This is a genomic window from Spirosoma humi, assembly GCF_054776575.1.
In genome coordinates this window covers 1,034,838-1,265,523 of sequence record NZ_BAAHBR010000008.1, presented here as the reverse complement: position 1 = coordinate 1,265,523, position 230,686 = coordinate 1,034,838, and the positions used below count along the sequence as shown (strand labels likewise).

Annotated in this window: 188 protein-coding genes, 2 pseudogenes and 1 CRISPR repeat array (2 of these 191 only partly in view); of the genes and pseudogenes, 79 read left to right on the top strand and 111 right to left on the bottom strand. The window is 50.2% G+C overall.

Going from position 1 to position 230,686, the window contains the following annotated elements; translation table 11 throughout:
• Window positions 1-49: the 3' portion of a glycoside hydrolase family 125 protein gene (locus tag ACYU8Y_RS14015; RefSeq protein ID WP_460938195.1), read on the top strand. The gene continues 1,394 nt to the left of window position 1, outside the view; only the last 49 of its 1,443 coding nucleotides appear in the window; its start codon lies off the left edge, out of view; the stop codon is at window positions 47-49.
• A 98-nt stretch (window positions 50-147) separates the two neighbouring features.
• Here ACYU8Y_RS14015 and treF read toward each other — a convergent pair whose 3' ends face one another.
• On the bottom strand, window positions 148-1,755 hold the full coding sequence (gene treF / locus ACYU8Y_RS14010; protein WP_460938193.1) for an alpha,alpha-trehalase TreF: 1,608 nt from the start codon (window positions 1,753-1,755) through the stop codon (window positions 148-150).
• Window positions 1,756-2,071: 316 nt separating this feature from the next.
• Between treF and ACYU8Y_RS14005 the strand changes: the two genes are divergently transcribed.
• The gene (locus ACYU8Y_RS14005; RefSeq protein WP_460938191.1) at window positions 2,072-2,599 is read left to right on the top strand and encodes an ABC transporter permease; all 528 of its coding nucleotides are present in this window, start codon (window positions 2,072-2,074) and stop codon (window positions 2,597-2,599) included.
• A gap of 5 nt (window positions 2,600-2,604) precedes the next feature.
• Here ACYU8Y_RS14005 and ACYU8Y_RS14000 read toward each other — a convergent pair whose 3' ends face one another.
• Together ACYU8Y_RS14000 and ACYU8Y_RS13995 are read right to left on the bottom strand one after the other, a co-directional pair.
• Complete coding sequence (locus tag ACYU8Y_RS14000; protein WP_460938189.1) at window positions 2,605-3,003, bottom strand: hypothetical protein; 399 nt, start codon at window positions 3,001-3,003, stop codon at window positions 2,605-2,607.
• 103 nt (window positions 3,004-3,106) lie between these two features.
• Window positions 3,107-4,042, bottom strand: coding sequence for a sugar phosphate isomerase/epimerase family protein (locus ACYU8Y_RS13995; RefSeq protein WP_460938187.1), 936 nt, complete (start codon window positions 4,040-4,042; stop codon window positions 3,107-3,109).
• Window positions 4,043-4,246: 204 nt separating this feature from the next.
• Here ACYU8Y_RS13995 and ACYU8Y_RS13990 point away from each other — a divergent pair, with 204 nt between their 5' ends.
• Both ACYU8Y_RS13990 and ACYU8Y_RS13985 read left to right on the top strand, forming a co-directional pair.
• Entirely contained in the window at window positions 4,247-5,710 is a 1,464-nt protein-coding gene (locus ACYU8Y_RS13990) for a Gfo/Idh/MocA family protein (protein WP_460938185.1), read from the top strand.
• 225 nt (window positions 5,711-5,935) lie between these two features.
• Window positions 5,936-6,640, top strand: a complete 705-nt coding sequence (locus ACYU8Y_RS13985; RefSeq protein ID WP_460938183.1) for a hypothetical protein — start codon at window positions 5,936-5,938, stop codon at window positions 6,638-6,640.
• Between the two features lie 17 nt (window positions 6,641-6,657).
• On the opposite strand, the gene ACYU8Y_RS13980 is transcribed toward ACYU8Y_RS13985, so the two are convergent.
• Window positions 6,658-7,179: an RNA polymerase sigma factor gene (locus tag ACYU8Y_RS13980; RefSeq protein ID WP_460938181.1), complete on the bottom strand. Its 522-nt coding sequence runs from the start codon at window positions 7,177-7,179 to the stop codon at window positions 6,658-6,660.
• 206 nt (window positions 7,180-7,385) lie between these two features.
• On the opposite strand from ACYU8Y_RS13980, the gene ACYU8Y_RS13975 reads away from it, so the two are divergent.
• The 8 genes from ACYU8Y_RS13975 to ACYU8Y_RS13940 all read left to right on the top strand — a co-directional run bounded on the left by ACYU8Y_RS13975 (window position 7,386) and on the right by ACYU8Y_RS13940 (window position 18,833).
• Complete coding sequence (locus ACYU8Y_RS13975; RefSeq protein ID WP_460938179.1) at window positions 7,386-7,691, top strand: (2Fe-2S) ferredoxin domain-containing protein; 306 nt, start codon at window positions 7,386-7,388, stop codon at window positions 7,689-7,691.
• Window positions 7,692-7,744: 53 nt separating this feature from the next.
• Window positions 7,745-8,434, top strand: a complete 690-nt coding sequence (locus ACYU8Y_RS13970; RefSeq protein ID WP_460938177.1) for a YjjG family noncanonical pyrimidine nucleotidase — start codon at window positions 7,745-7,747, stop codon at window positions 8,432-8,434.
• A 10-nt stretch (window positions 8,435-8,444) separates the two neighbouring features.
• Window positions 8,445-9,224, top strand: coding sequence for a 3-hydroxyacyl-CoA dehydrogenase (locus tag ACYU8Y_RS13965; RefSeq protein WP_460938175.1), 780 nt, complete (start codon window positions 8,445-8,447; stop codon window positions 9,222-9,224).
• A gap of 370 nt (window positions 9,225-9,594) precedes the next feature.
• Entirely contained in the window at window positions 9,595-12,840 is a 3,246-nt protein-coding gene (locus ACYU8Y_RS13960) for a SusC/RagA family TonB-linked outer membrane protein (protein ID WP_460938173.1), read from the top strand.
• 33 nt (window positions 12,841-12,873) lie between these two features.
• On the top strand, window positions 12,874-14,472 hold the full coding sequence (locus tag ACYU8Y_RS13955; protein ID WP_460938171.1) for a SusD/RagB family nutrient-binding outer membrane lipoprotein: 1,599 nt from the start codon (window positions 12,874-12,876) through the stop codon (window positions 14,470-14,472).
• Window positions 14,473-14,484: 12 nt separating this feature from the next.
• A complete protein-coding gene (locus ACYU8Y_RS13950) occupies window positions 14,485-15,111 on the top strand; it encodes a hypothetical protein (RefSeq protein WP_460938169.1) in 627 nt (208 codons plus the stop codon).
• Between the two features lie 105 nt (window positions 15,112-15,216).
• The gene (locus ACYU8Y_RS13945; RefSeq protein ID WP_460938167.1) at window positions 15,217-18,027 is read left to right on the top strand and encodes a M14 family metallopeptidase; all 2,811 of its coding nucleotides are present in this window, start codon (window positions 15,217-15,219) and stop codon (window positions 18,025-18,027) included.
• 524 nt (window positions 18,028-18,551) lie between these two features.
• On the top strand, window positions 18,552-18,833 hold the full coding sequence (locus ACYU8Y_RS13940; RefSeq protein ID WP_460938165.1) for a hypothetical protein: 282 nt from the start codon (window positions 18,552-18,554) through the stop codon (window positions 18,831-18,833).
• Between the two features lie 129 nt (window positions 18,834-18,962).
• On the opposite strand, the gene ACYU8Y_RS13935 is transcribed toward ACYU8Y_RS13940, so the two are convergent.
• The 7 genes from ACYU8Y_RS13935 to kdpB all read right to left on the bottom strand — a co-directional run bounded on the left by ACYU8Y_RS13935 (window position 18,963) and on the right by kdpB (window position 28,469).
• Entirely contained in the window at window positions 18,963-19,805 is an 843-nt protein-coding gene (locus ACYU8Y_RS13935) for a ThuA domain-containing protein (protein WP_460938163.1), read from the bottom strand.
• 42 nt (window positions 19,806-19,847) lie between these two features.
• Entirely contained in the window at window positions 19,848-21,674 is a 1,827-nt protein-coding gene (locus ACYU8Y_RS13930; protein ID WP_460938161.1) for an ATP-binding protein, read from the bottom strand.
• Window positions 21,675-21,679: 5 nt separating this feature from the next.
• Complete coding sequence (locus ACYU8Y_RS13925; RefSeq protein WP_460938159.1) at window positions 21,680-22,804, bottom strand: sensor protein KdpD; 1,125 nt, start codon at window positions 22,802-22,804, stop codon at window positions 21,680-21,682.
• A 20-nt stretch (window positions 22,805-22,824) separates the two neighbouring features.
• Window positions 22,825-23,973: a porin gene (locus tag ACYU8Y_RS13920; protein WP_460938157.1), complete on the bottom strand. Its 1,149-nt coding sequence runs from the start codon at window positions 23,971-23,973 to the stop codon at window positions 22,825-22,827.
• A gap of 79 nt (window positions 23,974-24,052) precedes the next feature.
• Entirely contained in the window at window positions 24,053-25,759 is a 1,707-nt protein-coding gene (kdpA, locus tag ACYU8Y_RS13915) for a potassium-transporting ATPase subunit KdpA (protein ID WP_460938155.1), read from the bottom strand.
• A 60-nt stretch (window positions 25,760-25,819) separates the two neighbouring features.
• Window positions 25,820-26,383, bottom strand: coding sequence for a K(+)-transporting ATPase subunit C (locus ACYU8Y_RS13910; RefSeq protein ID WP_460938153.1), 564 nt, complete (start codon window positions 26,381-26,383; stop codon window positions 25,820-25,822).
• 16 nt (window positions 26,384-26,399) lie between these two features.
• Window positions 26,400-28,469 carry a potassium-transporting ATPase subunit KdpB gene (kdpB, locus tag ACYU8Y_RS13905; protein WP_460938151.1) on the bottom strand — a complete coding sequence of 690 codons (2,070 nt, stop codon included), beginning with the start codon at window positions 28,467-28,469 and terminating at the stop codon, window positions 26,400-26,402.
• Between the two features lie 32 nt (window positions 28,470-28,501).
• Between kdpB and ACYU8Y_RS13900 the strand changes: the two genes are divergently transcribed.
• Complete coding sequence (locus tag ACYU8Y_RS13900; RefSeq protein ID WP_460938149.1) at window positions 28,502-28,819, top strand: hypothetical protein; 318 nt, start codon at window positions 28,502-28,504, stop codon at window positions 28,817-28,819.
• Window positions 28,816-29,178, top strand: a complete 363-nt coding sequence (locus tag ACYU8Y_RS13895) for a toxin-antitoxin system TumE family protein (RefSeq protein ID WP_460938148.1) — start codon at window positions 28,816-28,818, stop codon at window positions 29,176-29,178. The genes ACYU8Y_RS13900 and ACYU8Y_RS13895 overlap by 4 nt, the downstream gene beginning before the upstream one ends.
• Here ACYU8Y_RS13895 and kdpA (ACYU8Y_RS13890) read toward each other — a convergent pair.
• From kdpA (ACYU8Y_RS13890) to ACYU8Y_RS13860, 7 genes are all read right to left on the bottom strand, one after another.
• Entirely contained in the window at window positions 29,165-30,871 is a 1,707-nt protein-coding gene (gene kdpA, locus ACYU8Y_RS13890) for a potassium-transporting ATPase subunit KdpA (protein ID WP_460938146.1), read from the bottom strand. The two genes, ACYU8Y_RS13895 and kdpA (ACYU8Y_RS13890), sit on opposite strands and share 14 nt — an antisense overlap.
• A gap of 40 nt (window positions 30,872-30,911) precedes the next feature.
• Window positions 30,912-30,992 carry a potassium-transporting ATPase subunit F gene (locus ACYU8Y_RS13885; protein WP_082111508.1) on the bottom strand — a complete coding sequence of 27 codons (81 nt, stop codon included), beginning with the start codon at window positions 30,990-30,992 and terminating at the stop codon, window positions 30,912-30,914.
• A gap of 409 nt (window positions 30,993-31,401) precedes the next feature.
• Entirely contained in the window at window positions 31,402-33,369 is a 1,968-nt protein-coding gene (locus ACYU8Y_RS13880; protein ID WP_460938144.1) for a KUP/HAK/KT family potassium transporter, read from the bottom strand.
• 242 nt (window positions 33,370-33,611) lie between these two features.
• Window positions 33,612-35,045 carry a TolC family protein gene (locus ACYU8Y_RS13875; protein WP_460938142.1) on the bottom strand — a complete coding sequence of 478 codons (1,434 nt, stop codon included), beginning with the start codon at window positions 35,043-35,045 and terminating at the stop codon, window positions 33,612-33,614.
• Window positions 35,035-38,241 (bottom strand): efflux RND transporter permease subunit, encoded by a 3,207-nt coding sequence (locus ACYU8Y_RS13870; protein ID WP_460938140.1) that lies wholly within the window; start codon window positions 38,239-38,241, stop codon window positions 35,035-35,037. Before ACYU8Y_RS13870 ends, ACYU8Y_RS13875 begins: the two co-directional genes overlap by 11 nt.
• 25 nt (window positions 38,242-38,266) lie before the next feature.
• Window positions 38,267-39,355, bottom strand: a complete 1,089-nt coding sequence (locus tag ACYU8Y_RS13865) for an efflux RND transporter periplasmic adaptor subunit (RefSeq protein ID WP_460938138.1) — start codon at window positions 39,353-39,355, stop codon at window positions 38,267-38,269.
• A gap of 560 nt (window positions 39,356-39,915) precedes the next feature.
• Entirely contained in the window at window positions 39,916-41,277 is a 1,362-nt protein-coding gene (locus ACYU8Y_RS13860; RefSeq protein ID WP_460938136.1) for a sigma-54-dependent transcriptional regulator, read from the bottom strand.
• 102 nt (window positions 41,278-41,379) lie between these two features.
• On the opposite strand from ACYU8Y_RS13860, the pseudogene ACYU8Y_RS13855 reads away from it, so the two are divergent.
• A pseudogene (locus ACYU8Y_RS13855) lies at window positions 41,380-43,462 on the top strand (glycoside hydrolase family 97 protein).
• Window positions 43,463-43,792: 330 nt separating this feature from the next.
• Here the strand turns inward: ACYU8Y_RS13855 and ACYU8Y_RS13850 are convergent.
• The 3 genes from ACYU8Y_RS13850 to ACYU8Y_RS13840 all read right to left on the bottom strand — a co-directional run bounded on the left by ACYU8Y_RS13850 (window position 43,793) and on the right by ACYU8Y_RS13840 (window position 48,041).
• A complete protein-coding gene (locus tag ACYU8Y_RS13850) occupies window positions 43,793-44,968 on the bottom strand; it encodes a Gfo/Idh/MocA family protein (protein WP_460938134.1) in 1,176 nt (391 codons plus the stop codon).
• Between the two features lie 109 nt (window positions 44,969-45,077).
• On the bottom strand, window positions 45,078-46,484 hold the full coding sequence (locus ACYU8Y_RS13845; protein WP_460938132.1) for a putative oxidoreductase C-terminal domain-containing protein: 1,407 nt from the start codon (window positions 46,482-46,484) through the stop codon (window positions 45,078-45,080).
• Window positions 46,485-46,625: 141 nt separating this feature from the next.
• Window positions 46,626-48,041: a Gfo/Idh/MocA family oxidoreductase gene (locus tag ACYU8Y_RS13840; RefSeq protein ID WP_460938130.1), complete on the bottom strand. Its 1,416-nt coding sequence runs from the start codon at window positions 48,039-48,041 to the stop codon at window positions 46,626-46,628.
• A 244-nt stretch (window positions 48,042-48,285) separates the two neighbouring features.
• On the opposite strand from ACYU8Y_RS13840, the gene ACYU8Y_RS13835 reads away from it, so the two are divergent.
• The 5 genes from ACYU8Y_RS13835 (at window position 48,286) to ACYU8Y_RS13815 (ending at window position 57,410) form a co-directional block, all read left to right on the top strand.
• The gene (locus tag ACYU8Y_RS13835) at window positions 48,286-49,626 is read left to right on the top strand and encodes an OmpA family protein (protein WP_460938128.1); all 1,341 of its coding nucleotides are present in this window, start codon (window positions 48,286-48,288) and stop codon (window positions 49,624-49,626) included.
• On the top strand, window positions 49,626-50,627 hold the full coding sequence (locus tag ACYU8Y_RS13830) for an Rpn family recombination-promoting nuclease/putative transposase (protein WP_460938126.1): 1,002 nt from the start codon (window positions 49,626-49,628) through the stop codon (window positions 50,625-50,627). The genes ACYU8Y_RS13835 and ACYU8Y_RS13830 overlap by 1 nt, the downstream gene beginning before the upstream one ends.
• A 180-nt stretch (window positions 50,628-50,807) precedes the next feature.
• Window positions 50,808-54,290 (top strand): isoleucine--tRNA ligase, encoded by a 3,483-nt coding sequence (gene ileS / locus ACYU8Y_RS13825; protein ID WP_460938124.1) that lies wholly within the window; start codon window positions 50,808-50,810, stop codon window positions 54,288-54,290.
• Window positions 54,291-54,595: 305 nt separating this feature from the next.
• Window positions 54,596-54,994 (top strand): hypothetical protein, encoded by a 399-nt coding sequence (locus ACYU8Y_RS13820; protein ID WP_460938122.1) that lies wholly within the window; start codon window positions 54,596-54,598, stop codon window positions 54,992-54,994.
• Between the two features lie 190 nt (window positions 54,995-55,184).
• Window positions 55,185-57,410 (top strand): metallophosphoesterase, encoded by a 2,226-nt coding sequence (locus ACYU8Y_RS13815; RefSeq protein WP_460938120.1) that lies wholly within the window; start codon window positions 55,185-55,187, stop codon window positions 57,408-57,410.
• A gap of 319 nt (window positions 57,411-57,729) precedes the next feature.
• Window positions 57,730-65,128: direct repeats of the CRISPR family, unit length 30 nt; unit sequence ATTTCAATTCCACTCAGGTACGATTAGAAG.
• A gap of 216 nt (window positions 65,129-65,344) precedes the next feature.
• Here the strand turns inward: ACYU8Y_RS13815 and cas2 are convergent.
• The 8 genes from cas2 to cas8a1 all read right to left on the bottom strand — a co-directional run bounded on the left by cas2 (window position 65,345) and on the right by cas8a1 (window position 73,375).
• Complete coding sequence (gene cas2 / locus ACYU8Y_RS13810) at window positions 65,345-65,608, bottom strand: CRISPR-associated endonuclease Cas2 (protein ID WP_460938118.1); 264 nt, start codon at window positions 65,606-65,608, stop codon at window positions 65,345-65,347.
• A gap of 91 nt (window positions 65,609-65,699) precedes the next feature.
• Window positions 65,700-66,713 carry a type I-B CRISPR-associated endonuclease Cas1b gene (cas1b, locus tag ACYU8Y_RS13805; protein WP_460938116.1) on the bottom strand — a complete coding sequence of 338 codons (1,014 nt, stop codon included), beginning with the start codon at window positions 66,711-66,713 and terminating at the stop codon, window positions 65,700-65,702.
• A gap of 156 nt (window positions 66,714-66,869) precedes the next feature.
• Entirely contained in the window at window positions 66,870-67,241 is a 372-nt protein-coding gene (locus ACYU8Y_RS13800; RefSeq protein ID WP_460938114.1) for a GxxExxY protein, read from the bottom strand.
• A 106-nt stretch (window positions 67,242-67,347) separates the two neighbouring features.
• Window positions 67,348-67,860, bottom strand: coding sequence for a CRISPR-associated protein Cas4 (gene cas4 / locus ACYU8Y_RS13795; RefSeq protein WP_460938112.1), 513 nt, complete (start codon window positions 67,858-67,860; stop codon window positions 67,348-67,350).
• The gene (cas3, locus tag ACYU8Y_RS13790) at window positions 67,857-70,196 is read right to left on the bottom strand and encodes a CRISPR-associated helicase Cas3' (RefSeq protein ID WP_460938110.1); all 2,340 of its coding nucleotides are present in this window, start codon (window positions 70,194-70,196) and stop codon (window positions 67,857-67,859) included. The genes cas4 and cas3 overlap by 4 nt, the downstream gene beginning before the upstream one ends.
• Entirely contained in the window at window positions 70,189-70,863 is a 675-nt protein-coding gene (gene cas5b, locus ACYU8Y_RS13785; RefSeq protein WP_460938108.1) for a type I-B CRISPR-associated protein Cas5b, read from the bottom strand. Before cas5b ends, cas3 begins: the two co-directional genes overlap by 8 nt.
• Window positions 70,863-71,936 (bottom strand): type I-B CRISPR-associated protein Cas7/Cst2/DevR, encoded by a 1,074-nt coding sequence (gene cas7i, locus ACYU8Y_RS13780; protein WP_460938106.1) that lies wholly within the window; start codon window positions 71,934-71,936, stop codon window positions 70,863-70,865. The genes cas5b and cas7i overlap by 1 nt, the downstream gene beginning before the upstream one ends.
• 2 nt (window positions 71,937-71,938) lie before the next feature.
• A complete protein-coding gene (gene cas8a1, locus ACYU8Y_RS13775) occupies window positions 71,939-73,375 on the bottom strand; it encodes a type I-B CRISPR-associated protein Cas8b1/Cst1 (RefSeq protein WP_460938104.1) in 1,437 nt (478 codons plus the stop codon).
• Window positions 73,376-73,553: 178 nt separating this feature from the next.
• Here cas8a1 and ACYU8Y_RS13770 point away from each other — a divergent pair, with 178 nt between their 5' ends.
• Both ACYU8Y_RS13770 and ACYU8Y_RS13765 read left to right on the top strand, forming a co-directional pair.
• Complete coding sequence (locus ACYU8Y_RS13770) at window positions 73,554-73,994, top strand: DUF6934 family protein (protein ID WP_460938102.1); 441 nt, start codon at window positions 73,554-73,556, stop codon at window positions 73,992-73,994.
• 23 nt (window positions 73,995-74,017) lie between these two features.
• Window positions 74,018-74,194 (top strand): hypothetical protein, encoded by a 177-nt coding sequence (locus ACYU8Y_RS13765; protein ID WP_460938100.1) that lies wholly within the window; start codon window positions 74,018-74,020, stop codon window positions 74,192-74,194.
• A gap of 8 nt (window positions 74,195-74,202) precedes the next feature.
• Here the strand turns inward: ACYU8Y_RS13765 and cas6 are convergent, their stop codons facing one another.
• Entirely contained in the window at window positions 74,203-75,021 is an 819-nt protein-coding gene (gene cas6, locus ACYU8Y_RS13760) for a CRISPR-associated endoribonuclease Cas6 (protein ID WP_460938098.1), read from the bottom strand.
• A 143-nt stretch (window positions 75,022-75,164) separates the two neighbouring features.
• On the opposite strand from cas6, the gene ACYU8Y_RS13755 reads away from it, so the two are divergent.
• Entirely contained in the window at window positions 75,165-76,142 is a 978-nt protein-coding gene (locus ACYU8Y_RS13755; RefSeq protein ID WP_460938096.1) for a helix-turn-helix transcriptional regulator, read from the top strand.
• Between the two features lie 263 nt (window positions 76,143-76,405).
• Here the strand turns inward: ACYU8Y_RS13755 and ACYU8Y_RS13750 are convergent, their stop codons facing one another.
• Entirely contained in the window at window positions 76,406-78,322 is a 1,917-nt protein-coding gene (locus ACYU8Y_RS13750; protein ID WP_460938095.1) for a hypothetical protein, read from the bottom strand.
• Window positions 78,323-78,505: 183 nt separating this feature from the next.
• On the opposite strand from ACYU8Y_RS13750, the gene ACYU8Y_RS13745 reads away from it, so the two are divergent.
• Complete coding sequence (locus ACYU8Y_RS13745) at window positions 78,506-78,844, top strand: zinc ribbon domain-containing protein YjdM (protein ID WP_460938093.1); 339 nt, start codon at window positions 78,506-78,508, stop codon at window positions 78,842-78,844.
• A gap of 285 nt (window positions 78,845-79,129) precedes the next feature.
• Here the strand turns inward: ACYU8Y_RS13745 and ACYU8Y_RS13740 are convergent, their stop codons facing one another.
• A complete protein-coding gene (locus tag ACYU8Y_RS13740) occupies window positions 79,130-79,561 on the bottom strand; it encodes a hypothetical protein (protein WP_460938091.1) in 432 nt (143 codons plus the stop codon).
• A 684-nt stretch (window positions 79,562-80,245) separates the two neighbouring features.
• On the opposite strand from ACYU8Y_RS13740, the gene ACYU8Y_RS13735 reads away from it, so the two are divergent.
• A complete protein-coding gene (locus ACYU8Y_RS13735; RefSeq protein WP_460938089.1) occupies window positions 80,246-81,235 on the top strand; it encodes a DKNYY domain-containing protein in 990 nt (329 codons plus the stop codon).
• 183 nt (window positions 81,236-81,418) lie between these two features.
• On the opposite strand, the gene ACYU8Y_RS13730 is transcribed toward ACYU8Y_RS13735, so the two are convergent.
• Window positions 81,419-81,832: a globin domain-containing protein gene (locus ACYU8Y_RS13730; RefSeq protein ID WP_460938087.1), complete on the bottom strand. Its 414-nt coding sequence runs from the start codon at window positions 81,830-81,832 to the stop codon at window positions 81,419-81,421.
• A 38-nt stretch (window positions 81,833-81,870) separates the two neighbouring features.
• Entirely contained in the window at window positions 81,871-82,974 is a 1,104-nt protein-coding gene (locus tag ACYU8Y_RS13725) for a hypothetical protein (protein WP_460938085.1), read from the bottom strand.
• 271 nt (window positions 82,975-83,245) lie between these two features.
• On the opposite strand from ACYU8Y_RS13725, the gene ACYU8Y_RS13720 reads away from it, so the two are divergent.
• Window positions 83,246-84,022: a LytR/AlgR family response regulator transcription factor gene (locus tag ACYU8Y_RS13720; RefSeq protein ID WP_460938083.1), complete on the top strand. Its 777-nt coding sequence runs from the start codon at window positions 83,246-83,248 to the stop codon at window positions 84,020-84,022.
• The gene (locus ACYU8Y_RS13715; RefSeq protein WP_460938081.1) at window positions 84,022-87,072 is read left to right on the top strand and encodes a ligand-binding sensor domain-containing protein; all 3,051 of its coding nucleotides are present in this window, start codon (window positions 84,022-84,024) and stop codon (window positions 87,070-87,072) included. The genes ACYU8Y_RS13720 and ACYU8Y_RS13715 overlap by 1 nt, the downstream gene beginning before the upstream one ends.
• A 131-nt stretch (window positions 87,073-87,203) precedes the next feature.
• Here ACYU8Y_RS13715 and ACYU8Y_RS13710 read toward each other — a convergent pair whose 3' ends face one another.
• The 16 genes from ACYU8Y_RS13710 to ACYU8Y_RS13635 all read right to left on the bottom strand — a co-directional run bounded on the left by ACYU8Y_RS13710 (window position 87,204) and on the right by ACYU8Y_RS13635 (window position 105,628).
• Window positions 87,204-88,544 carry a polysaccharide pyruvyl transferase family protein gene (locus ACYU8Y_RS13710; protein ID WP_460938079.1) on the bottom strand — a complete coding sequence of 447 codons (1,341 nt, stop codon included), beginning with the start codon at window positions 88,542-88,544 and terminating at the stop codon, window positions 87,204-87,206.
• Between the two features lie 4 nt (window positions 88,545-88,548).
• Window positions 88,549-89,823, bottom strand: a complete 1,275-nt coding sequence (locus tag ACYU8Y_RS13705) for a polysaccharide pyruvyl transferase family protein (RefSeq protein ID WP_460938077.1) — start codon at window positions 89,821-89,823, stop codon at window positions 88,549-88,551.
• Between the two features lie 4 nt (window positions 89,824-89,827).
• Window positions 89,828-91,117: a polysaccharide pyruvyl transferase family protein gene (locus ACYU8Y_RS13700; RefSeq protein WP_460938075.1), complete on the bottom strand. Its 1,290-nt coding sequence runs from the start codon at window positions 91,115-91,117 to the stop codon at window positions 89,828-89,830.
• Window positions 91,118-91,218: 101 nt separating this feature from the next.
• The gene (locus tag ACYU8Y_RS13695) at window positions 91,219-92,658 is read right to left on the bottom strand and encodes a RagB/SusD family nutrient uptake outer membrane protein (protein WP_460938073.1); all 1,440 of its coding nucleotides are present in this window, start codon (window positions 92,656-92,658) and stop codon (window positions 91,219-91,221) included.
• A 15-nt stretch (window positions 92,659-92,673) separates the two neighbouring features.
• Window positions 92,674-96,108, bottom strand: a complete 3,435-nt coding sequence (locus tag ACYU8Y_RS13690) for a SusC/RagA family TonB-linked outer membrane protein (RefSeq protein ID WP_460938071.1) — start codon at window positions 96,106-96,108, stop codon at window positions 92,674-92,676.
• A gap of 111 nt (window positions 96,109-96,219) precedes the next feature.
• On the bottom strand, window positions 96,220-97,305 hold the full coding sequence (locus tag ACYU8Y_RS13685; RefSeq protein WP_460938069.1) for a FecR family protein: 1,086 nt from the start codon (window positions 97,303-97,305) through the stop codon (window positions 96,220-96,222).
• Window positions 97,306-97,373: 68 nt separating this feature from the next.
• Window positions 97,374-97,982, bottom strand: a complete 609-nt coding sequence (locus ACYU8Y_RS13680; protein WP_460938067.1) for an RNA polymerase sigma factor — start codon at window positions 97,980-97,982, stop codon at window positions 97,374-97,376.
• A 285-nt stretch (window positions 97,983-98,267) separates the two neighbouring features.
• Complete coding sequence (locus tag ACYU8Y_RS13675) at window positions 98,268-99,479, bottom strand: sensor histidine kinase (protein WP_460938065.1); 1,212 nt, start codon at window positions 99,477-99,479, stop codon at window positions 98,268-98,270.
• On the bottom strand, window positions 99,463-100,299 hold the full coding sequence (locus ACYU8Y_RS13670) for an alpha/beta fold hydrolase (RefSeq protein WP_460938063.1): 837 nt from the start codon (window positions 100,297-100,299) through the stop codon (window positions 99,463-99,465). The genes ACYU8Y_RS13675 and ACYU8Y_RS13670 overlap by 17 nt, the downstream gene beginning before the upstream one ends.
• A 277-nt stretch (window positions 100,300-100,576) precedes the next feature.
• Window positions 100,577-101,044, bottom strand: coding sequence for an Hsp20/alpha crystallin family protein (locus ACYU8Y_RS13665; protein ID WP_460938061.1), 468 nt, complete (start codon window positions 101,042-101,044; stop codon window positions 100,577-100,579).
• 185 nt (window positions 101,045-101,229) lie between these two features.
• On the bottom strand, window positions 101,230-101,361 hold the full coding sequence (locus ACYU8Y_RS13660; protein ID WP_460938059.1) for a hypothetical protein: 132 nt from the start codon (window positions 101,359-101,361) through the stop codon (window positions 101,230-101,232).
• Entirely contained in the window at window positions 101,361-101,531 is a 171-nt protein-coding gene (locus tag ACYU8Y_RS13655) for a LytTR family transcriptional regulator DNA-binding domain-containing protein (RefSeq protein WP_460939038.1), read from the bottom strand. The genes ACYU8Y_RS13660 and ACYU8Y_RS13655 overlap by 1 nt, the downstream gene beginning before the upstream one ends.
• Window positions 101,532-101,625: 94 nt before the next feature.
• On the bottom strand, window positions 101,626-102,996 hold the full coding sequence (locus tag ACYU8Y_RS13650; RefSeq protein ID WP_460938057.1) for an alpha-amylase family glycosyl hydrolase: 1,371 nt from the start codon (window positions 102,994-102,996) through the stop codon (window positions 101,626-101,628).
• 45 nt (window positions 102,997-103,041) lie between these two features.
• Window positions 103,042-103,626 carry a TetR/AcrR family transcriptional regulator gene (locus ACYU8Y_RS13645; protein WP_460938055.1) on the bottom strand — a complete coding sequence of 195 codons (585 nt, stop codon included), beginning with the start codon at window positions 103,624-103,626 and terminating at the stop codon, window positions 103,042-103,044.
• Between the two features lie 169 nt (window positions 103,627-103,795).
• Complete coding sequence (locus ACYU8Y_RS13640) at window positions 103,796-104,692, bottom strand: alpha/beta hydrolase (RefSeq protein WP_460938053.1); 897 nt, start codon at window positions 104,690-104,692, stop codon at window positions 103,796-103,798.
• A 114-nt stretch (window positions 104,693-104,806) separates the two neighbouring features.
• A complete protein-coding gene (locus ACYU8Y_RS13635) occupies window positions 104,807-105,628 on the bottom strand; it encodes an AraC family transcriptional regulator (RefSeq protein WP_460938051.1) in 822 nt (273 codons plus the stop codon).
• Between the two features lie 305 nt (window positions 105,629-105,933).
• On the opposite strand from ACYU8Y_RS13635, the gene ACYU8Y_RS13630 reads away from it, so the two are divergent.
• Window positions 105,934-107,004 (top strand): Fic family protein, encoded by a 1,071-nt coding sequence (locus tag ACYU8Y_RS13630; protein ID WP_460938049.1) that lies wholly within the window; start codon window positions 105,934-105,936, stop codon window positions 107,002-107,004.
• A gap of 24 nt (window positions 107,005-107,028) precedes the next feature.
• Here the strand turns inward: ACYU8Y_RS13630 and ACYU8Y_RS13625 are convergent, their stop codons facing one another.
• Window positions 107,029-107,376, bottom strand: coding sequence for a winged helix-turn-helix transcriptional regulator (locus ACYU8Y_RS13625; RefSeq protein ID WP_460938047.1), 348 nt, complete (start codon window positions 107,374-107,376; stop codon window positions 107,029-107,031).
• Between the two features lie 95 nt (window positions 107,377-107,471).
• Here ACYU8Y_RS13625 and ACYU8Y_RS13620 point away from each other — a divergent pair, with 95 nt between their 5' ends.
• The gene (locus ACYU8Y_RS13620; protein ID WP_460938045.1) at window positions 107,472-108,071 is read left to right on the top strand and encodes a nitroreductase family protein; all 600 of its coding nucleotides are present in this window, start codon (window positions 107,472-107,474) and stop codon (window positions 108,069-108,071) included.
• A 65-nt stretch (window positions 108,072-108,136) separates the two neighbouring features.
• Here the strand turns inward: ACYU8Y_RS13620 and ACYU8Y_RS13615 are convergent, their stop codons facing one another.
• Window positions 108,137-109,054 carry a LysR family transcriptional regulator gene (locus ACYU8Y_RS13615; RefSeq protein WP_460938043.1) on the bottom strand — a complete coding sequence of 306 codons (918 nt, stop codon included), beginning with the start codon at window positions 109,052-109,054 and terminating at the stop codon, window positions 108,137-108,139.
• 92 nt (window positions 109,055-109,146) lie between these two features.
• Here ACYU8Y_RS13615 and ACYU8Y_RS13610 point away from each other — a divergent pair, with 92 nt between their 5' ends.
• From ACYU8Y_RS13610 to ACYU8Y_RS13600, 3 genes are read left to right on the top strand one after another with little or no spacing between them, the layout of a single operon-like run.
• Window positions 109,147-109,788, top strand: coding sequence for an NAD(P)H-dependent oxidoreductase (locus ACYU8Y_RS13610; RefSeq protein WP_460938041.1), 642 nt, complete (start codon window positions 109,147-109,149; stop codon window positions 109,786-109,788).
• Window positions 109,757-110,761, top strand: coding sequence for a zinc-dependent alcohol dehydrogenase family protein (locus tag ACYU8Y_RS13605; RefSeq protein ID WP_460938040.1), 1,005 nt, complete (start codon window positions 109,757-109,759; stop codon window positions 110,759-110,761). The genes ACYU8Y_RS13610 and ACYU8Y_RS13605 overlap by 32 nt, the downstream gene beginning before the upstream one ends.
• A 4-nt stretch (window positions 110,762-110,765) precedes the next feature.
• Window positions 110,766-111,053: a putative quinol monooxygenase gene (locus ACYU8Y_RS13600; RefSeq protein WP_460938038.1), complete on the top strand. Its 288-nt coding sequence runs from the start codon at window positions 110,766-110,768 to the stop codon at window positions 111,051-111,053.
• Between the two features lie 228 nt (window positions 111,054-111,281).
• Here the strand turns inward: ACYU8Y_RS13600 and ACYU8Y_RS13595 are convergent, their stop codons facing one another.
• From ACYU8Y_RS13595 to ACYU8Y_RS13585, 3 genes are all read right to left on the bottom strand, one after another.
• Window positions 111,282-112,475 (bottom strand): MFS transporter, encoded by a 1,194-nt coding sequence (locus ACYU8Y_RS13595; protein ID WP_460938036.1) that lies wholly within the window; start codon window positions 112,473-112,475, stop codon window positions 111,282-111,284.
• Between the two features lie 82 nt (window positions 112,476-112,557).
• Window positions 112,558-113,130: a Crp/Fnr family transcriptional regulator gene (locus ACYU8Y_RS13590; RefSeq protein WP_460938035.1), complete on the bottom strand. Its 573-nt coding sequence runs from the start codon at window positions 113,128-113,130 to the stop codon at window positions 112,558-112,560.
• Between the two features lie 48 nt (window positions 113,131-113,178).
• Entirely contained in the window at window positions 113,179-113,544 is a 366-nt protein-coding gene (locus tag ACYU8Y_RS13585; RefSeq protein WP_460938033.1) for a winged helix-turn-helix transcriptional regulator, read from the bottom strand.
• Window positions 113,545-113,642: 98 nt separating this feature from the next.
• On the opposite strand from ACYU8Y_RS13585, the gene ACYU8Y_RS13580 reads away from it, so the two are divergent.
• The 4 genes from ACYU8Y_RS13580 (at window position 113,643) to ACYU8Y_RS13565 (ending at window position 117,234) form a co-directional block, all read left to right on the top strand.
• Window positions 113,643-114,881 (top strand): serine hydrolase domain-containing protein, encoded by a 1,239-nt coding sequence (locus ACYU8Y_RS13580; RefSeq protein ID WP_460938032.1) that lies wholly within the window; start codon window positions 113,643-113,645, stop codon window positions 114,879-114,881.
• An 86-nt stretch (window positions 114,882-114,967) separates the two neighbouring features.
• Window positions 114,968-115,888: an MFS transporter gene (locus ACYU8Y_RS13575; RefSeq protein ID WP_460938030.1), complete on the top strand. Its 921-nt coding sequence runs from the start codon at window positions 114,968-114,970 to the stop codon at window positions 115,886-115,888.
• A gap of 14 nt (window positions 115,889-115,902) precedes the next feature.
• Window positions 115,903-116,118 (top strand): hypothetical protein, encoded by a 216-nt coding sequence (locus ACYU8Y_RS13570; RefSeq protein WP_460938028.1) that lies wholly within the window; start codon window positions 115,903-115,905, stop codon window positions 116,116-116,118.
• Between the two features lie 264 nt (window positions 116,119-116,382).
• On the top strand, window positions 116,383-117,234 hold the full coding sequence (locus ACYU8Y_RS13565) for a sugar phosphate isomerase/epimerase family protein (protein ID WP_460938027.1): 852 nt from the start codon (window positions 116,383-116,385) through the stop codon (window positions 117,232-117,234).
• Window positions 117,235-117,512: 278 nt separating this feature from the next.
• On the opposite strand, the gene aroE is transcribed toward ACYU8Y_RS13565, so the two are convergent.
• Genes aroE through ACYU8Y_RS13545 form a run of 4 tightly spaced genes read right to left on the bottom strand, consistent with a single transcriptional unit; the run spans window position 117,513 to window position 119,792 of the window.
• Window positions 117,513-118,382 (bottom strand): shikimate dehydrogenase, encoded by an 870-nt coding sequence (gene aroE, locus ACYU8Y_RS13560; protein WP_460938025.1) that lies wholly within the window; start codon window positions 118,380-118,382, stop codon window positions 117,513-117,515.
• The gene (locus ACYU8Y_RS13555) at window positions 118,382-118,762 is read right to left on the bottom strand and encodes a putative quinol monooxygenase (protein WP_460938023.1); all 381 of its coding nucleotides are present in this window, start codon (window positions 118,760-118,762) and stop codon (window positions 118,382-118,384) included. The genes aroE and ACYU8Y_RS13555 overlap by 1 nt, the downstream gene beginning before the upstream one ends.
• Before the next feature lie 2 nt (window positions 118,763-118,764).
• The gene (locus ACYU8Y_RS13550) at window positions 118,765-119,136 is read right to left on the bottom strand and encodes an EthD domain-containing protein (protein ID WP_460938021.1); all 372 of its coding nucleotides are present in this window, start codon (window positions 119,134-119,136) and stop codon (window positions 118,765-118,767) included.
• A 26-nt stretch (window positions 119,137-119,162) separates the two neighbouring features.
• Window positions 119,163-119,792 (bottom strand): VOC family protein, encoded by a 630-nt coding sequence (locus ACYU8Y_RS13545; protein ID WP_460938020.1) that lies wholly within the window; start codon window positions 119,790-119,792, stop codon window positions 119,163-119,165.
• Window positions 119,793-119,904: 112 nt separating this feature from the next.
• On the opposite strand from ACYU8Y_RS13545, the gene ACYU8Y_RS13540 reads away from it, so the two are divergent.
• Complete coding sequence (locus ACYU8Y_RS13540) at window positions 119,905-120,759, top strand: AraC family transcriptional regulator (RefSeq protein WP_460938018.1); 855 nt, start codon at window positions 119,905-119,907, stop codon at window positions 120,757-120,759.
• 237 nt (window positions 120,760-120,996) lie between these two features.
• Here ACYU8Y_RS13540 and ACYU8Y_RS13535 read toward each other — a convergent pair whose 3' ends face one another.
• A complete protein-coding gene (locus ACYU8Y_RS13535; protein ID WP_460938016.1) occupies window positions 120,997-121,710 on the bottom strand; it encodes a LytR/AlgR family response regulator transcription factor in 714 nt (237 codons plus the stop codon).
• Window positions 121,707-122,744: a sensor histidine kinase gene (locus tag ACYU8Y_RS13530; RefSeq protein ID WP_460938014.1), complete on the bottom strand. Its 1,038-nt coding sequence runs from the start codon at window positions 122,742-122,744 to the stop codon at window positions 121,707-121,709. The genes ACYU8Y_RS13535 and ACYU8Y_RS13530 overlap by 4 nt, the downstream gene beginning before the upstream one ends.
• Before the next feature lie 242 nt (window positions 122,745-122,986).
• Between ACYU8Y_RS13530 and ACYU8Y_RS13525 the strand changes: the two genes are divergently transcribed.
• A complete protein-coding gene (locus ACYU8Y_RS13525) occupies window positions 122,987-125,428 on the top strand; it encodes an outer membrane beta-barrel protein (protein ID WP_460938012.1) in 2,442 nt (813 codons plus the stop codon).
• Between the two features lie 292 nt (window positions 125,429-125,720).
• On the opposite strand, the gene ACYU8Y_RS13520 is transcribed toward ACYU8Y_RS13525, so the two are convergent.
• The 10 genes from ACYU8Y_RS13520 to ACYU8Y_RS13475 all read right to left on the bottom strand — a co-directional run bounded on the left by ACYU8Y_RS13520 (window position 125,721) and on the right by ACYU8Y_RS13475 (window position 135,882).
• Complete coding sequence (locus tag ACYU8Y_RS13520) at window positions 125,721-126,722, bottom strand: aldo/keto reductase (protein ID WP_460938010.1); 1,002 nt, start codon at window positions 126,720-126,722, stop codon at window positions 125,721-125,723.
• 91 nt (window positions 126,723-126,813) lie between these two features.
• A complete protein-coding gene (locus ACYU8Y_RS13515; RefSeq protein WP_460938007.1) occupies window positions 126,814-127,710 on the bottom strand; it encodes a helix-turn-helix domain-containing protein in 897 nt (298 codons plus the stop codon).
• A gap of 630 nt (window positions 127,711-128,340) precedes the next feature.
• A complete protein-coding gene (locus ACYU8Y_RS13510; RefSeq protein ID WP_460938005.1) occupies window positions 128,341-129,099 on the bottom strand; it encodes a LytR/AlgR family response regulator transcription factor in 759 nt (252 codons plus the stop codon).
• Window positions 129,099-130,067, bottom strand: a complete 969-nt coding sequence (locus tag ACYU8Y_RS13505) for a sensor histidine kinase (protein WP_460938003.1) — start codon at window positions 130,065-130,067, stop codon at window positions 129,099-129,101. The genes ACYU8Y_RS13510 and ACYU8Y_RS13505 overlap by 1 nt, the downstream gene beginning before the upstream one ends.
• A 162-nt stretch (window positions 130,068-130,229) precedes the next feature.
• On the bottom strand, window positions 130,230-131,141 hold the full coding sequence (locus ACYU8Y_RS13500) for a DUF6268 family outer membrane beta-barrel protein (protein WP_460938001.1): 912 nt from the start codon (window positions 131,139-131,141) through the stop codon (window positions 130,230-130,232).
• A 15-nt stretch (window positions 131,142-131,156) separates the two neighbouring features.
• Window positions 131,157-131,834, bottom strand: a complete 678-nt coding sequence (locus tag ACYU8Y_RS13495) for an ABC transporter ATP-binding protein (protein WP_460937999.1) — start codon at window positions 131,832-131,834, stop codon at window positions 131,157-131,159.
• A gap of 2 nt (window positions 131,835-131,836) precedes the next feature.
• Complete coding sequence (locus ACYU8Y_RS13490) at window positions 131,837-133,087, bottom strand: ABC transporter permease (protein WP_460937997.1); 1,251 nt, start codon at window positions 133,085-133,087, stop codon at window positions 131,837-131,839.
• Entirely contained in the window at window positions 133,080-134,180 is a 1,101-nt protein-coding gene (locus ACYU8Y_RS13485) for an efflux RND transporter periplasmic adaptor subunit (RefSeq protein WP_460937995.1), read from the bottom strand. The genes ACYU8Y_RS13490 and ACYU8Y_RS13485 overlap by 8 nt, the downstream gene beginning before the upstream one ends.
• On the bottom strand, window positions 134,173-135,513 hold the full coding sequence (locus ACYU8Y_RS13480) for a TolC family protein (protein ID WP_460937993.1): 1,341 nt from the start codon (window positions 135,511-135,513) through the stop codon (window positions 134,173-134,175). The genes ACYU8Y_RS13485 and ACYU8Y_RS13480 overlap by 8 nt, the downstream gene beginning before the upstream one ends.
• Window positions 135,514-135,516: 3 nt before the next feature.
• The gene (locus tag ACYU8Y_RS13475) at window positions 135,517-135,882 is read right to left on the bottom strand and encodes a DUF2147 domain-containing protein (RefSeq protein WP_460937991.1); all 366 of its coding nucleotides are present in this window, start codon (window positions 135,880-135,882) and stop codon (window positions 135,517-135,519) included.
• A gap of 535 nt (window positions 135,883-136,417) precedes the next feature.
• Here ACYU8Y_RS13475 and ACYU8Y_RS13470 point away from each other — a divergent pair.
• Window positions 136,418-138,619, top strand: a complete 2,202-nt coding sequence (locus tag ACYU8Y_RS13470) for a sensor histidine kinase (protein WP_460937988.1) — start codon at window positions 136,418-136,420, stop codon at window positions 138,617-138,619.
• Window positions 138,620-138,915: 296 nt separating this feature from the next.
• On the opposite strand, the gene ACYU8Y_RS13465 is transcribed toward ACYU8Y_RS13470, so the two are convergent.
• Window positions 138,916-139,620, bottom strand: a complete 705-nt coding sequence (locus tag ACYU8Y_RS13465; RefSeq protein WP_460937986.1) for a lysostaphin resistance A-like protein — start codon at window positions 139,618-139,620, stop codon at window positions 138,916-138,918.
• A 245-nt stretch (window positions 139,621-139,865) separates the two neighbouring features.
• Between ACYU8Y_RS13465 and ACYU8Y_RS13460 the strand changes: the two genes are divergently transcribed.
• Entirely contained in the window at window positions 139,866-140,261 is a 396-nt protein-coding gene (locus tag ACYU8Y_RS13460; protein ID WP_460937984.1) for a hypothetical protein, read from the top strand.
• Window positions 140,262-140,865: 604 nt separating this feature from the next.
• A complete protein-coding gene (locus ACYU8Y_RS13455; protein WP_460937982.1) occupies window positions 140,866-142,089 on the top strand; it encodes a sensor histidine kinase in 1,224 nt (407 codons plus the stop codon).
• A 217-nt stretch (window positions 142,090-142,306) separates the two neighbouring features.
• On the opposite strand, the gene ACYU8Y_RS13450 is transcribed toward ACYU8Y_RS13455, so the two are convergent.
• Window positions 142,307-143,089: an AraC family ligand binding domain-containing protein gene (locus tag ACYU8Y_RS13450; RefSeq protein ID WP_460937980.1), complete on the bottom strand. Its 783-nt coding sequence runs from the start codon at window positions 143,087-143,089 to the stop codon at window positions 142,307-142,309.
• A 117-nt stretch (window positions 143,090-143,206) separates the two neighbouring features.
• On the opposite strand from ACYU8Y_RS13450, the gene ACYU8Y_RS13445 reads away from it, so the two are divergent.
• The gene (locus tag ACYU8Y_RS13445) at window positions 143,207-144,256 is read left to right on the top strand and encodes an SDR family oxidoreductase (protein ID WP_460937978.1); all 1,050 of its coding nucleotides are present in this window, start codon (window positions 143,207-143,209) and stop codon (window positions 144,254-144,256) included.
• A gap of 174 nt (window positions 144,257-144,430) precedes the next feature.
• Here the strand turns inward: ACYU8Y_RS13445 and ACYU8Y_RS13440 are convergent, their stop codons facing one another.
• Window positions 144,431-144,580 (bottom strand): Hsp20 family protein, encoded by a 150-nt coding sequence (locus tag ACYU8Y_RS13440; protein ID WP_460937976.1) that lies wholly within the window; start codon window positions 144,578-144,580, stop codon window positions 144,431-144,433.
• 173 nt (window positions 144,581-144,753) lie between these two features.
• On the opposite strand from ACYU8Y_RS13440, the pseudogene ACYU8Y_RS13435 reads away from it, so the two are divergent.
• Window positions 144,754-144,885, top strand: a pseudogene (locus ACYU8Y_RS13435) (DUF2958 domain-containing protein); the annotation flags it as partial.
• Between the two features lie 49 nt (window positions 144,886-144,934).
• Here ACYU8Y_RS13435 and ACYU8Y_RS13430 read toward each other — a convergent pair.
• Window positions 144,935-145,576 (bottom strand): YoaK family protein, encoded by a 642-nt coding sequence (locus ACYU8Y_RS13430; RefSeq protein ID WP_460937974.1) that lies wholly within the window; start codon window positions 145,574-145,576, stop codon window positions 144,935-144,937.
• A gap of 343 nt (window positions 145,577-145,919) precedes the next feature.
• Window positions 145,920-146,576 carry an FISUMP domain-containing protein gene (locus ACYU8Y_RS13425; RefSeq protein ID WP_460937972.1) on the bottom strand — a complete coding sequence of 219 codons (657 nt, stop codon included), beginning with the start codon at window positions 146,574-146,576 and terminating at the stop codon, window positions 145,920-145,922.
• 265 nt (window positions 146,577-146,841) lie between these two features.
• Here ACYU8Y_RS13425 and ACYU8Y_RS13420 point away from each other — a divergent pair, with 265 nt between their 5' ends.
• The 3 genes from ACYU8Y_RS13420 (at window position 146,842) to ACYU8Y_RS13410 (ending at window position 148,756) form a co-directional block, all read left to right on the top strand.
• Window positions 146,842-147,483, top strand: coding sequence for an MCP four helix bundle domain-containing protein (locus ACYU8Y_RS13420; RefSeq protein ID WP_460937970.1), 642 nt, complete (start codon window positions 146,842-146,844; stop codon window positions 147,481-147,483).
• Window positions 147,484-147,749: 266 nt separating this feature from the next.
• Window positions 147,750-148,121, top strand: coding sequence for a DoxX family protein (locus ACYU8Y_RS13415; protein ID WP_460937968.1), 372 nt, complete (start codon window positions 147,750-147,752; stop codon window positions 148,119-148,121).
• A 161-nt stretch (window positions 148,122-148,282) separates the two neighbouring features.
• Window positions 148,283-148,756 (top strand): DUF2306 domain-containing protein, encoded by a 474-nt coding sequence (locus ACYU8Y_RS13410; RefSeq protein ID WP_460937966.1) that lies wholly within the window; start codon window positions 148,283-148,285, stop codon window positions 148,754-148,756.
• 124 nt (window positions 148,757-148,880) lie between these two features.
• Here ACYU8Y_RS13410 and ACYU8Y_RS13405 read toward each other — a convergent pair whose 3' ends face one another.
• From ACYU8Y_RS13405 to ACYU8Y_RS13385, 5 genes are all read right to left on the bottom strand, one after another.
• Window positions 148,881-149,795: an oxidoreductase gene (locus ACYU8Y_RS13405; protein WP_460937964.1), complete on the bottom strand. Its 915-nt coding sequence runs from the start codon at window positions 149,793-149,795 to the stop codon at window positions 148,881-148,883.
• Between the two features lie 80 nt (window positions 149,796-149,875).
• Window positions 149,876-150,772 (bottom strand): helix-turn-helix domain-containing protein, encoded by an 897-nt coding sequence (locus ACYU8Y_RS13400; protein ID WP_460937962.1) that lies wholly within the window; start codon window positions 150,770-150,772, stop codon window positions 149,876-149,878.
• Between the two features lie 105 nt (window positions 150,773-150,877).
• The gene (locus ACYU8Y_RS13395; RefSeq protein WP_460937960.1) at window positions 150,878-152,221 is read right to left on the bottom strand and encodes a TolC family protein; all 1,344 of its coding nucleotides are present in this window, start codon (window positions 152,219-152,221) and stop codon (window positions 150,878-150,880) included.
• 66 nt (window positions 152,222-152,287) lie between these two features.
• Window positions 152,288-155,356 carry an efflux RND transporter permease subunit gene (locus ACYU8Y_RS13390; protein ID WP_460937958.1) on the bottom strand — a complete coding sequence of 1,023 codons (3,069 nt, stop codon included), beginning with the start codon at window positions 155,354-155,356 and terminating at the stop codon, window positions 152,288-152,290.
• A gap of 49 nt (window positions 155,357-155,405) precedes the next feature.
• Window positions 155,406-156,497 carry an efflux RND transporter periplasmic adaptor subunit gene (locus tag ACYU8Y_RS13385; protein ID WP_460937955.1) on the bottom strand — a complete coding sequence of 364 codons (1,092 nt, stop codon included), beginning with the start codon at window positions 156,495-156,497 and terminating at the stop codon, window positions 155,406-155,408.
• A gap of 209 nt (window positions 156,498-156,706) precedes the next feature.
• On the opposite strand from ACYU8Y_RS13385, the gene ACYU8Y_RS13380 reads away from it, so the two are divergent.
• The 5 genes from ACYU8Y_RS13380 to ACYU8Y_RS13360 all read left to right on the top strand — a co-directional run bounded on the left by ACYU8Y_RS13380 (window position 156,707) and on the right by ACYU8Y_RS13360 (window position 162,228).
• Complete coding sequence (locus tag ACYU8Y_RS13380; RefSeq protein ID WP_460937953.1) at window positions 156,707-157,036, top strand: ArsR/SmtB family transcription factor; 330 nt, start codon at window positions 156,707-156,709, stop codon at window positions 157,034-157,036.
• Between the two features lie 171 nt (window positions 157,037-157,207).
• Window positions 157,208-158,860: a Na+/H+ antiporter gene (locus tag ACYU8Y_RS13375; RefSeq protein WP_460937951.1), complete on the top strand. Its 1,653-nt coding sequence runs from the start codon at window positions 157,208-157,210 to the stop codon at window positions 158,858-158,860.
• Between the two features lie 223 nt (window positions 158,861-159,083).
• Window positions 159,084-159,986, top strand: a complete 903-nt coding sequence (locus ACYU8Y_RS13370; protein WP_460937949.1) for an SAM-dependent methyltransferase — start codon at window positions 159,084-159,086, stop codon at window positions 159,984-159,986.
• A gap of 258 nt (window positions 159,987-160,244) precedes the next feature.
• A complete protein-coding gene (locus ACYU8Y_RS13365; protein ID WP_460937947.1) occupies window positions 160,245-160,811 on the top strand; it encodes a DUF4256 domain-containing protein in 567 nt (188 codons plus the stop codon).
• A 175-nt stretch (window positions 160,812-160,986) separates the two neighbouring features.
• Window positions 160,987-162,228 (top strand): serine hydrolase, encoded by a 1,242-nt coding sequence (locus ACYU8Y_RS13360; protein WP_460937945.1) that lies wholly within the window; start codon window positions 160,987-160,989, stop codon window positions 162,226-162,228.
• 117 nt (window positions 162,229-162,345) lie between these two features.
• On the opposite strand, the gene ACYU8Y_RS13355 is transcribed toward ACYU8Y_RS13360, so the two are convergent.
• The 4 genes from ACYU8Y_RS13355 to ACYU8Y_RS13340 form a co-directional block, all read right to left on the bottom strand.
• The gene (locus ACYU8Y_RS13355) at window positions 162,346-163,536 is read right to left on the bottom strand and encodes a S8 family peptidase (RefSeq protein WP_460937943.1); all 1,191 of its coding nucleotides are present in this window, start codon (window positions 163,534-163,536) and stop codon (window positions 162,346-162,348) included.
• Between the two features lie 40 nt (window positions 163,537-163,576).
• The gene (locus tag ACYU8Y_RS13350; RefSeq protein WP_460937941.1) at window positions 163,577-164,386 is read right to left on the bottom strand and encodes a hypothetical protein; all 810 of its coding nucleotides are present in this window, start codon (window positions 164,384-164,386) and stop codon (window positions 163,577-163,579) included.
• Window positions 164,387-164,397: 11 nt separating this feature from the next.
• Window positions 164,398-164,934 (bottom strand): hypothetical protein, encoded by a 537-nt coding sequence (locus tag ACYU8Y_RS13345; RefSeq protein ID WP_460937939.1) that lies wholly within the window; start codon window positions 164,932-164,934, stop codon window positions 164,398-164,400.
• Between the two features lie 115 nt (window positions 164,935-165,049).
• The gene (locus ACYU8Y_RS13340; RefSeq protein WP_460937937.1) at window positions 165,050-165,406 is read right to left on the bottom strand and encodes a hypothetical protein; all 357 of its coding nucleotides are present in this window, start codon (window positions 165,404-165,406) and stop codon (window positions 165,050-165,052) included.
• A gap of 395 nt (window positions 165,407-165,801) precedes the next feature.
• Between ACYU8Y_RS13340 and ACYU8Y_RS13335 the strand changes: the two genes are divergently transcribed.
• Window positions 165,802-166,260: a hypothetical protein gene (locus ACYU8Y_RS13335; protein WP_460937935.1), complete on the top strand. Its 459-nt coding sequence runs from the start codon at window positions 165,802-165,804 to the stop codon at window positions 166,258-166,260.
• 218 nt (window positions 166,261-166,478) lie between these two features.
• Here the strand turns inward: ACYU8Y_RS13335 and ACYU8Y_RS13330 are convergent, their stop codons facing one another.
• Both ACYU8Y_RS13330 and ACYU8Y_RS13325 read right to left on the bottom strand, forming a co-directional pair.
• On the bottom strand, window positions 166,479-167,903 hold the full coding sequence (locus tag ACYU8Y_RS13330; RefSeq protein ID WP_460937933.1) for a SusD/RagB family nutrient-binding outer membrane lipoprotein: 1,425 nt from the start codon (window positions 167,901-167,903) through the stop codon (window positions 166,479-166,481).
• A gap of 21 nt (window positions 167,904-167,924) precedes the next feature.
• Window positions 167,925-171,053 (bottom strand): SusC/RagA family TonB-linked outer membrane protein, encoded by a 3,129-nt coding sequence (locus ACYU8Y_RS13325; protein WP_460937931.1) that lies wholly within the window; start codon window positions 171,051-171,053, stop codon window positions 167,925-167,927.
• A gap of 656 nt (window positions 171,054-171,709) precedes the next feature.
• Here ACYU8Y_RS13325 and ACYU8Y_RS13320 point away from each other — a divergent pair.
• The 4 genes from ACYU8Y_RS13320 (at window position 171,710) to ACYU8Y_RS13305 (ending at window position 177,876) form a co-directional block, all read left to right on the top strand.
• On the top strand, window positions 171,710-172,780 hold the full coding sequence (locus tag ACYU8Y_RS13320; protein WP_460937929.1) for an acyltransferase family protein: 1,071 nt from the start codon (window positions 171,710-171,712) through the stop codon (window positions 172,778-172,780).
• 111 nt (window positions 172,781-172,891) lie between these two features.
• Entirely contained in the window at window positions 172,892-174,058 is a 1,167-nt protein-coding gene (locus ACYU8Y_RS13315; protein WP_460937927.1) for a DUF4249 domain-containing protein, read from the top strand.
• 80 nt (window positions 174,059-174,138) lie between these two features.
• Window positions 174,139-176,550, top strand: coding sequence for a TonB-dependent receptor (locus tag ACYU8Y_RS13310; protein WP_460937925.1), 2,412 nt, complete (start codon window positions 174,139-174,141; stop codon window positions 176,548-176,550).
• A gap of 51 nt (window positions 176,551-176,601) precedes the next feature.
• Entirely contained in the window at window positions 176,602-177,876 is a 1,275-nt protein-coding gene (locus tag ACYU8Y_RS13305) for a DUF4249 domain-containing protein (protein WP_460937923.1), read from the top strand.
• Between the two features lie 38 nt (window positions 177,877-177,914).
• Here the strand turns inward: ACYU8Y_RS13305 and ACYU8Y_RS13300 are convergent, their stop codons facing one another.
• Both ACYU8Y_RS13300 and ACYU8Y_RS13295 read right to left on the bottom strand, forming a co-directional pair.
• Window positions 177,915-178,364, bottom strand: a complete 450-nt coding sequence (locus ACYU8Y_RS13300; protein ID WP_460937921.1) for a putative quinol monooxygenase — start codon at window positions 178,362-178,364, stop codon at window positions 177,915-177,917.
• Window positions 178,365-178,419: 55 nt separating this feature from the next.
• Complete coding sequence (locus ACYU8Y_RS13295; RefSeq protein WP_460937919.1) at window positions 178,420-179,499, bottom strand: SDR family oxidoreductase; 1,080 nt, start codon at window positions 179,497-179,499, stop codon at window positions 178,420-178,422.
• A 288-nt stretch (window positions 179,500-179,787) separates the two neighbouring features.
• Here ACYU8Y_RS13295 and ACYU8Y_RS13290 point away from each other — a divergent pair, with 288 nt between their 5' ends.
• On the top strand, window positions 179,788-180,801 hold the full coding sequence (locus tag ACYU8Y_RS13290; RefSeq protein WP_460937917.1) for an SDR family oxidoreductase: 1,014 nt from the start codon (window positions 179,788-179,790) through the stop codon (window positions 180,799-180,801).
• Window positions 180,802-180,893: 92 nt separating this feature from the next.
• On the opposite strand, the gene ACYU8Y_RS13285 is transcribed toward ACYU8Y_RS13290, so the two are convergent.
• On the bottom strand, window positions 180,894-181,760 hold the full coding sequence (locus ACYU8Y_RS13285) for a helix-turn-helix transcriptional regulator (protein WP_460937915.1): 867 nt from the start codon (window positions 181,758-181,760) through the stop codon (window positions 180,894-180,896).
• Window positions 181,761-181,838: 78 nt separating this feature from the next.
• The gene (locus tag ACYU8Y_RS13280; protein WP_460937913.1) at window positions 181,839-182,369 is read right to left on the bottom strand and encodes a YbhB/YbcL family Raf kinase inhibitor-like protein; all 531 of its coding nucleotides are present in this window, start codon (window positions 182,367-182,369) and stop codon (window positions 181,839-181,841) included.
• Between the two features lie 262 nt (window positions 182,370-182,631).
• Between ACYU8Y_RS13280 and ACYU8Y_RS13275 the strand changes: the two genes are divergently transcribed.
• A complete protein-coding gene (locus ACYU8Y_RS13275) occupies window positions 182,632-182,898 on the top strand; it encodes a hypothetical protein (RefSeq protein WP_460937911.1) in 267 nt (88 codons plus the stop codon).
• A gap of 48 nt (window positions 182,899-182,946) precedes the next feature.
• On the opposite strand, the gene ACYU8Y_RS13270 is transcribed toward ACYU8Y_RS13275, so the two are convergent.
• Together ACYU8Y_RS13270 and ACYU8Y_RS13265 are read right to left on the bottom strand one after the other, a co-directional pair.
• Window positions 182,947-183,837, bottom strand: coding sequence for a CE1 family esterase (locus ACYU8Y_RS13270; RefSeq protein ID WP_460937909.1), 891 nt, complete (start codon window positions 183,835-183,837; stop codon window positions 182,947-182,949).
• A 72-nt stretch (window positions 183,838-183,909) separates the two neighbouring features.
• Window positions 183,910-184,797, bottom strand: a complete 888-nt coding sequence (locus tag ACYU8Y_RS13265; RefSeq protein ID WP_460937907.1) for a Nif3-like dinuclear metal center hexameric protein — start codon at window positions 184,795-184,797, stop codon at window positions 183,910-183,912.
• Between the two features lie 218 nt (window positions 184,798-185,015).
• Between ACYU8Y_RS13265 and ACYU8Y_RS13260 the strand changes: the two genes are divergently transcribed.
• Window positions 185,016-185,327: a hypothetical protein gene (locus tag ACYU8Y_RS13260; RefSeq protein ID WP_460937905.1), complete on the top strand. Its 312-nt coding sequence runs from the start codon at window positions 185,016-185,018 to the stop codon at window positions 185,325-185,327.
• On the opposite strand, the gene ACYU8Y_RS13255 is transcribed toward ACYU8Y_RS13260, so the two are convergent.
• The 3 genes from ACYU8Y_RS13255 to ACYU8Y_RS13245 all read right to left on the bottom strand — a co-directional run bounded on the left by ACYU8Y_RS13255 (window position 185,324) and on the right by ACYU8Y_RS13245 (window position 187,941).
• Entirely contained in the window at window positions 185,324-185,785 is a 462-nt protein-coding gene (locus ACYU8Y_RS13255; protein ID WP_460937903.1) for a response regulator, read from the bottom strand. The two genes, ACYU8Y_RS13260 and ACYU8Y_RS13255, sit on opposite strands and share 4 nt — an antisense overlap.
• 204 nt (window positions 185,786-185,989) lie before the next feature.
• The gene (locus ACYU8Y_RS13250; protein ID WP_460937901.1) at window positions 185,990-187,045 is read right to left on the bottom strand and encodes a nucleoside hydrolase; all 1,056 of its coding nucleotides are present in this window, start codon (window positions 187,043-187,045) and stop codon (window positions 185,990-185,992) included.
• 92 nt (window positions 187,046-187,137) lie between these two features.
• Window positions 187,138-187,941, bottom strand: coding sequence for an FkbM family methyltransferase (locus ACYU8Y_RS13245; protein ID WP_460937899.1), 804 nt, complete (start codon window positions 187,939-187,941; stop codon window positions 187,138-187,140).
• Between the two features lie 1,116 nt (window positions 187,942-189,057).
• Here ACYU8Y_RS13245 and ACYU8Y_RS13240 point away from each other — a divergent pair.
• From ACYU8Y_RS13240 to ACYU8Y_RS13210, 7 genes are all read left to right on the top strand, one after another.
• On the top strand, window positions 189,058-190,125 hold the full coding sequence (locus ACYU8Y_RS13240; protein WP_460937897.1) for a sterol desaturase family protein: 1,068 nt from the start codon (window positions 189,058-189,060) through the stop codon (window positions 190,123-190,125).
• Between the two features lie 12 nt (window positions 190,126-190,137).
• Window positions 190,138-191,256 carry a formylglycine-generating enzyme family protein gene (locus tag ACYU8Y_RS13235; protein WP_460937895.1) on the top strand — a complete coding sequence of 373 codons (1,119 nt, stop codon included), beginning with the start codon at window positions 190,138-190,140 and terminating at the stop codon, window positions 191,254-191,256.
• Window positions 191,257-191,431: 175 nt separating this feature from the next.
• Complete coding sequence (locus tag ACYU8Y_RS13230) at window positions 191,432-194,503, top strand: SusC/RagA family TonB-linked outer membrane protein (RefSeq protein ID WP_460937893.1); 3,072 nt, start codon at window positions 191,432-191,434, stop codon at window positions 194,501-194,503.
• A gap of 24 nt (window positions 194,504-194,527) precedes the next feature.
• Window positions 194,528-196,093, top strand: a complete 1,566-nt coding sequence (locus ACYU8Y_RS13225) for a RagB/SusD family nutrient uptake outer membrane protein (protein ID WP_460937891.1) — start codon at window positions 194,528-194,530, stop codon at window positions 196,091-196,093.
• Between the two features lie 44 nt (window positions 196,094-196,137).
• The gene (locus tag ACYU8Y_RS13220; protein ID WP_460937889.1) at window positions 196,138-197,532 is read left to right on the top strand and encodes a sulfatase family protein; all 1,395 of its coding nucleotides are present in this window, start codon (window positions 196,138-196,140) and stop codon (window positions 197,530-197,532) included.
• 57 nt (window positions 197,533-197,589) lie between these two features.
• Window positions 197,590-199,260 carry an arylsulfatase gene (locus tag ACYU8Y_RS13215; RefSeq protein WP_460937887.1) on the top strand — a complete coding sequence of 557 codons (1,671 nt, stop codon included), beginning with the start codon at window positions 197,590-197,592 and terminating at the stop codon, window positions 199,258-199,260.
• Window positions 199,261-199,299: 39 nt separating this feature from the next.
• Window positions 199,300-200,013 carry a rhodanese-like domain-containing protein gene (locus ACYU8Y_RS13210; RefSeq protein WP_460937885.1) on the top strand — a complete coding sequence of 238 codons (714 nt, stop codon included), beginning with the start codon at window positions 199,300-199,302 and terminating at the stop codon, window positions 200,011-200,013.
• Window positions 200,014-200,137: 124 nt separating this feature from the next.
• Here ACYU8Y_RS13210 and ACYU8Y_RS13205 read toward each other — a convergent pair whose 3' ends face one another.
• Window positions 200,138-201,841, bottom strand: a complete 1,704-nt coding sequence (locus ACYU8Y_RS13205) for a tetratricopeptide repeat protein (RefSeq protein ID WP_460937883.1) — start codon at window positions 201,839-201,841, stop codon at window positions 200,138-200,140.
• Between the two features lie 202 nt (window positions 201,842-202,043).
• On the opposite strand from ACYU8Y_RS13205, the gene ACYU8Y_RS13200 reads away from it, so the two are divergent.
• Window positions 202,044-202,490, top strand: a complete 447-nt coding sequence (locus ACYU8Y_RS13200) for an OmpA family protein (RefSeq protein WP_460937881.1) — start codon at window positions 202,044-202,046, stop codon at window positions 202,488-202,490.
• Between the two features lie 69 nt (window positions 202,491-202,559).
• Here the strand turns inward: ACYU8Y_RS13200 and ACYU8Y_RS13195 are convergent, their stop codons facing one another.
• Window positions 202,560-202,958, bottom strand: coding sequence for a hypothetical protein (locus ACYU8Y_RS13195; RefSeq protein ID WP_460937879.1), 399 nt, complete (start codon window positions 202,956-202,958; stop codon window positions 202,560-202,562).
• Window positions 202,959-203,516: 558 nt separating this feature from the next.
• On the opposite strand from ACYU8Y_RS13195, the gene ACYU8Y_RS13190 reads away from it, so the two are divergent.
• The 4 genes from ACYU8Y_RS13190 to ACYU8Y_RS13175 all read left to right on the top strand — a co-directional run bounded on the left by ACYU8Y_RS13190 (window position 203,517) and on the right by ACYU8Y_RS13175 (window position 207,980).
• Complete coding sequence (locus ACYU8Y_RS13190; RefSeq protein ID WP_460937877.1) at window positions 203,517-203,906, top strand: DoxX family protein; 390 nt, start codon at window positions 203,517-203,519, stop codon at window positions 203,904-203,906.
• 106 nt (window positions 203,907-204,012) lie between these two features.
• Window positions 204,013-204,798: a 2Fe-2S iron-sulfur cluster-binding protein gene (locus tag ACYU8Y_RS13185; protein WP_460937875.1), complete on the top strand. Its 786-nt coding sequence runs from the start codon at window positions 204,013-204,015 to the stop codon at window positions 204,796-204,798.
• Window positions 204,799-204,818: 20 nt separating this feature from the next.
• Window positions 204,819-205,838 carry an FAD binding domain-containing protein gene (locus ACYU8Y_RS13180; RefSeq protein ID WP_460937873.1) on the top strand — a complete coding sequence of 340 codons (1,020 nt, stop codon included), beginning with the start codon at window positions 204,819-204,821 and terminating at the stop codon, window positions 205,836-205,838.
• A gap of 21 nt (window positions 205,839-205,859) precedes the next feature.
• A complete protein-coding gene (locus ACYU8Y_RS13175; RefSeq protein WP_460937871.1) occupies window positions 205,860-207,980 on the top strand; it encodes a xanthine dehydrogenase family protein molybdopterin-binding subunit in 2,121 nt (706 codons plus the stop codon).
• An 85-nt stretch (window positions 207,981-208,065) separates the two neighbouring features.
• On the opposite strand, the gene ACYU8Y_RS13170 is transcribed toward ACYU8Y_RS13175, so the two are convergent.
• The 8 genes from ACYU8Y_RS13170 to ACYU8Y_RS13135 form a co-directional block, all read right to left on the bottom strand.
• Window positions 208,066-208,497 carry a response regulator gene (locus ACYU8Y_RS13170; RefSeq protein ID WP_460937869.1) on the bottom strand — a complete coding sequence of 144 codons (432 nt, stop codon included), beginning with the start codon at window positions 208,495-208,497 and terminating at the stop codon, window positions 208,066-208,068.
• Window positions 208,498-208,597: 100 nt separating this feature from the next.
• Window positions 208,598-211,435, bottom strand: a complete 2,838-nt coding sequence (locus ACYU8Y_RS13165; RefSeq protein ID WP_460937867.1) for a response regulator — start codon at window positions 211,433-211,435, stop codon at window positions 208,598-208,600.
• Window positions 211,436-211,844: 409 nt separating this feature from the next.
• A complete protein-coding gene (locus tag ACYU8Y_RS13160; protein WP_460937865.1) occupies window positions 211,845-212,399 on the bottom strand; it encodes an RNA polymerase sigma factor in 555 nt (184 codons plus the stop codon).
• Window positions 212,400-212,877: 478 nt separating this feature from the next.
• Window positions 212,878-213,279 carry a hypothetical protein gene (locus ACYU8Y_RS13155; protein ID WP_460937863.1) on the bottom strand — a complete coding sequence of 134 codons (402 nt, stop codon included), beginning with the start codon at window positions 213,277-213,279 and terminating at the stop codon, window positions 212,878-212,880.
• Window positions 213,280-213,428: 149 nt separating this feature from the next.
• Window positions 213,429-213,659 carry a DUF6965 family protein gene (locus ACYU8Y_RS13150; RefSeq protein WP_460937861.1) on the bottom strand — a complete coding sequence of 77 codons (231 nt, stop codon included), beginning with the start codon at window positions 213,657-213,659 and terminating at the stop codon, window positions 213,429-213,431.
• A 336-nt stretch (window positions 213,660-213,995) separates the two neighbouring features.
• The gene (locus ACYU8Y_RS13145) at window positions 213,996-215,546 is read right to left on the bottom strand and encodes an ADP-ribosylglycohydrolase family protein (protein ID WP_460937859.1); all 1,551 of its coding nucleotides are present in this window, start codon (window positions 215,544-215,546) and stop codon (window positions 213,996-213,998) included.
• Between the two features lie 36 nt (window positions 215,547-215,582).
• Window positions 215,583-216,530: a ribokinase gene (gene rbsK, locus ACYU8Y_RS13140; protein WP_460937857.1), complete on the bottom strand. Its 948-nt coding sequence runs from the start codon at window positions 216,528-216,530 to the stop codon at window positions 215,583-215,585.
• Window positions 216,531-216,617: 87 nt separating this feature from the next.
• Entirely contained in the window at window positions 216,618-216,845 is a 228-nt protein-coding gene (locus ACYU8Y_RS13135; RefSeq protein ID WP_460937855.1) for a hypothetical protein, read from the bottom strand.
• A gap of 95 nt (window positions 216,846-216,940) precedes the next feature.
• On the opposite strand from ACYU8Y_RS13135, the gene ACYU8Y_RS13130 reads away from it, so the two are divergent.
• On the top strand, window positions 216,941-217,981 hold the full coding sequence (locus ACYU8Y_RS13130; protein WP_460937853.1) for a Gfo/Idh/MocA family oxidoreductase: 1,041 nt from the start codon (window positions 216,941-216,943) through the stop codon (window positions 217,979-217,981).
• 193 nt (window positions 217,982-218,174) lie between these two features.
• Here ACYU8Y_RS13130 and ACYU8Y_RS13125 read toward each other — a convergent pair whose 3' ends face one another.
• Window positions 218,175-218,957: a hypothetical protein gene (locus ACYU8Y_RS13125; RefSeq protein ID WP_460937851.1), complete on the bottom strand. Its 783-nt coding sequence runs from the start codon at window positions 218,955-218,957 to the stop codon at window positions 218,175-218,177.
• A gap of 346 nt (window positions 218,958-219,303) precedes the next feature.
• Here ACYU8Y_RS13125 and ACYU8Y_RS13120 point away from each other — a divergent pair, with 346 nt between their 5' ends.
• Window positions 219,304-219,558 carry a hypothetical protein gene (locus ACYU8Y_RS13120; protein ID WP_460937849.1) on the top strand — a complete coding sequence of 85 codons (255 nt, stop codon included), beginning with the start codon at window positions 219,304-219,306 and terminating at the stop codon, window positions 219,556-219,558.
• A gap of 223 nt (window positions 219,559-219,781) precedes the next feature.
• Window positions 219,782-220,024 carry a hypothetical protein gene (locus ACYU8Y_RS13115; RefSeq protein ID WP_460937847.1) on the top strand — a complete coding sequence of 81 codons (243 nt, stop codon included), beginning with the start codon at window positions 219,782-219,784 and terminating at the stop codon, window positions 220,022-220,024.
• 167 nt (window positions 220,025-220,191) lie between these two features.
• Here ACYU8Y_RS13115 and ACYU8Y_RS13110 read toward each other — a convergent pair whose 3' ends face one another.
• Entirely contained in the window at window positions 220,192-220,596 is a 405-nt protein-coding gene (locus ACYU8Y_RS13110) for a hypothetical protein (RefSeq protein WP_460937845.1), read from the bottom strand.
• A gap of 389 nt (window positions 220,597-220,985) precedes the next feature.
• Here ACYU8Y_RS13110 and ACYU8Y_RS13105 point away from each other — a divergent pair, with 389 nt between their 5' ends.
• Window positions 220,986-221,759, top strand: a complete 774-nt coding sequence (locus tag ACYU8Y_RS13105) for a tyrosine-protein phosphatase (RefSeq protein WP_460937843.1) — start codon at window positions 220,986-220,988, stop codon at window positions 221,757-221,759.
• A 171-nt stretch (window positions 221,760-221,930) separates the two neighbouring features.
• On the opposite strand, the gene ACYU8Y_RS13100 is transcribed toward ACYU8Y_RS13105, so the two are convergent.
• Genes ACYU8Y_RS13100 through ACYU8Y_RS13090 form a run of 3 tightly spaced genes read right to left on the bottom strand, consistent with a single transcriptional unit; the run spans window position 221,931 to window position 225,374 of the window.
• Window positions 221,931-222,920 carry a glycosyltransferase family 9 protein gene (locus ACYU8Y_RS13100; protein WP_460937841.1) on the bottom strand — a complete coding sequence of 330 codons (990 nt, stop codon included), beginning with the start codon at window positions 222,918-222,920 and terminating at the stop codon, window positions 221,931-221,933.
• Window positions 222,917-224,659, bottom strand: coding sequence for a hypothetical protein (locus ACYU8Y_RS13095; RefSeq protein WP_460937839.1), 1,743 nt, complete (start codon window positions 224,657-224,659; stop codon window positions 222,917-222,919). The genes ACYU8Y_RS13100 and ACYU8Y_RS13095 overlap by 4 nt, the downstream gene beginning before the upstream one ends.
• Window positions 224,660-224,669: 10 nt before the next feature.
• Window positions 224,670-225,374, bottom strand: a complete 705-nt coding sequence (locus ACYU8Y_RS13090; RefSeq protein WP_460937837.1) for a hypothetical protein — start codon at window positions 225,372-225,374, stop codon at window positions 224,670-224,672.
• A gap of 200 nt (window positions 225,375-225,574) precedes the next feature.
• On the opposite strand from ACYU8Y_RS13090, the gene ACYU8Y_RS13085 reads away from it, so the two are divergent.
• The 4 genes from ACYU8Y_RS13085 to ACYU8Y_RS13070 form a co-directional block, all read left to right on the top strand.
• Window positions 225,575-226,636, top strand: a complete 1,062-nt coding sequence (locus ACYU8Y_RS13085; RefSeq protein WP_460937835.1) for an acyloxyacyl hydrolase — start codon at window positions 225,575-225,577, stop codon at window positions 226,634-226,636.
• Window positions 226,637-226,901: 265 nt separating this feature from the next.
• Window positions 226,902-228,416 (top strand): capsule assembly Wzi family protein, encoded by a 1,515-nt coding sequence (locus ACYU8Y_RS13080; protein WP_460937833.1) that lies wholly within the window; start codon window positions 226,902-226,904, stop codon window positions 228,414-228,416.
• Between the two features lie 19 nt (window positions 228,417-228,435).
• Window positions 228,436-230,049, top strand: coding sequence for a phospholipid carrier-dependent glycosyltransferase (locus tag ACYU8Y_RS13075; RefSeq protein WP_460937831.1), 1,614 nt, complete (start codon window positions 228,436-228,438; stop codon window positions 230,047-230,049).
• A gap of 12 nt (window positions 230,050-230,061) precedes the next feature.
• Window positions 230,062-230,686, top strand: partial view of an NAD-dependent epimerase/dehydratase family protein gene (locus tag ACYU8Y_RS13070; protein ID WP_460937829.1) — the 5' portion only. The gene runs 344 nt beyond the window's last position; 625 of the gene's 969 nt are visible here — the first part of the coding sequence; it begins with the start codon at window positions 230,062-230,064; its stop codon lies off the right edge, out of view.

The following is a 230,686-nucleotide window of genomic DNA, read 5'->3' as shown; positions in this document are numbered from 1 at the left end:
CCTGAAAGTCGCGAACGAACGGCCGCATTTATTGAGCAAGCCGTTGTAGGGTTGATATGGTGTGTTTACCCCCCGGCCCCCTGAAGGGGGAGTACTTCGACGTAGCTTTTCTCCCCCTTTAGGGGCCGGGGGGGTAAATACATCATATCAACGTTCGGTCAGCAGCTTTAGCAGGACACCATTTGTCCAGCCAAAACCGTCCTGATTCGGGTACTCGCCCCCCTTTGCCGCGGCCGTATTGACGACATCGTATTTCTCCACCATTTTTCCACTGGTCTTATACACCCGCAGATTCTCATTGACCCAATTCGATTTTACTTTATTGGCCAGCGGAATCTGATTGTAATTACGCAGGCCCTGAATGGCTAACCACTGCAACGGAGCCCAGCCGTTGGGCGCATCCCACTGCTCCCCCGTACGGACCAGCGTGGTCGTTAGGCCGCCAGGTTTCAGAAATGACTGCTCCAGCTTACGGGCCACGGCCACTGCCTGACCAGCCGTTGCCATCCGGATGAAAAGTGGATAAACAGCGGCCAGCGAGTAAACGGCGGATGGCTTTTTAGCAACAAAGTCATAATCAAAAAAGAACGCACGCTTCGCGTTCCAGCAATAGCGCACAATGGCTTCACGCCGTTGCTGAGCCAGTTTCAAATACACTTTCGACTGTACCTGGTCACCCTTCAACCGGTAGCCGTCGGCCAGCGTTTGCTCCAGATTAACGAGCAGCGCGTTCAGATCAACCGGGATAAAATCCGTTGTATGAATCGTTTTTAGGTTCTTCCCATCCCGAAACCACCGGCTGCTGAAATCCCAGCCCGACTCGGCCCCGGCGCGAATGTGCTGGTAAAGCAGTGGAGGATCTTTAGCCCGTCGGGCCAGCAGCACATCTTCCCGATACGATTCCGGACGGGGCGTTTGTTTATCGTCGTAATACCGATTCAGGTACACGTTTTCGGCCAGGCGCACCACCCGGCGGTGGGTCGGCTGCTGGGCCGTCAACTGGTCTTTACCCTCCATCCAGAAATTGTATTCCTGCTGTAGCTGAGGCAGATAATTCAGCAAGACCCGGCGTCCCTGCACTTCTGTGAGCAGATTGACCATGAGCGAGAAAAACGGCGGCTGCGACCGGCCAAGGAAATACGTTCGATTGCCGTTGGGAATAAAGCCAAACGTTCGGATCAGGTAGGCGAAATTATCGACCATGTTTCGAATCAGGGGCGTTTTCCCCGACGCCCGCAGGCCCAGCATGGTGAAATAACTATCCCAATAGTAAATTTCGCCGAACCGGCCGCCGGGTACAACGTAGGCATTGGGCAAAGAAATCAGTGACCCAGTGAGTGCCTCGGCCTTAGGCTGAGCCGTGGCGGGCCGGGTGAGGACCGGCCATAAATCAACAATGTGCTGCTGCGCCGACTGACCAGCTTTACTGGTGTACCCCGACGCGGGTTTTATGGGCAGCGTAAAATGCTGCATGACAAAGGCTTTAAGGTCGAAATCAGGCCGTTGTCGGGCAGCTTCGTAGTTGGCCAGAATAGTAGCGACCGGAAATTTGGGGGTACAGTCAGCAAACGTCTTGGAGTCCGGGAATACCGCTTTTAACTGAACGGCTTCGAATAACGGACCAAACTGTTCATCAGGTCCCGCCCATGTCTTGCTGGCTGGTCTGGCTTTCTGGAGAGTCGTTTGGGCCCAGCCTGGTGTTAGGCTAATGAAGAGAACAGCGAGGGTTATACGTTTTATACTGGATTGCGGCATAATGTCATTTGTTAGAACCTGGTAAACCCGAAGGTCTGGCATAAGTATAATGACAAATAACCATAAGCAACAAAATTTTGACGAAATAGGGATCTGTCAGGCAAGAGCAGTCGCTCGATTCGCTTTGTGTTTCCAACCCTTCTTTCAGGGGTGAGGTAGCACGTTTATCCAGCAGCTACGGCCAAGTTTCCGCAATTCTTTCGAAATCAATAAAGAGCTATTTCCCCTACGGCTATGAGCAATTCGTGCAAGAGACCTATCGGTAGAAATACACCTAATTTGTATTTTTACAGCTTAACGACACCCATTTGCTGCCATGAACCGTTTCTTTTTCTGCTTTCTTTTTTTAACAACCCTTTACTCCCCTCTTTTTGGCCAGCAGGCCCACGACGTTGAACCCGGCAAGCCCGCCCAATTAAACGGAATCGACTATGGTTTCGAGATCAGAAATGAACGCCGTATCGACATTAGTGGCGAGTCATTCATGCGCTACGAATTAACCATTTACGCAACGAATAAGAGTAATTGTACAAAGATAATGCTACCCAAGCAGGCACTGCTGGGACAGGATGACCAAAATGAACTGGCAAATTTTGATTGCCTGAACGCCACCGGAAAGCGGCTGACATCCAAAAATGGCAAGGTGATGGCCCGTCCTTTCGTGGTTCCTTACCGGCAACGGGTCAAAAATGCAGAAGGCAAAGAAATAGTGACGACCACCAATATTCAGGCCGGACACATGCTGCGAAATGGGGAAACGGTCAATAACTCGTTTATTGTGATCGTTCCCAATGGCGAACGCCCTGTTATGAAAGTTCGAATACTAGAAATTCCTGACTTATAACCACCTCATCGGGTTGCCTGCCAGGTACCGCTGTCCTGCCCATCGCCCGATTTCCAGGTGCCTTTCAGGGCAGCGTTCGTGTATTTTCCGGTGAAGCTCACGTCGTCTCCATCGGTGGCATAACTAGCCTTCAGTTGTCCATTTTCCCAGCTAATGGTTTTCAAATCTGTAGGGTAGCGGTTGCCATCTTCGGTCAGCATAACGACCTGTCCGGTTAGTTTCCGGTTGCTGTCCTGCTTGATGACCAGCTCAAACTTGCCGTTCGATGATCCGTCGAAGGTTCCGGCCCATTTACCCACGATAGTCGGTAACGAATCGCGGGTTGCGGTTGGGCTTTGTGCCTTTGCCGACTGAAACATTACTGCGAAAAGGGCAATAGCAGCTACTAAAATTCTGATAGTCATGGCTTAAAGGGTTTATCTATTATCTATTGGTTTTATCGTGAGATCAGCCAGAGAGAGACAATTTCATCAGGATACGTTGCAGGCGTTATACTCGCGCTATCGCTCAAGCCAGCGGAATCTGGTTTTCGGTTGCTTTCCGGATCACAAATTGACGGGCTTCATCATATTCTTCGGCCGTGCGCAAATGCTCCAGCATCAACGGCACTTCCTGTTTCAGGGAGGTAACATTCCGGAGATAAGCCGCGTAATCCAGCTTACCCCGGCCCGGCATGGTTTCCATAAAATGGCCATCTTTGGGCGCAATATCTTTGGCATGCGCCGACACAATCCAGCGGCCTAGTTTCCGAAAAACCTCATCCATCAGGGCGGCATTCGTAAAGTAGCGCCTTGGGTTATTGATGATGTTGGCGATATCGACATGAGCCCCAAAGGCGGGCCGGTCGATGGCTTTTATGAATTTAAGGTACGAATCGGGCCCGTCGGGTAAACTCCAGCCCATCATTTCGAGCGCAAACCTGGCCTGTTTGGGCTTCACCGCATCAATTACCTTTCGGCAGTTTTCGACCGTTGCATCAAAATAATCGGTACTGAGATCCCGCGCATCGGGGCCATCCCAGTGAGTAGGGCTGTAAGAACCACCAATGTTAACGCAGACCCTGGCCCCGACGGCTTCGGCCAGGGCCAGCCGATCCGTTACGTAAGCCAGATTTTTACGGCGCTTTTCGGCATCCTGATCCAGCATATTGACCCAGGCCCCCACTTCGGCGATTATCACATTCTGGTCGGCAAACGCTTTGCGAATAGCCGAAAGTTTGGTGGTATCGGTCAGGTCAACAGCCGGTACGTAGGCCGCGCTGTACTGCAGGCGCCGGTGTTCACGGGCGAGTTCGCTGGGGTCATCACTTTTCAGAAAAATAGGCCCACCCAGCCGAAGCGGCTGTTGAACCACATGTCGGAATGACGCATTGGGCGTAAGAAAAGTACTGCCGGCCAGAACGGCCGACGACCGTAAAAAACGGCGACGGGATAGAACGTGCATAAGCGTGCCTCGGTAAAACCTGTTCATCTAAAAGCCAAAAACCAGCCTACTTACTTATCTCTCCCAGGTGGTTCCGCTCTGTCCCGGCGGACGTTCTGCGCGCCGGAACTGATCGGAACGCTCAATTTGTAGAAAATACACGTTGCTGGGTAAAACCGGCATCCAGCCCGCTTTGGATACTATACTCGCAAACACGCATTTCCTATGCAAGCCAATAGACGAACCTTTATAAAAAGCTTGTCGGCCGCTTCGGCAGTAATCGCCACGGAAGGTATTGCCAAGCCCTTCGGTGCCCCCGCCTACATTCCCAATCTGATGAGGATTAGCCCGAACGATAAGATTCGTATTGCTACCATTGGTATGGGCATCCAGGGCAACTTCGATACTCAGGCTGCGCTGCGTAATCCTGATGTGGAACTGGTCGGTGTGGCCGACTTGTACAACGGCCGACTTGAACACGCCAAAACTGCCTACGGTAAAGACAAGGAGCTGTTTACGACCCGCGATTACCGCGAAGTGCTGGCCCGTCCGGATGTCGACGCGGTGCTCATCGTAACGCCGGATCACTGGCACGATCACATCACGATTGCGGCTCTCAACGCCGGAAAGCACGTGTATTGCGAGAAACCGATGGTGCAGCACCTCAACGAAGGCAAAGCCGTTATCAATGCCTGGAAAAAGTCGGGCAAGACCATGCAGGTGGGTAGCCAGCGGATCAGCAGCGCGTCGTTCAAGGAAGCCAAGCGACTGGTCGAAGCGGGTGACATTGGTCAGATCAACTACATTGAATCCAACAACGACCGCTTTAACGCCATCGGGGCGTGGCAGTATTCCATTCCACCCGATGCCTCGCCCCAAACCCTGGACTGGGATCGGTTTCTGGGCGATGCGCCAAAGCGGCCATTCGATGAAAAACGGTTTTTCCGCTGGAGAAACTACAAAGATTATGGCACGGGCGTAGCGGGTGACCTGTTCATTCACCTGATTACCGGTGTTCATTTCGTCACGAACACAATGGGGCCAACCCGCATCTATTCATCGGGTAATCTGGCCTACTGGAAAGATGGCCGCGATGTGCCCGATATCATGGCCTGCATCATGGACTACCCCAAAACAGACCAGCACGAAGCGTTTCAGATGGTGCTTCGGGTTAACTTTGCCAATGCCGGAAAGATAAACGATGTCACCCGAATTATTGGGAACGAAGGCCAAATTGAGTTTTCGGAGAACAACCTGATCATGACTAAAAAGAAACTTCCCGTGGCGCCGGGTTATGGCGGTTACGACAGTTTCTTTACGTTCACGGAACCGGTTCAGCAGGAGTTTGCCAAAAAATATGATGCAACCTATCCACCCGAGACCCGCAAGTCGGAACCGGTGAAGGAAGTAAAATTTGAAGCGCCCAAGAACGACGATGCCCACGCCAAGCACTTCGGCGACTTTTTCGAGAATATCCGAAAAGGCAGCCAGGGAACCGTAGAAGATCCGGTGTTTGGTTTTCGGGCAGCGGCTCCGGTTCTGGCCTGCAACGAGAGCTACTTCGAGCAGAAAGTTGTGCATTGGGATCCGGTTACCATGACGCAGCAAAACCCAACCACGAAGTCGGGAACGACTCCGCCGAAAAAGAAAACGGTAGCTTCGGCAAAAGCATCATCGAAGAAGTCATAACACGCCAAGGGAACACGCCATCGGAATTACCTGTTTCTGGCAGGTAGTTCCGATGGTTTTTGTTTGAGCAAAACGACTTAAATCAAACGTTTTTTTGTCCTTCCGACGAAGGAGGAACCTTCGGACAAGGCTAATCTTTAGCTATTACACGAAGGTTCCTCCTTCGTCGGAAGGACAAAAAATGCCTGACTTATTTACCCGATTTATTAACGCCCCCAAACGTACGTGAAAGCTCCGCCTACTCGATCCGTTTCTTCCCAGCAAACTGGCCCGAAGGGGTTATTCTGGCGCACGGCTTTGGTCGCACTTTTACTCTGGATCACAATCGACGTATTTGTGCCGCGCCAGCACAGCATTCGACAGTTCGACGCGAAGGAAGTTGCCCGCCTGGAAACAGCCATGTGGCGATCCTATTATGACAAAAATCCAGCACTGTTGTTCTGGCAGTTGGCGGGTGGATTACGGCAACAATTCCATGCCCCTTTCTGGCGATCATTCGGCCTGGCATTTTTAGCGACCAAAGCCGCTTTCATTTTCAAAGAAGGCCACTCCCGGGCGGATTACCAACGGGCGATGCCTGCTCTGGTCACGTATTATGAAGCCATTCAGAAACTGACGGTAGAACGTTTTGATGTGCAGAAGGTAGCAGCTCTGGAGTTAGACTGGTGGATTGTTCATCGCCAGCGGGACCGCTACTCCTACGCTGACCTCTCCGTGGCGCTGGCGAAAACATCGGCAGCTCTGTATAATCAGCCAGTTTCCTCGTTCTCCACCTATGCCACTCTCCGGGCAAATGCTATGCGCCTGTGCGACGAAACCGGCCACAAGCCCGGCGGCACCACGGAAACTTCCTGGCAGAAAATCGAACAGGCGCTAAACCTGGCCTGGCGTACCCTGCACACCGTAGTTCGTCCGGCTAACGGAAGCTAGCTAATTTATAATTTAGGCTATGACCGGAGCTGCTGCATAGCCAGACGCAACTGTTGGCGAGCTGTTTCTGTCGGCAGGCCCATGGTACGAGCGGCTTCTTCGGGCGTGCATTTTTTAAACAGTACAGCATCAAGCAGTTCCTTCAACTGCGAATTGGTCGGGTGAGTATCGAAATGAACTGCCGGGGCAGGCTGGTGGGCCGGTAGCGTGACCTGCCCGGTTGTGGTTACCTGAAAGGCCGGGTATGGTACTCTATTACGCATTTGCAGCGCATCGGTTATAGCGTTGCGGGTAATGGTTAATAACCAGGCAAATACCGGCTGTTTTTCGGGCTCAAACAGACCAATCTCTGCCCCAACCGCTACAAATATTTTTTCCAGTAATGCTGCCGCTTCGTCTTTATTCAGAATGCTTTTAGTGATAACCCCGAACAGGGCGGGTGCATACCGATCATACAGGGCGTGAAAATCAACCTTGTTTATTGCATTCTGCCCACGGGGCAAGTCGAGTTTCTGGGGCTCGTTTATTGCACGACTCATAAAGGGGAAGATAGACTGGTGGCAGTCACCCGCTTGCCAGATACTAAGCCTTGCCAACCAGGTGTATAGCAACAACCTGTTGGTTACCCTTTGGTTTATATTTTTTTTATTCGGTAGCCAAACAACCAGATCAAGGAATCTGTACTCGTAAAGAAATGGTCGTTGCCGGGGTTCTTGTTACCTTTGGGTACTGATTCAAAAAACTTATGAAATACAAAAAGCACGTTTTTATCTGCAATAACCAGAAGGCCGCCCCCAAAAAGTCGTGTGGCGAAGCCCATGGCAATGAACTGGTCGATGCGTTCAAGGCAGCACTCGCCGAACGCGGTCTGTTAAAAGAAATGCGTGCCCAGCGCACCGGTTGCCTCGACGCCTGTGCCTTTGGGCCAGCCCTGGTCGTTTATCCCGAAGGTACCTATTATGGCAATGTTCAACTGTCCGATGTGGCCGAAATTGTCGACAGCCACCTGGTGAACGACCAACCCGTCGAACGACTTGTGCTCAATGTCTAGTGCTCTCGGTTTGTGCGGTTCCCGCCGTAACTACAAACCGTAACCCCTTTCCCATGTACAAACACCTCTTTTTCGACCTCGATCATACACTCTGGGACTTTGACCGAAATTCGTCCGAGTGCATTGCCGAGCTGTTCGAAACGCATCGGTTAGCCGATCTGGGCATTGCTTCGGCAGCTGAATTCAGTCGCCATTTTATTACTATAAACAAGCAGCTCTGGGCCGATTACGATAAGAACCTGATTGAACATGGCTACATTCGGAAGCACCGATTCCCGATGGTCTTTCGAGCCCTGGGCATCGATGAGTCAGCCGTTCATACGGACCTGAATGCCGAATACCTGCGGATGTTACCGGGCAAGCCCCATCTGCTGGAATCGGCCAAAGAACTGCTGGATTACCTGCACGGGCGCTATACGATGCACATCATCACGAATGGGTTTGCCGAAATTCAGGCGGTAAAGATGAATAGCTCCGACATCGCACATTATTTTACGCACGTCGTCACGAGCGAAAATGCCAACGCCAAAAAGCCGGATCCCCTCGTTTTTCAATATGCTCTGGACATAAGCGGTACGACGGCGGCAGAGAGTTTGATGATTGGTGACAATTACGAAGCCGACATTATGGGCGCGAAAGGGGTGGGGCTGGATACGGTTTTCTATAACCCGGAAAGTCACCCCGTCAGTGACCCACCAACCTACGACATCCGCCATTTGAAGGAGTTAATGGCCATTCTATAATTGACCGTATATGCAACTGACGCATGCAACTGCCCTTGTTACCGGAGGAGCTTCGGGGCTTGGCGAGGCAACAACACGCCTACTGGCCGCCAATGGAACCAATGTGGTTATTCTGGACCTGAACGACACGCAGGGGAACGCACTGGCGGAAGAGTTGGGCCCAACTGTCCGATTCCATAAAACCAACGTGACCGACGAAACCGACGTGCAGGCCGCCATCAATCTGGCCATTGGAACGTTCGGGAGTTTACAGATCGCTATTAACTGTGCGGGCGTAGCCGAAGCCCGAAAAACGCTCGGTAAAGTTGATGGCGTTTATGGTGCCCACTCCCTGTCGGTCTTTCAGAAAGTGATTTCCATCAACTTGATTGGCACGTTCAACGTCATTCGGCTGGCAGCATTAGCCATGGAAAAAAATGAGCCCAACCAGGAAAATGAACGGGGTGTTATTGTCAATACGGCGTCCGTAGCCGCCTACGACGGACAAATGGGGCAGGCGGCCTATGCGGCTTCCAAAGGGGGTATTGTGGGCATGACATTGCCCATCGCCCGCGATCTGGCCCGCTCCGGAATCCGAGTTATGACCATTGCACCGGGCCTTTTTGAAACGCCCTTACTCGCCAGTCTGCCCGAAGAAGCCCGGCTCTCCTTAGGGCAGCAGGTGCCGTTCCCTTCCCGACTTGGTCGGCCGGGAGAATACGCGCTACTCGTAAAAAGCATCATCGAGAACCCGATGCTGAATGGCGAAGTGATCCGACTGGATGGAGCCATTCGAATGGGCCCGAAATAAAGGGATTTAACATTGTACGCACAAAAGCCGCTGGGGAATGTCCCTGGCGGCTTTTGTGTGTCAATCAACAGGTACTTGCGGTGCAAGCGAAAAGCGTTACCTGATTTAGAATCCTACGTTGATACGACCGAACACAGACGGGCCATTATACCCGCCCTGATTGAGTTGCCCATTATTCTACCTCACGCTAGATAAGTAGAATTAATCATACGATAATCCATTAATAGTAATTAAAAAATATAATATGTAATTATAAAAATTTTGTGAAATTTTATTCTGCTTTACATCCAATATGTAAAATATAATAATTTATAATTGTGCTTTAATCTCTACAATTACTATTTGTATACTTCTCTCTTCCTCTACTTGCATGAAAGAACGTTTATTTGCTCTTCTTTTCTTACTTCCTATTCTTTCGTTTGGTCAGCAGCGCGTTGTTAGAGGTAAGGTGAGCGATGCCGCCGGGAAAGAATCGTTGCCCGGCACAACGGTAACGGTGAAAGGCGGGACGGTTGGAACGGTCACTGATGCCCAGGGATTGTATCAGCTAACGATTGCCGATAAATCAGCTACGCTGGTTTTCTCTTCGGTTGGCTTCCAACTCAAAGAAGTCGTTGTTGGAAATCAGGAAGTCATCAACGTAGCGCTGGATGCTGACACCAAGCAACTCAGCGAAGTAGTGGTGACAGCCGCCGGTATCAAGCGGGATAAGAATGCCCTGGGTTATTCTGTCAGCACGCTGGATGCCAACAAACTAGCCCAACGTTCTGAACCTGACCCACTTCGGGCGCTCACCGGCAAGGTAGCGGGCGTGAACGTACAGGGGTCGGGCGGTGCCGCCGGGGGCGCTACCAATATTACCATTCGGGGTAACTCATCGCTGGGCAACAACAATCAACCGCTGTTTGTGGTCGATGGTGTCCCCTTCGATAATTCCAGTTTTGGGAGTACCGACGGCTCCGTTGGCGGATCGACCATCACCAACCGGGCGTTTGACCTGGACCCGAATAATATTTTGACCATGACCGTTCTGAAGGGGGCCGCAGCAGCAGCCCTTTATGGTTCACGAGCTGCCAACGGGGCCATTATCGTGACCACCAAGGCCGGAAAAAGCCAGAGCAAGAAAGGGCTGGAAATTACGTATAGTACGGGCTACTCCACAGAAACCGTTGCCGGATTGCCCGACTACCAGACCAAGTATGGCCAGGGAACAAATTTCGACTACCGAAGTGGCGTCTTTGGTTCCTGGGGGCCACCCTATGCCGGCTACACGAGCCTGATTCCAACGCGGGCAACCATTCCGCATCCGCTCACGACCAACAACCGGTATCCATCGTCGGTCTTTCCGCAGTTTTACCAGGCCGATGGCATCACGCCCATTCAGGTGCCGTACCAGTCCTACGCACAATCCAACGCCAAGGATTTCTTCCGGACGGGCAGCGTTTTCGAGAACGCCCTGTCGGTATCGAATGCCAGTTCGAAAGGAAACTTTACGGTTGGTCTGTCCCGTACGGGCAACCAGGGCGTCGTGCCCGAGAACCAGATTACCCGCACAGGGGTGAACATCGGCGGGAACGCTCAGTTGGACAACAAATTCTACGTGAGTGGCGCCCTGAACTACGTCAACACGAGTCAGGTTTCCCCACAGGTATCAGCGGCCAACGGCAGTGGCAGTTCCATCCTGGACATTCTGATGTTCGTGCCCACCAGCTACGATCTCACCGGTTTTCCCAACACGAACCCGCTGAATGGCAACAACGTGTATGACCGGGTTGGTACGGATAACCCCTACTGGTCGGTGGTGAACAGCCCTACCACCAGTAAGGTAGATCGTTATTATGGAAACGTCGTGGTTGGCGTAGATCCGCTTCCTTGGCTGAATGTTCAGAATACCGTCGGGTTCAATGCCTATACCGATCGACGCATGGTGGTCAATGGCAAAGGGGGCGATTATTTCCCCAACGGCAACATCACTACCGATAATATCTATCGGCAGGAATTAGATAATACGTTGCTGCTGACGGCCACCAAACCCATTACGGAAAACATTGGCCTGAAAGTGATTCTGGGCAATAATGTGAACCAGCGACTCACTGAACGCCAGGTGGTGTTTGGCGACGGCATTATTTTTCGGGGTATCAACTCACTGAACAACACCAGCGTTACGATTCCCCGCGTGCTGCCCAACAACCGAAACAACTTCAAACAACGGTACTTCGCCTTCTTTACCGACATTTCGCTGGATTATAAAAATGTCGCGTTTTTGAATCTGGTTGCCCGCAACGACGTCTCCTCTACCCTACCCGCCAGCAACCGGAGTTACCTGTACGGGGGCGGCAGTGCGTCGCTGATTTTTACGGAAGCACTCAAGCTACCCAAAGGCGTGCTGTCGTTCGGTAAAGTTCGGGCAGGCTACACACGGGTAGGCAACGAAGCTACGCCTTACCAAACCCAAACGGTTTACATCGCTAACCCTATTTTAGGGGCTGGTTCGACTACGGGCGCCATCGCGTCGCCGTTCCTTGGTCAGAGTACCTTAAGCGAATCCGATCTGCTCGCCAACGCCAGCCTGAAACCGGAGTTTATCACCGAACTTGAGCTGGGTACCGAGTTGCAGTTTTTCAACAACCGGATCGGTCTGGACATTACGTACTATAAAAAACTCAGTACGTCGCAGATTTTCACCGTCAATGCCGTTCCCTCGTCGGGCTATACGCAAAAGGTGATCAACCTCGGCCGGTCATCCAATGAAGGCATCGAAATTGGTCTGAATGCCTCCCCGGTCAAACTCAAAAACGGGTTTAACTGGGATATTTCGTCGGCCTTCACCCTCAACCGGAACATCGTTCTGGACATTGGTACGCTCAAAGAACTGCCGTATGGCGGCTTCTCCGATTTGGGAAGCGTTCATATTGCCGGGCAGCCATACGGCCAGATTCGCGGATCGACCTATGCGAAAGACGAAGTCGGTAACATTCTGGTCAACCCCAACACGGGCAAACCAATTCTGAGCGGCAAAACCTCCGCCATCGGGAACCCCAATCCTGACTTTATCCTGGGCATCACCAACACCTTCAGCTACAAAGGCATTACGCTCAGCGCGCTGTTCGACTGGAAGAAAGGGGGCGATATGTATTCCTTTACGGCCTACGAACTACTAAGCCGGGGCGTCACCAAAGACACCGAAGAGCGGGAGGCCATTCTGGTCGGGCCGGGCGTACTGGGCGATGTCAATACGCTGAAACCCCTGCTGGATGGCGAAGGACGGAAAATCCCGAACAACATCGGTATCGGCGTTGCCGACTATTACTTCACCGGTGGTTTCGGACCGGGTGGCGCGGGCGAAACGAATATCTTCGACGCAACCGTTTTCCGGCTTCGGGAGGTTTCGCTAGGCTATCAGTTTCCCAAGAAGTGGCTTTCGAAAACCCCGTTTGGCTCGGCGTTCCTGTCCTTCAGTGGCCGTAACCTGTGGTATCTGGCCCCGAACTTCCCCAAGCACCTGAACTTCGACCCGGAGGTTAGTTCGCTGGGGGCGGGCAATTCGCAGGGCTTCGATTTCATCGGTATTCCCACAACACGCCGACTCGGCGCCAATCTCCGGTTCAGCTTCTGATTCGTCTCCAACAACTTCCCTCGAACTTATCTTATGCGATTTATAGTCCCTATACGACGTCTTTCTCTGGTGGGCCTGCTGTTTATTGGCTGGTCATGCAAAGACTTTGTTGACATCAATGCCGACCCGAACAATCCCGTCACACCGACCCTGGAGTTACTCTTGCCCGCCACCCAGATATCCATGACGGGTAGCCTGCGGGATGTGAATCAGGGCACTTCCATCCTGATGCAGCAGTTGTATTCCAGCAACACGAGCCGTAATTTCCAGGACGGCACCGATTATCAGCAATCCTGGAATGCCCTCTATACGCAGGCTTTGAATGACCTGGAGATCATCATTCGGGAGGGTACCCGCCTGCAACGATGGGATTACGTTTCCATTGCCAAGCTGGAAAAAGCTTATATCTACAGTTTGATGGTGGATCTGTGGGGTGACATCCCGTACACCGATGCCTCAAAAGGCAACGGCGTTTCTGACCCATCCTTCGAAAGCGGATCAGCGATTTATGACAAGCTGTTTCTGCTCATCGACGACGGTTTGGCCGATGCTGCCAAGGGGAATTTTGCCATCCAGCCAACCACCGCCGATGTCATTTACAAGGGCGACAAAGCGGCCTGGATCCGCATGGGCAACACCCTGAAACTGAAACTATACAATCAGATTCGACTGGTTCAGCCGGATAAGGCGAAGGCGGGTATCAGTGCCTTACTCAGCACGGGTGCGCCCCTGATCACCAGCAATGCGCAGGATTTCTCGTTTCGTTTTGGCACTACCGAAACCCCGGCTAACCGCCACCCCTGGCACCGAACCGAATACCAGGCGGGCAAAAATTACTACCTGAGTCAGGGATTTATTGAGCGGTTATTCAACACCGACGACCCCCGTATCCGGTACTACTTCTACCGCCAGACGTCGAACTACACGGTGGGTTTCACGCCAACCGGAAACGGCTACTTTGGCCGCTACACGGGCGATGCCAGTGCGTCGCCCAACGACAATGCCCTGAAGGCGACGGTGGGCGTTTATCCGGCGGGTGGTTTGTATGACAATAGTCCCATCAATAACGTGCCCGCCACGAACGTCTTCATAACCAACACCGGAGCCACGTCGAGCCCTAAAGTGGTAACGAACACCGACGGCACCGGTGCGGGCGTGTTTCCGTTCATGACCAACGCTATGGTGAAGTTCATTCTGGCCGAAGCGGCCCTCACCCTGGGTACGACCGGCGATGCCCGACAATTGTTTCAGGATGGCATTGCGGCTCATCTGAACAGTGTCAATACGATCTCGACAACCTCAGGTAATTCGGCGACACCCATGGCAGCTGCCACGATCAGTGCGTTTGTCGCCAACCGGGCGGCTCAATACGATGCCGCCGACGAAGCCGGAAAACTAAGCGCCCTGATGACCCAAAAATACATTGCGCTCTACGGCAACGGCATCGAATCGTATACGGATTACCGCCGGACGGGCTTACCGGTATTGCCCGCGCCTATTGCACCCCTGAATACGTTTCCCCTACGACTTTCCTATTCCATTACGGAATTAGCCACAAACGCGACCATCTCGGATAAAGCCGATCAGCTACAGACCGCTCAACAAACGACACCTGTTTTCTGGGATAAATAATCTGACGGAACCATGAAAAAGATTCTTTTATACGCTTCTCTCCTGCTGCTTATTGGGCTCGATGCCTGCAAAACAGAGGACTATGTCTGGGAAAACTGGGCTTATACGGCCGTCCCGCTGGTTGCGGTCAACACCGAAAAGTCGGCACTACCGACCATTGCAACGGCAAACACCTCCTTTTTTGACCTGGGCGCGGCCAATCTGGGTAGCCAGGTATTTGAATACACCCTAAAATGGGAAGGCTTCGGGAAGGCCGAAGTAAAGTCGATTGATGTTTATCTGGGTTTTACCAAAGCAGCCGCCAGCGGTAATCCGGCTTACCCCATTGTGGTCTCACAGCCGGGCGGCATCTACCCCAGCGTGACCCAGTTTCCGCTACCGAGCCGGGTAGGCACAAGCGATAAACTGTACGAGACGGTGACGGAGTTTCCCAAAACGTTTAGCGTGACAGCAGCTCAACTGGCAGCCTTCACGGGGACAAACCTCAGCACCGTTGCGCAGAATGACTATTTTATTTTCAAATTCATTCTGAATCTGGCCGACGGCCGTCAGATTGCCGGTTTCCAGGAAAACGTATGCGATGAAGCCCGTGGCGAAGTCGGCGACTGCCGGGTAGGCGTGCGTTTTCGGAAGAAATGACTTAGTTGCAATTGCCTCCGTGGCCCGTGAGACTACGGGCCACGAAAGTTTCACCCATAACCCAGTACCTTACAACTCCTTTTACTAACTTACCTTTCCTCAACAATGCGCTATTTTTCCAGTCTACTTTTCGGTACGCTGCTGCTCAGTTTCACAACAGTATGGTCACAAACCATTCCGTCGCCCAAAGAGCATTTTGGCTTTACTATCGGCGATGATTATCAACTCGCTACGTACACACAAACGGAGGCTTATTTCAAAAAGATAGCCGCGGCTTCCGACCGCGCAAAACTGGTCGATATTGGTATGACCGAAGAAGGTCGCCACCAATACATGCTGATCGTCTCGTCACCGGCCAACCTCAAGAAATTAGATCGGTACAAAGAGATTTCCCAAAAGCTTGCCCGGGCCGAAAACCTTACTGACGAACAGGCCCATGCGCTGGCCGACGAAGGCAAAGCCATTGTCTGGATCGATGGCGGCCTACACGCTACGGAAACCGTCGGGACGCACCAGCTCATCGAAACGATTTATCAATTGGTGAGTCGGAAAGACCCCGAAACCATGCGCATCCTGGATCGGGATGTGATTTTGCTAACCCACGCGAACCCCGATGGGCAAGAACTGGTAACCAACTGGTACATGCGGGAGTCGACCCCCGAAAAACGCTCGTTGGATAACGTTCCCCGCCTGTATCAGAAATACATCGGGCACGACAACAACCGCGATTTTTTCATGCTGAACATGAAGGAAACCCAGAATATTGCCCGCCAGTTGTTCGTCGAATGGATTCCGCAAATCATGTACAATCACCACCAGAGCGGCCCGGCGGGGTCGGTGCTGGCGGGTCCTCCCTATCGGGATCCGTTCAACTACGTATTCGATCCAATGATGGTCACGGGCATCGATGCCCTGGGTGCGGCCATGATCAACCGGTTGAACGGCGAGAACAAACCCGGCTTCACGCGTTTGGGCGGCTCTGTTTTCTCGACCTGGTACAACGGTGGGTTGCGGACCACCACGCACTTCCACAACATGATTGGTCTGCTGACCGAAATCATTGGCGGACCAACGCCCGAGAGCATCCCGCTGGTGCCCAAGCGCCTGATTCCGAATGGCAACACGCCCTTCCCGGTTACGCCACAAAAATGGCATTTCAAGCAGTCCATCGATTACTCCGTGTCGCTCAATTACGCGGTGCTGGATTATGCCGCCCGCCAGAACGACCAGTTGTTGTACAACATCTACCGCATGGGCAAGAACTCCATCGAACGGGGCAGCAAAGACTACTGGGCCCTGTCGCCGAAGCGAATCGACGCCATCGACGATGTATACAAGAACGACCCGAAGAAAGTGGTGCCTCCTACCAACGCGGCTCTGGCGCAGTACGGCTTTATCCCTAAAGGTGGTGGCATGCCGCTCAAGTATTATGATACCATCATGAAAGCGCCCATTTTGCGCGATCCCCGTGGATTTATCATTCCAGCCAATCAGCCGGATTTTGCTACCGCCGTTAAGTTTGTTAATGCGCTGATCAGAACGGGTATTCAGGTTCAGAAAGCCACCGCCGATTTTGCGGTAGCGGGCAAAAAATACCCGGCGGGCTCGTATGTTGTGAAAGCCGATCAGGCATTCCGGCCACACGTGATCGACATGTTCGAGCCGCAGGATCACCCCAATGATTTTCAGTATCCGGGTGGCCCACCCGTTCGTCCGTATGATGCCGCTGGCTGGACACTTGCTTATCTGATGAATGTCAAATTTGACCGTGTTCTGGATGGTTTCGATGGTCCCTTCCAGAAACTACCCTATGGCGAACTCCAGTCGCCGGAAGGCCACATTACGGGCAATACGGGGGCTGGCTATCTTTTAAGCGCCAAATCGAATAACTCATTCATCGCCGTAAACGATCTGCTGGCGGCTGGCGTTGAGGTCTATCGGTTGCCCAATGGAGTGGGAGACAAATCGGCCGTGGAGGCCGGAGCCTTCTTTGTTCCTGCCTCAGCAAAGGCCAAATCGCTGCTGGATAAATCGGCAAAAGACCTCGGCATCAACGTAACCGGCCTGTCGAAGCGCCCCGGAACAACGTTATCGAAAGTGGCTCCCATGCGCATTGCGTTGTGGGATACGTACGGCGGCTCGATGCCGTCGGGCTGGATTCGCTGGATGATGGAGCAGTATCATTTCCCCATGAAGGTGGTCTACCCCGCAGATATCGATGCCGGCGACCTACGGAAGAACTATGACGTTATCGTTTTCGTAACCCGCGCGATACCACCCGTTGGCGGTAAGGATGAGGATATTTTCAGCCTGTTTGGCACAGAGCCCAAGGTCGAAAACACACCCGCTGAATACCGTCCGTGGATGGGTAAAATCACCGCGGCCAAATCGGTTCCTCAGTTGAAAACGTTCCTGGAAGCAGGCGGAACCGTGGTGACCATTGGCAGCAGTACTAATCTGGCCTATCACCTGGGCTTGCCGGTTAAAAATGCGCTTACCGAGATGACTACTAGTGGTGTCGAAAAACCGCTGCCCGGTGAGAAATATTACATTCCGGGAAGTGTCCTGCGCGTGAATCTGGACTCAACTCAGCACGCAACCTGGGGGATGTCGAACAAGAGCGATGTGTATTTCGACGCCAGCCCGGTTTTCAAAATAGCCCCCGATGCCATTGCCAAAGGACTGGTAAAACCATTGGCCTGGTTCGACAGTGGCAAACCGCTCCGCAGCGGCTGGGCCTGGGGACAGTCGTATTTGCAGGATGGTGTGGCCGCTTTTGTAGCCCCGGTCGGGCTGGGTAAATTGTATGCCTTCGGTCCCGAAATCACGTTCCGGGCTCAGTCGCATGGCACCTTCAAACTCCTGTTCAATCAGTTGTATACCACAGGCTCAGCCAGTCGGGCGTTGCGTCTGTAGCGGGCAGCGGCCAATAAAAAACAGCCAACAGCGCTGTTGACCTTATTACTTAAATCCTGGCAGACGGGGACGTTGCTCACATTGAGCCAATGTCCCCGTCTACGTTTTAGGACGTTTCATTCGTTACGCGCTAAACCTATATACATATCCGTTCTGACACACGCTGTTCCGATATATCGCCCGACGAACTGAAGGCATGTTCTTATAACCTACTATTTTTCCGCTAAGCGAATCAGTATGAGATAGAAATAAAATTTATATACATTAAACAGAACAAGTAAATAAAATTAAACTACGAAGCTTATATTGCGAACAAGTTGTATTCGCATACCGCGAATTATCTCCATTATTAAGATTCGTAACTACTTACAAAACATGAATAACTGTCTTTTATTACTCATTCAAACCACTTCACAAACATATTTTCTCCTGCCTCTATAGCATAAACCTGTACACTATTTCATCAAACCCTCCTTTGCCAAAACGGAACCTAGTTAGTTTCTTCTTTATCCATCTTTGAATTGATGAACGTGCAGCAGTTAAACAAATTGACATTCTCCGAACAGTTAGTACTGATCCCCATAAAAGGGCGATTTATCGCTGAACGACAGAACAGCGAACACCAAGTTAAACTTTATTATTTGGGTAACCATTTTGTTGAAATTTACTATAAATGGCCGGTTAATCGCGGGTTGGGGGCACATTGGGAGCCTTACCAGGTGAGCGCTTTTGTCGATAATGCGGGCTGTACCGATCGCCTGACGCCCTATGTCGAACAACTTACCTTGGGTGACCTAAAAAAATAGGTATTCTTCAAGCGCAGGTTTTACCGGGCAGTATAAGTAGACTACACCCGATAAAACCTGCGCTTGCGACCACTACGCTCATTTCATTCGGCGTTCTGCATCGATGGCGCAAAACTACCCGTTGGGCTTTTACCGGATAGGCGTATCGCGGGAATCGGCGTAGGCTTTGCTGAAATCGATTTTTGTAACCTGTCCGGCAACGTACCGAATGCCCTGAAAAATATGCCGAATGAAAGTCGTGTCATTTTCATAGTCGGTTTTGGCGTGGCCCAGGGTCGTGCACCAGGTATAGCCCCCATCGAAATTGTAGTACCAGGCCGATGGGTAAAGTTTGGTATAGGAGCCGCCGAACGCTTTTATTTTTTCGGGTTCGTCCTGATTCAGCGTAGTCAGGTCATTGGCCATGATGACTGTTGAGCCAGGCGACATGTCTTTGATAAAATAGAACTCGTCTTCTTTCGACCACAATTTAGGCAGGCCCTGCATCGACGGATTTTTCGTATCGATCACCTCAACCGTGAATTTCTGAAACTTAGGGTGCCAGGCAAACGTACCGCCAATCATGCGTTTGAACCAGGTCCAGTTGCGCTCGGTGCCCATTACGGAGTGAATACCGACAAAGCCGCCCCCCGCTTCAATGTATCGCCGAAAAGCCAGCCGCTGGGCATCCGTATCGAACACATCGTTGTTGGTGCTGGGAAAGAGCAGAAGCGTATATTGCTTTAGGTTATCTTCCGTAAAAACCGTGGGCTGGTCCGATACGTCGACCGCGAAGCCATTGAGCCGACCAAGATTCTGGATGCACTGAACGGCGTTAGGAATGTTATCATGCACATAGCCTTTCCCGTTTTTGGTGTACACCAGCACCTTAACTTTCTTCCAGTTGATCGCCGTGTTCTGACACCACGCCACACGTGTACTGAGTAAAAGAAGCACGAAACCAACAAGCCCTATCGTACTGATTCGATTCATCGTTTGTGTGTAGTTGATGAATCTATAAGCAGCGAGGCCGGGTTATCTACGCGTATTCACCGGTTCGGGGTCGATGGGAAGCCGAAAAAAGAAAGCCGCTCCATCGGTAACGGACGTATCCAGGCCGATTTTTCCGTTCATGCTCTGAATGAATTCGCTCGAAATAGCCAACCCAAGCCCCGTACCGCTCGTCGACGATTCGTTGGCCTGTCCGTTCACGGTAGGTGCTTTGAAGTAGCGGTCAAAAACCCGGTTCTGGTGTTCCGTTCGAATACCCGATCCATGATCGCGCACCCGAAATTCAACAAACGTGCTGGCTTTTCTGGCCAGTACTTCAATCACGCTATCGGTGGGGCTATGCCGAATGGCATTTGACAGAAAGTTAACCAATACCCACGATGCTTTGTCGGGATCGGCCAGCACGATGGGAAGCCCGGCGGGGGCGGTCACGTCTAGGGAAATGTGTTTGTTTTCGGCGGCCACTTTAAGGGCGTTGGTCGCATAATTGACAATATCGGCGGGGGCAACGGCCTGGATGTTCAGTTGGATTTGTCCTGATTCGACCTGCGCCATATTGAGGAGTTCACCCGTGAGATTGAGCAGCCGGTTTATGTCGTCGCCAACATTGGCGACAAGCGCTTTCTGTTCCTCGTTCAACACCCCAACGCGACTGTCTTCCAGCAGCTTAAGGCTCATCTTACTACTCGACAGGGGCGTTTTCAGTTCGTGCGAGATGGTGGCGATGAAGTTGGTTTTTGCCAGATCAAGTTCTTTATAGGGCGTTATGTTTTCGAGCACCATCACATACCCCGCCAGTTGGGGCTGATCTTCGCCGATGGGCGTCACCTCTACCGTATGCGTCCGTTGGTTAAAATAACTTTCTTTCCCCTCCCCTTCCTGATTCGTGCTGGTGGAGCCCTCCGGACCAGGATCATAAATCTTCAAGAAGCCATTGCGCTCGGGTTCGGCTTTATTCCCCGACATTACATCCTGGATCAGCGTCCGCATCAGGTCGTTGGAAGCCGCCACGTCGGGGGCATACTGGCCGATCAACTTCGCTTCCTCGATGCCCAGCAGGCGGCAGGCAACGGGGTTGGCAAACAGTATCCGCTTGTTTTCGTCCATGCCCACAATACCTTCGCTCATAATCTGAATGAGCGTGTCGATCCGCCGTTTTTCGAACAGCACTCGGGCCAGGCTGGAGTGTTCGTATTCGTCCAGTTTCTGCGCCATGAGGTTAAACGAGCGGGCCAATTCCCCAAATTCGTCGTTGGATTCGATATGCAGGCGCTCTTCAAAATTGCGTTTGGCTACCTGTTTGATCCCGCGTGTCAGTTCCCGAACAGGGTTGGCCACGTAGCCGGGAAAATTCACGATAAATGAAAACAGGATCAGGAAGCACAACGTCCCAACGGCAAGCAGCCACAACAGGGCATCTTTGGCCGTTTGTTTAGCCACTTCATTCTTTCGGACAATAGCCTGCCGGTTCAGATCGTCGAGCGAAAATAAATGCTGCCGAATGCGCGAAATAATGACCGGGTCCATAGGGCCGGTTCGCAGTCGGTTAAACTCCCGGCGCAAGCTACTCGTCAATTCCTGTTCGCCTACTTCGGTAACGTTAGCTTCCTGCTTTTTCAGATTTCGATCAAAATCCGTTACCCCGTCGGGGTCGCGGCCAACCGGATCCGTCATCATGGCCAGTGCCTTCTGCATGTTGCTGGCGTACTGAAGCGAGATGTAGTTATCCTTCAGAATAGCCTGTGAATCGTTGGAAAGCTCGTTCAGGTAGTACGCGCCCAAGCCACCGAGCGCCACGATAATGGCGAACATAAAGGCCAGAGCGGCCGCTATTTTGCTTTTAATACTCATGGCTGCTACGAGAGTATGATCAGGTCGGTATCGGAACCCGACAGTTTGGTGAGAAGTTGGTTAAAGGCATTCGTCTGCAGAATAATCTGGATCAGCGTTAGGTGTGGTTTACCAATGCAAACCGTTGTCACATTTCGTTTTTCCACTTCCACCATGATGCTATTAACGATATTACTGCTTTTCACCTGAATAACCTCTGCTCCAAGCTCCGTAGCGACTTTAAGATTGTTGATCAAATGGCGTTGTACATCGAGTTTAATCCGGTCTGAGTTCTCGTCCGGGGTCTGTACATACAGCACAAACCAGCGCGAGTTATAGTACGAAGCCAGCCGTGCGGTTTTACGGATTACCCGGCGGGCAATTTCATGGTTAGAACTGATAGCGGCCAGAAAACGCTCTGGTTTGGCTTTTAGGCTCGACGGCAACGACGTTTCTATTTTCCGTTCGACGGCGGTGGCTACCTCACGCAGGGCCAGTTCACGCAGTTGCAGAATTCGTTCGGGCTGAAAGAAGTTGTTAAGCGCAGTTTCAACCTTCGTCCGTTCGTAAATCTTTCCCTCCTTGAGCCGGGTGATGAGTTCGTCGGCGGTCAGATCGATATTGACTACTTCGTCGGCCATTTGCAGCACCCGATCCGGCACTCGTTCGGTTACGTCGATACCCGTGATGGTCCGTACCGAGGCATGCAAACTTTCGATATGCTGAATATTGACAGCACTGACAACGTTGATGCCCGCGTCCAGAATCTCGACGACATCCTGCCAGCGTTTTTCATTTTTCGAACCGGGAATATTGGTATGCGCCAATTCATCCACGATAACCAGCTCAGGGTGCAGGTTGATGACCGCCTGCAGATCCATCTCCTCCAGTTCGCGCCCACGGTAAAACAAAGTACGCCGGGGAATGAGCGGAAGCCCGTCGATAAGGGCGTGGGTTTCGGCCCGTTTGTGTGTCTCAATGAACCCAATCTTAACGTCGATTCCGGCCCGCAGCAGGGCATGCGCTTCCTGCAACATGCGGTATGATTTCCCCACGCCTGCGCTCATGCCAATATAAATCTTGAACTTCCCCCGCCTTGACTGGCGGAGGAGGTTCAGAAAATGCTCTGCGTTCTGATCGTTAGGGCTCATTGGGTTGACAAAAAGACAGATTAAAAACTAATCGCCAAACTCGTTGTCAGGGAGGTATTCGTTTTGCTCAGACTGGTTTTCGATTCAAAGATAGCATCCTGACTGTCGTACACTTTACCTTCGACCCGAAACAGGGCATTGGGCAGAATAGCATAATCGACGTTGAGCGAATAGCCCCAGGTTTTGAATCCGTTGGGCGTTCCGGTAGCGATGATCACGCCATTCTTATCGTCATAATACTCAACCCGGCCGGCCAGTTTAACCACATCGCTTACGGAATACCGAACGATGGCTACCGGCGAGTACCAGACGTAACTCCCCGACCCGACCCGGCGATCTCCCGTACCGATGGGTTTCCGATCAGCGCCAATATCGAAGCCAAGAATGGCACTTACCCGGCGGTTTGGGTTGATGATGGCGTAGACGTTATTGAAAAAGCGCGTCTGCTTCAACGAATCAGGCCGGTCGCTACCCAGGAACGTACTCCAGTTCAAAACCAGGTTGGCATTGGGTTTATACTGCACCTGGGTACTAAGCGACGGACCCGAATAGCCCGGTAGTTTGGCAATCCGCTGCCAGCCATTCAGTACCGAGCCCAACAATGTCCATTTGCCGTTCGGCGTATTGTACGTCAGCTTGGCTCCCGACAGATAGTAGGGTGAATTTTCGGCCAGTATGCTCCGGGTCAGCGTCCAGCAATCTTTCGAAATGGCGCTTTCAAAGCCAATGTGCGAGGAGAAAATACCGGCGTCCAGCCACAGATCCTTTGTTTTACTCAGCTTTACGCCCGCATTAGCTTCGAATATATTCTTCACCAACGGCTGCTCGGCGGCATAGTTGTACTGCGCGTATGTACCCACCTGAATGGCGAGATTGGCCCGCACCCGGTCGCTGCTGTAGGCTCCTTTGATGAACGCCAGGTTCACGTTCACTTCCCGGTTTCGTTTGTGGTTATAAATAAAGCCAGGGCGTTCCTGGGCAGTTTTCGGGGCGGTAAAATCGTGCGCATAATACGCTTCGACATAGCCGGAAACGGTTAGCCCTGAGTTAGGTGCTATGGTCGACTGGGCCTGGGTGGGAGCCGAAACCGTGGTTGTGTCCGTTGTCTGCGCCAGCGACGTGGTCAGTACACCAGCAATAAAGGCTGATGTCGTAAAAATGGTTTTCATAGTTATGGTTTTGTTGTATTCAAGTTGTTGATCGTGCTCGACCCTCCCGGTGAAAGGGCCAAGTGTGAATCATTGTAAATCAGGGCCGATTCCCCTGGGTTAAAAACTCAGCGATGGGGCCAATCGCTAAAGCCGGGAAAAAGCTTAAGGCACCGATAATGAAAATGATGGCTGTTAGCAGCAGGCCAAAGGTCCATGATTCGGTAGGCAGCACACCCATTGTAGGTGGGGTATAGTGCTTTTGAAATAAGAGGCCCCCAATGGCCAGCGGTCCGATGATGGGAATAAACCGGCCCAGCAGCATCACTACCGCCGTTGACAGATTCCAGAAGGGGGTGTTATCACCAAGCCCCTCAAAGCCCGACCCGTTGCCAGCCGCCGACGAAACATATTCATACAGCATGGTTGTAAAACCATGGTATCCTGGATTGCTCAGCCAGCCGATGTCTGGCTGGGCATTCTGAATAACTACGGCTACGGCCGTGGCCGCTAAATACGAAAAGGGAAGAATAACAATGACAAACGTCGCGATTTGTATTTCTGGTATGCTTACTTTTTTGCCCAGTAACTCAGGCGTTCGGCCAATCATCAGACTCCCAATGAAAATAGCCAGAATGATGTACAGAAACATATACAGAAAGCCAGTACCTACCCCACCGTAGAAAGCATCCAGTTGCATCCCCAACAGCATAAATACCCCTGACAACGGCGTATAACTGTCGTGCATCGAGGTGAGCGTACCCGCCGGAATGACCACGTTTACCCCGCACCAGAAAGCCGATGCCAGCGTACCAAACCGCATTTCCTTCCCTTCTAAACTGCCCGCTGACTGATCGATACCCAACTGACTGATCGCTGCATTGCCCCCCAGTTCCTGCTGCATCGTGGGGATGGTCAGCACCAGCCAGCAACCCGTCATAACGGTGAACAGGATAATGGCCAGCTTCCGTCGATTGATAAAATAGCCCAGGAAAACAACAAACGCCATGGGCAGCACAAACACATTGATCAGGTTAATGATATAGCTCACCATAGAAGGATTTTCAAACGGATGAGCCGTATTGGCACCGAAAAATCCTCCTCCATTCGAACCCAGATGTTTGATAGGCAGCATAGCAGCAACAGGTCCCTGCGCAATGGTTTGTTCGATTCCTTCCAACGTTTTAATGACCGTGTATGGACTGAACGTCATGGGCACTCCTGCGAACAGAAGTAGTATCGCGCCAATCAATGACAGCGGTAGAAAAACCCGCGTTATTGAGCGCACAAAGTCCTCGTAGAAATTGCCAACGCTCATACTGGTTTTGGCTTGTAATGACCGGACCACCGCCACTCCCACCGCCAGACTCGTTCCCGCTGAGACGAACTGAAGAAAAGTCAGCACTGCCATCTGCGTAAAATACGTCGCGCCACTTTCTCCAGAATAGTGCTGAAGGTTAGTACTGGTCAGAAAGCTAATCGCCGTATTGACGGCCAGCGTCCATTCCATCGATGGGATGCCCCGCTGATTCCAAATCGGAATACTAGCCTGCACCAGCAGAATGATAAACCCATAGACTAGCCACACCCCATTGATGGTCAGTAGCGCCACGGCATATTGCCGCCACGTCATCGGTTGAGTTGGATCAATGCCGCCCAGTCGGTAAAAAAAGCTTTCCAGCGGAGACAGAAAATCCAATCCACTCGTTTCGCCGTTGAATACACGATTCATGTACCAACCAACGCAAACGGCCAACCCAACGGCCAGGCTAAACAAAAGGCCAAGCCCTATATACTGCATTACCATGGTGGTGTCTGATCGATGAACCGGTTAGCCTGGCTGTCAACCGGGCCAACCGGCACTATCTTATTTTACCTGATCGAGCGCTACGTTTAAGGCTAACACGTTCACTTTGGCGGGTCCAAATACACCCAACAAAGGCCCTTCCGTCTGTTGATCAACCAGTTGATTCAGTCGTTCCACCGGGATGCCGCGTACTTTAGCAATGCGGGCCACCTGAATTTTGGCTCCGGCGGGCGACAAGTCCGGATCGAGGCCCGAACCCGACGCGGTAACTAACTCGGCAGGAATATCTTCTTTCCGAACACCGGGGTTATGTACCAGAAAAGTGTCAATGCGGGTCTGCACCGTTTTCAGGTAATCCGGATTCGAGGGGCCTTTGTTCGACCCCGCCGAGCCGGATGCATTGTAGTCTACGGCCGACGGACGGCTGTTGAAATAGCGATCTTCGGTAAACTTCTGCCCAACCAGCGCGTAGCCAACGACTTTACCGTTGGCCGTTACCGTTTCACCTTTGCCTTCTCCGGGCGCAAACCGGGCAACACCCGCTACGACCAGTGGGTAAACAACGGACAGAATGACCAGCATAACGAGCGTAAGACGAATGGCGGGTGCAATGTGATTTTTCATGATTTTAGTTTTTATATTAGACAAACAGGCCTACGACCAGATCAATCAGTTTGATGCCAATGAACGGAGCGACGATACCACCCAGGCCGTAAATAAACAGGTTGCGACGAAGCAGAGCCGATGCGCCAATGGGTTTGTATTCAACCCCGCGCAGGGCCAGCGGAATCAGCATTGGAATGATAATGGCGTTGAAAATAACCGCCGACAGAATGGCCGACTCCGAACTATGCAGCTTCATGACGTTGATAGCTTCCAGGGCCGGAATCGACACGACGAACAGCGCGGGGACGATAGCGAAATACTTGGCTACGTCGTTGGCAATGGAGAAGGTTGTCAGCGTACCCCGCGTAATGAGCAACTGCTTCCCGATTTCGACGACCTCGATCAGCTTGGTCGGGTCGTTATCCAGATCCACCATGTTACCGGCTTCTTTGGCAGCCTGGGTGCCCGAGTTCATCGCTACACCAACATCGGCCTGGGCCAGCGCGGGCGCATCGTTGGTCCCGTCGCCCATCATCGCAACCAGTTTGCCACCGGTCTGCTCATGGCGAATGTAGTTCATTTTATCTTCCGGCTTGGCCTCTGCGATGTAGTCATCGACGCCTGCCTTTTCCGCGATAAACTTGGCCGTCAACGGGTTGTCGCCGGTCACCATCACCGTTTTAACCCCCATTTTCCGTAGCCGGTCGAACCGTTCCGAAATACCGGGCTTGATAATGTCCTGCAATTCGACGACACCCTGCACCTGTTCGTTTTCGATTACAACCAGCGGTGTACCGCCATTACCGGCAATTTTTTTCGCCTGATTCTCAATCTCGACAGGGAAGGTATTGCCCGCCCGCGTAACGATGTTCCGAATCGAATCGGTAGCGCCTTTCCGAATCCGTAGCGGAGAGCCGTTCGGGCCGCTGGGCATGTCGATACCCGACGAACGTGTTTCGGCCGTAAACTTGATAAGCGTAGCACCATCGGTCGAGAGCGTTGACGTCACCTTAGGACCTGCCAGTTCGACAATCGACTTGCCTTCTGGGGTTTCGTCGGCCAGCGAGCTAAGCGCCGAGGCCCGAATCATGTCCGCTTCCGAGATACCGGGAGCCGGATAGAAATTCGTTGCTTTCCGGTTGCCAATGGTAATGGTGCCGGTTTTATCCAGCAGCAACGTATCAATGTCACCGGCGGTTTCGACAGCCCGACCCGATTTGGCAATGACATTTGCCCGCAAAGCGCGATCCATACCCGCAATCCCGATGGCCGAAAGCAGCCCGCCGATAGTCGTTGGAATCAGACAAACGAAGAGCGAAATCAGGGCCGCGATGGTAATAGGTGTATTGGCGTAATCGGCAAAGGGTTTCAGCGCAACGCAGACGATAATAAAGATCAGAGTAAAGCCCGCCAGCAGAATTGTCAGCGCAATTTCGTTGGGTGTTTTCTGCCGGGTGGCTCCTTCTACCAGCGCAATCATTTTATCCAGAAACGATTCACCGGGTTGGGTAGTCACCTGTACTTTAATACGATCCGACAACACTTTGGTGCCACCCGTCACCGATGATTTATCGCCACCCGCTTCTCGAATAACCGGGGCCGACTCACCCGTAATGGCCGACTCGTCGATGGTGGCCAGGCCTTCAATGATTTCCCCATCGGAGGGGATAATGTCGCCTGCTTCGCAGAGAAAAACATCGCCTTTAGCGAGTTGTGCCGACGAAATAATCTGCACTTCGTTGGTATACATATCGCCTACGGGACGAATAACCTTCGCGGGAGTTTCCTGCCGCGTTTTCCGGAGCGATTCGGCCTGTGCTTTCCCCCGTGCTTCGGCAATGGCTTCGGCGAAGTTGGCAAACAGAATGGTGAGCAGCAGAATGAACGTAATCGACACATTATAGGTCAGTGACCCTTGTGTGGTATCGCCCGTGATGGCGATGTAAGCCGTTACCAGCACCATCACGACGGTGCCAATTTCGACGGTGAACATAACCGGATTCTTGATCAGAATAGCCGGGCTAAGTTTGACAAATGACTCCCGTATGGCCGTACTGATCAGGTCGCGCTGAAACAGTGAGGGAGATGAATTTTGCTTTGCCATTTTCGGTATCTTTGATAAAAATGTAATTCGTTATGATTGCTCCTGTTTCTAAATCACCGCTTGAGCGAGTCATCCAGAATTTGGGTTATCGTAGTACTGATGACTTTCTGCACATTCAGCTTCGCAATGTGCTGGAACAGAAGATTGCTTATTACCAGAGCCGTATTGACTTCTTCCAGAAAAAATACGGGATGGATTTTAATGAATTTCGTCAACGTGTAGTCAATTCGTCAGATGCCGCCTTATCATCTTTTGGGTCTATCGAAAAGGAAAATGACGATAATGACTGGGATGATGCCATTGACTTTTTAGCTGACTATACGACTTACCTGCATCAGATTCGGCCATGAATGAACTCGTCATCGAGTTTGCGGCTATTATTGACTCATACACAATCGAACAGGAGACCGGACCTGGCGAAAAGGCCATTGAACGTTGTGTATTCATTTTTAAAGACTCCTCTCGATTGGTAACTTATGAATCTCGGAAAGGAAGTAAGTTCAAGTTTGGTTATCAGTGGATGACAGCTACTCACCAAACTATTTATCGTTGGGATAACACTCCTCACTTTCCTGACTTCGCTACCTTTCCAAACCACCGTCATACGGGACCAGACGAATTACCAGAACCATTTCCCGCAGTTTCTCTAGCCGATGTCCTCGCTTTTATTGCCCAACACCTAGCCCAATCGTCTCCTATTTCAGACTGAAGTATTCCGCCAGGGGGCCAAGTGCCAGCGCCGGGAAAAACGACAGGGCTGTGATGATGATGATGACCGCAAAAGTCATTAGTCCGAAGGTAGCCGTATCTGTTGGCAGCGTTCCCGAGGATTCCGGTACGTATTTTTTCTGAGCCAGCAGCCCCGCAATGGCCACCGGGCCAATGATTGGAATGAATCGGCCCAGAATCAGCACGATACCCGTCGCGTAATTCCAGAAAAAGTTATTGTCGCCCAGTCCTTCGAAGCCGGAACCGTTGTTGGCGTTTGCCGACGTAAATTCGTACAGGATTTCGGTGAAGCCGTGGTTGCCGGGGTTATTCAGCCAGGCCGCCGGTTTTACCGTCCAGCTGGCGATGTCGGGGTAATTGACCAGAAACCAGGCTGCCAGGGCCGTCCCGCCTTTTACCAGCAATGTACTCAACAGCGCAACGACAGAGGCAATTTTGATTTCACGAGCTTCTACTTTCCGACCGAAGAATTCCGGCGTTCGGCCAACCATCAGCCCTGAGATAAAGACCGCAATGATCAGGTAATAATAGTAGTTCAGGAAACCGACGCCACAACCGCCGTAGAAGGCATTGGTCATCATACCCAGCAGCTCCATCGTGCCCGAAAGGGCCATCGACGAATCGTGCATCGAGTTGACCGACCCGGTCGAAATGACGGTTGTCAGAATGCTCCAGTAGGCCGAAGCCAGCGGGCCAACACGCACTTCTTTCCCTTCCATGGCACCCGTTGGCTGGCTAACGCCCAATTGAGCAATGGCCGGGTTGCCGTGTACTTCGGTTACCAGCGTCGGAACAAGCAGGCAGAGCACACCCAGGGTCATCACGCCATAGACCACCCACGTAAACCGACGACGGTTGATCAGGAATCCCAACGCAAACAACATGGCAATCGGCAGAAAAACCTGCGCCACCATTTCGAGCATGTTGGTGAAGTAGTTCGGGTTTTCGAGCGGATGGGCCGAGTTGGCACCAAACCAGCCACCGCCATTCGTACCCACGTGTTTGATGGCAATCATACCGGCAGCCGGTCCGCGCGATACGGCGACGGTATCGCCCTGCATGGTAATGACACTGTCTTTTCCATCGAAGCTGGCCGGCGTCCCGTTAAAGGCCAGAAGAATAGCGACAACGAATGAAATTGGCAGCAGGATGCGGGTAATCGACTTAACGAAGAATACATAAAAGTTGCCTACCGTCTCGACAACTTTTGGCAGGAACGATCTGACAACCAGCAGCAGCGAGGCCATACCGGTGGCAGCCGAGGTGAACATCAGGAAGTTGACGACCAGCAATTGGGTCAAATAGGTCAGGCCCGACTCACCCGAGTAGTGTTGCAGGTCGCAGTTGACCATGAAGCTAATGGCGGTGTTGAACGCCAGATCGGGTGTCATGGATGGGTTCCCGTCGGGATTAAGCGGCAGTACGCCCTGTAAAACCAGCAGTGTAAAGGAGAAAGCCAGCCATACAGCATTGATCGTCAGCAGGGCAACCAGGTTTTCTTTCCAGCTCATTTCGCGGGTGGGATCGATTCCCCCCAACCGGTAGATAAACCGCTCAAGTGGTCCGTTGGCGGACGCAGGCTTAAAGACGTTGGCAATGTATTTGCTCAGGGGAATGGCCAGCAGAACGGTTAATCCGTACATGGCCACAACACCCGTTAATTCAGTTGACATGTGAATGTGTGTTGCTCCCGCCCAGAGCGGGATGTTCAGGTTAAAACTTTTCTGGTTTGATCAGTACATATAGCATGTATGCGAAAACCAGCAGCGCGATGATGAATAAGCCTAGTAGCATAGTTTGATGATTGAGCGATTGAGCGATTGAGCGATTGACTAAGTGACGCGTGCAGCTATTCAATCATTCTATCAATCAATCATTCACAATTGATTTAAATGTGTTCGAACCATTCGATGGCTTTGTAAAACAGAGCGAAACAGGCTAACGCTGATACGACGAGAAGCAGGACAGTACTCATTGTGATTGGGATATAGTATAAAACAGTTAATCCGGATATGCCAAGAAGTGGCCCAAAAAATGACTCACCCATTAAATAATAACTAACTATCTGATTATCAGAAAAATAACCAAACACATCAGTTACACCCGTAGCCATAAAAAAAGCCGACCCTACCATTTTGGTAGGGTCGGCTTTTCACTTTGATAGGGTCTATTACCGGCGTGTAGGCGGTTATAGGCCGTCGGCCTAAGCTTCGGACGGGTGTGATTTGGATTTTATTCGTGTCAACCGGAGGTTGGCAGGCCGCGTCAGAACCAAAGGTACGTCTTCAACCACCACGTTACTGGTATCCAACCCGTAAGCCGCCTGAGCCGGGAGTGCTATTCGTTTCAGTATAAGGTAGCCTTTCATGATGATCTGCGACATAAGAGGCAGGTCGTTCTCGTAGGACAGAAATGACCGGAACAGGACAAATCGGAAATCGCCCGGTACGCGGTGCACGTTCAGCGACTGATAGCGGCTCTCGATGGTTACTTCCTTGTTTTTAACCATGTCTTCTACCACCATCCGAAACAGCAGATTCAAGCGGGGCTGCACCCGGAAACCCAGGTAGAACGTGATGAAATAAACATCTTCGTGAGCCAGCGTATCCACCTTATAGCGCATCACATAAGGCTCATCTTCAACGCACAGGTGAAGAAACCAGTAGATATCAGCGCGCTTGGGAGCCCGGTTCAGAATGGAATACAATGTTTCTGACTCAATTTCCCGGGTATCTTCGGCGGTGGTCAGGTACACTAGGTGCGTGGCAAATTTGGGTATTTCGTTGTCGTTACTCAATTGTTTGAGCAGCGGCAAATTGTCGGGCAGGGAATCGTAGTGAATGAGCTGCGCCTTGATGGACTCTCCCCGTTGCCAGAAAATCATCATGCCCATTAGTATGAGCCCCATCGTTACGGAGATCCAGCCACCTTCTTCAAATTTCACCAGGTTCGCAGCCAAAAATGTGCTTTCTACCGTCAGGAACAGGCCCGTAATGGCAATGACTAACAGCGTATTTACCCGTTTGACGCGCAGATAGGCGCTCATCAGAACCGTACTCATGAGCATGGTCAGGGTAACGGCCAGCCCGAAAGCCGCTTCCATATTGGCCGACTCACGGAAGTGCAGCACCATCAGGATACAACCAACCATTAGGCCCCAGTTGACGAACGGCACATAGGGCTGTCCACGAAAGTCGGATGGATACACGACGAGTTGCCGGGGCCATAAGTTCAGCCGCATGGCTTCGCCCACGAGCGTAAACGAACCACTGATGAGCGCCTGCGAGGCAATGATGGTGGCCAGCGTCGCCAGTATGATGCTGAATACCACCAGCGGGGCCGGAACGATAGAATAGAAAGGGCTGGTTTCACCCATCCGCTGGCCGAGGTGCTGCATCATCCAGGCCGACTGCCCGGCATAGGACAATAGAAGCGTTAGTTTCACGTAACCCCAGCTAACCCGGATGTTTCCCCGCCCACAATGGCCCATATCAGAGTAGAGCGCTTCAGCTCCGGTTGTACAGAGAAAGACGCCCCCCAGTAACCAGAATCCACCCGGATATTCGGCCAGCAGTCGAAACGCCCAGACTGGATTCAGGGCTTTCAGCACCGGCAAATGGCCCCAGAGTGCCCAAAAGCCAATAGCGCCAATAAACGTAAACCAGATCAGCATAATTGGCCCAAAGAGTTTGCCCAGGAGCTGCGTGCCAAATTGCTGACTGACAAACAGCGCCACCAGAATGGCAATGACGATGGGAACGGTGTCGAGTTGGGGGTAAAAAATGAGCAAGCCTTCGATAGCCGACGACACCGAAATAGGGGGTGTAATGAGCCCGTCGGCCAGCAGAAATGAGCCGCCAATAACGGCCGGATACATCAGCCATCGGCCGGTAAACCGCCGAACGAGCGTGTAAAGCGAGAAGATGCCCCCTTCGCCCTTGTTGTCGGCCCGCAGCGTAATGATGACGTACTTAATGGTCGTTTGCAGGGTCAGTGTCCAGATCACGCAGGACAGCGTACCAATGACCAGTGTTTCGCTTAGCTCTTTGCCGCGCATGACCGCTGCCAGTGTATACAGGGGTGATGTGCCAATGTCGCCGAAGACGATCCCGATAGCGACCAGGAGCCCCTGAGCCGAGACTTTATTCAGCGAAGAATGTGGGGTAGACATGAATTGTCGATAGTGTATAATTAGTTGTCTTCAAAACTACGCGGCTATCCGGTTGTTTCGGCTTAGTTGATGTATAATTTCCTGGTCATAAAACTGAAGCCAATCAACCGAATGGGGCTATGCCACGAATCTGTTGAGCAGTAGCTGAAAGACCTTACAAAAAAACTCCCCGTCGCGGTGTTTTCACGGCAACGGGGAGTCGTCAGGCAACCTAAAAATTAAGTAATACCAGCCGGTTCGGCTTATCTCCAGCCGCCACCCAGCGCCCGGTACGTGTTTATCAGCGCATGCATTTGCTGCATTCTGGTTTCGATAAGTTCCATTCTGGCTTCCAGTACGTCACGCTGGGTCAGCAGCACTTCCATATAATCGGCTCTGGCAGAGGTGAACAACTTGAGCGATATGTTGGTCGACTGGGTAAGTGCCTGCACCTGGCTATTTTTCGTGTCGTACTTTTTGCCCAGGTTGTTAATGTTCGATAGCTGGTTAGCCACCTCAATGTAGGCGTTCAGCACCGTTTTCTGGTAGTTATAAACGGTCTGAATTTGCTTGGCATTAGCGCTCTTATAGGTGGCCGTAATGGAATTTTTATTGACGATGGGACCAACCAGATCACCCGCCAGCGATGCGATGATCGATTGGGGAGTCGACAGGATATACAATGGATTGTAGGCCATCACCCCGAAGAATGCCCGCAGGTTCAGCGAAGGATAGAAGTTTGCTTTGGCCACCGTTACGTCGAGCTTGGCCGCTTCCAGATTCCATTCGGCCTGTTTGATGTCGGGTCGGTTGGCTAACAGCTGCGATGGAACACCGGACTGGATTGTCGGCAACACCATGTCACTGAAACTCTGCGAATTCCGCTGGATATGCTGTGGGTAACGCCCCGCCAGAAAATTGATATGGTTTTCTGTTTCGACAATCTTCTGCTGAATTTCGTACTGAAGGCTCTGCGTTTTGAATACCTCAGCCTCGAACCGACGTACCGCCAGTTCGGTTACCTTGGCCGCTTCTTTTTCCTGCTTCGTGATATTCAGGGCATTGTTAAGAATGACCAGGTTGCGCTGGATAATGTCCAGTTGGGTATCGAGGGCCAGCAGCTCGTAATAGGAGTTGGAGATTTCGGCGACCAGGTTCGTTACCTGGAAATTTTTCCCTTCTACAGAACCCAGGTAAGTGGCAACGGCTGACTTTTTAGCGTTCCGCAGTTTGCGCCAGATATCCACTTCCCAACTGGCCGTCGCACCGAAGTACAGATTCGGCAATACCTCGGGGGTTTCTACCCCCGGCCGTATTTCAGTAGCGGCATCGGCTGCCCCCTGACTGGTGTAGCGGGGCACTTTATCGACTCCGGCTCCACCACCCAGGCCAACGAAGGGCCGATAGGCCCCGCTGCGGGCGAATACTTCGTTGTTGGCAATCTGGATTTCCTGCAGCGTAACGTTCAGCTCCTGGTTATTGTACAATGCCGAATCAATCAGAGCCGCCAGGTAAGGATCGGCAAAGAAATCCCGCCACCGATTCGTACCCGTGTTTGTTGTGTCCTGCGAGCCGTAATAACTCGCAGGAACGGATTTGTTTTCTGTTTTCTGAACCAGGCGTGGTACAGTACAGGCAGCATTGATCAGCGCAAAAGACGCTACCCCTAACCAACTGACTATTCGTTTATTTCTCATTGACTTCACTTTCTTCGTGTTGTGGAAATGCATCTACTGAATGAACCAGGTTTTCGGTTAATGAGCCCTCTTCCTCATCTCTGATCATCTTCCGGCCATCGGCCATGCTCGCGAATATGTAGTACAGACCGGGGATAACAATGACTCCGAAGAAAGTCCCGAACAACATGCCACCCATGGCCGAAGCACCGATGGTACGGTTACCGATGGCACCGGCACCTTTGGCAATGATAAGCGGAATCAGACCCGCCACGAAGGCGAACGAGGTCATCAGAATCGGGCGGAAACGAACTTTGGCTCCTTCAATGGCCGCATCGAGAATGGTATCACCCTGCTGTCGTTTCTGCACGGCAAACTCCACGATCAGTACGGCGTTTTTACCCAGCAGACCCACCAGCATGATCAGGCCGATCTGCGCGTAAATGTTGTTTTCCAGCCCCATCGCTTTCAGCAGGAAGAACGATCCGAATATACCAACCGGCAGCGAGGTCAGTACCGCCAGCGGAATAATGAAGCTTTCGTATTGAGCGGCCAAAACCAGGTAAACGAACGATACCACGATCAGGAAGACGATCAGGGTCTCGTTACCCCGCATCGACTCATCGTACGACAGCCCTTCGAAGGCAATGTCATAGCCTTTCGGCAACGTTTTGGCGGCTACTTCCCGGATGGCGGCAATGGCATCGGCCGTAGTATAGCCTTTGGCGGGCTGCCCCTGAATAGCCGCCGAGTTGTACAGGTTGAATCGGGTAATCTCGTTCGGACCCTGTCCTTTTTTCAGCTTCATGAACGCCGAGTAAGGCACCATTTCACCCGCATCGTTCTTAACGAAGAGCTTCAGGATGTCCGATGGCAGGCGTCGGTAGGCGGGATCGGACTGTACGTATACCTTGAAGAACTGGTTGAACTTAATAAACCCTTGTTCGTAGGTACTACCGATCATGATGTTGAGGTTATCCATCGCTTTCCCGATCGATACGCCCTTCTGCATGGCCAGGTTGTTATCGATTTCCAGTTCATACTGGGGATAGTTGGCGGCAAAGAAGGTAAACAAGCCCTGAAGCTCTTTGCGCTTGCCCAGATCTTCCATGAATTTTTTGTTTACCACGTCGAACTCATGGTAATCTGTTTCAGTGTTTTTATCCAGCAGACGCATGGAGAAACCGCCTGATGTACCGAAACCAGGGATAGCGGGTGGTTCGAAGAACTCGATGGTCGCGCCAAGGTTTCTGGTTTTCCCTTCCAGTTCTTCCATGATTTCCTTCACGTTCTTGTCGCGATCGCCCCAGGGTTTGAGGTTGATCAGACAGGTACCCGCGTTCGAACCCCGGCCTTCTGTCATGATCTCGTAACCAGCCAGTGACGACACCGACTCAATGCCCGGCACCTCTTCACAAATTTTCTGAAGTGACTGCGAAACCTGGTTTGTTTTTTCCAGCGTAGTACCCGGAGGGGTCTGGATAATGGCGTAAATCGTGCTCTGATCTTCGTTCGGGATAAAGCCAGCGGGGAGAATCTCATTCTCATAGGCAATTCCCAGACAGAAAACGGCCAGTACAAGAATTGTCACGACTCGCCGGTTCACGATCAGCCGCAGCAGGCCCACATAGCGACCCGTCATCTTATCGAAGCCCCGGTTGAACCGGTCAAGCACGCGGGTCATAATATTTTTCTTCTTCTCGTGCCCGTGGTGATTTTTCAGCAGCATGGCGCACAACACGGGCGTCAGCGTCAGGGCGATCAACGCCGAGATTACAATGGAACTGGCCATGGTAATCGAGAACTGACGATAGAACGTACCCACCGGCCCGGTCATAAACGAGATCGGCAGGAATACCGATACCATCACCAGCGTAATGGCGATGATGGCGCCACTAATTTCACCAAGCACCTGCCTGACGGCCCCAAAGGGAGTTAGATACGGTTTTTCCTCCATCTTGGCGTGCACCGCTTCCACGACCACGATGGCATCATCGACCACAATACCGATGGCCAGTACCAGCGCGAAGAGGGTAATCAGGTTGATGGAAAGGCCAAACGCCTGAATCACGAAGAAGGCCCCGATCAGCGATACCGGCACCGCCAGAATCGGAATCAGCGTAGACCGCCAGTCGCCCAGGAAGATGAACACCACGAAGGCCACCAGAATGAACGCATCCCGCAGGGTGTCAATTACTTGCTCAATCGACGCGTCCAGGAAGTTCGAAACGTCGTAGCTGATTTTGTAATCCACGCCCGGCGGGAAGGATTCTTTCATCACTTCGAGTTTCTGCTTCACCTGCTCGATCACATCGCTGGCGTTACTACCGTAGTTCTGACGCAAGACGATGGCAGCTGATGGATGCCCATCCAGATTGGAATAGATGTTTACGAATTCGCTACCCAGCTCAACCCGGCCAATATCCCGCAAGTGGATGCTTTCGCCCTGTGCGTTGGCCCGGATAATAATTCCTTCGTACTCTTTGGGGTCGCTATACCGTCCCTTATACGTCAATACGTATTCCAGCGACTGGGCCGCAATACCGGAGCTTTGACCAAGTCGGCCCGGACGTCCGATGATGCTCTGTTCGCCCATCGCTTTCATGACTTCCTCAACGGAAATGTTGTACGCCCGCATGCGGTCAGGATTCAGCCAAACCCGCATCGCATAACGACGGCTACCCAGAATCTGCGCTCTGGCTACCCCTTTCGTCCGTTGGATTTCGGGGATCATTTTCACCGTAGCGTAGTTGAACAGAAACTTCTCGTCAATCCCTTTCTCTTTAGCGTAGAGGTTGACGTACATCAACATACTGGGCTGGATTGGGGTAATGATAACCCCTTCGCGCTGAACCAGTTCAGGCAAAAGGGGCATCACCTGATCGACCCTTGTTTTCACCCGGATAACGGCGTCGTTCGGGTCCGTTCCCGGTTCAAAAATAATCCGGAGGGTCGCTTCACCGGCGCTGGTGGCATCGGTAGCAATGTAACGCATATCCTGAACCCCGTTGATGGCCTGTTCGAGCGTAATCAGCGTAGATTTAACCAGAACGTCGGCACTGGATCCAGGGTAATCGATAAATATGTTGACGGTGGTTGGTGCAATATCGGGAAATTGCGAAATCGGTAACTGCTTAATTGCCAGTACGCCAATAAAGACTATCATGATGGATATCACAATAGCTAATACCGGTCTACGGATGAATTGAGTGAACATATCTCCTGTTTTTTAGACGATTTAATTACTCGGCGTACAAGCCCAAATTCGAGATAACCGAAGCTGGCTGCACGAATTTGTATTTTATCTTCTCGTTCTCTTTTACCTGGCGTAAGCCTTCCAGCAGAATCTTATCATCTTTATTAAGACCCGACGTAACAACGAAGATGTGGGGCATCTCGGCCCCTACCGTGATCTCCCGCGACCGAACTTTGCTATCCTTGTCGATCACATACACATACTTCTTCTCCAGCACTTCGTAAGTGGCTTTCTGCGGGATGATCAGGGCATTTTTAAGGGGCAGGGTCATCTGGATATTGCCGGTTTCACCGTGCCGTAACAGCCCGTTCGGATTGGGGAAGGTGGCCCGGAAAGCGATGTTCCCCGTCTCGTTGTTGAAGTCGGCTTCGATCGTTTGCACCACGCCGGGGTATTTATACATCTGCTGATTGGCCATCAGTAAGTTCACGCTGTTCAGGTTTTCCTGCTGCGCGTGGGTCTTGAAGTTCAGGTATTCTGCTTCCGGCACATTGAAATACACCCACATTTTGCTGTTATCAGAGAGCGTAGTCAGCAAGTCACCTTCGTTCACCAGGCTTCCTAACCGCACCTGAAAGTGGTCCATAATGCCATCGAAAGGCGCTCTGACTTCCGTGAAGCCCAGGTGTACTTTGGCCAGCGACACTTCCGCCTTCGCCTTGTCAAGTTTGGCTTTAGCCAGCGCCAGTTCGGTTTTCGAGACGATGTTGCTGTCGGCCAGCGCTTTCGTATTTTTGAATTCAACATCAACGAAATTGGCTTCGGCCTCGGCTTTTTGCAGTTCAGCCTGGTACTGAATCGGCAGAATCTGGAACATGAGTTGCCCCTTTTTAACGGACTGTCCTTCGTCCACAAAGATCTTCTGCAAATACCCCTTTTCCAGCGCCCTTAGCTCAATGTGTTGAATGGACCGAATCTGACTGACATATTGATTCGTGATCGTCGTATCCGTGAGCAAAGGACTACTCACCGAATAACTGATTTCCTCTTTTTTCTCTTCTTCCTTATGGGAGCAGCTTGCATAGAATAATAAGGTGCAAAAGCTCATCAGCATGAGCGAGGCAATTCGTTTCATAACAATCTTATTTTGGCACGACACTGGTTTGACAATTAATAAAGGAAGACTCGAAAAAGGGTATTGTATGGTTGGAGGATGCTGGATTAAAACGATCCGTGATCCTGGAACGACCTTGCGCGGTGATGCATCAAGTGGCGGCTTCGCTATGACTGTCTTTCTGTCGATTAGCCTGTTTAGCACGTGGAAGCTGACGCACCGCAGAGAAAGCCAGAACCGGCCTGAAGCCGCAAAATAAGATTGAGGGGATATTCTGGCGTTGCATAGCGTTTGTCCGTATTGCTTTGACACAAAACAAGTGCTACGACATTAAAATGAAGTGAGAAGGAAATTAAAAATATTAGAAAAATTTTAAATCTCAGGCCTAAAAAATTACTTAAATAGGTTTTTATATTAGAAAAATATAATTAAATATATTAAAGAGGCAATATATTTACTAGGGACATCTAATTAGGGTGGCCTGGCGGACATTAATTGGCCAGATGTATCGCTGAAGAATTTTAATCTCGAGTCGTAAATAATGGATAAACACGGCTAAGTTTTAACAAAATAGCCAGCAGCTACTCCTGATCACCAAGGCCTGCTTCCTGAAGTTTTCGATAGAGCGTCGTTAGACCGATGCCCAGCAGTCGGGCAGTTTCTGTTTTGTTACCATTTGTCTGACGCAGTACCCGCCGGATGTGCTGCTGTTCGACAGTTGCTAAATCCAGGGATAAAGGGTCACTCGACACGATACGTTCCTGCATCTCGTAGGGCAGCAGATCGGGGGTCAGTTCAACAGGTCCCTGACCGGGCAAATCGGCCAGGATAACCGCCCGCTCGATCACGTTTTTCAGCTCCCGGATATTGCCCTTCCAGCCATGACTTTGTAATTTCTGAATAAATATCGGGTTGAGCCGAACATCGCGTTTGCCAATTTTGGCGGCTTCCTGCCGGGCAAATTGATTCGCCAGATCCGAAATATCATCGCGTCGGCTGCGCAGGGGTGGTAACTCGATCTGAAAAACGGAAAGACGGTAATATAAATCCAGCCGAAAACGGCCGACATTGGCTTCGGTTTCCAGCCCCCGGTTCGTGGCGGCAATCACCCGCACATCGGTTTTGGTAGGCTTAGTATCGCCCACCCGCAAAAACTCGTGGGTTTCGAGCACGCGCAATAGTTTTGCCTGTAAATCAAGGGGCATTTCGCCAATTTCATCCAGAAATATTGTGCCCTTATTCGCTTCGGCGAACAGGCCTTTCTGGTCGCGGTTAGCGCCGGTAAAAGCTCCGCTCCGATGGCCAAACAGTTCACTTTCCAGAATGTCTTTCCCCAACGCTCCGCAGTTGATCGCCACGAAAGGCCCGACCCGGCGGAGGCTCGCCTGGTGAATGGCCTGGGCAAACACCTCTTTGCCCGTACCCGTTTCGCCCGTCAGGAGCACAGTAGTATCGGTTACGGCTACTTTCCGGGCCAGGTCAATGGCTTGCTGAATGGGTTTCGAACGGCCAATAATGCGCTCAAAACCGTAGCGTTGACCTACCTGCTGCTCAAGCTGCTTAATTCTGAACTGCAGGTTAGCTTTCTCGACGGCCCGGCTCACCAATGGAATAATCCGGTCATTGTCGTCGCCTTTGGTGATGTAGTCGAACGCGCCGTTTTTGATCGCCTTTACCCCATCCGAAATCGTACCGTAGGCCGTCAGGACAATCACCTCGGTAGCCGGGTATAATTCTTTGATCTGGGTCGATAGTTCGATACCATTTTTGTCGGGCAGCTTTACGTCGCTGATCACCAACTGAACATCTTCGCGCTCAAGGACTTTCAGTCCGGCGCGGGCATTTTCGGCCTCCAGCACAACATAGCCTTCGAGTTGGAGAATCCGGGCCAGAAGCTGACGAAGCCGAGCTTCGTCGTCGATAAGTAAAATGGTAGCAGCCAAGGCGTACAAGAATTACGGGACAATATTACATTTGATTCAGGATAAGCACCAGCCCGCTCTGAAAACACGCGTCATCTGACTACGAACCTAATCTACTTTTCCATGCCTTTTCTCACGAAGAAACGTCTGCTCGTTCTTTTGCTCGGCTGTAGCGGGGTCAATAGTCTTGCCCAGCAGTCTGTCACGATAAGCTCGCCAAACCGCTCCCTTGTTCTGACGGCACAGAACACGCCAACGGGTGAGGTTACGTATCAGGTTCGCTACAAAGGTAAATCGGTAATTGAACCGTCGGGACTGGGCTTTGTTCTAAGTAAACCTGCCGTATCCCTAACCCGCTTTACACTCACCCGCGTTGACTCATCAGACGGATGAAACCTGGAAGCCCGTTTGGGGTGAAGTCAGTCAGATCCGCAATCAGTATAAAGAGCTCATTGTCAATTTACAAGATAAATCCGGATCGGGTATCAACCTGCGGATACGCTTTCGCGTGTTCGATGATGGCGTTGGTTTTCGGTATGAGTTTCCCCAACAACCCAGGCTGACCCATTTTGTGGTTGATGATGAACAAACCCAGTTTAAACTGGCAGCCGATCACCAGACGTTCTGGATGCCGGGCGATTATGACTCGAACGAGTATTTCTACAACAAGACCAGACTATCAGAAGTCGATCCCATTGCAGCCGCCGACAAAGAAAAAGACATTGCCCTTAAGTCGGTAATCGGCCCAAACGCCGTGCAAACGCCTTTGTTGTTTAAAACCAATGATGGACTGTATATCAGCTTGTACGAAGCAGCTTTGCTTAACTACCCGGTCATGCACCTCCAACTGGACAGGAAAAGCCTAACGCTGACCTCACAACTGGTGCCGGATGCGGTGGGTAACAAAGCGTACCTCCAAACACCGGCCCAGACGCCCTGGCGTACCCTCATCATCAGCGACAAAGCCACCGATATACTGGCGTCCAAACTCATTCTGAATCTGAACGAGCCCTCCACCATTACCGACCCATCCTGGATAAAGCCCCAAAAATTTGTGGGTATGTGGTGGGAAATGCACATCGGCAAAGCCAACTGGGCAAAGGCCGAAGGCAAACACGGGGCCAATACACAAAACGTCAAGAAATACATCGACTTTGCCGCCAAATATGGCTTTCAGGGCGTACTTGTCGAAGGCTGGAATGTGGGTTGGGAAGACTGGTTCGGCAACTGGAAAGAAGACGTTTTTGATTTCGTTACGCCCTACCCTGATTACAACATCGACTCGTTAACGGCTTACGCGCAGCAGAAAGGCGTTCGCCTGATCATGCACCACGAAACGTCGGGCTCCGTTACCAATTACGAACGCCGGATGGATGCTGCGTTTCAATACATGGTGAAAGAGGGCATCAATACCGTGAAGACGGGTTACGTTGGCCGGATCATTCCCCGTGGCGAACACCACGACGGCCAATGGATGGTTAATCACTACCAGCGGGTGGCCCAGAAAGCTGCTCAGTACAAGATTATGGTCGATTCGCACGAGTCGGCGCACCCAACCGGTCTGCACCGTACCTATCCGAACTGGATGGCGAGTGAAGCCGCCCGGGGCAGCGAATTTAACAATGCGCCCACGCTGGGAATTACGCCCGAACACACGACCATTCTGCCGTTTACCCGCATGCTGGGCGGCCCGATGGATTTCACCCCCGGTCTGTTCCGGTTCAAATTAAACCAATTCGACAGCACCCGTACTACGGTCGTTCGCACAACGCTGGCCAAGCAACTGGCGCTCTACATCACACTCTACAGCCCCCTGCAAATGGCCGCCGATTTACCCGAAAATTACGAGCGACACCTGGATGCATTTCAGTTCATTCGGGATGTACCCGTCGATTGGGACGACACAAAAATACTGGCCGCTGAACCCGCGGATTATGTCATGATCGCCCGTAAAAAAAAGGGAACGGCTACCTGGTATCTGGGGGCCATCACCGACGAAAACAGCCGCGACTTGCCCTTAAATCTATCTTTTCTGGAACCCGGCAAAACCTACGATGCGGTCATTTAACGGGACGCCCTCAATGCAGACTGGAAAACAAACCCCGAAGCCTATGTCATTGAAAAGAAAGCGGTGACCGCGAAAACCAACCTATCTCTGCACTTGGCCAAAGGGGGCGGTTGCGCCATTCAATTTGTAAGGCGGTAACGTTTACGACTCCTTGTGCTGTGTCCTCACAGACCAAGGAGAAGATTGGCTGTTGTTGTGCTGTCAGTTTTAAGAAACTGACACGATAGGTTTCTTAAAACCTATCGGATAGACTATTATCGTGACGAGGTTTTGAGAAACCTCGCTGGTCAGTTTTAAGAATCGCATCGGCGAACCGGCTGACCACACGACAGCTAAACTTGACGCCTGTGATGGCCACACGAATTCGGGGACAGCCAAAGGGATTATGCCAGACCACCCTATTCTAAGAAAGGTTTCCCTCGGCATAGCACCCTCCTTTTTTCAAGGAGGGGGTTGGGGGTGGTTCTTTTACTTCTTCAAATTAACCTCCTGCGCCTGCTTTTGTGCTTTCAGTGCCAGTTCCGTGGCCAGGAAACAGTGCTCCTGCGACATGGCCGTTTCGGTTCGGTTGATGACGTCGTTAACGAGTTGCTCACCGTAGGGCAGCGGCTCTTTAGTGCAATCGATATAGCGCGTTTCTTTATTATCGGTGATGAATAGGTGGTTACCGCCTTCCCGTCCGCCGGGATCGATATTTTTTCGTATCTCAATAAAGCCATCCGTACCCAGAATGGTCAGGCGGCCGTCGCCCCAGCTTTTGAGTCCATCCGGCGTAAACCAGTCGACGCGGATGTAGCCCATACCGCCATCACCCCGAAGCATGACATCCCCAAAATCCTCGAATTTCGGATACTGCGGATAGTGAACATTCCCCACCTGTGAAGCGACGATATCCGCTTTCTTGGAACCGGTGAAGAACAGAAACTGATCGAACTGGTGGGAGCCAATGTCGCAGATGATACCGCCAAACTGTTTCTTATCGAAGAACCAGTCCGGGCGGGATTTAGGCGTCATTCGGTGTGGACCAAGCCCAATCGTCTGAATCACATTGCCGATCGCACCTGACTTCACCAACTCACCGGCCTTCACGGTCGCCCGGTTTTCGAGCCGCTCGCTGTACATGATCGAGTAAATTCGCTTGGTTTCTTTCTGCACCCGGCGCACCTCGGCCAGTTGGTCGAGGGTAGTGATACCGGGTTTGTCGGTCATAAAATCCTTACCGGCTTTCATCACCCGAACGCCCAGCGGAGCCCGTTCGGCCGGAATGCCGGAGGTGAGCACAAGCTGAATGGACTTATCGTCCAGAATCTCGTTGTCCGATTTTACCTGTTTCGCCTGCGGAAATCGCCTGGCGAACGGAGCTGACAGATCGGGCTCTTTGGCATAGAACGAAACGAATTCGCCCCCACCCCGAATAACAGCATCGACCTGCGAGTTAATGTGTCCATGATTGATGCCAATCACCGCAAACCGAATCCGGGAAGCCCCTATGGGTATTGAATCATTACCCAACGAACCCGGCCGCAGAATGGCCGGAGCTCCTACCGCGTCGATAGGAAGCGAAGGCAATACAACCAGCCCTGCGGCTGTGGCAATCGTTTCTTTAATAAAATTGCGCCGATTGGCCGCTTGTGGTGCGTTCATGGTCAATGAGTGAGTGATTGACTAATAGAATGAGTGAATAAATAAGGATGGCTTTTTCTGGAAAGGGTTACTGATCCATTCACTCATTCTATCAGTCAATCATTGAGAATTATTTCTTCTTCGCCAGCTCCAGCGCCTGTGTGGTGGTGTAGTATTTGGCAATCATATTGGGCACTTCCCAGGCGGGCATTTTGCCCGCTTTCAGGTAGTCGATGTATTTCTGAGCGACCCGGCCGAAGTGCGCTTCGTGGCCTTCTTTGTATTTTTCAGGAATAACGACTTCCCATCCCGACGCGATCTTCTTTACCTCCACCCCCGGAAACTCCCGCTGAATGTTGGGCAAAGCGGCTTTCAGGGCAGCATCCATATCCTGACTACCCGCAACGGGCTCGATGTATAAGGTTGGCTTATATTGCTGCTCGGCCCCCTGGCGAATGATCAGGTTCGCCTTCGTTCCGCGCATAATGGAATAGTGCGTATCGCCCGCGCCTTCCGGTGCCTTATAAGCCCAGGTAACAGACACTTTGGCGTGAACACCCCGAAGCTGGTAGTTGATTTCGCCGTTGCTGTATACCCGCAAAACACTGTCCTTAACCACGTCTTTTTTGAGGTAATCCGGAAAGGCATTCTGCTTCGTGATGGCTTTGAACTGGCCAAGATTCATATCGGTAGTCCACCGCCGGGCCGACGTCAGATGAATGTCCTTCTGGTAGTCGATAACCTGCTCGGGGAAGCATTCCCACTGCACCAGATCGACCAGGTGCGTGGTTACATCCACAATTCCTTCGCCCTGCTGAGCCACGTCCATAAACCAGGCCGGGCGAGTCAGGATGCTCCCCGACACGTTTTTATAGAAATGGTGAACGCTCTCTTTGGTCACAGCGGGTTTGTCGGGCGTACCTTTTTCGAGTGTACCAAAAACGCCAGGTTGTTGCGAAAAAGCCCGTTGCAGCATGGTCGAGATTTCGTACCGCTCGGTCATGATGTCATAAAGGAGCACCTTGTTCTTTTCGGCGGTAGCGAACGACTCTTTCAGCTTATCGAAGTTTGAGGCACTGATAACCATCGGCTTATCGGCCAGCACGTTGAAACCGGCATTAACCGTTTTCTGGATATAGTCAGTTTTCAGCCGGTTGTTGCCCGCCATTACGACCACATTGCCAGCCCGGTCGGCAATCATCTTGTCCAGAAAATCGGCACCTGTATATACCTCTTCTTTCCAGTGGGTCGGATTGTCGGCGCGGGTGTTGTAGCCCTCTATTTTATCGAGATGCAGTTGTAAATCGGACGGTCCCGCACCGGCGGACCGGTCGCTACGGCTATCGGGTGCGTACACATGCACCGTCGAATCGACACCATCATACATGGTTTTCTGCACCAGGGCCGCATGAAAATGGCCGGGGTCGAGGGTAATCAGCCGGATAGCAGCCTTATCCTTTTCACTTTTTTCGGAAGACTGACAGGCACCCATCAGCGCAGCCATAAACAGGGTAGTAATGGTAGGTACTAACTTCATTGAATAGAAATTTATCTACTTTAAAAATACCCCCAACCCGCAACGGCGGACCGCCCTAAAGGGGGCTTAGCTCATTTGTAGAATAAGCCCCCTTTAGGGCGGTCCGCCGTTGCGGGTTGGGGGCGGGGTAAGATTTCATGCTTACTTAGCCGAGGCCATCAGTTTGATCGCGTAAGGCGCCCGTTGCGTACGCGACAGGAGCTTATTGGCCTCCGGGTCGTTCTTGAATTGTTCTTTCTTGGGGTCCCAGTACAACTTCCGGTTCAGCTTCATGGCCGCGTGGTGCAACAGACAGGCCGAACACGACCGGTGCCCTACTTCGGCCGGAGCAATTGGCTCTTTACGGCTGACGATACTTTCCAGCCAGTTGCCGTGGTGCTCTTTGCTGACCGTCAAATGAATTTCGTTAGGACCAATCACCGATGTCAGGATTTTCGGATCGCTGGCATCGAGTTTCTTCGCGGCATTCTGTTTGGCAACCGGGTCGCTGGCCGTTACGGACGCATCGCCCCGCGATACGAAAATCCAGCCATCCGTTCCCTCAAATCGGATACCGTTGGGAATCTCATTGCTTACAATCATATGGACGCCGTTTTCGTACATAGCTTCTGTCCTGAATATACCGTGTACATCCCACAAACCGTGTTTCGGGAAATCGGCTTTACCCCATATTTCAACCGGGCCGGTATATTCGGTATCCATGGCCCAGTGCGCCGAATCGACGTGGTGAGCGCCCCAACCCGTAATCATTCCAGCGCCGAATTGCTCGCAACGCAGCCAGCCCGGCCGGTCGAAATCAGCCTGCGGATGCACCCGTTTCTCAGTATAATATACCTCGGGCGTGGTACCGAGCCACATGTCATAGTTGAGATTTTTCGGAATGGGCATTTGAGGCTCCTCGTCGCCCGATGGGTCGCCGGGGAGACCCACATGAACCGTTTTCAACTTCCCGATCCGGCCATTCCGCACCAATTCGGCGGCATACCGAAACTGTTCCGACGAACGCTGCTGGCTCCCGACCTGCACAATCTGCCCCGACTGCTTCACGGCATCGGCCATCATACGCCCTTCGGCGATGGTGAGCGAAGCCGGTTTCTGCATGTATACATCTTTTTTGGCCCGTACGGCGTCAATCACAATCGGCGCGTGCCAATGGTCGGGCGTGCTGACAAGGACGGCATCAATGTCTTTGTTCAACAGCAACTCCCGATAGTCGGTATACACCCGAACGCCGTCATACTCCTTGCCTGTTTTCTTGGCATAAACGCCATTGACCAGTTGTTTAGCGGCTTCGGCGCGTTTACTATCCAGATCACAAACAGCCATGATCAACGCATTATCGTACTGCCAGACACCCGGCATATCGTGCCCGCGCGAGATGCGCCCCGTGCCAATGGCCGCTACGTTAATTCGATTACTCGGTGCGTTCTTCCCAAAGACCGAAGCGGGTAAGATGGTTGGAAAACCGCTGATAATGGCTGTGGTAGCCAGGGTCCCTCTGGCTGTCAGATCGAGGAATTTCCGTCGCGAGACAGCCGTTTTTTTTTCGGATAGCATAAGCATCAAGGGGTCAGAACATTATCATGTTATATAGTAAGATTCAGCCTTGCTTTTTTTACTACCCTTGCCATCTTTCGTTGCCGCATTTCCAACACAAAAGTTTATACAGCCCCTGTAACTATCCTGCTACTTTATTCGTCTCATAACCATATCCGACCGGAAAAGCTATGGCCCCTGAAAACACCCATTTATCAAATAGCTCCTTTCTTTCGAGATCATAACTCTTTACTCACCCAAATTTATGCGGCAACGCTACCTTATCCTCCTGTTTCTGGCCGGGTCAATCTCATCCTGTACGTTTGGCACCTATCCATCAGGCTATCCATCGGGCGGTGGCCAGCAGTACCCATCTGGTCGCCAGAACTATCCTGACGACACCTACCCCAACACGGGAAATCGAACAACCGCTGGCCGACCGGCCGACCCTGGCGTAACGGTGAACAGCATCCGTTTAACGAAGGATTACACGATTCTCGACCTGACGTATACAGACCCAAACAAACCCCGATACGACCAGAACAATCGATTACAATCGACGGGCACCATTGGATTCGACCCCACCGGCTATCTGATAGCAGCCAATGGAGCCAGAACGTTTGCCTTTGTGAAAGTGGAAGGCATTCCGGTTAGAAGAGAGAAAATTGATCCGAATACAGGAAGAAAAATCCTTGTCGGCATGAATACATTTCCCGGAGATAAGATCAATTTCAGTTTATATTTTCAGCGTCTGGATAAGGGCCTCGAAAATTTCGACATGTTCGAGTGTACCAGCGACCAGTATACCTGCTGGAACATCTATAATTTATACGTCAACAATCCGGCCGACGAGGTTGTGTACACGCCTGCGCCCGCTCCTACCATCCCGAAGAAACCAACAAGACTGCCATCCGCCCCCTCAGGCGAATCGGGTGGTGAAATGGAAACGCCAAAGCCCAAGCCAGCACCGGCTCCTGTACCGACGTTGGTAACGGTATCGGGTGTGGTGAGCGACGCAAAAAACAAACGGCCCGTAACGGCTACCATCGACTATCAACTGTCGGCCAGTAAAAAAGCGATCGATTCCGTTCAGAGCTTTGCCTCTACGGGAGCCTACCGCATGAGTCTGGTAAAAGGTCAGGTCTATACCTACGTAGCCTCGGCACGGGGCTATCAGTCGAGCAGTGGCGTTTTAGACCTGAGCAAAGTAGCGGGAGGGCAGAAATTGACGCGCGACATTGTCTTAACGCCCCTGGCCGTCGGGGATAAAGTGACGCTGAAGAACATTTACTTCGAAATGTCGAAGTCCGATCTGTTGTCGGCCTCCTTTGCGGAGCTGGGGAAACTGGTGACCATGATGCAGGACAACCCGAACATGAGCATCCGGCTCGAAGGCCATACCGACATCATTGGGGATCACGACAAAAACCTCCAACTCTCCCGCGACCGCGTCATTGCCTGCCAGCGCTATCTGGTACAGCAGGGAATTGATATCGACCGGATTCAGACCATCGGTTATGGCGACACACGCCCTATCTTAACGAAAGGCACCGACGAAGAACGCAAAGTAAACCGCCGGGTTGAATTCGTGATCCTAACGATTTGATGGCTACCCAACCGGATAACCCACACGACAGATTCTTCAAAGAAACGTTTTCGCAACCGGAGGTTCTGATTGACTTTCTGAACGCTTTTGCGCCGGAAAGCGTCTGCCAGCGCATCAATTTTGCCACATTGACCCGCGAAGTTGATACGTTCACGGATGATCAGTTGGATGAACATTTCGCTGATCTTGTTTTTTCAGTGCAATACGCTGGCCAACCCATCCGCCTGGTGCTGTTGCTTGAACATAAAAGTTATACAGAAGAACATCCGCACTTTCAGATCAACCGCTATCTGCTTAACCTTTGGGACAGCCAACGCAAACAGAAACAACGCCTAACACCCGTTCTGCCCATTGTTGTTTATCATGGCAGCCGACGCTGGAAACACCGTAATGTACCGGACTATTTCGCACCCATAGATAAGACGCTGCTGGCGTATCTACCTACCTTCACCTATCTGTTGATTGACCTTTCGACACTCTCCGACGAACGGCTACCCACATTACAATCGGATTATGCCCGACTAACGGCCATTCTATTACAAAACAGTCGTCGTAAACGAGAGTTGACCCGACTCCTCGACACATTTGCCGACGTTGTCCGTCGACTGGTCGAGACACCTGCCGGACAACGCTTTGTGGGTACAGGTTTTCTCTATCTGTCCTACACGTCGAACTTGACCAAAGTTGAACTATTCGGTATCTTTAGCCGTATTTCTTCACAAACCGAATCTTCTACCATGACAGTAGCCGAAGAATTGATACAGGAAGGCCGCGAGTTAGAACGTCGCCAGGCCATAACAGTAGCCGAGGAATTACTTCAGGAAGGACGCGAGCAAGCCATGATAGCTGCGCAGGAATTAGTACATCAGAACAAGATTAAATTCATTCATGCTATGCTGAAGCTAAACCTTGACGCTGCCACCATTGCGTCGGCGGCTGAATTACCCATAGCTGAAGTAGACGCCATTATAAACGAAATTAATAATTCGAAAGCCAGCTAAGGCTTGTGTTGTTTCGTCATAAAACTGAAGCGAACCACACCGGTTCGCTTTTTTGTTTCTCTTCAACATAGCTTTGGGCTATAGGTTATGAAAAGCCTTTGCCGTCTATTTCCTTATCTTTGCACTTATTTTTTAACCGCATAGGGTTGATTTTCTTTACCGAAACCGAGCCTATGCCGTATGATCCTCTCAGGCGTGAAGTATCAGCAATATGAGTCCCTCGATTACGCGCAGATCGCGGCCGAGGTTTTAACGTACTGGAACCAGAATCAGGTTTTCGAACAGTCCATTGCTCTCCGCGAAGGAAAGCCCGCGTTTACGTTCTATGAAGGGCCGCCTTCAGCCAATGGGGCTCCCGGCATTCACCACGTAATGGCCCGGACGATAAAGGATATTTTCTGCCGCTACAAAACGCTGAAAGGTTTTCAGGTCGACCGGAAAGGCGGCTGGGATACGCACGGCCTGCCAATTGAGCTACAGGTCGAGAAAGAACTGGGTATCAATAAAGATGCCATCGGAAAACCCGAGTCGGAAGGCGGTATCAGCGTCGAAGACTACAACCGGAAGTGCCGCGAAACGGTCATGCGCTTTACCGATCAGTGGAACGACCTGACCCAGAAAATGGGCTACTGGGTAGACCTTGACAATCCGTACGTTACGTATAAAAACGAATACATCGAGTCGGTCTGGTACCTGCTCAAGCAACTATATGATCAGGAAGTGGATGGCAAAAAAATGCTCTACAAGGGCTACACCATCCAGCCTTACTCGCCGAAAGCCGGTACAGGTCTCAGCTCGCACGAGTTGAACATGCCCGGCACCTACAAAGATGTTCGGGACACAACCATTGTGGCGCAGTTTAAGGTCAAGCCCAGCGGAAAATCGGGCTTTCTGTTCTTCGACTCGTCCGATGCCGACGTGTATATTCTGGCCTGGACGACCACGCCCTGGACGCTGCCCGCCAACTCAGCCCTGACCGTGGGGGCGAACATCGACTATGTGCTGGTCAAGACGTTCAACCCCTACACGCATTTGATGGTGCATGTGGTCATGGCTAAAAACCTGGTTGGGCGCTGGCTGAATGAGAAAGGAAAGGTCGATGCCGTTGACAGTCCTGCCTTCGAAGCATATCTGCCAACCGATAAAATAGCTCCCTGGGCAATTGTTTCCGAATTTAAAGGTGAGCATCTGGAAGGCGTTGAGTACGAACAACTAATGCCCTATGTTCAGCCAAACGGACCTGCGTTCAGGGTTATTCTGGGCGATTTTGTTACGACTGAAGACGGTACGGGTATTGTTCATACGTCGCCGACGTTCGGGGCCGACGACTTTCGGGTAGCGCAGGCAGCCGGTATTCCGCCCATCATGGTGACGGATGAGACCGGGAAAGAGGTACCCATTGTGGATAAACACGGCCAGTTTGTCGCTGAAATCACAGACTACGCCGGTCGGTATGTGAAAGAAGAATATTATTCTGACGAAGAACGTGAGGACCCGGATTTCAAGCCGACGGATGTACTCATTGCCATCAAGCTGAAAGAGGAGAACAAGGCGTTTCGGGTCGAGAAATATGAACACCCCTATCCGCACTGCTGGCGGACCGATAAGCCTATCCTGTACTATCCGCTGGATAGCTGGTTTATCCGGACAACGGCAAAGAAGGATCAGCTCGTCGAACTAAACAAAACCATCAACTGGCAACCCGAAAGTACAGGAACCGGGCGCTTTGGTAACTGGCTCGAAAACCTGGTCGACTGGAACCTGAGCCGGAGCCGCTTCTGGGGAACACCCCTGCCCATATGGCGCAGCGAATCCGGCGAAGAGGTTTGTATTGGGTCGGTGGCGGAACTTGTCGAAAAGAGCGAAAAAGCGAATGAGCGAATGAGCGACTGGGTTCGGGAAGGGAAAACCGAATACCAGGCTTACATCGACAAGAACCAAGCGTTCCTGGCCGCTCACGCAGCCGACACGTATGATTTGCACCGTCCTTATTCCGACGAAATTTATTTCATTTCGGAAAGTGGTCAGGTAATGCAGCGCGAACCTGACCTGATCGACGTTTGGTTCGATTCGGGGGCGATGCCATATGCGCAGTGGCACTATCCCTTTGAGAACAAGGACGTGTTTCAAAAAGCATTCCCGGCTGACTTTATCTCGGAAGGTGTCGACCAGACGCGCGGCTGGTTCTTTACGCTCCACGCCATTGCGGTCATGCTGTTTGATTCGGTTGCCTTCAGAAACGTCGTTTCGACAGGGCTGGTGCTGGATAAAAATGGCAACAAAATGTCGAAACGGCTAGGTAATGCTGTCGATCCTTTCGAGACGCTGGGTAAGTATGGTGCCGATGCCACACGCTGGTACATGATCACCAACGCGGAACCCTGGGACAACCTGAAGTTCAACACCGATGGTATTGGTGAGGTGCAACGGAAATTGTTCGGCACCTTATCGAATACCTATAACTTCTTTGCCCTTTACGCGAACCTCGATCAGTTTTCTTTCTCGGGACGCACCGTTCCCGTGGCCGACCGCCCTGAACTCGACCGGTGGATTTTATCCAAGCTCCAGTCGCTGATTCTGGAAGTCGAGCAGCAGTTTGACAATTATAACCCAACCAAAGCAGGGCGGGCCGTTCAGGATTTTGTAAACGATCAGTTATCCAACTGGTACGTTCGGTTATCACGCCGGCGCTTCTGGGCCGGGGCATCGGATGCAGGCGAGTTGACCACCGACAAACGGGCGGCTTACGAAACGCTGCATGAATGCCTGACAACGGTCTCGCAACTGATATCGCCTATCGCTCCTTTCTATGCCGACTGGTTATATCGTAACCTGACCGAAACGGACGCATCGGTGCATTTAACGGATTTCCCGGTAGGTGACCAGACCCTGATCGACACCGAACTGGAACGGTCGATGGAACTGGCCCAGCAGGTATCCTCTCTGGTCCACTCGCTTCGTAAAGGGCATAAACTGAAAGTTCGTCAGCCATTGAGCCGCGTGCTGATACCCGTGCTGAATGCCGATACCCGCCGTCAGATTGAGCACGTTAGCCCAATCATCATGTCGGAAGTAAACGTAAAAGCCGTTGAGTTTGTCGATGATGCCAGTGGCATCCTGAAGAAGAAAGTAAAACCGAACTTCAAAGCCCTTGGCCCGAAATACGGCAAACAGATGAAAGAGGTGGCGGCCACCATCACCGCTATGACAGAGAGCGATCTGAAAGCACTCGAACAGAATGGCGAGCAATCCTTCATCGTTCAGGGGTCACCGCTCGTTATCTCCCTGGCAGACGTCGAAATTCTGACCGAGGATATTCCCGGCTGGCTCGTAGCTAGTGAGAGCGGAATAACCGTTGCCCTCGATGTGACATTAACCAACGAGTTACGCGGAGAAGGCATTGCCCGCGACTTTGTGAATCGCATTCAGAACCTGCGCAAAGACCGCGACTTCTCGGTAACGGACAAAATCCAGATTGTGCTGGAACGAACCGACGATGTACTCGCTCAGGCGATCGAAACGAACAGCGATTACATTCAGCAGGAAGTTCAGGCAGTCTCACTCCAGCTGGTCAACGACTTGAACGGGTCGGCTACCGAATCCAGCGTGGCAGAAATAGACATGGACGAGTTCCAGTTACGCCTTACAGTAAAGCGAGCGTAAGTACGAACGCGTATCCCTATACAAAGCAAAAGTCACCTCTTGGTCGGGGTGACTTTTGCTTTGTATAGACCTGACTCAGATCTAAATAATGTAAGAAAACTATTGATTCAGGAATTCTACGGGATAATATAAAATGTCTACTTATAGCCTTATGTTAACATTTTTCTATTTTTGTTAATAGTATACAGGAATATACAGGACAACGGCACGAATCTTGTAGCTAAGCCACTGAGCATTAGTCCACGCGGCTCTTTACTCAACACCAGCCTAGTTCAACATATCCATTCCCTTAAATCCATACGACTTTGATTGATTGTTTACGCACTACATTACACTCATTCGTCAATAATTATCAGGCCGTCATGTGGCGGCTACGTGAGTGTACGCTTAACGATGAGCAATTAGGTATTGCCGTGGGCATGAGTGGCAATGCCATTCGGAATCGCCGGTCAAAACCGGATTTGTGGAAGCTATCCGATGTCGAGCGTTTAGCTACCTATTTTACCTTACCCGTCACGGCTTGCACTCAGTTGAATAAGGCCCTTAATGAATTACCGGCCAATCTAAAAACACTGCCGCCCGATGAACGTCGACGCTTAGAAAGACGATTACTGTTCAAAATAGCTCAGTTGGAGTCGTACAACCAAACGGATTGGCCTATTCGGTATCTACTTCGTATGTATCAGTCATTGACTAACAATTAAAAACTAAGCTCTTGATAGTGGAATAACTAGTTACAAAATAGGAGGTTTTGGCATACAGATGTAGTTTTACGGTGACGTTAATACCCACCGTATGAAAATTGGTATATTCTTAACTTTAATAGTTTCCTCTTTTCTTTATCATACAACTTCTGCTCAGTCACCAAAGCTTGTTCGAGGTCCTTATTTGCAGGTGGTTACACCAACCTCTGTTATTGTCCGCTGGCGCACCGACCTGCCCACGACAGGTCGGGTCTGGTTTGGTGCTTCGGCCAGCCAATTAACCAAAGACATCCGCGAGTCGCAGCCAACGCTTGAACACAGTCTGACAATCTCAGGACTGCAACCCGCCAGTCAGTATGCCTACGCTATTGGCTACGACGATACCCAACTCACAACCGGCCCTGACTATTATGTTAAAACAGCGGTACCCGCCGGAGACACCCGCCCTCTGCGCTTTTGGATACTCGGTGATTTTGGCAGCGGCAATACTAACCAGCGAAACGTTTATCAGGCTTATCTGAACGCCACCGCCAGCCGCCCGGCCGACCTGTGGCTATGGCTGGGCGACAATGCCTATTCATTTGGCCTGGAAGACGAATACCAGAAATTAGTTTTCCCCATTTATGCTCCCAGTTTACGCAATACACCGCTGTTCATAACACCCGGTAATCACGATTACGCCGACAGCGAAACCAATTTCAACATCGCTTATTACAAGCTGTTTTCGTTTCCCGAAAATGGGGAATCGGGTGGACTTCCGTCAAAGTCAAAATCCTACTACTCTGCCGACTACGGCAATGTCCATTTGATTTCGCTCGACTCGCAGGGAAGGCAGGACGGGCAATATCGGCTGTATGACACAACCTCGACCCAGGTGCAATGGCTAAAGCGCGACCTGGCGGCCAACAAACTGCCGTGGACAATCGTGATTTTTCACCACCCACCCTACAGCAAAGGCGGTCATAACTCCGATACGGAGTTACCCATGAAGCTCATTCGGGAGAACCTGACACCAATACTGGAGCGCTATGGCGTCGATCTGGTTCTGAATGGCCACAGCCATGGTTACGAGCGCACCTACAGACTTAAAGGGCTTCGTGGCTTGGCCAACACCTTTCATGCCGCCAGCCACGTAGTCGAAAGCACATCGGGCCGGTACGATGGCTCACCCAATTCGTGCCCTATTCTGACGAAAGGAGAAGGAACAATTTACATCGTAAACGGGTCTGGTGGGCAACTGGGCGGGCGATCGTCCGACTTTCCACACCCGGCTACTGTCTATAACAACACGACGCTGGGTGGCTCTATGCTTCTGGACGTGCAGGACAACCGGCTGGATGCCCAGTTCGTCATGGCCGATGGCTCGGTACTGGATAAGTTCACGATCATGAAAAACGTGAATAAAACAGCCTCCATCACGGCCGAGTTTGCCGATACCCTACAATTCACAGCTTCGTGGCTGGGAGACTACCGCTGGTCAGATGGGCAGAGCAGCCGGACGATCCGCTACGTGGCCAATCAGGCAGGTACGATTCCGGTCACTGTTACAGATTCCCGCCAATGTCTGACCGACCAGTTTACGATTTCGGTGCCCCAACCGCCTAAATTGACAACTAAATTAGTAGGCTCGGCAGCGGTCTGCGCTGGAGGCACAGTTGCCGTTACGGCAACTCCCGAAAACACGACCAAGGCCGCTGGATGGCAATACGATGTGTTGTTATCCGATGCTTCGGGCAATTTTTTACCCGAGCGCCTTGTTGGCTCAGGAACCTTAACCACGCTGAAAGCTACCATTCCGGGCACATTACCACTCGGAACGGGCTACCGATTGCAGGTACGGCCACGGGGAATCGCTTTCGCTCAACTCATTGCAAGCGAGCCATTTGCCATTAAATCATTACCAACGGCGACGGTAACAGGATCGACAACGGTGTTACAGGGACAGCCCATTTCACTCACGCTGAGTTTTACGGGCGATGGCCCGTGGCGTGGCAGTTTATCAGATGGCACAACCTTTTCAAGCGGTACGAACCCGACAATTCTAACCCTTCAGTCAACAAAATCAATGGTTTATTCTCTGGCCAGCGTCGAGAACAGTTGTGGACAAGGAAGTGTGTCGGGACGGGCTTCGATAACGGTTCTGTTACCGACGGCGGAAGAAGAGTTTGCCGGTGGCCAGCTGAAAATTTTTCCCAATCCAACCCACGAAGTCGTGCACGTGGAATTGACCACGACCCAGAAAAGAGAAGTCAGTCTGGCGATGCAGGACGCCCAGGGCCGTTCGGTATTCCAAAAACAGTTTGGTCAGGTCAACGCCGTTTCAGAAAAAATTGTGTTGCCCAATACCGCTGGAACGTACCTGCTTACTATCCAGGCCGGGCAAAACAAAATAACGCGAAAGATCGTACGGCAATGACCAATGAATCCTATTGCCAAGGCTAAGCCAAGAATGGTTGAGGAATGTCCTTACCCCAGGCGTCAGGTTAATCGTTTGCTTGATTCACTGTAAGCAAGAGTTACCTAAACTACTTCCTGTGTTTTGCATTTATCATAAGTAGCGCCGTGTAACTAGACCTATGGTAAGAGAGAAAATAAAGAAATTAGTACTTTTCTAAACAAACCTTAATTACTGTAAAGTTTAATTTGTCATAATCCTTGCCCAGTGGCTACTATTATCTTTTCCGTGTACGATTAGACGAGTAACAGCCCTATCTTGGCATAATCGCTACAATCTTATTTCAATTCCACTCAGGTACGATTAGAAGGTCGCACTCGTGCCCGCTGTCAGTGTGCCGCTATCATTTCAATTCCACTCAGGTACGATTAGAAGACTGACGCGCAACCGGATTTCGGTGTACTGCTCCCATTTCAATTCCACTCAGGTACGATTAGAAGAAGTCGTTGATTCGGCTGGTGACACGACTTACTTTAATTTCAATTCCACTCAGGTACGATTAGAAGAAGTTGTGGTTCGGTTGGATGCGCTCACGCTGCCGTATTTCAATTCCACTCAGGTACGATTAGAAGAATGATTGGTTATTGATCTGATTCGACCATCTGACTAATTTCAATTCCACTCAGGTACGATTAGAAGTTCTCAGCCGCCAGGGCCAGCTTTTCTTTCTGCTATTTCAATTCCACTCAGGTACGATTAGAAGTACTATCTGGTTTAGCAAGTCCAGAGCGTTCCAGAATTTCAATTCCACTCAGGTACGATTAGAAGTCTGGCAACACCGCATTGAACGCGCGGGTGTGTTCTATTTCAATTCCACTCAGGTACGATTAGAAGGGCAGTACCTAAACGAACCGGAGAAACTGTTCCGCATTTCAATTCCACTCAGGTACGATTAGAAGACCACGTCCCCAACCTGCCAGGCCGTGTTAACGATATTTCAATTCCACTCAGGTACGATTAGAAACCAGCTTTCCCGAACCCGTACCGACGCTTTCTATAAAATTTCAATTCCACTCAGGTACGATTAGAAGATGCGGGTTTGGTTGTCCGTCGGGAGCGGGCCGTGGAATTTCAATTCCACTCAGGTACGATTAGAAGGCCACAGCCGACCCATGCGAAGGCGTATGGTAAACATTTCAATTCCACTCAGGTACGATTAGAAGTTTATCGAGTTCCGCACGCAGTTCGTTGTATTTGGTCATTTCAATTCCACTCAGGTACGATTAGAAGCGGGGAAAGAATATACGGTTGAAGCTGACCATAATATTTCAATTCCACTCAGGTACGATTAGAAGCGAAACCGACATCGACATTGATTGGTCCATTGCCATATTTCAATTCCACTCAGGTACGATTAGAAGTCGAACGTCGGGCCGGAGGTGCCATCTGCTTTTCGCATTTCAATTCCACTCAGGTACGATTAGAAGCATGACGGCCATTTACATCGAGAAAACGGGTAAAAATTTCAATTCCACTCAGGTACGATTAGAAGATTACCTGATCGTGGCTGATAGTGCCGGCACAAACCATTTCAATTCCACTCAGGTACGATTAGAAGTCGGAAACGACACTGTGGCGGCTGACCAAAAGCGATATTTCAATTCCACTCAGGTACGATTAGAAGACAGCCTTCATACTTAATAATACCCATACCGTCAATATTTCAATTCCACTCAGGTACGATTAGAAGTACCCTGTTTGGCAAACGACGCTCTGGACTCAGCCATTTCAATTCCACTCAGGTACGATTAGAAGCTTTGCCGGTCGGAGCAACCGGGGCCAGACTGGAAGATTTCAATTCCACTCAGGTACGATTAGAAGGCAATGGACGGGGGGCGGTGGTGGTCTGTTCTATTTATTTCAATTCCACTCAGGTACGATTAGAAGGCCGATCGGGTGTTGGCGCAAACGTTCGCCACCATTATTTCAATTCCACTCAGGTACGATTAGAAGTGTCGTCGGTTTCGGCGCGACGAGTCAACGGTACCGATTTCAATTCCACTCAGGTACGATTAGAAGGAGGGGGCGGTGACACCCACCAACGCCTATGGCCTATTTCAATTCCACTCAGGTACGATTAGAAGCCGCATGGCGTAGGGCATGGTGATGGTCTGGGACGGATTTCAATTCCACTCAGGTACGATTAGAAGTGCATCCGGATCAACCCATCTTTGCCGTTCATGCCATTTCAATTCCACTCAGGTACGATTAGAAGGCCCGTACTTCTAATTCACCCAAGTTAAATAAGTCGATTTCAATTCCACTCAGGTACGATTAGAAGGCAATTCCTGAAACTTCGCGGTATCCCCTCCCTTATATTTCAATTCCACTCAGGTACGATTAGAAGAATTCGCAGATGAGGGAGTTCAGGGCCTTTAGATACATTTCAATTCCACTCAGGTACGATTAGAAGCCAGCCGGGCTCAGGCAGTCGCTTCGACAGCCTTGGATTTCAATTCCACTCAGGTACGATTAGAAGTGATATTCTCGATATTCAGGGGGCGGAGTTGTCGGGATTTCAATTCCACTCAGGTACGATTAGAAGTCCCACACCCACGCCAAAGCCGTCAATGACAAGATAGATTTCAATTCCACTCAGGTACGATTAGAAGACCGAAAGGTATAAAAAAAGAAACACCCCGGAAATTCATTTCAATTCCACTCAGGTACGATTAGAAGTCAAAATGGAGCCATCAGAGTACGCCAAGCTGTACGAATTTCAATTCCACTCAGGTACGATTAGAAGTTTCGGATGCCTGCACGTAGGCCGTCTGCTGGGCTTATTTCAATTCCACTCAGGTACGATTAGAAGGCTTCCGAAACGTGAAACAGGATATTTTCCAGAATATTTCAATTCCACTCAGGTACGATTAGAAGGTTGGGGAACGTAAGCGTATTGCCGCCACCGGTTACATTTCAATTCCACTCAGGTACGATTAGAAGGAAGAATTGTTTAGTCTGCCCCGCAATCATTGCATAATTTCAATTCCACTCAGGTACGATTAGAAGTCAATGCCGTCTCATCGAGCATTGCCAGCAATTCGAATTTCAATTCCACTCAGGTACGATTAGAAGGGCCTGGTTCCAGGCGGGTAGGTCAGCCACCAGCATTTCAATTCCACTCAGGTACGATTAGAAGCACAGCCGGATCATTGGTCTTCGGTTGCTTGGAAGATTTCAATTCCACTCAGGTACGATTAGAAGGGCAGCCGCGGCTAAAAAAGCCTACGAAGTAGAAAAATTTCAATTCCACTCAGGTACGATTAGAAGGCCCGAAGGGACAGGCCTAGTTGCTGAACTACTGAATATTTCAATTCCACTCAGGTACGATTAGAAGCTTCAGCTGTGGGATCTGGAGCGTGGTAATGACGTTATTTCAATTCCACTCAGGTACGATTAGAAGTGTGGCAAGGTGAACCCCGTACCGATTGCCTACAAAATTTCAATTCCACTCAGGTACGATTAGAAGCGAGGCAGTACTCCAGCAGTTTCCGACAGTTACCAATTTCAATTCCACTCAGGTACGATTAGAAGATTGATGTATTCAAACTAGGTGCAGCTACCATTGGCATTTCAATTCCACTCAGGTACGATTAGAAGTTCAACTGCACCTCATTGGCATCTTTGCAACCTTATTTCAATTCCACTCAGGTACGATTAGAAGGTATCGACACCCGCCAGTTTAATAAGCGTGGTTAACATTTCAATTCCACTCAGGTACGATTAGAAGGCCGCTACGCTGTGCGTGGTCACCGACGATGACGAATTTCAATTCCACTCAGGTACGATTAGAAGGCCTGCTGATCCGCTAACCGGTTAGTGATATACGTATTTCAATTCCACTCAGGTACGATTAGAAGTCCCATAGCTAAACAGTACGAAAACGATGTGCTAAATTTCAATTCCACTCAGGTACGATTAGAAGACTATTCGTCACCCAACCCGTTCAAATATCAGACACATTTCAATTCCACTCAGGTACGATTAGAAGACTTGTGCTGAGTCGACCAATGCCCCGATCAAACTGAATTTCAATTCCACTCAGGTACGATTAGAAGGATTATGCCGAGGGCAACCCACAGCGGTTCGAGAAAATTTCAATTCCACTCAGGTACGATTAGAAGTCCACTAGGCGACGTAGCGGGCGGACAAACGATTAAATTTCAATTCCACTCAGGTACGATTAGAAGTATCGACACCCGCCAGTTTAATAAGCGTGGTTAACATTTCAATTCCACTCAGGTACGATTAGAAGAGCAAAAGAAGGTTGACGGGGCGGATCATATATTCATTTCAATTCCACTCAGGTACGATTAGAAGCCATACGGTCAACAGTTGCTCAGTGGCTCCGGATACATTTCAATTCCACTCAGGTACGATTAGAAGTCGCAACGTGAGGCTGAGGATAATACCCGGTATCTATTTCAATTCCACTCAGGTACGATTAGAAGAACAGTTTATTACCGACCGCCCGACAGCCTTGCCATATTTCAATTCCACTCAGGTACGATTAGAAGGAGCCGCCCGTATCGAGGGTGGTCAGTTCCATATCAATTTCAATTCCACTCAGGTACGATTAGAAGGTTGAATTGGCTGATAGCGTCCTCGGTCGAATCACCCAATTTCAATTCCACTCAGGTACGATTAGAAGCTTCAGAGCCGGAAAGTTGAGCAGTACCCACCCATATTTCAATTCCACTCAGGTACGATTAGAAGTCATGCAACGTTTCCGCACCGACTCCCTATCCTTCACATTTCAATTCCACTCAGGTACGATTAGAAGCGCCGTGGTGGCAAAATCATAATCGGTCAGCTCCTTCTATTTCAATTCCACTCAGGTACGATTAGAAGAAACTTATTGATGAGCTAGATGCTGGCGGAGCCACATTTCAATTCCACTCAGGTACGATTAGAAGTCCTTTTTTCTTACTGTCATGAACTGCGCGTAGACATATTTCAATTCCACTCAGGTACGATTAGAAGTCGGATACCAGCGCATTTACCACTGATCCCGACGGATTTCAATTCCACTCAGGTACGATTAGAAGCATCCGCGGGCGGCATATGTAGCCCGTACTTTAAGATTTCAATTCCACTCAGGTACGATTAGAAGGGTCCAATACCTGCCGGGTGGTGTATGTCTTTTCCATATTTCAATTCTACTCAGGTACGATTAGAAGGGCCGTGGAACTGACATCATGGGTGGTCAATTTGTAGGATTTCAATTCCACTCAGGTACGATTAGAAGGCCATGAGTTTATAGGTCGCATTGAAGTAGGCAGTATTTCAATTCCACTCAGGTACGATTAGAAGAGAAATTCATACCTGTTCAGCGAATCCAACACCGCCATTTCAATTCCACTCAGGTACGATTAGAAGTGGGTTTGTAGTTTGGATCTTCTCGTCCTTCCATAAATTTCAATTCCACTCAGGTACGATTAGAAGAGCTGGACGCAGCGACGTATGCCATTAACCGGCAGGATTTCAATTCCACTCAGGTACGATTAGAAGCTCTAAGCGGCTCGCGTCTTTGATATTCTCTGGCCTCATTTCAATTCCACTCAGGTACGATTAGAAGGCCTTTCAGCTTGGGCAACTCGTTCTGACTCATCGTATTTCAATTCCACTCAGGTACGATTAGAAGTCCAGGCTTCCCGCTCGGCGCAGGGCTTCGGTTTTTAATTTCAATTCCACTCAGGTACGATTAGAAGAGGCAGGGGTTGCTCTTCAGGAATCTGGTCATAGATATTTCAATTCCACTCAGGTACGATTAGAAGCACGATGGGCCGAATAGCAGCACGCTTGCTACCATATTTCAATTCCACTCAGGTACGATTAGAAGATTAATCGCAGGGGGCACCGTCATACCTTTGGCTACATTTCAATTCCACTCAGGTACGATTAGAAGAATGTATGGCTATGCCACCAGGGCTGGCTGAGCGCATTTCAATTCCACTCAGGTACGATTAGAAGGGGAACCCGCACTAAACATTTCACTCCATTTCCCGAATTTCAATTCCACTCAGGTACGATTAGAAGGGGAACCCGCACTAAACATTTCACTCCATTTCCCGAATTTCAATTCCACTCAGGTACGATTAGAAGGTTATCCTGGGCGTCAGCTATGACCAGCACAATATATTTCAATTCCACTCAGGTACGATTAGAAGATTGAAGTAAAGGAAGCTTTTGTTGATAGTTTGCATTTCAATTCCACTCAGGTACGATTAGAAGCCCATTAACGAGCCTAGTTACCCGCACCCGATCTCCATTTCAATTCCACTCAGGTACGATTAGAAGACCAAAGGCGGAATCGGGCTGCCGGTGAGTACTTCATTTCAATTCCACTCAGGTACGATTAGAAGCTGGGCTTACGGAGAACTGTTGCGTAAGTGGCATAAATTTCAATTCCACTCAGGTACGATTAGAAGCCCGACACGATAAACACGCCATCGCGGGCAACGGGATTTCAATTCCACTCAGGTACGATTAGAAGCGGCCGTGCAGGAATACTCATCAACGCCCGTTTCCAATTTCAATTCCACTCAGGTACGATTAGAAGTGATCAGCCATTACTAAGGTTTACCTTTGATGCAAAATTTCAATTCCACTCAGGTACGATTAGAAGAAGCTGACAAGATCCGCGATAAAGCACTTGTTAATAATTTCAATTCCACTCAGGTACGATTAGAAGCGCCACTGCGCACTGAACCGGGCCACACGAATCAAATTTCAATTCCACTCAGGTACGATTAGAAGTAACTGGTTGGGGCTCTTTTCTTTAAACGGGTTAACATTTCAATTCCACTCAGGTACGATTAGAAGGCGGCCTCATTCGATATACGGGACTGGTCAATGTTATTTCAATTCCACTCAGGTACGATTAGAAGTCGAATTTGGTGGGTTACGCAAGCATCCAAGAGCTAATTTCAATTCCACTCAGGTACGATTAGAAGACTCGCGCAACACGCCCATTATTATCATCATGCAGATTTCAATTCCACTCAGGTACGATTAGAAGTAAAGATGGCGTGAGTACCTTTCGGGCAGAAACTCATTTCAATTCCACTCAGGTACGATTAGAAGCTAGGCTCTATTATCACAACGGCACTGATATACTCAATTTCAATTCCACTCAGGTACGATTAGAAGCCTTCGGTATGCCAACACCCTTTGCACTTAATTCTATTTCAATTCCACTCAGGTACGATTAGAAGATCTGTGGCACCATTTCGTCTACGAGGGCAATCAGCCATTTCAATTCCACTCAGGTACGATTAGAAGGGCAATCATCGAACATGCTGCAGCCAGCTTTCGGGATTTCAATTCCACTCAGGTACGATTAGAAGGTTTGCCATTCCAACGCCAACACGGTAAGCTTTGGGCATTTCAATTCCACTCAGGTACGATTAGAAGTGCAGACTATGTACAGTATTCACCCAAACCCCCTTAATTTCAATTCCACTCAGGTACGATTAGAAGAAGGCTTGGCTTAAACTTTAATTGAATGAACTGACATTTCAATTCCACTCAGGTACGATTAGAAGGTACGGCCGGATTCTCAGTGTCGATATAAACGTGACATTTCAATTCCACTCAGGTACGATTAGAAGTCTGCGCGAGTTTGCCCCCCGCCCAGTTCCAGTTGCATTTCAATTCCACTCAGGTACGATTAGAAGCCGTGAATTTAATGCAAAAAAATAGGCTTTACGAAGCCTAAACCCTGCTTTATACCGGCGTGAATTACCCCTTTTGTCGTCGATCGGTAGTAGTACGAAAAAACCCGCCGATCGACGATAAGCTACTAATCAATCTTTTAAGCCAAAATCCTGCGTAACTCTTGTTCTACACAGTTGGTCAAAGAACAATTTTGATGCGACCGACGACACTTGACGCTACAAAAAGTTATCTGTTGACTGTCGCTCCAAGCCCACCACCTGCTTTTCCAGCCACTTCTGATCGCGGTTTTTGAATAAAATCAGACTGTCTTCACCATCCTTCATAATTCGTCCCGCTTCGTAAAGTAACTCTTTTAACTGTACCTCCGTCATCTCCCCCTCGAAAACGGAATTCTGAATCCAGTTCAAATACCGCCGACAGAGTTTGAGCATCTTCCCGACACGTTTTTGTCCCATGTCATACACTAAAATTATGTACATAATTCAATTTTGAATGATAGAATGAGTGAATGGTAGAATGCATGATTTTGACTGTATTATTCTATCATTCACTCATTCAAAATTAATCTCCTTACCACCACGCTTTGAACGGCCTGTATTCTTCTATGCCCAGCAGATGCTTTTGCAATTTGTAGCACTCCAGCTTCACCAAATGCCGATAGCTAACACTGCGACCCAATACCCGGTGCTTAATCGTTTCTTTCAGTTGCTCATCGAAACCCTGCACGAAACGTTTACGGGCTCCATCTTTTAGAACACAACCGCCAACCTCCGACCGAAAATCAGACGGCTGCAGTTGCCGCTTGTTGATCATCCGGAAAATCAGCCGGTCCACCAGAATTGGCTTGAAGACTTCGGCTAAATCCAGGGCCAGCGAATACCGACGCGCACCGGGCTCGTGCAGAAAACTAATTGTGGGATTCAGTTGGGTGTGGTAAATCGTACTCAGACAGGCCGTGTAACACAGCATATTACCAAACGAAATCAGGGCGTTCAGTTCATTTTGGGGCGGTCGTTTACTGCGGCCATCCATGCAAAAAGTCTGACCGACAATTGAGTCGAACGCACCGTAGTAAGTCTGACGAATGTTGCCTTCTATTCCCATTAACATGGGTACATCAGTTGCCAACGGAACGCTGGCCAGCAGCCGGTCAATCGTAACGATAGCCTCGCTCAACTCCCTGGTCTTGTCACGATTGTCGTAATACTTCAGTACCCGGAGAATGTTATTGGCCGCGCCTTCCACAAACCGACGGGCAATCTCGATCCGTTTTTTGGCCGCCATGTAATGTTTCGTCTGGTCGACCTGCATCTTTCCGGCCAACAGATATTCACGAGGCATAAACGAGCCAGTATAATGCTCATAGTAGTTGAAGAAATGAACGGCGATGCCCTCCTGCCCCAGGAAATTATACAGGGCTGAGTTGGCGTCAAGGCTGCCAAATATGTATAAGTCCCCTACCTGCTCAATGGGTAGGTAGCGCGGTTGACCCTCGTTGCCGTCTTCATCGACCGGCGTAAATTTGAGCGTGTTGTCTTTCCGGCTCATGCGACCGGCGTTGAAGAGGTACTTGGGCTGTTTCATATTTTTTATTCGACAGGATTTACATGATTGACATGATTTTTATCACTCCATTTTTTGTTGTCGTGTGTTTTTTCAACCCAATGCAAAACCGAACCGCCAGGCGGATTGACATGATTTGTTGAACTCAAAAAAATCCTGTCAATCATGTAAATCCTGTCAAAAACTTTTATACGTTCGGTGTTTCCGCTTCACCGTCACGCTACTCCCAAAATTGATGAGTAAGCCAATGTCCAGTCCGGTAGCCGTCAGGTAGTTGACCAATTGCGCTTCATGCTTGGGGTGTATCGTTTCTACAGCTTTCAACTCAATCAATACGGTTCCTTCAACAAGCAGATCGGCCACATAATCCCCTACCTGAACGCGCTGGTAAAACACCGGAATACCCACCTGTTGCACGACTAAAATACCTCGATTCTGTAATTCAATAGACAGTGCGTTTTCATACACTTTTTCCAGAAACCCAGGTCCAAGCGTGTTATGAACCGCATAAGCCGCTGCGATGATCTGGTGGGTTAAATTATCATTCATTTTTTCTTTGACAGGATTGACATGATTTTTTCTGAGACGATATTCAGTAGCAAAAAGTAATCCTGTTAATCATGTAAATCCTGTCAGAAAAAAACTGTAAATCCTGTCAGAAAGCCTCTTCAGTTGCGTAACAAAAATCAAAGTAGCTGCACGACCGGCATTTGCTTTTGGCGATCCGATCCGGGCACCGTTCGGACTCCACTATACGTTCAATAGACTGCATCCACTCCTCAACCATCGGAACGTCTTCCTCCTCCAGCCGGACGGTCTGCGTCTGCCGCAGTTTCGGGTACTCGATCAGCCCCGTAGCACCTTCGATGCCGTTTTTACGAAGCAGATATAAGTAAAACTGCACCTGCGACACATGCGAATGTTCCAGCTTATCCGATTTCTTGATCTCGTGCACGACTTTGTCAACCGGGTCGTAAAAATCGATTCGGGAGCCATCTAACAGAATTTCGCGGTATCGTTCTGCCCGTTGCGGGTACGACTTTTCGCCGATGAACGAGCCTTCTGACACCAATTCGGAGGTATGTTCCATCTCGATCTTGTGATGAAACAGCCACGTTTTCCGATGACAGACTTTGTAATACTTGATGTACGTGCCGGTGATTGTCATGAGTCAAAGTCAAAGCCAGATGTATCAATCCATTCTTCCTGCTGATCGTATATCAATCCAAGCTGGCTGTCATATTTCTTGGTCAGAATAAAGTACTTTATTTCAAGAAGCGAACCGTCTTTCTTTTCTATAGAGAATACCTTTGCTTGAAGATTCTGGTCATTTTCGCGGAGCAACTGAGCAAACTTATTTTTGCGTATTTGAACTTTGAGACTCTCTGCACCAATAAAATCAAACTGGCTTAACCGCTGAATATAAGCCTCTTGTAGAATTACCGGCAGCACTTTGATTCCATCAAATTGTTTGTAGAAGTCCTCTTCTCCCAATTTAGATCTATACATGGGAACAAGTTTCTCTGACGACACAGACAGTCGATCATAAATCAGGTCAAACTGCTCTTTTTGTTTCAGCTGCCAGTCTGGATAAACGAAATCAATGTATTGCTGTAGTTTCCCCTCTTCTATAACGCCTTCATTTTCAGCGATAATTTTTTCAAAGGCGCTAATCGTAAGCGCTACGATTTCGGGAGGATAAATGTATCGATCAGTTGAATTAGGCTGTCGAAAAACGATTACTGGACTTGGCCCCTTTTCTCGTTTTCGATTTACGCGACCAAATCGCTGAATAAGTGCATCAATGGGGGCTGGTTCGGTGAAAATAAGATCGTAATCAATATCTAAGCTTACCTCGATAGCTTGTGTACCGACTAAGAGTTTTATTGATCCGTCCTCTTCGCCACGTTTCAGCGCCAATTCATGATTAGTACGATCTACGCCGTTAAAGGCGCTATGTAATAAAACTGCGTTTTCAACTTCGCCATTTAACTCATTGAAAACTAGCTGCGCATTTTTAACGGTATTGCAAACGACCAGAACCTTTTTACCGGCATTCAACGCTTGCCGAATCAGGCTAAGATTTTCCGTCAATAGACCGTCTTGCAATTGAAGCCGATGCCGAACGAATTGGTCGTATAGACTATCCGATGCGTTGATCTCCGTAAACTCACCGATAGCTTCTTCCAATTCTTTTTTCAGAAACGTTGGCATGGTCGCCGTCATGACCATTACCTTGACGTGTAGATGCTTCACAGCATATTGCAGTAACACTTTGATCTGGGCAAATACGTCAGGGCTATACGCATGAATTTCGTCGAAGATGAAGTAACTACCCACCATCTCAAATAAACCCTGTTCAAAGCCTTTTAGCCCAAAGAGGTGCTTCAGTAGCTGAAACGGTGTTACGACTTTAACGGGCGTTACAAGCGTTTTGAACTTGTCCTTCAACTCATTGATTTTCTCTTTTTTCTGACTAAGCGAATATTGAAAATCATCGAAGTAGTCATACAAATAATCACTGAGTTTACCGTGTAGCATTCCGACGTAGGGCTCTCCCATTTCCTTCCCTAGCCGCTCGTACATCGCATTGATGGAAGCCGTAAATGGCAGAATGTAGAAAACCCGCCCTTGACCAAAATGCTTCATTTGCTGACGTAGCCAAATAATAGCACTTTCCGTTTTGCCTGAGCCAGTCGGCGATGTAAGAATCAGGTTACCTATGACGCTCGCACAGGCCAATTGGTGATCGTAGTAATCAGCCCCGTTCGCTTGAAGACTGGTGCGCTTTTGTTCTAAAAACCGAAACTGTTCGTCAGAAATGTGAAGTAACTCCTGAACTCGGGCAGAACCTAGATGATCGCAGTGCTTTAATCCGCCAAATAAGAGCAGCAACTCAAAATACGCCGGATTGGATGTATTCATTTTGCTGATCTGCCCTTGGTAAGACATGATTACTTGCTCAGGATGCTGAACCAAATAGTTGCCAAGTTTGACACCGTACTCGTCAGCGGCTAATTGAATCAGTAATTTCTCTCGAACATTTCTGCGAAACTCGCCTTCGTAATCGAGACGGCCATCGGCTCCCACCAAGCCGAACGCATCGTCGTCAGATTGATAGAAATCGCAGATATATCGTAGCCAAAGTTGTTCATAGTCTTTGTGATGACCAGCAACTACTAATCGGATCAAGTCCCGTACAGGCTTGTCTTCTTCTAACCCATTAATGAACGGTAGCGAAAACAATTCGTGCCGCTGTTTGCGCCATTGGTTCGGTTCGCCACGTAATACTTTCTGAAAGTCAACGTGCCCCTTACCCAGATCGTGGCAAACAACAGCCAGACGAAGCACTCGCCAGAAATCATACGAGAGTTGTAGCTTGCTGATTTGCGGAAAAATAGTTTGCAGTATTTCCCAAATCAGCAAGCAATCATCAATGTGTTTCTTAAGCGTAAATTCTGGCGGTTCTGACTTAGCTAGAATTTCATCATATGGCTTAGTCATATTCAGCGAAGTCTAATTGGTGCAGATAAATATCAACTCCCTCCTTGCCTACCTTCTCGTCATGAATAGCCGATAAATTGCCCTTCACTGGCGTGAGGTAGCTAATAACCGAATACGGCTCTGTCCCTACGTTCTGACGGGGAAACGTATCTGTAAAGTATTTAGGCAGTGCCTGAATCTGACCGGCTAAGTGGTTCTCTCTAAACGGTATTACCTGACCCGCGATGCGGGACGAGTACGCTACTTCGGGCAAGTCGATGGTTGTTATTCGATCAACGGTCGCCAAATCGTTCATTCGTCCAAGCACTAAAGGATAGTAAGGTTGCCGAAAGAAACCAGCCAGGCTTTCATTGGTCAGGTAGATTTTGAGCTTTGCATTATACAGGAACTCACGCCGAATAATATTCGACTTGGCGTTGTTCGTCGCTCTACCATTATTGCTGTCAATCTGGTAGATGGTTTCCAGATCGAACGCTTTTGCTTCAAACTGAAAATAGTAGCCTAATTCAAGTTTCTGATGGCTCAAGTACTGTCCTGCGGCTGCATTGATCAACCCCAATACCGTACTGACTGGCGGCACGTCCAGCGTTGGCTGAACACCACTGATCAGGTTAGGATATCGAAAGCTGGCCGTCCAACTGCTTATGTCCACAACATGAACTTGCATCAGGATAGCTGGTTTTCGAGTTGATTGCAATACGCATCAATCGTTTCGTTGATTGTTCCAAGCTGAATGGTCGGGTATCCTTCGCCAAGTGTCAGCAACTCTTTTAGGTCGTCATTGTATTCGTTTAAAAACCCACTGCGCTTACCGATAAAGACCGTTCCAATAAACTGCTCTTTGTAATCTTTCAATACCTCTTTCAGCCCTTCCAGATTCAGCGCAACTCGGTCGTTGTTCACGCCCTCGCTCGTAACAATATGTGAGAAAGGATGATTGCCGCTGCTCGTTGTTGCCAGCACAATGAACTTTGGTGTTACGTCGCCCATGTTGTTCGTTTGCATAGCTCCGCCCGAAATGGTTTTCAGCGCCTGAATGGTTCCTTTCGCCCGCTCTAAACGAACATCTTTGGCTAGCTGAACCAGCTTTTGCGGATTACCCTTGCCGTCTTTGACGTATGGGTCGTCAATCTCTATCGACCCTTGATTAAGTGCTTCGGTCCGCAGTTTTTGCGTAATATTCTTAAAACCTGTTTTGTTGTAACTGGCAAACGTACCAAGCTGAGCCAAATCGAGCGAGAACATACCCTTCATGATAGCACTGTACTCCTCTTTACTGTACGGTACGGAATCACCGTCCTGACGAGCCATACTTGACCAGTTTTCAACCGTTCGTGCCGAACCAACCGAAACGATGGCCGAATTTTTTAGCGGAGAAACGCGGGTTACTGTGGCATCGACCTTCTTCGTCTTCCCTTTTTCGTCAACCACTTCCTCCTTGACGGCTTTCATGTACCCAAAAACATCGTCATCAGGATACAGAAACGGATTGGCTTCGGTAAAAGCAATTTTGTTATCACGAGTGATTGGCGACAAAGACCAGCCTACGTTACGTTGCAGCGCTTCACGCCACCAATACCGCCAGGCTTGTCCTGATACGTAAGTGTGCGTACGACCATTCTTAGTGATCTTTTTTGTAGCTACAGCATTTTCAAAATTGCTACTGCTACTTTTTCCAGCGTTGTTCAGCGCGACAACGTCAACGTCCAGCAGGACAAAGCCTTGGGTTTTCAGATTCATGGTTATTCGTTTTCTGGTGTTTCTAGTTCTTGTTCTTCTATTTCTGTTGGCACAATCATGTGGTTATCATGAAGCTTCTCGTAAATCGCAATCAGCAATAAGTCTCTGATTTCGCGCCAGCTAACGGTTTCTGGAAACAGGTATTCCACGTCGTCCAGCCGAATTAAAGGCGTGGCAGGGTTGGCTTTGTAGTTGTCGTCGATCAGTTTCAGCAGATAGTGTCGCACCTCCTGAACGTACTTCGCTCGGTTGAGTCGGAGGATGGCTTTTTTGATACCATCCTCGTCGCGGCTGACAATAAAGCCCGCGATGTCTTTAATTTTTTGCAGGGTTCGTTTATCCATATTCTTTACATAAAAAAGGTAGTTTTCAACAATCTGAAAGGGGAATGGATGCTTGCGAATCCATTCTTTGAAGTAGGGAATCAAGGTTCCACCGCTGAGCAATCGCTCTAAAATGACATTACGCCACGTGCTGTAGGAATCGTAGGCTAGCTCTTCTTTGGTAGATATCCATATGTCTGAGTCCTGATTGTACTTTGCATCCTTGTATTTCGAGTTGCGATAATGAGCGGCTACAAATGGGCGCCAGTGTTCAGCGTAAGCTACCGTTTGACAAAGCGCGTAGAAACCAAACACCGTTGCAGGAAGCTGATATAGGACCACCTCCGGTTTTGCACCGAAGTTGGTAAAGTGATACAGGCTCAACGTGGTGTCACGAATCTCTACGACGTTTTCATCTAGCCGCGCAAATACGGCTGGCCTGATGTTTTTAATGCAGGAATCAGCAAAGGCGAAGAGGGCATTAGCTACGATTCCGTAATCAGAACGAGCCACCCCGCTGGCCAAGCCACGTCCGAGAGCCGTCAAATGTCCATCCGGACCATTCAACAACTGCTGTACATAGTATCTAGCAACAACGTTGTTGTTACTACTAATTAGTCCAATTTTATCGCCCAACTGCGTGACGCCCAGCGGCACAAAAAAGAACCGAATGATGATCTCTTTAGATAAGTACAGTCCACTCTCAAATCCGTGGTGAAAGTTTACAAACGTACTGGAGCCAGATAGAATATGATTGTCTCGTCCGGCAGCAAACAGATTCGTTTTCCGGCCAGAGATGCGACAATATCCAGCCTGAGACGGAGCCGTTTCGTTAAGTATACTTTTGTAATAAGCCAGCGTTTCGGCCAGCTTGCGCTTACTATCGAAAGCGGGTTGCGTAATCTTCGAATTAAGGAAGAACGCGTGCAGATTAGCATTCCATTGATTGATGTAGATGTTGGCCACATACTCAATCAATCCCAGAATATCCTTGTCTTTCAGCTTGGGATCTTCCCAAAGCGTTTCAATCACGTACCCGCCCACGTCGGCGAAAGGGTCGCCGGTTTGTTGCACAAGCGCATCCGATTTTATCTTTTGACTATCAGTCATTTCCATACGAATTCCAAATATTGTTTCTTAGTACTTGTAGCCAGCAATTGATCAAGAAAACACTTTTAAGTATATTTATTTGTTTTGTGAACATCAACAGTCAAGGGAATTGAAATAATATGGTTTCTTAATACTTACTAATCGCACCCGACGTGTTGATTGATCTGTCTATCATTTGTAAATCATGACCCATCCTTTCTACGATTTTGCAGTTAGCGAAAAGGCTGTTCGATTTGATTTCGTTAGCGTTGGGGTAAAAATTATCCCTAAAGTCATCATCTTCGATTTCATCTATGAACCGAATATTTTTAATCTGGTACTAGCCGATATACTGCCAAATGGCGAAATCGACATCAAAACAATCAGCGACAATGGCGACAGAAACAAAATCCTGGCTACTGTTGCTCAGGCAATTGTTCTCTTTTTCGATGCACATCCAGATGCCTGGGTACTCTTTACCGGTAGTACACCCGCTCGCACCCGCCTGTATAGAATAGCTATTCATTTGGAACTTCATACTGTCGTCAATCAGTTTAACGTGTACGGTATTTCTAATGGACAGCTTGAGCGTTTTCAACCGAACAGACCTTACGATAGATTTGCATTTTCGAAGAAGAAGGCTTAAACTTGTTTAAAACACCTACCAGTATGCCAGCGACCCGGAAAAAGCGTCAACGCGATGAAAATCCTTATTTCAAAAAAAGCTACGCAACTGTTGAAGAAGCCGCTCAGGCCAAAACGGATTACGTGATGAATGTCGTTTTTAAAGACTTTGACTGGAACAAGTTTGAGGAAATGAGAAAGAAGGAAGCCGAAAAACGCTAGCCCATTTTTCACGTCACTCCCACCGCCCCAAACCCCTCGGCGTTATATCGTCCCACGCCCGCCAGCACGGCCAGTTCCAGAATCTCCTTCGGGCCGCTGAGTTCGAACGTGAAGCCGTAGTATCCCCGGACTTTTGTCTCCGCTCTAGAATCTTCTTTGATTGCGACCAGTCTTGACTTAGGCTCTCGATTGGGTAGCAGTCGGTACGTTACTGCTGACGTCGCAAAATCGTTGTCGGCTGGATCACCCGCCGAAATGGGTCGGGGGATGCTGTTCCACTTCGCCAGCAGGTTGTCAATGAGTAACGGGCCGAACAAGTCGTCGGCGGGGTGCAGATACTGGTCCATGCCGCGCTCATCTTTTTCGGCGATCACCACAGGCGAGAGCGTTCGTAACGTAACGGTGTTTGTGTCAATCTCGACCGGTACGGCTTCGACACGCTCGATAATGAACTCCGCCCGGCCTGGATTGGCGCGGTGTTTGGGTGTCGCGATAACGCAGCGCTGATCCTGAAACAGGCCCATAATGAACGTACTGGCGGCATTGTCCATGTAAAAACTCACCACCCATTCAATGTGGGGCGTCGTGACCCATAATCCTCCCCCTTTCGTATCGACACGTGCGTTCGGGATGATCAAGTCCGAGAATGTGAACAGTTTAAACCGGCGCGTACTCGAATATTCGTAGCCCTGACTATGCAGGAATGTGGCATACTGCGCGTCGGCATCGGCCAGTACGGCGTAGATGAACGCGCTCAGTCGATACGCGTAATTGAAGGGAACGAGCGTCTGTCGGGCAGAGGGACGAAGAGTTAGTCGAAATTGCATATATATACATCGGAGAAGGTGTGAAAAGGTGAATGCTCTTTTTGATAAAAAGTTAGTTACTTGGCATTGACGCTATAAAGGTCCTTCCTTTGCGTGCATACTCCATGCACGATTCTGGGGTAAATCATTTATTTTTTGATCCCATGCCTATTTCGCAATCTCAGCGCTTCCAACGCATCAATGACCAGCTTCGCCGAGGGGCCGCTATTCCGACGGCCAAACTCATGCAGGCTTGCGGGGTAGCCGAGCGAACGCTCAAAGAAGACATCAACCAAATGCGGGCTCGGTATCTGGCCCCCATCAAATATGATCGGCGTTTAGGAGGGTATCGATACGAACATTCCTTTGACCTCAAAACCGTCGAACTTGAACTAACCAATCAGGATGTAGCCGCCCTCAAAAATGCCGTGGCTACCCTGAATCAATTCAGGGATTTAGCCGTGTTTGCTGATTTTCGGGGCGCTGTGGAGAAGATCGAGCAGGCCGTTCGATTCCGGATAAGCCAGCCGACTAGCTCACAAGCCTACCTCGCGTTTGAAGCCGTTCCACCGGGTCGGGGTAACGAACTGCTCGACGCGCTGCTGGTAGCTTGCATGAACCGACAGGTTATTCAGTTTGAGTATCAGAAATACACCGATGTAGTTGCTCGTCAACGAACCGTGTTTCCGCATTTGATGAAAGAGCACCGTAACCGGTGGTATATCATTGGGTATGAGTTATACCCGCCCCAACTGCGGGTATTTGGGTTAGATCGGGTAATTCCTAATTCTCTTAAAAGTACAGAGTTGTCCTTCGATCCACCTGCGTTTGATGCCGAAGCTTATTTTGGTCCGGCTTTGGGGGTTGCGGTGTATGACGATCCCGCTGAAGAAGTGGTCCTTTCCTTCACCAGACGGGAAGGGCTTCATTTTCGGGCGCAGCCTTTCTATCCGTATCGGGAAGAGGATATCCTGATCGATACGGAGGATGAGTTTCGGGTTAGGCTCTGTATTATTATCAATCGCGAGTTAGTTTTCGAGCTGGCTCGTCTGGGGGCTTCGGTGAAGATTCTGGCTCCTGACTCCTTGGTTCAGCAGTTGACCGTCTTCCTTGAGAACACTCTAAATCAGTATCGTTTGTAATGTGATCCGACAAGCCTTCAACACTTCTTGAAATGCTCAATGATGAATCACCGATGCTCAAAAACTCCGCGTACTACCAGAGGGTATTAACCGTCGGCAATAGTCGTAGCGGATTTACCATATTGAGTACACGGCCAGCGCTACCGAGGATACGCGGTAATGAGTTCAACCTTCAGTACGTGCGTAATGATTACATGACGAATGACCATAAATAGAATGGACACCCCGTTGAAGTTGCTCGTCGTGGAGGACGACATGATTATTTATTCCTTCGTAATCTTCACATTGCTGATGTATACGCTGGTGGCATCAGCGTCGTTGGTGGTGTTCACCCAATTGATGGTATTGAACTGAATACCAGCCGGGATGGTGCAATACTCGCAGGGATAACCGTATACGCTTTTGAGATCGGCGGACCTAATGAGCGGCTTGCCGTTGATCAACAGCGTTACGTCGCTATTCCGCTTTCGGAGCGTTACGTGTACGGTCGTCTGACGGTCGGTGAACGTCTTCTGGGGGATGATAACCTGGCCGGGGCCATTGTTCGTGTACGTAGTGGGCTTCACGACGGGCATACTAAGCACATCGATCCGGGCCTGACCACGGTAGTTGCTGCTGAAATTGGCTTCATTGCCCGCCGTAATCTCTACCTTGATTTCGGTGGAGGCCGTTTTAGAGTCTCCCTTCAGGCCACCGCTCAGAATCAAGCGAACAGCCCCACCCGTCTGCCCCGTAAACCCAGGCGACGTAGCCACGTCGTATTCCAGCGTGAAATTTTCGGGAAGCGGTTTTTTCAGGCTCGTCGGGTCAATCTTGTTGTTGTAACCCAGTTGTAGCCATTTGCCGGGCAGTCCGTTGACCGTCGTTACCTGCGACGCTTTGCCCGACGACGAAAAAAACCAGCCCGCCGGTCGGGCACCGACCTGGTTGATACTGAAGTCATCCTGAAACAGTACGCCAGCGGGTAACGTAGCTGCGGTTGCGGCCGGATTGTTCCAGTAGGCTCGTTTGCGGTAATCCGCCAAGGTGGCCTTTAGGTGTTCTTCGTTGACCGGTCGATACGGCTGGCCTTTGACTTTTTCGGGATTGAAAAAGTAATCATAAACGTAATCGAAGTTGAAATGCTCCGTAATGGCCCGGTAGAGTTCATACTCTTTCCGGCCACTCTCTTTCGTCGCGAAGGGGAAATGGATGGCAATCCACTGCGGCTGATCGGTTTTGGCTTTTTCGTAGACCGACGGCTCGTAGGTATACACGCCGTATTCTTGCTTCAGATTCTTGCTAAAAGCGTCAATGCTGAATGGGTCCACCGAGTTGGGGGCGGTATAGATCGTTGGCTGCATATCCCGAATGACGGCCGGTTCGTTCAGGCGATTGGCGTACTGTTCGCGCAACGCGTTTAGCTTTTCGCGGTATTTTCTCACGTTCTCCTGCTCCGAAGCGAACATGGCATTACGTGATTTTTCGTCGCTGTACTGAGTCGTAATCTCCTTTTTCTTATCCTGCAAATACCGATTAAACGATTCATCCGACAGTTGAATAAACTCACCTTTGGTCAGTTGCCGAATCGGAAGCGTATTGCCCGGAACCAGATACACCGTCAGGCCTCCGCTGTTGACGGTTGTCAGGTATTTATGAACGCGTGGGTGAATTTTCGGATCAGACCCTTTGAAACGCTCTACCCAAAACTTAGTATCCATATACCCGTCGGGTAGTTTGGTGAAGACGTATTGCGACGGTGTGTTGAGGTAGTAGGCCGGATAGGCGTCGAACACCACGTTGGCCGTAATGTAGAAAGGCACCCCGGTTTCGGGCACCGGTTTTAGGTTCCCCTGCTTGTCACGCACGTCGAGCCAGGCAGCATACGCCTGAAACTCGACCCCATAACTATGCGGGAAATGCTGGTCTTTTTTGGCGTAATAGCGCTTTTTATACGTACCAATGGCGCCAACGGGCGTATAGGTCTGCTGCATCCACTGGACAAACAGATTGTTAATCTCCTGCTGCCGGATCGAAAACGTATGCCCTTCTATCGGTAAGGGTTTAACCGGCTTGTCGGCGGGCGTCAGTTTTGTGTACCAGCCGATGACGCTGTCTTCAACCGTTTGCTGTTCCGAACGTTGGGCGATAGCATCGGAAAAGCCATAAAGAAGCAGGAGAAGGAGGATAATACGTCTCATGGTCGTGTCATTACGGATCGACCCTAAAAATAAAAAGTAGTTGGTTTATTTTTTACAGTTGGCCGTTTAATTCAGACAGGATGAACAGGATTACCTCAACAAATCCTGTTCATCCTGTTAATCCTGTCTGAACTTAATGGCCAGATAATTTTTACTTTTGCGGCCAAACAACCCAAATCCGTAATGACTGAACTTGCCCCCTGCCCGCTATGCCAATCGACCTACACGTATGCGATGGACGACCTGCTGGTGTGTCCCGAATGCGGCCATGAATGGAATCCAAATGACAACCAGGCTACCGACGACTCGTTTGTGGTCAAAGACAGTAACGGTAATATCCTTCAGAATGGCGATACTGTGGTGACCATCAAGAATTTGCCCGTACGAGGATCTTCGCAGGGCATAAAAGCAGGCACGAAGGTGAAAAACATCCGCCTGGTCGATAGCGACCACAACATAGACTGCAAAATTGACGGTTTTGGGTCGATGGCGCTCAAGTCGGAGTTTGTCAAAAAAGCGTAGTCAGCGTTGCTGGTTGTGCAGTCCTCCAATCGCCACGTATAAAAACGCCTGCACAAGGTTGGCTTTGTGCAGGCGTTTTAGTGAAGATCGGCTTATTGTGCTTTAATCACCTTCACCGATTTGCTCTGATTGGGGGTACTCACATGCAACAGGAGCAATCCGGCAGGTTGATTCGCGACGAACAAGTTTGCCGCTCCAGCGACACAGCGTCATTTGCGCGTTCTCGCCATTAGCGCGCAGGGTGTGTGCGAATGCCACTCAGGACAAGACACTCAACTTGAATGCCTATTCCCTATCATCCATAACAGTTTTCCAGGCGACCCCGTCGGTAGAAACCCGGATTAGACCATTTGAGCCAATCGCTACGTATCTACCCGCTCCATAAGCCACATCCGTTAAGTAATTGCCGGGACGAGTCTGAATCTGCTGCGTCCACTTGGTTTGGGCGTTGGCACCCAGTGCAGTCAACCCTAGCAGGCAGCTAAACAACAGTCGACGTACCCAGGCTGGCCAACCGGGTTGGGTAGACACGACATCCTGCCGCTTCCGGTACTCGATCCATTGGGTGCCGAAAATGGCACTGAGCAGCCCAAGAGCAGCTCCCATCAATTCAGGATTGGGCAAATGGCCAACGGACATATCCGGTTTGGCGTGGATAACAACAGCCAGCAGGCCACAAAGAATCGTAGCGATTCGGCATAGAATTAATTTTTTCATGATGATTTGTTGCTAACTAAGAAGAAGAGTAATTGAGTGGTGTGTGACGCAACATTGGTCGCTGTGCTGCTTGATGGGTCAAAGCTGGATCCTTCATAGGGTACTTTTCAAACGTTTCCCGTCGAGTGGTGGCAATTTGCCCGTCGAACGGCCCTCGATCAGGCATAAGCTGATCGCACTCGTCTGCCCTTCCTGGCGTATGTAACCTGGTAACTGACTAGACCAAAATAAGCGGAGAAAATCCTCGGGAACGTTGTGCAAGGCTTAGCATGTGGTAACTGGATACTCCTGTCAAAGACATTCCATCGGTAGATACACACCCTTCATATCATGAATCGCTACAACTCCTATCGAAATCTTTGATGAACCGTTTCAGTGTCCTCACTTTTGCCTCGTAAACAAGCAAGTACGGCCGGAAAGCGGCTCCCAATTTTCAATCAAAACAAACAAGTACAGTACGAATGAACACGTTACGTCAATTAATCACCGCTGGCCTGTTGCTGGTCTATTACATTCGTGCGAACTGATGAAAACCTTTTTCCAAGTAATCAAACTAATGTATTTTCTGGTAAGGCAATCACTTCGTCTCCTGCTGTCTCTCCTCGGCCTAAGCATGCTAGTATCCTGTAAAAAGTCTGACTATTCCAAACAAAAGATGGCTCGGTCTATTATAAAGATTTCCAGATGCGTTCTGCCGATTATAGGTCATTCCAGGAATTGAACGCTGTTTTTGCGAAAGATAAAACAACAGGTTATTACCGGGGCATTCCGCTTGGTTCGTCAAACGGGGCAAGTTTTATCGCGCTCGATGAGCACTACGCCAAGGATGCTACCAGCGTTTTTTATTGTGACAATTACATCGATTTCAAGTTGTTTGAGACCACCCGAAAGGATAAAATCAGACGGATTCCTGAAGCCGATGTCAGCTCATTCCAGGTTATCGCCTATGACTACGCCAAAGACAAGTTTCGCGCCTATTATAAAGAAACAGGCTTTGCGGTAGTCGATGTGGCTACCTTCCAACCGCTTGATTATCTGTTTGGCCAGGATGAAAAAGTAGGCTATTTCAATGTCAAACCCATTCCCGGAAGCGATGGGCCTTCATTTGCGGTAGTGAGTAGAAACTTTTCGAAAGATAACCGATCTGTTTACTATTCCTGGACCAGTCTGGACGGCGCCGATCCTCCGGGTATTCGGGTAATTAAAGACGCTCAGCCCGGCTCCTTCACCGCTGTTGGTTTGTATTACGCAACCGATAAAGACCACGCGTTTTACAAAGATGAAATCCTAACAGCCGCCGACCCAGCCACCTTTGGTCAATGGGATGAAACGTATATGGATTACGCCCATGACAGCACGCATGTCTATTTTCAGAATAGCCTGATTGCCGCTGCCGACCGAGCGAGCTTCTCGATCCTGTCGGACCAGTACGCGAAAGACAAAAAGACCATCTTCTATAAAGCGGCTCCGCTAAAAGAGGCCCATTTTCCGTCGTTCCAGATGCTGGAATACGGCTATGCGAAAGATGCCCAACGAGTCTACTACGAAGGTAACGTACTCAAGGGGGCCGACCCAGCTTCGTTCGCGATGGTTACCAACGAAGCCGACCGCGACGCTGCAGATAAAACCCATTCCTATAAAACCGGCCGTCGAATTAGGCAGGCGGAATACTAAGAAGCGTGACTTTAGGATTGGAGATGACCCTAACGGGCCTTAACTCGTTCCTGGATCCGTTTGGAGGTAATTGTACATTATTCTGATCGCTTCTTTCGAGCCATAGTCCATTATGTTGACGGCGGGACAATACTCATCGCTCAAGCTTGGCATTGACGCGCCTGTGGTGAGCGTTTACTGGAATTAGGTCGTCACTGGTTCCTGCATTTTCTGGGCAATACTATTATAAAGAGTGATCCAGGCTTTTGCTATGTCTTCGCTCCAATCCCGGCCCAAACCAGATTGTAACGTCCAAAGCAGCGCTTCGCCAACGGCGTTATAATGGTCAGCTTTGACACCGTATTGCTTGTGCCGTTGGCCCATTAGCTCAACCTCACGGGTAAATTCGTCGAGCCGGTGAAGCTGGCTAACCAGGAAGCTTAGCGTGTCGATGAATTTAGTATACTGTGCTTCCAGGGATCCCTTAAAGAGTGGTCTTAGTTCTGGGTGGGCTATAAACAGTCGACTGTAGAAGACATCCCCCAGCAGAGCTGGATCAATGTCCCTCAGGAGTCGCCACGATTTTTTGATAATGGATATTTGTATCTCACTAAGCATCAGCCAGGTCCATTTATTGACTAAAAGTAAGCTAACCCTTATTGGTAGATGGGAACTTCTTTTTTGTGGACTTTCAGCCAGGAGTCCACTTCGCCGGTTACTGTAAATTGGATACCTTTGAAGCGTTCGGGGGGCGGTATGTTCAGAGCCTGCTGCAGCCTGATCAGGTTTGGGTAAAACGTTACGATCTGCCCGCTAAATTGACTATCAATAGCCTGCAATAAATTTGCTATTCCGTAGGAGTCAAAGCTCCAGTTCTGGAGATTATTGCTGCCGTCGATATCCACTTTTATATCAGATGATAGCTGCGCAAGGCTCTGATTCAGCGGTTGGATAAACGCGTCCGGATGGGCTACCGGGTTGCTGCTCAGGAACGAATAGACTTCCCGGTAAGCGTATTTATTCCCTAACAGACCCAGCAGTAAAGCTTCCCAATCCGGATGGGATTTGATTTTTGTTAAAGCCGCCTGCCGGACATCCTCGGCTTGATACTGAGTCGTAAAGGGTAATAAACCCAGGATCGAGTCCTCCGGTCTATGGGCCGCAATCTCATCCAGATGCTGTTGATGGTAACGCTGTTCATCGTCAAGTTGGGTAGCCGCTGCGGCTTCAGCCCGCTGTACGGAATCGCGCACATAACCAACCACCAGCCCTGCAGTAAAAAGAACACTGACACCCAATCCAATCCAAAACGGAATGGTAAACGCACGAACTGAAACGATCAATTGCCAGGCCGGATGTATTGACAGGAAACACACGACCAGCCACAGCAAAGGGGTCCACAGTTGGCCATACCCCAGGGCTAACCAGCGCAAAATTTGGGGATAGCCCCCCTCTGAATGCCATTCCAGTTTAAACTGGGTTCCAAAAAAAGCCATTAACACCATACTTAACCAGAACATAAAGACAAGTGCTGTGCGCGGGCCAGATTCCTGAGCCACCCAGTCAAATCCACCTTTCGAGCGAACAATGATCGTTAAGGCTAAGCTGCTCAAGGCAAAGCCCAGCGACAAGAGAACCAGTCCTAACCCATAGCCCATGCTAGCATCGCCACCCACCATGGGTTTAGCTGACGTAAACAGCACCAGACCTGTATAGAATAAGGCGGTGACGGCAAAGAGAATGTAGGCGAGTAGTTGCATAGAAGTTGTCCGGGGGTTAATCCAGTTTTTGCTATGAGCTGACTGGATAGACAAAAATGAAAGGCAAAACGGAGCTAATAAACTATTTGTGGCCGAAGCGTACCACAAAATGAATGAATGGTGCGTAGACCGGTTTGACGTGCATCCAGTCTCCTTCCCCTTATCGCCACGTTTCACTCCGTTTTTCCCACCACTCAACTGCTTTTTTTTGTCTATCTTCCGCCTTATCCTAAACTTTGACTAATCGTTCACCCTTCTCTTTCCTACACCGATGAATGCCGTTATTATTGAAGATGTCAAGCTGGTTGCTAAAGAGTTAGCCTTCAAGATCGCAGAAATCGACCCCACTATCCGCATCATTGAGACGTTGCCTTCCGTGAAAACCGCACTGGGCTGGTTTGGTCGAAACGAAGAACCCGACCTGGTGTTTGCCGATATCGAATTAGCCGATGGGATGAGCTTCGACATCTTCAAACAGTACCAGCTGAGTTGTCCGGTTATTTTTGTGACGGCTTATAACGAATATGCGATCCAGGCCTTCAAAGCCAACGGCATCGATTACCTGCTCAAGCCCGTTGAACTGGCTGAATTAAAAATAGCCATCGAGAAGGCCCGTAGTCTCACTAAAAACAAGAATAGCTCACCGATTGATATGCAGCAGTTCCTGGCTCTGTTTGGTCAGCCAGGCCTGTCCCTGCAGCCGACCCACAAAGAAACATTTTTAGGTAACTCCCGGGCGGGCTGGGTGCCTGTCAAAACGACGGATATTGCTTATTTCCAGTACGATTCCATCAATTTTATCGTCACCCTAGCCAACGAACGCTATCCCGTCGATTACGACACCCTGGAACAGATCGAAGAACTACTGGACCCGGCCCGTTTTTTTCGAGCTAACCGGCAACTCATTATCAACGGCGATACGGTTCAGTCGGTCAAGAGCGTGGAGAATGATAAGCTGGTGGTTCGTTTACGGCCGCCCCACCATACGATCGATGTGCAGATCAGCCGCCACAAAGCACCGGCGTTTAAACGCTGGCTGAACCGGTAATGATGGCCTGTCTACACCGCATCGGCTACTTCGGTGGGCTGTTAACGATGTTGATTCATGCCACCTTGTGGGCGCAACAGCCGCCCCTGGTGCCCTATGAATTCAGTCACATCCAGCAGGCCGATGGCTTATCCTTTAATTATGTTAGATGTCTCTTCAAAGACCGGGATGGGTTTTTATGGATTGGCACCACCAACGGCCTGAACCGGTTTGATGGGACTCAGTTCACTATTTTCAGACACGACCCGGCCAACCCACACTCGCTGGGTAATAATGCCGTTCATGCCATTTGTCAGGACAAAAGCGGACACCTATGGCTGGCTACCGATACCGGTATTAGTGAATTCAATCCACAGACGGCGCAGTTTCGAACGATGTCGACGGGTCTTGGGCGCGTGTTGGGCAATTGCCTGAGTATCCTTTGCGATAGGGCGGGGACAATCTGGTTCTCGACGATTCATCACGGCCTGTTTCGCTATGATATACGCACTGACCACCTAACGCTTTTTACCCATAACCCCCAGGATCCGCGTTCCCTATCCGAAAACTATATTTCCGGAAATGGGTTGCTGGAAGACCCTTTTCGGGCCGGGATCTGGATAGGGACCCGGCGTGATGGAGGCTTAAATTATCTGGACATCGCCACGGGTAAATTCCAGAATTACCGCCACAATCCGGAAGCCTTACCCATTTTTACCCCCCATTTTACGGGAGCGCTGGCGCTGGATGGTACCCAACTACTATACGCCGATAATAATGAAGAACAGATTGTTTTGTTCGACCTGAAAAGCCGTAAACTGCTCCGAACCATCAAACCCATCAGCCAGACGGGTCGCCGGGTCGATGAATTGAATGCGGTTTTTGTGGATCGCCAGCATAATATCTGGATCAGTAGCCTGAGTTACCTGATGTTTTATGTCAAGGCAGGCACGGACCAGGTCAGTGAACTGATGCATAAAGACACCCGGCGCACCTCCATTGCGGGGAGTTGTTTCTGGGCGGGCTGGCAGGATGACGACGGTACCATCTGGCTGGGCACCGTCAATGGCATTTCCTACACCAATCCAAGCCGGGCTTTATACGAAGCGAATCCCTTAAGCCGATGGTATCCAACCCTGAAAACAGGGGCGCTGATAAATAACTTTTATGAGGACTCCGATAGCTCCTGGTGGGGTAGCGAAGTCCACACCCCAGCGACACTGCTCCACTACGTAGCCCAGACCGACCGTCTGGAACGATACCCGGCACCGGGTGCCTTCTTCGCCTATGGCATTGGTGCCTACGGCCCAGATTTATACGTGGCCAGCCAGACTCACTTGCTTCGCTTCAGCAAAAAGACCCGTCAATTCACCCCCATTCCGCTACCGGCCTATGTTCAAACCGACAGGATTCGGGGTGGGCGGTATCGACTGCTTCAACAAAACGATTTAGTATGGCTTTTTTACGAGAATAAGCAAACGGTTTGTTATCAGATCACGACGGGTCAGTGGCACCAGTACCCAATCCTGTCCAATTCAGATCACCCTAAATTCTGGGTGCGAAATGCCCTGATTGATCGCCACAATGCGGTGTGGCTGGAGCTCTATCCAGAAGGATTTGCCAAATTCTCCCCCCAGACAGGGCAATTCAGTCTGCAAAAAGGCCCTGCCGAAGCCGAGTTCGAGAATACGATTGCTTCGTTTACGGAAGACAAAAGGGGTTATTTCTGGTTAGCAACCAATGGCTACGGGCTGGCCCGCTATGATCCCCGCAACCAGCAGTACCGTTTCTGGGGGGTACACGATGGCTTGGGCGATGACCATTGTCTGGCGGCTCTACCCGATCGATACGGACATATCTGGGTGGGTTCTTATAACTTGTTTTCCATCTTTACGCCCGCCCGCAATCAGTTTTTAACGATTAGCCTGCCCTACAGCGAAGACAACCAGGAGTATTTTAATTATCTATGGCCGCTGCGCAATGGCCATATCCTGGCTTCGATAAAGGGGTATCTGATCGAATTTAAACCCGAAGTGCTGGCACGATTCTCCGTTAAGCCGGCTCGGGTTTTACTCAGTGGACTGGTCGCCAGCGATTCAACGTACCTCCTAAACGGGCCAACGCCATCCGTGCACCTGAAGGCATCGGACAATTCGTTTTCCGTTCAGTATTCGGTGCTGGGACCACTCCACGAAAAGCCCTATCTATTTCGCTACAAACTGGAGGGCTACGATACGGAGTGGAGCAAAGCCCGTTCACAAACGAGTGCCAGCTATACCAAACTGCCGGGTGGCGATTATGTATTTGCCGTGAAAGGGGTGTCGATCAACAATATGGAAACGCCAATCCGCCGGATCTTGATTCATATCGACACGGTGTTTTACCAAACAGCCGCTTTTCGGGCGCTTTTACTATTGACGCTACTGGCTATCGGCATTGGCTTGATTCGCTACCGAGTTAACCAAACTGCCCAGTTGCATCACCTTCAGGTGCAGGCCACGCGGCTCGAACGGGACAAAACCGAAATCCAGTACCAGAACCTGATCAATCATCTGAATCCTCATTTCCTATTCAACAGCCTCACCTCACTCAACAGCCTGATCATCATTGATCCCAAACAGGCCTCCGGCTTTCTCCAAAAATTATCCGCGATCTACCGCTACATTTTACAGAACAAGGATAAAGAAACCATTAGCCTGGGTAGCGAACTAGCGTTTGTGCAGCAATACATCGATCTGCAACAAGCGCAGTTGGAGGATGGGTTACACATCATCCTAGATATACCTACAGAGTACTTAACGTACGAAATCGTACCCGTTACGCTTCAAAACCTCTTTGAGAACGCCATCAAACACAACACCACCGACGAGGACAGTCCGCTTCGAATTCGGGTGTTTGTGCAGGATACGTATCTATGTGTGGTGAATAATCGTCAAAAGAAGCCGCTGGTCAAAACCTCGAACAAACAGGGGCTGGATAGTCTGAAAAAATTGTATGCCTACCTGAGCGACCGTCCCCTGCTGATTGAGGAGACCGATACGACATTCATCGTAAAAGTGCCCTTGCTTTGAGCCACTTCATTTTGGTCAATGCCATTCAACTGCATGGTCCAATAAGAAATCGTTCAGAGAAGCGTCCGGATAAATTCTGAACAAGACATGGTGTATCGTTTTGAAAAAAGTTGACGGTCGTATGTTACTAATTAGCTTCTGCGATTCTCAATCGCGTTATTGATTACGTTCATTGTGGAAGCTTGTCGTTGCTGCACAAAAGCCATGGCTTTGGCCACTTTTTTCTTCGCTTCGGCGTAGTCCTGATGGATTAACCGCAACTGCTTTGTCCAGTCGGCGGCTGATGAGTGATCGACCTGAAATAGCCAGTTTGGCAACCCAATATCGCGGAACATCCAGGCTTTCCGTCCGTGCGAGGGTGGCCAGGCATGGATGATCGGTACTTCCAGAGTCACGCCCATAATGAGCGAATGCGGTTCCATTCCGAAAAGGGTATGCGCCCGAGCGTATACGGACATGGCTTCGTCGGCGTTCCAGAACGTATCACGCCAGACAACGTTTGCCTGCACATCGGCGGGCAACTGATTGTACAGGAACGTTTTGGCGGGTTCAATTTCTTTGGTCACTTCAGGCGCTAACAGCACCTTTAGCCCCGTTTCGCGTACCCAGTTCGTAATCATCTCACGAATTTTCGCCATGCGTGATCGGTCCTCTTCCTGCCAGTCCGCAGGCGATTTGCCCAGATCAATGGCATTAGGTCTTCGGTTAGCGTAGGGCGTATTGGTGAGGATCACCACGGCCAGGAATTTCTGGGCTTCCAACCCTGCTTTTTTTAGATACGTGAGTCCTTTTTCTTCATCTCGTACGTTGATACCGAAACAACCGTCCGGTCCAAACTCAAGCACGGGTGTCCGAAACTCATTCTCTTTCAGGAACTTGAGTGATTCACCATCCCGGCAATACACGAATGCAGCCTGACTTAGTACATTCCGATACGCATACAGCGAAGGGAAATCAAACCGATCGAATGATTGGCCGTAAATGCCGAACGGAATGTTGTTTTCAGCACAATAGATGTACGGCGTCAGGCTCGACATATTTCCGCCCCAGTCTTTGCCATACAGGCCAAAGTTCATGGCCATACCCGAGTTGAAGATGAACATATCAGCCCGTTCGAACGCTTCTTTGATCTCTCCCTCGAATGGCTTCCCTGCCTCATAGAACTTCCCTCGAATGACGCGCACCTTCGGAAAATTCCGGCTGATCAATTTCTCCGTTTCGGGCCGTGGGTCGGTATGCCAGAGCAGAATTTCGGCATTTGGAACGTACTGCGTTAACAAGCGAATCGTGCCGGGCGAGTGTCCCTGATCGCCAATATTGCCATCTCCCCACGATGACCGCAGAATGATAACCGGGTTCTTCCTTGGCTCAACAATAGAGCTACTTTCTGACAACAGAAACGACTCCGTTGGCCTTACGACACTCGCCGACGATACGGCCGTCAACTTAATAAAATCCCGTCTGGATAGCATCCGTTTAGAGCGAAATCAGGTTTTTCTTCACTACGTTCATCGTTTCCAGTTGCCGTAGTTCAACGAACTTTTTCGCTTGCGCTACGTTCCTTTTTGCGGTTTTGGGGTCTTTAGCCATCGCCAGCACTGCCGGAACAATTTGGACAACATCGCTCGGTGTATCCATATCGAATAGCCAGTCGCCCAGACCTATATCCCGCCACATATACCCTTTGCTCGTCTGCTCATCGAACCGACAAACAATGGCCGGAATGTCATTGGCGATGCACATGATGGGTGAATGCATTTCGAGCCCAAACAAGCCTGCCGAACGAATGTAGGTACTGATGGCCTCGTCGGTCAGCCAGTAATGATCGCGCCAGACGACTTTCGCTTTCACATCATCCGGCAGCGGATCATAGAGCATTTCCTTACCAATTCTGACCTGGGTTTCGTTCTCAGGAACCAGCAAAACTTTCATCGGCGTCTGCCGGACAACGGCAATGATCGCTTCGCGGATGGGGGCGTTGTCCTGTTCCTTCATCTGCTCGTTTCTGGCGTGTTTCGCTTCATTTACAGCTAGCTTTTTCTGCGGAAGCTCCCACCAGGGCGTAAATCGCAATTGTGGAATGGCACACATAAACTTGCCTTCTTCCAGGCCGTGCTCCTTCAGAAAGGCGATGGCAGCAGCGTCGTTTTTTACATCGACCGCAAATGCACCATCGGGACAAAACTCCATTATGGGGCAATTGACACCCTCCTTTTTGGCGAACGCTAACGAAACCGAGTCCCGGAAATAGGCGAACCGAGCCTTGCTGAGCAACTCAGTATCGACGGGATTCACCTGTTGCCGTTCGTTAGGAAGTCCATATACGCCGGGGAACGTAATGCCATAAATGCCATACGGTTTGCCGGTTTCCTTACGCCAGCGCTCTACATCGTTGCGGGCTACCAAAGACGGACCAGAACCGTGCAGCAGGAAAACACATTCCGCAAAAGCCCGATTGATTTCATCGGGGGTCCGAATGATCGGCACGTTTGGAAAGCGCTTTTTCAGCATTTCCTCAACGCCATTGTCAACATTAGATGGCCACAAGCGTACGTCTACGTCGGGCAGGTATTTTTCCAGTAGCGTCAGTACGCCGGGCGTGTGGCCAATATCTCCGATGTTTTCTGTCTGCCACGACGAGCGAAGAATGATGGATTTTCTAGCTACAACTGGTTGCGCCAACGCGGGTATACTTGCCAACAACCCAACCAGCGCGGGGAATTGATTCAGGAAAGTTCTACGATCTTGCACAGGTTCAGGCGGAGATTATGTTCTTTTTCACTAAACCCATCGTTTCCCGTTGCCGCTGCTCAACAAATTTCCGCCCTTTGGCCGCTTTCGCTTTGGCCGCTTTGGGGTCTTTAGCCATCGCCAGCACCGTTGGAACGTAGCGGGCAATGTCCTGTTCATTGTCCATGTCGAAGAGCCAGTTGCCCAGGCCAATGTCTTTCCACATGACGCCTTTACTGGTCTGCTCGGCAAAACGACCAACAATGGCCGGAATGCCATTCCCGATGCACATAATGGGCGAGTGCATTTCAAGCCCAAACAAACCCGCCGAACGGATATACGTACTGACGGCTTCGTCGGTAATCCAGTAATGGTCGCGCCAGACGACTTTAGGTTTTACATCGTCGGGTAATTTGTCATATAGAATCTCTTTGCCCAGTTTCACCTGCGTTTCGTCTTCCGGACAGATCAGAATTTTCATGGGCGTCTGTCGAACAATGGCAATGATGGCTTCCCGAAGCGGGGCGTTGTCATGCTCTTTCATGGCCTGATTTCTGGCGTCACGTGTTGCATCGAAGGGCGTTTTTTTACGGGGAATCTCCCAATACGGTGTGAATCGGGTGCGGGGAATGACACACATGAACTTGCCTTCTTCCAGCCCATGCTCTTTCATGAAGGTGATGGCCGCCTGATCATTCCGCAAATCCACAGCGAACGCACCATCAGGACAAAACTCCATAACGGGGCTGGTTACCCCATTGGCTTTCGCAAAGCCCAATGAAATCGAGTCCCGAAAAAGAGCGAAACGCGCTTTGCTCAACAACTCAACATCCAGTGGATTAGCCGTAACAACTGCCTTGGGATCAGGACTGTAGACACCGGGGAACGTAATGCCGTAAATGCCATACGGCTTGGCTGTTTCTTTATGCCAGCGCTCCACATCCTTACGGGCAACCAGCGAAGGACCGGACCCATGCAGCAGAAAGACACAGTCGGTGAAAGCCTTCGTAATTTCCTCCGGCGTTTTAATAATCGGTACGTTCGGGAACCGTCGACGCAGCAACTCATCAACGCCATTATCGACGCTGGACGGCCACAACCGAACCTCTACATCGGGCAAATATTTCTCTAGGAGGGCTAGCACGCCGGGCGTATGACCAATGTCGCCGATGTTGACCGTTTGCCAGGAGGAACGTAGTATAATGGACTTTTTGGCGGCTATCCCGAAAGGAGATACCTGAGCCAGCACCGGAATGCTCATCAGTAAGCCAATCAAAGAGGGCGTTTGTTTGAGGAAATCTCTGCGATTTGTCATGATTCGATAGGGTTTGAGTTTACAGGTTTTGGAATTCGGCTTGTGACGTCAATACGTTAGCTGGCGCGGCAGGCAACCGAATACCAAAACCGCAAACCGAATTAATAACCAGGATTTTGCTTTAGATTTGGGTTAGCATCCATGTCCGCCTGGGGAATGGGCATCAGCACATGGAAGGGCTGAATCGTGGCATTGCGGGCGAAACTATTCTCCGCTTTTACCGCGTCGAGCAAGCGACCCGTGCGGACCAGGTCGAAGCGACGCATATTCTCAAAGGTGAATTCTAACCGGCGTTCCAGCCAGACAGCTTCCTTAAATTGCTGATACGTTAATCCCGTCAGCGCTGTCAGCCCGGCCCGTGTCCGAACTTTGTTCAGAGCCGCATAGGCGTCGGCCGTTGGCCCGTTATTGGCCTCATTTGTCGCTTCTGCATACATCAGTAAGACGTCCGAATAGCGCAGAATGGGTTTGCTGGTTCCCTCGCCCGAGGTTGTTTTCGCGGTTTTGTCCCACAGCTTCTGATACGACACTGCCTTCGTGAAATCAGGATCGGTGATGGAAAGCGTGGTGGTAACGCCGTTGTAGACATAGGACGTAATGAACGTCACGGCTTTGCGCGTATCCTTGTCTGAGTAGAGATTGAACAGACTCGCGGTAGGGCGGGCAATGCCGGAACCCGTTCCCGGATAAATGGGCGCCGAACGAACACCGTAGCCACGGCCGTCGCCATGACCTTTCACATCGGTGAGGTATTGAATTTCGAAGATATTCTCTTTTCCACCCCGCGCCGTTAAGGCAAACGCATCAGCAAAGTTGGCGTAGAGATCATACACGCCCAGATCCATGACTTCTTTGGCTTTAGCCGCAGCCTGTGTCCAGTAGGGTGAACCGGCAGTGGTACCCGCACGGGTTAGATACACACGCGCTAATATCCCTTTCGCGGCTCCCAGCGACGCCCGACCCGACTCGCTGGCTGGATACGTTTTGGGCAAGACACTTTCGGCCTCTTTTAAATCGGCTTCAATCAGTTCATATACTTTATCGACGGGGTCGCGTGGAACAGCCAAGCCTTCGAGTGACGTGGTTTCTGTGGTTACGATCGGAACGTCGCCGTACAGCCGCACCAAGTTAAAGTAATGGAGTGCCCGCAAAAACTTCGCTTCCGCGATGTAGCGCTTTTTCAGGCTTTCGTCCATCGGAATACCTGGCAAGCGCCCAATCACCGTGTTCGAGCGGTTAATGCCATTGTAGGCACCGGCATACTGCGAGACAAACGTGTTGGACGGTGTAATGTTATACCGCCAGAGCAAGGGCCGATCAGCAGAACCCGTCAGAAAGGCGATGGCATCGTCGGTCGTGACCAGGTCCAGAAAGGGATCAGTTCCGCCAATCTGCGCATAACAGGCGCCCACAGCCGCTTTGGCATCCTCGGCCGTTTTGTAGTACGTAACATTGGTGAGGTTGGTAACGGGCGAAAGATCTAATTGCGTTTCGCAGCCCATGAGCGCCAGCAACAGAACGAGTAGATAAGTAGGTTTCATGATGTAGGACAGGAGTTAGAATTTCAGATTCAAGCCAACCAGTAGGGTTTTAGCGGCTGGGTAACCGCCGTAGTCAAGTCCCTGGCTCAATGACGAACTGCCGTAGCGATTCACTTCAGGATCGTAACCCGTATATTTTGTCATCGTAATCCAGTTTTGAGCCGTTACGTATAGTTTAGCGGACGATATAGCGAGTCGGTCTAACAATCCTTTGGGCAGATTATAACCCAGCGAAATATTTTTAAAGCGTAGATAGGACCCGTCTTCAACGTTAAAACTGGACAGAATTCGAGAGCCGCCGGCCGCATTGGCACGGGGAATTTCGTTGCTCGGGTTCGTGGGCGTCCAGCGATCCAGCGCTCTGGCCGACTGGTTATTGCCGCCCGTCAGGTTCAGCAGATCGAAGGTTCCGTAGTTCAGAATCTGGTTGCCAGAATTGCCCTGAACAAAAATATTCAGATCAAATCCCCTGAACGAGAACGTATTATTGAAGCCCCCAAAGAGTTTAGGGTTGGCATTCCCGATGATCGCCCGGTCGTTGTCATTGATGGTGCCATCGCCATTCAGGTCTTTGTAGCGAATGTCCCCAGGTTTGGCGGTTTTCTGCGCCGATGCGTCTACTTCGGCCTGATTCTGGAAGATGCCATCTACGACCCGACCGTAGAAATTGCCCAACGGACTACCGACCCGCAACAGAATCGGGTTGACGTTTGTCGCGAAAATAACGGCCTCCGTACCCGTCGTGAATTCCTGACGGCCATCCAGCGTCTGAATTTTATTCTGGTTAAACGTAATGTTGAACTCCGATGTCCAGCGGAAGCCGCCCTTGTCGACGTTGATTGTATTTAAGGATAACTCAAGTCCCTTGTTCTGGACGCTGCCAATGTTTTTCAGGGTTGTCGAGAAGCCAGACGACGTTGGCACGCCCACATTGAACAGCAGATCCGATGTTGTTTTGATGTAATAGTCGGCTGTAAACTGGATTCGGTTATTGAGAATTCCCATGTCTATCCCCACATCGAATTGGGCATTTCGCTCCCAGCGTAGGTCGGGATTGGCAATACTTGAGGTATATGAGCTGGAATTGAGTATACCACCCAGAATATAAGGCGTCGCGCTAATGTTGCCCAGGTAGCGGTAATTGCCTATTTCCTGATTGCCCGACAGACCGTAACTCACCCGAAGTTTGGCATCCGAAAGCGCCGTCAGGCTCTTCATCCATTGTTCATTGGCCATTTTCCAGGCCAACGCGCCGGACGGAAAAAATCCAAATTTCTGATTCGGCCCGAACCGGCTGGACCCATCCCGCCGACCCGTCAGGGTGAGCAGAAAGCGATCGTCGAAACCATAATTGATCCGGGCGAGGTACGAAATCAACCGCCAATCACTCGCTTCCGATGTTGGCGCCACCAGCGTTGAACCGGCGCCCAAATTGTTGTACAGCGCAAAATCATTGGTGAACGTATTGGCATTGGCACCTACTTTTTCTATTCCCAGGCCCTGAATGGTGTACCCCAGCAGCGCATTCAAATTATGTTTTGGAGCGAGTTGCCGGGTATAATTGAGCGTGTTTTCATTGAGCCAGCCAACGTTCTGCGTCGTTCCAATGGAAGCGGTTCCTCCCAGGCTGGACCCCGCCAGCGACAACCGGGTGGCGTAACTATTGGATTTTGTCGCCTGTAAATCCGTCCCGAAACTGGTGCGAAAATTCAACCCTTCGCTAATGGTATAGTCGAGGTAGGCATTTGCCAGCAGCCGAATCGTATTGTTATTGTTCGTTATTTCATTCGCCACGGCCAGCGGATTATCGACACCATAGCCATTGAGCGCACCGGTATTTTTGTAATAGCTTCCGTCTGCATTGTAAATCGGAAAGTTAGGCGCATAACTCAGGGCCGAACTGGTCACCCCTCCCCCATTGTTACCATCCACATCCGTTTTGGCGTTGCTTCCGGTCGTGTAAGCCCCCTGAATGGTAAGGCCTGCTTTCAGTTTGGATGTCAGGTTGTTATCCAGATTGGCACGTAGCGTATAGCGTTTAAAGTTGGAGTTGAGAATGATTCCCTGCTGATTGAAATAACCAAAGGAAATCGCGTAGCGCGACTTGTCTGAACCACCTGAAGCCGCAAGCTGATGGCTTTGAATAGGTGCTGCCCGAAATATCTGCGACTGCCAGTCGGTGCCCTCGCCTAAAGACGACGCCAGCGGCTGATCGGCCGTACTGCCATCGAAATACGGTTTACCCCCCCCATTGACCCGCGCTTCATTCACAAAATCAGCAAATTGACGGGCGTTGAGCAACGGAATTTTCCGCCGGACAGTCTGAATCCCATAATACGCATCGTAGCTAATAACGGTCTTGCCCGCTTTGCCCCGTTTGGTCGTAACCAACACGACGCCATTCGACCCGCGTGAACCATAAATAGCCGTGGCCGAGGCATCTTTCAACACTTCAATGGATTCAATGTCATTGGTGTTGATGGAGTTAAGACCGGTTGTTGGAAAGCCGTCGATTACATAGAGTGGGTCGTTACTGGCATTGACCGAACCCGACCCCCGGATACGTATCGTTGAGCTGCCACCCGGAGCCGCCGAATTTGTCACGACCTGAACCCCGGCAGCCCGCCCCTGCATCGCCCGATCTAACGAAGGAATGGGTGTAGCTTTAATATTCGTTTCGCCCACCTTGGCAACGGCACCGGTCAAGTCCGATTTCTTAACGGTACCATAACCGACCACCACCACTTCATTCAGTTGCTTATCGTCCACCGCTAACGTAACGTCAATGGACGTTCGAGTACCGATCACAACTTCCTGAGTCGTGTACCCAATAAAAGAGAATACCAACGTAGTGGTTGCATTAACGTACTGTTCGGGAAGGGTAAGCCGGTAGTTCCCCTCTTTGTCGGTGATGGTGCCAAGGCGGGTGCCTTTCAACACAACGCTAACACCGGGCAGTCCAGCCCTATTAGTGCCATCTGTAACCCGACCTGAAACTGGCCGGTCGGCCACTTCTTTGGCAGGTAATTGAAGGGTCAATTCCTGTTCGTCTCCAGGATTTTTGCCAGATTTGCTACGTCCCGTAGCCGGGCTTTTGAACAGCGCAATCTGTTTACCCGACACCTCGTAACTGATGTGCAGGGGGGTAAGCAGTTCGGTCAGGAAATCCTTGAGTGTGCCCGACCGGGAAACAAGTTTCACTTTCTGATCGGGCTGAATTTCTTTGGGGTTATAAATGAACCGAACGTTGGTGCTACGTTCCAGCAACGTCAGGGCACCTTTCAGGTTTGTACTGCCTGTTTTTATCAGGATTTGCTGGTCAAGAACTTCCTGCCCGTGTGCAAGGCGAGCCCAGGTGGTACTCACAAACAAAACAGCTATCAGAAGTTGCGTAACCGATAGTTTCATGAGTTGGGCAAAGGACGGATACGTATTATAAAGTTTATCCATGAGTGAAACGGTTATTTACTCACGGATGGCAACTCAATGGGGCAGATACTGCTTTTTTGTAATTATTTTTATAAATAATTTTCAACTACCTCCGAACCTATTCAATTTTAGCTACTTATTATCACATCCCAGACTGTGAATAACGATCTGACCGTCCACAATCTCGTAAGTCGCCCGGGAGATTCGGCAGATCAGATTCAGCTTTTCGAACAGTGATTCACTCGTGAGGTTGGCGGTAACGAAGCAATTCTTAATCGTCAACGGATCATACAGCACCGGGAGGCCGTAGGTCGTTTCGAGTTGCTTGAACACCTTTTCCATCGGCACATCGTCAAATACGTATTCGTTGGCTTCAACTTTTTGTAAAACAATGGGTTGCGACACAACAGATTTTACTAACCGATCTTCTTTTTCAATAAATGCCACCTGCTGATTGGCCGTAAGTACTACACCAACTGATTCGTTTTTCTGCAACTGACGGGCCTGTCGAATATCTTTCCGAGTATAGACCGACACCCGTCCTGAACGTACTTCTACGGATGCGTTTTTGCCTTCGGTCGTCACCAGAAATGAGGTTCCTAATACCTGCGTAGAAATCCGGTCGGCATGGACCCAGAATGGCTTTTTGGGATTTTTGGTTACCTCAAAGAACGCTTTTCCCTTCAGGTAAACTTCCCGTCGATTATCCACAAACTGTTTCGGATAACGTAACGTACTGTTTGGATAGAGCGTAACGAAACTTCCATCCTGAAGCACAATTCGCTGTGAATCCACTTTATCATTTTCAATCTCGGTGTAATTCGAGACCAGTGTCGGGCTGATTCCTTCCAGACTGGCAACGCCCACCGGCTCAGATTTGTCGAGGAAAAACAAATAACCGATGCCCAGAACAAGTAAAACCGACGCAGCAACCCGGAAAGCCACAGTCGGCCAAAGCGGACGTACTAATCGCTTGTCCTGCTGAATAATATAGTCGGTAATATGCGTTAATTCATCATCGGGCAGGGCCGTTTTTTTCTCTTCCAGCGCATACAGAAAAGCCCTGGCCAGTTGCACTTTTCCGGATGCTTCGGGATGGGTAGCCAACCAGTGAGACCAGAAGGCTTCGCTCTGCGGATTCCGATCGATAACCCATTGTCGAAACTGTTCGTCGCTCGTAAACTCTTCGACGCTATAGTTCTGGTAGTCGGGATTCATAATGCGTACGTATCTAGCTCGGTTATAGATGGCCAACTAGTGGCACAAATACCTGTTTTTAGCATTAATTAAAAAGATGTCTTACTGAGCAAGGCAGCTAGCAGGATAATACCGCCCCAGTTTTCCCGAAATGTTTTGAACGAGGCCTGTAAAAGATTCGATACCGACTGCGGGTTGACACCCATGATTTCAGCTATTTCATCGCGTTCCAGGTTCTGGAAGTAGCGCAAATAAATGACTTCGCGCTGGCGTTTGGGAAGTTGGTTAAGGGCCTCGGCAACCCGCTGAGTAGTCTCGGCTAAACTCTCCTGCTCGATCAATGACCACTCGGGCGAAAACTCAACAAAGTTCAGGTTATTCTCCAGATCGGCTGGCTCGTCTTCGTTGATGATACGTTGCCGGTAGCCTTCCCGAATCACCCGTTTTCGCACGGAACTCAACAGGTACGCTCGAACGCTTATCGGTGTGCTAATGCGATCCCGGCGGTTCCAGATTTCGATAAACACCTCCTGCACACAGTCTTTCACAAAATCTTCGTTCCGCACAAACTTGTAGCCATAGTTCTGCAACGGATTAAAATATTTAGCCAGTAATTTTCCCAAGGCCAGCTCACTGCCATTTTTTAGCTGATGCCAAAGTTGGATATCTGTAGTGGTCGAGAATGAATTGGAAGACATGGCAACGTCAGGCAAAACGGGTTCACTTATGAAAGTAAAGTTGCCGAACCAGATACTGTGAAGTGCGGACGATTAACTAAACTGCCAATTATAACGCGCGTAGCTTCATATTGATAGTGGTAATCTGATGGCTTTGCCCCTTGCGGCCTTTGATGGCAATGCCATGGTAACTGATTTAAGAAATTTGCAACGGCAGTGGGAAGACGTGTTAGCTATCCCAGACAAAAATTCAAACGGAGACTCTACCGGATCCTGATATCGGTGGCAGGCAGCACGCTGTGATAATCAATTTGTACGCTGAATCGGTAATAAGATGATGAACTGAGCCCCTTGCTGGCTGGTTTTAGTAAGCGTTATTGTCCCCCCGTAATTGCTAACCACCTTTTTGCAGATCGCTAAGCCAAAGCCGAGTCCGACTAAACCAAGACCAGGCTTTTTGTGAATCTGGAACACTTTATCCCTTATCTCTGCCGATATACCGGGGCCATTATCGGTATAGGTAATCTGAAGAAAGGGTTGATAGTGATATTTGCCTGGGGTGGCCCGAAACCGATTGTGGTCAACCCGCTGCCCCGTAATGGTAATTTCGACTGGCCCCTGTAGGGGCTGATGGTGAAATCGCACCGAATTATCCATCAATTGAAAAAACAGTTCCAGAAGTTGCCCTCGATCTCCGTCAATTGGGGGTAAGTTCTGGATAACTAGCCGAATATCGGCCGTAGCGAATTGCTGACTAACTAGTTCTTTGGCCTTGAGGACTAGTGATTGTAAGTCAACCGGGTGTTTCGAAAGCGGGGAGGCTTCTAACAACAAATAGTCCCGCATCCGCCTGATTAACGCCCGCATCCGCTGACTGGCTTCGAGAATCCGGCCCAGCAATCGACCCTCATCCAGCACTAAGCTTCCGGCCGCTTCCTGCTGTAAAGCATCGGCTAAGAGGGTGATTTTTCGCAAGGGTTCTTGTAAATCGTGGGTAATCAACTTACCAAGCTGCCACAATTCCTGGTTCTTCTGCTGGAGCTCGGCTAGTTGTTGATCGAGCAAGTGTTGCTGCTGTTCGAGATCCTGCTTGGCTTGATTGAGTTCGGTGTTTTCACGCAGGGCCTGCTCAGCGATGCGTTTAGCCGCCAGAATCTCATCTTCATATTTTTGGCGTTGACGCACCGTCAGGCAAATGCATTGATGAAGGACCGAGTCTTCCTGGCGACTGGTAGATGCAGTCAGTAAGACAGGCAGAGCCTCCCCTGTTTTCATCCGAAGCGATAAAAAAATTTCCTCGGCCTTTCCCTGAAGTTTAAGCAGTGGATAAAAGTGGGTCTGGTAAAAAATCCGACTGGCTATAGTCAATACCCTTTCAATCGACTGGCCGATAACTTCCGAAGCATCGTAACCCAACTGGTCAAGTAGTGTCTGGTTGATTTGCAGGATAACCCCTTCATCAGATAAGCAGAAGTACCCGCCCGGTAGCTGGTTCAGCAACTCAGTGGACAACCCCATGCTCAATCGCTTTAGCGGTGCCTTGAAGGTAGGCTTTCATGGCCTGTATCGTCTCCTCAGGAGCACTCATGTGAGGGCAGTGCCCTGTCGCCTTAAGTAGTACCAGTTCACTATCCCGCAGTTGTTGATGAACGTAAGTGCCTACCTCAACAGGAGCAATTAAATCCTGGGTGGATTGAATAATTAGCGCTGGAATAGACGACTTGGCTAAATCGGCCCGATTATCGGATAAGAACGTAACCTGGGCAAACTGCCGGGCAATGATGGGGTCGGTGGAGCAAAAGCTTTCGGTCAGTTCCTGACTCATGGCTGGCTGAGCCGGATCATTCATCACTACTGGAGCCAGGAAATTCGCCCAGCCGATGTAGTTCTTCTCCATCGTCAGTAGCAACTCTTCAATATCAGTGCGCTCAAATCCGCCGGTATAACCCGCTCCATCATTGATGTAACAGGGGGAAGGGCCGATCAGAATCAGGCGGCTGAAGCGTTCCGGGGCTTTCAGCGAAGCCAGTAGCCCAGCCATGCAACTGACCGAATGGCCGACGAAAATGACATCGGCTAGATCAAGCCCTGAACAGATATCGAGGATATCCTGGGCATACCCATTCAGATTGCCATATCGCTCCGTATTGTAGGCACCCAGTTGTGAGGCACCTGATCCGACATAATCAAATAAAATGATCCGGTAGTTTTCCTCGAAGGCGGGGGTAATAAATCGCCACATCTGCTGACTACAGCCAAACCCGTGAGCAAACAACATGGTCTGCGTGCCAGATCCTAGAATGGTCACATTATTCCGGACTACTACGGCTGTATCCATTATTTATTATCTATCGCTGCCAGTAAAGATAGGCAAAATAGCGAATATTGTTTGACAGGCCTTTACTGCGGTCAAGCAGTGGAACAGAAATAACAAACTATTCTGTATCACGTAAATGGTCTCGACAAACGCTCTTTCACGTGTAAAGTTGGTTTTCATAACTGCCCATGCTAATCCGTAGCAAAGGCATCCCAGAACAGCCCAATTTAAAATAGGGCAAAAAAGAAGGTGGTGACAGTGATGTCACCACCTTCTTTTGGGTTAGCCTAAACACTCGTTAGTTAATTTGGATTTGAGTGGGTGCTTTGGGTTTGGCTTCTTCCTTCTTAGGCAACGCAATGTGCAAAATGCCATCCTCGTACCGGGCCTGAATCTGCTCCTGATCGCAGGAGTCGGGTAACCAGAACGAGCGTGAGAAGGCATGGTAGCTAAACTCGCGTTTAGTGTACTGCCCCTGCTCATTTTTCTCTTCCTGCTGCTCTTGTTGCTGGGTCGAGACCGTCAGCTTGCCGTTATGCAGACTCAAATTGAAGTGTTCCTTCTTCAGGCCGGGGGCCGCTACATCGATCTGATAGCCTTCGGCATCTTCCCTGATGTTGACCGCCGGCACGAGCGTTCCGACCTGAGAGCGGGTAATGCCGGGCCAGTTGCGGTTGAAGTTGAAAAATTCGTCCATGTCTCTGCCCATGAATTCATCCAGTAGAGAGGGCAGTTGTCCATTTCCATTGAATTTAACCAGTGACATAGTTGTAAGAGGTTTAAGGTTTGACATAAAACTTTGTCAAAAAGTCTCTAAACAAGTCGTATGCCAACGATCAGCGGCATTCACTCTATGGACCGAAAAAATGACAAAATGGCATTTTTGGCCTGACTCGATGGTCACCTTGACAGTATTGGCTTGCCATCCCATCCCTGTCTGCTCCTCCCCGCTTACGGGCAGAAATCGCTGCGCGGATTTGCCAGGTCATTACAGGGAAACTGGTAGCGACTCTGCGGATAGTGTGGCGTGGGATTGTCCGTGACTTCCAGCGGCTTCAGCACCTGGCCGTTGTAACTGGGCATCAATGACCGATGAGCATGTGATGACGGCTGACGATGGCGGTTTCGGCCAGGGGAACGACTAGTTTGACCACGATTTTTCGGTTGAAATAGGGCCCGACCGAGCGGATGGCGTTGCGGTTGATGAGCATTTGCCGGTTAATGCGGTAAAACTGATGCGGATTACAAACCACAGCGACCAACTTCGTCAGAGCGGGTTGCTGTGGTTTTTAGTTTCCCTGTTGAAATGGATCGAATGCCTGATTCAAGACAGCGTTCGGGTACTGATTATTTCGGTTCTAATAGAATGATGCATCCCCAACAGGCGGGAACAGTCACCTGCAAATGACCATGTTCTACCAGGTAGAATCGGCCTGGATTTAACCAGTCCTGCCCCGACAAGATGCCTTCTACCTGAAGCGGTACCGAAAGATGGATTTCTTCACTAGCCGCATTCACAATGATCACGACCTGGTTCTGTTGCCAGGTACGCATAAACGCAAACTGCTGGTGCCTGATTAACAGCTGTGTATACTCTCCGTACCGTAACGCCGGGAGATTTTGCCGGATGCGAGCCAGCAAACCAATCACGTTGACTAAATCAGGATGGGGCGGGTTCCTAAACGGAAGGTGAAGAGCGGGCCGCAACGGACGATCATCGTTGCCCTGCCTGCTGCCGGCGATTCCCCATTCGCTTCCGTAATAGATGGAAGGAATACCCGGCATGGTCAACAGCAATACATGAAGCGTATAGAGATGAGCCGTATTGATCAGTGTGCTGGCTATGCGATTGACATCATGGTTATCCACAAAGTTGTAAAGCGATAGCCCCTGATAAATTCCCTCAGCACCAAATTGGCGGTTTAGCGAATACGTGATCTCAAAATAATTACGGTCATTGTGACTGGAATAGAGCCCTTTAAAGCATTCGTAGTTGGTGGTGGCGTCGAGTTTTCCCTCCCTGAGCCATGTTCGGTAATCGCCATGAATCACTTCGCCCATCAACCAGAAGTCGGCTTTCTTTTGCCGACAGAATTCGGCTAACGCTCGTTGAAAACCTAGATCCATTACATCAGCCGCGTCTAACCGAAGCCCATCGATGTCAAACTCCTCAATCCACATCGCTACGGCGGCAAAAAGGTGAGCCCTTACATCGGGATGAGCCAGATTGAGTTTCACCAGATCGTAGTAGCCATTCCAGCCTTCGTAGGCAAAGGCATCACTGTATGGACTACTGCGGTCAAAATCGATCCCACAGAACCAGTCTCGATACGTTGACTGTCGGCCCTGTTGCTGTACATCCCGAAACGCCCAGAAATCGCGGCCCACATGGTGAAACACGCCGTCCAGGATCAGCCGAAGTCCGCGTTGGTGCCAGTGTTTACTTAAAGCCTGAAAGCCTTGATTGGTACCCAGCCTTCGGTCAATCAGGTAATAATCAGCCGTATCGTACCCATGAGCCGTCGACTCAAACAAGGGGCCCATGTAAATGGCATTGCAGCCCAGTTGCTGGATATGATCTCCCCAGGCATACAACTGCCTCAAGCGATCTTCGGCAGGTCGGCTGAAATCGTTACGAAGTGGGGCGTCACAAAGCCCCAGGGGATAGAGATGGTACATGAAGGCGTCCGAGGCCCAGGTGTTGGTTGGTTGTGCCATATACTTACCGGTCGGTATACAGCACAAAACTATCGTTTTTTTGGATTAAGAGTAAATGCCATACGAAAATTGTTGCACCAACTGTCCTACTGTTTGCTCCGACAACTCCGTACTGGTTTCAACCGATCGCCGGACAACCGCATGAATGTAGCTGAGCAGACCGAGAGCCTGCCAACTGTGTCGGCCCTTCAGATTGCCGTGGTTGCTGATGGCCGCCAGAAACAGGTTTTCTAAACTAGTGCGCTGCCGTTCAAGAAAAGGCAGCGCGGTTTGGTAGGCCTCACTTTGCAGGGGAGCTACTTCTACGCTGGTCAACCATTGAAAAAAGAGGGGTTGCCGCTGGGCGTAGTCGAAATAAAGGAGAATGACTTGCCGAAGCGATTGGGGTAAATCGCCCTGGTACTGAGTCGCTTCTGTTAGCTGGACTAAAAAGGGGTCGAATCGTTCCTCCAGCAAAGCCGTCAATATCCCTTGCTTGGAGGAGAAGTAGTAATACAGCGTAGGCTTGGTCAAACGCACCTGCTCAACGATTTCCCGCACGCCGACGGCATCATAGCCCCGTTGGGCAAACAATTGCAAGGCACTATCTAATAGTACGGACCGATTATTGACGGCTGATGTCTCTTTCAACGAATACTAGTTTAGGACAAGTGATGATTCGTTGAAGGTACGCAAGATGAACGAGTGAGCCAATTGCGACGCCGGTGCCAACGGGTTTGATCTTCGCACGCCCGCCCAGTTCGTCCGCATAAAAAAGACCCAGGCTGGTACAAAGCCCGGGGCTTTGCCCAGTTTACTCTTAGGTTAAATGTTCCAGGAAGAAATCAACGGCTTGCTGCGAAGTCTGTTCAAAATGGTCAAGATAAACGCTGAAATGACCACCCTGAACCGTAAACAGTTTTTTCGGTTCTAATGCCCGCTCATACGCTTTTAAAATAAGATCCGTCGGAGTCACTACGTCAGTCAATGCGACGACCATAAGCAGCGGGGTTGGGCTGATCTGCGTTATATAAACGCCCGGTTCGTACATCCTGGAATACTCGGTAGACCGGAATGTAACTTCGTTTTTAAAATACGGGGAAAGCCGGATTGCTCCTTCGTAATACGCTCGGGATTCCTGAGTAGGATAGATAGGGTTATCTTCTGGCCGGCCTACCAATTTTTTCATCATTGCCTCTTTGCCATGGAGTCTTCCGATACGGTCTTCCTGTACGGCTTTCCAGAACAGATGGCTTTTTTCGGCAGGAGCTTTCCGATTTGTATTTTCGTATCCACTAATGGTGGGAACCTGAGCAACGACACATTTTACCCGGCGGTCGGTGGCGGCAGTTACGATGACGTTCCCACCGGCGTAACTCGTTCCCCAAATGCCAATTTTTTCAGCATCGACATAAGAAAGCGTGGTGGCAAAGGTAATGCTGTTTTTAAAGTCGTCAATCTGTAAGAAAGGATTAACTTCCTGACGGGGAAGCCCTTCACTTTCGCCAAAATTCCGATAATCAAACAAAACAACGACAAAACCATATGCGGCAAACCGCTCCGCAAAACGGTCAATGTAAGCCTCTTTTGTAAGCCCATACCCATGAGCCATGACGATGGCAGGAAGTTTTCCTGCCCTTTCAGGCGTATAGAGCAATGCCGTAATCGTACTTCCTTCACTCAGATACTTCACCTTTTCCTGCTTGTACGGGTACATCAGTTTATAATTTTATCAGGCATTTTACATGGTTATCATGTGTTGACAAGGCAAAATTATACGGATGCGGGCAGAAGGATTTTCCAGAAAAGGTCTACTATTTGTCGATTTGGCTCATTTGGTTAGTTTCCGAAAATAGGAGGGTGTCATCGTAAATGCTTTCCGGAACGATTTGTCGAACTGGGCCAGGCTTTCAAACCCACATTCATGGGCAATGTCGGAGATGTTTTTATCCGTATTTATCAGTGCTTCACGTGCATCGGACAGCTTACGGTCTAGTATCCATTTCGCCGGTGTGGTTTGATAGTGCTTTTTGAAATCCCGTTTGAATGTAGCAAGGCTACGATTAGAAAAAATGGCGAGTTGCTCGATGGTATAATTTCCTTTATACAACGTTTCCATCAAAATATCCAGATCATCGCCATTCGTTAGCAGCGACGCGAAAAATGATTCTGTCTTAGGGACCTTTTTTACGAGCAGGTAGATAAGCTCCGCCACTTTTATCTGCTGGAGGATGGTATCATTTTCGTTTTTATGGAGATAATTCAGATACTGTAGGATAAAGCTGTCTAGAATTTCGTCTTTGGGTAGAATAACGAAGCCGGTATTTTCATGATTATTTTTCCGGAAATCAATTGACTTCAGATGGTTTATAAATTGATTGTTAAAATAGATGACCAGGGCTTCAAATAAGTGATCTTCCGCCAGATACTCGGTCATTTCGTGAACGCCTTTTCTTACGATTAACAGCTCATCGTTACCAATAGTAATAGGGCCACCGTCTCTAAAAATGATTTTTTTCCCTTTGAGCACAAATACAAATGCATGTTCCCGCATTACTATAAACTGCCTGGTAGAAACCGTATTGGTTTTCCATTTGGCGAAAATTACATGTTGTCCTTTTATATTTTTTTCCGGGGGAAATACCTTTATCATATTGAAAATTTATAAATAAACTGCCCTAAGTCAATTGGTAAATCGCTCCGCCGTTTTGTGGTAGTTACCTAACAGCTTTTTCGTTCCCAATTGGCCACGGTTATTATGATCGGTCTTTCTTACAAACGATTTATGCGAATCAATCATTTTCAGTCGGCACTCCGGTTGAGTGAACCGCAGCCTTTCGCGAGTCAAGACGTCAAACCGGGATAGATACGTGTACAGAAGCTTTTTTACTCGTCGGTTTTCTTCTCCCCTCCTTAAAAATACTACATTTACAGATACAATACGGATACAATACGGGTATGTTATTCGAGAATAAGCTCCAATTTGATTTTTCCACCCTGCAAGAGGTCATTCGCCGAATTGGCCTGATTGATGCGTTTCGAGGGAAATGGGGCGCTATTGAACAAAAAAATAATCGATACCTCAGAGAGTTACGCCGGGTAGCGACCATTGAGAGTATTGGTTCGTCAACGCGAATCGAAGGTGCGATTCTGACCAATGAAGAAGTTGAAAAGTTAGTGCGCAACGTGAAGATCACGGAGTTCAAGACCTGGGATGAACAGGAAGTCTTTGGGTATTATGAAGCGCTGGACCTAATCCTCGATCACGCTAAAGAAATTGACCTGTCAGAAGCTTACCTAAAGCAGTTGCACGGGATTCTGCTACGGTATAGTACTAAGGACCAGCGACATCGGGGCGGGTACAAAACGTTGTCAAACCAGGTCATGGCCAATTATCCCGATGGGAGTCAGCGGGTAATCTTCAATACAACGGCGCCCCACCTGACTGAAGCGGAGATGTATGAAATGGTCAGTTGGGTTCGTAACGTATTGGAAAAAGAGACGATGCATCCCCTGCTGGTGATTGGCGTGTTTGTGTATGAGTTTTTGTCCATACATCCTTTTCAGGACGGAAATGGTCGATTGTCCCGTTTACTGACGACGCTGTTGCTACTAAAAATGGGGTATGAGTTTGCTCAGTACGTTTCCTTCGAAAACATCATTGAGCAGCGCAAGGCCGACTACTATCGCGCGCTGATGGCCGGACAACAATATCGGAATACCGATAAAGAGGTAATCGGTGAATGGATGATCTTCTTTTTGAATTGCCTGCTGACATTGACCAGTCGCCTGGAAAAGAAGTATGCGCTCTATAAGGATAAGGGGGGCTATCTCAATGAGCGCCAACAACAGATATTGGCCATAGTTCAGCAGTATCAGCCAATGAAGATTAGCGATATAGCTGGTTCGCTACCCAATATATCCATAAATACCCTCAAAAAAGATCTGCAATACATGGTGCAGCAAGGAACACTTGAGCGTCTTGGTGAACTAAAGGCAACCGTGTATTTAGTGAAATCCGATAAATAGAGAAAGCGTTTCGGTAGGAGTGATTTATTCCACAACCGTTATCCGCTTATTCCGCTCGGCGGTTTCCCTTCCCCATTGAGCAACGGCTTCGAGCAAGGGAATCAGCGTTTTGCCGAAATCGGTCAATTCATACTCTACCTTCAGGGGCGGTTTGCCGGTATGGACCGTGCGTTTCACCAGGCCGTCTTCTTCCAGTTCTTTGAGTTGGAGGCTTAGCGTCCGTTCTGTAATTACCTTACAGGCGTTTCTTAGCGCACTATACCGCTTTTTTTCGATGAGGTGAATCAGGATCACCGCTTTCCATTTGCCACCTATGTATTTCATTGTCAGGCTGGTGGTGCAGGGGAATTGCTTGTCGTCTATACAATACATCAGTTACTGTCGTTTTTGTCCATTATTGCAAAGGTAGGTCACTATACTTAGTTTTGCAACAGTAAAAAGTATAGTTTAATTAAACAGTAAAAACGATGCGTTTTTTAGACCTCGCCAAGAACCGGTACACCACCAAAAGCTATGATCCGAACAGACAAATTTCGGGTAGTGATATTCAACAGTTAAAGGAAATTCTACAGTTAAGTCCTTCTTCCATCAATGGACAACCATGGAAATTCTTTTTTTTGGAAGACGGAAAAACAAAAAATGAACTGGCCGATGCGTCTTACTGGAATGCGCCAAGAATCAAGGAAGCAAGCCACCTGGTCGTTTTCACCGCCATAGATGACATTGAAAAATTTGAGCAGCAGATCAATGAAAATTTGCCGACAGGCTCGGTCAATTACTACAACAAGTTCCTGAAGCCCTTACCCGAAGCAGACATCAAATCCTGGTTTCAGCACCAGGTTTATCTTGCGCTCGGCTTTTTCCTTTCTGCCTGTGCCGATATGGGTATTGACAGCACGCCGATGGAGGGTATTCAATGCGAAGAATACGATAAAATACTGCAACTGGAGGGTTATAAAACCTTGTTTGCCGTTGCTATTGGGTACAGAAATTCCGAAGACAGCAATCAGCCATCGCTGAGCCCAAAATCCCGTTTACCTTTAGAAAAAATTATCGAATCAGTTTAAACGATATGATGTTCCTTGTTTCGTTAACCTACAAAAAGCCGCTCGAAGAAGTAGAGCAGCCTATCTCAGGAATGCAGTGCTGAACTCTCGGCTCCATTGAAAAATTCGTTTCGCAGGATTTTCTCTAAACGAGTAATTTCATCGAGGTAGAGTGACTGTTTGCGCCTTCCAAAATAAATCGTATTTCCAACTGGTTGATAACCTTCCCAAAGTTTGATGATGTCGCCTTTTTCCAGCGCTTCCCGGCACAAAAAATCAGGTAATATCGCTAGCCCTTCTCCACTAGACAGGCATCGGGTTATCGAAAATTTATTGGGCACAATATAGTTCGGCACAAAGTCGGGGCGTTCGTTGAAATTGAGCTCCCAAAATTGGTTGAGCGATACCATATCGGCCGCCGTGCTATACCAGATCTGATTTTTTAGCCAAGCCATCAGCGTTTTCCGTTCCTGGTGCTGGAACCCGGAAACATCCGTTTTATTTCCAGAAACAAGCAGGAGTTTTTCGGTGGCAAAGGGTTCCAGCACCAGGCTGTTGCAATTGCTGGTTTCGGTGGTTAGAATCAGGTCTGCCGAACCGTTTTCCAGCAGTTGCAACAATTGTTTATTATCCCCGAACTGCATAATCAGGTTAAAGCCCAACGTCGGTATGTGCTTTTCAAGAACGTGCTGAAAGGTTTCCACGCACATGCCGATGCTGACGGTAGCATTGATGTTGCCTGATTTTTGTTTAAAGCGTTTCTCAATGTCTTCGAGACAAGTGAGCGAACCGATCATTTGTTGATAGAACAATTTTCCTTTTTCCGTCGGGATCATTTTTCTCGATGTACGCTCAAATAGCGGAAAGCCCGTGTACGCTTCCAATGCGTTGAGGTGCAGCCCTACGCCCGGTTGCGAAACATACAATTCTTTGGCTGCTCCGCTCATGGTCCCGGTTTCGTAAATCGCCCGGAACGTCCTGAACCACTCTAAATTACCCTGCATGTATCATTTTTATTATAGATAACTCAAATTTAGATTATTTTTATTATGCAATCAAGCCCGCCAATTTTGTCCGAAAATCAATCCCCGATACGATGAGAGTATTCATTATCAACGGTGGTCAGCGTTTTGGCCACTCAGGTGGACAATTCAACAAAACCTTGTTGGAGATGGATCAGGCATTCTTCCTGAAAGGTTTCGAACTACAAGTGACGGACATCAACGAACCGTATGACCTGCAAGAGGAAGTGGAGAAGTATGTGTGGGCCGATGTGGTTATTTATCACTTCCCGGTTTGGTGGTTCTCAATGCCGCACGGGCTGAAGGAGTATGTAGACAAGGTGTTTACGGCCGGGCACCGGAACGGGATGTTTTACAGCGATGGTCGGAAAGCCGAAAACCCCGATGTAGGCTACGGCACGGGCGGTACGTTGCAAGGACGCCGATATCTTGTGACCACAACCTGGAACGCTCCCGAAACGGCTTTTACGCTCCCGGGTGAATTTTTCAACCAGACCAGCGTGGACGATGGCGTACTGTTTGGCTTCCATCGGATGAACGCCTTTCTGTCCCTCGAACGCATCGATGGCCTTCATTTCCACGACCTGGAAAAGAATGTGACCACCGAACGGGTAGACCGGTACAAGAAAAGGTATTTCGACTTTCTGCAAGCTACGTTCCCATCCTCACAACCTGTAATACGGAATGAAAGCAATCACCATCAATCGCTTCGGTAAACCCGGCCAGGCATTTACCGTGCAGGAAGTACCCATGCCAGCAATTTCGCCCGATGAACTACTCATTAACGTAAAAGCAACGTCCATCAACCCGATCGATTATAAGATCCGTAGCGGGCATTTGCCGCATTTGGTTCCCTCTTTCCCCGCTATCCTGCACGGTGATGTATCCGGCATCGTTGAGCAGGTAGGCAGTAAGGTGACCGGATTTAAGACCGGGGATCTCGTATATGGCTGCGTTGGTGCTGTCAACGGCATCCATGGGGCATTGGCAGAATACACGAAGGGCGATCACCGGCTGTTTTCAAAAATACCTTCGGCATTGAGTTTTGCAGAAGCTGCGGCTATTCCCCTGGCGGGTATCACCGCGTACGAGGCCATCTTCCAACGAGCCGATATACAACCCGGGCAAAAAGTGCTCATCTATGGCGGAGTGGGCGGGGTTGGTCATTTGGCTGTGCAATTGGCGAAGGTTCTGGGAGCATCGGTATATGCAACCGTCTCTAATGAAACGCAGGCCGCTGTAGTAAGGCAGTTGGGAGCCGACTTCACCATCGATTACAAGAATGAGACAGTGGCCCAATTTGTAACCGAACATACGGACGGGAAAGGTTTTGATGTTGTTGTTGATACCATCGGCAACCAAAACCTGTACAATAGCTTCAAAGCGGTAAAAGTAAAAGGCACCGTGGTCACCACCTTGTCGCTGGATACCATCGACCTGTCTCTGATTCACGAAAAAGCTTTGGCATTCCATACCGTGTACATGATCCTTCCTATCCTTTACAAGGATGAAGCAGGAAAGGCGGAGCACGGACAGACTTTGAAACATATTTCCGAACTTGTGGAACAGGGAAAAGTAAAACCACTGATCGATGCCGCCCGCTTTACGTTGGAGCAGGTGGCAGCCGCCCACGAATATGCCGAAGCGGGTGGCCATACGGGAAAAATAATTATCACAATACAAGAATAAGACCATGAACATTCATTTAACCGCCATCATCAAAAGTAAACCGGAACATACCGAGGAAATAAAAAGTGTACTGCAAAACCTGGTTGTACAATCGAGGAAAGAAACGGCCTGCCTGCAGTATGACCTACACCAAAGCACAGCAAGCTCGAACATCTTTATTTTTCATGAAATATGGGAAGATGAAAGCGGCTTAGCCCGGCACAACGAACAGCCTTACCTGAAAGCATTCGGGGAAATAGTCGATGAAAAATTGCAGGAAAAACCCGCCATTTATGTAACAGAACCGATCTGAAAACGACAAAAATGGAATACAGAAAATTAGGCGATTCCGGCTTAAACGTACCCGTACTTCGTATGGGTACAGTTCACGCCCTGGATAACCGCTTTATTTGGTGTGCTTGCTTTTACTAGGATCGTTTCAGGTCAATATCTGGAAAGAAGGAGACTGCTTCAACCTGATAAAGTTTCCTGGTAAACCGCCGTTTCCAGAAACAGTAAGGATGAAAAAAGCAGGTGATTTTTACAGTTCCAATGCCTTATTCCGCTGCCAATTCCACAAGGCGAGTCCCAAAGCGATGATGACAAAACAACCGCCGATCCAGGGTGTCGCTGCAAGTGTCAGGGAGCTATTCTCAACAAAACCGCCCACGGATGAACCCAATGCCACACCCACATTGAACGCCGACACATTTAATGCCGAGGCAATACCCCCACTACCCGGATACTTACGTTCAGAAAGTTTGACGACCAACAATTGCAAAGCGGGAACGTTGCTGTAAGCAAAAAAACCGAACAACATCAGCACGATCACAATCATGGGTTTGCTTGCCAGCACAAACGACAGGATAAATAACATCAAGGCGTGAAACAGGAACAGGTAAACCAATGTCTTCGATGGTTTTCGATTGGAAATACGACCGCCAACCATGTTGCCTAAGGCGACACCAACACCAAAAATCAATAATATAAAGTTGATGGCGTCGGGTGAAAAGCCCGTCATTTTTTCCAATACGGGCGACAGGTAAGTGAAGAATACAAATGTACGGGCATAAGCAAAGATGTTGGAGAACAGCACGATCAGTACGGCTGTATTTTTAAACACTTTTGGTAGGTCTTTCAACCGCAGTGGTTCCGCAGGTTTTGGCTGCCGGGAAAGTGATACGCTTAAAATAAATAATCCCAAAACTCCCCAAATGACCACCGCTAAAAAGGTCATTTTCCATCCATAACGTGATCCAATATACGTTCCTAATGGTACGCCAATAACCGTCGAGATCATCAGCCCGGCAAACACCAATGAAATAGCGGTGGCTCTCCGATCATCCGCCACCATATTTCCTGCTATGATCACCGCATAGGCAAAAAATACGCCGTGCGTTGTTCCGGTAATCAATCGGCTGATTTGCAGTAACAAAATATCATGGGCTAAAAACGCAAGGGTATTACCGATCATGAAAACGGTCATGGTCATCAACAACAATTTCTTCTGTTCCAGCTTACCCGTGAGGGCCGTACATACGGGGCCGCCAATGGCAACCCCCAACGCATAGAGGGTAACCAACGAACCGGTTGACGAAATAGAAATACCCAGATGATGAGCGATGGTGGGCAATAAACCGACCAGTACAAATTCAGTGGTGCCAATGCCAAATGCACAAAAAGTCAATGCCCAGATGGCAAAGGGAATTCTGGTTGATGTGATCTGTCCGGTCATGATAGAAAATTTTATTGGGCAAAATTCTCTATACGGCAAAAGCTGGCAAAGGACATCTATCACAAAATGAGCGTGAGAAATATCACGGGTGCTGGGACGTCAGTCTGCTCAATGTTTCCCTGGTAATGCCCAGGTAAGAAGCGATCAGGCTTTTGGGAACCCGTTGCAACAGATCGGGATATTGTTGCAGCAAATAGTCGTAACGCTCTTTGGCATTAAAGCGAATGAGCGACAAAATGCGTTTTTGGGAGGCTACGTAACCCGCCGTGGTCTTCTTCCGGAAAAAGTATTCCATCGTCCGTAATTCGGCACAAAGTTTCTCGCGGTTTTCCAAAGAAATATAAAGCGTTTCGCTGTCCTCCAAACAATCTACATTTAAGGTTGCTTTGGTTTGGTTGTGGAAGGCTTCGGGGTCTGAAACCCACCAGTTTGCTGTGGCGAAAAGTACAATATGTGGTTTGCCTTTGTTGTCAAGATACCAGGATTTTAATAAACCGTTTAACACAAAATAATCGTACTTCACGTAGTCACCATCCTGAATGACGTATTGGTTTTTGAGAAACTTTCTATACGTAAAATGGGATAGGACATAGTCAAATTCCTCATCACTAATAGCGGTTATTTCTTCGATATGCTGACGTAAACTATGGCTCACTGGATTGCTGATGATTTGAAGTGACAAAATTAGTCATCGTAGCATTGCTTATGGTTGAACAACCATCTTCCGATGTTTCTCGCCCCATTGGCTTAACTGGTTCCAGATGGGCACTAATTCCAGGGCGATGGCGGTCAGTTCGTATTCCACTCGGGGAGGAACTTCGGCGTATACGGTGCGTTTCACCAGCCCTTCCTTTTCCAATTCCCGAAGCTGGAGCGTAAGCATGCGTTCGGTGATCCCGGTAATCTGGTTGCGAAGTTCGCTGAAGCGTAATTTCCCCTTTTCGAGTTTGCAAAGGATCAGCAGTTTCCACCGGCCGCCGACTTTGCATACGGCATACGTCAGGTTGCAGCTTTCTACGATGTAGTGCTCGTTCAGCCGATTGGTTGAGTTCTCTTTTCTCGTTCCCATCGCTTACAAATTTGATAGTACCATACAATCAGGTGTCTACCCGGCAAATTTAGGCGTTCCCCTATAGTTTTGGGCGTTTCATTCAACTAAAGCCAAGGATGTACACCAAAATTGTAACCTTCATTTTCAGCCTGACGCTAATCAACAGTTGGGCACAGACCACTTTATTGGAACAAAGGCTGGATCAGGTATCCAACCGGCTTGTTGCGGAACAACAGGTTGCGGGCGTTACCGTATTGCTGCTCAAAAACGGGAAAACAGTTTATAATAAAGCCTTTGGGTATGCCGATGTGGCCAATAAAACCCCGTTACGGACCGACCATATTTTCCGCATTGCTTCGCAAACCAAAGCCATCACGAGCGTAGCGGTGATGCTGCTGTGGGAAGAGGGAAAATTCCTGTTGGACGACCCCGTATCCAAGTACATCCCGGCGTTCAAAAATCCCAACGTACTGGGCCAGTTCAACCCGGCCGACAGCAGCTACATGACCGTTCCGGCACAGCGGGAGATCACCATCCGCGATTTGTTGCGGCATACGTCGGGCATTGGTTATCCGACCATCACGGACGATCATCGCATCCAGGCGATCTATGCCAAAGCGGGTGTTTTGTCGGGCATAGGCAGTAAGGCCCTGCTGAAGGATCAGGTAGAAAGATTGGCGAAAATGCCCTTGCTGCACCAACCCGGCCATGCGTTTACGTACGGGCTGAACACCGATGTATTGGGTTATCTCGTGCAGGTAGTGAGCGGCTTGCCGTTGGACGAATTTTTCCGCAAACGGATGTTCGAGCCGTTAGAAATGAACGATACGTATTTTACTCTTCCCCCGGCAAAAGCCAATCGACTGGTTTCCGTCTCGAAAAAAACAGCCAATGGCTTTCAAAAGATCACCCAACCTGTCTACGAAAACAGTCCGGTCGATTATCCGCTGGAAAAAGGCATTATGTTATCGGGCGGGGCCGGATTGAGTTCCACCACGGCAGATTATGCCCAATTTCTGCAAATGCTGCTGAACAAAGGCGTGTATAACGGAAAGCGAATGTTAGGGGCAAAAACCGTGGAGCTGATGACCACCAACCAGCTTTCGCCACAGGCCATTTCCCTAGGCGACCCTGATTTTCGCTTTGGGCTGGGTTTTGCCCTGGTGACGGAAGCCAACAAATTCGTCGGTTCCCCAAGCATTGGCACCTTCTATTGGGGCGGGGCATTCAACACGCATTACTGGGTAGACCCAAAAGAAAACCTCATTGGATTGGTCTTCACGCAGGAATATCTGCCCGCTTCCTATTGGGATTTGGGTACGTTGTATAAAAACGTGGTGTACGCTTCCTTTTGATAGCTCCTGTGGCGAACCTGTTCATCAGCAATAGATGCGTTGAAATCAGTCTTAAAATAAAGCATTAAACCATTGCAGTTACTTAAGTGAAAACATACGCATACATCGGAGCATTAGGGTTTTTAGCGGTTATTACCACAGAATTTGGCATCATCGGCATTCTGCCGCAGGTAGCTGAATATTACCAGATAAGCATTGACAAGGCGGGCTATTTATTAAGTGCCTTTGCCTTGGTTATTGCATTGACCGGGCCTTTTATGACCTTATTATTTTCGGGTTTCGACCGTAAGAACGTGATGGTTGCAGCGATCTCTATTTTTTTGCTGACCGGTATTGTTTCCTCTTTTTCACCGCCTTTCTGGTTACTGATGCTGGTACGGATACTGCCGGCCTTTTTACAGCCCGTTTATATTGCCACGGCTTTGTCCGTCGCGGTTGCACAAGGCAATAAACAGAACGAGAACGAATTGATGAGTATCGTATTCAGTGGCGTTGCCATTGCTATGGTAACCACCGTTCCGTTCGCTACGTATATGGCCAGCCTTTTTTCCTGGGAGTACTCGTTTATGGTACAGGCCATTATCAGTGTTTTGGCGTTACTTACGATCTGCCTGGTGTTGCCGCCCATGCCTGTAAAGGAGCGAAAATCGTATGGAAGTCAATTGAAAATATTGGCCAAACCAACGTTCATAGTCAGCACGGCGATGAATTTCTTTATGATTTCAGCCTGGTTTTCTACCTATAGTTACTTTGCCGATTACCTGAATAAAGCCAAAGATATGGACCGCACCATGATCAGTTATATGCTGTTTGTGTTTGGCATTGTCGGCGTATTGGCAACTTGGATCGCGGGAAAAATGCTGAATAAAAACGTCACCTGCACTACGGCCTTTTTTCTTTCAGGTACCCTGGTCATACCGATCCTGTTACCCCTTTCGGGGAACCATATCATCGCAACAACTATTGTAATCGCCCTATGGGGTTTTTATACTCGCCCAGTTTTCTGAATACTTCTACGTATATGATTTCGTCGGCACCGGAAGCCATGGCGTTTGCCAATAGCCTGGCTACCTCATTTGGCAACCTGGGCGTAACGGTGGGAACGACGGTTGGTGGATGGATTATTGTTACCAAAGGGGTGCAGTTCACGCCCTATGTGACCATCGTATTTGGCGGGCTGGCGTTTAGCATGATAATGTTACGCCAATACCTGGAAAGAAGGGCGGGTAATCAATGAACGGGAGCGATCGGAAGATTTCATTAACCAGAACCTCAAGAATGAAAGCCTGTCGCAATCAACCTTATTCGAAGTAGGTGGCAATCACGTATTTTGCCGAGTGAAAAAAGCATTTCGCTACTGAAAGGAATTTTTGACCGCATGTTCCGTGAAATCGGCTCGTTTGCTCGGTACAATCCATACGGGAACAAACCCTGGGGAAGCTACTTCGGTGTTAGGTCGGAATGGTGGATATTTTAGATAGTACGGATCAATAACTGGAAAATGAACATACAATTCGGAGCATCGTTGCTCACCTGGACACTGCCCGCCTGGACGGCCGAACGCGGTAAATATGCGATCGAACAATCGGCCCGGGCCGGCTTCGATCTGCTGGAAATACTGTTACCCGCCGATATGCAGATCGATACGGCAACGGTGAAGCAGCAATTACAAGACCACAAGCTGGGCGTCGTGTGCTCGCTGAATCTGCCTTCTTTCGCGCATATTCCATTCTATCCACAGGTGGCTGGCGAACTCATCAAAAAGGCGGTCGAAAAAACAGTGGAGCTGGGTGCCGAATTACTGGGCGGGGTATTGCATGGCGGTATCGGCGTATTCAGCGGGAAGCCGCTCACCCGTTTGGAAAAGCAGACGGTTTGCGATGTTTTAGGGGAAGCCGCCCGCTATGCGCAAAGCCTGGGCGTGCATATCGCCATCGAACCTATCAACCGGTATGAAAGCTACGTATGCACCTGCGCCGACGACGTACTCCAGATAATCGAGACGGTGAATCTGCCCAACATCGGGTTGCACCTGGATACGTTTCACATGAATATTGAAGAAGCGGGATTCATCAAGCCGGTTTTGGCAGCGGGCAGCCACCTGAAACATGTCCACATCACCGAGAGCGACCGGGGGATGCCGGGTGAGGGTAACGTGCATTGGGACGATTTCTTTCAGGCATTGACGAGCATCCACTACAAAGGAGCCCTGGTGCTGGAGAATTTTTCGTCCTCCGTACCGGGCATGGCGGAATGCGTATCCCTGTGGCGGCCCTCCCGGTACGACGCGGCTGAACTAGCGGCCGGCAGCCTGCGGTTTATACAGGAAAAATGGGCGGAACACAGTAAATAACGTGAATAATGGGTTGATATGATATGTAAGTCATGGATGATCAGAATACTAAAAGATAGTTTTTGTCATCCCGACGTAGGAGGGATCTTCGATAGCTAGAATATGCTGCTCTTAGCGAAGATCCCTCCTGCGTCGGGATGACAAAAATTGTTGATAATCAAAAAAATTAAACGGAAACTGAGACATTATTCACGTTAAATGAGCCCGGACTTCAACCGGGCATGTTCATTAGCTCAGGACCTGTTTACGGCCGGAAAAATAGCCCACACCCGGTGGGCTTAATCGCTGCTGCTTATGTTCAAGACCTTCTTTAATGCCTGGTGCATCACGCCCAGATCGACATCCACACCGGTCCAGTACCGTATGCCAATTACGCCCTGGTTAACCAGCATCTGCAATCCGTTTACCGTTTTGCAGCCTTTTGCCTTGGCTGTTCTGAGCAGGTCGGTTTCCGGCGGGTTGTGAATGCCATCCGCAACCACCATACGGGAAAGTAAACTATCGAAATCGATAGGCAATCGTTCCGTGATGTTCGGAAAAAGACCAATGCTGGTGGCATTGATGACGATGTCCGTGTCGGGCGCTATGCTGTATGTTTCGGCCCAGGGGTGATACTCGGTCATCGTGCCGACATTGCGGCTTACGAGTGCGGCCAATTCCCGGCCACGTGCTTCGCCCCGGTTTACAATCGTTATTTTTTGGGCACCCGCAAGGGCAAGTTCTACGGCCACGGCCCTTGCGGCACCTCCGGCACCAAACAGGGTTATTTTCCGTCCGGCAGGATCGATCACGTCTTTCAACGCCTGCACAAAACCTTTACCATCGGTATTTTCTCCGGTCAATTTGCCGTTACGGTGTACAATCGTGTTGACCGCACCGATCAGTTTGGCCGACTCGCCCAGTTCGTCCAGATAGTTGATTACCGCCACTTTGTGGGGAATGGAGCAGTTAAAGCCGGCCCAGCCCATAGCGCGGGCTCCCGTCACGGCTTTCTCCAGGTTTTCCGGGCTTACCTCGCAATTGATGTAACGAGCGTGTAAACCGTGATGTTGATAGGCGGCTTCCACCATGGCCACGGTCGGGTTTTCGGCTGCTGGCTGTGCAAATGAACCCGTGATGGCCGCTAAAAAGTCTATCTCCTCTAGCATTAGCGGATATACGTTTTAAGGGGATCTAAAAAAACAACGTTGTTTACTTTGGTTTTACCCTCCAGCATCTTTCCAAACTGCACCGTGTGGGCCTGTTGACGGTGTGTATCCAAGGCCTCCTGACTTTTGAATAGTTCGAAAAGCACAAACGTGTTTGGATTCCCTTTTTCGGTAGCAAGCGAAAATATCAGGCAGCCCGGTTCCTTTGATACCGCTTCCTGAATAAACCGGACCGCATTTTCGATTTCTTTTTCAGCACCTGGTTTGGGGGTGATCTGAGTGATTGCTGCAACATTCGTATTGTCGGTCGATTGTGCCATGATGTTGATTTTAGCGCATACAGTTATTGCCGTGATAAGCAGTAATTTCTTCCACTTCATATTTATAGATTGTGTCTTTTTTCGGTTACCTCACCGATAATATCATCCTGGTAACCTAACACCACCCTGGTGTTGGCATGATCCAGAAACGTAAGCTCATCCGGCCATACCTTTTCTTTATAGAATGTCGACGTGAGTACCTTGTCGAGCCCTTCTACACTGTCGAACCAAAGCTCGGCCGTTCCGTCAAAATCATCCACTTTAACTACGGAAGATACCTCGCTGACAGGATGCGTTTGCAAATAGCGGATCACATGGTCTTTTGCTTCCGGGATCTGCCTGAACAGCGGACCGTGTATTTCGATGTGATGTTTGACGAACTCGTCCCTTGTTAGTTTCGGGTTGCGTTTGAGCAACATGGTCATTTTGATCATACGGGTGGTTTGAGATAGTGAGGGTACTATTTTTCCGGCGTCCAGCGGTGCAGCGATTTGTCTTTTAAGCCGTCCGGGTAAGTGAGCAGTTCCACAAGCATTCCCCAGGGAGTTTTTCCATACACGCCTTTGTTGCGCGGGCCGTCTTCTACGTTGCTGAGTGGATGAGGGTTTGAAAGAAGTGTGCCGCCTGCCTTTTCAAATTGCCTGCTTGTCTTCTCTATATCATCCACATAAACAGCGATGTGCTGGAGCCCGTAATCGTTCAGCTTCGCAGCAGCTTTCTGCTCCGCTCCCGAAAACTGAAAAAGCTCCAGGGTGGGGCCATTGCCGATCTGCATCAGGCGCATATGAATAATCTTGCTCCCTTGCGGGATGCCCAATTGTTGTTCCGTTTCAGCCCCTTGAAAAGGCTCGGCTCCTTCCGGCAAAACGTCGTATACTGTTTTTGCGTCCAGCGCCTTGTTCAGAAATGCCGATGCAGCATTGACATCGGGAACGGTAATACCCACATGATCGATGCCTCTGAAATAACTGTTTGTGCTCATGCTGATTGGTTTATGGTTTTCTTTTTCCCCGGTTCCCTTCTGGCAGCCGGGCAATACGTACGTTGCGATGATGCACCCTGCTACCAGAATGATGGCGATCGGTTTCATACCCTTGATTTTTGATGATTCAGGGGAGCAAAGTTCTTTACCCGTTCCGCTTTTTTTCGGTATATTGAAAGGGGATTCCTGTATTTTTATCCTATCAAGTCAAGTTCCTGACATGAAAAAGCTGCAGTTTGAACAACTGGTGATTCACGACTACGAGGAACAAACGTTCCACTTGCCGGTACACGGGCATACGTACTACGAACTGGTGTATATACGCAAAGGAAAAGGGGTGCACTTGTTGAACAGGAATCGGTTTGCTTATCAGAAAGGAGACCTGTTCATGATGAGCCCGGAAGACGAACATTACTTTGAGATTGCCCAGAGCACCCATTTTACGTTCATAAAATTTACGGACGATTATTTCCGGGGGCATAAAATGGATGACGGAGCGGACGCTTTTATTTCCCTGACGCCGGAAACGATTATGCGCAACAAGCTGCTGAAGGAAACCAAACTTACCCTGGAGGAGCCTGCTCGTTCCATCCTGAAAAATACGGTGGAAAACATCGTGGCGTATGATCGCAGCAAGCAGGACATTGCCCGTTCGCCCTTCATTTTTCACCAGGTCCTGTCCATTTTAGGATTGATCAAGGAAACGGCGGCAAAGCTGAATATCCGCATCGACCGGGGGCAGCCAGACAAAGAGGAGTTGATTTCGTACCTGCACCAATACATCTACGATCCCGGTCGCATCCAGATCAAAGCCATAGCCGCTCATTTTGCTATTTCGCCCCATTATTTCAGCGATTATTTTAAAAACCGGTTTGGAATAAGCTACCGGACGTACGTTCATGATTACCGCCTGAGTATCATAGAAAAACGATTGGCGGTATCGTCGCTATCACTTTCCCAGATTGCGGATGAGTTTGGGTTTACGGACGAAAGCCACTTCAGTAAATTCTTTAAAACCCGTAAGAACGTCTCCCCCAAAGCGTATCGGAAAACGATTTTGCTCAATGGCCAGTAACGATACCCCGTATTGCAGGCCTTCTTTTAAAACAGCACAGGCTTCCGGTTTAGTGGAAGCCTGTGCCCTGTACGACGGCAGGAAACGGTAGGAAACCGTCTTAAAATAGGGTAGAATTAAATTCGTATCACGCTGGGAGCGTAAAATGATACTTTAGTATTAATAGCCATACATACACTTTTGAGCACAAATAGCGTCAGATAAGTGGGGGTTGACTCATCCGCCGATAGTCGATGATCAGGAACCCAGGCCCAACTCTTTTAAGAAGGTTTCCCGGTAGTTACTACTAATCGGGAGTTCAGATTTTCCAATAAAAAGGCGATTCCCTTCCGTATGACCAATTTTTGATTTGTTGACAAGAAAAGACCGGTGAATCCGGACAAACAGGGATGTGGGTAACAACTTTTCAACCGTGGAAAACGTCATCGCCGGCATCAGTGTGTTTTGGTAGGTGACGATTTTAGTATAATTCCCGCTGGCTTCGGCATAAAGCAAGTCATCGAACTGAATTTTGAAAATTTTCCCATCGGTTTTAATAAAAATATAGTCCTCTGGTTTGGTAGCTGGAGTAGCAGGAGGCTGGGGTACAAGCTGTAATCGTTCCAGTGCCTTGTCCACCGCGATGATAAATCGTTCCAGCGAAAAGGGTTTTAGTAAATAATCACAAGCAGCCAGGTCAAAGGCGTCCAGGGCATATTCTTTATAAGCCGTTGTGAAAATAACCTGAGGTGGATTTTTGAGTGTTTTCAAGAAAGTAACCCCATCCAAAACCGGCATGTTAATATCCAGAAATAAGATGTCCGCCCTGTGTTCAAGCAAAAAAGCCTTGGCTTCCATCGCGTTACCGATGGAAGCCAAAATCTGAAGGTAGGGTATGTGACCGCAGTAACTTTTGATAATATCCCGCGCAATCGGTTCGTCGTCTACGATCAGGCAAGTCGTTTTGTTCATTTTGCTTTCAGTCTCAGGATCACTTTGTAGCTTGTTTCTTCGTGCTCAATGGTCAGTTCGTGATCGCTTGAATTTGGATAAAGCAAGTTCAGCCGCTTTTGAACATTGGGAAGCCCAAAACCACTGTGCCTATCCAACCTATTGTGTTCCTTTGCTGGTTTTCCGCACGAATTTTTTATGGAGAACAGAATAAGGTTTCCCCAGGTTTTCAGCGAGATATCAATGTAGATACGTTCGTCAACGGTGTTCTTAGCATGTTTGAAGGCATTTTCTATGAATACAATTAACAGCATGGGGGCAATTTTAAGATTGGAATCCGAAACGTTTTCAATGTCGCTGGTCAGCACCAGCCTTTCCCCAATCCGGATTTTTTCAAACTCGATATAATTGTCAATGTACGTCAACTCGTCTTTCAATGAGACAAACGTTTCGTTGGCGTCGTACACCGAATATCGTAGCAACTCCGATAGTTTCAGCAGCAGCGGTGGAATTTTTTCATGCTGGGTAATGGATAATCCATATAGGTTATTTAAGGTGTTGAACAAAAAATGCGGGCTTAACTGGGATTGTAAAAGATGTAACTCGCTCTGGCTGTGAGCGGCCATACTCCGGGCTTCAAGTAGTTCTTTTTTTCCAATAGTCCTGACTACCTTAATCAGCATGCCCAGTGTAATACTGCTGACCATGAACGAAGTCCACTTAAGCAAAATAAACAATGCTGGGGAATCCCCAACCGGAAAGGCAAGTTGGGCTACTACTATTATGAAGCTGATAACCAGCATAGTAGCCGTAACAATGGCGAAGTTATTCAGATTTTTTACCTTATGGATTAAAAGCGCTGCGATGTATCTGCCGACGAAAATCCCGGCCATCATAAAAACGGTAATCGCCGTGGCAACGGCTTCATCGCCATTTACATGCAGGCGATTCATCAGAAAATCCATGGCAATCCATACTGGTGCGGACGCCACTGCTGCCAGTAGCAGGTAGACGGCGCTGGAATTTCGTTGTACTTGGTCTGATCGTGTACTCATCGCCTTGTCATTGATCGGTTATGATTACAAAAGTTCGCATTCTGGATTTAATCTATACATTATCCGGCCGAATCGAGACGAATTGCTGACAGAAGCCGTAAAGGCGGTGACGAATTGATTCAACACGAAAAAATCATCGTCTGTCAGCCATTTCAGGCGTTACGACACGATTGTTTTCGTCGCCCACTTAGGTAGTCAATCTTTGCTTCATCAGGTGTCTACAACCATTCATTGATGAAGCCATGAAAACGGTAAGTATAGTTTTAATCAATTTTTTATTGGCCATCTCCGGCTATGCTCAGACGTACGGGACGATCTCGGGAACGGTAAAAGACAGTGGCAACGAAGTTCTTCCCGGTACAACCGTTCGCTTGCGGAAGAGTGCAGACTCGACCCTACTGAAAGGAGAGATCACCGATGCGAACGGAAAATTTCAGTTCACAGCCTTAGAAAATGCCACCTACCTGCTTGATGTCAGTGCATTAGGGCAAAAAAGATTTATCAGCCTGCCTCTTACATTAAGCGAAGGGCACAATGCCATTATACTTCCCGTAATTATTCTGTCTCCTGCCAAAAGCGTGGCACTAAACGAAGTGGTGGTCAAAGCCAAAAAGCCGCTGATCGAGCAGCAAATTGACAAAACGATTGTCAACGTTGAGTCGATAATCAGTAGTGCGACCAGCAACGCCCTGGAAGTACTGGAAAAAACGCCGGGTGTTTCGGTGAACAATAACGGCGAAGTAAGCCTGAACGGAAGAAGCGGGGTGATGGTACTGATCGACGGACGAAGCAACTATATGTCGGGGCCCGATCTGGCAGCCTACCTGAAGTCGTTGCCGGGGGGCTTGTTGGACAAGATCGAACTGATTGATAATCCATCCGCGAAATACGATGCAGCAGGAAATGCCGTAATCGATATCCGATTGAAAAAGAGCAGGATAGGCGGGTTAACAGCCAGCCTTGCTGTGGGAGCAAACCAGGGTCGATACGCCCGAAGTAATGATGCTCTCAACCTCAATTACAATCGAAAAAAGATCAACCTTTTTGCCAATCTAGGGTACAGCTACGAGAAAAATTATAGCCAGGATGTTTTCGACAGGAGGTTTTATATGGCATCATCGGCCTTGCTTTCAACGGTTGACTTGACCAATGATCAGGTTTACAAAAATAAAGGAGTCAACGCCAGTTTTGGTCTTGACTTTACCGCAACTCCGAAAACAACGTATGGCTTGATTCTCAATTTGAACACGGGAAAAAGAAATGGCGTATTCGGCTATGAAAGTAAAAATTATGATGCCGATCATCATCTTGCAGTGGTCGGTACCGGCAGTACAAGTGGCGGTGACAATCGAACCAATACGGGCGTCAATGTCAACATGCTGCATAAGTTTACGACCAGCGGCCAGGAACTTTCAGTGGATGCTAACTACCTGAATTACCGGAATAATGGTACTCAGCTTTTACAAAATCGTGCCTACAACCCTGTGGGTGGACTTTTGGCTCAGAACGATTTTATCTATCGCATTCCTTCCGACATTCATATCTACACGGCCAAAGCTGATTATGTACAGCCCCTAAAAAACAAAGCCAGGCTGGAAACCGGCTTCAAATCTAGTTTGATTAAAACTGATAATATCTTCAACTACTATAACCTGGAAGCTAACACGGAAACCCTGAATAATACACAATCCAATCATTTCAAGTACAATGAGAATATCAATGCGGTTTATCTGAATGGGCAGAAATCGTGGACCCACATTGGTTTGCAACTTGGATTAAGAGTTGAAAATACCAATATCGAAGGGAATCAATTAGGTAACGCCCAGGTTGCCGGATCAACATTTACAAAGCATTATACCGGCCTTTTTCCCAGTGCGTATGTCAGCTTTAAACCGGATCAAGCAGCTAACAATACGTTTGGGTTGATGGTGGTAAGGCGCATTAGTCGGCCTAATTATCAATTGCTTAATCCCTTTCTTTTTCTGCGTGACCAATACACGTATAGTTCTGGAAATCCGGATCTGAACCCGCAATACCAGAGCCGGGTAGAGCTGAAATACCAGCGAAAACAATGGTTGAATATGGGTTTGAGTTATAATAAGTTTACCAGTTCCATCTTCCCGACGACGCAGACGATTGACACTATTTTTATCAACAAGCCCGATAATATTGCGGGTGGATTTATGGTGTTACTGAACACGAGCGTATCCACTGCGCTGACCAAATGGTGGTATACAAATACAACGCTACGTCTTTCGCGGGTTGGGCTCAACGGGAGGGTGTTATCAACCGATCTGGATTTTCAAACCAACATAGCCCGATTCGAACTAACTAATTATTTCACCTTTGGCAAAACGTTTTCGGCTGAACTGGGCGGGTATTACGCAAGTCGCGATTTCACGGGTCAGACCGTCACTGGTGGCATGTACCGCGTTAATGCATCAGTCCAAAAAAAGGTATGGGATGGTAAAGGCAGTATCAGGCTTTCGTTCGATGATATTTTTCACTCTTGGGTTTACCACAATCGTTCAATCAGCTTGGTACAATCAGAATACTTCCAGACGAATCGAACCGATACCAGGCGGATTGGCCTGGCATTTACTTATCGCTTCGGCAAAGAGACATTTGCTCGCAAGAGGAAACATACCAACAATGCATCGGACGAGGAGAAGGAAAGAATTTAACAATTTTACAACGAAACGGTAACGCGGCCTCAGAGACTTTGTACAAGTCGGTCTTCAAGGCCATTGCAGGACGTTGCTCTGAGCGTATTTAAACGTTCATCCTCTTAGTGTGCAGTCTTCTCAGCAGTTGGTATAGGAAAACTACACGGACCTTTCTTGACGCATTAGCCTGTGTGAGAGGCTACTTATAGGAAGTAAGGATACCCCTATATTGCAGGCTTTCTTTTAAAACAGCACAGGCTTCCGGTTTAGCGGAAGCCTGTGCCCTGTACGACGGCATGAAACGGTAGGATCAGTTATTGACCAGCTTCATGCTACCTTCCCCGTAGCGTTCACCAATTACCGGATATTGGTCCATCAAGTGGTCAATGGCCGCCAGATCGGCCTGCGTAAGACGGACCTCGATGGCGCCCACATTCTCTAATAAATACGTTCTTCGCTTGGTACCGGGAATAGGGATAATGTCCTCGCCTTGTGCCAGCACCCAGGCCAGCGCCAGTTGCGCTGGTGTACAATTTTTGTTGGCCGCCAGCTCAGCAAAGCCCGCAATCAGTTTTTCATTATTAGCCAGATTCTCCGGCTGGTACCGCGGAATTGTCCTCCGAAAATCATCATCGGCTAATGCGCTAACGTCCAGGGTATTGGTTACCAGTCCACGTGCCAGGGGTGAATAGGGAACGAGCGAAATTCCAAGCTCACGAACAGTGGGTAGAATCTCGTTTTCTACATCGCGGGTCAGCAGTGAATATTCACTTTGCAAGGCCGCAATCGGGTGTACGGCGTGTGCCTTCCTGATCGAAGCCGCCGAAGCCTCACTCAGCCCCAGATAGCGTACTTTGCCTTCTTTCACCAGGTCGGCCATGGCACCAACCGTTTCTTCGATGGGCACGTTCGGGTCAACACGGTGCGCGTAGTACAGATCAATGGTATCGATCTTCAGGCGTTTGAGGCTTTGTTCCACGGCTACTTTGATCCAGGCGGGGGAGCCGTCAAAGTAGGTGCCAACCGCACTGCTTGGCCCGGCCACACCGTCTTTAAAACGAAAACCGAACTTGGTCGCGATGAAAATCTTCTGCCGGTTCGGTACCAGTACTTTGGCAATCAGTTCTTCGTTGGCTCCGTTGGCATACATATCGGCTGTATCCCAAAAATTAATGCCCAGGTCAAGTGCGCTTTCCAGGGTTGCCAAACTTTCCTGTTCATCTACGGGGCCATACGCAAAGCTCATGCCCATACAGCCCAGGCCAAGCGCCGAAAGCTGCTCGCCCGTTGTTCCTAGTTTTCTGTAGTTCATCTTCGGAAGATTTTTTGTCCAGCAAAGGTAGACCCGAAGACGGCAGCCCTGTTTATAGCCACCAAACGGATAGTTATACTTTTCAAACAACTCACCTGAATTGCTTGGGCGCTAAACCGGTGTGTTTTTTAACGAAAAGGGTAAAATACGATGGATACTCAAAACCCAGACTGTAGGCAATATCAGCAACCGGCCAATCGGTGTGTTGCAACAGCGCCTTCGCTTCCCGGACAATCCGGGCTGTAATATGGGCGGTGGTGGTTTTGCCGGTAACCTCTTTAACCGAACGGTTAAGGTGATTGATGTGCACCGACAAGGCAGTGGCGTAGTCGGCAGGTTGTTTCAACTTGAGGGTGAGTGCGGGCGAATCAATCGGGAATTGCCTTTCCAACAGTTCAAGAAACAGATCGGCTATTCGCGAAGAGGCATTGGTGTAGGCATTAAACGGTGCGGCAGGACTGTTCCGCATCGCTTCGTGGATGAGCAGGTGTAAATAGCTCCGCAGAACGTCGTATTTATGCGGGTAACTGGAACACATTTCCTGCTGCATCTTTTGAAAGATAGTGGACAGTTCCTTCAGTTGAACGTCATCGGGAAAGAAAACCGGATGAGCACCAATCCGAAACAAGGGCGAATCCCGCAGGTTATTGATCCGCTCGCTGTGCTGGATAAAGTCTTCCGTGAACAGGCAATACCAGCCCGACTGCTCTGCTGATTCTGCCTCCCAGGAGTAAGGCACCACCGGGTTGGAAAACAAGAGTGCCGGGCGGTCAATCTGAATCCATTTGTCGGCGTAGTAAATTTTGCCTTTACCGATAATCAGGGAAACTTTGTAGAAATCCCGACGGCTATAAGGGCTCACTACCGCACAGGTCTCCCGGCTGAATACGTTGATATGCCCGATACCGGCATTATTCAGGGGAACATCGGTAGGCGAATGACGGGGAAGCCTGCTGTAAAAATCAAGGACCGTTTCAGCTTGTTTCATGCCGCTAATTTATAAAATTCAAACAAGACTACGGACGCGTACCGAAACGCTCCTACGCAGGGATAGGCTATTTCAGAATGACTACTCGAAGTTGGCAACGGAACTTGGCCCCGGAAAATCGGGGTGAATACGCCTATAGCTGCTCATCCGTTAGCAATGTTTGGGCCTTGCCGCTTTGGGTGGGACAACTGTCTGAACGAGGGTTTCGTGGAAACTGGGTGGATCGACGCTTTCGACGGTTTCATCGGCGTTCAGGAATGCTCAATTTTATAGTCCGCCATTAATTTTTTGCCATACTTGATGAGTGTCTCTACAACAGGAAGCGCTTCTTTTCCCTTTGCGAGTTTTACCGTATTTTTTATCTGTACTTTTTTATGTTTTAGCCATGATATTTCACTTGGCTTTAGCCAGTGTTATTGGCCTCTGAGTAAGAGGTGAAGCAGGATGGTAATTACATTGGTCGAGAGAATGAAATTCAGAAAGCCTCAAAACCCATCGCGGCACGGCTTTCAACAGCGATGGGCTTTGACGACGATACATTCATTGACCACTATTTTCATGGGCGGTAGTTTTCAACCATTCCTTGAGTCGGTAGAAATTCGTTCTGACAAATTGCAGGATGATCGCTAACTACCCCCCCTTTTCCAGCCACTCTTTAAACGGAGCTACTTTCAGGCGGCTGACGATGGCTGACTCGGCCAGGGGAACGACCAGCTTGAGCACGATTTTTCGGTTGAAATAGGGCTCAATCGACCGGATGGCGTTGCGGTTGATCAGCATTTGCCGGTTGATGCGGTAAAACTGATGCGGATTGCAAACCGACTCGATGTATTCCAGATTTTTCAGGAGTGGGTGCCGCTCTCCGCTGAAGGTATACAACTGAACGAGTTCGTGCTCAATTGTGATGGCGGCAATGTCTTTGGTGTAAATGACGATGGACTTTTCGCGGTGCTGGGTCAGAAAACTTTCCTGGTAATTTTTCTCCCGGGGAGGTACCAGCAAAGCGGGATTGATGGCTTTCTGACTGAAACTAGCCACCAGGTTTTTATACCGCGTCAGAGCTGCGTGGATTTCTTCTTCCCGAAACGGTTTGAGGATGTAATTGATGCCGTTGTTCTGGATAGCCGCCAGGGTATAATCGTCAAACGCCGTGCAGAAAATGATCGGAATCGAAACGTCGATGTACTGGAAAATGGCGAAACTGTGCCCGTCGGCGAGCTGAATATCCAGAAAGATCAGGTCGATTTTGCTGTGGTGCTTCGTCAGAAAAGCGACGGTTTCGGCGATGGATTCGAGCGTGGCCGTGACCAGAAAATTGTCGTCCTGCTCGATGATTTCTTTCAGGAGCTGGGCCGTGTGCTTTTCATCTTCCACAATCAATACGTTCATCAGATCAGTTTCAGTTTTACCGCAAACTGGGTGTCGGTTTCGTGGATGAGCAGGCCGTTCGTTACGTTCAGCAAGGTATAGCGTTGCCGGATATTATCCAGCCCGTAGCCCGATTTTTCGGACGGCGACAGTTTCGGTCGTTTTGGATTGCTGATCACTACGTAAAAATCGTCGGTGGTCGACAGGCTGATGTGCAGCGGATTCGCCGAGGTCATGGCGTTGTGCTTGAAGCAGTTTTCGACGACGATCTGTAAGGAAAGCGTCGGAATCAGGTAATTCAGCAGGGGCTCGTCGATTTGGAACGATATGTCCAGGTTGCCTTCGTTACGGGTCTGAATCAGAAACAGATACGATTTCAGAACACTTAATTCCTCCCGCAATGGAACCGTAGACGCTTCGTTGTACTTGAGGGTTTGCCGGTAGAAATCCGACAGGCTGATGATGAACTGTTCGGTGGAGGGGTGTTGCTTACGGGCCATCATCCGCAGCGTATTCAGGGAGTTGAACAGAAAATGCGGATCGACTTTGCTGCGTAATTGCTGGAGCTGCACCCGGTAGTTTTCGCTCTGCATCTGTTCTTTTTCCAGTTCCAGCCGGGCAATGCTGGAGCTGGCCCGGAGGGCGTACTGAATGATGAGAAAAAGAAGGCTGGCAAAAAAGAATTTGACGAGCAGGTTCCAGCGGATGGAGTCGGGGTGGCTGAATACGAAAAACGAAAAGAGACTGTAAACCAGTACGATATACAGCAGAATAATCGCCATTGTGAGGCCCCATCGGTAGCGACAGCTCTGGTTGGTCGTGTAATGCAGCAGGTACCAGAGCAGAAACAACACGACCGATGCGGAGCACCACCGGCTGTAAAAATCCAGTTTTCCGTCGGCCAGAGCGTCGGCGTTGGAGAAGAAATTAAGCCCCGGCAGAATGGCCGCCAGGGCTAGGGGAAGCAGCCGGTTTATGTTGAGTTTCATCGGTACAATAGGCTCACTCGGTTTGATTCAAGTACTAAAGCACGACTAGTTCAACCTGTTTTGTAGCGGTGTTTTTGTCATGCTGACGAAGGAAGCATCTTCGGTAGTTAAAAAATAGCTGTTACCGAAGATGCTTCCTTCGTCAGCATGACAAAAAATGATCTAATCTATTTTTGATGAGCCACTTAACACCAGATGATAGCTGACCTGCATGCGTAGTCCACGGCCATTGAGATCGGTTACGGGTTGGGCATGTTTCCCTAGGGGGAACGTAATAATCGACCAGTAGGGGGCACTGTCATTGTTGTAAAGTTGAAGCTGATTCCGAAAATCGTAGCCCAATCCGGCCGAAAATTTATGCCGCTTTTTTACCGTTACGGCCAGCGAACTGACCCCAGACCATTGCGTCACCTGAACGTACTGGCTGTGCCGGCTCTCCTGCGAAAGCCGATAGCTGGTCAAGTTACCCGAAATTTCGTTTACCCAGCTCATCGACTCACTGAACCGATATTCCAGACGGGGGCGAATGGGCAGTAGTCCCGATAGGTGCAGCCGGTCGCTGATGGCGTAGTTGATGGCAATAAACGGGTTGATCTGATAACCGAAAAATTGCCGGACAAACTGTACGCCCGAACCACTCGTCAGCCGGGGACTGTGCCGAATCGTGTAACTCCCGCCGATGGCGTACCGCATGTCTTCTCCGCTGATGTCGACAAAATCGGAGTATAACCCGCCCTGCACAAACAGCTGGAGTTTGGTCGTTTCGCTGTAATTCCGTTGCCAGAACAGGTTGAGATCGAGTCGGGTGACCGAAAAACTCCCTTTGTCGTTCAGAGCAAGCGTACCGGTATTGACTTGAAAACGACCTCCGATCATCCGTTTGTCGGTTTTCAGAATCGGGAAATTCAGAAAGGCGGCCACGCTGTTTACCTGACCTTTCAGCGAATCGCTGGTAAAGCGGCTATGCCGGTATTCCAGACCCGCCACCTCCAGATTGGGGCGTTGGGCCCGGGCCGCAAACGGGATCAGAACCGCCCCCAGAAACCATAGAATCCGGGCGGCTGAAAAATGCATCGCGAGCGGCATGGTTTAGGCCCCCACAATTTTACCGTCCACCATTTCGATCACCCGGTCGCAGTTGGCCGCAAACTCATCGTCGTGCGTGACGGCAATGATGGTTTGGCCGCGTTCTTTTGCCAGTTGCCGGAAAATATCGAACACCACTTTGGTATTTTTGGAGTCCAGATTGCCCGTCGGTTCGTCGCCCATGATGATCGCCGGGTCGTTGATCAGGGCACGGGCGATGGCAACTCGTTGCTGCTGTCCACCCGAAATGCGGGACGCTTTTTTGTCCTCGTGCCCTTTGATGTCCAGCATATACAGGAGTTCTAGGGCTTTGGCCCGAATCTGTTCGGGAGGTTGCTTGCCCAGTTTCAGGGCAGGTAACATGACGTTATCCACCACCGAAAACTCCGGGAGCAGGTAGTGAAACTGGAACACGAAGCCGATGTGCTCGTTCCGAAACCGGGCCAACTCGTTCTGTTTGAGTCCCGTAAGCCGGGTTCCATTGATCTGGATCGTACCCTCGTAATTCGTATCCATCGTGGAGAGCAGATACAGGAGCGTCGATTTCCCGGAACCCGATTTGCCGATCAGGGCCAGAAATTCGCCCGGCTGCACGTCGAACGAAATGCCTTTCAGCACCTGAAGGGTTTCGGGTTCGTGAAAATATTTGATGATGTTGTTGACCGACAGAGCAGGTTGCATGATTAGCCTCTTAAGATTTCTACGGGATCGATTTGGGATGCTTTCCGGGCGGGCAGATACCCCGCGACGAGCGTGGTCAGGAGACCGAACACCAGGGCCATGACGTAGTCGGTGGGGATGTAGGCGATGGGTAAGGTCGTGAGCGACGCGATTTTGAACGGTATCCGATCGACGCCCGCCGAGATGAGAAAGCCCAGCAACAGCCCCACCAGTCCGCCTATAAACCCGATGATAATCGACTGAATCAGAAAGATTTGCACAATGTCTTTGCCGTCGAAACCCATTGCTTTGAGAATGGCAATCTCCCGCATTTTCTCGTTCACCGTCATGTTCATAATGTTATAAATACCGAATCCGGCGACGATCAGGATGGTCAGGGAAACGGTGATCGCCAGAATATCGCGGAGCACGTTGGCCGATTCCAGTTGCGAGTTGCCTTCCTGCCACGGCTCTGTTTTGTACGAAACCGACGACCCAACGCGTTGGGCTACGGTGCGGGCATTGTTGTAGTTCCGCACGTTTGCCAGTATGTCCGTGGCGTAACTCTGGTTTTTCGACAGCAACTGACGGGCCGCCTGAATCGAAATGATGGCCCTGGATTTATCGACGCTGGCGGTGCCGGTTTCGATCAGGCCAACCACTTTGTAGGTTTTCAGGATGCCGCCGGACGTACTGAGTGAGATGATGTCGCCCATCTGGGCACTGATTTTGTCGGCCAGACCCGTCCCCAGAATTACCCCGTCGTTGCGTCGTTGCAGGTCATACAAATCGCCCTCCGTTAGGTATTGAGCGGTATGGAACAACTGATTTTCGTTTTCAATATCGACCCCCGACAGGCTACCACTTACTTTGCTGACCCCGTTGTGGAAAAACACGTTTTCGTTGAGCTGCTCCGTAACCGCCACTACGTCGGGAATCGATTCCAGCAGTTCCCGAATCGGTTCGGCGTTTTTGATGCCTTCCGTGTACTGAATTCGTTTGGGGTTGCTGATGAACTGCACCGTATCTGCCCCCCTGGGAACGGGCAGGAGCGGGTTGGTTTCCTTGGGCAGATCGTTGTACACCCGGATATGGCCCATTGTACTGAAAGCCAGGTCCGTCTGGGTGTCGTTGACCCCGCTGGTGAAGCTGTTCATGAAAATGTACATCGAGATCCCAAACGTGACGCTCAGGACGGCCACGATCAACTGACGTATTTTGGACGTCAGATGAACCCAGGCAATTTTGTTGTTGACACTCATGGCCTTATTCATTGGTGCGAAGAATGACGTCTTTATCCGAAATACCCGACCGGACTTCTACCCAGTCTTTGCTTTTGTAGCCCGTAACGATGGCTTTCTGATCGCCTGATTCGAGGGTAACGTACTTGCCTTTGCTCAGGTAAGGGGCCGGAATAACCAGTACGTTATGGCGGGTGCCGGTGACGACATTGGCCTGCAACTGAGTCCCCGAAAACAGCACCGCAGGCGGCTGGAGCAACTGAGCTTCCACGACATACGATTGCTGACTTTCGTCGAAAGCCGGGTATATTTTCGACAGTTGAGCCTTGAAAATCGAATCGGGATAGGTATTCAACTGCACGCTAGCCGACTGACCGAGTTTGATTTTGGCGATGTCTTCTTCCGCCACAAACAGCTTCATCACGCTCGCTCCGCTGCCAATCCGGGCAATGATTTCGCCCTTACGAACCAGCTCGCCTTCTTTCTTATAAACGGTCAGCACCTGCCCGGGCCGGGTGGCTTTGACTTGGTAATCAGCCAGTAAGGACTGTTGCCTATTAACCTGGGTTCGGCTGGTTGCGGCCTGAAGCTTCAGCGACCGTTCCAGTTCCTGGTAGTTCTTTTTCAGTATGTCCAACGCACTAGTCGATGCCTTGTATTGCAGCTCGGCTTTTTCCAGATCCAGTTGCGACACCGAATTACTAGCCCGCAGGGTTTTATACCGCTGCCAGTTGGTCCGGTCCTGCTCCAACTGCGTGTTGGCCTGGTCGATCTGCACGCGGAGCTGACTCAGTTGGGGCGACTGGGGCGAGGCATTGCGGGCCGCATCCGTGTAGACGAGTTTGGCTTCGGTAAGCTGGTTGGCCGGAACATCGCTTTTGATGTGGGCCAGCACCGCCCCCGCCAGCACCAGATCGCCTTCTTTGATCGACAACTGTTGCAGCGTCCCGTCGACGTTGGCCGCCACGACGTATTCGTTTTCCTGTTCCAGATGCCCACTAGCAAACACCGCTTCGTCAATCGTTTTGCGTTGGGGCGTTGTTTTTTCTGGATTATGGCAGGCGGCCAGCACCCAAAGGCAGGTAGCCAGGCTGGCATATTGGCTGAATGAATGGGGATTAGTCATGCTGAAAATCGAGTTGACGGATGAAGATTTTGTACTGGGCCACGCTGTAATTGCTCAGGCTCTGGATGTAATCGTTCTGGGTTTTGAAGAGGTCATTGAGCTTGTCGAGTCGTTCGTCCAGGCTGATGATGCCTCCGTCGTAGCGGTGCTGTACGTGCCGGTCGTTCTGTTCCTGCAAGGTCAGAATCTGCCGGGTTTTCTGTAGTTGACCAAAGCTCTGTTCGTACTGAAGCAGCAACGTTTGGTCTTCCTGAGCGACCTGGTTTTTCGCCTGCGTCAGTTGCAGTTGCTGGGCTTTGATACTCAGTTTCGACTGGCCGATTTTCTCTCGTGTGGCAAAACCCGTGAAGACCGGTACGTTCAGTCGCACACTCAGAAATTGCTGGGGCAGTTGGTTAGCGTTAGTGAAATTCAGAAACCCATCGGTGGCCCAGGAATAATTGTACTGATACCCCACCGACAGGGAAGGATACAGCAGCGATTTACTTTGAGAAAGCTGAGCCGTTGCCAATTGAAGCATTGATTGCTGAAGCAGAATGGCCGGATGTGTAGGGGCAAACGACACAGGCAACGCCGATTCGGTGGGTTGCTGCCAGGTCTCGGTCAGGATAAGGCTATCTGTAGTATTCAGTTGATTCTGAAGGTCGTAGGACAACTGTCGATACTGGGTGCGGATGTCGGCGAGTGTACGTTCGGACTGTAACTGCTGGATCGTGGCCCGGTTCCGCTGCTCCTCGCTCACCAGTCCCTGAGCGTATTTGTCGGCGACGTGTTGGGCAATGGCCGATGTGGTGGCCAGATTTCGGACATAGACGGTTTCGATTTCGCGGCTCAGCAGCAGGGCGTAGTACGTATTGGCCAACTGGTTGTACATCGCGTAGCGGGTTTGGGCCGTTTGCACGGCGGCCACGTGGGTCTGTACGCCAGCGGTTTTGGCCGCGAACCATTTCTGGAAATTCAGCACGTCCCACTGGGCCTGAATGCCCGTCGTGTAGAAAAACTGCCGGCCAAAGGTCAGTTCGCGGTAGCTGTCATCGGGAGCCGATGGATTGGTCAGTTTCGCGGGAACCAGCGTGGGTTGCAGCGTGATGTTATCGGTAAACGCCCCCGTACCGTTGATGGTGGGCAGGCGATACGCGTTCGCCTGCTTCTCCGCCGAACGGCTGATCTCTTCCTGAAGCCGGGACGTTTGCAGTGGCAGGGCGTGCTGGTCGGCGTAGCGAAACACCTCGGGCAAGGAACCGAATTGCTTTTGGGCCACCGCCATCGACGGCACCATCAGCCAGAGCCACGCCAGTAGGACGGTGCCAGTGAGTGAGTTGTCTGGACGCATGGCTTACCGTTTTGTCCAGGTTTCTGACTTCGAGAGGAGGCCCACCGAGCCCGTAATTTCGAGTGTGTGCCCATCCAGCACACGGGCCGAGCATTTGGCCGTTTTGCCTTTCTTGATCAGGAACAGCGTGCCGTTCTTAAACGACTTGCCATCCTTGGAGGTTAGTCCGGCAATTTGCTTCTTCCCGACCAGCGTTTTATCGTCGGCCTCCCGGATGAAGGCGTCGTAGGCGTTGCCATTTTTCACAAATTCGATGACCCGGCTTTTGTCATCGCTGGTCCATTTACCGGTAAGAAGGTCGCTGCCCGATTGGGTCAGCAGGTGCAGGCTCAGGAGAAATCCGGCCAGAATTGAGCTGATTGTTTGCATAACACAATTGGTTTGGTTGGTTGCAAACATGGCCCATGCTGGCCCGCTGAATGGTGAATTTCAGGCTGAATTGAACCGATTGGCGGGTGGATTGAACAGAGGGGGAGGTTAGTTGAACGGTTTTATTTGACAGGATTAACAGGATTGACAGGATTTGTTATGGGTAGTTGAAAAATCCTGTCAATCCTGTTAATCCTGTCGAAAGAATTTGATCTACATCAAGGTTTCAGCGTGCGGACTTCGGGACTTATGAAAAATTAATTAGCTGAACTAGGTGACTCACGCGTTCCCTTTACATTCTTTGCATACTGAATGTTTTCGTCACTGCTTGAATACTATCACGAAACGCGCCTATTTAAGACAGCATTTACCTGCCTGCCTCATAGAGATTACGTTTAACGAGTCCACTGCAATCGTATGCGACTAATTGAAAACGACCGAAAGCTTACTTATTCAGGTAAATCGGCAATTAAACAATTAAGCCTAACTTTGACTACAATGAAGGGTGTCTATCAGATGACCTCTTCCTGGTAACATGAATAAACAGCATCGAGTTGAGCCTACTGATTCAGTCCTAAGCCACCAGCCTGCAGAGAACACGCAAGGCCCGGACCTCTCAGACCAGAAATACCGCCGACTCTTTGAGACAATAAATACCGGGTTTGCCCTTTGCCAAGCCATTCGGAATCATACCGAAAAAATGATCGATTGCCGATTCCTGGAGCTTAACCCGGCGTTTGAGACACTCACCGGGGTCAATCCTCAACGGGCCATTGGCAAAACGGCTCGGGACGTATTTCCCGCTCTTGAACCCGAGTGGTTCGACGCCTACCAGCCGGTTATGGATAGTGGGCAAACCATTCGCGTTGAACAGTTCATCCCTGGGTTAGATCGGTGGTTCGAGATGACAGCCTTTTTTTTTGGCAATGACCAGTTTGTGGTCCATTACGAAGATATCACCGCCCGCCGACAGGCCCTGGAATCCCAGCAACAAAGCAAAGCCCGCTTACAACTGGCCCTGGATGTTGCCCAGCTAGGCACCTGGAGTTGGAACCTGCTCACCAATGAGGGGTACCTGGATGCCCGGGGAGCGGAGCTAATCGGTCTGCCCCCCGGGTATCAAGCCAACGTAGCCCAGGCCCAGATGGCCAGCATTCATCCCGACGATTTGGCCCGCACGGAAGCCGACGTGATGGCGGGGATCGCCCGGGGGGTACCCTTTGGTCTCAGCTATCGGGTCATCCATCCGGACCAGAGCGTCCACCATATTCGCTCCCGTTTCCATGTAGTCGCCGACCAGACGGGACATCCTGTGGAGCTGATGGGAACAAACCTGGATATAACGGCTGAATATGAGCTGACGACAGCCTTACGCCAAAGCCAGGAAAAACAGGCCTTTTTACTCGCCCTGAGTGATGCGCTACACGCCTTAGCGGATCCGATCGAGATCGAAACAACCGCCGGCCGGCTACTGGAGGAACATCTGGGTGATACCCGGGTTCTGTTTGACCAACGGATCGGGCAAGAGGTGATTACTCACCCGGCCGATGGCCGCCATCAGCTTCTCAATATGGATCCGTTTCGCTCGTTGACTTTGGGCGTAAAACCGTCTGTTTCCTTCCCAGCGGGTCAGGTACAGGTCGTTACCGATGTGGCACTGGATCCCGTCTATACTCCGGTCGAACGAGCGGTATTGCTAGCCGCTCAGATTGGCGCTTATATAACCGTTCCGCTGGTTAAGCAACAGCAGTGGGTCGCTACCCTGACGGTTCATAGTATCCGGCAACGCGCCTGGACTTCGTCTGAGATTGACTTGGTTCAGGAAACGGCGGAACGCACCTGGGCGGCCCTGGAACGGGCACGCGCCGAGAACGCCCTGAGCCAAAGCGAAGAGCAGCTTCGGCAGTTGTCAGCGAGTTTGGAAAGTCAGGTGCTACAGCGCACGGGGGAGTTGGCGGCTGCTAACCACGAATTGGCGGTCAATAACCAGGCGCTGGCCGAAGCCAACGGCCTGCTGCTTCGCTCGAATGCCAACCTACAAACCTTTGCCTACATTGCCAGCCACGATTTGCAAGAGCCCCTGCGCAAGATTCAGCAGTTTGGTGATCTCCTGAAAACGCGTTATACAGACTCAACCGGCGAGGCAGTCGTGTATCTGGAACGGATGCAGTTGGCGGCCGCTCGGATGTCGACCTTGATTCGGGACCTGCTGAATTATTCCCGAATTTCCACCCAGCGGGACCAGAGTGCTCCCGTCTCGCTTCAGGCCATTGTTGCCACCGTGCTCAATACGTTAGATTGGACGATTCAGCAAACTGGGGCTCAGATTCAGGTGGGGCCGCTGCCAACGCTAACAGGCGATGCCTCCCAGCTAGGGCAGCTGTTCCAAAATTTACTGAGTAATGCCCTTAAGTTTAGTAAACCAGGCGTGGCTCCCCTGATTCAGATCGTGTCGAGTCGGGTGTCGGCTTATGATTTACCGAAGGGGTTTACGCCCCACCGAGCGGTGAGCGACTATTATCGGATTGAGGTAGCGGACAATGGGATTGGTTTTGAGGAGAAATATCTGGATCGCATTTTCCAGGTCTTTCAGCGCTTGCACGGCAAAAACGAGTTTGCCGGTACGGGCATCGGGCTGGCGATTTGTGAGAAGGTGGTGACCAATCATGGGGGGGCTATTACGGCCACTAGCCAGTCGGGTCAGGGGGCCACCTTTAGTGTTTACTTGCCAAGCTAAGCGTAATGGGTTAACCCGTGTCACCTCCCCGCAATACATTGTTAGATCCTGTACATGCTCAGCGTAGCGAGTGCTACGTTCTCTCGATTCAGCCTTACCCGATGGATCCACGTTTACCAACGGCGGCATTAGCCTGAACAACAGGACATTTTTGGTAATTTCATTTTATAGGCTGGTGATAACCGTCGCTTAAAAACGGGCGTTTATAGAGCACACATCTAGACATATGGACGCGTTTGTTTTGAGTAGGAGCGATTCCCGTGAACAAAACGATTCCAGATCAGATCTTCTTTCGATCAGGGCAATAAATAAAAGATGCAGTAAGTCATGCCTAAATTAAACCCGGCATGGCAAAGAATTGCGCCCAAAAGCGAACCGGAAGCCGTTTTAAACCAGAAAAATAGCCTACTCACCAAAAACATACTCATCACCCAAAGCAAAGCCGGCATCACCAAAAATCGCCATTGCTGGTCGATGAACACCAGGCCAAAATGAGACAGGTGGGTCAGCGCAAAAGCAGAACTATCCATTAGAGAAGCTCTTTTTTCGCCAATAGAACGGGCAAAACTGGTGTGAACGATACCCCGGAAGAACAACTCTTCACCAATAGGGCTAAACAGCATACCCGTTATCGCTACGATCGTGAATAAGCTTGCTCTATCCGACTGAGAGATACCGGCTGGTATTTTGTAGGATTTGCCGATATAGACATACCAATTCTCGAAGGAAGTGGCGTATAAAATTCGTCCTATCGCGTACAGTAGCCCACTGACCGCCATACCCGCTACCAGCGCCACTACTAGCTGGCTATAGCGGTCAGGCTTGGTCATTCCAATTTTTTGTCGTCCAAACGGGGTCAGAAATACAAACGGGCAAAGGGCGGAAATGACCATAATCGCCCCAATTGAACTATAGTTACCCGATGCATTAGCCGCCAAGACTAAAATAAAGCGGGGGATACAAACGACCAGTAATAAACCAAGACCGAATTTCCAGTTCAAGTGAATAAGCTTTTGCCAACTTGGTCTTACTTGATCTTCCACAGGCTAGTTAAAGGCTATTTGAATGTTCGATTCGGCAAAAGTAGTTATAGAATAGAAGTATTATCTATCTCTCAAAATGCTGATTTATTACTATTGACCTACCTCAATCAGTGGCATATGTTGAAATCGGGTAATTATACGCTAAAGCCAATTGATGTGTCTCAATAAATTTGGCCTTTAACGATTCACTACGACTTTACTTTATGAAACCATTCGTTGTCATTACTCTTCTACTAGGGGCTAGCTTAACGGCTACTGCCCAAGTAAAAACCCAGTTAGCCAATACCGCCTGGCAAGGTACTGTCGAGACAAGCAAAGTCGTGGATGTGGTTCTTCGATATGGAGCAGACACGACGACTATGTATACGGTAGCCGACAAGCAGTTGCTCGAAACGATGACCTATACCATCAAAGGAGATACGCTAACTTGGAAAAAAGTAAGTGGGACAAGTCCCTGCGACACCCAAGCTATTGGAATCTATCAAGTGGTGATCAAAAATGACGAGATGGTATTGAAACCACTCAAAGATGATTGCCCATTGAGATCAGGTTCATTACTACCAAAGCCATTCAAGAAAATAGCTTACAGTAGTAAATAGCTTAAAACTTGAGGTCAGTGGAATGACTTTTACTTGATGAGCCGATAGATAATTCTCTCTTTACCCCAGGTTACTATTGTTAAACGAACGGGCAGTAGCGAATGGCGCGGCCTGGTTAGTCTTTAATAAGCTTGCTGGGCAAACCTTAAGTGACCTATTTTTCATTTCGCAGCCCCCCTCAAGGATCACTGAACTACAAGATGGATACCAGTACTCGTATCTGCCGCATAAATTGAAGGAAAAAGTAACTTGACACGGCCAAGTAAAGACCAACTACGGCCCATACATAGCGGTCCAGCTCTACCAGCAAATGAGTCAGTATCCAAAGCCCTAAACTTACAAGGCAAACATGAGCGATTGGCTAAAGCCTTTTAAGCTTAGTTTTTTAATGGCATCATACAATAGCTGATTGCGCCGAATCGTATCCAGATCGACCCACAGTTCGGGCATAGTCAATAGAAGGAAAGAGATGGTCCGTAAGCTAAGCAGCCTTTATAGGACCTTCAATAGGCTGTCTAGGCAAGTAGAGGGCTTTAACCCGAATGTAGGAAAACTACATGGACTCGATTGGGTTAGATAGTCATCACTTCACGACGATTCATCGATGATTGACATAATGGACATAAACGACGAAGCCATTTTTCGGGCTGTTGTCATGGAATCACCTATTCCTGTTGCCCTACTGGTAAGCCGGGAGTTGATTATCAGCGTAGCTAACGAACCCCAGTTATCGGTATGGGGCAAAGGAGATAACGTTTTTGGAATGCCCCTGGCCAAAGCTATTCCAGAAATGGAAGGCCAGCCCTTCCTGGCCATTTTAGATGAGGTCTTTACGACTGGCCTCTCTTTCTCAACGAACAACATCCCGGCGAACATGGTCAAGAATGGGATCATGGAGACCGTCTACTTCGATTTCTCCTTTAAAGCGGTTCGCAACCAACAAGGAGTAGTGTTTGGCATCATTGCGACAGGGATCGACATTACTCAGCAAGTAGCCGACAAGCAGGCACTTCAGCAGAGTGAAGAACGTTATCGTCAACTCTCGACTGACTTGGAGCAGCAAGTGCAGGAGCGGACTCAGCAACTAGAGGATTCGGTTCGAGAATTGAAGCGATCGAATGAAAACCTTCAGCAGTTTGCTTTTATTGCTTCCCATGATTTGCAAGAACCCCTGCGCAAAGTGCAGCAGTTCGGTAGTATACTCAAGAATCAGTATAGCCACCTGTTAGGCGAGGGAGTCGCCTATGTGGATCGAATGCAGTCAGCAGCGAGTCGTATGTCCAACCTGATTCGAGACTTACTGAGCTACTCCCGAATTTCAACCCAGCAGGATAGAAATAGCTTGGTCTCCCTGACAACGATTGTTCAGACTGTTGTACGGGATCTTGACATGTCCATTAATGAACTGAAGGCAACCATAGAAATAGGTAACTTACCTACGATAGAGGGTGATTCGTCCCAACTAGAACAACTATTTCAGAATCTGCTGGGTAATGCGCTTAAGTTTCACAAGCCTGGCATTGCTCCTCACATCTCGATTATGGCCAAATGGGTTGCGGCTGATAAGTTACCCCAAGAAACCCGGTCTAATCAGCGGGCAATTGCTTATCATCAACTAGATGTAAGGGATAATGGGATTGGCTTTGAGGAGAAGTATCTGGATCGCATCTTCCAGGTGTTTCAACGCCTACATAGCAAGAGCGAATTTGCGGGTACGGGTGTGGGGCTGGCCATCTGCGAAAAGGTGGTCGCTAATCACGGTGGGGTGATCACAGCCAGCAGCAAGCCAGGGCAAGGGGCTACGTTTACGGTTTACCTACCGGTGTAGTAGCCCCTATTATGGTAGTCTGTCTGATCGTAGTCGATCCAGATGCGCAGCTTCCCCTTTCACCTCCTGAAACTACACTTGTTCTTAGGTATATATTACCGGCATTGGCCTGGCTGAGTGGCGATAAACTGATGCCAGGCTCCTAGGGATCGGTATGCGTTACGTTAAACTAACCTTCAGATAGAAGGCCTAACCCAGGCTTAGGGTGGTAACGGCTTTACCGTAATACTTTACGGACGTGACTTTCGTCGGTTAAATCAAAATCGGCCGCTACCTGTTTTAAGCTGTAGTTACCACTCGCTAGCCGCTGCTCGATCAGCATCTTCCGATACTTCCCTACGTACGCCCTTAAGGTAGTGCCCGTGTTCCGTTTAAAATAAGGACCGATGTAATCTGCCGTCGTGTGAAAATGAGCCGCCATCACAGCGGCTTTTAGCTTTTCGGGCGAGTAAATGTATTTATGGATATAACAAAATACAGCCTGCAGGTCCCGGCTATAGCACCGGGTGGGTTGAAGCGCCGGCATGTTTCGTTGTAATAAGCTGGCAATTGTCAGCACTTGCAACCAGATGAGCCGCTCGTTGGCCAGCATATCCTGGCGCAGCCAACGGATCACCTCAACCACGTAGGCAGCGGAACATTGATCGGCCGCACTGAGTCGAAACGTCGACCAATGCGTTTCCCTGCTCTTCATCAGATACTCCAGATGCCGTAAGAACCAAGACATATCAGATGACACCTGATGAATGTACACGTCGGTAAATTTAATGAACAGGAACTGCGTCGTTTCGGCGAGGACAAAGTGGTGATCGTCGTCGGGCCCCACTAGAAACCAGTCTCCTTTTACATACGGCAGGCTATTTTCCTGGATATAATGGGTCCCACTACCCTGCCGGATATAAATCAGTTCGTAATGATTGTGCCGATGGATGGGATGTGCCCACTCAGTAGCCTCCACTTCATCGACTACTAACGGCTGAAACTGTTTATAGCGCTTCATAGCGGAAATATACCGATTTATGTCGGCAATTTACCCCTAACCGTGCCTTGGAAGGACTGACCTTTGTCTAATAAAGCCGGTCTTAACGGCTAGGCCGGTCTACAAATCGATTGAATTATGAAAAAAACAGCGTTAGTGGTTGGGGCCAATGGGGTTATTGGGAGCAACCTGATTGACTATTTAGGCCAACTTGATGACTGGAACGTAATTGGGCTGTCGCGCCGAGGGGGCCCTACCACCAATCGACTCCGCTACATCTCGGTAGACTTGTTGGACCTTCAGCAATGCCAGGACCGGCTAGGTAGTTTGACCGAGGTAACCCATATCTTCTATACAGCTTTCCAGGACCGACCCACCTGGGCCGAGTTGGTAGCGCCCAATCTGCACATGCTGACCAACACCGTTGAGGTAGTGGAACCGATCGCGACTCATTTGCAGCATATCAGTCTGATGCAGGGCTACAAAGTTTACGGGGCTCACTTGGGGCCTTTCAAGACGCCCGCCAAAGAAAGCGATGCTGGTCATATGCCCCCTGAATTTAACGTTGATCAGCAGCAGTATTTGGAGCAACGGCAGTTGGGTAAAGCCTGGACCTGGTCAGCCATCCGACCCTCGGTGGTAGCCGGAACAGCCCTGGGTAATCCCATGAACTTAGTCGTAGTTCTTGCGGTGTATGCTACCCTTTCCAAAGAACTTGGCCTGCCCCTGCGGTTTCCCGGCAAACCCGGTGCTTATGACAAGCTGCTGGAGATGACAGATGCCGGTCTGCTGGCCAAAGCCACCGTTTGGGCCGCTACCCAGCCCCAGTGTGCTAATCAGGCGTTTAATATTACCAACGGGGACCTGTTTCGCTGGAACGACCTGTGGCCTAAAATCGCGGCCTACTTTGGCCTGGTAACGGCGTCGCCGTTGCCCATGTCTTTACAGCGTGTAATGGCGGATAAGGAATCCTTATGGGAATCTATTCAGGAAAAGTACGAGCTCACCAGACATACCTACCAGGCAGTGTCTTCCTGGGCATTCGGCGACGCCGTATTCGGCTGGGACTACGATTTTTTTGGTGATGGCACCAAAGCCAGAAGACTTGGTTTTCATGAGTTTATCGATACTGAGCAGATGTTCGTGCAACTCTTTGATAAGCTACGTCGGGAGAACGTGATTCCGTAAGTCATCGTGTGAACAGGTCATAATCGTTGTATGCCAGGAATTGGTGCTGACGGTTAGTTAAAAATAAGCGTCTCCCTAAACGCTCGATTAACCCATCCAAATCATTCCCTTTAGCGGGACAAAAAAAGAGGTGGTGACTCACGACGTCACCACCTCTTTAGGGAGGTTTAAACGTTAGTTAATCTGGATTTGAATGGGAGCTTTGGATTTGGCCTCTTCCTGCTTGGGAAGTTCAATATGCAGAATGCCATTTTCGTACCGAGCCTGGATTTGCTGTTGATCACAGGATCGGGTAACCGAAACGAGCGCGAGAAGGCACCGCATGAACAGTGGCTATCCAGAGTCGGCCTTGCGTATCGACAACAAGTTGTCGCTTGCGTCCATTCCTTCGCCGTTCGCTGGTTTGCCACGTGGTCTTACCAACCATGCTTTGCTGTGCCTACTAAAATTTTCGCCTTTCCCTAACCGGGTTAGTAAAGGAATTCCCCGCCCTACCGGTCGAGCGAGATTTACATTTTGAAGGGAAATACCCTATCAGCCTCTACGCTAGAGCCGCCAACATGAAAAGCCGTATAGTCACTGATCGAAGCTTTCCTGACAGCATAGCATCAGAAGCAATGAAGGTTTAGCTCTTCATTATAAAGCCCTGTTCGGCAGGGCTTTATATTCAATCTCATATTATCTAAATGGATCTTTCCAATAGGTAACGGTCGTAAGGCAAATAGCCCAGGCTGTGGCAACCCAGAGGCTTTGTAAGCCAAAGGCATTAAATAATAGCGTACCGGCCAGGCCACCGCCTACTAACCCCAGGCACAGTAAAAAATAAGGGAGCCATTCCAGTTTTTTACCGCCTTGAATGGCGTATGCTATCCGCTGGCTCATTTTTACAAGTGTGCCGGTCATATAAGTAACAGCAATCACATCACCCTCACGTTGGAGGGCAGCATTCTCAGCTCCCATTGCCAAAGCCATTAGAACAATGGATGAAGTGATTAAACCAGAGCTAGCGCAATAAGCAGATCCCATTAGTAAACAAGAAACAAATCCTAATACAACAGAAACCTGGATTTTAGACCTTACCCGCTCACGGATCAGTGTTCCAATAACAGTACCGCCTATGAATAGAGCTATGATACCGCTAACATTCACAATAGTAATTACCTGAGAGCTTGCTACGCCTACGGCCAATTGTGTTAAGTTTCCACTCATGAAAGAAACAAAATATCCGCCCAACTGTAAAAAGCCAATAGCATCCACACAGCCCGCCAGTGCAGATAGACAAATAGCGACGATAGTTGCTTTTGGTTTTAAGTGATTCATTTTTCTTGTTTTCAATAATTACAACCGCTGCACTATAAACTAGGGGCTGAGCGTAACTCTATGAAGATTCACCCCAGCCAAGAACATTTCTATAGGGATCTAATCAGGCAGTTATCAAATTCCTGATTTCTACAGTTGCAAAATCAATAGCATATTTAACATTTTCGATATTTGGGTTGGTCCGGTTTTGACGGACAGTCAACTAGGCAAGTGTTGATTTAAAGTTAAGTCATACTGCTTCTCAAACTGTTCAGGGCTGACATAGCCCCGTGATAAGTGGCGCCGTCTTCGATAGTAACAGCATCCCACCAGCGACCCGCTCAATGTAATTGAATCGAATAGCTTAATCTCGAACCAGACGAACCGAGAGTCCACCAGTGACATCGGCATCGAAACGGAACGCTTTTTTTAAATTTTGTTTATTGCTACTAGGCGGCCCACCATAGTGAAAGTTCCATTCCCAGGCTTTACCAATCGAATTAGCAGGTGAGGACGTCCAAAACAAACCAAGAGTACCTTGGAACATATAGAGAATACCTTGGGGCCAATAACTGCCTTCAGATCTTCGGGAACCGCCTGCAAGCGCATCGAAGCCGCTGCTATTCGTGCCGTTACCGTCTTCATTCCAGCCTTTGATGCTTTTTAGCGCTTCACCGGCTTTGTCTGTTCCCCCAAATTGACTTACTAGCCGAGCCCATTCGCTATCGGTTGGTAAATGCCAACCGCTGGGACAGGCTTTTTGCGCTGCCGCCCACGTGTAGAGCAAGCCTAGCTGCTTTCGATTATTCTCATTGTCATCATACGCATAGCTACCGTCAACTTTGTAGTTCAGGTTTTGGGCCATCCAGGTAATGGTTTTGCCGGTCAACGTATCGTTAAAGCTGGTCGTTTTATACGTTTGCCCATCTCGCGAGTCGGTAAAGGAGCCGGTAGATTGGGCAATTCCCACTTGGGTAAAAAACAAGGTAGCCAGTAAGGTAACGACGTGTTGTTTCATCATTATTATTTGGGGGTGGTCCTGTTTCAAAACGCTTAAAGACTTGGTCAGGGCTGACGTTACACGAATTTGCCTAATCGCCGTGACAAACAAAACCCATTATCTTTACTCGCGATCTAACTCGACTCCCTTGGGATTATCCACTTGCGTAAACAATAATTGAGCTGACTTGACACGCAGACCAGACCATCACAGACAACGAATTGGTTTAGGCACGAAGGGCTTTTATGTATAAATCGATTGACAACTTACTAATCCACAGTATGCTATGACACCCTCACCCAATAATCATTCTCCAGTACGCTCTATTCTGCTGGTCATTGGTTTACTAGGTCTAATCCTGACCAGTATTTTCCTGAGTCGCCGAAGTATTCACGATATACAGCAGGCATCCGTATCCATTTATAAAGATCGACTCGTACCGACAGGCATACTGGTCAACCTGACGGCCACGATTTATCGCAAACGACTGATGCTGGAAACCTACGTGCTAGCCTCTCAAAAACCGAACAACGAGTTGATCCTCTCAACGGTCGATCGGCTCAACCGGCGGATTGACTCGCTGATTGTCGAATTTGAGCATACGTCATTAACGGTAAAGGAAGCCGACCGTTTACGGTCATTGAAGCAGCAACTGACCGCTTACAACCAACTGGAAGGTAAATTAACGAATAGCTTAGTTAATCAGACCACAACGCAACAGGCTCTTTCTGTAGACGGTAGCAGTACGGCTTTTGATCAGGTGGCTCAACGGCTCGATGAACTGGCCTCTCTTCAGCTTACCGTTGGGGAGGAGCTACTGGGCGAGTCGAGGGGGGAAACCAACTACATTTATGTCTTAACGGCGCTACAGATCGGTTTGGTCCTGATGATTGGCATTAGTCTATTTCGGCACCGTTTCAACTACTGATAAATTACCCCAATTTGTTTGGGCTACTTTTACTTGATCAGCCGCCTGACAATAATAGGGGCCCCGACTCGTAGCGACATATCCATAGACATTAAGCTATTAAGCCCGTTAACGCGCATGAGCCTCACCAACTAAATAGGTCAAGTAAATAGCGGCTTCGTATTTTGGCGAGGCAAAATTGGTCGTACTTTTAGCCTGATTCTCATTTAACCCTTTTACGAATATCCAGTATCCCTTACCAATCAAACCTACTAAACCTTTTCAGTATGACTGCTTCTACTCGTAACATCGTTGCCTGGGTTTTACAGGTACTACTTGGCTTGTTTTTCATGTTTGCAGGCTTCAACAAACTCCGTGATTTAGCTACCACGACCAGCATGTTTGCGAGTATGGGTCTGCCGAGTCTTTTAGCTTACGTGGTTGGGGGTGCCGAACTGCTAGGGGGCATTGGGCTATTGATTCCACGCCTGACTCGCCTGGCGGCCGGGGGCTTACTGATCATCATGATCGGGGCAGTGGTGATGCATGCGACTAAAATTCCCGGTGGGTTAGCTGGTGGAATTCCTGCGGTGGTCTGTCTGGTGCTGTTAGCCGTTGTGTTGTGGCTGCGCTGGCCGGTTGCTCCCAGAACCATCTAGTCTAAAAGTCAACTCGTGGTGTAAACGTTGACAACCCCCAACGTTTACACCACGAGTTGACCCGTTGACGACGCTATAAGCCAGGTTCGTCGTAAAAGAGGAAGTAGCGGGCGATTCTGACCCTATTTTTGAGCCATACGCACAATCACCTGGCTATCCCTATGGTTCACTCTACCACCGGTTTGGTTCACCTTTCAGCGGCTTTGCTGGCCATGATCACGGGCGCCATCGTTCTGCTGAACACCAAAGGAGGATTGCTCCACAAACGAGTTGGGTACGCCTACGTTGGGAGCATGCTCCTGTTGAACGTTACCGCTTTTCTGATTTATCACCTGTTTGGTAAGTTCGGCCCCTTTCACGGGTTGGCCGCCATCAGTTTTCTGAGTTTGGCCGGGGGGATGGTTCCGGTCTTGCTCCGACACAGGGTCAACAAGTGGATTTACTGGCATTACTATTTCATGAACTGGTCGGTGGTGGGACTGTATGCTGCTTTTTGGGCTGAAGCACTCACCCGCACCTTACCCATGGGCCAGTTTTGGCCGGTGGTAATTGGAGCTACCACGGTGACGACGGTTTTAGGATCCTACCTGATTCGACGGAATGCCTCCCGGCTCCTGGTTCGAGATACTCAGTAAACATCAGGAGGGCAGGCACCGTACTTAGCCCGCCTACGTAAAGGTGAGCCAGAGAAACACATAGATTTCACTGGCTCACCTTTAGGCATACCAGACCGCTTAACTCAGAGTAATACAGCTGAGGTTACAGCGCTTCCTGAGCCGGGAAATAGATACCTGTTGCCGCTTCGGCTAGCGTCCAGAGCCGGTCGGCAGTAGCTTCATCCAGGGCATTATCGGCATAGGGGAACTTGACGGGGTAACCCCGGTAACCACCCTCTTCATGCGGACTGTAGAAATCGCCACCCTGTACGTCGGGCATCGTGGCTGCGTATAAACTTGGCAAGGCCCCCTGCCAGGGTTCCATTAACGTGCCAATGCGTTGTAAGGCGGCATCGTAGGCGTCCTGGTTCATGTGCCTGGATAGCTCGGTGCTGTTGGCGCCGGGCTGCGTGGCAATGGACAACACCGAATCACCCACTCGTTTGATCCGCCGGTCCAGTTCAAGTGCCAGGAGTATATCCGCCAGTTTACTCTGGCTGTATTCTCGGTACGGATCGTACGACTGCTCGGCATGCAGATTATCAAAATTGATCTGTCCGCGCAGATACGCCATGCTGCTTACCGTGACCACCCGAGAACCGCGAGTTCCTCTAAGCAGGGGGTACAGAGCGCCCGTCAGGGCAAAATGCCCGATGAAGTTGACGCCAAATTGTAACTCGAAGCCTTCCTGCGTCTTTTGTTCAGGACAATACATCACCCCGGCATTGTTGATCAGCACATCCAAGCGAGCGTGCGTCTGGCGAAACTGTTCAGCAAATTGATTAACCGATTCCAGACTAGCCAAATCCAGTATAGCCGTCTCCACACTTCCGGTTCCGCCTTGCTGCCGGATGGCCTGGGCCGCTTTCTCGGCTTTCTGCTGATCGCGGCAGGCAAGCGTTACGTTCGCACCAGCTTTCGTCAGGGCGAGTGCCGTTTCATACCCAATTCCGGTATTGCCGCCAGTTACGATGATTGTTTTGCCCGTCTGATCGGGCATATCCTTCGTTGTCCACATAGTTAGTTTATTTACGGGGACAAAGTACGGACGAACGATACGGAAGAAGGGTATAAAAACGAAAGCGAAATAGACAAAAATCAATCTCCCCTGAACGCCTTAGGCGTACGGCCCACCCGTTTTTTGAAAAACGAGGAGAAATGGTTCGGTTCTTCAAAGCCTAAACTCCAGGCGATTTCGTTGATGGTCCAGTCGGTCGTTTTGAGCAGGACTTTGGCTTCCTCCACGATTCGGTCGTTAATGAGCTGGATCGTCGGCTGGCCCGTTTGCTCTTTCAACGCCTTGTTGAGGTGATTCACATGAATGTTCAATTGCTGGGCAAAACCCGATGGCGTGCTTAGCTGAATCATCTGCCCGGATAGATCGATGGGAAATTGACGTTCCAGCAGCTCCCGAAAAAGGGCAGTAATTCGCTCTGCGGCATTAGCCTGCGAGGCCGCGGCTGCTTCGACAGGGTGGCGCTTCTGAGCGCCATGAATTACCTCCATCAACAAATTGCGAATCAGATCATACTTATACGTATAGCCACCAAGCAGTTCCTCTTCCATTCTGCCAAATAAGCTCCGGAAAAATACAGCATCGCTTTCCGATAGCATCAGAACCCCCAACTCGGTATGCTGAAACACCGGAAACTTCTTCACCTCGCCCATTCGGTTCAGGAACGCTTCGGTAAAAATGCAGATGTAGCCCGTTTGTTCTTCCGTAATTCGTTCCCAGAGGTACGGCACCATCGGATTGGTAAACACCAGGCTTGTTCCTTGGATAGTAAATGTTTTATCGGCGTAAGAAATCCGGTTCTCTCCCGTAATCAGGCTGATTTTAAAGAAATTGCGTCGGCTGTAATTAGCCTGTTTATGATCGGGCGACAACACGGCCTCAATTCGGAACATGTTAAAATGGCCAGCCTCCCCCGTCAGGGGTTCAAGCGGCTGCTGGATCCGCTCATAGAAGCGATCGATTGTCGTGAACTCAGTCATACTCAAACCTACAAAAAACAAACCGTTTTCAATAAGCGACTGCACCAGCTTTGAGGGGCGGCCCGAAAAATTAGTCGCTCAGGCTAACCGGATCCGTTGCCTTTACTACTTGATTCGCCCTAACACCTTGTCAAATTCGACAACGGCCGTGAGGTAATCGTACACGGCCTGGAGGTAGTTCGACTTGGCCTGGGTAAGCGACAGCTCGGCATCGGTCAGGTCCAACCGGGAGGCAATACCTTGTTTCCAGCGGTCGCGGGTAATACGGTATCCCAACTCGGCGACAGCAATCGTCTGTTGCTGAGTCTGAATACGTAACCGGGCCTCCTGTACATTCGACAGGCTTATTTTCACCTGTGCCCGCACGATCTCTTTCAGGTTTGCCAACTGCGTTTCACTTTGCTGGCGGGTTACCTGCGCCTGTTGAATGCGCGAATTTGTTCGAAAACCCGTAAAAATTGGCACGCTAAGCTGCAGGCCCAGATAGGAGCTTACTGGCCACCGGTAGTCGCCCAGCCGAAAATTATTGGCCTGTGATTGGGATTGCACCAGGCCGATCGCGGCTAACTTTGGTTGCTTTTCGGCAGCCTGCAGCACAATTTGCTCCCGGTTTAACTGCTCGATCAACTCCAGTCGACGCACTTCGGGCCGGGCCTGTACCGCGTCGAGATAGGCATCGGTGCCCGGCGAAACAAACAAGGCATCGTCGTAACGCAGCGAATCCTGCAGGTCAATCTCTTCCCGCTCGTCTAACCCCACGGTACGCTTCAGCACCGTTTTCGTGATATTAATCCGGTTAGTCAGTTGAATGAGTGTCGGCCGCAGGTTTTCGATCGTCACATAGGCTCGTAATGTATCGACGCGCGAGGCCCGGCCTTGTGCCAGAAGCGAACGGGAATCTTTCAGGGCCTGCTCATTCCGGGCGATACTCTGTTGCTGTAACCTGAGTTGTTCCCGCGTAATCAGTACGTCCAGGTACGCTTTCTTCACATCGGTAACGACGGTGGCCCGAACATCAGCCAGCGCCTGGTCCGTGGCCAATCCGTCGATCTGGGCCACTTTAATGCCCGAGCGAACGCTGGCCTGAAACAAGGGTTGGGATACAGCTACTCCGCCCAGGAACGCATTCGCGCCCCCAACCCGAAACGTAGCTAACTGATCGTCGCCTAACCCAACAAAGCTACCGGGCAGGAACGAAATCTGTTTATTGAAGTAGTACAGGTACTGCGCCGAAGCGGCTACCGTGGGCAGCGCATATCCCCGCGCTTCCTGTACTTTCTGACTAGCTTTTGTCGTTTCCAGCGTGGCAACCTGCAAATCACGATTCTTGTCGATCGCCAGCTTGACGGCATTTTCCATCGTCAGTTGGCGAACCTGGGCTTTAGCTGATTGTGAACTCAGGAAAGCAACTACCAGGAGGGCAGCAATGATATATTGGGGGTGTTTCATAAAATTGGTCGTTGATCAAAAGGGAACCGCCGACGGTTGGCCGCTGCCGGTACGGTTCCCTATACATTAGGCTACGAGTTCAAGCTCTTCGGCTTTTTTCCGGGGAACCCGCGAGAAGTAAGAATACACCGCCGGAATGATGTAGAGCGTGAGCAGACCCGCGAACAATAAGCCGCCCACAATGACAGTTCCCAGCGAGTTCCGGCTGTTGACGGTGAGCGCGATGGGAATTGTACCGAAGATCATCGCCAGGCTGGTCATCAGAATGGGCCGGAATCGGGAGGCTGCCGCCACTTTAGCGGCTTCGAGGGTACTCAACCCGGCTTCTTTTTGCTGGTTGGCAAATTCAACGATCAGGATACCATTCTTGGTGATCAGACCAATGAGCGTAATGATCCCGATCTGGCTGAAAATATTCAGCGTCTGACCGAACAGCCACAAACTCAACAGGGCACCGGTCATGGCCATCGGCACGGTCAGCAGGATAATAAACGGATCGACCAGGCTTTCGAACTGGGCCGCCAGCACCAGATAAATCAGCACCAACGCGAACACAAACGCAAACAGCAAACTCGACGAGCTTTCGGAGTAGTCCCGCGATTCGCCCGCCAGCGACGTTTTAATCGTCGGCGGCAGGACTTTCTTCGCAATACGGTTCATTTCCGCGACGCCATCCCCGATGGTTTTGCCCGGTGCCAGCCCCGCCGAAACGGTCGCCGAAATGGATTGATCGTACCGGTAGATGGCCGCCGGACTGATGCTTTCCTTAAACGAAACCAGGTTATCCAGCGAAACCACGTCGCCGGTGCGGGTCCGCACGAACATCGCTTTCAAATCATACGGCGTATCGCGATCCTGTTTCTGCAACTGGCCAATTACCTCGTATTGGCGGTCATTATAAATAAAGTACCCGTACCGTTGGCCACTCAACGCCAGTTGCAGCCCCCGGGCAATCTCCGCAACGGAGATCCCTAATTCAGCCGCCTTATCACGGTTGATCTGCAGGACCAGTTCTGGTTTATTGACTTTCAAATCCGAATCGGCGAACCGAAGAATCGGGCTTTTGCGCGCTTCGTCCAGAAACTTCGGCAACACAGCCGTGACAGCCGCCAGGTTCGTGCCCTGCAAGACGTACTGAACGGGCTGGGATTGCCCGAACCGGCTTCCGATGGTCGGCGGCTGCACCGGGAAGACCGTTACACCCCGGAAATTCCCGGCGTTTCGGGCGTAGGTCGCAAAGACATCGGCCTGGGTCGTTGTGCGTTGATCAGCTTTTTTGAGAAACGTGTTCTGAATGGCAATATTTACCGGCGCCGGTGGTCCAAAGGTCAGGGCCAGAATCGAATAGGACTGGAACAGGCCCTGGGTCGAGTCGATCGAGAATTTGGAAATCTCGTTCATGTATTTCTCCATGTACTCGTACGACGATCCTTCCGGCGCAATGACGGCCAGACTGATCTGCGAGCGATCTTCCAGCGGAGCCAGCTCCGACGGGAGTTGCTTACCGACGACATAGATGAGTCCAAACGTACCGGTCAGGACGGGGAAGGCAACCCAGCGGTAGTGCATGAACCAGGCCAGCGACCGTTCGTAGCCCCGGTTCAAGGCCAGAAAATAAGGCTCCGTTTTCCGGTACAACCAGTTGGGTTTGTCATGCCGCTTTAGCAGATACGCGCTCATCATCGGCGACAGCGTCAGGGCCACAAACGCCGACACCAGCACCGAACCAGCCACGACCACCGCGAACTCCTGGAAAAGCTTCCCGGTGATGCCCGGCAGGAACAGAATGGGCAGAAAAACGGCGGCCAGCGTAATGGTGGTCGAGATGACGGCAAAGTAAATTTCTGACGAGCCTTTGATCGCTGCCTGCAAGGGCGACATGCCTTCTTCGACTTTGGCGTAAATATTCTCCAGCACGACGATGGCATCATCCACCACCAGACCGATCGCCAGCACCAGCGCCAGCAGCGTCAGGATATTGATCGAGTAGCCCGCAATGTACATGATAAAGAAAGCCGACACGATAGACACCGGAATGGCAACGACCGGGATGATCGTCGACCGCCAGTCGCGCAGGAACAGAAACAGAATCAGGATAACCAGCCCAAACGCAATGAACAGGGTTTCTTCCACTTCCGAAATGGAAGCCCGGATCGGCTCGGTGAAATCTTTCCCGATGGTCAGCTCATAGTCGGCCGGTATTTCGTTGCGCAGGTCCTTCAGTCGCTTGTAAAACTCATCGGCAATGGCCACAGCGTTGGCACCCCGCTGGGGCTCTACGAAAACACCGATGGTGGCAGAATTTCCCTTGAGGCTGTTCAGAATGGCCGTCCGTTCATTCTCCGCTCCCAACTCCGCATAGCCAATATCCCGAAACCGGATAATACTGCTGCCGGCCTGCTTGATGATCATGTTATTGAAATCGTCCTCTTTCGTCAGTCGACCCAGGGTTCGAACCGTCAGCTCATTGCGGTCGCCTTCAATCCGGCCAGAGGGTAAATCCACGTTTTCGTTTCCCAGCGCCTGCTCAATGTCTGAAGGCGTCAACTGATAGGCCGCCAGTTTTGCCGGGTCGATCCGCAACCGCATGGCGTACTTTTTTTCACCAGCAATACCGACCCGTTTCACGCCCGGAATGGTCTGCATTCGCTCTTTGATAACCGTAGAGGCAATGTTGCTTACTTCCAGAATGCTGCGGGTTTTGCTTTCCACAGCCATAAAAATGACAATGTCACCACTGTTGGCTTTTTCCACGATGGGCGCATCAACGTCACCGGGCAGCAGACGACGGGCTTTTGTTACTTTGTCCCGAACGTCATTGGCGGCCGCTTCCAGATCGGCGTTGAGGTTAAATTCAACCGTGATTACACTGGCCGCTTCCTGCGATACAGACGAGATGGTCCGGATGCCGTTAGCTTCTCCGAGGGCCTCTTCAAGCGGTTTTGTAATCTGATAGGCAATGACATCGGGGCTGGCACCCGGATAGGTTGTGGTGACGGTCACGATCGGCGAATCCGTAACGGGATATTCGCGAATACCGAGGTAGGTCAGCCCGACGAAACCGAAAAGTATAATCAATACAGAGAGTACCCCGGCCAGCACTGGCCGCTGAATACTAATTCCCGATAAACTCATAATGAGGTATTTTTAAAACAAAGAGAAGGAGAACTGGGCGGTTGAATAGTTATTCGACAGTCGATGTCGTTACCGGCACACCCGTGTCCAGGCGCAGCAAATTGGTCGTCAATACGGTATCGCCGATCGACAGGCCCTGCAAAATCTGCACGGTTCCTTTGGTCCGGCTTCCGGTCGTTACGTCCCGACGCTCGGCTTTGCCGTTTTTGATTCTGAACAGAGAATAGCCTTTGGTATTCGGAATCAATGCCTGCGTGGGCACCAGGATGCCGTCCTGCGCGACGTGCAGCGCAAAAGCAATCTTGGCCGACGAACCGGGTACGAGTTTGTCTCCTTTGTTTTCGCTAATGGCTTTGACCAGTAAACTCCGGGTATTGGCTTCTATCTTCGGCTCCGTGGCCGTCACCTTCGCCAAAAACGGGCGACTGCTGTTTTCGGTGGTAAAGTGAATGGCCTGACCCGGCCGAACCTCCGACGCGTATTTTTCGGGAATCGTGAAGTTGATTTCGACCCGGCTAATGTCGTCGATTGAGCTCAGAACCGTTGATGGGGTTACGTAAGCGCCAACGTCGACGCGCTTCAGACCGAGTTTACCCGCGAACGGTGCCCGGATTTCCGTTTTGACCAGGTCGACGTCGATCATGGCCATTTCCGCCTGCAACACGTTCAGGTTGGTCAAGACTTTATCGTATTCCTGCTGGTTGATGGCTTCCGTCGCCAACAGTTCGCGGAAGCGTTTTTCATCCAGCTTAGCCAATTTCTCCTGGAGAGCCAGTCTGCGTTTTTTAGCGAGCAGATCGGCGTCGTCCAGCTTATACAGCAACGTACCCTGGCTTACGAAACTACCCTCCCGGGCATAGACCCTGACCAGTTTACGGGCCACTTCACTGACCAGATCGACCTCCTGGTTTGCCTGGATGGTTCCGGTAGTTTGTAGTTCGTCGGTAATGGTTTCGCGTTTTACGACGAACGCATCGGAGGCTACCTTATTTTCGGGTAGCGGTGCTGGCGAAAATTCCTTGCTGCCTGCGGATGCAGTGGACTTGTTTGAAAATAATTTCGGGGTGACTAAAAACAGAGCGATGGTCAAAACGATCAGGCCTGCAATCAGAGACTGTGTTCGAAAGGTTAGCGTTTTCATTTTGTACGAGGTTGTATTGTTTTAATGTTCTACGATTATCGAACTTTCGTTGTTTTATGGTTGTCGAACAAGATGACCTTACGGATGGTTTCTCAATTCTAAAAAACTAATGAATTATTTTCATCGGCCACATTGTTGTGTTGGCAACTACTGTAGCTACTTCATTAATCAGTAGCCGCGATGAAGCCGCAAGCAGACGCATTTACCTTATGAAACAGTACCAACATCCTACCGCCGACCAGATAACCCTGACGGGTGTGCTCCACGCGCTGAGTGACCCCGTCCGGTTGAATTACGTGCAATGTCTGGCTCAGTCTGAATGCGAACAGTCCTGTGGTGCCATCCCTACGCCGGTTGCCAAGTCGACTATGTCTCATCATATCAGGGTGTTGCGCGAGGCTGGCCTTATCCACCTGCGGCCGTATGGTACCCAAAGTCTGATTTCGCTGCGGTTCGATGAGTTGGAAAAAAAATTTCCGGGCGTCCTACAATCTGTGCTCAAAGCCGTTAAACATACGGATGCTGTTGAGCAGGTATGACAAGCTGGTAGTATGATTTTGCTTTTAGCCCCTACCCTATCGCCGTTTAGTTGACGCTCCGGTGTAATCTACGTATGCCGATTAGTCTGTCCTGTATGGGTCAGGTGCTGGCAGAAAGTTAAATTCGGGTCGCCAGGTGGTCGCCTGTTCATTCAGCCAAACCCTGTCCGCATGGCAAACTTCGAAACCGTCATCTTTATCCTCACCATTCTGATTGGTTTGTCGGCTATCGCCGATAAAATCAAGCTGCCTTATCCGATTCTGCTCGTAGCAACCGGCCTGATCATCGGCTTTGTGCCCTTCCTGCCTAATCTGGCTTTGGACCCCGACGTTGCGCTACTCATTTTTCTGCCTCCCCTGCTCTATGACGCGGCCTCCAAAACGGCCTGGCAGGAATTTACCAGCTCCATTCGCCCCATTACCACCCTGGCCGTTACGCTGGTGTTTTTCACCACATCGGCTGTGGCCGTGGCGGCCTACTATGTGATTCCGGGCTTTAGCTGGCCGATGGCCTTCGTGCTGGGAGCCATCGTATCGCCCCCGGATGCCGTAGCGGCTAATAGTATTATCAAAGGGCTGGGCCTCAACAAACGGGTGATTGCCATTCTGGAAGGGGAAAGCCTGCTCAACGATGCCTCCGCACTGGTGGCCTATCGCTATGCCGTAGCCGCTGTCATGACGGGCAGCTTCGTGCTCTGGCAGGCCAGTCTGCAATTTCTGGTGCTGGCTGGCGGGGGGCTGCTGATCGGGGGAATCCTGGGCTGGTTAATGACGCTGGCACTCCGGCGAATCACCAGCGCAACGATCCAAACCAGCCTGACGTTATTAGCGCCTTATCTGGCCTATCTGGCTGCCGAACACCTACAGGCGTCGGGCATACTGGCCGTTGTCAGCGCCGGGCTGTTGATAACTCGCCGGGCACCCGAAGTCTTTTCGCCCCAGGCTCGTCTCGAATCCCGAGCCGTCTGGGATACGGCCATTTTTTTGCTCGAAGGGGTCGTTTTTATTCTCATTGGCTTGCAGCTACCCGCTATCGTAGCCGACCTTGGTCAGTATACGACTGGAGAACTGGTGTTGTACAGCGTGGTGGTAAGTGCCGTCACCATTTTGATTCGAATTCTTTGGGTGTTTTTCAGCACCTATTACCCACAGTTACTGGGGTGGTCCGACCGGCCCACAACTAGTGGTTTAGCTACCGACGAGTCGCCTACGCAAGTGGACTGGCGGAATGTACTGATTGTGGCCTGGACCGGAACGCGGGGCGTCATCTCACTGGCGACGGCGCTGGCGCTGCCCCTCAGGCTGGTCAATGGTCAGTTTTTCCCGCAGCGAACCCTAATTCTGTTTTTAGCTTTTGTGGTCATTCTGGCTACGCTGGTCCTTCAGGGGTTAAGCCTGCCACTACTGATCCGGCTGCTGGGGGTGGAGCCGCAGAACGATCAGGCGCGGGAAGATCAGGCCCTGGAGTTTCTGCTGGCCAGCCGTTCTCTACGGTATCTGGAAAGCGATTTTCCGATAGACTTGCCGAATACGTTGAAACAAACCCTTTCCCGGCGGTATCACCTTTTGGTCAACGAACTCGGTGCCAGACTACAGCAAGCCGAATCAGGACCCAGCGCAACGGGCCAGGGTACGGTTGACGAGCGTTCCCTGGTGAGCGAGCTACGGGCGGCAGAGCGGGCCCTGGGCGAGTACCAGCAGACTTTGCTGGTTGAATTGGCCCGGGAAAACCGTTTCAGCGACGAGGTATTGCGGACGGCCGAACGGCGACTGGACCTGGAGATGGCCCGACTGGATGCTTCCGAACAAGCCGCCGGGGAGTAGGCCTGTAACCGGCCAGTATCGCCTACACGACCGTTCCCTAATCTTCCCCTTGTCCTTTGCCTTCCCGCTGCAATCTTTAGTTAAGCGTTGATAAAAGCTGGCTGTTTGGCTCAGGAAAGCGGGTTACGTCCTGACGCTCAGGCTCAACCCGCCACAACCGGGCGGGTTCAGATCAATGGGGCAGACAGTACCTGCGTTTAGCGTAGTGATCACATTTTCCCTTATGGCTTCTCAACAAGACCTCGATTTTACCTACACAACTATCGATAAAATCTTTCGGCTGAGTATGGGGCAAACCGGTGATTATAGCGGGGCGTTGTACAACGGCGATTTTTCACTTACGCTGGAGCAGGCCCAACGTCGGAAACACGAGTTTATAGCCGACAGTCTGGGCATAGGACCTGGTTCCAGGGTGCTGGATTTAGGGTGCGGCTGGGGCCCTTTTCTGCACTACATTAAAGAGCGAGGAGCCATTGGCCAGGGCGTAACCCTTTCCAAAGGCCAGGCCGCAGCCTGCAGAGCCAACGGCCTGACAGTGGACATCAAGGATTGTCGCCGGATTACACCCGCTGACTACGGCACGTTCGACGCCATTTGCAGCGTCGGTGCCATGGAGCATTTCTGTTCGGTCGAGCAGTACCAGACTGGTCAGCAGGATCAGGTATACGCCGATTTCTTCGCCAGGCTCAGTGACTTACTGCCACAGGGCGGAAGGGCTTACATCCAAACTATGGTTTTCGGGAAAAATATGATTCCTTTCGAGGAAATTAGTCTGGACGCGCCCCACGATTCGCCATCGTACGCATTGGCGCTGATGATTGCCCAGTTTCCGGGCTCCTGGCTCCCCTACGGGGCCGACCAGGTCATCCGGAATGCACAACCTCACTTCAAACTCATCTCCCAGAGCAGCGGTCGGCTGGACTACATTCAAACCATCGGGGAGTGGCGGAAACGATTTCGGGCCTTTCACCTGCACAAATACTGGCTCTATGCCTCCCTGGTGCCAAAGCTATTGACCAGCAAATCCTTTCGGGATTTAATTGCCGTATTTCGGGTTAGTCCCAACCGGGTGTGTTTTCAACAGGAAACGATGGAGCACTATCGGCTGGTATTTGAAAAATTATAGGCTTGTAGCCATTTAATCGGTACCCTACTGACTGCTCAAGGCATTCTTTCTATTTTTATACAGTGGACTGTTCAAGTCCCGGCTGCACTAATTGCGCGTATGAGCTACGGGAATACGGCGCGCACCAGCAACATAGGACTCTTTGTATCCGCAGCATTCTACTGGACGATTTTTACTGATTCTCTGCCTAAATTCGTACATCACCAGTTGAATGACGTTTTCGTATCCTAAACCTATCTCGCAGAAAAAGAAAGCAACATGAATCAACTTGACAAGTCGCTATCCATTGAAGAAGGACAAGAATTAATCAGCACCCTGAAAGCCCGCTTTGAAAAAAATACCAACCGCCATGCCGGTATGCAGTGGACTCCGATAGCCGCTAAGCTGCAGGCAGCGCCCGACAAACTAGCGTCACTCTACGAAATGGAGAAAACAGGCGGAGAACCCGATGTTATTGGCCAGGATGAAAAGACGGGTGAGTACCTTTTCTGCGACTGTTCTCCAGAAAGTCCTAAAGGCCGCCGAAGTGTATGTTACGACCGCCAGGCACAGGAATCACGCAAGGAGCACAAACCCGAAACGAACGCGGTCGATATGGCGGCAGCAATGGGCGTTGATCTATTAACACAAGACCAGTATCGAGCCTTGCAGCAACTGGGTAAATTCGATACTAAAACGTCGAGCTGGTTGCAGACCCCTTCCGAAATCAGAACGCTGGGGGGCGCCATTTTTGGGGATTGTCGTTACGGTCAGGTCTTCGTATACCACAACGGTGCCGAGTCATATTATGGGGTCCGGGGATTTCGGGGCTATCTGAAACTCTAAGGCTGGGTAGTTCCCATGGGCCAGTAATTCTTGTTTGCGTGGGACGTCTAACCATTACCTAATGAAAAATAAGGTTCACCGTCTGCTTTTGATAAGTTGCCTGTTTCTAAGTAGACCTGATCTGGTCGCTCAAGTCGCTTCCGATTCGGTTAAACGAACTATACAACAGGCTGTGATGAGTCAAATTAACAACAAAGCATCTGTAGGAACCGTAGTCGCTTCCCTGGTTAATAGCCAGGAAGACTACTTCGTTTACGGCCTGGCCAACGGCACGGACAAGCAACCCATTACAAAACAATCCATTTTCGAGATAGGCTCCATTACCAAAACGTTCACGTCTCTATTGCTGGCCGAGCTGGTCGTGGCTGGTACCGTCAACCTGAATGATCCCGTTCAAAAATTTCTGCCTGATTCGGTCAACATGCCTTCTTTCAATGGCCAGCCAATTACGTTGATCGATCTGGCCACTCATACCTCCGGCCTTCCCCGATTGCCCAGTAATCTGAAGCCGAAAGACCCACAGAACCCTTACGCTGACTACGGCCTGAAAGAGCTGTATGCTTTTCTGAACACGCATCAGCTCAAACGAGCGGTTGGTACGTACGAGTACTCAAATCTGGGTGTCGGACTTCTGGGGCACGCGTTAACATTGATTACGGGAAAAAGCTACGAGCAGATGCTACAGGATATCATCTGTAAGCCGTTGAACATGACGGAAACCAGTACCCTGAACGTCAGCGCCAACTTAACTAGTGGCCACTCCGACTCCAGTCCCGTAGCTCACTGGGATTTTGGTGTACTGGCAGGGGCAGGGGCCATCCGGTCTACCGCCGAGGATATGATGCGCTACGTAAAGGCCGAAATGGGCTTACTCCCTTCATCCCTGAAGCCAGCCATGGAACTTACCCAACAGCCTCACCGTAGAGTCGCCAAAGACATCCAGATGGGGTTGGGCTGGCATATTCAGGCTGTCAATACGGATCAGCTTTTCTGGCATAACGGAGGTACCGGAGGCTACACATCGTTTACCGGCTTCAGTCGGAAAACCAACAAGGCCATTACCATATTGAACAACTCCGATCGATCAGTCGATGACCTGGGCGTACACTTCTTCGATCCTTCGGTAAAAATAGCCCCTACGGAAAAAGCCATCGTTGTCCCCGTGCAAACCCTGCAACGTTATGTAGGCGTTTATGAAATTCAGGCTGGGCAGGAGTTTGACGTGAAACTAGAAGGCGATCAACTGTTTATCAAACTCACTGGCCAGCAATACCTGGCGGTATATGCCGAATCGGAAAGCAAGTTTTTCTACCGGGCGGTGGACGCATCGGTCACTTTTTTCAGGAACAAAAAAGGGGACGTGACCAAACTTGTTTTACATCAAAATGGCCACGAAGTTTCAGCCAAACGGAAATAAAGTCCCTGGCACCGAAAAACAGTCACCACAAAAAAAGCCAAGACCGGAAACGGCCAGCCCCACCAGTACACGTGAGCCAGCCGTTTCCGGTCTTTCAATACGCCGGGAGATCAAGATTTACTGAGGAGCCCGAACCATACCCGTTCCCACATCGAACGGATCGAAACCAGTGACCAGGCCACTCGTGGTACCGGACGAAATCAGCCGCGCTTTGAGCACGGAAGGCGTTAACAGGCCATTGGTTTTGAGCTGTTCAGCCCAAAGAGCCGCTATGCCGGCAACATGCGGTGTGGCCATACTTGTACCGCTCATATTGGTTAAGCCTCCACCCCGTTTGGCAGACAGGATCGCTACGCCCGGTCCGGCAACGATAGCACCCGTGTTCGAAAAGGGCGCAACCGAAAACTTCTGACCGTTTTGTCCCAGAGCCGCTACCGAAATAAACCCATCCGACACAGCGGGTGGACTAACGGCGATCTCAAACGGGGGGGTCGCATCCCGGCCACTTTCGTTGCCAGCAGCTGCCACGATTACCGTAGGCTGAAAGAACCCGTTGCTGGCCTGGACAAGCTGAGCCATCTTTTCGAACAGCGCTACGTTTGTCCGATAGCCTTCCAGGGCAATGGATGTGGCCACTTCGGGAGCCAGCCCGTTTTCGTCCTGCAACCGCCGGACCAGACCGGGGAAGTCGATGCCCAGCGACATCGATATGACGTTAGCGCCATTCTGCATAGCCCAGTTAATGGCGTTGATTATTCCTTTGGACCCGCCCCCACTGCTGCCCAGCACCTTGCCGATCAACGCTTTTTTAACGCCAGTAGCTACCCCGATCCGATTCCCATTGACATCGCGGCCAAAGATGGTTCCGGCACAGTGGGTACCATGCCCATGCTGGTCTCCATCGCCCTCACCCGTGAAATCTTTCTGAAGAAGCTCTACCCCGGCAAAGGCCGGATGTGCGGCATCGATGCCGGTATCGAGTACGGATACCACAATGCCGTCACCAGAGAAAGGCGATGTATCGGCGCCCACAGCCTTGACGCCCCAGGCCGTAGTTGGTGCCGCTGGCTGCAGCACGTCCTCTACGGCCTGGGGCGCGATTAATTTTATGGGAATATCCATGGCAAAAGCCACGACATCCCTTTCGCGGGATACATCAGCTAAATCATTTTTGCTGAGGGTCGTTACCTCAACTTTCAGACCAGTGGCTTCAGGGGTGCCCAGCGGGCTGAAACCAGACGCTTTACCTAAAAAGATATCGCGCGTGGAAACTGATGGGGTGCGGAGAATAATATACTCTTCATTCATGGTACATGTAATGTTAAAGGGTAGAAAAACGGGACAAGGATTACGCAGTCAGGTATTGATTAACGAACAGAATGGCCGGATAAGTAGCCAAAAACGCCCATAGAAACGAGTTTAGGCCCATAACGATGGCATTGAGAATGTGGAATGTGAAGCCCCAGACCAGAAAAATGAGCGCATAGGGCCAGGGCAGAAAAAGGCATAACGGGAATAGGGTTTCGAAAAGAATAACACTCCAGCAAAGAACGATATTGAGTCCACGACGCTTTTTGAGCAACCGTGCAGCCCAGCGTGAACCGTATGTTTTGGTAGAAAAGATAGCGCAAACGGCTGTTCCTGACTGCCATTCCCGGGATACCAGCTTGGCAATTCCAGCAGCGGCATAGGAAAGACACGATTGCAGCGCAATAAACCAAATCCCGATAAGCAACAGCTTGGGCGTAGCAAACGGCGTACAGCACAAGCCAAACGTAATGAGTAATGTAACCGTCATCTGGTCAGATCCATCGCTGCCATAGAAAGTGATCATGGATGTGACGAGCAAATTAATGACCAGCAGTACGATGGCAACCCACCATTCCGGTGATCCGGAAGCAGAAAAAAAGGCAAACACCAGTAGCAGCAGACGTAGCGAAAATAGTATAGCTAATCCACCTTTAGAATAAACTCTGGCGAGCAACGCCCCAATCAGCCCATATCGAACCCGCTTGTGCCAGCCAATCTGAACAATATTCCACGACAACAGGCCATTATCAGCGAAAACATCAACCTTGACCAGGTACTCCAGCGACGAGATAAATATACCCAGCGCCAGTACCGAGAACATCATGTTATAAATAGTTACTGTAGCCATTAGCTGATCCGTTACAAGGGGTGAAACATCGATAGCATAATAAACTCCGGTGCACTGTCGGACTCATACCCAAAAGAACCGGCCAGCATGAATTGCCTGTACGCTGGTTGAGCAGAGGGTAGTGCCTGGGTGCATACAAACTTTAAGATAAGGAGATAAGGCAGCGTGATCGATAGCGATTTAAGGTCAATCGGTCCGTTCACGCCAAAGACGGCCAGGTTCTGAACAATATCGGAGAGTACCTTTTTATCCCGCTTGTCAGGATTCCAGACACATGTGTAGAGGTATCTTTCTTCCTGCAAATCAACCTCGACCCAGTCACTTAGGCCGCCTTGCGGTTGTTTGTCCCGGTATAGCAGATGGTAATCCTGCTTGCCCGGATTCGGCGCAAAAAAGGTCCATAAAGGCACGAGACTCATGAAATCAAGCGACCGTATTTTTGCCGCCACTTTCCAGTGAGAAAATTGACAGACAACAGTTACCAGAAACCAAATGATAAACAGGCTGGCAACTAAAATTTCGTAGACAGAGAGAAGAGGAATAGCCATAGCTCATCAATGCAGTTGACATCCGAGTACAGGAATCTACCAGGCAGCAGTTTGCCCTTCGCCCTATTTTTTGTTAACAGAGCAAACTGCCTGAAACCTGGATTAGATAGACTAATTAGTTAAACGATTTGCGCAAAGCAATAAGCTTATCAACCGACAAGGTTTCTCCATCTTCGCTAAGCAAACTATTCATTGCTTCCGCTTCTACTCCTTCCGGACCTGCCTGGGCCGATCGGACACGGCCAACGGCCTGCATCACCATGGGTGTTGCCTTAACCGCAATGGGCGTTGCTTTGGCAGCAATACCGGCCGCTTTAGCAACGACTTTTGCAATGGCCCCAATGAACATTGCCTGAGCCGATACGTCAACTTCCTGAGGAGTAGCGGTACCTGTACCTTCACTTTCCTGCATCTCGGCTATTAGCGCATCTAATACAGCTAATTCCGATTTTGATAAACTAATCTTTGCCATAGTTTTAATCGATTTGGTTATAGGGAAGGGCGTTAATTAACTTGACATAGCTACGTAAATTCACAATTAGCCTATGCACTTTTTGATTCATCGGCGATAAAACCATACTTTGTTGAATGATGAATTGATATATATATTTAGTATAGTCTACTTCAAGCAAAATCGCCTACAAAGCTGTTCACTACCAGTCACTTATAGCGTAGCATAACGTACCAAAATGTTGAGCTAAAGGGACCGATTTTTGTGATTGATTCAGCAAATTTGGACTTACATGGCCCTGCTAAGTAATTAAAAATGAGTTGAATGTGCTGTTGAAAGTCTTATTATGAGTTAATAAGTTTGTCAAACAGTTCAACCTTATTAAACAAATAATCTATTTAACGCACTCCTAAAAAATGACGATAACATTCGAAGAAGATAAAGCTTTCCATGATGATCTTCATGTCTGTATTCCAGAACTCAAAATAGATCGGTATTTTGATACGTATTACTTCGTAGTAGATTACGAATTTTTACCAAATAAGGAAACCGAAGAAAAGGTCAAAATAAGTTTAAAAAACTTATTAGTTGACTGGGGAAATGCAGTCAAAACGATGGATGTTGCCGAAACAGTCTATCTGCCTATAAATTTTAAAGATCAGTATGTAGGTACTTTAAAAGTTTTCAAGGAGGCCAACGATCTGTTGAAGATATCTTACAGTAATCATAAATATATTTCGATGTTTCCCTCTCAGATGAACAAAATTATATTCAATGAAAAGACGGAAAGTTCTAGCAGCGATGAGTCCTTTGAAATTTATCTAGATGACTTTATAGATGAATTGAAAAGAGAATATTCGAAAATTAAAGTCTAATAGTAAAGTTGTTACCACAGGTTAATTTTAAGTCACGAAACGATCTATTGTGGACTTATACCTAATGACGACTAGCCTCCGGGTTAGGCCAAAGACGCTCTAAGTAAAAAAATCCTAAACCGAAAACGTGGCTTACTTAATCCGTTATGTCTCAACTAAAAAATGTGCCCCTGGTCAGACCAGGGGCACATTTTTTAGTTGAGAAACGCTAAACCGACTTATTTTTTATCCCACCAGAGCGGTTCGGACAGCGCCACTTCGGTCGGCACGTTGATGCCATTTTTGGAGGTTTCGCCACTTGGGTACGCTACCCGCCGAATGAATGTAGGCAATGCCGCGTTTACCGGTAACTTAAACCCTTTGTACTGGTAATCATACCGGCGGGCATCATTCCAGGCTTCCGGATTGAGGTAAGTAGCCACGTACTTCTCCTTGAAGATAAGATCGATCGTTAGCGCCGTTGCGCCGACAGCCACCACCGGATTGGCCAGATAAGTATCACGGGTAGCCGAGGCAACGCCGTATTTATCCATATTCGCCTGAATACCGGCCAGATAAGCGGCATATGCCCGGGCTTTGTCTCCCGCCCTGAAAGCCGCTTCAGCTTCGATAAATTTCAACTCGGCATAGGTCGCAATCAGCAGGGGCGATGCATCGCCGGTAAGGGGCGAATTGAGGGAGATGTAATTCTCATCCTTGATGGTATTGGCCGCCCCTACATTGCCCTGGCCATTGATGGTTCCTTTGTAATCGTTGTTGACGGTTTTGTCGGTAATCTTCTCGATTCGCGGATCAAAAACACCGTAGGTGGTGCCGTTCAACTGATTGATCAGCTGGGCAGAAAGCCACCCGTCCAGCAACAAGTTGGCATTGTCGCGGGCTACCTGTGCCCAGGGATTCCGTAGCAGAAACGAGGCCATCTGTGCATCATCGGCATTGGACGTATATGACTTCGATACGGCATCGAGTACGTCAGCGGCTTTATAAGTGCCCTGCTTCGACACTTTCGTCAGCATCCGGGCTTTCAGCATGTAGGCAGTCTTGCTCCAGGCAGCCGTACTACCTTTGTGAATCAGGTCATTAGCCGCGCTTAGTTTAAGCTTCGAATCCGTCTTGGCCAATTCCGTAATCCCCTCATTGAGCAAGGAAAGAGCCGTCGAATATAACGTTTGTCCCGTATCGTATTTGGGCGTAAGGGTGGTACCGGCAAATGCATCCGAGAACGGCGCATCGCCAAACATATCCGCAATGAGCGTCAGGTGGTAGGATAACATGACATCCGCCACGCCCACGTACTCCGATGCGCCCTGTTCCTGAGCAAACTTTTTCATGTCGTATAAATCGGCCATGCCAAAATAAACGGCATCCCAGGTACTCGTATAATCCGTACTCTGGTACGTATCGGTCGGGCTGGCCGTACTTGGACTGGCCAAATACTGCACGAAGTAAGACGTGATCCCGGCAACCCGCTGTGAATTCAGGCCGGTCTTCTGGGTCGTGGTCGACAGGAACGATGCCAACGGCGGGTTGGATATCAGGTTTGGATTGCTGTTAAGATCGAAGTAATCCTTGCAACTGCTCAGCAGGCTCATCACGAACGCCGTCAGAATCAGTAGTGTATATCGTTTTGTGTATGATTTCATTAGAATCGGAAAAGAAATGAATTAAAATCCAACGTTCAGCGTAAACAGGAAGCTTCTCACGGCCGGATACGTAAAGCCAGCGAAACCGTCTACATTACTGCCGCTGTTGGTGGTGGTTGCCTCCGGATCGTAGCCCGTATATTTGGTCCACAAGGCCAGGTTATTCCCCGTTACGCCCACCCGCGCATTTTTGATAAATGACTTTTTGAGTATCGACGTTGGCAGATTATACGATAACCCGACCGAACGAACGCGAACCCAGGAGGCATCTTCGATAAAGTTTTCGGACACGCCCCGGTGCACGTTCCGGTAGTACCCGTTACCGTAATCGACGCCATCCGGCCCTTTGCCCTGGCCTAACCAAACCGCCTTGGTATTTGGGGTACCGTTGGCCAGCACGCCGTCAAATACCTTGACGTCATTGCGGTCTTCAGTGTATTTGGCAATGCCGAACGCCGAGAAGAAGTTACCCATCTGATTGTACCGATCCTGACCCACGCGGGCGTCTACCAGAGCCGTCAGTGTGAAGTTGCCATAGCGCACGGTATTCGTCATACCACCAATCCACTTTGGCTGCGTATTGCCCAGCAAGCGCTGTTTGGTATCGATAACCGGGAAACCGTTGGCACCGATCACGATCGGGCGGCTTTTATCCACCGTCGTCGAATTGTCTTCGCTGGCATTGGCATAATACCGCTGGTAGGTCCGGCCATACAGATTCCCGTAGGCCAGCCCTGGCACCAGTTTCATGGTTACCGTCGAGTTAGCATACCCAAATTCTGATGCGTAACTTATTTCGGTCAGGCCCTCCCGAATGCTGAGAATTTTGTTCCGGTTAGCCGAGAAGTTCAGATTTACGTCCCAGTTCAGCTTACCCGTCCGGACGGGTGTGCCCCGCAGAATAAGTTCGATACCCTGGTTGCGCATCTGGCCCGAGTTGATGGCCGCTCTCACATAGCCCGTACCCGACGACACATTCACTTGAATGATCTGATCTTTACTCGTTGAATTGTAATAGGTTAGATCGAGACCTAAACGGTTATTCAGAAAACTCATTTCCAGACCACCTTCGAAGGTATCCGTAAATTCTGGCCGCAGACTTGGATTTCCGAGTAAGGCACCTCTTGTGAAGCCGGTCAAACCAGACGGCAAACTTTGGTAGGACGCATAGCCCGTAGCTGTCGAATAGGGAGCGGCATCTTTCCCGATTTTGGCGTAAGAGGCTCTGAGTTTACCCATGCTGATGAACTGAGGCAACTTGAACTGCTGCGAAAACAAGTACCCAAGGCTTACGGATGGATAGAAGAAGGAGTTATTCGGTGCCTGAAGCGACGAGGTAATGTCATTCCGACCCGTTAGCGTCAGGTAAAGGTAATCCCGGTAATCCATCGTCAATTCACCAAATATCCCCATCAGGCGATAATCTTCGGCGCTTTGGGTGGGCACCACGGTTTTGGCATTCCGCAGGTCGAAATAGTTGTATACTGTCAGTTCGGTGCCTTCTGCGCCAAATCCGCGAATTTTCCGATCGTACAAGTCGTGCCCAACGCGGAGGGTAGTGTTAAAATCCTGACCGAATTTATGCGTCGCACTGGCTGCGAACGTCGAGGTAATTGCTCTGAAGTTCGTATGATACTGATTAATAAAGCCTCTATCGTTATCGCTGGAGATGTACTCGCCCGCTATGCCTGTGGGGCCGGGGGCCGTGCCCAGCCGATCGTCGGAGTAGGTATCCAGACCCGCCCGGTAATTCAGCGTAAGCCAGCTCAACGGCGAATAGACGAAATTTACGCCACCGATCAGGCGGTTTACGTTATCTCTGAATTTATTGGTCATGGCCGTATAGATCGGGTTCGAATTATCCCCGGAATACGTATTCATGGTACCATCGGGTTTCAGGTAATCCCGGACATCGTAGCGCGGAGACCAGTAACTCAGCTGTTCGCTGTAACTCCCGGCGTTGTAGCGATTGCCCCCGGAGTTAATGTAGTTAAGGTTAACGCCCGTGGTGAACTTGTCACTAAATTTGGCGTTCATATTCAGCCGAGCCGACAACTTTCCGTAGTTCGTGAAGGGAATGATACCATCCTGCGTTAAGTGCGAAATCGACGACAGGAAGTTGATTTTGTCCGTACCACCCGAAAAAGACAGGTTATTCTGGAACTGCTTTCCGGTATTATACGCATCCTTAAACTGATTGTACAGTTTAGCCGGGTGCGTCGGGTCAATTTTGATCGCGTCGGCTACGGTAGGGCCAAACGAAGGCCAGAAACTGTGCGGATCATACTGTCCCTGCCAGCCGATGGTGTATTTATCCTGCACCTCCGGGTATTTATTGACATTTTCAAACCCGTATGTGCCGCTGTAGTTAGCGCGCAGGGCGCCCGCTTTCCCCGACTTGGTGGTAATAACCACGACACCATTGGCCCCACGAAGGCCATAAAGAGCCGTTGCAGCGCCACCTTTCAGAATATTGATGGTTTCAACATCGTCCGGATTAATATCGGCGGCCCGGTTTGTCATGCCCCGGCCATCGGCTCCCGAATTGGCTGTCCCCGTACTCGTACTGTTGTCGAGCAGAATACCGTCGATCACAAAAAGCGGCTGGTTATCGCGGCTTACATCGATCGAGTTTATGCCGCGGATCAGGATCCGGGCACCTTGCCCAGGGGCACCGCCCGTACTGGAGATGGTTACCCCGGCTACTTTACCCTGCAGCGCATTGACTAGGTTGGTCTGGTGATTTTGGACAAGCTGCTCTGAGTTTACGCTCTGCGCGGCATAGCCCAGTGCTTTCTTGTCGCGGCTAATACCCAGCGCGGTCACCACCACTTCATTCAACACCTTGTTATCCTGTTTCAGAGTTACATTGATACTCCGGCGGCTACCAACGGCAACCTCCTGGTTTTCATACCCAATGTAGCTGAACACCAGGACAGCATTCGTTGAATTCACCCGAAGCGTGTAACGCCCGTCGGCATCAGTCAAGGTTCCGGTTGTGGTGCCCTTTACGGATACGTTTACGCCGGGCAGGGCCGTACCATCTCCATCCGTAGAAACAATTCCGCTCACTTCGCCCTGTTGCGCCCTAACGAGCGACGAACAGAGTAGCAAAGTCAGCACCATACAGACCTGTAAGATTTTCTTCATGTTTGACTAGTTGTTAACAAATAATAGGAACGAGTAAAGTGACAAATTTATAACCTAATAAAAATTTTGCCAAACTTTTAAATAAACAAATTTTGTTCTGTATAATTTAAAATAATCTACGCCTACGATTTATTCATTAACATCACCAGGATTTAAGCTTCTTGATTACTTAGGGTCGATAACGATTTCTACTCAGAAAATCACGTACACAAAGCGGCCATTTACGTTCGAGTCTAAGGCTTTAGAAGCGCTCTTTCGTACAGGAAATCTGCGTACTCTATCGCCAATTTCGACCGTTGCTCATGGATGATCGAACGCGTTGAACGAACTGGAGCCAGATGGAATGGATGAGGAGATTATCCGTAGTTATTGAGATTAAAAAAGAGGAATTTATTTACGGTTACCTATATACGTATTAACAGCAAACGCTTGACGATATGCTCCTATTTTGCGTCGCCGTTACCGACGAAGAATCTGCTTTTTCCTCCGCGTATCTGGAAACCCAAATCGATAAGCACATTTTTGAAAGCGGCTCTACAACAATCAATCGCCTACAATTTTTAACCAGGCTCTTTCCATTTAAAGTTATCTTTGGCCGTGCCGACTCAGGAAGATATGACAGAATTTGCGTCGGTTTCAGGTGAAGACGCAACCGCATGGGAGAACTAAATTCGGCAACCACAAGCACAAAACCCCACTTCGCTATTCTGGATGGATTGCGTGGAGTGGCGGCCCTGGCCATCGTTATCTTTCATTTTATGGAGTGGGTATATCCCGATGCCAGTCAGAATTTCATTGCCCACGGTTTTTTAGCCGTCGATTTTTTCTTCTGCTTGTCGGGCTTTGTCATCGGCTACGCCTATGACGACCGAATCCGTCAAGTAGGGCTCGCAGCGTTTTTTACCATGCGGTTGATTCGCTTGCACCCCCTGGTCCTCTTCGGATCGGTAGTAGGTTTGCTGGGGTATCTGTTCGACCCCTTTGCGGCTCAGCCCGGTTTAGTTGATCGGGCAACCCTGTTGCTGACGTTCCTTTGCTCAATATGCCTCATCCCGCTACCCATCCTGAAAGAGCGGGCGTTCAACCTGTTTAGTTTTAATGCGCCGGCGTGGTCATTATTCTGGGAATACGTGGCCAATATCATCTATGCCCTTGTCCTATACCGCGTCAGCCGTCGTTATCTATCCATACTAATCGTATTGGCGGCCGTAACTCTGTGCCTGGTTAGCTACCGGGCAGGTAATCTGCTGGGCGGTTGGACCGGGAGCAACTTCTGGGATGGCGGTGCCCGGATAGCGTACTCGTTCCTGGTCGGGTTATTCATTTACCGAGCCAACTGGATTCTAAAAAATAACCTTGGCTTCTTAGGTATCTCGGTGTTGCTCGTGCTGGCCTTTCTCATGCCCTATACCAGATGGAACTGGTTGACCGAGCCGCTCATTGTGCTGGTCTATTTCCCCGTTCTGATTGCGGCTGGAGCAGGGGCTACCCTATCCCGTGGCCTGGAAAAACTGTGCGTATTTCTGGGCAAACTTTCCTATCCGCTTTATATGACCCACTACGGGGCTATGTGGATCTTCGGGAGCTACCTGGCCAGCCATAAACCGGACACGCTGCATCTATCACTGATTGTGGTTACCGGGACCATTTTTCTGAGTGCGTTCGCTTATCTGGTGCTGCTCCTGTATGATGAGCCCATCCGACGATATTTGACCAGCCGTCGGTAATCGATCTCTTTAAAGCCTATAAGAGACCTGAGCATCGTGTTAAATAAGATGTAACTGAAAGTAGATCAGGCTACATTTCTTCTTTACCAGATGGATTGTTTTTAGCTATATATGCGCTCATTGGCAGTGAAGTTGGTGATTTACTTAAGCATTAGCTTCAGCCTGTTTGCCTGTGTTGATCCGACAGAATCCACGATCAATAGTTCGTTGAATGTCCTGATTGTTGATGGCACTCTTACTGACAAAGCAGAGACGCAGCTGATTCGGCTTAATCGCTCTAAAGCCGATGAACTCACCGGCCGGTTTGGTTACTTACCCGTCACGAAGGCTACCGTACAGATCATGATTGATTCAACTGATGTAGTGATGGCCGAAGAAACCACCGATGGTCGCTATCAGCTACCCGCTGACTTCAAGGGAAAAGCCGGTCATGTTTACCAGCTCAAGTTTACCTTGTCGGATGGTACCCGCTACGAATCGACCCCGGAGCAACTACAGCCGGTGGCTCCTATCGGGCAAGTCCGGGCTCAATTCAACCCCACCAGTTTAACCGGAACGGAGCGATTGAACAACAGCTACACAGCCGCTCACGATTTCTACGTGGATTTTACCGACCCGGCTGATCAAACCAATTATTACCGCTGGGAATGGCTCGATTGGGAACGCCAGGAGTGGTGCCGCAGTTGCCAGCGAGGACTCTATGAGATCAGGGATCCTCAGGGCAACTTACTTGAAGATTGTGTCAATAATACATTGAATGTTTCCTTCCCTAATTACGATTACAATTGCCGGACAGACTGCTGGGAGATTATTTACAGCCACAACCTGGTTTTATTCAGCGACCAGTATAGCAATGGCAATCTGATCAAAAGTCTGCCCATTGGTCAAATACCGCTTTATTCAAAAGAGCATTGCCTGGTCGAAGTTAGACAAAGCTCCTTGACGAAACCGGCTTACGACTACCTGAAACGATTGAACGACCAGACCCAGACTACGGGTGGCGTGGCCGGTGGTCAGCCTGCTTTGCTAGTGGGTAATGTGTATAACGTGGCGCAGAAAAATGAGCCCGTGGTCGGTTATTTTACCGTATCAGGTGTTTCTTCCCTTCGGTACTGGTTGACCCGCAGTGATGCAACGGGCACTACTCCTGGCTTATTCCGGGCCCTGAACAGCCATGACCCAACCAATGAACCGCCAATGGGGAACCGCCCTCCCCTGGCCGTTTGTGTTTCGAGTGACACGCGAACGCCCTTTAAACCCGAAGGCTGGCGAGACTGATTTTTAATTATATCCGCCAACAATGAGTACTTTATAAAGACTTATTTACCTCCTACATTTATTAACGTACGAACTGGCCTATGCTATCACGCCTACTGTTTGGCTTTGTCTTTATTTTATCAGTGAACCCCCTTTTTGCCCAAACTACCTATACGCTCTCCGGTGTCGTTCGTGACTCAGCTAGCGGAGTTCCCATTGTTCGGGCGGCTGTGGTGCTGGATTACGAAAAGTCGACAAAGGGCACCTACACTGACGCGCAAGGTCTCTTTGCCATAACGACCCAGCCGGGTCAGCATATCGTGGTCGTTCGAAGCTTGGGGTATGTGCCTTTCCGAACGACCCTGTATCTGCGGGACAACAGGACCTTGACGATTAATTTACCGTCGGTATCCAGCCAGTTGGAAGAGGTCATCGTGACCAGTAAAGGGTACGACCGCAATATCCGTCAACCCCTGTTAGGCGTCAGTCAGATCAATATCGCTACCCTCAAAAAGATGCCCGCAGCCCTGGGTGAAGTGGATATTCTGCGCAGTTTGCAAATGCTGCCCGGTGTGACTAGTGTGGGCGAAGCCGCCAACGGGCTCAACATCCGGGGGGGCACCACCGATCAAAACCTGATTCTGCTGGACGATACGCCCATTTTCAATCCCACCCACATGTTCGGCCTGTTCTCCGTCTTTCCCCCCGATGCCGTTAGTGGGCTTGATCTTTACAAGGGAAATGTACCGGCTCGCTACGGCGGGCGAGCGGCTTCGGTGCTGGACATCAGCCTGCGCAACCCCAATCTGAATCAATTTAGCCTGACGGGTGGCGTCAGTCTGGTGGCAAATCGACTCACGATCGAAACCCCGATCATTAAAGGTAAACTGGCCCTGCTGGTCTCGGGGCGCGGGGCGTTTAACGATTTTCTACTCAGGGCCGTTTCGCCCCGTTTCGATAACATCCGGGCCAAATTTGGCGATGGGACAACCAAACTTTTCTGGCGGATCAATGATAAGAACACCGTAACGGCGATGGGCTATTATAGCCAGGATTTGTTTCAGACCAATCTGCTGGGCAGCCTGGCTAATGTGAATGCGATCAATACACAATACGCCCAGCAAACCGCCAATGGCATGGTGCGCTGGTTTCACGCCTTCAATGACCGGGTTAATGTGCAGACAACGGCCTTGGTGGCCCAGTACATTCCCCGCATCATATCCACCGAAGACAGTACCAACAACAAAGTTGACCTCAAACAATCGCTGCTACAACGACAGATCAAGTCAAACCTGAACTATCAGTTAACCAACCAAAAAATTGAATTGGGTGTTAGTGGTACCCATTACCGGTTGAACCCCGGCGAATTGATACCCGGCAACAGCCAGTCGGTCAACTACCAGAAAACGCCCCTTGAAAATGCGCTGGAGCTAGCCATTCATGCCGAAGATGAGATCAGGTTGTCCGATAAACTGGCCGTGTCGGCTGGACTGCGTTACTCGCATTTTTTGAATCTGGGTCCATCCATTGTTCGCCGGTACCGTAACGACGGACCGGCAAATAGTGAAGTAATTGATGCTACGACCGTGGTGGATTCTACGGTATACGGAGCCGGGCAGGTAACCAAGCAGTACGGTGGGCTAGAACCTCGGCTGGGCCTTCGCTATGCCCTGACGTCCAATTCATCCATCAAGCTTGGTTATAATTTGATGCGGCAATATTTGCAGGTGATCACCAACACGACCACGCCCCTGCCTACCTCGCGCTGGAAAACGGCGGATGCGCACATTCAGCCGCAGGTAAGCCAGTTATGGTCGGCGGGCTATTTCAGAAACTCGAAAAACAACATCTTCGAAGTCTCGGCAGAGCTCTATTGGCGCACGACGCAGCACATTCTGGACTACAAGCCGGGGGCTGATTTCCTTCTGCAACCCTACCCTGAAACCCAGTTGTTACCTGGCCGCAGCAAAGCCTACGGGCTGGAAGTCATGGTGGCCAAGAAGAAAGGGGAACTGACGGGCTGGGTCAACTACACCTTTGCCCGTACGCTGAACCAGGTTAACGAGGGCGTTGATTTTCAACAGCAGATTAACCGGGGTGACTGGTATCGCGCCAATTACGACCGTCCGCACAACCTGAACATGAGCCTGACCATTAACCAGGGCCGAACGCACAGCTTTTCCTTTAACTTTTCGTATAGTTCAGGCCGCCCCTACACGGCACCGGAAGGCTTTATTCGCTATCAGGGCCGGACGTATCCTTACTATAACGAGCGCAACCAGTATCGGCTGCCCGACTATCACCGACTGGATTTTGCCTGGAATATCTATAGTCCGAGCATGAAGAACCGGCGCTGGCAGGGCCACTGGACGTTCACGGTGTACAATCTCTACGGCCGGAAGAATGTTTATTCGATCTTTTATCGAACGGAGGGGCAAGCCACAAACCCGTATCGGCTCAGCATCTTCGGGGCACCCATTCCCAGCCTGACGTACAATTTTGAATTTAAGTAAAACAGAAACGGTATGCTATCCTTCTACCGACTTGCCTGCTGTTATCTAGCCATGTCCTGGCTTTTTGTTGCCTGTGTAGACCCCGAAAACCTCGTTCTTCTCGATAAACTCGATGTAATCGTTGTTGACGGAACGATCACCAATCTGGCAGAACTGCAAGTTATTCGGCTGAATCGATCGAAGGCCGTTTCCGGATTAGCCGGTTCCGTTCCCATTACCAAAGCGACCGTGGAGGTCTTGGTCGATTCAGTGCAGGTCATTGCAGCTCATGAGACTACGGATGGTAGTTATCAACTGCCCAGTGATTTCAGGGGCCAAACGGGCCACAGTTACCAATTACGTTTCGTGCTTTCTGACGGAACAAAGTATACATCAACCCCACAAATAATGCCGGCTGTACCGCCTATTACAGCGGTTCGCGCTCAATTCAATCCAACTAGTTTGGCCGCTAATCAACTAAATGGTTATTCTGCCGGACATGATCTGTATATGGACACCCAAGACCCGGCTGATCAACGCAATTACTACCGCTGGGACTGGAACGATTACGAAAAGCAGGATTGGTGCCGTACCTGTAAAAAGGGCGTATATGCGGTCAATAATGTCTTACCCGGTGTTTATCGAGACAATAGCTACTTTGTATCTGGCGATTCACTTTATGAAGATTGCTTTACGCCAGCGCCTACTCCTGCTAATACCACCGAATTTGGCAGGCCATTCGTTCCTAGCACTGATTTTTATTACGATTATGCCTGCCGAACCCAGTGCTGGGAAATCCTTCATAGCTACACCCTCAACGTATTCGACGATCAGTACAGTAACGGCGGTCAGATTGCCAACCGGTTAGTAGCCCACATCCCTTTTTACACCCGGCAGCCCTGTCTGATCGAGATTCGGCAATCGTCTCTGACGCCGGACGCCTATCGATATTTCAAACTGTTTCAGGAGCAGACCCAAAATACTGGTGGCCTCTCCGATGCTCCCCCAACGGCTCTGGTAGGCAATGTGCGAAATGAGGTAAACCAGCGTGAGCCGGTTATCGGGTATTTCACGGCATCAGGCGTATCCTCCTTTCCTTACTGGCTTGACCGCAAGGATACCCGTGGTCTACCTTACGGAGCTATTGGAGGACCTGTGGAAGGGAATCAAGAGTTGTTTTATGCGCTTAACCTGCGCTTACCATATGGAGAGCCTTCTCCTCCATTTATAGGGCCTCGGGATGTACCTCAGATCTTAATTTACGGGGGTCCCGTTCGTCCACCCACGGCCTTGTGCATTTCCAGCCCAAACCGAACGCCGGTTAAGCCCCTTGGCTGGCGAGACTGATGGGTTGCCTAATCACCGTATCTGATTGTTGCCAAAGCTCATCGGTTGGCTTCAGCTAGTTTTCTAAAGATCACGGGCATTGCCGCGGGATCTACCGACTCCATATCCACCAGCTTCAGTGATTTTACCATGCCCAGCGTAGTCGTTTTGTACTTTTGAAAATGAGGTGTTTTTAAGTGCTGTTCATAAGCAGACTTGTCAGCATACATCTCCAAGATTCGTACCGATGTAGGGTTTTCGGCTTGATACATGGGAAAGATGGCAATCACCCCCGGCTCTAGTTTTACCGATGCCGCCGATTCTTCTTTTAGAATGGCTTTGTATTCGTCCAGGCGAGCGGGATCTATTTCAATTTCAGAAAGACGGACCATCATCTTTGGCTGTTGGGCTGAAGCTGTATAGTAACTGACTACCATTAAGGCCAGGGTTAGAAACGTGGCGAGTGACGTATGAGCTTTGGCCCTAAAATCTGCGTTTGGCTTATTCATTTGTCGAGATAATTTTTATGTGCTGTTCGATATTCGTTTTCTTACGATTGGTGCATCAGACTGGCGAAAATGGAATCAGCTTCTCCTCGCGAAGCGTAGTAAACAGATCAAAGAAAGATGCCCGGGTATCCTGATAAACGGTGAAACCCAGTTTGCGGCTTTTTGACATATCCGTCATCACTTCGAGGGGGCGGCCTAAATCCAGATCCGTGTGCCAGGCAGAAGCCAGACGGTCCAGCTTCGGTTCTTTCAGGGTATACCTGGAAGCTATGTCGCTCCATAGCGGCCCATCGGCAGCAATCTCCGTTTCCAGCGGGTGAATAGTACCGTCAAATCCCCTGGCTTCGACACCAAACCAGTCAGCAATCTGTTGCCACAGCCAGTTCCAGCGGAATACATCGCCATTGACAACGTTAAACGCCTGGTTACGGGCAGCCTCGGTGGTTGCCGCCCAGATCATATGCTGAGCCAAAACCCGGGCATCCGTCACATCAGACAGCCCGTTCCACTGCGCGCCGGAACCCGGAAATTGGAAAGGCCTGCCGGTTTCTTTACAAATGGAGGCATATACCGCCAGCGTTGTTCCCATGTTCATCATATTGCCAACGGCTTTGCCAATAACCGTGTGCGGCCGATGAATACTCCAGGTAAACCCATCCCGCTCAGCAGCCGCATACACCTCATCCTCCTGAGCATAGTAGAAATTCTCGATGTCCAGTCTGGGGTGTTCTTCCCGCACCGGCGTCATGGGTAATGTGCCCGCTTTGGCATAGGCTTCAAACGGCCCCAAGTAATGCTTCAGTCCGGTTACCAGGGCCACATGCTGTACCGTTTTCTTTGGCGCAACCGCATTCAGCAGGTTACGAACCATCAGGCTGTTCACCCGAATGTTTTCAGCTTCCGTCTCCTTACGCATCCAGCTTGTTATAAACACGTGCGTCGCATTAACGTCGGACAGGGCGCTGGTCAGGCTGTCCGTATTCAGGAGATCCGCTGCGATAGAGATCACGCCACCCAGGTCTGTCTGGGGATTACGGGCCAGCCCATACACGGTCCATCCTTCGGCGAGTAACCTCTCGGCCAGATTACTACCCGTAATACCACTGACACCAACGACCAATGCTTTTTTCTCCATAGCTAAACGTGAATTTTCGGATTCATCTTGTAAAGGATACCCTTCTTTAGCTAAAGTGATAAACCACGGATTCTGTTCAGTATTCTCTATTTCTGTGTGGTGCGTCGTCAGTTCCACGTTGATCAATAGGCCGGACAAAAATCAGGCAGGCGGTCTAGTTTTCCCCATTCCTTAACAACTGCATTAAATACAGTCAAAAATCTAACTTTCGTCTAGCACCACTAGTTAACCTTTATTCTATAGGAGCTATAGTCTATCATAACGTATACTCAACAACTGAATACAATCATGATCAATGATCACCCAATAAGCAGGCGCCAGGTAATTGGCGGCCTTGGCAGCGGATTGGCGGCTACAGTGGTAGCCGCTCCGGTTTTTGCCAGTTCTTTGCCGGAGGAGGCCCCTGGTATGACTGCTGCGGCCCCTCTTGTCGACCCGACCACCAAGTATCCGAAGCCGCCTTTTAAAGCCCAGCCGCAACCCTGGCCGGGCCTGGCCAGCAAAATGGACCCTCGCCCCGATCATGGAGAAACCAGCTACAAAGGGTCGGGACGCTTGCAGGGCCGAAAAGCACTGATCACCGGTGGAGATTCGGGAATGGGCCGAGCCGCAGCCATTGCCTATGCCCGCGAAGGCGCCGATGTGGCCATCAATTACTTACCGGCTGAAGAACCCGATGCCAAGGAAGTGATCGATTTGATAAAAAAGGAAGGCCGAAAAGCAATTGCCATACCGGGTGACATCCGTGATGAAGCTTTCTGCAAACGATTGGTCGACGAAGCTGTGAAAGGATTGGGCGGGCTCGACATTCTGGTTAGTAATGCCGCCCGGCAACAAAGTCGGGAGTCTATCCTCGATGTTTCTTCGGAGGATTTCGATGCGACGATGAAGACCAATATTTATGCCCCTTTTTGGATCATTAAAGCGGCATTACCTCATTTGCCTCCTGGAGCAGCCATTATCGGCACAACGTCCGAGCAGGCCTATGACCCTTCGCCTAACTTATACGACTATGCCCAGACAAAAGCGGCTACCATGAATTTTGTCAAATCACTGGCCAAACAGCTTGGTCCCAAAGGCATTCGGGTCAATGGGGTGGCGCCGGGACCTATCTGGACACCCTTGCAACCCAGTGGTGGGGCTACGCAGGAGAAGCTGAAAACGTTTGGGGGGAATACGCCCCTGGGTCGGCCCGGTCAACCAGCTGAACTGGCTTCTATTTACGTTCAATTGGCGGCCAGTGATGGTAGCTATGCTACAGGTCAGGTGTATGGAGCGGCCGGTGGGGGTGGCCAGCCGTAATAGTCTCGTAACGAACAGTAAAGCCGCGTCGGATCATCACCGACGCGGCTTTACTGTATTTATTCTTTAAGCGAATGCCCCGGAGCCCTTTCTTAAGTCGCTAGTTGATACTGCTTGGGGGTGATTCCATATACCTGCTTGAAGGATTGGATGAAACTGGACAGGTTTTCGTAACCAAGCTCGTAGTAAATTTCGCTGGCCTTATAATTTTCCTGCTTAAGCAACAGGGCTGCTTTCTGCATTCGTTTTTCCAGTAACCATTTATTGGGTGAAGTCCCATAAATTTTGGAAAACCTCCGCTTAAACGTGGATAAACTGATGTGGCACAAAAATGCCAGTTCTTCTACCGTAACAGGATGATCAATGTTGGCGGTTACAGCTTGCCGGACAAGAATTTCATCGCCCGCTTCCTGGCTCATCGTACGGAGCTTTTGTAACCGTCCTGGATAGTTTTCGCTCAGGTGCAGCAACAATTCCTCCAGTTTAATCCGCTGCATACCCGGTGATATGGGCTGACCGGTGCCAAGCATATGCGCAAGCGATTCGATGAAATTACCGAGAAACGCGTCTTTTTCAAAACACAGAAAGGGCTCCTCATGGAATTGGCTGGTCCGGGTCTGGAACATTGTCGAGTGCCGGACAAAAAAATCGGCCAGCATTTTATTATCGAAGGAGATCAAAATGCTTTTATAACTTCCGGCCTCTGCTGCCGTCTTCTCACTCATCAGGCAGTTTCCGGCAGAAAGCAGTAAAAACTGACCGGGCTTGATTCGCACGCTTGTACCGGCGTAATGAACCGTCTTTTCGCCTTCCAGCAGAAAACTGAATAAGTTCTGGTGGAGTGTAATCCGGTTCTTGACGCTGGCGGCTTCGGAGACATACCGGAAGATAGACATAGATTCCGTTTCAGCTATTGAATCGTAGGACTGCCGATCGGCCTGTAGGGTGTGTGCATTCATCTGCCTGACTAGTTATAAATCGGTAAAGAAGCTACCTAAAAACCGTACCAACGCCGGATAAACTCCCATCAAAATCTTTTATTGCTTTTGCCCGTAAACCAGCAACGACGCTTTAGCCAGCGTAGCAAAATGCATGGTGAATCCCACCAGAGCCGGCGTGGCATGTTTATCCAGTTCCAGCTTATTTCCCAGCGCATGCACTGTGATCAGATAACGGTGGGCAGGGCCTTCCGCCGGGGCGGCACCCACATAGCCGGGCGTTCCCATATCGGTGTTGCTTTGCACAGCCCCCTCGGGTAGTAAGTTTCTGTCAGCGTCCCCAGCCCCTGATTTAAGTTCCTGTACATCAGGCGGAATATTAAAGACAACCCAATGCCATAAGCCGCTTCCGGTTGGAGCATCCAGGTCATACATAGTTACGGCAAAGGCCTGCGTTTGCGCTGGCGGATTTTTCCAATACAATTGAGGTGACTGATTTTCACCCGAAAAGCCCATCCCGTTAAAATACTGTTTGTTGGTTAACTGCCCCCCAAGCTCATCGCTTTTTAACGTAAAGGCTTGTGCCGTTGTCTGGCTGCCACGTACAGAAGCTGCGGTTAATGCTGTCATGTCCTTCTTTGTTTGTGTTTATAGTACAGAACAAAGGTAGACAGGCAGCAGGGCAGCCGTTGATAGGATTCCGATCAAAAAGTGTTGCTAAACGTTCATTGTTTGATCAACCTTTGACAAGGGAACAGGCACGTCAGTTAACGTACCTGATCAATTGGGACGCCTTAACCGATCAACCTCCTCTTTTCCCTTTCATCCCCTTTTGCCCTTCGGGTTAGCTTTTGCTTCGGTAGCTTTGGTTCTACTGAATCAGTAAAGAACTATGCAAACGCTACTAAAAACTTCCTGTGCCTACGATCAACTAACGCTAGCGCAGCTATCCAGCAAAGATCTGTTGACAAAGCAGACCAGAAACCAGCAACTGGGTGGCGTTCTGCTACTCCTGATGGTACTCATGTTGGGCATGGCATTTGTCCTTCAGACTTATCTGATAGGCGTTACGACCTGGGCACTGATTCCGGCTTTGGCTGAGTACGGGAAAAAGCGAAAAGCTATTAATCAGGAGCTGCAAAAACGAAACCTCGTTTGATCGCTTAACCTGTTATCACGGCACACACCCTTGACAGATCGGCATTCATCAGTGCTGAATCTGATGCAGAAAGAACCTCAAGGCTTCTACATGCACATCCACGTCATTGGGGTAATCGTGCTTACCGCCGATAACTTTTAACAAAACAATATCTGGCTTCCCTGCCGCCTGGTACGTATACCGTTCGATTGTTTTGCCATCCTGCGGGTCAACGTCAGGGAGTGTCTCCTTCGCGGGCTTTCCCTGATAATGCGCCAGACCAGCCCAGTACGCCAGCGTGCGGTCAGTCGACTGCACAACGCCCATGTCCATATTTTTGCCTAAAACGACCCGGCCACCGAGGTAGGGATTGATCGGGTCCTCAGTACCATTGATAATCATCATGGCCACCGGTTTACCCGTTGGTACACAATCCATGTTCGTACTGTCTGGCAGATTGGCAATGATGGCCGTAACCGCCCGAAAAGCGAGGGGCATCGTAAGCGCCAGTTTGTAGGCCATGTGCCCACCGCCCGACGTTCCAACCACAAACACATGATCTGTATTTACGCCGTAGTGCTGATGAAAATACTGAATCATGCCCTGAAAGAAAGCCTGCTCGTTTACATCTTCCCGATTGGCCTGAGCTGGTGAAGCCTTTCGGCATTCATTCCAGTAGCGTTTATAGCCGTCGGGATACACCACCAGGGTGTTGGCCTGCTTTGCCTGCTCTTCCATCTTTCCCGTCGCCTTCATCATGCCCTGGCCATCCCCACCCGACCCATGCAACACAAAAATAAGGCTGGGTTTATTGAGCGAAGCCGTCGGCTGATTAAAGTGAAAGACTCGATAATTCCCCTCGATGAGCAGCGAATCGTGCTTAAGCTGCGCTATTGCTAAATGGGAAATCAGCGCGGCTACTATCATGAATACAGCAAACGGCGTTGAACGGATCGACATGGATACGGGCGAAATAGTGATGTGACAGAACGATAGGGGCAGTCGATGAAACGGGTAAGAGCCGATGACGCTTTATTTCCCTGAATGATCGGGACGCCAGTAAGGCTCGGCCGCGGCAATGAAGTCAACGGGAGTTTCCGGAATGAATCCTTTCAGCCATTCGGCACAGTATTTCATACCGGCCTGCTCAGAAATTAAATGCCCCAGTATAATCAGGGCCTTCTTCTGACCGGAGGTAATGGCATCCTGCACATACTCGACCAGTTCCCACTCGTGCGTTTCTCCCACGATCAGCACATCGGCCTGCGCCAGGTAAGGAACCCCCGGCATCAGACTGACATTGCCCCAACTGGCCATAACCCGCCTGATCGGCAGCTGAGGATCCCCGATCACTCGCATGGTTCGAATACCCAGCCGGGTACTTATGCCCTGTGCGAAACGAGCCAGCGATGTTTCCGGAAAGGTAAACAACCGGGGGTTTTGTGCGTCGTTGTTCTTCTCCCAGCCTAATTCCCGAATCATCCCTGTGGCAATACCATCCGGCCGACGTCCGTGCCAATGGTCATGGAAATGAAAGACAGCTATACCGTGCTGCTGGATAAAATCGCGCTTCAACTGATAAAGCGAATCCTGCTGAACCGGCTCCGTACGATCCTGATGGGAATAATACGTTGGCTCATGCGTGATGACCATATTAAGTCCTTTGCTGGCGGCTCGTTGCAGCACATCCAGAGTCGCCATCATGGTGACGGCAATTCCTTTTACGGGTATTTCGGACGTACCCGCAATCAGATTATCGACGGTTTGCTCACGCCATGGAATGCCTACATTGGTTTTGATGCGTTCAATAACTTGGCCAACAGTGAGTGCCGGAGGGCTGAAAGGCTTGACTGCCCTGACAACGGTGAGGCCCAGCGAAGCCATCAGAAACGTGCGACGGGTTGGATTTTTATTCATCATCAGCTAGCGATGCCGTTTGGCAGTTAGTCAGATTGTCTAAGTCCCCAGTTATTTTAGGTACCAATTAACACATTATAATTGGCTTACTGGAAAAATGAGCGGTTCTTGCTGGAAATTTGCCCGGTAGAACGTGAACGGGCTGCCTGTCTAGTCAATGGGTATGCTCATCTTTACGTATTTGCTCCGCCATCAGGGGCTGAAAAGCCACACAATGATTCATGAATACAACACTGATCACCACTATCATTACCGAAAATCAAGCTTTTCAACGAATAAAAACAACCGATGGTCCAGCCCCCCTAATGGTCAGCTTCGTACGAATTAAGACGCTGTTTATGAGCTTATTAGAAGCGGATCCCGACAACCCGGTTATCAGCGAGGCTGTTCATATGCTGCATGAACAGGGTTTTCGATATGCCTCCGGGATGCTGGATCATTATGAGGAAGATCAGGAAGAAGATTACCAAATCGCCTTCTTCCGTATTCAGGCCCTGGTTGCCAGCGCGGTCAATGCGCTTCCGCATACTTAACGCAGAGGCAATGAAACGGTGTCCCACCAGTAGCGCCGGAAAGTATAAAAGCAATTTAGCCAGTCGTGAAAGCTCCCCGGTTTAATCAGGTAGGAAGCGATGCTGAAACTGTAGGCTAACTCCATATCTTCACGAGCACTCGACGCGCTAAGCACAACCACCGGCATCTTCCGATAATCGGGATGAGTTTTGATGAATTCCAGTAGGTTCAAGCCATCTGCCCGTGTGGGTAAATACAGGTCCATTAAAATGAGCAGTGGAAGAGTGGCCTTTTCTCTGACCTGATTGTCAACGTACGATCTTACCTGCATGGCATGGTTCAGCCAGGTAGGTTCTACTTCGGGAAAACACTGATTGAGAACTGCTCGGATGATGAGCCACTGATCAGCATTATCTTCGATAACTAAGATGGGAAGTCGATTGGTTTTTCGTTTTTGCCGAGTAGCTGGTTTACTCACGTATGCTGAAATATAGTATGAAGATATAGTATATATAACTAGTGCCTTGTGGCAGTGGCTGCGTTAACACTCTACTCTCAACGGGCTGCGTCAGAAAAATGTTTCGTGTCACTACATGCAATTTACTGATTTCTGTTTTGCGGTCCTAGCAACTGATACTGTGCCTTTGGTAACGCATTACCTGTAGGATTACACCAGGCGGTATTAAGGTTTCAGGAGTTCCAGCTTCGCGAAGAAATCAGTCAGCATCAGTGGAATGTCCAACTGGGTATAAACCCGAATCGGGCGCCCCGACGGGTTGTAGTCATAGCCGCCCTGCAAATTGATTCGGGGGGCCAGTTTAAGGGTGTAGGCACTCGAGGAGGGATCAGCCTCGAAGGACGATTGCAGGGCCGTCAGCAAGACCAGTGGGCTATCACCCAGGATGTATGTTTCGCCGATTGCCAGTTTATAGCGCTGTAAGCGAGTCATCAACTCCTCAATCGCAGTACACAGGTAAGCCCCTATTTTTCCGTGCGGTCTCACCCTGGTCAGCAGGAGTGAGTAAGGCAACAATGCTTGTCGATAGGCATTTCTGGGGACCTGCCAGATGGGCAATCGGGTTCGATTAAAGATGAACCGCGCTGCCGGAAGGTCGATGTTAAGGTTGTACTCAAGCGCTGAGTAGTTGGGGGGTGGTAGGGCCAGATCAGCATATTCAGGACCTCCAATCCAGATCAGCGTCAGCTTGTCGGCAATCTGGGGCGACTTTAGTAGGGCTGATGCAATCTCGGTCAGCCCGGCTCCGCAAAGAACATACAAGGGCAATTGCGTATCGGTCCGTAAGGCTTCGTTGACAATAAACGTAACGGCTTCGCTTTTCACGGGCGTGGTGTCGTTGATCATGCCTGTATTTGAGCCCGCAATCACCGGAATAGAACTCTTAATGGCCATCACCTGAAGAAGCTCACGGGCTTTTTTAGCCGCATTATCCGCTTGTGTAGTTGACTTATCGAATCCATCGCCCACCCGCAGGTGTGAGCCGATGATAGCCCTTACATCAACCGAAGGAGACAACAGCAAGTGGGCTAGCTGAAACAAGCCATCGGGGTCTCCGCTAAAATCATTATCGACAATCACCCGCATTCTGGGGGTGACGGTCGCTCCGCCACCGGCTTGTTGCCCTCTGGTGACTACAGGCATCAACAGCAGAAGCAGCACCCAGCATAGACAGGCACTTTTATTACCGAAAATGCCAAGTGATGGATATCCTGTTTTCAAACGACGAATTGATTTTTGAGTAGGAGTCGGTACGCCCATGGCGTGTGGCCTTACCGATAAACTATAGTAGCAAACGCGCAGACCGTTGAAACCTACTTATAGGCTGCTTTGAGCTGTTTATACACATCTTCCCGCACGAATGCACGTTTTAAACTTTCGGTAGAATGCACCAGCACGTAACCCGCTTTCTTTAACTTATCACACGATTTTTTGATCCGGAAATGAAATAGTTTATCGGTGGAATTATGCACTTCATCGAACTCTACTAAGATTACTTTGACATCGAGCTTATCCTCCAGTATCGTATCGATAACCGTGTATTCAGCGCCTTCAATTTCCAGCTTGACCAGATCAACCGACGAATGCCCGAGCGTTTTCATCAAATTACTTAATCGGTCAACGGGCGCTTCCAGGTAATCACCGGATTCTTTGAACAGATAAACGGAACGGGATACGTAATTATCTTTTTCCGGGGCAAAGAATTTCAGCGTTGTTTGCTGATCCCAAACGCCAACGTCGACAAACGTCATTTTCCGTATCTGCTCGGGGGTTAGCTGGTATGTATAAGGAGCACCATCATGGGGCGGCACATTATGAATAGTCAGCGACTGCCCTTTTTCGGTGTGCTCCTTAAGCTGGTCGAAATGGTTAATGCCTTCAGGCGTAGGATCAAAAATAAATACCTGGGCATCATACTTTGTTTTGAGTTCGACGTCGAGCGAAATATCTTCACCCGCCCCAATACAATAACAGATTGATTCCTTGGTTAGGAAAAAATCAGGAATGTGGTAGCCGTTATAGGCAGAGCCTAAATACGCTAATCGGGCGAGCGGTTTGACCCCTTGTTGCGGGTGTATACCCATTAGTTGTTTAGCCAGTTGTACAACTTTCTCCATTTAGATCGAGTCAATGTTACGTAAATGCTGATTTGAATCGGTAAAGCAAAATGACGAATAAGGTAAATTGACGGCGAGAGTCGTTAAGACGAAACCTACACGCTTTTCCTTACGTCAAAAGCTCCCTATAACACAATAGCTACCAGAGAGCCTGCTCATCGCCGATGAGACAAGCTTTATTTCTGACTTACGAAAGACGGCTTTGTCACCTTTCTCCGGTTGCATGAACACGACAGAATACGTCAATAACAAGAATTAACTGGCTGTTTATGAGGCTACTTAAAAAAATTTTCGATTTATATTTGTTTTTTAAAACTAATCGCCCCTACCTTTGAGGTATCCTACAATTACTACCTGCAAAGTAGTTGTTATTTAAACTGATCAACCAGCAAGGATTAGCCGGACCCTTTGGCCGCTTGTCTTCCTATTGGATCGGTGCTAGTTTTCGAACTTATAAATAACTAACCAGTATGCGTAAGCATTTTACACTTTGCTGTTGTCGTAGTACAAGAGAAAACCTACAATCTCTTTGTGTATGCGGTGCATGTTGACACGTCACCGCTTTTGACACCCGGCTTTTCTGCCTAAGATTGCTTCACTCATTCTTAATGAGCTTCTTCATCAACAAACCCTTTTTTACAGTCAATTAGTATATAAATTCTATATACTAGATAGGAAATTATAGAATTAGGTTTATATCCATTGACCACTAAACCAAGTACACTCACCTACAATCCATTACGGTTGATTCTGTGGTGTGGGACACTAACTGATTTGAAGAGGTAGCCGTCGCTTTTGAAATGCAGGCTCTTCAGTGGACTTCTACCCCACTTCGAACAGATTTGCCCACCCGCAGAATCAATCGTACCCTAATCCGCGGTCAATGAGCGCACCCATGCCCGCTCTTTTGGAAAGGGCGCACGGTCGAGACAGGCTTACGTATAGCCTGCCTAGTTAACTGACTTTTAGCTGAAAAATCAACATGGCAATCCAAGATCTCAAGATTCTAGCCAAAAAAATTGGGGTAAGTATCCTCATTTACGCCATCCCACTGGCCATTCTTGGCGGTGGACTTTCTCTGGTCAAATTCTTATTAATCAAATAACTCCCTGAATCATGGCTCTCGACTTACCTCTCTCCAAAAAAATCGGCCGGGATGTGCTGATTAGCGTTTTTCTCTACGCCTTACCCGTAGTAACCCTGGTTGTCTGGTTCACCTATACCGGCGAGACGCCCTGGAAAAATCCGGTGAAAGACTATGCTCACGTTTCGGCTCCGGCTTTTCTCTCGTTTCTGGAACCGGTTTTCAAAAACCTGAAATCCTGGGGATTCATCGCGCTGGCGCTGGGCCTGGGTGTACTTGAATTCGCGCTGGGTCTTTACGACAATAAATGGACATCGACCGAGCGAAAAATAGACATTGTGTGCTTTCTGGCTCCTAAATTCCTGATCCCCCCCGTCGTTGCGTATTTCAGCCTGACGCTCTTGCCAACACTGCTGCCCGGCTTCGCCAATGTATTTTCCTGGGTACCCTTCTGGGGCGGCTTTTTCCTGATTGCCGTGGCCGACGATTTGACACAATACTGGTACCACCGGCTACACCACCAGATTCCGTTCATGTGGCGCTTTCACCGGACGCATCACTCAGCCCCGTATATGGGTATGGCCATGGCGAGCCGGCAGAATTTCATCTATACTGTTTTCTTCTCGCAAACCTACCTCACGGCTACGCTCATCTACCTCGGCCTTGGCTACCCTGCCCTGTTTGTGACCGCGATAAAAAGTCTGATTACCCTCTCGGCGCATAGCAGCATTGCCTGGGACAAACCCTTCTACAAATACCGGATCTTACACCCCATTGCCTGGGTACTGGAACGCTTGATTTCGACTCCGGCAACGCACCATGCCCACCATGCGGACAGTGCCGATGATGGCATTGGCAACTACAAAGGCAACTTCGGCAATATGTTTTTCCTATGGGATGTCATCTTTGGCACGGGGCTGATCACGCGCCAGTATCCGACCTCGTACGGCATTAAATTTTATAAGGAGGAAGAATGGTACGCGCAGTTTCTATGGCCCATTTTCAAGTCGAAAAAAGAAGGCAGCGAACTGGCCGCCGATGGCCCTGAAGTAGGTGACGAGATCGACCTGGAACAAGAGCCCAAATTCGTAAGCGCCTAACAGCTCATAACCATGAAACTCGTTAGGATACTCGTTCCGGCGGTGGCTCTATTCGTGCCCGTTACGGCCTTCATCGGCCGGAATAGCGCGGAGACTAAACGATCCGAAACCTCCATTGAAAAGCTGGTAACACTTTGCCAGGGAACCACCTGTCGGGTTCCTTCACGAACGGCCGTTTTGCGGGCAAGCCCGGTTTCGGTAGCAGGCCAGGCGTCGAATACGACCGATATGGTGTTGATCGGGGGTGGTAGCTTTCAGATGGGTTCGTCCGAGTTTCCGGATGCAAAACCTGTTCATAACGTTCGTGTCAGCAGTTTCTGGATGGATACGCACGAGGTGACCAACGCCCAGTTTGCCGCGTTTGTGAAAGCAACCGGTTATCGTACGGTAGCCGAGCGACCCCTGAATCCGATAGCTTATCCAGGTGTACCCGCCGACAAACTGGTGCCTGGTTCGGCCGTATTTACCCCCCCTGCCCAACCGGTTTCATTAGCTAATCCCTTGCAGTGGTGGCAGTATGTTCCGGGGGCAAACTGGCGGCATCCGCAAGGACCCAACAGCACCATTCTTGGCAAAGGCAACGAGCCCGTTGTACAGGTTTGTTACGACGATGCAGCCGCTTATGCGAAATGGGCCCACAAGCGGCTGCCAACCGAAGCCGAATGGGAATTTGCGGCTCGTGCCGGACGGCAGAAGGCAACATATTATTGGGGAAACGCCCTCAAACCGCAGGGCAAGTGGGTCGCGAACATCTATCAGGGGTCCTTTCCGGTTAAAAACACGCAGGAAGATGGCTTTAAAACCACCTCCCCAGTGAAGTCATTTCCCGCAAATCCGATTGGCCTATACGACATGGACGGCAATGTTTGGGAGTGGTGTAGCGACCTATACCGCCCTGATTACTATGCCGACAGTCCGGCGGTAAATCCCAAAGGACCTCTTAATAGCAACGACCCGGAAGAACCCGGAACTGAAAAGCATGTGCAGCGTGGGGGCTCATTTCTGTGCAGCGATCAGTACTGTATTCGCTACAAGGCGGGTAGCCGGGGCAAAGGAGAAACCACCAGCGCCAGCAATAACCTCGGCTTTCGGTGCGTACGCTCGGCAGGAATAACGCCCCGAAACCTGTAGCGTTCAGCCTACACGTCATCAACTACATAAAAAGGACAGCCGCCTTGGCCACCGTCCGCGGCTGACTTGTCAAAAGCAAGGCCCGGAGGCAACCGAATTTAGGCAGTCGTTAGCGCGACCGTCACAGTGCCCGCTTCGGCAGTCGGATTATTGTTTATCTAACCAGTACTGGATAATGAAAAAAAGCTTTATATTCTTACTATGGGTATGGATTCTGGTCCAGCCCGGAAGGTTACTTGCCCAGGGATCAACACCCGTCATTAACGCAAATCTGACGGGCAGGATTGTTGACGAGAAGACCAAAGAACCTCTGATCGGGGCCACGGTTCAGATCAAGGGCACCACGAACGGAGCCGCGACGGACGCCACCGGAAAGTTCACCCTGAAAACCGGCCAAACCCTCCCGTTCACGCTCATTGTCACGTACGTTGGCTTCAAAACACGTGAAGTAACAGCCATCTCGAATACCATCGACATTGAACTGGAAGAAAACATGGGCCAGTTGGGTGAAGTCGTCGTGGTCGGGTACGGCACACAGAAGCGCAGCGACATCACCGGATCCATAGCTTCGGTACCGCTGGAAATTAAAAGTCAGCCGGTAGCCTCCGTCGAGCGGCTTTTGCAGGGGTCGGTGGCGGGGGCCATCGTGACGCAGACCTCGGGCCAGCCGGGCGGGGGCGTTAGTGTACAGATTCGGGGCAACAACTCCATTACGGCGGGCAGCGATCCACTGTACGTGATCGACGGGTTTCCGATTAACAATGATTACTCGCTGAACGATGCGGGCGTAACCAACGGCTCGAAGATCAATCCACTGTCGTCGATAAATACCTCCGATATTGAAACGATTGATGTCCTCAAAGACGCGTCGGCAACGGCGATCTACGGCTCACGGGGGGCCAATGGGGTAGTGATCATCACCACCAAAAACGGTACGAAAGGCAAGTCGTCGGTTAATTATGACGGCTATTATGGGGTTCAGAGCGTGATTCGCACCATTCCACTGCTCAACGCGGGCGAGTGGTGGCAACTGCGGAAGGATGCGGCCCAAAATTCGGGAAAGACGACTTCGTTGCCTTCCGTAAACGGTTACTCGCTGGATACAACGGGCGCCGGAACCGACTGGCAGGCCGCAGCTTTTCGGCAGGCTTCCATTCAGAACCACAACCTATCGGTGCTGTCGGGTTCCGAACGAACACGGCTGGCGATTTCAGGCAACTATTTTAAGCAGGACGGGATTCTACAAAACACGGATTTCAAGCGCTTCTCGGGGCGCATCAATCTGGATCATGAGTACAGCAAAAAACTACGGCTCAGTGCCAACTTAACCGCCAGTAACACAAAGTCGAATGTGGCTCCGGCAGCGATCGTTGGCAACCTATTGCTCACTCCACCTGCATTGCCCATTTACCGAAGTGACGGTACGTTTGTTGTCAATAGCCCATTTGAATCAGGCCTTCAGAACCCAATCAACTCCCTGTATAACCAGCTCAACGAGACGATAACCAACCGGATTCTGGGGAACGTAGCGGCCGAATACAGCATCACGGATGCGCTCAAAGCTAAAGTCCTGTTTGGCATCGACATCGTCGACAACAAGCAAAACCGCTACCTGCCCAGCTCGACCGCCGAGGGGCTTGCACTCCAGGGCGATGCTATCGTTGGCTCGGTGTTTACGACGAACTGGCTGAATGAGAACACGCTGAGTTATGAGCGGCAAATCAGCCCGAAGAGCAAAATCAACGCGGTTGTTGGGTTCACCGCACAGCAGTCGGACGCCAAAGGGGCCGTGGCCGAAGCCGCTGGCTTTTCGACGGATGCCTTGTCCTACAACAACTTAGGCACGGGCATTACGAACCGGACGCCTAGTTCCTTTGCGAGTAAGTGGGCGCTTGCCTCCTATCTTGGCCGGATTAACTACGGTTTTGACGACCGTTACTTATTGACCCTTACAGTTCGGGCCGACGGCTCATCGCGGTTTGGCGAAGGAAACAAATGGGGCTATTTCCCATCGGCAGCTTTCGGCTGGAACGTAAGCAACGAGAAGTTCTTCACCAACGTACCGAATGTCAGCTCGCTGAAGGTCCGGCTGAGTGCGGGACTCACGGGGAACCAGAGCATCCCCCCCTATCAGTCGCTCTCGCAACTGGCTTATTACCGGTACAACTTCTCGAATACGACGGTTTCCGGTTATGCCCCCAGCACCGTTCCGAACCCGAATCTGGGCTGGGAAAAAACGTTTCAGATCGACGGGGGCATTGACCTCGGCCTGCTCAATAATCGCATCGAGATCGTAGCCGATTATTATTACAAAAAAACAACCGACTTGCTCCTCAGCCGCACGGTTCCGGGCACGTCGGGTTTGTCGAATTTTTACGGTGGGCAAGCCTCCACTATCTACCAGAACATCGGGGCCGTATCGAACAAAGGGGTTGAACTGTACGTCAAGTCGCACAACCTGACCGGCAACCTCAAATGGAATACCATTCTGATCTATTCCAAAAACAACAATACCATTCTTAGTCTGGGCGATGGCGTCTCACAGATTATTCCGGACATTTCGGCTCCATCCATTGCCAAAGTAGGGTATCCGCTTGGGTCATTCATCGTTTACCAGACCGATGGCGTGATTCAGAACGGCGACGCTGCGCTAACCCCACAGGCCAACAAAAGCCCCGGAGGCCAGAAATACAAAGACATTAACGGCGACGGTATCATTACGCAGGCGGGTGACCGGGTGGTGATCGCCAATCAGCCCGGCTTTACGGCAGGCCTTACCAATACGTTCAGCTACAAGGGGTTCGAGCTGTCCATCTTTTTGCAGGGAAGCATTGGCGGCAAACTCTACAACGCCAACCGCGCCAACCTGGAACTAGGAACGGGCTACACCAATGCCTCCCGCGATCTGCTTAACCGGTGGACACCAACCCATACGAACACCGATGTAAAAGCGGCTTATCAGGATCCTGCCATCACCATCTCCGACCGCTTCATTGAAGACGCGACCTACTACCGGCTGAAAAATATTTCATTCGGCTATACCATCCCGAAGGCCGTGCTGGCGAAAGCAAACATCAAGAATTTGCGGGTCTACGTATCGGCTCAGAATGCGGCCACCTGGACCAACTACACCGGCTACGACCCCGAAGTCAGTCTGAACGGCCAGTCGCTGATCAACAAAGGTGTTGACTCGGGTGTGTACCCAAACAACAAATCCTACCAGGTTGGTCTGTCACTCTCGCTTTAATTCCCCGAAAAAATTGATTCGCTCATGAAATCACTGACATACATCGTGGTGGCGGCTACGTTATTGGCAACCACCTCCTGCCACGAATTTTTAACCGAAAGTCCGGAGGCATTTATTTCGGAAGATCAATATTACAAAACCCAGGCCGATGCCATTACAGCCGTCAACGCCGTTTATTTCTTCCTCAACTCGGGAGGTAGCACCATTCAAACCCCCTACAATACCCTGTTCAATACCGGGATGAACTTTGCCGGTGATGACGAAGATCCGGGGCCAGGAGCCACCAACCCCGACGTCCGCTCGCTGGCCGTCTTGGCCCATTCGTCCACAAACCTACGAATATACGAAATCTGGCAGCAGCATTACGCAGCCATCAAGAAAGCCAACGTTGTGCTGGAGAAAGTGCCGGGTATCAATTTCGACAATGCGTTGAGGAGCCGGTTACTTGGTGAGACCAAGTTTCTGCGGGCTTTGTATTACTTCAATCTGGTGCGTTTATACGGTGACGTTCCGCTGATCACGACGTATCAGACATTTATATCGGCCTCCGATTACGCCATTGCGAAGTCACCGTCAAAAGAGGTTTACGCTCTGATCGAGAAGGACCTGACCGAAGCCGCGGCTGTGCTCCCGGCGGCTTACAGTTCGCCCGATGTGGGGCGGGCAACAGCCGGTGCCGCGAAAGCACTATTGGCGAAAGTGTATCTGACGAAAGCGTCGTTGCCACTCGCTATTTCCGCGCACTATCAGGATGCCGTCCGGGTAGCCGAAGAAGCATTGTCCCCCGCCGACGGCGGTACCGGCAGTTACGGGTATGAGCTGTTCAGTAATTTTGCCGACGTTTTCTTACCCGCTACCAAAAACGGGAAAGAACATATTTTCTCAGCGCAGTTCAAGTCGAATTCGCTGGGGCAGGGCAACAACCAGAACCCGCGCTCCATCCTGACCGGCATCCCTGGCCTAACGGGTTCGTACGCCGATATGGTCCGGTTTTATACCGTTGGGAACGATAAGTTTTTCAGCGTCTTCAAGCTCTACCAACCTACCGACAAGCGGAAACGCGTCACGTTTGTAACCAGCTTCACCAGCCCGACCAGTGGTCGTAAGTTCGGCTTACCGATTGCCAATGCGGCCGTTGCCAATGACTCTACCCCGTTTTTCAACAAGACCTGGGACCCGAACGCAACGGCGCTGACCAATGAATCGGCTGCGAACGTAGCCATCATTCGCTACGCTGAATTATTGCTGATTCATGCCGAAGCCGAAAACGAAGCCAATGGTCCGACCGCCAAAGCCTACAAATCCCTGAATAAAGTACGCAACCGGGCAGGCTTACCCGACCTGGCGCCGGGCCTGACCAAAGATCAGTTCCGGGAAGCGGTGTACCTCGACCGTCGGCTGGAACTGGTCTTCGAGTACCAGCGCTGGTTCGATTTGATTCGGCAGAAAGACGCATCGGGCAACAGCACTTTCGTGGCCAACCTGCAGAAAGTGGGCAAAACGAATGCGAAAGATTTCCACCGGCTGTATCCCATTCCGCAATCCGAACTGGACAATAACGCCAAACTAGTACAGAATACGGGCTGGTAGTTGTGCCCACTTCCCGCCTGAACCAAGACGAAACAAACACGACCATGATCAGCATCAGATACATACCCCTTGCGCTTTCGCTCATTCTGACGACAGCCAATGTACTTCTGGCCCAGAAGGCAGTCCGCAAGCCCAACTTTGTCATTATTCTGGCCGACGACTTAGGCTACGGCGATATCGGCACCTTTGGGGCGACGGATGTGCGGACCCCAAACATTGATCGGCTGGCAACCAACGGCCTCAAGTTCACCGATTTTTATTCCACCTCGCCGGTTTGCACGCCAACCCGCTTCGGGTTACTGACGGGCCGGTATCCGCGCCGGCAGGGAATCGACCATGTGTTTTTTCCGGAAAGCTTCACCGGCATTCCCAGTCAGGAAGTGACACTGGCCGAAGCGCTGAAAGAGAAAGGGTATAAAACCGGTATCGTCGGAAAATGGCATCTGGGCCATCATCATCAATTTCTGCCCCTGCAAAACGGCTTCGATGAATACTTCGGCATACCATACAGCAACGACATGCAGGGCGTGGTCTATCTGCGCGGGAACGACGTTGAAACCTACAAAGTAGACCAGCATTTCACGACTAAAACCTATACCGAGGAAGCCATCAAGTTCATCGATCACCACAAAAACGAGCCGTTTTTCCTGTATCTGGCGCACAACATGCCGCACGTACCCATCTATGCCTCGCCCCAATTTGAAGGTAAATCGAAACGGGGACTGTATGGCGACGTAATTGAGGAACTGGACTGGAGCGTCGGCGAAGTCGTGAATTCACTGAAGAAAAATGGTCTGGACGAAAACACGCTGGTCGTCTTTACGAGCGATAACGGACCGTGGTTGATCTTTGACCTGGAAGGGGGTTCGGGTGGGCCGCTGCGCGAAGGCAAAGGAACCACGTTCGAAGGCGGGCAACGGGTACCAACCGTATTCTCCTGGCCGTCTAAAATCAAGCCGGGTACGGTGAACAACGACCTTGGGTTGCAACTGGACATCTTTCCTACTTTTCTTAAACTGGCGGGTGAAGCAAGTTTAAAACCTAAAAACTCGTTGGATGGCGAAGACATTAGCGCCGTACTGCTGGGCACGGGCAAACGGCAAGGAGATGAGTTCACCTATTATTCCAACGGGCAGATTGAAGCCTTCCGCAAAGGAGACTGGAAACTGCATTTGCCCCATGCCACGGTGACCAACTACCTGAATGGCCAGAAAAGTACAGCCGACGAACCGTTGCTGTTCAACCTGAAAGAAGACATTGGCGAGACGAAGAACCTGTATGCCGCACACCCGGAGAAAGTGAACGAACTCCAGCGCGCGCTGGAGGCCTTTACTCAGCGCATCGGCAAAACACCCCCAACGTTACCTCAGCGGATGCCCGCCGATGATTCGCATATCAAAAAATACCAGCAACGACAGGCTCTATCCAAGAAACAGTAGCACGGACAGGATCGGGATCGCCCATACGGTCCGCGCTACATAAAAAACCAGCGAATTATGAACCGATATCTTTGCAGCATGGCACTGTCAGCCTTTGTGATAGTAGCCTCAGTGGCGCAGCAAAAACCACGAATACCGGCCAAATCGACGGCCGACAAACCCAATATCGTGCTGATCATGGTCGACGATATGGGATATTCTGACCTGGGCATTTATGGCTCCGAGATTAACACGCCCAACCTCGACCGACTAGCCAAGGAAGGAATTCGGCTCCGCGAATTTTACAACAACTCCATCTGCGCACCCACACGGGCATCGCTGCTGACGGGCCAGTACCAACATAAAGCGGGCGTCGGTTATTTCGACGTCAATCTGGGCTTACCCGCTTATCAGGGCTATTTAAACCGGGAGTCGCTGACACTGGGCGAAGTCTTTCGGTCGGGCGGCTACAGCACGCTGATGTCGGGAAAATGGCATGTGGGGCGCGACAGCCTGTCGTGGCCTAACCAGCGGGGTTTCGACAAATTCTACGGAATTCTGGGTGGCGCATCGGACTATTTCGATGTGAAGCCGCTCCCGTTTGGTAACAGCCCCTACCCGGTGGCCCTCATCAAAAATAACGTTCGGCAGTACCCAAAAGACAACTCTTACTACTTCACGGATGAGATTGGCAACAATGCCGTTCAGTTCTTGGACGAACAAAAGAGCGAAAACAAGCCATTCTTTCTATACGTAGCCTTCACAGCTCCCCACTGGCCACTACAGGCCCTGCCCGAAGACATTGCCAAATACAAAGGCCGGTACGATTCAGGCTGGGATTCACTGCGTGTCGAACGCCTGAAACGCCAGAAGGAACTCGGCATTCTGACCGACAACCAAAGCATTGCTCCCCACGATCCCGAGGTGCCGTACTGGAACAAACTCACCTACGACGAAAAGCAATTCTGGAAAGCGAAGATGGAAGTTTATGCCGCGATGGTCGACCGGATGGACCAGAACGTGGGCAAAGTGCTGGCCAAGCTCAAAGAGCTCAGGCAGGACGAGAATACACTCATTATCTTTTTATCGGATAACGGGGCTCAGGGTGGATTTACCAGTTACAGCCCACTGCGCCGGGGCCTTGTTCGGAACAGTGGGCCGGTAGGAACGGCGGGCTCGTTCGATTATCAGGAGCAAAACTGGGCGTATTTGTCGAACACACCGCTGCGGCAGTACAAAAACAACTTTCACGAAGGCGGCTTCGGTACTTCGTTTATCGGCTGGTATCCCAAACGCATCAAACCGGGGAGTATTGTCAAGGGGACCGGTCATCTGATCGACCTCGCTCCTACCTTCTACGAATTGGCGGAAATTCCGTATCCCACAGCTTACAAGGGTGTAAAAACAAACCCGTTGGTGGGCAAAAGCCTGCTGCCGGTTTTGTTCGGGCAGGCCAGCGAGGTAGACCGGGGCGAACCTATTTTCTGGGAACGGGCCGGTAACCGCGCCGTTCGGAAGGGAAAATGGAAAATCCTTTCGACCTACCCCAGCTACAAATGGGAACTCTACGACCTCGAAAAAGACCGGGGCGAAGTAAGCAACCTGGCCGATGCCCGGCCCGAAATCGTCAATGAACTGGCGGCCGATTATGTTCGCTGGGCCGAACGAACCGGCGTGGTAGACTACGACCGAATCAAGCCTCAAAACGATGTCATTCCCGGTCAAACGGCCACCCGGACTACGAATTAACCAAGTCTCGAAAGCAGTATAAACAAACCAATCAATCGCATGAAAAAGCAATTTTTGTCCCTACTTATCCTGGTGGGCTTCGTTTCGCTAGCCTTTGCTCAACCCGAAAAACCGGAGGGTTTGTTACCCATTGATCAGTTTGCCGCTAAGGTGAAAGCGCAGACTATTCCTCAATTGATTGACGCCCGGAGCGCCGAAGAATTTGCGTTGAACCATATCCCGGATGCCATCAATGTCAACCTGCAAACCGAAGGTTACGAAACCCTGGTAAAAGGCATCAGCCAGTCGAAGCCCGTATTTATATACTCCATTGCCAATGGTCGAAGCGTTGCCCTGGCAACGGACCTGCGCAAAAAGGGATTTCGTGAGGTGTATGTGCTCGATGGGGGAATCGGTGCCTGGACCGGTAGCGGCAATCCGCTCTACAGTACGGCCAAAAAGGGACTGACGTTAACCGAATACAACCAGATTCTGGCCAGTAACAAACTGGTTCTGGTCGATATTGGCTCCAAATACTGTGGCTCATGCAAAAAGGTGAAGCCCATTCTGGAAACCCTTCGTCAACAACACGGCGACGCATTGACGATTGTTGAAATTGAGCTGGAAGAAAGCCCGGCGCTGATCGCATCGTTGAAAACGGTTTCGTCTTTCCCCTATCTGATCCTGTACAAACAAGGCGAAATCGTCCTCAAGCGTGCTGGCCTGACCGACTTAAAAACAGAGCTTGACACCAAGCTGGTTGCGGCAAGGTAGACATGAAGCAAGTAAGCGCCGGCCGCCCGGCCCAACCCCTCCTAAAACAGGAGGGGGTTGGGCCGGGCGGCCGGCGCCGGTGGTAAAAAGGCAATATTGCTGCCGGTAAGCAATCACGCAAAAATCAATAAACAGAAGCCGTAGGGATGTGCTCAGCCTTCGAAAAGGCGGACCGGTAATCCGTCTCGATTTTCACCAATTCGGCGGATTTGCGCTGATGGCTAAGCGCTTTATGAAGCCCTACCAAAGACCAGCCATTGCCCGGATGATGCACCAAGTCCTGGCGATACACGGCTTCGGCTTCTTTCACTTTATTCAGTTGTAGTAAATACGCACCCAGGAACTGCCGGACGGGTAAAGGCCAGTCGGCAGGTTCCGTATAAATTAGTTGATCTTCCAGGGTAATAGCCCGTTGAAGGCTGGTCACCGCCTGCTCGGGTTTCTGTTCGGCAACCAGGATAGCCGATGCCAGAATATGATCGGCGATTTGGGCCACCGGAAGCGGAGCATTGAACGGTATCCGCCGTTTCTCAAGAATCGGGTCTTTCAATCGTTCCTGAAGTTGCTGACTTTCTTTTTTTGCCTCCGTAATTTTCCCCGTACTGACCAGCGCCATACCCCGTGAAAAATGATCCAGCAGGCTGGCGTATCCCCAGGTTTCGGTTGGTTTCTCCGTCGCTAAAATCTCTTTCCACTTACCCAGCCTCACCAGCGTTAGCGAGGGCAGCATGTACAGGTATTGATCGTAAGTATTCTCGGGCGTTGGAGCGACCGATTTGCGGCAGCGCAGGGCATCGGTCAAACCCGTTTTGTACATCCCACCGGTCAGGGCGCAGTAGGTCTGAACAGCAAAATAGTGGGATGAATGCTTCACCAGGCTAAGGTTGGACGCCAGTGAATCATACCGCAACAGATTATCATCCGCATCGTCGTTGACGGTCACCCCTTGGGCAAACAGGCCATTGCGCTGGTATTCGTGACTCGCCATGTGCACCATGTGGGCCACCCCCGGAAGTAATGTTTTGAGCTTATCGGCGTTGGCCAAAGCTACCTGTGGCTGCCGGGATGCTTCGGTCAGGTGAATCTGATAATGCAGGGCCGCCGGATGATCAGGGTGCTCTTTGAGAACGGCTTCGCACAGGTTCACGACCTCCTGGGTCCAGGCTTTAGGGGTTCCCTCGCTCGTCCAGAAATCCCAGGCGTGTATCAGCATGATGGCATCGACATAAAGCATTTTTATATCTGGGTCATCGAACTCGGACAGTAGTTGCCGGGTAGCCGATGCATACGCCTGATTGAGCTTTTTCCGATCAGCATCCGTGTCGAGGGCATAGCGGGTATTCATCACCTGAATCAGCTTTTTCTCTTTCGGGTTGGCCTTCGGAGCCAGTTCGTTCATGCGCGCCACAATAGCGGGCATATCTGCCGGAACCGTATATGAATGAGCGGCATTGTAGTAGGGTCCACCCGCCAGCGCCTGTCCCCACCAGGCCATCGGGCAAGTGGGGTCAAGGCGAGCCGCTTCCTTAAACGAAGCCATCGCTTCTTTCATGTGGTAGCTGTAGTACATCGTCAGGCCCTGATCAAAATAGAACTGAGCACTGTCGCTGGTGGTAGTAATCTTGTACGAGTAGTTTCCCCAGCCCGGCAGGGGAACGATAAACTTCCCGTTTTCCATCCGGCTGATACGCCCATCGGTTCCGTATCCGCAAAGTGGTATGGCGTTGGCTCGATCTGAAACCAGACTACGGGCTGAGTTAAACAAAAACAAGGCCGCCAAAGGAGCAGCTACTAAAACGATTTTCGAGGATTTTCGGCGCGTCATCATGCCCTGCTGTTAGTTGGCTGAATATAAACGTTCAGCTGGTTGCGTCAAAACATAGGACAGGCTTTTCGGGTAAACAGGCCTGTGTAAGACGTTAAGACAGCCTATTCTTGCTGATTTTCGCGTATCGCTACCCAAAACCTACGCATCGGTATGCTCGTTATCAAGTGGAGAAAGCAATTAGTAGTATTACGAAACCTTCGGTATGCAGACACGAACGAAAGGCGGATTGACCTCGATCGCCCGCCTGTTAGCCTTGTTGTTGCTCACCGGCATAACTACAGGTGTACGAGCCCAATTAACCTCCGACCTGCCCCTGAGCATCACCATTCTGTATTTTGATCAGAGTAGTCCTCAGCTACGGCCTAACGTTAAAACGATGCTGGATTCGATAGCGCAGCAGTTGGTGGCGAAGCCAAACCTGGTAGCTACCGTAACTGGTTACACCGATACGATCGGCCGTCGCGAATTAAATAGGGTTTTAGCAGAGCGCCGGGCCAAAGCTGTTGAAGCGTATCTTAAACAACAGGGCGCATCGGCCAATCAGATTAAAGCCAGTTGGGAAGGTCCCGACAAAAACGCGCCGGCCGACGATCCGCAGGCCGTGAAGACAATCAGCAGGCGCGTCGTCGTTCAGCTTTCGCCCCGATAATTCTGAAAAAAGAAAGCAGCCACTCTTTCGAATGACTGCTTTTCAGGCGTGTAGGCCAGGCAGGAACTGTTAGTTGATAGCGACCAGACGGCTGGGCGCGCTGGGCTGGTTGGTCGACAAGGTCACCGAGTAAGTCGTCACTTCGACCCCGTTGCTCATCTGAACTTTATAATCGCCGTCGGGCAGATCATTCAACGTCAGCCGCAGACGAGCCACAGTTTCTTTTTTGGCTACCCGTTGGGCAAACAGCACCTTACCGCCTGCATCAACCAGTTGGATGTCGACGGCACCCGTTGCTTCTTTGTTGACAGCGATTTGGAGCTTACCTTCTGCGGTGGTGTACATGCCCGTTCTGTAGCTGGCGACCTGGGCTGGGCGTCCACCAGGATTGGTGTCAGCGAATGAAGCTGAAACAGTTGAGATGGTTAAAACCAGGGCAATGACGAGGGGATTGATGAGCGCTTTCATGATGTATGTGTTTTGTGATTAATGATCTGTTTTGATAAGTCAAAGGTCGGCAGGCCAGCGGGCGAAGGCTGTCACAAATGAGTCAATCGCTGACACTTTTGAGAATAGATGCTTAGTCGGGCTACCAGCGACGCAGGCGGAGAATAATTTTACAATAAAATCAGTGCCGAACGAGACGGCGGTAAGCTTTACCGCTGAATCGAAAGACCTGAAAAAACTGACAAATAAGGCCCTTTCTGTTTCAACCTGTACAATAAAGTGGGCAATCCACCGTTTTATAATAGTTACGTTTCTTTCGCTCCGCAGTCTGCTTGTGGAGCTTTTTTGTGCCCGTCCGGCAGCCAGCCGAGTTTGCCCAAAACAAATCCCTTCCATCAGCTGACGCATTTCTGCCCGTTCCCCTCGACAAGCCTTTCATCGAACTAATTAAACCCTGATACCACACAGGCAGTTACTATACTTGCCAGCTAATGATGGCATTTGTAAAGCCGCCGTTGAGGTCTCACCTCATCGCAAAAGAGTAGCGTGGCGGCTAACTGGATTTAAACAACAAGAGTCATGGACGATAAAACGGCAAAAAAAATAGCCCGAGTTGTTTTGGGTGGTACCTTGGTTTTTGCGGGTATAAGCCATTTGACATTTGCCCGGAAGGCGTTCAGGGCGCAGGTGCCCGATGTCATCCCATTGAAGAAAGACGACACCGTTTTATATTCTGGTTTTGCCGAAATCGCCTTGGGCAGTAGCCTGGTGTTGACCAACGAAAAATACCAGGAGACGGTAGGGAAAGTAGCGGCTGCCTTCTTTACAGCGGTTTTTCCCGGTAACATTGCTCAATTTGCCAATCGACGCAGTGCATTCGGTCTGGATACCGATGCAAAGCGATTCGTTCGTTTATTTTTCCAGCCCGTACTGGTCTTCTGGGCCTTGAAAAGCACAGACAAAAGCTAATCAACCGCCAACGTAGGTATTGAGAACATTATCGAGATGATGGTACCGCCTACCCCGTTGTTTCCAGTCCTTTTATAGTCAAATCCCGTATCTCTCCGAGACGCACATGAAGGAAGACAAGCCAGTACCTCAACTGACCGAAGACGAAAAGAAGCTCTTTTCGGAGCTGATGCCCGAAGACCTCGACGATATTATCGAAACGGGTGTCAACAGGCGTCATTTTTTGAAACTCATGACCCTGGCTGGTGGCGGCCTGCTGGCGGCCCAGTCGGCAGCGGCTGAGCAGGTGTTGACCAGATCCCTTAACTCGCCATCCGTAGATTACGTACCGACGACCCTGGAAAACGGCGTCAACGTGTCCTTCAACGTCAACGGTGAAGCCCGCAAGCTGATGGTTGACTCCCGGATGACCTTGCTGGATACCCTGCGGGAACGACTCGAACTGACCGGTTCTAAAAAAGGCTGCGATCATGGTCAGTGCGGAGCCTGTACGGTCATTGTCGACGGACGACGCGTTTTGTCCTGCCTTACCCTGGCAGCAAGCTGTGAGGGCAAAACCGTCAAAACGATCGAAGGCATAGCCCAGGGCAATCAACTGCATCCGGTGCAGGCCGCTTTCCTCAAACACGATGGTTTTCAGTGCGGGTTCTGTACACCCGGCCAAATCTGCTCGGCGGTAGCGCTGATGGACGAAGCCAAAAACGGGGATGCCAGTTATGTGACGAAAGATGTCCGTAAGAAATCGGGACCGGTTCAGTTGTCAACCGAAGAGATACGGGAGCGGATGTCGGGTAACCTTTGCCGCTGCGGTGCCTACCCCAATATCGTAGCCGCCATTCAGGAAGTACATACCGGCAAACCCGTCGAACAGATCTGGCAATTTGTCGGCTAACCTCTTACCCACAGCACTCCATGAGACCTTTTACCTACACGAACGCCAAAGACGCGTCCTCGGCCATAAAATCCATTAAGGTAAACCCGAACGCCAGGTTTCTGGCGGGAGGCACAAACCTGTTGGACCTGATGAAGGAAGACGTTGAGCGCCCCAGCGAACTGATCGACATCACCCGGCTGCCGCTGACGCAAATCAAGTCGATTCCGACGGGTGCCAATCAGGGCGGTGTTTCCCTGGGTAGCTTAGGAAAAAATACGGATGCAGCCAACCACCCGCTGATTCGCCAAAACTACCCGTTGCTCACGCAGGCGATTCTCGCGGGGGCGTCTGGTCAGATCAGGAATATGGCAACGAATGGGGGGAATCTGCTGCAACGAACCCGATGCCCGTATTTCTACGATGTTGCCATGCCCTGCAACAAACGCGAACCGGGAAGCGGCTGCGGGGCGCTGGAAGGCGTCAACCGGCTGCATGCCATCTTTGGCTGGTCCGAAAAATGCGTTGCGGTTTATCCGTCCGATATGGCCGTTGCCCTGGCGGCCCTGGATGCCGTGGTTTCGGTTCGAAATGCAGACGGGCAGGAACGGACGATCAATTTTGCCGATTTTCATCGACTCCCCGGCGACTCGCCCGAGAAAGATACCAACCTGAACCACGGCGATTTGATCACGGCCATTGAACTACCCAAAACTAAACTGGCCGATCACTCCTACTACCTGAAAGTTCGTGATCGGGCTTCGTACGCCTTCGCGCTGGTTTCGGTGGCAGCCGCTCTGGAGATAGATTCGTCACGATCCGGGGGCCGAATCGTTCAGGCCCGGATTGCCATGGGTGGTGTAGCTCACAAACCCTGGCGGGCCTTTACGGCCGAAAAAATGCTGGTCGGTAAAGAAGCGACCGAAGCGAATTTCAAGCTGGCAGCCGATGCGGAAATGGCGAATGCAAAGCCGCTGGCCCATAATAAATTCAAAGTTGACTTGGGCAACCGAAGTATGGTGAGAGCTCTCCAACTCGCCCTGGAAGGCAACAAGGCCTAACGTCCGTAATCAATCATTGCCATGCAGGAAAGAAATAAAGTAACCGGGACACCGGTCAGCCGTATAGATGGGATTCTGAAAGTGACCGGCAAAGCCGACTACTCTACCGACCATCCCGTGAAGAACGTTGCCTATGCCGTGCTGTTCAAGAGCACAATTGCCGCCGGATCCATCGCGTCTATCGATGTGACCGAGGCCGAAAAAGCGCCGGGTGTTCTGACCATACTTACCCACATGAATGCGCCGAAACTCAACGTGAAGGGTGGGCTTCGGGGTGGAGCCTTACTTCAGAGCCCAACCATCGAGTTTTATGGACAGCATATTGGTCTGGTCGTCGCCGAAACATTTGAACAGGCTCGCCATGCCTCACATCTCGTTAAGGTAAACTACACGAAGTCGACGCCAGTTATTGACTTTGAGAAAGTAGCCAGCCGGGCCGTACCCGCCAAAGACCCTAAAGAGGAAAAGCGCGGAGATACGCAGGCGGCTCTGAACGCAGCCGACTACAAGGTCGAAGAAGTGTACGCGACACCGATTGAACACCATCATCCGCTGGAACCCCACGCCACGATTGCCGAATGGAACGGCGACCATGTAACGTTGTATAATAGCTCGCAAATCGTGAACGGGGCACAGAGTGCAGCAGCCGCGACCCTGGGCATCAAACCCGAAAACGTCCGGATCGTTTCGCCCTATATCGGGGGCGGCTTCGGTTCAAAAGGTGGTCAATGGGCCAATTTGGTGTTGGCCGCCGTTGCGGCAAAGGCGGTCAATCGCCCCGTTAAGCTGGCCCTGACCCGCCAGCAGATGGTCAATTCCGTGGGGCTGCGGCAACGAAATTACCAGAAAGTGAGTCTGGCCGCCACAAAGGACGGGAAGTTGACCGCACTCTGGCACGAGACGACAACGCACTCAGCCATAAACGATGAATTTGTTGAGCCCTGCGGAGATTGCTCAAAAGTCATGTACGACGTTCCTAACGCGCTCATTAGTTATCGGGTGGTGCCCATGAACCTGATTCTGCCAACCTATACGCGTGGTCCGGGAAAATCGACGGGCAGTTTTGCACTCGAATCGGCTATGGACGAACTGGCCTATAAGTTGAAGATGGACCCTATCGAGCTGCGGCTAAAAAACGAGCCGGAACGCGATCCATCCAGCGGCAAGCCCTGGTCTTCGCGCAAAACGGTTCAATGCCTGAACGAAGGTGCGAAAGCTTTTGGGTGGGAGAAACGGAAGCCTGAACCCCGCCAGAACCAACAGGGTGACTACCTGATTGGCTACGGTGTAGCGTGCGGAACCTACCCGGCTCACCAGCGGCCAAGCTCCGCCATGGTGAAGTTGAAGCGGGAAGGGAGCAACGTTACAGCGAGCGTTGAACTGGCGGCTGCCGATCTGGGAACAGGTACATATACCATACTGGCCCAAACGGCAGCCGATGCACTGGATCTGCCTTTATCAAAAGTAAGCGTCAAAATCGGCGACTCCGACTTGCCACCAGCCGCGGGTTCGGTGGGTTCGGTCGGGGCAACCAGTTACGCCAACGTCGTTAATGACGCCTGCCTGAAAATTACCGACGAACTGATCGCCCGATCGGGCAAACAATATTTCGTCCGCCCTACGGCCTCTCAGTTAATGATTTCCGAGAAGGTCAGCACTTATCAGACCCGAGTGGAATCGAAAGCTCCGGATAATGCCGAAGATTACTCGGCCCACAGTTTCAACGCCAACTTTGCCGAAGTGCGGGTTAACAAATCGACGGGTATGGTCCGGGTTTCCCGTTTCCTGGCCGTTACGGGCGCGGGCAAGATTCTGAACCCCAAAACGGCCCGTTCGCAGATTATCGGCGGCAATATCTGGGGGATCGGTATGGCGCTCACGGAAGAGTCGGTCGTCGATCCGCGCTGGGGCAACTTTGTCACGCGTTCGCTAGCCGATTACCACGTGCCCGCCAATCTGGACATTGGCACGATGGAGGCTATTTTTATCCGGGAAGATGATACCCTTTCCAATAAGCTGGGCGTGAAAGGGATCGGTGAAGTAGGTATCGTTGGTGTAGCAGCGGCTGTGGCCAACGCGATTTTTAATGCAACCGGCAAGCGCATCCGGGAGCTCCCCATCACGCCAGATAAATTGGTATAAAGAACGCCACCCGATCAGCGGAACGGTGCTTTGGTTTATTCCGATGAAGCACGGTTTCGTTAATCGGGTGGCGTTTCAGGTAAGTCTATTTCGTTCCCGACGACTGGTAGGCGAGAATAAGTTTCAGGAGCCGATCGGCCTGAAGTGGCTTGGTCAGGATGCCGTTCAGTCCGTTGGCTTGAACCTGATTCTCAACTTCTACCGTTGTATCCGCGGTCAGGGCAATAATGGGCAGGGTTTCACCCCGTTCTCTCATGCGCCTTGCCGACTCATAGCCATCCATAACCGGCATCTGTAAGTCCATCAATACCATAACGTGCCTGGCGGGATTCAGCATGTCCAGCGCCTGTTGCCCATTCGTGGCGACATCAATCTGTCCGCCCCACCCTTCCAGCAGCCGTTTGGCAAACAGGACATTTAACGGATAATCTTCGACAACCAGAAAGGTCATACCCAACAGGGGCTTCCTGTCGGCGGGGCGTTGTGGGGTAGACGAATTGTTGGAAGCCTCACTCATTTGGGGAACAAATTAATAGTGGCATATACGTTTACTGATGTGATTCTGTACCATAATCAGGCTAAATAAGCAGTACCAATGTTCTAGCGCATACAGCTGGTCAGTCGGTCACTATATCTTTCTGCATCGTCGCCAAAGCAGCCTGCATGGCTGGTAATTCGTCTTTCAACATCGACACATACTGGCTAACCAGGGCATCAATGGCAGTCATGTCTTTGTGAGCAGCGATCTGCATTTCCAATGTATCGATCAACTGACTGATATGAGTCAGGCCAAAAGTACGAATGGGGACCTTCTGGGTGTGAATCAGCGAGCCAATAACCTTGATATTGCCTTCGGATTGGGCTTGGGTAATCTGCTCCAGCTCGGTGGATGTCTGAGTCAAAAACAGGTCTAATAACTCAGCGGCAAAAGCGACGTCATTATCCACCGAACTTAGCAAGGGGTCAATGGAGAAGCCAGTGACTGGCCTTGCCGACGCCCTGACCACTTCGGCTCCACTGGCTTTTACAGGAGGGGGAGTATATTTTCGCATCACCCGTTGCAGCTCCTCAATCTGGAACGGTTTGGGGATAAAGTCGTTCATACCCGCCTGCAGGCACTGCTCCCGCTCACTGGCCAATGCATGAGCCGTCATGGCAATGATGGGCACGTTGTTCTGGAGCGTCGTTCGAATCTGGCGCGTAGCGGTGTACCCATCCATAACCGGCATTTGAATATCCATCAAAACCAGGTCGTACTTATCTGTCTGTAGGTAATCGAGCGCCTGCTGCCCATTTTCAGCAATCTGGGTCGAGTAGCCTAACCGTTTGAGCACCTGTAGGGCCAGTTTTTGGTTGATTAGATTATCCTCTACCACCAGAATTCTGACAGGCTGGCTATCGGGTGAGGAAGACTCCATGGATAAGTCCACTGTAGGCTCCTGCACGGCTGCCGTTATTTTATAAGGAATTTCCAGCGTAAAGCACGAGCCTTCATCCAGCACACTCGATACCTTGACCCACCCATCCTGCATCTCGGTAAGGGATTTTACAATGCTAAGGCCCAGGCCCGTTCCGCCATAATAGCGGGTCGTAAAGTCATTGGCCTGCCGAAACCGGTCGAAGATGTGGGGCAATATATCAGGAGCCATACCAATACCTGTGTCCTGCACGCTGAAGCGCACACGAACCGAGTCGGCCGTCTCCGCTACCTTTTCGATCCGGGCGGTTACCTGTCCGTGTTTTGTAAACTTGATGGCATTGCTGAGCAGATTCAGCAAGATTTGCGTCAGTCGGGTTGGGTCGCCCAGAACGACGGCTGGCAGGGTTGGATCGGTTTCAACGACCAGCGACAGGTTTTTATCGGTGGCTACCGGTTGAATCATCGTTCGAATCGAATCCACCAATAACGTAAGGCTGAACGGAATAGACTCCAGCGGCAGCATACCGGCTTCTATCTTGGCAATATCCAGAATATCGTTAACGATGGTAAGCAGGTTTTTACCGGCCGTCCGGATATAGTGCAGCGATTCTTTTTGTTCCCCGTTCAGGGGAGCTGTTTCCAGCATTTCCGAAAAGCCAAGTATTGCGTTGAGAGGTGTTCGAATCTCGTGGCTCATGTTGGCCAGAAATTGCTTCTCCGTATAGCGGGCTTCGTTCAGGGCATAGGCGAACCGAAAGGCCAGCACCAGCGATTGCAGAAAGAAAAATCCCAGATAACCGACAAACAGTTCGATCATCATGGGAGAAGTCAACCCGAAATATTGACTAAGGATCAGGCTAAAGACGGTCAGCAGCAGGCCGGTGCTCATCAACGAGAAGCGGGAACCGGGTCTACGTTTACGATAAGCTTTCCAATATACGTAAAGAGCGTAGCCGATATACCAGACCATTAACACCAGAAACGGGGCCATCAGCCGACTAAACTGAAGGGGGGGTAACACCAGGACGGTTGCCGCTAACGCGAAACAAACCCAGATCATGGCTTTGACGATTTGCGGATGTATATCCTTGGGATACAGTGCTTTGGAATAGGCGGTAAAGAGCCCTATACCCAGGTATAGGGAGATATACTCAAGCCGGACGCTGACAGCCCAGGGTATATTGGGAAACAGCGTGTGAAGAACATAATGATCTGCTCCGATCAATCGGTAGCTGTAGATGAGACAAAATAAGCCATAATACAACATGGACCGATCCATGGAGCTAAACCCGAATAAACCCAGAAAGAAGAGCCCGCTCATCAAGACAAATCCAGTCAGAAATACGGACATGGCCTGTTCCAGGGCTAGTTTCGAATCTAATTTTCCCGACTCGCCCAGAACCATTGATTTAGTGACTCCTCCTTTGGCATGCTGGAAATTAGCCAGTTGCAGCAGAAGTGTAACGGTATCGCCCGTTGCGGGTAACGAAACCAACTGAGTAGACCAGTGGGGCTCCGTGGTTTCAGGGCTTGTAGTGGGATTTCCGTTATGAGCGGCTTCCTTTCCATTTATAAAAAGCCGGTAAGCCGTATTGTAATCGGGTACTTCCAGATCGAGTGGGACTGATCTGGCGGGTAACAAAACCGTTAGGCTATACGTGGCAAACCCCTGTCCGGGAAGGGGTTTCTGCTGCCAGGTACTGTTAGTCCAAAGTCGGGGAAGGGTTATGTATTCGCCCGTCGATTCGGGCTGATTGGGCAACCGAAGCTGATGCCAGTACCATTTCCATTCACCCGACAACTCAACAGTATGTTGAGTAAGATCTACCCCTCTCAAATCCAGAACTCCCCGATGGGCCAGAGGCTGTTTCTGGGCTTCTGCCACTGGTGTACCCACATACAGCAGAATTAGTAGCAGCCCTATCCACTTACCAATTGAATAGAGTGCACCATCAGCCAGCCGTCGCTGTCGATTGTAGCGGTTATCAGAATTACTCGCAAACCAGACGAAGTTGACAGGATGGCTATACGACACTGGTAAATAATCTATGATAAGGTAATTAGTAGGACTGGCCCTGAGAAAGTTGAGTAGCTATCAGAGAATAAAGTTACAAATTTAGATATACTTTTTGTTATCTAAACAAAAATATGTTCAACTAATAACAGGACTAATTACGCTTTAAGGAGTGGTCTTACAAACAGATAGCGTTCGCATGTGATGAAGATTTAGAACTTCATTGCGTACGGACACTACCTATATCTTCCTAAAACAAGCTTTTAGAGGCAGTTAAATGTTATTTCTCAATAGTAGTTTGCTTCCTGATATTTAGGCAACATTGGCAACCAATTAAACAGTACAATAAACCTCAAGTAACCGTTCGTTGAAGCTATTTATCGGACTTTCTGGCCAATCATACGGTAGACGGGTAACCTTTCCGAAACCATTAACTAGACAGGTAATGGTATATGTCATTTTTGAAGTGCGACCGAAGCTCCTGCATCGCTTTGCGGATTCGCGTTTTAACCGTACCCAAGGGTAATTCCAACGTCTCCGCGACCTCCAGGCTTGTATAATCCCGGTAGTACATCAGCTCTATAACAGCCTGATATTTAGGGGCCAGGTGACTCACTAATGGCTGATCGACTTTACCTTCCGGGAGGTCAGGTTTCACTTCATTATCTGAACGGTCGTAGATGTAAGCGCTGGCAACCGTCCGAACCTTTCTAGCCCGTAACTCATCCAGCGCTACACGTCGGGTAATCGTTAATAGCCAAGTAAACAGCCGCCCCTGCTTGGGATCGAAGTGCTCTCGATTCGACCAGATTTTGATAAACGCATCCTGAAGTAAGTCCTCAGCACGGGCCTGATCGTGTACTAAGCGTAGCAGAACCCCGTATAGGGCTGGTGAGTAGGCATCGTAAATCAAAGCAAAGGAATTGGACGTAGGGTCTAACAACGCATTGACCAAGCGCATTTCTGTCTGATCGGAAAGGTTCATGCAAGCAGGGAACTAGGAAGAATGGCAGGGTAACTGTATTCTGCTGCGCGGGAATTAGGCCAGCGGGATGCAGATACAATCATCCTGCCATTAAAACCATGCCATTGTAACCTGTAGACGCGTAAAGTGATGGCACGCCCCTAACAAGGCATTTTAATCATCCACTCAGTTGGTCGGCCTTAAGTTTGTTTGGGGCAATTGTTACCCAACAATGTAGAAAACATGAGGCCGTACTTATGCACATGTATACTTAATGTATCCATAACTGTTTTATAAAAAACAAGATTATGGTCCTTTTCCACCAATATCTGCTTATTTACTTCCCGCCAGTTGCGAAGGTACAGACACCCGATCATGCCTTTGTCAGGCTATGCTTGATACAGAAACAGGAATCGGTATCATCAATCCTGCCAGCGACTTCCCGCCTATCGGAACGACGTCTGCGGTTCTGGCAAATACCTCAACAATTTACGTTATTCTACCGCTTCGTTGTCAGAATAATATCACCGGCTGGGTACGTAACTGTAGCGTCATTTTCGGCCGTAATATAAACTTCCTTCGGCTTCTCGGCTGACGTCGTTTTCAACTCGCCTTTGAGTGCTTTTGAACGGGGCGCTATCTGACCTAACTTTTTCACAGAGCTCTCATCCGATTCCATCCAGACAATATACGTTTCTTTGGCTGGCGTCAGCTGTTTTGGCTCAGCCAGGTTTATGACGTTTACGTCCAAAACGTAGTTGTTGTTCTTATCTTTTTTTACGGATACTCCTCCCGTTGCCGCCGGAGCAATCGTGGAATTAAGGAAAGTCATTTTGGGCGTACATGAACTTAGCGCCACAACGATGAAGAGAATACGGGCGATTGGTTTTAGTGGTTTCATACGGTTGCGTGATTAATTACCCCGTAAACAGGTGTAACCATGCAGATGTTTACCCAGCCTGGTGCCGAACAACTGCATTGGGGCTACTGGGCGATGCTTCGTATAAGACAGTCGAAACTAAAACCAGACCTGAACCATACATGGGTCGGTCACCGTATCTGCGCAGTCCGGCCGAAGTCCGTTGAATGCTTTTCCAGAAGTTCGCGAATGCGCTGCAGTTTGATCAAGCTCGTCTTGTTTCCATCTTTAGCCAGCTCCATCGACAGAGCGACACACTTATGCAGGTTGGACGTTGCCGTTTGTTTGGTAATCCGAAAAGGGGTTTCGGGCAGGACAAGACCAGAGAAATAAGCAATTACTTCGTTTGTGTTCTCACTCATGAACACAAAATTATGCATTACATAAACTAAAGATATACCAATCGATAAATATTTAAACTACAAGCTAGATCAAATTCATTTACGACCGATTAAACCCCGTTCGAGACATCGTCTTTCTGAAACAGTATCTGAACGGTATTCATCCCCATTTCCTCACAATCACAGGCAATACGAACAAGCTCGACGGAGGATTGTATTGCCCTTGTGTAGTATAATTCAAGGTGGGGTACCGACAGCCGCTATCTCTTAGGTAGCGGCTGTTTTATGTGCGAACGGCGGATGCCAAGACTAGCGAATTACGAAATCTCCGGCTGGTCAGTATCCATTTTTAACGTATTAATAGCTGGCCAGAATGGGTTCATTCGAAAAGACGATCAAATTCCGCAGCCGCAACGCAAATTCCTTCGTTGGGTTAAGTAGCTTTAATCGAATGGTATGGCTTCCGGGAGCCAGTTGATATTTCCAGGTCAGGTCGTACCGACGACGCGTAAAACTAGCCGGGAGGCTGGCCGTTTCTATTTTCCGGTTATCTACATACACCTCTACTTCAGAGGCAAATTCGCCGTCGTAGCGCCCGCTCGCCTGATTTACCAGAGCAGGCCCGCCTTCAATAATGAACCCAATTCCATTGAATGTTGTGGTGTATTCATCGGTTAGCTCTGTGTTTAGCGCACGTTTCTCGACGGGGAAATGTCCGCTAAAGCTCTGCTCCAACCGTACAGGTTTAGGCGTTTGCCGCAAAATTTTCACTTCGTTTGCCGTTACAGTTCCTCCGTTGCGTTCGATGACCTGGAGCGCCTGTTTCATTCCGACACGATATACGTCGTTAAGGGACATGGTGGTGTATTTGAAGTCAATATCCTCAGCTTCGTGAAGGCCCTGTTTCCAGTAAGCGGGTATTTTATCATAGCCAAGCATGGTACCCAGAATCCCACCCGCAGAAGATGGATTACAGTCGGAGTCCTGACCGGCACGCGTGCTGATCTGCATGGTTCGGGTATAATCGCCCTGCCCATAGAGCAGGCCCAATACGATGTAAGCCGCGTTTATTTTAGCGTCGATATTAAGCGGGGCAAATACCCCCTCCGAACACCCGACCTCATCCGACCACTTCCGCTGAATTTCCAGCCAGGTACGCTTCCAATCATTCGGGAATTGGCGGTGCCAGTTGATTACGTCGGCAATGCACTGGTAAAACGTGCTCTTGGCAGGCACAGCCTTCAGGCTCTCACGAACCACATAGTTGACATCGTTGCTGATAAACGCCAGCGCATACATGGCCCCTACATACACCCCGCCATACCAGCCATCGCCGTAATTCATGATGTGGCCAATAGGGTCGCCAATCTGAATGGCCGTGTTGGGCATACCCGGAGCCATTAGTCCCGAAAAGTCCGCTTCGATCTGAAAATCGATATCGTCGGCATGGGGATTGTTCAGCCAGTGGCCCGATTCAGGGGCCTTCATGCCGTTAAGAATATTGTACCGACCCACCTGATTGGCATGCCAGAGCATGTATCCGGCCTTGGCAAAGGCATTGGCATGCTCACTAACGGGCGCATCGAGTCCTTTCTTTTCAAACACATCTACAAACGTCAGGTCCATATACAGATCGTCGTACAGACCCACGTTTTCGGTCATTGTTTTTTTAATGTAGCCGTCGTACCAGGGAATGGGCTGATAGTCGTTCATCATGGTCCCATTGAACTTAAACTCCGTAGGTCCGCCAAACGTGCAGCCAATTACCTGTCCAGCCCAACCACCCTTTATCTTGTCCTGCAGAGTCGCTTTGGTCATTGTCACGAAAGCGGCCCCCTGCCTGGGCGCCGGGGCGGGACCAAAGGCCGTCAGTGCCAGCAATGGAAAGAGCATGTAGAATTTCTTCATTGATGTGTAGGTGTTTAGAATAAGTATTCGATTAAGCTATACCAACGTATCAACTTCCTGACGATAAGGCAGTGAGGCCTGAGCACCCATCCGGGTTACCGAAATAGATGCGGCTTTGCAGGCGAAGCTGACCGCATCGGGCAGGTCGCGGCCTTCGGCGATGGCGACTGCCAGCGCCCCGTTGAAGCAGTCGCCAGCCGCCGTTGTATCGACCGCCGTTACGGGCGGGGTTGCCATCAGCGAAGCACCCGTGGGAGTTGACAGGTAGGCTCCCCTTGACCCGAGGGTAATGACCACATTAGGCAGCCCGGCGTCGTGAAGTCGCTGAGCGGCCTTCCGAGCCGTCTCTTCGTTGGTTACCCGGATACCTGTTAGGAGTTCCGCTTCCGTTTCGTTGGGGGTAATCACATACAGACAGGCCAGTACGGCCGGATCGAGAAGCTGGGCGGGGGCCGGGTTCAGGATAACCCGCATGCCCAGCGCATGGCTCTGCCGAATGGCGTACTCAACCGTCGAAATTGGGGTTTCCAGTTGCAGAAGCACCACGGTCATATCGGGGTTAGGCTGGGCGTTTAAGGCCACGGTCACCTGCTCCGGGCTCAGCTTTGCATTGGCTCCCGAAGCTACCATAATGGAATTCTCACCTTTGTTATCCACACCAATCAGCGCCACACCCGACGGTTCGTCGGCATCGGTCGTGATGAAGTCAGTCCGGATACGCTCCTGCTCAAATTGCTGAAGTGCCTGACGACCAAACATGTCGTTGCCAATGGTAGCCACAAACGTAACGGTTGTCGAAGTACCCTCCGAATTAGCAGCAGACATGGCCAGACGAGCAGCCGCTACGGCCTGGTTGGCTCCTTTTCCGCCCGGATTCATTAAAAAGGTACCACCGAGTACGGTTTCTCCGGGGGCAGGCAATTTGTTGCCTTTAATTACCATATCGGTATTTGAACTACCGATCACACAAACGACAGCGGCCATACTTACTAATAGTATCTATTGAACAAACCTATGTAATAATTGCATCAAACAAAGGCTGTTTTTCAATAATTTCAATCCGGTACCAGGCTAATTGCAGGTTGTGGTTACGGTCAGGCTGCTGTTATTCGTTGTGTTGGCAATCGTATAGGCCGACACTTCATCATCGCCACATACCTTCTGTTTGTTCGTATTGACCAGCCCCGCCTTGCCGTATGTCAATGTTTCGCACTCTTTGCAATTCTTTTTCTTGAAGGAGCCACCTTCGCAGGCTATAAGCGTAATTAGTGCACTCAGGGCGATCAGCGTTTGTTTCATAAGTCATTAAATTGAGTTTGACACGCTATAGCAACGCTGGTTTACCCGCAAACCGTACCTTTGCGCTCTATTCTCTGCTCCTTATCTTGTTTGCTATGTCTACCGTTATTCAGGTTGGTTTGGTGGGGTTCGGTTTATCCGGACGGTATTTCCATGCCCCGTTTTTATCGGTCAATCCTCGCTTTCACCTAAAGAAAGTTGCCAGCAGTCGGCCCGAGGCTGTTCACGCGTTCGACGCGTCGATAGAGTGGGTCGCTACGGCAGATGAGTTATTTTCGGACCCTTCTATCGACCTGGTTTTTATTTGTACACCCAACGAAACCCATGTCGAGTACGCGCGTCAGGCACTGGACCATAAAAAACACGTGGTTGTCGAAAAGCCGTTTGCTCTTTCGGAACAGGAGGCTCATCAACTCCTGGAACTGGCCCGAAACCAGGACCGTGTGGTAACGGCTTATCAAAATCGGCGGTGGGACTCTGACTTCCTGACCATCAAGCGTTTACTAACGGAAGGGGCTTTAGGCAGCCTTGTTGAGTTCGAAAGCCGTTATGACCGGTTTTCACCCGCGCATCTGCGGGCGCAAAGCTGGAAAGAGCAACCGGGTGGCGGACGCGGGAACCTCTACAATCTGGGTCCGCATCTGCTCGACCAGGCTCTGCACCTCTTCGGCCAACCTGCTACCGTAGAAGCTACGATCCGAATCATTCGGCCCGATAGCCGGATAAACGACTATTTTGACATAAAGCTGGGCTATTCGGACAAAGTAGTTCGTCTGAAATCAAGCCTGCTGGTGTATCACAATCAGTTGCGCTACAGCCTGCACGGCACTGGTGGATCCTTCATTAAGAGTGGATTGGATCCCCAGGAAGAGCGCCTTCGTCTTGATCAGTTGCCCAGTGACGAAGCAACGTGGGGCACCGAACCGGAGGATCGATGGGGTACACTTTATCGGGATGGCCGGGCCGATGTGATTACCAGTGAGCGGGGTAACTACATGCCTTTTTACGATAACCTCTATGAAGCGATCGTAAACAGTGCCGAGCCCGCTATAAGCCCTTCCGATATCCGGCAACTCGCCCGAATCATCGATCTGGCGGTGCTGAGTAGCGAAACGAAGCAGACTATGCCGTTTTGATCGGCGTTGGCTACATCCTCGAAAAACCGTACACTCCATAGCGAAAACAAAAAAGCCCGACCACATCAGGGTAGCCGGGCTTAAATCACCATCAAATTAATTCAACCACTGGTTTAGACCGAGTTAGCCTGATTATGGTCACTTCGGCACGATCAATTCAATAGCAACGTCCGGGTACCTTTCAACCTGGAATCTAGGCAAACGGGTAGTCACTGAAACTAGACTGGCGAACGCAAAAATCATAACCAAACCGGATAGCTGAATCCCTGACCAGCTTACCAAGCCACGCTGGTGCCCCAGGCGCTACCCGCACCGATTCGATCAAGGCTTGTAAATCAACGGGCACCGTCTCGAATACCCGCGTTGGGTCGTTAAAGAAAAACGCGTTTGGGTCGTTACTATCCTGCTGAAATTCATAGGTGTCGATATAACAAATACGCAGTTCCCGTTCGTGGGCGAAGGATTTCCGTTTATACATGCTGGTAAAAAATCCATCTCGCGCTTTGTTCATGTACGTTTGGTGATCAACGTAAATGACCTCCCCGATGTGAAAACTAGCGGGCAATGCCTGTCTTAATTTCGCATATGTCGTTTGAATCGCAATGGTGTTATCAGATCTGGCGTGCAACCGCCACATAGCCGCCGATTCGCAGTTGCTGATGTGCCAGCAATTTATGTACACATATTGACGCTGGTATTTTTTCCAAAGCCTTCCCAGTATGGCCGGTAATTCGTCGGCGGAGTACGTCTTCTTCTTTACAAACTCGTTCCGGTATTCTTCCAGCCGACCCTGGATGTCCTGTTGCCTCACCGAGCCTTCAAAATGATCATCGAACTGATCACATCTTGTCAGATGTAAACTCCCCGAATTGAGTAAGGAAACAAATCGGGTGAAATCCATGTAACGCCAAATCGGTACGTTTTCATCGGAAGGGGGGCGAAACAAGATGCTTTCAAACTCATCAAATCGTTCCATAGCAAGGCAGAGCAACGTTCAGGTTTCAGCTTATAAAGCTTTATGGATAGATAGCTATGTGATTCAACCATAGCAGTATAGTACAAGTAAAACATAGACTGTACAAAAACTACTATGAGACAGAGCGCATTATTAATTTTTTGATAAAAATTTCATTATTAATGATAAATTAATCAGTAGCTAACGAGCCTTTGTCACTTATTTACCGTCAAATGAGTTAGAAAATTAAAACTATACTCTCCGAAGCCAACGCCTGTGTAAAGCGATTAAGGTTCTATTAAGAAACAGAACTTTCTGAAACATTAGTCTTACAGCGGGGTTTGGCTTCATACTATAGTCTATTGATATGAAATCAACGGTAGATAACATCAAAAATCTTTGGTTCGGTGCGGACACACCTATTCGTCAGAATAAAATCAAGTTGCATCCTGAATTGTGGGCTGCCTGTGAGCGGGTTAACCAACATTTCACTCCCCCATCGGGCGCTCTGCATATAGAACAGTACCGGAAGTCGGATCGGCTGGCCTTTGCGCGGGCCGTCCTGAGAGAGTTAACGGAAGAGAAATCCGTTCCGGAGCCAAGAGCGTATCAACTGGCTTGACGAAACAGGCCACTCCATCCCTTATAAACCAGTCTAAGGCCTGCCTGGCAGACGGATCAATTTTCTGTCTGGTACACAGGCTGGTTGGCTAGTTGCGCACATAAGCGGAAGCTCCGTATACAAGCGAGCTATTATCTTATTATAAAACCTGGTTCGCCAGTTTGGTCCCTAGCTTTGTTTGGTTAACTTTATCACCCAAACGACTATAAAATAACCTTTACGAATGATCAGTAATAAAGAAGAAGCCCAACTGGCAAACGCGCTTACCCACGACATCAACGATGCGTTGAACCGTCGGATTGAAGAACGCTTTCGAGCTGCGCTGTTTCTGGCCGATCCTGGCCTTGATATGGACACCGTTACCATTGTCAGTAATGTGGAGAACGACAATGAACTGACAATTGACGGCGTAGACGACGATACGATCGATAAAGCCATGGCTATTTTCGAATCGCAGTCAGAGTAAGAACGCCCGCTGCCTGTAAAGTAGCCGTAGCACTCAAGAACTCGTTTTTGCAGAAGGTTCAGACCGTTTGCTCTCTATACAGCAGCACCCGAATGTAAGGATCATTCGGGTGCTCTTGCTGGTTCATACCTGTCCGTTTGTAAGTTATCAACACGGGTCAGTAAGCGTTATTTTGTTTTATCGTCCACCTTGGGCTTCAGTGTGCCTCGGGCAATAGGTTCTGGCTTCGACTTGGGGGTTGTGTATCGCATCAGGGTCGCTACCGGAAACTCTTCTTTGGGCGACTTGGCAATCAATAGCTGATAGGAGCGTGTGCCAATGACTAGGTTAGAATAACTGATGTATCGGCTGGACTCCTGTATGAGTCCCCAGTTAGCCAGGGGCTCCTTGGCTATCAGCGCTTCATCTTCGTCTGATAAAGCCGCATAAGCCGTATCGGGCAGGAATCGCTTCCCCGACACCCCTTCAATAACTGACACAACGGATGGTGGCGTTGCCGTTGCGGGCTTTGTTTGTGCCATTGCCGATACACCCAGTAAAAGCAAGGCCACTATGGTTAGCAATCTTTTCATGGCTTCGGGAGCTAGTAAGGCTTATCAATGTCTGTTCCGATAGCCGTCAGGCTATCCGTATACTTAGTAAAGAACCCCCATCCGCATCAATTGTTTTCACCCGTGGTTCACAAGCAACCTCGTTCATAACTTGCGTTCTTGAAGCAGGAAGCCTTAATTGCCAGTTAAATGGCCATTAAAATAAAATTAAAGGCCGAAAAACAAATATTAACCAGCGAGTCTACCAAAGCGACAAGCCATAAATCAACTTAATTCACGCATCTGGTGCCTTTTCTCATTATCACTTCCTTCTCCAGACGAGCCGTTAGCTACCATAAAGAAAGTTGGTTGCAGACACCGTGTTTTTTGTTAGCCAACTGATTTTGTAAATTTGGGGACATTACGCAACTATGAACGCTTGGGAACGATTTAAGAAACGGTTTATTCCGACTTCAGGTAACGACCTGGGATCACTAGAGGAGGCTTGTTTCTGGAAGGTAGATATGCACTCTCACTTACTCCCTTCTGTTGACGATGGAGTTAAAGATCCTGAACAAACCCTTATCTGTTTGCGGAAAATGATGGAATGGGGGATTGAACGAATCATCACCACCCCACACGTTAGCCGCGACTGGTATCCAAATTCGTCCGCTGTCCTGCGGGAAGGCCAGGCGCAACTGCAGGCCCTGGCGGATGCCAACGACTTGACCATTCAGATCGAGGTGGCTGCGGAATACATGCTCGATGAGTTCTTTCCCGATCTGCTCAACAACGACGATCTTCTCACGTTTGGTGCCGAGCGTTACCTGCTTGTCGAAACGGGCTGGGCGGCTGCACCACAGCAACTGGAAGATATTTTGTTCCGTATTCAAACGCGTGGCTATACGCCGGTGCTGGCTCATCCAGAACGCTATACGTATTATCACGGTGACGACGCATCGCTGGCCCGGATACGCGACGTCGGTTGTTTGTTCCAGCTTAACTGGCTCTCGTTAACTGGTCGGTATGGCAACAAGGTCCGGGCGCAGGCGCAGCGAATCCTTAAAAACAACTGGGTGGATTTCATCGGTAGTGACCTCCACCGGCCCGAGGATTTGCCGGCAATGGGCTCGTTGTTTTCACTTTCCGACTATGATCTGCTCCGTTCGCAGCCTCTGCGAAACGCATCGTTGCTGACCCCCTAAGCAGCACTGGTCAATTAGTTGATTAAGCAGAATTACAGTTATTTAAGAAATCGTCTGAATATTCATTTTCTCTTGCCCTGAAAATCCCTAAATCCCCTGAAGGGGACTTCATCTAAGTGGGAGCAAAGTCCCCTTCAGGGGATTTAGGGGTTTTCATACAGCTTCTACGCTTTAATAGTGACCCTGCATTTCGCTGTTTCGTACAAAAGCCGGATCAATGCTTAACGACAGGTCATTCAGGCACTTGAAGTGTCCGAGCGGACATTTATCATGACCTATCTTCGAGCAGGGCCGACAGTTGAGCGCGGTATTCTCAACGATCAGATGACGGGTTTTGTAGGGATACATGCCCAGCTGGGGCGTTGTACTGCCCCAAATTGACACAATTGGTTTCTTGAGCGCTGCCGCAATATGCATGAGGCCCGTATCGTGGCTGTAAACCATCTGCGCGCCCCCAATCAATGAAGCCGACTGGTTTACCGAGAACAAATCGCAGGCATTGTAGATCAGCTCGTCGCCCAGCGTAGTCCGAATCAGTTCGCCCGTTTCGCGGTCGTGCTGATCGCCCAGCAACACGATCGGTCTGTCTATTCTGCGGCACAGGTCAATCATGCGTTCTACTGGCAGGCGCTTGGTCGCATGCTGCCCCCCCAGCGCGTAGGCTACGTAAGCGGATTGGTGGGTCGGCGGCAATTGACTGATGGGCACCTGATCTTCAGCCGCGATGAAATAGTCGAGGCCCTTTCCGTCGTTGCTCACTCCCAGCGCGGCAACGGTATCCATGTAGCGATCAACAATGTGTACGGGTGGCATTGTATTTACCTTGAACCGGACATAAAGCCACTTCTGTACATTGATTTTATTGACGGTATATGACCGCTTCGCCAGCATTCCTTTAATCAGGCGGGTACGTAAATTGTTATGCAGGTCAATAACCAGATCATACTGTTCGCTCCGCAATTGCCCAACTAACTGCATCAGGCTATCATCCAGATAATGACACTTGTCGATGTATGGATTATGGGCAATCAGTTCCTGATACCGGCGCTTGGTACAGTAATGAATCTCAGCCCCGTTTATAGTTTGCCGTAAACACCGAATCACGGGGCTTGTCAGCACGATATCGCCGATAGATGAAAAGCGTAGGATCAGGATCTTCATTTGCAGTACATCTCTGCCCGGATTTTGAGTGTCCATTCGGGCTTGTCAACTAAATAATTATTCTGACGCAGGGGCCAGGTAGCACCTCCATCGGTACTGGCCCGAAAATCGTAGGAACGGCCAATCTGCAATTTGTAAGACGCGGCTTTCCGATTGGTACGCGTGGCCGTTATGAGGTCGCGCCATTTACCCTGACCAACTTCGCTGTATTGGGTTTTGATCTGTGCCGGTAGCAGGGACTCATCCAGGGTGGTCCCGCCGGGACAGGAAAAGGAAAATTCAAGTTTCATAACGGGCGGTACGGGTAGGGTCGCCAGGCTGATCGCTACCGGGGTTTGATCACAGGTAATGCCCGGCCCGGATTCGCCTATCATCCCACCTTTGGCTCCTTTGCCCCAGGCATCGGTTTCGTCGTACACCTGCAACTTCAGTTTCTTGTTTTTCGATTGATTCCCGATTCGGATAAGCGAGCCGTTATTCACGTTGGCGTAGAAAGAAGCAACCTGCCTGTTGGTAGCCACATCAATCAGCTTGCAGAGGTAGTTCACATCTACGTTAGCCAGCTTACTACTCACTTTAAAGATGGGTCCTACGTCGCAGATGGACTCCGCCCAGCCAACGACATAGGCGGCCGCATTGGCCGCTTCGGCCTGATACTGCAACCGGCCCGTTTGCGCATTCTGCCTGACGACACCCGGTTTTTCTTCCTGCCAGCGATTCGCGAATTCATCATAGCTGAACAATGGAATCGAATCGCCGGCCTGTATAGCCCGATTCCGGTTCACATTGTAGGCCAGCGGGTTCAGATCCATCGTCCACCGAGCGGCTGGCGACAGGCTCCTGGCCAATGCATACTGCTCGTTATACAACTGAATCGTTACCGAACCAGCCACGGACAGAAGCCTCATAGTTCCCAGTGCAGGGCCCCCATTCCGGCCAGCGACAGCCGTCAGTATGCCTCCACCCGGAATGTAACTGGTGGCTTCGTCGTTGCGGGCATTGGTATGAATAATTGCCAGCGTCAGCCCCCCCCCTACCGCGTTTCCATCCCGGTCGGCGAGTTTGGTACCCGGCGGCAGAGTGACCGTTGCCCGGTCAGCGTCGCTGTTTTGTGGCGTCGTCGTTACCCCCAGGCTGGCAGCCACGGCCCCATCGGTGCCCGCGTTTCCTGTCGTGCGGGCCGCGTTGAGCGTTCGGGGCGGCTTGAGCATATTGATCCGCCGGATCGTGCGCGTTTGTCGATTCCCATTTATGAGAACAAACGGTTGAACAACGGCTAAATAATCCGGCGCTTCAACGACGACGGTAAATTGGAACGGATCCTGCGGAGAAAGGATGGCCGTTGGCGAAGCCGCCAGCAGCAGGTTACCATCACTATTGATTTTATACTTTGTCGTATTTAAGGTCGTTACGACGCTGGAGGCAGCCGGCCCGGCTATCTTCACCAGATTGTCGGTTGGCAACGGATTACCGGCCGGATCATAAAACCGACACTCCACAACCCCGTCCTGTATGGGGTCTTTCAGGCCAATGGTCAATCCGTCGAGAGGGTTATGGCAGGCGTCGGTAAAGACCATAAACACCAGCAAGTAAAGGAAGGTGCGAACGAATGAACGAGTGCCACAACGGATGTTGAACGAGTGTTGCCATGGATATTGACAGCGGACACTTTCTTGCTCTTTCAACGTCCGTTGGATTACTCTTTCAACATTCGTCGCAACGCTCTTTCGCTCTTTCATCCGTTCACGTTTAATTGAGTTTGTAGGAAAGCGTTACATTGATAGAAGGCAGATAGCGATAGTTGGATAGGTTACGCTCCACGGTGGGCACCTGCTGATCAATGGTCGTCGTTTCCAGAAAACCATCATAATCGAGTTGTACGCTGGGTTTGCCGATATAAAACACGCCCATCTCAAAGCCAACCCCCAGGCGTTTGTTGGGTATACTTCGGCCAAAGCCCCAACCGAGGTAACCCACTACCGGATGCCAGCGAAAACCCAGATTGACCGTTCCCACATCATCGGGCGTTAGCTCCAGCCCATCCAGGTTCAGTGTGTTCTCGGCGGTTATAACAAACCGCATATCCGGGTGCCAGGTGTACCCGAGTCCGCCCGTAACGAAAAACGAACTCCGCGGAAACGGATGCCACTTCAGGTTGGCCTGGGCAATCCCGATCATTAGGTCAGGTTTGATCTGGATGTACGAATCCGTAGCGGCTTTAACCCGAATGAGTTGGCGATACGCAAAATACTGCCCACCCACCCGAACCGTCAGTCGATTGGATTGGCTCAGCAACCGATTGTAGTAGATGCCGGGGCCTGTCGTACCGACCTGCACACTGACTGCGTGATAGGATGCCCGAGTACCTGTCGAATCTGGCGGCCTGAACGGAGCCGCATTAAGTTCTTTCTGACTGAGCCAGCCAGCAAAGACATACAGGCAAATACGCAGCATAATGTCGCCCATTTTAGCTTACGGCCGTTAGTAAGCATACCGTAAATTTATGTTTTTATTAATTTACATCCTTATTTTATCTGATTAGTTTCAAAAGTTAACTTAATGAACGAATATAGCCCATGTAATATCCGGCTACCTTCTTTCCCGATAACTGTCCCTACATGTTTATACCGAAATACCTTTTAACTCTTTGCTTCATGATCAGTAGTAGCGTGCTGGCGTTTAGCCAGGAAAGTGAACCCGACGAAGAGCGTGAACTAGGGGTTGTTGCCTTGCAGGGGCTCAACAAACCCACTCACATTACGCCGGTTTCCACCCAAACGCCGGTTGGTGTGGAGTTACGTTACAGCCGCTTACACATGCGTCGGGAATCGTGGGAGCAATGCCAGTGTTTTTTTCGGTCGGGTATTTTTGTCAATGCTTATTCGTTTCGCAACCCGGTAGCGCTCGGCCAGTCAATCGGTGCAGGGCTTTTTTACGAACCCATCCTGGTACACCGGCCTCGTTGGGGACTTTCCGTACGCGCTTTAGCAGGACTGGCCTACGTATCGCGTCATTACGATGCCGACACGAACCCTGGTAACCGCGCTTTTGGAACGGCCATAAACGGGCTGATCGGCGTGGGCCTTTACGCCCGCTATACCTTCGCACCGGGCTGGCGATTGCTGGCCGGTTTCGATTACAAACACATCTCGAATGCGGGCGTTCGGCTTCCGAATCAGGGCCTGAACATACCGGCGTTAGCCGTTGGTATACAGCGCTATGTGGGCTCGTCGACCTTGCCCGACCCGCAACAGTGGCGTACAGCCAATTCGGATAAACGCTGGATGTTCCGCGTGTTGGCTTTGGGCTCCGTCAAAGTACTGGAAGCCACTAAAGAATCTCCCGAACGGGGCTACCCGGTGTATGGCCTGAACCTGATTGGCGGGTATCATTTAACCCGCACGCACGTTCTGTCGGGCGGTGTCGAACTGCTGGATGACCATTATTTCAAGGAGCAAATCAAGCAATGGACGGGCCGCTATCAGTCTTACCGGCAGGGAACATTACTGGCTGGCTACGAATTCTGGCAGGGCCACTTTTCGTTTACGGCCCACATGGGTTGGAATGTAGCACGCCCGCTTTGGTATAAGCCAGCCACCTACCAGAAATATGGCTTACTGTATCGGTTTTCGAATGGCTTCACGGGGGGAGTCGCCGTAAAAGCCTATGGCGACAACACTAAAAATTTTCAGGCTGTTGTTGGCCTGACGTTTTAACCAACTGTCTCTGAACAGAATCGCTAGTTAATGAACGCTCAGGGAATACCAGTACCCCACTCCTAAGGACAGAACACTTTAGTTAACATTTTTATATATTATTCTACTAAAACAATATAATTATCAATATAAAGATACTAATCATTACCTTTAAAAATATAATAGTCTATTCTTAGTTAGCACTTAATCAGCCGCCACCTGATCTACGCGAATTAGCTGGTATGATCTGGAACATGGCCTGGCCGCTACACAAGCCCTTTATTCAATGGTTAATAAACTACTCGTTCCTTTCTTCTTATCCTTACCCCTACTAGCCACTCATGACCTGGTCGGACAAGCCATCCCCGACACCGTAACCGCTCAGCAAAGTATTCTGGCAGAAGTAGGTGGATTCGGGTCTTCGGCTACGCAAACGCCCTTCTGGTTCCGCTCACGACAGTATGGAACCGTACCGTTAAACGGCCCCGCGGGTATTCTACGACTGGGTGTGACAAGGCAATTTGGCGATTTACAGAATACCCGAAGAGTGCACGCAAAAGTATCGGTTGAGGGTGTTGCGAATGTTGGTACAAGCTCGAAACTTATCTTACCGGTAGCCTATGCGAGTCTGTTTACGAAGAATTTCGAATTATACGCGGGCCGTCGGCGGGAGGTTTTTGGTCTTGCTGACACCCTGCTTTCATCGGGCTCCTATGCCTGGTCGGGCAATGCCCTTCCGCTTTATAAACTTCAATTTGGTACGCGTGGCTATGTCCCGCTGGGATTTACGAAGGGCGTTGTGGCACTGAACGGCATGTATGCCCACGGCTGGTTCAGCAATACCGACTCTATCCAGAACTCGTTTCTGCACCAGAAGGCTCTGTTTGTGCGGATCAGCCTTTTTCGTAATCGCGTGCGTCTGTACGGGGGAATTACCCACTCGGCTCAATGGGGAGGTTCATCGACAATTTATAAGAATGGGATCACGGTAAACGGAAAAATTCCGAGTTCGCTTGACACCTACAAAGATATTATCCTGGTCAGGCAGCCCCCCAATGATCCAACGCGGTACAGCAATTTTGACTTGAGTAATCAAGCGGGCAATCACCTGGGCTCCATTGATGTAGCGCTCGACGTTGACAACGATCAGGCAAACTGGTATCTGTATTACCAGCACCCTTTCGAAGATAAGTCGGGGGTTGCTTTTCAGAATATGCCGGATGGCTTGTATGGCATTCGCTGGAAAAACAAAAAAAACGACGCTTATACAGGTTTCCGCCTTACACAGGTCACAGCCGAATTCCTGACTACCATGAATCAGAGTGGCTTCGACTTTGAGATTGGGAGCCGACTGTATAATGGAGCCGATGATTACTTTAATAACTACCAGTACGTTGATGGCTGGACCCACCGTCAGCGCGTTATCGGTACGCCATTCATAACCCGCTGGCAGGATTCCCGCGACGATTTACATGACCTGAAAGGAGGGTTTAAAACTGCTGGGCGTATGGCTATCAGCAACAACCGTGTACAGGTCAGCCACCTGGGTTTGCTGGGGCAATGGCCCTCCGGCACCCAACTCCGGGCGCTGCTCTCCTTTAGTCGGAACTTCGGCAGGCCAATCACGAGCGATCCAAGAGCCCCCTTTTCCCAGTTCTCGGGCATGGCCCAACTGTCTTTACCTGTAAACTGGCTCGGCGGCTCTCAACTCAACATGGCACTAGCCCTCGATCAGGGCCAATGGCTGACCAATAATGTAGGCGGCTGGCTGAGTCTGCGGAAAGTTATTCAGAGACGATAAACGTATCTACCCAGAACGGATGGAACTTAGTACGACAATCGACCGGCCCTCTATCCGGCACACAACCAACTGGTGGCCAATAGGCATCAGTGCAGGCCTATTGCTTGTGCTGGTTTCTCATCTGGGGTTTATGCCACTCGATACGGGCGATGAGGCCCGACGAGCCCTGGTCTCGCTGGAGATGATACTCTCCGGAGATTACATAACCCCTACCCTGCATGGCGAACGCTACTTCAACAAGCCCCCTCTGTACAACTGGCTGATTATTGGCTCCTACCGGCTGTTTGGCGATTATTCGTCCTTTGCCCTGCGGTTTCCCATGCTTGTCTCGCTGGTACTGCTCGGGGCAACGATGTTTGCTTTCGTCCGAAAATACAGCAACCCAACGGTTGCCTGGGCTGCGGTTTTCATGACACTGACCAATGGGCGGGTGCTGCTCTACGATTCCATGCTGGGCCTCATCGAAATTACCTTCTCACTGGCCACGTATACCGCCATGATGCTGGTGTATTACTACGACCGGAAGCGTAATTACTGGTTGCTCTACCTGACAACCTACGCGCTGACGGCCATTGGCTTTTTGTTGAAAGGGCTACCGCCAATCGCCTTTCAGGGCTTAACGTTACTAGGCTGGTTTATCTATACACGCCGGTTTAAACTACTTTTTCACCCGGCTCATGTCGTTGGCATCGGCGTCTTTCTCCTGATTACGGGAAGTTATTACCTGGCTTATTTCAGCCAGAACAAGATTCCCTTTCAGGACGTAGCGGGTGTTCTGTTTACTGAAAGCGCCAAGCGAACCGGACTCGCTTTTGGATGGGGGCCAACGCTCCTGCACCTGCTCACGTTTCCGTTCGAGTTCATCTATCACTTCGCTCCGTACACGCTGCTGCTGGTCCTCTTCTTCCGTCGGGGTATCTGGACGATCCTGAAAGAAAACTCGTTTATTGCCTTCAACGCACTGACGTTCAGCCTGACGGTCCTTATTTATTGGTCTTCCCCACAGGCGTATGGCCGCTACCTGATCGGCCTGGTCCCTCTTCTGTTCACGGTACTGGCTTACCTCTACTACCAGCAATCCAGCCCCGAGGATCGGGGACGCTGGTGGGTGGAGCGGTTCTGGCTGGCCGTGACCGCCATAGTAGCGATTGGTGTCTGGACAGCCGCTTTCTACCCAACCACGCGCGTTTTACCTGGTGTATTTTGGAAAACGGCCTTTGTATCGGGGCTGCTTGCGGGTTTGGCCTGGCTCATGATCCGCTCGTCGGCAAACCGGCTCGGGCTTATGATCGCCGTACTGATCGTCATTCGGATGGGCTTCAACTGGCTGGTGTTGCCGGGTCGGGCTACCAAGCGCCAGTTTTATCAGGAAACGGCTACGAAGGCCGCTCTCCTGACACTCGGACAACCACTATACGGCTATAAAACTACCGTGGGCGATGGTCCGGCTACCGACGTTAGCTCGTTTCACATAACGGCCGCCCGAGGGGCAATACTGCGCAAAACCAGCAAGAAAATACCGGGGGCTCTTTACATCGGTGACTCGCTCACCCTAGCCAGAGAGCACTATAAGACAGTTGGCAAACTGGTGCTGTTTGACCGGCACCCGGCCTCTATTGTTCAATTTGAGTAAACTATTCTCACAATGACAATCCTGATCACGGGCGGAGCAGGCTTTATTGGCCATACGCTGACCAACTATCTGCTGAACCAGGGGCATACGGTGCTGCTGGTCGATAATTTTAACGATAGCTACGATCCCGCCATCAAGTGGCAGCACATCGCATCGCTCCGGCACTTGCCGAACTGGTCTTTGCTGCAGGGCGATATTCGCGATAAAGGGTTCATGCGCCAGGTTTTTCGGACGCACCCCATCGACAGCGTTATTCACCTGGCAGGCCTGGCGGGCGTACGGGCTTCGCTGCAGAACCCAGCCGCTTACTATGACCATAACGTAACGGGTACCGCTGTGCTGTTGGATGCCATGCGTAGCGCGGGGGTCAACCGGCTGGTCTTTGCGTCGTCATCGTCGGTCTATGGTGTCCGATCAGGGGGGACGTTTCAGGAAACCGATTCGGCAGAAAAATCGGTGTCGCCCTATGCACTATCCAAACGAGCGGCCGAACGCCTGTGCCAGCGTCACCATCGGCGATACGGTCTGAATGTATTTTGTCTGCGTTTTTTTACGGTATATGGCCCCCAGCAACGACCCGATATGGCCATCTCCCGCTTTATTCACCAACTCCATACGGGCCAGCCCATTTGCCTCT

Coding starts and splice junctions, on each gene's coding strand:
- ACYU8Y_RS13205 (WP_460937883.1), bottom strand. CDS start 201,841: ATGATGACGCGCCGAAAATCCTCGAAAATCGTTTTAGTAGCTGCTCCT.
- ACYU8Y_RS13635 (WP_460938051.1), bottom strand. CDS start 105,628: ATGATAAAGGTATTTCCCCCGGAAAAAAATATAAAAGGACAACATGTA.
- ACYU8Y_RS13505 (WP_460938003.1), bottom strand. CDS start 130,067: ATGAAACTCAACATAAACCGGCTGCTTCCCCTAGCCCTGGCGGCCATT.
- ACYU8Y_RS13900 (WP_460938149.1), top strand. CDS start 28,502: ATGATTGCTCCTGTTTCTAAATCACCGCTTGAGCGAGTCATCCAGAAT.
- ACYU8Y_RS13725 (WP_460938085.1), bottom strand. CDS start 82,974: ATGCAACTACTCGCCTACATTCTCTTTGCCGTCACCGCCTTATTCTAT.
- ACYU8Y_RS13640 (WP_460938053.1), bottom strand. CDS start 104,692: ATGTACCCGTACAAGCAGGAAAAGGTGAAGTATCTGAGTGAAGGAAGT.
- ACYU8Y_RS13735 (WP_460938089.1), top strand. CDS start 80,246: ATGCGTTCTGCCGATTATAGGTCATTCCAGGAATTGAACGCTGTTTTT.
- ACYU8Y_RS13100 (WP_460937841.1), bottom strand. CDS start 222,920: ATGAAGATCCTGATCCTACGCTTTTCATCTATCGGCGATATCGTGCTG.
- ACYU8Y_RS13380 (WP_460937953.1), top strand. CDS start 156,707: ATGAAACAGTACCAACATCCTACCGCCGACCAGATAACCCTGACGGGT.
- cas7i (WP_460938106.1), bottom strand. CDS start 71,936: ATGAATCTGAAAACCCAAGGCTTTGTCCTGCTGGACGTTGACGTTGTC.
- ACYU8Y_RS13385 (WP_460937955.1), bottom strand. CDS start 156,497: ATGAAAACGCTAACCTTTCGAACACAGTCTCTGATTGCAGGCCTGATC.
- ACYU8Y_RS13285 (WP_460937915.1), bottom strand. CDS start 181,760: ATGAATGCACACACCCTACAGGCCGATCGGCAGTCCTACGATTCAATA.
- ACYU8Y_RS13715 (WP_460938081.1), top strand. CDS start 84,022: ATGATGGCCTGTCTACACCGCATCGGCTACTTCGGTGGGCTGTTAACG.
- ACYU8Y_RS13445 (WP_460937978.1), top strand. CDS start 143,207: ATGAAAAAAACAGCGTTAGTGGTTGGGGCCAATGGGGTTATTGGGAGC.
- ACYU8Y_RS13155 (WP_460937863.1), bottom strand. CDS start 213,279: ATGAAACCACTAAAACCAATCGCCCGTATTCTCTTCATCGTTGTGGCG.
- ACYU8Y_RS13275 (WP_460937911.1), top strand. CDS start 182,632: ATGCAAACGCTACTAAAAACTTCCTGTGCCTACGATCAACTAACGCTA.
- ACYU8Y_RS13750 (WP_460938095.1), bottom strand. CDS start 78,322: ATGAGACGTATTATCCTCCTTCTCCTGCTTCTTTATGGCTTTTCCGAT.
- ACYU8Y_RS13325 (WP_460937931.1), bottom strand. CDS start 171,053: ATGAAGAAAATCTTACAGGTCTGTATGGTGCTGACTTTGCTACTCTGT.
- cas5b (WP_460938108.1), bottom strand. CDS start 70,863: ATGCAAGTTCATGTTGTGGACATAAGCAGTTGGACGGCCAGCTTTCGA.
- ACYU8Y_RS13225 (WP_460937891.1), top strand. CDS start 194,528: ATGAAATCACTGACATACATCGTGGTGGCGGCTACGTTATTGGCAACC.
- ACYU8Y_RS13980 (WP_460938181.1), bottom strand. CDS start 7,179: ATGAGTCGTGCAATAAACGAGCCCCAGAAACTCGACTTGCCCCGTGGG.
- cas2 (WP_460938118.1), bottom strand. CDS start 65,608: ATGTACATAATTTTAGTGTATGACATGGGACAAAAACGTGTCGGGAAG.
- ACYU8Y_RS13305 (WP_460937923.1), top strand. CDS start 176,602: ATGTCCTGGCTTTTTGTTGCCTGTGTAGACCCCGAAAACCTCGTTCTT.
- cas8a1 (WP_460938104.1), bottom strand. CDS start 73,375: ATGGAAATGACTGATAGTCAAAAGATAAAATCGGATGCGCTTGTGCAA.
- ACYU8Y_RS13230 (WP_460937893.1), top strand. CDS start 191,432: ATGAAAAAAAGCTTTATATTCTTACTATGGGTATGGATTCTGGTCCAG.
- ACYU8Y_RS13215 (WP_460937887.1), top strand. CDS start 197,590: ATGAACCGATATCTTTGCAGCATGGCACTGTCAGCCTTTGTGATAGTA.
- ACYU8Y_RS13710 (WP_460938079.1), bottom strand. CDS start 88,544: ATGCTATCCAGACGGGATTTTATTAAGTTGACGGCCGTATCGTCGGCG.
- ACYU8Y_RS13365 (WP_460937947.1), top strand. CDS start 160,245: ATGAATCAACTTGACAAGTCGCTATCCATTGAAGAAGGACAAGAATTA.
- ACYU8Y_RS13335 (WP_460937935.1), top strand. CDS start 165,802: ATGACGATAACATTCGAAGAAGATAAAGCTTTCCATGATGATCTTCAT.
- ACYU8Y_RS13420 (WP_460937970.1), top strand. CDS start 146,842: ATGACACCCTCACCCAATAATCATTCTCCAGTACGCTCTATTCTGCTG.
- ACYU8Y_RS13440 (WP_460937976.1), bottom strand. CDS start 144,580: ATGCGGTGCCTTCTCGCGCTCGTTTCGGTTACCCGATCCTGTGATCAA.
- ACYU8Y_RS13965 (WP_460938175.1), top strand. CDS start 8,445: ATGCAACTGACGCATGCAACTGCCCTTGTTACCGGAGGAGCTTCGGGG.
- ACYU8Y_RS13880 (WP_460938144.1), bottom strand. CDS start 33,369: ATGTCTACCCCACATTCTTCGCTGAATAAAGTCTCGGCTCAGGGGCTC.
- ACYU8Y_RS13120 (WP_460937849.1), top strand. CDS start 219,304: ATGAAATCAACGGTAGATAACATCAAAAATCTTTGGTTCGGTGCGGAC.
- ACYU8Y_RS13290 (WP_460937917.1), top strand. CDS start 179,788: ATGATCAATGATCACCCAATAAGCAGGCGCCAGGTAATTGGCGGCCTT.
- ACYU8Y_RS13245 (WP_460937899.1), bottom strand. CDS start 187,941: ATGGAGAAAGTTGTACAACTGGCTAAACAACTAATGGGTATACACCCG.
- ACYU8Y_RS13765 (WP_460938100.1), top strand. CDS start 74,018: ATGCCAGCGACCCGGAAAAAGCGTCAACGCGATGAAAATCCTTATTTC.
- ACYU8Y_RS13670 (WP_460938063.1), bottom strand. CDS start 100,299: ATGGATACAGCCGTAGTAGTCCGGAATAATGTGACCATTCTAGGATCT.
- cas3 (WP_460938110.1), bottom strand. CDS start 70,196: ATGACTAAGCCATATGATGAAATTCTAGCTAAGTCAGAACCGCCAGAA.
- ACYU8Y_RS13090 (WP_460937837.1), bottom strand. CDS start 225,374: ATGCTGCGTATTTGCCTGTATGTCTTTGCTGGCTGGCTCAGTCAGAAA.
- ACYU8Y_RS13895 (WP_460938148.1), top strand. CDS start 28,816: ATGAATGAACTCGTCATCGAGTTTGCGGCTATTATTGACTCATACACA.
- ACYU8Y_RS13680 (WP_460938067.1), bottom strand. CDS start 97,982: ATGTCTTCCAATTCATTCTCGACCACTACAGATATCCAACTTTGGCAT.
- ACYU8Y_RS13235 (WP_460937895.1), top strand. CDS start 190,138: ATGAAACTCGTTAGGATACTCGTTCCGGCGGTGGCTCTATTCGTGCCC.
- ACYU8Y_RS13585 (WP_460938033.1), bottom strand. CDS start 113,544: ATGGGAACGAGAAAAGAGAACTCAACCAATCGGCTGAACGAGCACTAC.
- ACYU8Y_RS13430 (WP_460937974.1), bottom strand. CDS start 145,576: ATGAATCACTTAAAACCAAAAGCAACTATCGTCGCTATTTGTCTATCT.
- ACYU8Y_RS13500 (WP_460938001.1), bottom strand. CDS start 131,141: ATGCATTTTTCAGCCGCCCGGATTCTATGGTTTCTGGGGGCGGTTCTG.
- ACYU8Y_RS13525 (WP_460938012.1), top strand. CDS start 122,987: ATGAAAACGGTAAGTATAGTTTTAATCAATTTTTTATTGGCCATCTCC.
- ACYU8Y_RS13885 (WP_082111508.1), bottom strand. CDS start 30,992: ATGCTACTAGGCTTATTCATCATCGCGCTGCTGGTTTTCGCATACATG.
- cas6 (WP_460938098.1), bottom strand. CDS start 75,021: ATGCAATTTCGACTAACTCTTCGTCCCTCTGCCCGACAGACGCTCGTT.
- ACYU8Y_RS13730 (WP_460938087.1), bottom strand. CDS start 81,832: ATGCTTAGTGAGATACAAATATCCATTATCAAAAAATCGTGGCGACTC.
- ACYU8Y_RS13415 (WP_460937968.1), top strand. CDS start 147,750: ATGACTGCTTCTACTCGTAACATCGTTGCCTGGGTTTTACAGGTACTA.
- ACYU8Y_RS13400 (WP_460937962.1), bottom strand. CDS start 150,772: ATGACTGAGTTCACGACAATCGATCGCTTCTATGAGCGGATCCAGCAG.
- ACYU8Y_RS13480 (WP_460937993.1), bottom strand. CDS start 135,513: ATGCGTCCAGACAACTCACTCACTGGCACCGTCCTACTGGCGTGGCTC.
- ACYU8Y_RS13930 (WP_460938161.1), bottom strand. CDS start 21,674: ATGAGTATTAAAAGCAAAATAGCGGCCGCTCTGGCCTTTATGTTCGCC.
- ACYU8Y_RS13540 (WP_460938018.1), top strand. CDS start 119,905: ATGAAAAAGCTGCAGTTTGAACAACTGGTGATTCACGACTACGAGGAA.
- ACYU8Y_RS13920 (WP_460938157.1), bottom strand. CDS start 23,973: ATGAAAACCATTTTTACGACATCAGCCTTTATTGCTGGTGTACTGACC.
- ACYU8Y_RS13995 (WP_460938187.1), bottom strand. CDS start 4,042: ATGCACGTTCTATCCCGTCGCCGTTTTTTACGGTCGTCGGCCGTTCTG.
- ACYU8Y_RS13160 (WP_460937865.1), bottom strand. CDS start 212,399: ATGAACCTTTCCGATCAGACAGAAATGCGCTTGGTCAATGCGTTGTTA.
- ACYU8Y_RS13755 (WP_460938096.1), top strand. CDS start 75,165: ATGCCTATTTCGCAATCTCAGCGCTTCCAACGCATCAATGACCAGCTT.
- ACYU8Y_RS13770 (WP_460938102.1), top strand. CDS start 73,554: ATGACCCATCCTTTCTACGATTTTGCAGTTAGCGAAAAGGCTGTTCGA.
- ACYU8Y_RS13085 (WP_460937835.1), top strand. CDS start 225,575: ATGATCAGTAGTAGCGTGCTGGCGTTTAGCCAGGAAAGTGAACCCGAC.
- ACYU8Y_RS13270 (WP_460937909.1), bottom strand. CDS start 183,837: ATGTCGATCCGTTCAACGCCGTTTGCTGTATTCATGATAGTAGCCGCG.
- cas1b (WP_460938116.1), bottom strand. CDS start 66,713: ATGAAACAGCCCAAGTACCTCTTCAACGCCGGTCGCATGAGCCGGAAA.
- ACYU8Y_RS13395 (WP_460937960.1), bottom strand. CDS start 152,221: ATGAAACACCCCCAATATATCATTGCTGCCCTCCTGGTAGTTGCTTTC.
- ACYU8Y_RS13950 (WP_460938169.1), top strand. CDS start 14,485: ATGAAAAAGATTCTTTTATACGCTTCTCTCCTGCTGCTTATTGGGCTC.
- ACYU8Y_RS13990 (WP_460938185.1), top strand. CDS start 4,247: ATGCAAGCCAATAGACGAACCTTTATAAAAAGCTTGTCGGCCGCTTCG.
- ACYU8Y_RS13135 (WP_460937855.1), bottom strand. CDS start 216,845: ATGAAACAAACGCTGATCGCCCTGAGTGCACTAATTACGCTTATAGCC.
- ACYU8Y_RS13220 (WP_460937889.1), top strand. CDS start 196,138: ATGATCAGCATCAGATACATACCCCTTGCGCTTTCGCTCATTCTGACG.
- ACYU8Y_RS13665 (WP_460938061.1), bottom strand. CDS start 101,044: ATGTCACTGGTTAAATTCAATGGAAATGGACAACTGCCCTCTCTACTG.
- ACYU8Y_RS13195 (WP_460937879.1), bottom strand. CDS start 202,958: ATGAAAGCGCTCATCAATCCCCTCGTCATTGCCCTGGTTTTAACCATC.
- ACYU8Y_RS13350 (WP_460937941.1), bottom strand. CDS start 164,386: ATGGCTACAGTAACTATTTATAACATGATGTTCTCGGTACTGGCGCTG.
- ACYU8Y_RS13125 (WP_460937851.1), bottom strand. CDS start 218,957: ATGGAACGATTTGATGAGTTTGAAAGCATCTTGTTTCGCCCCCCTTCC.
- ACYU8Y_RS13845 (WP_460938132.1), bottom strand. CDS start 46,484: ATGAAGTTAGTACCTACCATTACTACCCTGTTTATGGCTGCGCTGATG.
- kdpA (WP_460938155.1), bottom strand. CDS start 25,759: ATGGTAATGCAGTATATAGGGCTTGGCCTTTTGTTTAGCCTGGCCGTT.
- ACYU8Y_RS13745 (WP_460938093.1), top strand. CDS start 78,506: ATGACTGAACTTGCCCCCTGCCCGCTATGCCAATCGACCTACACGTAT.
- ACYU8Y_RS13695 (WP_460938073.1), bottom strand. CDS start 92,658: ATGAAACCTACTTATCTACTCGTTCTGTTGCTGGCGCTCATGGGCTGC.
- ACYU8Y_RS13955 (WP_460938171.1), top strand. CDS start 12,874: ATGCGATTTATAGTCCCTATACGACGTCTTTCTCTGGTGGGCCTGCTG.
- ACYU8Y_RS13330 (WP_460937933.1), bottom strand. CDS start 167,903: ATGAAATCATACACAAAACGATATACACTACTGATTCTGACGGCGTTC.
- ACYU8Y_RS13300 (WP_460937921.1), bottom strand. CDS start 178,364: ATGAATAAGCCAAACGCAGATTTTAGGGCCAAAGCTCATACGTCACTC.
- ACYU8Y_RS13875 (WP_460938142.1), bottom strand. CDS start 35,045: ATGAGAAATAAACGAATAGTCAGTTGGTTAGGGGTAGCGTCTTTTGCG.
- ACYU8Y_RS13660 (WP_460938059.1), bottom strand. CDS start 101,361: ATGCCCAGTTACAACGGCCAGGTGCTGAAGCCGCTGGAAGTCACGGAC.
- ACYU8Y_RS13850 (WP_460938134.1), bottom strand. CDS start 44,968: ATGAACGCACCACAAGCGGCCAATCGGCGCAATTTTATTAAAGAAACG.
- ACYU8Y_RS13495 (WP_460937999.1), bottom strand. CDS start 131,834: ATGCAACCTGCTCTGTCGGTCAACAACATCATCAAATATTTTCACGAA.
- ACYU8Y_RS13355 (WP_460937943.1), bottom strand. CDS start 163,536: ATGAATGAAGAGTATATTATTCTCCGCACCCCATCAGTTTCCACGCGC.
- ACYU8Y_RS13450 (WP_460937980.1), bottom strand. CDS start 143,089: ATGAAGCGCTATAAACAGTTTCAGCCGTTAGTAGTCGATGAAGTGGAG.
- ACYU8Y_RS13490 (WP_460937997.1), bottom strand. CDS start 133,087: ATGAATAAGGCCATGAGTGTCAACAACAAAATTGCCTGGGTTCATCTG.
- ACYU8Y_RS13940 (WP_460938165.1), top strand. CDS start 18,552: ATGAACGTGCAGCAGTTAAACAAATTGACATTCTCCGAACAGTTAGTA.
- ACYU8Y_RS13840 (WP_460938130.1), bottom strand. CDS start 48,041: ATGCTATCCGAAAAAAAAACGGCTGTCTCGCGACGGAAATTCCTCGAT.
- ACYU8Y_RS13515 (WP_460938007.1), bottom strand. CDS start 127,710: ATGAAACAAGCTGAAACGGTCCTTGATTTTTACAGCAGGCTTCCCCGT.
- ACYU8Y_RS13595 (WP_460938036.1), bottom strand. CDS start 112,475: ATGACCGGACAGATCACATCAACCAGAATTCCCTTTGCCATCTGGGCA.
- ACYU8Y_RS13105 (WP_460937843.1), top strand. CDS start 220,986: ATGAACGCTTGGGAACGATTTAAGAAACGGTTTATTCCGACTTCAGGT.
- ACYU8Y_RS13180 (WP_460937873.1), top strand. CDS start 204,819: ATGAGACCTTTTACCTACACGAACGCCAAAGACGCGTCCTCGGCCATA.
- ACYU8Y_RS13475 (WP_460937991.1), bottom strand. CDS start 135,882: ATGCAAACAATCAGCTCAATTCTGGCCGGATTTCTCCTGAGCCTGCAC.
- ACYU8Y_RS13720 (WP_460938083.1), top strand. CDS start 83,246: ATGAATGCCGTTATTATTGAAGATGTCAAGCTGGTTGCTAAAGAGTTA.
- ACYU8Y_RS13520 (WP_460938010.1), bottom strand. CDS start 126,722: ATGAACTACAGAAAACTAGGAACAACGGGCGAGCAGCTTTCGGCGCTT.
- ACYU8Y_RS13910 (WP_460938153.1), bottom strand. CDS start 26,383: ATGAAAAATCACATTGCACCCGCCATTCGTCTTACGCTCGTTATGCTG.
- ACYU8Y_RS13510 (WP_460938005.1), bottom strand. CDS start 129,099: ATGAACGTATTGATTGTGGAAGATGAAAAGCACACGGCCCAGCTCCTG.
- ACYU8Y_RS13945 (WP_460938167.1), top strand. CDS start 15,217: ATGCGCTATTTTTCCAGTCTACTTTTCGGTACGCTGCTGCTCAGTTTC.
- ACYU8Y_RS13390 (WP_460937958.1), bottom strand. CDS start 155,356: ATGAGTTTATCGGGAATTAGTATTCAGCGGCCAGTGCTGGCCGGGGTA.
- ACYU8Y_RS13080 (WP_460937833.1), top strand. CDS start 226,902: ATGGTTAATAAACTACTCGTTCCTTTCTTCTTATCCTTACCCCTACTA.
- ACYU8Y_RS13190 (WP_460937877.1), top strand. CDS start 203,517: ATGGACGATAAAACGGCAAAAAAAATAGCCCGAGTTGTTTTGGGTGGT.
- ACYU8Y_RS13170 (WP_460937869.1), bottom strand. CDS start 208,497: ATGAGTGAGGCTTCCAACAATTCGTCTACCCCACAACGCCCCGCCGAC.
- ACYU8Y_RS13975 (WP_460938179.1), top strand. CDS start 7,386: ATGAAATACAAAAAGCACGTTTTTATCTGCAATAACCAGAAGGCCGCC.
- ACYU8Y_RS13470 (WP_460937988.1), top strand. CDS start 136,418: ATGAATAAACAGCATCGAGTTGAGCCTACTGATTCAGTCCTAAGCCAC.
- ACYU8Y_RS13625 (WP_460938047.1), bottom strand. CDS start 107,376: ATGTATTGTATAGACGACAAGCAATTCCCCTGCACCACCAGCCTGACA.
- ileS (WP_460938124.1), top strand. CDS start 50,808: ATGATCCTCTCAGGCGTGAAGTATCAGCAATATGAGTCCCTCGATTAC.
- ACYU8Y_RS13870 (WP_460938140.1), bottom strand. CDS start 38,241: ATGTTCACTCAATTCATCCGTAGACCGGTATTAGCTATTGTGATATCC.
- ACYU8Y_RS13530 (WP_460938014.1), bottom strand. CDS start 122,744: ATGAGTACACGATCAGACCAAGTACAACGAAATTCCAGCGCCGTCTAC.
- ACYU8Y_RS13175 (WP_460937871.1), top strand. CDS start 205,860: ATGCAGGAAAGAAATAAAGTAACCGGGACACCGGTCAGCCGTATAGAT.
- ACYU8Y_RS13315 (WP_460937927.1), top strand. CDS start 172,892: ATGCGCTCATTGGCAGTGAAGTTGGTGATTTACTTAAGCATTAGCTTC.
- ACYU8Y_RS13405 (WP_460937964.1), bottom strand. CDS start 149,795: ATGTGGACAACGAAGGATATGCCCGATCAGACGGGCAAAACAATCATC.
- ACYU8Y_RS13970 (WP_460938177.1), top strand. CDS start 7,745: ATGTACAAACACCTCTTTTTCGACCTCGATCATACACTCTGGGACTTT.
- ACYU8Y_RS13700 (WP_460938075.1), bottom strand. CDS start 91,117: ATGACAAATCGCAGAGATTTCCTCAAACAAACGCCCTCTTTGATTGGC.
- ACYU8Y_RS13410 (WP_460937966.1), top strand. CDS start 148,283: ATGGTTCACTCTACCACCGGTTTGGTTCACCTTTCAGCGGCTTTGCTG.
- ACYU8Y_RS13200 (WP_460937881.1), top strand. CDS start 202,044: ATGCAGACACGAACGAAAGGCGGATTGACCTCGATCGCCCGCCTGTTA.
- ACYU8Y_RS13370 (WP_460937949.1), top strand. CDS start 159,084: ATGGCTTCTCAACAAGACCTCGATTTTACCTACACAACTATCGATAAA.
- ACYU8Y_RS13570 (WP_460938028.1), top strand. CDS start 115,903: ATGATTTCGTCGGCACCGGAAGCCATGGCGTTTGCCAATAGCCTGGCT.
- ACYU8Y_RS13240 (WP_460937897.1), top strand. CDS start 189,058: ATGGCTCTCGACTTACCTCTCTCCAAAAAAATCGGCCGGGATGTGCTG.
- ACYU8Y_RS13610 (WP_460938041.1), top strand. CDS start 109,147: ATGAGAGTATTCATTATCAACGGTGGTCAGCGTTTTGGCCACTCAGGT.
- ACYU8Y_RS13865 (WP_460938138.1), bottom strand. CDS start 39,355: ATGAAACGAATTGCCTCGCTCATGCTGATGAGCTTTTGCACCTTATTA.
- ACYU8Y_RS13095 (WP_460937839.1), bottom strand. CDS start 224,659: ATGAAAGAGCGAAAGAGCGTTGCGACGAATGTTGAAAGAGTAATCCAA.
- ACYU8Y_RS13650 (WP_460938057.1), bottom strand. CDS start 102,996: ATGGCACAACCAACCAACACCTGGGCCTCGGACGCCTTCATGTACCAT.
- aroE (WP_460938025.1), bottom strand. CDS start 118,382: ATGCTAGAGGAGATAGACTTTTTAGCGGCCATCACGGGTTCATTTGCA.
- ACYU8Y_RS13145 (WP_460937859.1), bottom strand. CDS start 215,546: ATGAAGAAATTCTACATGCTCTTTCCATTGCTGGCACTGACGGCCTTT.
- ACYU8Y_RS13130 (WP_460937853.1), top strand. CDS start 216,941: ATGTCTACCGTTATTCAGGTTGGTTTGGTGGGGTTCGGTTTATCCGGA.
- ACYU8Y_RS13210 (WP_460937885.1), top strand. CDS start 199,300: ATGAAAAAGCAATTTTTGTCCCTACTTATCCTGGTGGGCTTCGTTTCG.
- ACYU8Y_RS13260 (WP_460937905.1), top strand. CDS start 185,016: ATGAATACAACACTGATCACCACTATCATTACCGAAAATCAAGCTTTT.
- ACYU8Y_RS13185 (WP_460937875.1), top strand. CDS start 204,013: ATGAAGGAAGACAAGCCAGTACCTCAACTGACCGAAGACGAAAAGAAG.
- ACYU8Y_RS13310 (WP_460937925.1), top strand. CDS start 174,139: ATGCTATCACGCCTACTGTTTGGCTTTGTCTTTATTTTATCAGTGAAC.
- ACYU8Y_RS13615 (WP_460938043.1), bottom strand. CDS start 109,054: ATGCAGGGTAATTTAGAGTGGTTCAGGACGTTCCGGGCGATTTACGAA.
- ACYU8Y_RS13150 (WP_460937861.1), bottom strand. CDS start 213,659: ATGAGTGAGAACACAAACGAAGTAATTGCTTATTTCTCTGGTCTTGTC.
- ACYU8Y_RS13960 (WP_460938173.1), top strand. CDS start 9,595: ATGAAAGAACGTTTATTTGCTCTTCTTTTCTTACTTCCTATTCTTTCG.
- ACYU8Y_RS13600 (WP_460938038.1), top strand. CDS start 110,766: ATGAACATTCATTTAACCGCCATCATCAAAAGTAAACCGGAACATACC.
- treF (WP_460938193.1), bottom strand. CDS start 1,755: ATGCCGCAATCCAGTATAAAACGTATAACCCTCGCTGTTCTCTTCATT.
- ACYU8Y_RS13280 (WP_460937913.1), bottom strand. CDS start 182,369: ATGACAGCATTAACCGCAGCTTCTGTACGTGGCAGCCAGACAACGGCA.
- ACYU8Y_RS13620 (WP_460938045.1), top strand. CDS start 107,472: ATGCGTTTTTTAGACCTCGCCAAGAACCGGTACACCACCAAAAGCTAT.
- ACYU8Y_RS13935 (WP_460938163.1), bottom strand. CDS start 19,805: ATGAATCGAATCAGTACGATAGGGCTTGTTGGTTTCGTGCTTCTTTTA.
- ACYU8Y_RS13425 (WP_460937972.1), bottom strand. CDS start 146,576: ATGATGAAACAACACGTCGTTACCTTACTGGCTACCTTGTTTTTTACC.
- ACYU8Y_RS13690 (WP_460938071.1), bottom strand. CDS start 96,108: ATGGATAAACTTTATAATACGTATCCGTCCTTTGCCCAACTCATGAAA.
- ACYU8Y_RS13685 (WP_460938069.1), bottom strand. CDS start 97,305: ATGAATCCCGACTACCAGAACTATAGCGTCGAAGAGTTTACGAGCGAC.
- rbsK (WP_460937857.1), bottom strand. CDS start 216,530: ATGGCCGCTGTCGTTTGTGTGATCGGTAGTTCAAATACCGATATGGTA.
- ACYU8Y_RS13295 (WP_460937919.1), bottom strand. CDS start 179,499: ATGGAGAAAAAAGCATTGGTCGTTGGTGTCAGTGGTATTACGGGTAGT.
- kdpB (WP_460938151.1), bottom strand. CDS start 28,469: ATGGCAAAGCAAAATTCATCTCCCTCACTGTTTCAGCGCGACCTGATC.
- ACYU8Y_RS13360 (WP_460937945.1), top strand. CDS start 160,987: ATGAGTCAAATTAACAACAAAGCATCTGTAGGAACCGTAGTCGCTTCC.
- ACYU8Y_RS13565 (WP_460938027.1), top strand. CDS start 116,383: ATGAACATACAATTCGGAGCATCGTTGCTCACCTGGACACTGCCCGCC.
- ACYU8Y_RS13740 (WP_460938091.1), bottom strand. CDS start 79,561: ATGAAAAAATTAATTCTATGCCGAATCGCTACGATTCTTTGTGGCCTG.
- ACYU8Y_RS13835 (WP_460938128.1), top strand. CDS start 48,286: ATGCGGCAACGCTACCTTATCCTCCTGTTTCTGGCCGGGTCAATCTCA.
- ACYU8Y_RS13075 (WP_460937831.1), top strand. CDS start 228,436: ATGGAACTTAGTACGACAATCGACCGGCCCTCTATCCGGCACACAACC.
- ACYU8Y_RS13485 (WP_460937995.1), bottom strand. CDS start 134,180: ATGACTAATCCCCATTCATTCAGCCAATATGCCAGCCTGGCTACCTGC.
- ACYU8Y_RS13110 (WP_460937845.1), bottom strand. CDS start 220,596: ATGAAAAGATTGCTAACCATAGTGGCCTTGCTTTTACTGGGTGTATCG.
- ACYU8Y_RS13925 (WP_460938159.1), bottom strand. CDS start 22,804: ATGAGCCCTAACGATCAGAACGCAGAGCATTTTCTGAACCTCCTCCGC.
- ACYU8Y_RS13580 (WP_460938032.1), top strand. CDS start 113,643: ATGTACACCAAAATTGTAACCTTCATTTTCAGCCTGACGCTAATCAAC.
- ACYU8Y_RS13555 (WP_460938023.1), bottom strand. CDS start 118,762: ATGAAGTGGAAGAAATTACTGCTTATCACGGCAATAACTGTATGCGCT.
- ACYU8Y_RS13115 (WP_460937847.1), top strand. CDS start 219,782: ATGATCAGTAATAAAGAAGAAGCCCAACTGGCAAACGCGCTTACCCAC.
- ACYU8Y_RS13630 (WP_460938049.1), top strand. CDS start 105,934: ATGTTATTCGAGAATAAGCTCCAATTTGATTTTTCCACCCTGCAAGAG.
- ACYU8Y_RS13265 (WP_460937907.1), bottom strand. CDS start 184,797: ATGATGAATAAAAATCCAACCCGTCGCACGTTTCTGATGGCTTCGCTG.
- ACYU8Y_RS13320 (WP_460937929.1), top strand. CDS start 171,710: ATGGGAGAACTAAATTCGGCAACCACAAGCACAAAACCCCACTTCGCT.
- ACYU8Y_RS13340 (WP_460937937.1), bottom strand. CDS start 165,406: ATGGCAAAGATTAGTTTATCAAAATCGGAATTAGCTGTATTAGATGCG.
- ACYU8Y_RS13535 (WP_460938016.1), bottom strand. CDS start 121,710: ATGAACAAAACGACTTGCCTGATCGTAGACGACGAACCGATTGCGCGG.
- ACYU8Y_RS13375 (WP_460937951.1), top strand. CDS start 157,208: ATGGCAAACTTCGAAACCGTCATCTTTATCCTCACCATTCTGATTGGT.
- ACYU8Y_RS13800 (WP_460938114.1), bottom strand. CDS start 67,241: ATGAATGATAATTTAACCCACCAGATCATCGCAGCGGCTTATGCGGTT.
- ACYU8Y_RS13550 (WP_460938021.1), bottom strand. CDS start 119,136: ATGATCAAAATGACCATGTTGCTCAAACGCAACCCGAAACTAACAAGG.
- kdpA (WP_460938146.1), bottom strand. CDS start 30,871: ATGTCAACTGAATTAACGGGTGTTGTGGCCATGTACGGATTAACCGTT.
- ACYU8Y_RS13545 (WP_460938020.1), bottom strand. CDS start 119,792: ATGAAACCGATCGCCATCATTCTGGTAGCAGGGTGCATCATCGCAACG.
- ACYU8Y_RS13460 (WP_460937984.1), top strand. CDS start 139,866: ATGAAACCATTCGTTGTCATTACTCTTCTACTAGGGGCTAGCTTAACG.
- ACYU8Y_RS13455 (WP_460937982.1), top strand. CDS start 140,866: ATGATTGACATAATGGACATAAACGACGAAGCCATTTTTCGGGCTGTT.
- ACYU8Y_RS13345 (WP_460937939.1), bottom strand. CDS start 164,934: ATGGCTATTCCTCTTCTCTCTGTCTACGAAATTTTAGTTGCCAGCCTG.
- ACYU8Y_RS13675 (WP_460938065.1), bottom strand. CDS start 99,479: ATGGGGTTGTCCACTGAGTTGCTGAACCAGCTACCGGGCGGGTACTTC.
- ACYU8Y_RS13605 (WP_460938040.1), top strand. CDS start 109,757: ATGAAAGCAATCACCATCAATCGCTTCGGTAAACCCGGCCAGGCATTT.
- ACYU8Y_RS13830 (WP_460938126.1), top strand. CDS start 49,626: ATGGCTACCCAACCGGATAACCCACACGACAGATTCTTCAAAGAAACG.
- ACYU8Y_RS14005 (WP_460938191.1), top strand. CDS start 2,072: ATGAACCGTTTCTTTTTCTGCTTTCTTTTTTTAACAACCCTTTACTCC.
- cas4 (WP_460938112.1), bottom strand. CDS start 67,860: ATGACAATCACCGGCACGTACATCAAGTATTACAAAGTCTGTCATCGG.
- ACYU8Y_RS14000 (WP_460938189.1), bottom strand. CDS start 3,003: ATGACTATCAGAATTTTAGTAGCTGCTATTGCCCTTTTCGCAGTAATG.